General features: G+C 51.6%; 204 protein-coding genes and 7 tRNA genes (2 of these 211 cut by a window edge). 94 read left to right on the top strand and 117 right to left on the bottom strand.

What is annotated here, in order from left to right:
• Together H1D31_RS06990 and H1D31_RS06985 are read right to left on the bottom strand one after the other, a co-directional pair.
• A protein-coding gene (locus H1D31_RS06990; RefSeq protein ID WP_008949409.1) for an efflux RND transporter permease subunit crosses the window boundary here: on the bottom strand, positions 1-2,024 show its 5' portion. The gene continues 1,141 nt to the left of window position 1, outside the view; the window shows 2,024 of its 3,165 coding nt (coding positions 1-2,024); the start codon lies at positions 2,022-2,024; the stop codon falls past the left edge of the window.
• A gap of 2 nt (positions 2,025-2,026) precedes the next feature.
• Entirely contained in the window at positions 2,027-3,223 is a 1,197-nt protein-coding gene (locus H1D31_RS06985; RefSeq protein ID WP_261257262.1) for an efflux RND transporter periplasmic adaptor subunit, read from the bottom strand.
• Between the two features lie 378 nt (positions 3,224-3,601).
• Between H1D31_RS06985 and H1D31_RS06980 the strand changes: the two genes are divergently transcribed.
• Complete coding sequence (locus H1D31_RS06980) at positions 3,602-3,910, top strand: isoamylase early set domain-containing protein (RefSeq protein WP_008949411.1); 309 nt, start codon at positions 3,602-3,604, stop codon at positions 3,908-3,910.
• A gap of 46 nt (positions 3,911-3,956) precedes the next feature.
• Here the strand turns inward: H1D31_RS06980 and H1D31_RS06975 are convergent, their stop codons facing one another.
• Positions 3,957-5,075, bottom strand: coding sequence for a beta-ketoacyl-ACP synthase III (locus H1D31_RS06975; RefSeq protein WP_008610227.1), 1,119 nt, complete (start codon positions 5,073-5,075; stop codon positions 3,957-3,959).
• A gap of 278 nt (positions 5,076-5,353) precedes the next feature.
• Between H1D31_RS06975 and H1D31_RS06970 the strand changes: the two genes are divergently transcribed.
• Both H1D31_RS06970 and H1D31_RS06965 read left to right on the top strand, forming a co-directional pair.
• Complete coding sequence (locus tag H1D31_RS06970) at positions 5,354-7,054, top strand: autotransporter assembly complex protein TamA (RefSeq protein WP_261257258.1); 1,701 nt, start codon at positions 5,354-5,356, stop codon at positions 7,052-7,054.
• Positions 7,051-10,836, top strand: a complete 3,786-nt coding sequence (locus H1D31_RS06965; protein WP_261257257.1) for a translocation/assembly module TamB domain-containing protein — start codon at positions 7,051-7,053, stop codon at positions 10,834-10,836. Before H1D31_RS06970 ends, H1D31_RS06965 begins: the two co-directional genes overlap by 4 nt.
• A 182-nt stretch (positions 10,837-11,018) precedes the next feature.
• Here the strand turns inward: H1D31_RS06965 and H1D31_RS06960 are convergent, their stop codons facing one another.
• From H1D31_RS06960 to H1D31_RS06950, 3 genes are read right to left on the bottom strand one after another with little or no spacing between them, the layout of a single operon-like run.
• A complete protein-coding gene (locus H1D31_RS06960; RefSeq protein ID WP_261257255.1) occupies positions 11,019-11,798 on the bottom strand; it encodes a methyltransferase domain-containing protein in 780 nt (259 codons plus the stop codon).
• Between the two features lie 35 nt (positions 11,799-11,833).
• The gene (locus H1D31_RS06955) at positions 11,834-12,592 is read right to left on the bottom strand and encodes a Nif3-like dinuclear metal center hexameric protein (RefSeq protein ID WP_261257252.1); all 759 of its coding nucleotides are present in this window, start codon (positions 12,590-12,592) and stop codon (positions 11,834-11,836) included.
• Positions 12,589-13,839: a glycosyltransferase gene (locus H1D31_RS06950; RefSeq protein ID WP_261257250.1), complete on the bottom strand. Its 1,251-nt coding sequence runs from the start codon at positions 13,837-13,839 to the stop codon at positions 12,589-12,591. Before H1D31_RS06950 ends, H1D31_RS06955 begins: the two co-directional genes overlap by 4 nt.
• Positions 13,840-14,146: 307 nt before the next feature.
• Between H1D31_RS06950 and H1D31_RS06945 the strand changes: the two genes are divergently transcribed.
• The 13 genes from H1D31_RS06945 (at position 14,147) to infA (ending at position 24,174) form a co-directional block, all read left to right on the top strand.
• Positions 14,147-16,543 carry a VolA/Pla-1 family phospholipase gene (locus H1D31_RS06945; RefSeq protein ID WP_261257248.1) on the top strand — a complete coding sequence of 799 codons (2,397 nt, stop codon included), beginning with the start codon at positions 14,147-14,149 and terminating at the stop codon, positions 16,541-16,543.
• 140 nt (positions 16,544-16,683) lie between these two features.
• Positions 16,684-17,319 carry a TetR/AcrR family transcriptional regulator gene (locus tag H1D31_RS06940; RefSeq protein WP_261257247.1) on the top strand — a complete coding sequence of 212 codons (636 nt, stop codon included), beginning with the start codon at positions 16,684-16,686 and terminating at the stop codon, positions 17,317-17,319.
• Complete coding sequence (locus H1D31_RS06935) at positions 17,319-17,780, top strand: hypothetical protein (RefSeq protein ID WP_261257244.1); 462 nt, start codon at positions 17,319-17,321, stop codon at positions 17,778-17,780. Before H1D31_RS06940 ends, H1D31_RS06935 begins: the two co-directional genes overlap by 1 nt.
• A 48-nt stretch (positions 17,781-17,828) precedes the next feature.
• Complete coding sequence (locus H1D31_RS06930; RefSeq protein WP_261257241.1) at positions 17,829-18,734, top strand: phosphate/phosphite/phosphonate ABC transporter substrate-binding protein; 906 nt, start codon at positions 17,829-17,831, stop codon at positions 18,732-18,734.
• Positions 18,735-18,757: 23 nt separating this feature from the next.
• Entirely contained in the window at positions 18,758-19,138 is a 381-nt protein-coding gene (locus H1D31_RS06925) for a VOC family protein (RefSeq protein WP_261257239.1), read from the top strand.
• 61 nt (positions 19,139-19,199) lie between these two features.
• On the top strand, positions 19,200-19,586 hold the full coding sequence (locus tag H1D31_RS06920) for a VOC family protein (RefSeq protein WP_261257237.1): 387 nt from the start codon (positions 19,200-19,202) through the stop codon (positions 19,584-19,586).
• A gap of 31 nt (positions 19,587-19,617) precedes the next feature.
• Positions 19,618-20,418, top strand: coding sequence for a glucose 1-dehydrogenase (locus H1D31_RS06915; protein WP_261257235.1), 801 nt, complete (start codon positions 19,618-19,620; stop codon positions 20,416-20,418).
• Between the two features lie 113 nt (positions 20,419-20,531).
• Positions 20,532-21,038 carry a hypothetical protein gene (locus tag H1D31_RS06910; RefSeq protein ID WP_261257233.1) on the top strand — a complete coding sequence of 169 codons (507 nt, stop codon included), beginning with the start codon at positions 20,532-20,534 and terminating at the stop codon, positions 21,036-21,038.
• A gap of 10 nt (positions 21,039-21,048) precedes the next feature.
• A complete protein-coding gene (locus H1D31_RS06905) occupies positions 21,049-21,291 on the top strand; it encodes a Rho-binding antiterminator (RefSeq protein WP_261257230.1) in 243 nt (80 codons plus the stop codon).
• A 124-nt stretch (positions 21,292-21,415) separates the two neighbouring features.
• Positions 21,416-22,372 carry a thioredoxin-disulfide reductase gene (gene trxB / locus H1D31_RS06900; protein WP_057785174.1) on the top strand — a complete coding sequence of 319 codons (957 nt, stop codon included), beginning with the start codon at positions 21,416-21,418 and terminating at the stop codon, positions 22,370-22,372.
• A 50-nt stretch (positions 22,373-22,422) separates the two neighbouring features.
• Positions 22,423-23,145 carry a leucyl/phenylalanyl-tRNA--protein transferase gene (aat, locus tag H1D31_RS06895; RefSeq protein WP_261257226.1) on the top strand — a complete coding sequence of 241 codons (723 nt, stop codon included), beginning with the start codon at positions 22,423-22,425 and terminating at the stop codon, positions 23,143-23,145.
• On the top strand, positions 23,138-23,860 hold the full coding sequence (locus H1D31_RS06890) for an arginyl-transferase family protein (RefSeq protein ID WP_261257224.1): 723 nt from the start codon (positions 23,138-23,140) through the stop codon (positions 23,858-23,860). The genes aat and H1D31_RS06890 overlap by 8 nt, the downstream gene beginning before the upstream one ends.
• A 95-nt stretch (positions 23,861-23,955) precedes the next feature.
• Positions 23,956-24,174, top strand: a complete 219-nt coding sequence (gene infA, locus H1D31_RS06885) for a translation initiation factor IF-1 (protein WP_008610216.1) — start codon at positions 23,956-23,958, stop codon at positions 24,172-24,174.
• A gap of 117 nt (positions 24,175-24,291) precedes the next feature.
• Here the strand turns inward: infA and clpA are convergent, their stop codons facing one another.
• On the bottom strand, positions 24,292-26,568 hold the full coding sequence (clpA, locus tag H1D31_RS06880) for an ATP-dependent Clp protease ATP-binding subunit ClpA (RefSeq protein ID WP_261257217.1): 2,277 nt from the start codon (positions 26,566-26,568) through the stop codon (positions 24,292-24,294).
• Between the two features lie 64 nt (positions 26,569-26,632).
• Entirely contained in the window at positions 26,633-26,953 is a 321-nt protein-coding gene (clpS, locus tag H1D31_RS06875; protein ID WP_008610212.1) for an ATP-dependent Clp protease adapter ClpS, read from the bottom strand.
• A 199-nt stretch (positions 26,954-27,152) separates the two neighbouring features.
• On the opposite strand from clpS, the gene cspD reads away from it, so the two are divergent.
• The gene (gene cspD, locus H1D31_RS06870) at positions 27,153-27,368 is read left to right on the top strand and encodes a cold shock domain-containing protein CspD (protein WP_008610211.1); all 216 of its coding nucleotides are present in this window, start codon (positions 27,153-27,155) and stop codon (positions 27,366-27,368) included.
• 136 nt (positions 27,369-27,504) lie between these two features.
• On the opposite strand, the gene H1D31_RS06865 is transcribed toward cspD, so the two are convergent.
• Positions 27,505-29,733, bottom strand: coding sequence for an NADP-dependent isocitrate dehydrogenase (locus tag H1D31_RS06865; RefSeq protein ID WP_261257211.1), 2,229 nt, complete (start codon positions 29,731-29,733; stop codon positions 27,505-27,507).
• Between the two features lie 221 nt (positions 29,734-29,954).
• Between H1D31_RS06865 and H1D31_RS06860 the strand changes: the two genes are divergently transcribed.
• From H1D31_RS06860 to H1D31_RS06835, 6 genes are all read left to right on the top strand, one after another.
• On the top strand, positions 29,955-30,575 hold the full coding sequence (locus tag H1D31_RS06860) for a pseudouridine synthase (protein ID WP_261260076.1): 621 nt from the start codon (positions 29,955-29,957) through the stop codon (positions 30,573-30,575).
• 18 nt (positions 30,576-30,593) lie between these two features.
• Positions 30,594-31,049, top strand: coding sequence for an NUDIX domain-containing protein (locus H1D31_RS06855; protein WP_261257208.1), 456 nt, complete (start codon positions 30,594-30,596; stop codon positions 31,047-31,049).
• A gap of 110 nt (positions 31,050-31,159) precedes the next feature.
• On the top strand, positions 31,160-32,263 hold the full coding sequence (gene mnmA, locus H1D31_RS06850) for a tRNA 2-thiouridine(34) synthase MnmA (RefSeq protein WP_261257205.1): 1,104 nt from the start codon (positions 31,160-31,162) through the stop codon (positions 32,261-32,263).
• Position 32,264: 1 nt separating this feature from the next.
• Positions 32,265-32,897: a high frequency lysogenization protein HflD gene (hflD, locus tag H1D31_RS06845; protein ID WP_261257202.1), complete on the top strand. Its 633-nt coding sequence runs from the start codon at positions 32,265-32,267 to the stop codon at positions 32,895-32,897.
• 14 nt (positions 32,898-32,911) lie between these two features.
• Positions 32,912-34,282, top strand: a complete 1,371-nt coding sequence (gene purB / locus H1D31_RS06840; RefSeq protein ID WP_261257200.1) for an adenylosuccinate lyase — start codon at positions 32,912-32,914, stop codon at positions 34,280-34,282.
• 240 nt (positions 34,283-34,522) lie between these two features.
• Positions 34,523-35,677, top strand: coding sequence for a cupin domain-containing protein (locus H1D31_RS06835; protein WP_261257199.1), 1,155 nt, complete (start codon positions 34,523-34,525; stop codon positions 35,675-35,677).
• Positions 35,678-35,752: 75 nt separating this feature from the next.
• On the opposite strand, the gene H1D31_RS06830 is transcribed toward H1D31_RS06835, so the two are convergent.
• Positions 35,753-36,181 carry a DUF4826 family protein gene (locus H1D31_RS06830; protein ID WP_261257197.1) on the bottom strand — a complete coding sequence of 143 codons (429 nt, stop codon included), beginning with the start codon at positions 36,179-36,181 and terminating at the stop codon, positions 35,753-35,755.
• A 230-nt stretch (positions 36,182-36,411) separates the two neighbouring features.
• Between H1D31_RS06830 and H1D31_RS06825 the strand changes: the two genes are divergently transcribed.
• Complete coding sequence (locus H1D31_RS06825; RefSeq protein WP_261257195.1) at positions 36,412-37,455, top strand: Leu/Phe/Val dehydrogenase; 1,044 nt, start codon at positions 36,412-36,414, stop codon at positions 37,453-37,455.
• 71 nt (positions 37,456-37,526) lie between these two features.
• On the opposite strand, the gene H1D31_RS06820 is transcribed toward H1D31_RS06825, so the two are convergent.
• The 4 genes from H1D31_RS06820 to H1D31_RS06805 form a co-directional block, all read right to left on the bottom strand.
• Positions 37,527-37,754: a hypothetical protein gene (locus H1D31_RS06820; RefSeq protein WP_261257193.1), complete on the bottom strand. Its 228-nt coding sequence runs from the start codon at positions 37,752-37,754 to the stop codon at positions 37,527-37,529.
• A gap of 45 nt (positions 37,755-37,799) precedes the next feature.
• Positions 37,800-38,291 (bottom strand): GNAT family N-acetyltransferase, encoded by a 492-nt coding sequence (locus H1D31_RS06815; RefSeq protein WP_261257192.1) that lies wholly within the window; start codon positions 38,289-38,291, stop codon positions 37,800-37,802.
• A 139-nt stretch (positions 38,292-38,430) separates the two neighbouring features.
• Positions 38,431-40,746: an acyl-CoA dehydrogenase gene (locus tag H1D31_RS06810; protein WP_261257190.1), complete on the bottom strand. Its 2,316-nt coding sequence runs from the start codon at positions 40,744-40,746 to the stop codon at positions 38,431-38,433.
• Between the two features lie 18 nt (positions 40,747-40,764).
• Complete coding sequence (locus tag H1D31_RS06805; protein ID WP_261257188.1) at positions 40,765-41,424, bottom strand: TetR/AcrR family transcriptional regulator; 660 nt, start codon at positions 41,422-41,424, stop codon at positions 40,765-40,767.
• A 281-nt stretch (positions 41,425-41,705) separates the two neighbouring features.
• Here H1D31_RS06805 and upp point away from each other — a divergent pair, with 281 nt between their 5' ends.
• The 3 genes from upp to H1D31_RS06790 are packed head-to-tail and all read left to right on the top strand — an operon-like array spanning position 41,706 to position 44,429.
• Complete coding sequence (upp, locus tag H1D31_RS06800; protein ID WP_008949434.1) at positions 41,706-42,332, top strand: uracil phosphoribosyltransferase; 627 nt, start codon at positions 41,706-41,708, stop codon at positions 42,330-42,332.
• A 25-nt stretch (positions 42,333-42,357) separates the two neighbouring features.
• Positions 42,358-43,245, top strand: a complete 888-nt coding sequence (locus tag H1D31_RS06795; protein ID WP_261257185.1) for an alpha/beta fold hydrolase — start codon at positions 42,358-42,360, stop codon at positions 43,243-43,245.
• Between the two features lie 59 nt (positions 43,246-43,304).
• Entirely contained in the window at positions 43,305-44,429 is a 1,125-nt protein-coding gene (locus H1D31_RS06790) for an META domain-containing protein (RefSeq protein WP_065955002.1), read from the top strand.
• Positions 44,430-44,525: 96 nt separating this feature from the next.
• Here the strand turns inward: H1D31_RS06790 and rplT are convergent, their stop codons facing one another.
• The 6 genes from rplT to H1D31_RS06760 form a co-directional block, all read right to left on the bottom strand.
• A complete protein-coding gene (gene rplT, locus H1D31_RS06785) occupies positions 44,526-44,882 on the bottom strand; it encodes a 50S ribosomal protein L20 (protein ID WP_008949437.1) in 357 nt (118 codons plus the stop codon).
• Positions 44,883-44,899: 17 nt separating this feature from the next.
• A complete protein-coding gene (rpmI, locus tag H1D31_RS06780) occupies positions 44,900-45,097 on the bottom strand; it encodes a 50S ribosomal protein L35 (protein WP_083216218.1) in 198 nt (65 codons plus the stop codon).
• A 91-nt stretch (positions 45,098-45,188) separates the two neighbouring features.
• Positions 45,189-45,731 carry a translation initiation factor IF-3 gene (gene infC, locus H1D31_RS06775; RefSeq protein ID WP_083216217.1) on the bottom strand — a complete coding sequence of 181 codons (543 nt, stop codon included), beginning with the start codon at positions 45,729-45,731 and terminating at the stop codon, positions 45,189-45,191.
• A 32-nt stretch (positions 45,732-45,763) separates the two neighbouring features.
• Positions 45,764-47,680, bottom strand: a complete 1,917-nt coding sequence (gene thrS / locus H1D31_RS06770) for a threonine--tRNA ligase (protein ID WP_261257177.1) — start codon at positions 47,678-47,680, stop codon at positions 45,764-45,766.
• A gap of 149 nt (positions 47,681-47,829) precedes the next feature.
• Positions 47,830-48,216 carry a DUF6436 domain-containing protein gene (locus H1D31_RS06765; protein WP_261257174.1) on the bottom strand — a complete coding sequence of 129 codons (387 nt, stop codon included), beginning with the start codon at positions 48,214-48,216 and terminating at the stop codon, positions 47,830-47,832.
• 155 nt (positions 48,217-48,371) lie between these two features.
• Positions 48,372-49,865 carry a methyl-accepting chemotaxis protein gene (locus H1D31_RS06760; RefSeq protein WP_008610182.1) on the bottom strand — a complete coding sequence of 498 codons (1,494 nt, stop codon included), beginning with the start codon at positions 49,863-49,865 and terminating at the stop codon, positions 48,372-48,374.
• Positions 49,866-50,004: 139 nt separating this feature from the next.
• Between H1D31_RS06760 and H1D31_RS06755 the strand changes: the two genes are divergently transcribed.
• Both H1D31_RS06755 and H1D31_RS06750 read left to right on the top strand, forming a co-directional pair.
• A complete protein-coding gene (locus H1D31_RS06755; RefSeq protein WP_065955000.1) occupies positions 50,005-50,865 on the top strand; it encodes a fructosamine kinase family protein in 861 nt (286 codons plus the stop codon).
• Between the two features lie 26 nt (positions 50,866-50,891).
• Positions 50,892-51,092 (top strand): CPXCG motif-containing cysteine-rich protein, encoded by a 201-nt coding sequence (locus H1D31_RS06750; protein WP_008949442.1) that lies wholly within the window; start codon positions 50,892-50,894, stop codon positions 51,090-51,092.
• A 3-nt stretch (positions 51,093-51,095) separates the two neighbouring features.
• Here the strand turns inward: H1D31_RS06750 and H1D31_RS06745 are convergent, their stop codons facing one another.
• The gene (locus H1D31_RS06745; protein WP_261257170.1) at positions 51,096-51,725 is read right to left on the bottom strand and encodes a riboflavin synthase subunit alpha; all 630 of its coding nucleotides are present in this window, start codon (positions 51,723-51,725) and stop codon (positions 51,096-51,098) included.
• Positions 51,726-51,787: 62 nt separating this feature from the next.
• Here H1D31_RS06745 and H1D31_RS06740 point away from each other — a divergent pair, with 62 nt between their 5' ends.
• The 3 genes from H1D31_RS06740 (at position 51,788) to H1D31_RS06730 (ending at position 54,314) form a co-directional block, all read left to right on the top strand.
• Positions 51,788-53,161, top strand: a complete 1,374-nt coding sequence (locus H1D31_RS06740; protein ID WP_261257168.1) for an MATE family efflux transporter — start codon at positions 51,788-51,790, stop codon at positions 53,159-53,161.
• Entirely contained in the window at positions 53,133-54,146 is a 1,014-nt protein-coding gene (locus H1D31_RS06735; protein WP_261257166.1) for a DUF3080 domain-containing protein, read from the top strand. The genes H1D31_RS06740 and H1D31_RS06735 overlap by 29 nt, the downstream gene beginning before the upstream one ends.
• A 91-nt stretch (positions 54,147-54,237) precedes the next feature.
• Positions 54,238-54,314: transfer RNA gene (locus H1D31_RS06730), tRNA-Val, on the top strand.
• Positions 54,315-54,535: 221 nt separating this feature from the next.
• On the opposite strand, the gene H1D31_RS06725 is transcribed toward H1D31_RS06730, so the two are convergent.
• Together H1D31_RS06725 and H1D31_RS06720 are read right to left on the bottom strand one after the other, a co-directional pair.
• Positions 54,536-55,360, bottom strand: coding sequence for a DODA-type extradiol aromatic ring-opening family dioxygenase (locus H1D31_RS06725; RefSeq protein WP_261257165.1), 825 nt, complete (start codon positions 55,358-55,360; stop codon positions 54,536-54,538).
• Positions 55,361-55,536: 176 nt separating this feature from the next.
• Complete coding sequence (locus H1D31_RS06720; RefSeq protein WP_008983216.1) at positions 55,537-55,746, bottom strand: cold-shock protein; 210 nt, start codon at positions 55,744-55,746, stop codon at positions 55,537-55,539.
• A gap of 272 nt (positions 55,747-56,018) precedes the next feature.
• Between H1D31_RS06720 and H1D31_RS06715 the strand changes: the two genes are divergently transcribed.
• Positions 56,019-56,519: a TspO/MBR family protein gene (locus H1D31_RS06715; protein ID WP_065954995.1), complete on the top strand. Its 501-nt coding sequence runs from the start codon at positions 56,019-56,021 to the stop codon at positions 56,517-56,519.
• A gap of 69 nt (positions 56,520-56,588) precedes the next feature.
• On the opposite strand, the gene H1D31_RS06710 is transcribed toward H1D31_RS06715, so the two are convergent.
• From H1D31_RS06710 to H1D31_RS06700, 3 genes are all read right to left on the bottom strand, one after another.
• On the bottom strand, positions 56,589-59,498 hold the full coding sequence (locus H1D31_RS06710) for an alpha/beta hydrolase family protein (RefSeq protein ID WP_261257158.1): 2,910 nt from the start codon (positions 59,496-59,498) through the stop codon (positions 56,589-56,591).
• 100 nt (positions 59,499-59,598) lie between these two features.
• Positions 59,599-59,958 carry a PAS domain-containing protein gene (locus H1D31_RS06705; protein ID WP_261257156.1) on the bottom strand — a complete coding sequence of 120 codons (360 nt, stop codon included), beginning with the start codon at positions 59,956-59,958 and terminating at the stop codon, positions 59,599-59,601.
• 43 nt (positions 59,959-60,001) lie between these two features.
• Positions 60,002-61,969 carry a methyl-accepting chemotaxis protein gene (locus tag H1D31_RS06700; RefSeq protein WP_261257154.1) on the bottom strand — a complete coding sequence of 656 codons (1,968 nt, stop codon included), beginning with the start codon at positions 61,967-61,969 and terminating at the stop codon, positions 60,002-60,004.
• 253 nt (positions 61,970-62,222) lie between these two features.
• Between H1D31_RS06700 and H1D31_RS06695 the strand changes: the two genes are divergently transcribed.
• Positions 62,223-63,449 carry an Nramp family divalent metal transporter gene (locus H1D31_RS06695; protein ID WP_261257152.1) on the top strand — a complete coding sequence of 409 codons (1,227 nt, stop codon included), beginning with the start codon at positions 62,223-62,225 and terminating at the stop codon, positions 63,447-63,449.
• Positions 63,450-63,561: 112 nt separating this feature from the next.
• Here the strand turns inward: H1D31_RS06695 and H1D31_RS06690 are convergent, their stop codons facing one another.
• The 14 genes from H1D31_RS06690 to H1D31_RS06625 all read right to left on the bottom strand — a co-directional run bounded on the left by H1D31_RS06690 (position 63,562) and on the right by H1D31_RS06625 (position 77,871).
• On the bottom strand, positions 63,562-64,884 hold the full coding sequence (locus tag H1D31_RS06690; protein ID WP_261257151.1) for an OprD family porin: 1,323 nt from the start codon (positions 64,882-64,884) through the stop codon (positions 63,562-63,564).
• A gap of 22 nt (positions 64,885-64,906) precedes the next feature.
• A complete protein-coding gene (locus tag H1D31_RS06685; RefSeq protein WP_261257149.1) occupies positions 64,907-66,088 on the bottom strand; it encodes a benzoate/H(+) symporter BenE family transporter in 1,182 nt (393 codons plus the stop codon).
• Between the two features lie 3 nt (positions 66,089-66,091).
• A complete protein-coding gene (locus H1D31_RS06680) occupies positions 66,092-67,477 on the bottom strand; it encodes an MFS transporter (RefSeq protein WP_261257147.1) in 1,386 nt (461 codons plus the stop codon).
• A gap of 758 nt (positions 67,478-68,235) precedes the next feature.
• Entirely contained in the window at positions 68,236-69,015 is a 780-nt protein-coding gene (gene pcaD, locus H1D31_RS06675; protein WP_261257145.1) for a 3-oxoadipate enol-lactonase, read from the bottom strand.
• Entirely contained in the window at positions 69,005-70,228 is a 1,224-nt protein-coding gene (gene pcaF, locus H1D31_RS06670; RefSeq protein WP_261257143.1) for a 3-oxoadipyl-CoA thiolase, read from the bottom strand. The genes pcaD and pcaF overlap by 11 nt, the downstream gene beginning before the upstream one ends.
• 16 nt (positions 70,229-70,244) lie before the next feature.
• Entirely contained in the window at positions 70,245-70,904 is a 660-nt protein-coding gene (locus tag H1D31_RS06665) for a 3-oxoacid CoA-transferase subunit B (protein ID WP_314732992.1), read from the bottom strand.
• 8 nt (positions 70,905-70,912) lie between these two features.
• Positions 70,913-71,572, bottom strand: coding sequence for a 3-oxoacid CoA-transferase subunit A (locus H1D31_RS06660; RefSeq protein ID WP_057785783.1), 660 nt, complete (start codon positions 71,570-71,572; stop codon positions 70,913-70,915).
• Between the two features lie 81 nt (positions 71,573-71,653).
• Positions 71,654-72,445 carry a benzoate diol dehydrogenase BenD gene (gene benD / locus H1D31_RS06655; protein WP_008983204.1) on the bottom strand — a complete coding sequence of 264 codons (792 nt, stop codon included), beginning with the start codon at positions 72,443-72,445 and terminating at the stop codon, positions 71,654-71,656.
• Position 72,446: 1 nt separating this feature from the next.
• On the bottom strand, positions 72,447-73,466 hold the full coding sequence (benC, locus tag H1D31_RS06650; protein ID WP_261257138.1) for a benzoate 1,2-dioxygenase electron transfer component BenC: 1,020 nt from the start codon (positions 73,464-73,466) through the stop codon (positions 72,447-72,449).
• A gap of 17 nt (positions 73,467-73,483) precedes the next feature.
• A complete protein-coding gene (benB, locus tag H1D31_RS06645; RefSeq protein WP_008949534.1) occupies positions 73,484-73,990 on the bottom strand; it encodes a benzoate 1,2-dioxygenase small subunit in 507 nt (168 codons plus the stop codon).
• Positions 73,987-75,357, bottom strand: coding sequence for a benzoate 1,2-dioxygenase large subunit (gene benA / locus H1D31_RS06640; protein ID WP_261257135.1), 1,371 nt, complete (start codon positions 75,355-75,357; stop codon positions 73,987-73,989). The genes benB and benA overlap by 4 nt, the downstream gene beginning before the upstream one ends.
• A 134-nt stretch (positions 75,358-75,491) precedes the next feature.
• On the bottom strand, positions 75,492-76,412 hold the full coding sequence (gene catA, locus H1D31_RS06635; RefSeq protein WP_008983200.1) for a catechol 1,2-dioxygenase: 921 nt from the start codon (positions 76,410-76,412) through the stop codon (positions 75,492-75,494).
• A gap of 44 nt (positions 76,413-76,456) precedes the next feature.
• Positions 76,457-76,747, bottom strand: a complete 291-nt coding sequence (gene catC / locus H1D31_RS06630; protein ID WP_008949537.1) for a muconolactone Delta-isomerase — start codon at positions 76,745-76,747, stop codon at positions 76,457-76,459.
• 11 nt (positions 76,748-76,758) lie between these two features.
• A complete protein-coding gene (locus H1D31_RS06625; RefSeq protein ID WP_261257128.1) occupies positions 76,759-77,871 on the bottom strand; it encodes a muconate/chloromuconate family cycloisomerase in 1,113 nt (370 codons plus the stop codon).
• A 103-nt stretch (positions 77,872-77,974) separates the two neighbouring features.
• Between H1D31_RS06625 and H1D31_RS06620 the strand changes: the two genes are divergently transcribed.
• The 3 genes from H1D31_RS06620 to H1D31_RS06610 all read left to right on the top strand — a co-directional run bounded on the left by H1D31_RS06620 (position 77,975) and on the right by H1D31_RS06610 (position 82,336).
• On the top strand, positions 77,975-78,889 hold the full coding sequence (locus H1D31_RS06620) for a LysR family transcriptional regulator (RefSeq protein ID WP_057785777.1): 915 nt from the start codon (positions 77,975-77,977) through the stop codon (positions 78,887-78,889).
• A 145-nt stretch (positions 78,890-79,034) separates the two neighbouring features.
• The gene (locus H1D31_RS06615; protein ID WP_261257125.1) at positions 79,035-81,716 is read left to right on the top strand and encodes a cation-translocating P-type ATPase; all 2,682 of its coding nucleotides are present in this window, start codon (positions 79,035-79,037) and stop codon (positions 81,714-81,716) included.
• Between the two features lie 155 nt (positions 81,717-81,871).
• Positions 81,872-82,336 (top strand): hypothetical protein, encoded by a 465-nt coding sequence (locus tag H1D31_RS06610; RefSeq protein WP_065956411.1) that lies wholly within the window; start codon positions 81,872-81,874, stop codon positions 82,334-82,336.
• Between the two features lie 9 nt (positions 82,337-82,345).
• Here H1D31_RS06610 and H1D31_RS06605 read toward each other — a convergent pair whose 3' ends face one another.
• Positions 82,346-83,350, bottom strand: coding sequence for a Kelch repeat-containing protein (locus H1D31_RS06605; protein WP_261257122.1), 1,005 nt, complete (start codon positions 83,348-83,350; stop codon positions 82,346-82,348).
• A 229-nt stretch (positions 83,351-83,579) separates the two neighbouring features.
• Here H1D31_RS06605 and H1D31_RS06600 point away from each other — a divergent pair, with 229 nt between their 5' ends.
• Entirely contained in the window at positions 83,580-85,028 is a 1,449-nt protein-coding gene (locus H1D31_RS06600) for a PAS domain-containing protein (protein ID WP_261257120.1), read from the top strand.
• Here the strand turns inward: H1D31_RS06600 and H1D31_RS06595 are convergent.
• Entirely contained in the window at positions 85,025-85,699 is a 675-nt protein-coding gene (locus H1D31_RS06595; RefSeq protein ID WP_008610148.1) for a pseudouridine synthase, read from the bottom strand. The two genes, H1D31_RS06600 and H1D31_RS06595, sit on opposite strands and share 4 nt — an antisense overlap.
• A 129-nt stretch (positions 85,700-85,828) precedes the next feature.
• Here H1D31_RS06595 and H1D31_RS06590 point away from each other — a divergent pair, with 129 nt between their 5' ends.
• Entirely contained in the window at positions 85,829-86,527 is a 699-nt protein-coding gene (locus H1D31_RS06590) for an RluA family pseudouridine synthase (protein ID WP_008610147.1), read from the top strand.
• Between the two features lie 43 nt (positions 86,528-86,570).
• Here the strand turns inward: H1D31_RS06590 and H1D31_RS06585 are convergent, their stop codons facing one another.
• Positions 86,571-89,039, bottom strand: coding sequence for a prolyl oligopeptidase family serine peptidase (locus H1D31_RS06585; protein ID WP_261257118.1), 2,469 nt, complete (start codon positions 89,037-89,039; stop codon positions 86,571-86,573).
• 181 nt (positions 89,040-89,220) lie between these two features.
• Positions 89,221-89,823, bottom strand: a complete 603-nt coding sequence (locus H1D31_RS06580; protein ID WP_261257115.1) for an FMN-dependent NADH-azoreductase — start codon at positions 89,821-89,823, stop codon at positions 89,221-89,223.
• Between the two features lie 253 nt (positions 89,824-90,076).
• Here H1D31_RS06580 and H1D31_RS06575 point away from each other — a divergent pair, with 253 nt between their 5' ends.
• Together H1D31_RS06575 and H1D31_RS06570 are read left to right on the top strand one after the other, a co-directional pair.
• Positions 90,077-90,676 carry a sigma-70 family RNA polymerase sigma factor gene (locus H1D31_RS06575; protein WP_261257113.1) on the top strand — a complete coding sequence of 200 codons (600 nt, stop codon included), beginning with the start codon at positions 90,077-90,079 and terminating at the stop codon, positions 90,674-90,676.
• Positions 90,660-91,337, top strand: a complete 678-nt coding sequence (locus H1D31_RS06570) for a ChrR family anti-sigma-E factor (protein ID WP_261257110.1) — start codon at positions 90,660-90,662, stop codon at positions 91,335-91,337. The genes H1D31_RS06575 and H1D31_RS06570 overlap by 17 nt, the downstream gene beginning before the upstream one ends.
• A gap of 73 nt (positions 91,338-91,410) precedes the next feature.
• Here the strand turns inward: H1D31_RS06570 and H1D31_RS06565 are convergent, their stop codons facing one another.
• Positions 91,411-93,651 carry an aminotransferase class V-fold PLP-dependent enzyme gene (locus tag H1D31_RS06565; protein WP_261257108.1) on the bottom strand — a complete coding sequence of 747 codons (2,241 nt, stop codon included), beginning with the start codon at positions 93,649-93,651 and terminating at the stop codon, positions 91,411-91,413.
• A 130-nt stretch (positions 93,652-93,781) separates the two neighbouring features.
• Positions 93,782-94,498, bottom strand: a complete 717-nt coding sequence (fadR, locus tag H1D31_RS06560; protein WP_261257106.1) for a fatty acid metabolism transcriptional regulator FadR — start codon at positions 94,496-94,498, stop codon at positions 93,782-93,784.
• A 185-nt stretch (positions 94,499-94,683) separates the two neighbouring features.
• Between fadR and dsbB the strand changes: the two genes are divergently transcribed.
• From dsbB to H1D31_RS06545, 3 genes are all read left to right on the top strand, one after another.
• Positions 94,684-95,217 carry a disulfide bond formation protein DsbB gene (dsbB, locus tag H1D31_RS06555; protein ID WP_261257103.1) on the top strand — a complete coding sequence of 178 codons (534 nt, stop codon included), beginning with the start codon at positions 94,684-94,686 and terminating at the stop codon, positions 95,215-95,217.
• Between the two features lie 248 nt (positions 95,218-95,465).
• The gene (locus tag H1D31_RS06550; RefSeq protein ID WP_008610135.1) at positions 95,466-95,987 is read left to right on the top strand and encodes a PEP-CTERM sorting domain-containing protein; all 522 of its coding nucleotides are present in this window, start codon (positions 95,466-95,468) and stop codon (positions 95,985-95,987) included.
• Positions 95,988-96,192: 205 nt separating this feature from the next.
• A complete protein-coding gene (locus H1D31_RS06545) occupies positions 96,193-99,282 on the top strand; it encodes a S8 family serine peptidase (protein ID WP_261257096.1) in 3,090 nt (1,029 codons plus the stop codon).
• Between the two features lie 187 nt (positions 99,283-99,469).
• Here the strand turns inward: H1D31_RS06545 and H1D31_RS06540 are convergent, their stop codons facing one another.
• From H1D31_RS06540 to H1D31_RS06525, 4 genes are all read right to left on the bottom strand, one after another.
• Entirely contained in the window at positions 99,470-101,164 is a 1,695-nt protein-coding gene (locus H1D31_RS06540; RefSeq protein WP_261257093.1) for a methyl-accepting chemotaxis protein, read from the bottom strand.
• Between the two features lie 182 nt (positions 101,165-101,346).
• Positions 101,347-101,961: an FKBP-type peptidyl-prolyl cis-trans isomerase gene (locus tag H1D31_RS06535; protein WP_065956014.1), complete on the bottom strand. Its 615-nt coding sequence runs from the start codon at positions 101,959-101,961 to the stop codon at positions 101,347-101,349.
• 89 nt (positions 101,962-102,050) lie between these two features.
• Positions 102,051-102,365: a YfcL family protein gene (locus H1D31_RS06530; RefSeq protein WP_261257090.1), complete on the bottom strand. Its 315-nt coding sequence runs from the start codon at positions 102,363-102,365 to the stop codon at positions 102,051-102,053.
• Positions 102,365-103,495 (bottom strand): ATP-NAD kinase family protein, encoded by a 1,131-nt coding sequence (locus tag H1D31_RS06525; protein ID WP_261257087.1) that lies wholly within the window; start codon positions 103,493-103,495, stop codon positions 102,365-102,367. The genes H1D31_RS06530 and H1D31_RS06525 overlap by 1 nt, the downstream gene beginning before the upstream one ends.
• A gap of 159 nt (positions 103,496-103,654) precedes the next feature.
• Between H1D31_RS06525 and H1D31_RS06520 the strand changes: the two genes are divergently transcribed.
• Entirely contained in the window at positions 103,655-105,052 is a 1,398-nt protein-coding gene (locus tag H1D31_RS06520) for a coniferyl aldehyde dehydrogenase (protein ID WP_261257084.1), read from the top strand.
• On the opposite strand, the gene H1D31_RS06515 is transcribed toward H1D31_RS06520, so the two are convergent.
• Genes H1D31_RS06515 through prmB form a run of 3 tightly spaced genes read right to left on the bottom strand, consistent with a single transcriptional unit; the run spans position 105,049 to position 108,346 of the window.
• Positions 105,049-106,236 (bottom strand): MFS transporter, encoded by a 1,188-nt coding sequence (locus H1D31_RS06515; protein WP_008610128.1) that lies wholly within the window; start codon positions 106,234-106,236, stop codon positions 105,049-105,051. The two genes, H1D31_RS06520 and H1D31_RS06515, sit on opposite strands and share 4 nt — an antisense overlap.
• Before the next feature lie 37 nt (positions 106,237-106,273).
• On the bottom strand, positions 106,274-107,389 hold the full coding sequence (gene aroC / locus H1D31_RS06510; RefSeq protein WP_065956009.1) for a chorismate synthase: 1,116 nt from the start codon (positions 107,387-107,389) through the stop codon (positions 106,274-106,276).
• Complete coding sequence (gene prmB, locus H1D31_RS06505; protein WP_065956008.1) at positions 107,390-108,346, bottom strand: 50S ribosomal protein L3 N(5)-glutamine methyltransferase; 957 nt, start codon at positions 108,344-108,346, stop codon at positions 107,390-107,392.
• 50 nt (positions 108,347-108,396) lie between these two features.
• Here prmB and smrB point away from each other — a divergent pair, with 50 nt between their 5' ends.
• On the top strand, positions 108,397-108,972 hold the full coding sequence (gene smrB, locus H1D31_RS06500) for an endonuclease SmrB (RefSeq protein ID WP_008610125.1): 576 nt from the start codon (positions 108,397-108,399) through the stop codon (positions 108,970-108,972).
• 33 nt (positions 108,973-109,005) lie between these two features.
• Here smrB and sixA read toward each other — a convergent pair whose 3' ends face one another.
• Positions 109,006-109,491 (bottom strand): phosphohistidine phosphatase SixA, encoded by a 486-nt coding sequence (gene sixA / locus H1D31_RS06495; protein WP_261257079.1) that lies wholly within the window; start codon positions 109,489-109,491, stop codon positions 109,006-109,008.
• A 196-nt stretch (positions 109,492-109,687) separates the two neighbouring features.
• On the opposite strand from sixA, the gene H1D31_RS06490 reads away from it, so the two are divergent.
• Positions 109,688-112,465 (top strand): insulinase family protein, encoded by a 2,778-nt coding sequence (locus H1D31_RS06490; protein WP_261257078.1) that lies wholly within the window; start codon positions 109,688-109,690, stop codon positions 112,463-112,465.
• A 239-nt stretch (positions 112,466-112,704) separates the two neighbouring features.
• Positions 112,705-114,774, top strand: a complete 2,070-nt coding sequence (locus H1D31_RS06485; protein ID WP_409976787.1) for a putative bifunctional diguanylate cyclase/phosphodiesterase — start codon at positions 112,705-112,707, stop codon at positions 114,772-114,774.
• A gap of 46 nt (positions 114,775-114,820) precedes the next feature.
• On the opposite strand, the gene maoP is transcribed toward H1D31_RS06485, so the two are convergent.
• Positions 114,821-115,168: a DUF413 domain-containing protein gene (maoP, locus tag H1D31_RS06480; protein WP_261257075.1), complete on the bottom strand. Its 348-nt coding sequence runs from the start codon at positions 115,166-115,168 to the stop codon at positions 114,821-114,823.
• Positions 115,169-115,296: 128 nt separating this feature from the next.
• On the opposite strand from maoP, the gene H1D31_RS06475 reads away from it, so the two are divergent.
• Positions 115,297-116,148 carry a LysR substrate-binding domain-containing protein gene (locus H1D31_RS06475; protein WP_261257074.1) on the top strand — a complete coding sequence of 284 codons (852 nt, stop codon included), beginning with the start codon at positions 115,297-115,299 and terminating at the stop codon, positions 116,146-116,148.
• Here the strand turns inward: H1D31_RS06475 and H1D31_RS06470 are convergent.
• The 3 genes from H1D31_RS06470 to fadI form a co-directional block, all read right to left on the bottom strand.
• The gene (locus tag H1D31_RS06470) at positions 116,134-116,331 is read right to left on the bottom strand and encodes a hypothetical protein (RefSeq protein WP_039925598.1); all 198 of its coding nucleotides are present in this window, start codon (positions 116,329-116,331) and stop codon (positions 116,134-116,136) included. The genes H1D31_RS06475 and H1D31_RS06470 overlap by 15 nt on opposite strands.
• Positions 116,332-116,468: 137 nt before the next feature.
• Positions 116,469-118,607: a fatty acid oxidation complex subunit alpha FadJ gene (fadJ, locus tag H1D31_RS06465; protein WP_261257072.1), complete on the bottom strand. Its 2,139-nt coding sequence runs from the start codon at positions 118,605-118,607 to the stop codon at positions 116,469-116,471.
• A complete protein-coding gene (gene fadI, locus H1D31_RS06460) occupies positions 118,607-119,917 on the bottom strand; it encodes an acetyl-CoA C-acyltransferase FadI (protein ID WP_008610116.1) in 1,311 nt (436 codons plus the stop codon). The genes fadJ and fadI overlap by 1 nt, the downstream gene beginning before the upstream one ends.
• Before the next feature lie 223 nt (positions 119,918-120,140).
• On the opposite strand from fadI, the gene H1D31_RS06455 reads away from it, so the two are divergent.
• From H1D31_RS06455 to H1D31_RS06420, 8 genes are all read left to right on the top strand, one after another.
• Positions 120,141-121,094, top strand: a complete 954-nt coding sequence (locus tag H1D31_RS06455) for an AAA family ATPase (RefSeq protein ID WP_008610115.1) — start codon at positions 120,141-120,143, stop codon at positions 121,092-121,094.
• 1 nt (position 121,095) lies between these two features.
• Positions 121,096-122,040, top strand: a complete 945-nt coding sequence (locus tag H1D31_RS06450) for a DUF58 domain-containing protein (RefSeq protein WP_261257068.1) — start codon at positions 121,096-121,098, stop codon at positions 122,038-122,040.
• A complete protein-coding gene (locus H1D31_RS06445) occupies positions 122,033-122,557 on the top strand; it encodes a DUF4381 domain-containing protein (protein WP_261257066.1) in 525 nt (174 codons plus the stop codon). The genes H1D31_RS06450 and H1D31_RS06445 overlap by 8 nt, the downstream gene beginning before the upstream one ends.
• Positions 122,544-123,530 carry a vWA domain-containing protein gene (locus H1D31_RS06440; RefSeq protein WP_261257064.1) on the top strand — a complete coding sequence of 329 codons (987 nt, stop codon included), beginning with the start codon at positions 122,544-122,546 and terminating at the stop codon, positions 123,528-123,530. Before H1D31_RS06445 ends, H1D31_RS06440 begins: the two co-directional genes overlap by 14 nt.
• A complete protein-coding gene (locus tag H1D31_RS06435) occupies positions 123,520-125,352 on the top strand; it encodes a VWA domain-containing protein (protein WP_261257062.1) in 1,833 nt (610 codons plus the stop codon). The genes H1D31_RS06440 and H1D31_RS06435 overlap by 11 nt, the downstream gene beginning before the upstream one ends.
• Complete coding sequence (locus H1D31_RS06430) at positions 125,346-127,004, top strand: BatD family protein (protein ID WP_261257060.1); 1,659 nt, start codon at positions 125,346-125,348, stop codon at positions 127,002-127,004. Before H1D31_RS06435 ends, H1D31_RS06430 begins: the two co-directional genes overlap by 7 nt.
• 309 nt (positions 127,005-127,313) lie before the next feature.
• A complete protein-coding gene (gene putP / locus H1D31_RS06425) occupies positions 127,314-128,807 on the top strand; it encodes a sodium/proline symporter PutP (protein ID WP_065955997.1) in 1,494 nt (497 codons plus the stop codon).
• Between the two features lie 97 nt (positions 128,808-128,904).
• Positions 128,905-130,131: an EAL and HDOD domain-containing protein gene (locus H1D31_RS06420; RefSeq protein ID WP_261257057.1), complete on the top strand. Its 1,227-nt coding sequence runs from the start codon at positions 128,905-128,907 to the stop codon at positions 130,129-130,131.
• A gap of 34 nt (positions 130,132-130,165) precedes the next feature.
• Here the strand turns inward: H1D31_RS06420 and H1D31_RS06415 are convergent, their stop codons facing one another.
• On the bottom strand, positions 130,166-130,471 hold the full coding sequence (locus H1D31_RS06415; protein ID WP_065956019.1) for a ComEA family DNA-binding protein: 306 nt from the start codon (positions 130,469-130,471) through the stop codon (positions 130,166-130,168).
• Positions 130,472-130,742: 271 nt separating this feature from the next.
• On the opposite strand from H1D31_RS06415, the gene H1D31_RS06410 reads away from it, so the two are divergent.
• From H1D31_RS06410 to H1D31_RS06385, 6 genes are all read left to right on the top strand, one after another.
• A complete protein-coding gene (locus H1D31_RS06410; protein ID WP_261257053.1) occupies positions 130,743-131,234 on the top strand; it encodes a glycine zipper 2TM domain-containing protein in 492 nt (163 codons plus the stop codon).
• Between the two features lie 45 nt (positions 131,235-131,279).
• Entirely contained in the window at positions 131,280-131,621 is a 342-nt protein-coding gene (locus H1D31_RS06405) for a PepSY domain-containing protein (protein WP_261257051.1), read from the top strand.
• Positions 131,622-131,623: 2 nt separating this feature from the next.
• Positions 131,624-132,301 carry a response regulator transcription factor gene (locus H1D31_RS06400; RefSeq protein WP_065955995.1) on the top strand — a complete coding sequence of 226 codons (678 nt, stop codon included), beginning with the start codon at positions 131,624-131,626 and terminating at the stop codon, positions 132,299-132,301.
• Position 132,302: 1 nt separating this feature from the next.
• Positions 132,303-133,622: an ATP-binding protein gene (locus tag H1D31_RS06395; RefSeq protein WP_261257047.1), complete on the top strand. Its 1,320-nt coding sequence runs from the start codon at positions 132,303-132,305 to the stop codon at positions 133,620-133,622.
• Positions 133,623-133,680: 58 nt separating this feature from the next.
• The gene (folX, locus tag H1D31_RS06390) at positions 133,681-134,046 is read left to right on the top strand and encodes a dihydroneopterin triphosphate 2'-epimerase (protein ID WP_261257045.1); all 366 of its coding nucleotides are present in this window, start codon (positions 133,681-133,683) and stop codon (positions 134,044-134,046) included.
• A gap of 92 nt (positions 134,047-134,138) precedes the next feature.
• A complete protein-coding gene (locus tag H1D31_RS06385; RefSeq protein WP_261257043.1) occupies positions 134,139-135,020 on the top strand; it encodes a TIGR01777 family oxidoreductase in 882 nt (293 codons plus the stop codon).
• Positions 135,021-135,082: 62 nt separating this feature from the next.
• Here the strand turns inward: H1D31_RS06385 and H1D31_RS06380 are convergent, their stop codons facing one another.
• Together H1D31_RS06380 and H1D31_RS06375 are read right to left on the bottom strand one after the other, a co-directional pair.
• On the bottom strand, positions 135,083-137,569 hold the full coding sequence (locus H1D31_RS06380) for an ABC transporter permease (RefSeq protein ID WP_261257041.1): 2,487 nt from the start codon (positions 137,567-137,569) through the stop codon (positions 135,083-135,085).
• A 1-nt stretch (position 137,570) separates the two neighbouring features.
• Complete coding sequence (locus tag H1D31_RS06375; protein WP_008949584.1) at positions 137,571-138,260, bottom strand: ABC transporter ATP-binding protein; 690 nt, start codon at positions 138,258-138,260, stop codon at positions 137,571-137,573.
• On the opposite strand from H1D31_RS06375, the gene H1D31_RS06370 reads away from it, so the two are divergent.
• Positions 138,259-138,843, top strand: a complete 585-nt coding sequence (locus H1D31_RS06370; RefSeq protein ID WP_261257038.1) for an arylesterase — start codon at positions 138,259-138,261, stop codon at positions 138,841-138,843. The two genes, H1D31_RS06375 and H1D31_RS06370, sit on opposite strands and share 2 nt — an antisense overlap.
• Before the next feature lie 386 nt (positions 138,844-139,229).
• Here H1D31_RS06370 and H1D31_RS06365 read toward each other — a convergent pair.
• The 6 genes from H1D31_RS06365 to H1D31_RS06340 all read right to left on the bottom strand — a co-directional run bounded on the left by H1D31_RS06365 (position 139,230) and on the right by H1D31_RS06340 (position 139,813).
• A tRNA-Glu gene (locus H1D31_RS06365) sits at positions 139,230-139,305 on the bottom strand.
• Between the two features lie 11 nt (positions 139,306-139,316).
• Positions 139,317-139,392 (bottom strand) — tRNA-Ala (locus H1D31_RS06360).
• A 46-nt stretch (positions 139,393-139,438) separates the two neighbouring features.
• A tRNA-Glu gene (locus tag H1D31_RS06355) sits at positions 139,439-139,514 on the bottom strand.
• Between the two features lie 26 nt (positions 139,515-139,540).
• Positions 139,541-139,616, bottom strand: a tRNA-Glu gene (locus tag H1D31_RS06350).
• A 33-nt stretch (positions 139,617-139,649) separates the two neighbouring features.
• A tRNA-Glu gene (locus H1D31_RS06345) sits at positions 139,650-139,725 on the bottom strand.
• A gap of 12 nt (positions 139,726-139,737) precedes the next feature.
• A tRNA-Ala gene (locus H1D31_RS06340) sits at positions 139,738-139,813 on the bottom strand.
• Positions 139,814-140,035: 222 nt separating this feature from the next.
• Between H1D31_RS06340 and H1D31_RS06335 the strand changes: the two genes are divergently transcribed.
• A complete protein-coding gene (locus H1D31_RS06335; protein WP_065955988.1) occupies positions 140,036-141,040 on the top strand; it encodes an ExeA family protein in 1,005 nt (334 codons plus the stop codon).
• A 61-nt stretch (positions 141,041-141,101) separates the two neighbouring features.
• Here H1D31_RS06335 and H1D31_RS06330 read toward each other — a convergent pair whose 3' ends face one another.
• The 4 genes from H1D31_RS06330 to H1D31_RS06315 are packed head-to-tail and all read right to left on the bottom strand — an operon-like array spanning position 141,102 to position 145,829.
• Positions 141,102-142,736 (bottom strand): TIGR03016 family PEP-CTERM system-associated outer membrane protein, encoded by a 1,635-nt coding sequence (locus H1D31_RS06330; protein WP_065955987.1) that lies wholly within the window; start codon positions 142,734-142,736, stop codon positions 141,102-141,104.
• Positions 142,711-143,571 (bottom strand): XrtA-associated tyrosine autokinase, encoded by an 861-nt coding sequence (locus H1D31_RS06325; protein ID WP_065955986.1) that lies wholly within the window; start codon positions 143,569-143,571, stop codon positions 142,711-142,713. Before H1D31_RS06325 ends, H1D31_RS06330 begins: the two co-directional genes overlap by 26 nt.
• Positions 143,568-145,145 (bottom strand): XrtA system polysaccharide chain length determinant, encoded by a 1,578-nt coding sequence (locus H1D31_RS06320; RefSeq protein ID WP_261257031.1) that lies wholly within the window; start codon positions 145,143-145,145, stop codon positions 143,568-143,570. The genes H1D31_RS06325 and H1D31_RS06320 overlap by 4 nt, the downstream gene beginning before the upstream one ends.
• A 45-nt stretch (positions 145,146-145,190) precedes the next feature.
• Positions 145,191-145,829 (bottom strand): XrtA/PEP-CTERM system exopolysaccharide export protein, encoded by a 639-nt coding sequence (locus H1D31_RS06315; protein ID WP_065955984.1) that lies wholly within the window; start codon positions 145,827-145,829, stop codon positions 145,191-145,193.
• A gap of 222 nt (positions 145,830-146,051) precedes the next feature.
• On the opposite strand from H1D31_RS06315, the gene H1D31_RS06310 reads away from it, so the two are divergent.
• Genes H1D31_RS06310 through H1D31_RS06295 form a run of 4 tightly spaced genes read left to right on the top strand, consistent with a single transcriptional unit; the run spans position 146,052 to position 151,268 of the window.
• A complete protein-coding gene (locus tag H1D31_RS06310) occupies positions 146,052-147,464 on the top strand; it encodes a TIGR03013 family XrtA/PEP-CTERM system glycosyltransferase (protein ID WP_261257030.1) in 1,413 nt (470 codons plus the stop codon).
• 26 nt (positions 147,465-147,490) lie between these two features.
• Positions 147,491-148,324 (top strand): XrtA system polysaccharide deacetylase, encoded by an 834-nt coding sequence (locus H1D31_RS06305; protein WP_065955982.1) that lies wholly within the window; start codon positions 147,491-147,493, stop codon positions 148,322-148,324.
• Between the two features lie 18 nt (positions 148,325-148,342).
• Positions 148,343-149,815 carry an exosortase A gene (xrtA, locus tag H1D31_RS06300; protein WP_261257027.1) on the top strand — a complete coding sequence of 491 codons (1,473 nt, stop codon included), beginning with the start codon at positions 148,343-148,345 and terminating at the stop codon, positions 149,813-149,815.
• A complete protein-coding gene (locus H1D31_RS06295) occupies positions 149,805-151,268 on the top strand; it encodes an oligosaccharide flippase family protein (RefSeq protein WP_261257025.1) in 1,464 nt (487 codons plus the stop codon). Before xrtA ends, H1D31_RS06295 begins: the two co-directional genes overlap by 11 nt.
• Here the strand turns inward: H1D31_RS06295 and H1D31_RS06290 are convergent.
• The 8 genes from H1D31_RS06290 to H1D31_RS06255 all read right to left on the bottom strand — a co-directional run bounded on the left by H1D31_RS06290 (position 151,245) and on the right by H1D31_RS06255 (position 160,743).
• A complete protein-coding gene (locus H1D31_RS06290; protein WP_261257023.1) occupies positions 151,245-152,372 on the bottom strand; it encodes a glycosyltransferase in 1,128 nt (375 codons plus the stop codon). The genes H1D31_RS06295 and H1D31_RS06290 overlap by 24 nt on opposite strands.
• 2 nt (positions 152,373-152,374) lie before the next feature.
• On the bottom strand, positions 152,375-153,313 hold the full coding sequence (locus H1D31_RS06285; protein WP_261257021.1) for a glycosyltransferase family A protein: 939 nt from the start codon (positions 153,311-153,313) through the stop codon (positions 152,375-152,377).
• Between the two features lie 91 nt (positions 153,314-153,404).
• Positions 153,405-153,995, bottom strand: a complete 591-nt coding sequence (locus H1D31_RS06280; RefSeq protein ID WP_261257019.1) for an acyltransferase — start codon at positions 153,993-153,995, stop codon at positions 153,405-153,407.
• A complete protein-coding gene (locus tag H1D31_RS06275; RefSeq protein ID WP_261257017.1) occupies positions 153,992-155,218 on the bottom strand; it encodes a TIGR03087 family PEP-CTERM/XrtA system glycosyltransferase in 1,227 nt (408 codons plus the stop codon). Before H1D31_RS06275 ends, H1D31_RS06280 begins: the two co-directional genes overlap by 4 nt.
• A gap of 25 nt (positions 155,219-155,243) precedes the next feature.
• Positions 155,244-157,718 (bottom strand): CehA/McbA family metallohydrolase, encoded by a 2,475-nt coding sequence (locus tag H1D31_RS06270; protein WP_261257015.1) that lies wholly within the window; start codon positions 157,716-157,718, stop codon positions 155,244-155,246.
• 10 nt (positions 157,719-157,728) lie between these two features.
• Complete coding sequence (locus H1D31_RS06265) at positions 157,729-159,003, bottom strand: glycosyltransferase (RefSeq protein ID WP_261257013.1); 1,275 nt, start codon at positions 159,001-159,003, stop codon at positions 157,729-157,731.
• Positions 158,990-159,961, bottom strand: a complete 972-nt coding sequence (locus tag H1D31_RS06260; protein ID WP_261257011.1) for a polysaccharide deacetylase family protein — start codon at positions 159,959-159,961, stop codon at positions 158,990-158,992. The genes H1D31_RS06265 and H1D31_RS06260 overlap by 14 nt, the downstream gene beginning before the upstream one ends.
• Positions 159,958-160,743: a hypothetical protein gene (locus H1D31_RS06255; protein ID WP_261257009.1), complete on the bottom strand. Its 786-nt coding sequence runs from the start codon at positions 160,741-160,743 to the stop codon at positions 159,958-159,960. Before H1D31_RS06255 ends, H1D31_RS06260 begins: the two co-directional genes overlap by 4 nt.
• 227 nt (positions 160,744-160,970) lie before the next feature.
• On the opposite strand from H1D31_RS06255, the gene H1D31_RS06250 reads away from it, so the two are divergent.
• Positions 160,971-162,044: a hypothetical protein gene (locus H1D31_RS06250; protein WP_261257007.1), complete on the top strand. Its 1,074-nt coding sequence runs from the start codon at positions 160,971-160,973 to the stop codon at positions 162,042-162,044.
• A 26-nt stretch (positions 162,045-162,070) separates the two neighbouring features.
• Entirely contained in the window at positions 162,071-162,997 is a 927-nt protein-coding gene (locus H1D31_RS06245; protein ID WP_261257005.1) for an AAC(3) family N-acetyltransferase, read from the top strand.
• 1 nt (position 162,998) lies between these two features.
• On the opposite strand, the gene H1D31_RS06240 is transcribed toward H1D31_RS06245, so the two are convergent.
• The 11 genes from H1D31_RS06240 to H1D31_RS06190 form a co-directional block, all read right to left on the bottom strand.
• Positions 162,999-164,567, bottom strand: a complete 1,569-nt coding sequence (locus H1D31_RS06240; RefSeq protein WP_261257003.1) for a hypothetical protein — start codon at positions 164,565-164,567, stop codon at positions 162,999-163,001.
• A gap of 181 nt (positions 164,568-164,748) precedes the next feature.
• Complete coding sequence (phbB, locus tag H1D31_RS06235) at positions 164,749-165,474, bottom strand: acetoacetyl-CoA reductase (protein WP_261257001.1); 726 nt, start codon at positions 165,472-165,474, stop codon at positions 164,749-164,751.
• Between the two features lie 38 nt (positions 165,475-165,512).
• On the bottom strand, positions 165,513-166,610 hold the full coding sequence (locus tag H1D31_RS06230; protein ID WP_261256999.1) for a CapA family protein: 1,098 nt from the start codon (positions 166,608-166,610) through the stop codon (positions 165,513-165,515).
• Complete coding sequence (locus H1D31_RS06225) at positions 166,607-168,079, bottom strand: lipopolysaccharide biosynthesis protein (RefSeq protein WP_261256996.1); 1,473 nt, start codon at positions 168,077-168,079, stop codon at positions 166,607-166,609. The genes H1D31_RS06230 and H1D31_RS06225 overlap by 4 nt, the downstream gene beginning before the upstream one ends.
• 34 nt (positions 168,080-168,113) lie before the next feature.
• Positions 168,114-169,610, bottom strand: coding sequence for a hypothetical protein (locus H1D31_RS06220; RefSeq protein ID WP_261256993.1), 1,497 nt, complete (start codon positions 169,608-169,610; stop codon positions 168,114-168,116).
• 26 nt (positions 169,611-169,636) lie between these two features.
• Positions 169,637-171,295: a hypothetical protein gene (locus H1D31_RS06215; RefSeq protein WP_261256991.1), complete on the bottom strand. Its 1,659-nt coding sequence runs from the start codon at positions 171,293-171,295 to the stop codon at positions 169,637-169,639.
• A complete protein-coding gene (locus tag H1D31_RS06210; RefSeq protein ID WP_261256989.1) occupies positions 171,288-172,412 on the bottom strand; it encodes a glycosyltransferase family 4 protein in 1,125 nt (374 codons plus the stop codon). The genes H1D31_RS06215 and H1D31_RS06210 overlap by 8 nt, the downstream gene beginning before the upstream one ends.
• Positions 172,409-174,319, bottom strand: coding sequence for an asparagine synthase (glutamine-hydrolyzing) (asnB, locus tag H1D31_RS06205; protein ID WP_261256988.1), 1,911 nt, complete (start codon positions 174,317-174,319; stop codon positions 172,409-172,411). The genes H1D31_RS06210 and asnB overlap by 4 nt, the downstream gene beginning before the upstream one ends.
• A gap of 4 nt (positions 174,320-174,323) precedes the next feature.
• Entirely contained in the window at positions 174,324-175,733 is a 1,410-nt protein-coding gene (locus H1D31_RS06200; RefSeq protein WP_261256986.1) for an O-antigen ligase family protein, read from the bottom strand.
• Between the two features lie 39 nt (positions 175,734-175,772).
• Positions 175,773-176,825 (bottom strand): GNAT family N-acetyltransferase, encoded by a 1,053-nt coding sequence (locus tag H1D31_RS06195; protein ID WP_261256984.1) that lies wholly within the window; start codon positions 176,823-176,825, stop codon positions 175,773-175,775.
• 13 nt (positions 176,826-176,838) lie between these two features.
• Positions 176,839-178,053, bottom strand: a complete 1,215-nt coding sequence (locus H1D31_RS06190; protein ID WP_261256983.1) for a GNAT family N-acetyltransferase — start codon at positions 178,051-178,053, stop codon at positions 176,839-176,841.
• 157 nt (positions 178,054-178,210) lie between these two features.
• Between H1D31_RS06190 and prsT the strand changes: the two genes are divergently transcribed.
• The 4 genes from prsT (at position 178,211) to H1D31_RS06170 (ending at position 184,302) form a co-directional block, all read left to right on the top strand.
• Complete coding sequence (gene prsT, locus H1D31_RS06185; RefSeq protein ID WP_261256981.1) at positions 178,211-180,970, top strand: XrtA/PEP-CTERM system TPR-repeat protein PrsT; 2,760 nt, start codon at positions 178,211-178,213, stop codon at positions 180,968-180,970.
• 173 nt (positions 180,971-181,143) lie between these two features.
• The gene (locus H1D31_RS06180; RefSeq protein ID WP_261256979.1) at positions 181,144-181,929 is read left to right on the top strand and encodes a PEP-CTERM sorting domain-containing protein; all 786 of its coding nucleotides are present in this window, start codon (positions 181,144-181,146) and stop codon (positions 181,927-181,929) included.
• A 246-nt stretch (positions 181,930-182,175) separates the two neighbouring features.
• Entirely contained in the window at positions 182,176-183,147 is a 972-nt protein-coding gene (locus H1D31_RS06175) for a S1 family peptidase (protein WP_261256978.1), read from the top strand.
• Positions 183,148-183,390: 243 nt separating this feature from the next.
• The gene (locus tag H1D31_RS06170; protein ID WP_261256976.1) at positions 183,391-184,302 is read left to right on the top strand and encodes a PEP-CTERM sorting domain-containing protein; all 912 of its coding nucleotides are present in this window, start codon (positions 183,391-183,393) and stop codon (positions 184,300-184,302) included.
• 60 nt (positions 184,303-184,362) lie between these two features.
• On the opposite strand, the gene H1D31_RS06165 is transcribed toward H1D31_RS06170, so the two are convergent.
• Both H1D31_RS06165 and H1D31_RS06160 read right to left on the bottom strand, forming a co-directional pair.
• Positions 184,363-185,982 (bottom strand): FAD-binding oxidoreductase, encoded by a 1,620-nt coding sequence (locus H1D31_RS06165; RefSeq protein WP_261256974.1) that lies wholly within the window; start codon positions 185,980-185,982, stop codon positions 184,363-184,365.
• A gap of 1 nt (position 185,983) precedes the next feature.
• The gene (locus H1D31_RS06160; protein WP_261256972.1) at positions 185,984-186,859 is read right to left on the bottom strand and encodes a PEP-CTERM/exosortase system-associated acyltransferase; all 876 of its coding nucleotides are present in this window, start codon (positions 186,857-186,859) and stop codon (positions 185,984-185,986) included.
• A gap of 183 nt (positions 186,860-187,042) precedes the next feature.
• On the opposite strand from H1D31_RS06160, the gene H1D31_RS06155 reads away from it, so the two are divergent.
• Genes H1D31_RS06155 through prsR form a run of 3 tightly spaced genes read left to right on the top strand, consistent with a single transcriptional unit; the run spans position 187,043 to position 191,236 of the window.
• Complete coding sequence (locus H1D31_RS06155) at positions 187,043-187,795, top strand: serine protease (protein WP_008610059.1); 753 nt, start codon at positions 187,043-187,045, stop codon at positions 187,793-187,795.
• An 11-nt stretch (positions 187,796-187,806) separates the two neighbouring features.
• Complete coding sequence (prsK, locus tag H1D31_RS06150) at positions 187,807-189,864, top strand: XrtA/PEP-CTERM system histidine kinase PrsK (RefSeq protein WP_261256969.1); 2,058 nt, start codon at positions 187,807-187,809, stop codon at positions 189,862-189,864.
• A gap of 1 nt (position 189,865) precedes the next feature.
• Complete coding sequence (prsR, locus tag H1D31_RS06145; protein WP_008610057.1) at positions 189,866-191,236, top strand: PEP-CTERM-box response regulator transcription factor; 1,371 nt, start codon at positions 189,866-189,868, stop codon at positions 191,234-191,236.
• Positions 191,237-191,383: 147 nt separating this feature from the next.
• On the opposite strand, the gene H1D31_RS06140 is transcribed toward prsR, so the two are convergent.
• The 10 genes from H1D31_RS06140 to tkt all read right to left on the bottom strand — a co-directional run bounded on the left by H1D31_RS06140 (position 191,384) and on the right by tkt (position 202,014).
• The gene (locus H1D31_RS06140) at positions 191,384-192,649 is read right to left on the bottom strand and encodes a tetratricopeptide repeat protein (RefSeq protein WP_261256966.1); all 1,266 of its coding nucleotides are present in this window, start codon (positions 192,647-192,649) and stop codon (positions 191,384-191,386) included.
• Between the two features lie 3 nt (positions 192,650-192,652).
• Positions 192,653-193,270 (bottom strand): energy transducer TonB, encoded by a 618-nt coding sequence (locus H1D31_RS06135; protein WP_261256964.1) that lies wholly within the window; start codon positions 193,268-193,270, stop codon positions 192,653-192,655.
• A gap of 2 nt (positions 193,271-193,272) precedes the next feature.
• Positions 193,273-193,677, bottom strand: a complete 405-nt coding sequence (locus H1D31_RS06130) for an ExbD/TolR family protein (RefSeq protein ID WP_008610054.1) — start codon at positions 193,675-193,677, stop codon at positions 193,273-193,275.
• A gap of 12 nt (positions 193,678-193,689) precedes the next feature.
• The gene (locus H1D31_RS06125; RefSeq protein ID WP_039925623.1) at positions 193,690-194,214 is read right to left on the bottom strand and encodes a MotA/TolQ/ExbB proton channel family protein; all 525 of its coding nucleotides are present in this window, start codon (positions 194,212-194,214) and stop codon (positions 193,690-193,692) included.
• A 2-nt stretch (positions 194,215-194,216) separates the two neighbouring features.
• Entirely contained in the window at positions 194,217-195,584 is a 1,368-nt protein-coding gene (locus H1D31_RS06120) for a MotA/TolQ/ExbB proton channel family protein (RefSeq protein ID WP_261256960.1), read from the bottom strand.
• A gap of 6 nt (positions 195,585-195,590) precedes the next feature.
• A complete protein-coding gene (locus H1D31_RS06115; RefSeq protein ID WP_008949635.1) occupies positions 195,591-196,361 on the bottom strand; it encodes a DUF3450 domain-containing protein in 771 nt (256 codons plus the stop codon).
• A 245-nt stretch (positions 196,362-196,606) separates the two neighbouring features.
• Positions 196,607-197,671, bottom strand: coding sequence for a class II fructose-bisphosphate aldolase (gene fba, locus H1D31_RS06110; protein ID WP_008610050.1), 1,065 nt, complete (start codon positions 197,669-197,671; stop codon positions 196,607-196,609).
• 62 nt (positions 197,672-197,733) lie between these two features.
• A complete protein-coding gene (locus tag H1D31_RS06105) occupies positions 197,734-198,912 on the bottom strand; it encodes a phosphoglycerate kinase (protein WP_065954793.1) in 1,179 nt (392 codons plus the stop codon).
• 39 nt (positions 198,913-198,951) lie between these two features.
• Positions 198,952-199,965: an erythrose-4-phosphate dehydrogenase gene (epd, locus tag H1D31_RS06100; protein WP_261256954.1), complete on the bottom strand. Its 1,014-nt coding sequence runs from the start codon at positions 199,963-199,965 to the stop codon at positions 198,952-198,954.
• A gap of 51 nt (positions 199,966-200,016) precedes the next feature.
• The gene (tkt, locus tag H1D31_RS06095) at positions 200,017-202,014 is read right to left on the bottom strand and encodes a transketolase (RefSeq protein WP_261256952.1); all 1,998 of its coding nucleotides are present in this window, start codon (positions 202,012-202,014) and stop codon (positions 200,017-200,019) included.
• A 395-nt stretch (positions 202,015-202,409) separates the two neighbouring features.
• On the opposite strand from tkt, the gene metK reads away from it, so the two are divergent.
• From metK to H1D31_RS06060, 7 genes are all read left to right on the top strand, one after another.
• Positions 202,410-203,558: a methionine adenosyltransferase gene (gene metK, locus H1D31_RS06090; protein ID WP_008610045.1), complete on the top strand. Its 1,149-nt coding sequence runs from the start codon at positions 202,410-202,412 to the stop codon at positions 203,556-203,558.
• 183 nt (positions 203,559-203,741) lie between these two features.
• Positions 203,742-205,322 (top strand): AbgT family transporter, encoded by a 1,581-nt coding sequence (locus H1D31_RS06085; protein ID WP_261256950.1) that lies wholly within the window; start codon positions 203,742-203,744, stop codon positions 205,320-205,322.
• A 117-nt stretch (positions 205,323-205,439) separates the two neighbouring features.
• Positions 205,440-206,168: a 16S rRNA (uracil(1498)-N(3))-methyltransferase gene (gene rsmE / locus H1D31_RS06080; RefSeq protein WP_261256948.1), complete on the top strand. Its 729-nt coding sequence runs from the start codon at positions 205,440-205,442 to the stop codon at positions 206,166-206,168.
• A gap of 8 nt (positions 206,169-206,176) precedes the next feature.
• Entirely contained in the window at positions 206,177-207,136 is a 960-nt protein-coding gene (gene gshB, locus H1D31_RS06075) for a glutathione synthase (RefSeq protein ID WP_261256945.1), read from the top strand.
• 38 nt (positions 207,137-207,174) lie between these two features.
• A complete protein-coding gene (locus tag H1D31_RS06070) occupies positions 207,175-207,732 on the top strand; it encodes a YqgE/AlgH family protein (protein WP_008610041.1) in 558 nt (185 codons plus the stop codon).
• Positions 207,732-208,151, top strand: a complete 420-nt coding sequence (gene ruvX / locus H1D31_RS06065; RefSeq protein ID WP_008949645.1) for a Holliday junction resolvase RuvX — start codon at positions 207,732-207,734, stop codon at positions 208,149-208,151. Before H1D31_RS06070 ends, ruvX begins: the two co-directional genes overlap by 1 nt.
• Entirely contained in the window at positions 208,135-208,401 is a 267-nt protein-coding gene (locus tag H1D31_RS06060) for a DUF1653 domain-containing protein (protein ID WP_008610037.1), read from the top strand. The genes ruvX and H1D31_RS06060 overlap by 17 nt, the downstream gene beginning before the upstream one ends.
• Before the next feature lie 10 nt (positions 208,402-208,411).
• Here H1D31_RS06060 and H1D31_RS06055 read toward each other — a convergent pair whose 3' ends face one another.
• Positions 208,412-209,299: a tRNA/rRNA methyltransferase gene (locus tag H1D31_RS06055; protein ID WP_261256937.1), complete on the bottom strand. Its 888-nt coding sequence runs from the start codon at positions 209,297-209,299 to the stop codon at positions 208,412-208,414.
• Positions 209,300-209,406: 107 nt separating this feature from the next.
• Here H1D31_RS06055 and H1D31_RS06050 point away from each other — a divergent pair, with 107 nt between their 5' ends.
• Complete coding sequence (locus H1D31_RS06050) at positions 209,407-210,246, top strand: 23S rRNA (adenine(2030)-N(6))-methyltransferase RlmJ (RefSeq protein WP_261256935.1); 840 nt, start codon at positions 209,407-209,409, stop codon at positions 210,244-210,246.
• 2 nt (positions 210,247-210,248) lie between these two features.
• A complete protein-coding gene (locus H1D31_RS06045; protein WP_008949648.1) occupies positions 210,249-211,028 on the top strand; it encodes a S1/P1 nuclease in 780 nt (259 codons plus the stop codon).
• A gap of 81 nt (positions 211,029-211,109) precedes the next feature.
• Here the strand turns inward: H1D31_RS06045 and H1D31_RS06040 are convergent, their stop codons facing one another.
• Both H1D31_RS06040 and H1D31_RS06035 read right to left on the bottom strand, forming a co-directional pair.
• Complete coding sequence (locus tag H1D31_RS06040) at positions 211,110-211,655, bottom strand: hydrolase (RefSeq protein WP_065954803.1); 546 nt, start codon at positions 211,653-211,655, stop codon at positions 211,110-211,112.
• Positions 211,656-211,697: 42 nt separating this feature from the next.
• Positions 211,698-212,024 carry a DUF440 family protein gene (locus H1D31_RS06035; protein ID WP_008949650.1) on the bottom strand — a complete coding sequence of 109 codons (327 nt, stop codon included), beginning with the start codon at positions 212,022-212,024 and terminating at the stop codon, positions 211,698-211,700.
• A 179-nt stretch (positions 212,025-212,203) separates the two neighbouring features.
• Between H1D31_RS06035 and rlmA the strand changes: the two genes are divergently transcribed.
• Positions 212,204-213,001, top strand: a complete 798-nt coding sequence (gene rlmA / locus H1D31_RS06030) for a 23S rRNA (guanine(745)-N(1))-methyltransferase (RefSeq protein WP_261256931.1) — start codon at positions 212,204-212,206, stop codon at positions 212,999-213,001.
• A gap of 22 nt (positions 213,002-213,023) precedes the next feature.
• On the opposite strand, the gene H1D31_RS06025 is transcribed toward rlmA, so the two are convergent.
• The gene (locus H1D31_RS06025) at positions 213,024-214,235 is read right to left on the bottom strand and encodes a serine hydrolase domain-containing protein (RefSeq protein ID WP_261256929.1); all 1,212 of its coding nucleotides are present in this window, start codon (positions 214,233-214,235) and stop codon (positions 213,024-213,026) included.
• 259 nt (positions 214,236-214,494) lie between these two features.
• Here H1D31_RS06025 and H1D31_RS06020 point away from each other — a divergent pair, with 259 nt between their 5' ends.
• The 3 genes from H1D31_RS06020 to H1D31_RS06010 are packed head-to-tail and all read left to right on the top strand — an operon-like array spanning position 214,495 to position 217,907.
• Entirely contained in the window at positions 214,495-215,931 is a 1,437-nt protein-coding gene (locus tag H1D31_RS06020) for an efflux RND transporter periplasmic adaptor subunit (RefSeq protein ID WP_261256927.1), read from the top strand.
• Positions 215,932-216,684, top strand: a complete 753-nt coding sequence (locus tag H1D31_RS06015) for an ABC transporter ATP-binding protein (RefSeq protein WP_008949654.1) — start codon at positions 215,932-215,934, stop codon at positions 216,682-216,684.
• Positions 216,681-217,907, top strand: a complete 1,227-nt coding sequence (locus H1D31_RS06010) for an ABC transporter permease (RefSeq protein WP_008610022.1) — start codon at positions 216,681-216,683, stop codon at positions 217,905-217,907. The genes H1D31_RS06015 and H1D31_RS06010 overlap by 4 nt, the downstream gene beginning before the upstream one ends.
• A 76-nt stretch (positions 217,908-217,983) precedes the next feature.
• On the opposite strand, the gene H1D31_RS06005 is transcribed toward H1D31_RS06010, so the two are convergent.
• Positions 217,984-218,400, bottom strand: a complete 417-nt coding sequence (locus tag H1D31_RS06005) for an MAPEG family protein (RefSeq protein WP_065954807.1) — start codon at positions 218,398-218,400, stop codon at positions 217,984-217,986.
• A gap of 153 nt (positions 218,401-218,553) precedes the next feature.
• Between H1D31_RS06005 and H1D31_RS06000 the strand changes: the two genes are divergently transcribed.
• The 3 genes from H1D31_RS06000 to H1D31_RS05990 all read left to right on the top strand — a co-directional run bounded on the left by H1D31_RS06000 (position 218,554) and on the right by H1D31_RS05990 (position 222,410).
• Positions 218,554-220,611 (top strand): site-specific recombinase, encoded by a 2,058-nt coding sequence (locus H1D31_RS06000; protein WP_261256922.1) that lies wholly within the window; start codon positions 218,554-218,556, stop codon positions 220,609-220,611.
• A 165-nt stretch (positions 220,612-220,776) separates the two neighbouring features.
• Positions 220,777-221,367 carry a thymidine kinase gene (locus H1D31_RS05995; RefSeq protein ID WP_261256920.1) on the top strand — a complete coding sequence of 197 codons (591 nt, stop codon included), beginning with the start codon at positions 220,777-220,779 and terminating at the stop codon, positions 221,365-221,367.
• A gap of 11 nt (positions 221,368-221,378) precedes the next feature.
• A complete protein-coding gene (locus tag H1D31_RS05990) occupies positions 221,379-222,410 on the top strand; it encodes an MJ1255/VC2487 family glycosyltransferase (protein WP_008949657.1) in 1,032 nt (343 codons plus the stop codon).
• Here H1D31_RS05990 and H1D31_RS05985 read toward each other — a convergent pair.
• The 10 genes in view from H1D31_RS05985 to H1D31_RS05940 are tightly spaced (at most 25 nt apart) and all read right to left on the bottom strand, a layout consistent with a single transcriptional unit that may run on beyond the window.
• Positions 222,399-222,719 (bottom strand): EscU/YscU/HrcU family type III secretion system export apparatus switch protein, encoded by a 321-nt coding sequence (locus H1D31_RS05985; RefSeq protein WP_008610017.1) that lies wholly within the window; start codon positions 222,717-222,719, stop codon positions 222,399-222,401. The genes H1D31_RS05990 and H1D31_RS05985 overlap by 12 nt on opposite strands.
• Before the next feature lie 24 nt (positions 222,720-222,743).
• Complete coding sequence (locus H1D31_RS05980; RefSeq protein ID WP_008610016.1) at positions 222,744-223,178, bottom strand: DUF2802 domain-containing protein; 435 nt, start codon at positions 223,176-223,178, stop codon at positions 222,744-222,746.
• Complete coding sequence (locus tag H1D31_RS05975; RefSeq protein WP_008610013.1) at positions 223,178-223,672, bottom strand: chemotaxis protein CheW; 495 nt, start codon at positions 223,670-223,672, stop codon at positions 223,178-223,180. Before H1D31_RS05975 ends, H1D31_RS05980 begins: the two co-directional genes overlap by 1 nt.
• Before the next feature lie 25 nt (positions 223,673-223,697).
• A complete protein-coding gene (locus tag H1D31_RS05970; protein WP_008610012.1) occupies positions 223,698-224,561 on the bottom strand; it encodes a chemotaxis protein CheW in 864 nt (287 codons plus the stop codon).
• A gap of 1 nt (position 224,562) precedes the next feature.
• Positions 224,563-225,339, bottom strand: a complete 777-nt coding sequence (locus tag H1D31_RS05965; protein ID WP_008610011.1) for a ParA family protein — start codon at positions 225,337-225,339, stop codon at positions 224,563-224,565.
• Between the two features lies 1 nt (position 225,340).
• Positions 225,341-226,312, bottom strand: coding sequence for an OmpA family protein (locus H1D31_RS05960; protein WP_261256918.1), 972 nt, complete (start codon positions 226,310-226,312; stop codon positions 225,341-225,343).
• A gap of 3 nt (positions 226,313-226,315) precedes the next feature.
• On the bottom strand, positions 226,316-227,059 hold the full coding sequence (locus H1D31_RS05955; RefSeq protein WP_261256916.1) for a flagellar motor protein: 744 nt from the start codon (positions 227,057-227,059) through the stop codon (positions 226,316-226,318).
• Positions 227,052-228,209 carry a chemotaxis response regulator protein-glutamate methylesterase gene (locus H1D31_RS05950; RefSeq protein ID WP_008610005.1) on the bottom strand — a complete coding sequence of 386 codons (1,158 nt, stop codon included), beginning with the start codon at positions 228,207-228,209 and terminating at the stop codon, positions 227,052-227,054. Before H1D31_RS05950 ends, H1D31_RS05955 begins: the two co-directional genes overlap by 8 nt.
• 11 nt (positions 228,210-228,220) lie before the next feature.
• Entirely contained in the window at positions 228,221-230,383 is a 2,163-nt protein-coding gene (locus tag H1D31_RS05945) for a chemotaxis protein CheA (protein WP_008610004.1), read from the bottom strand.
• 15 nt (positions 230,384-230,398) lie between these two features.
• Positions 230,399-230,686: the final stretch of a protein phosphatase CheZ gene (locus tag H1D31_RS05940; RefSeq protein ID WP_008610003.1), read on the bottom strand. The gene runs 462 nt beyond the window's last position; 288 of the gene's 750 nt are visible here — the last part of the coding sequence; its start codon lies beyond the right edge, outside the window; the stop codon is at positions 230,399-230,401.

Genomic DNA, 230,686 nt, shown 5'->3' with positions numbered 1-230,686 from the left:
GAATTATTGATGCGGAAGGTTTTTAAACCCGGGATCTCTGGAATTTGCTCACGCCACAGCCGGGCGATCTCAAAGGCATCAATTTCGCGGCCTTCGCTTTTATCCAGTTCAATGACCAGCTGACCGGCAGTATCGCTGTTTAAAAATACTAGCCGGTGTTTGACGACCATGTCCTCACCCGAGGCCAGTAGCTGCTGATCGACGCGCATTAACGCGGCTTCGATTTCCTGGATTGCCAGTACCGTTGCCTCGTTGGAAGCGCCTTCTTCCATTTGCACGCTGGCTTGCATAAAGTCGCTTGGTACATTCGGGAAAAACACCCAACGCACAAAACCTGCTGACATCACACCGAACATCACAATCAACATGGCAAAAAATATCGCCATGGTGACGTAGCGAAATTCAATACATCTCTCGATAAAAGGCCGGTAGCGGTTTTCAATAAAGCTAAACAGTACCCGCGAAACGGCACCGCGTACCCGCTTTAACGAATTACTGCCAAAGCGCCCTAAAGCATAGACGCCGCCCCGGTTTGGATCCCAAGGTTTGGTGTTCATATTGGCAATATGCGCCGGCAGGATCAGTTTGGACTCAATAATAGAAAATGCCAGACAGAGTACCACTACCCAGGCAATGGAACCCCAGATCGCGGATTGTGCGCCACCGACCATTAACATCGGCACAAAGGCAGCAATGGTCGTCAATACACCAAAGGTTGCCGGCATCGCCACTTTTTTCGCGCCGGCAATGACCGCATCCGTTGATTTACCGCGCTTTTCAATTTCAGTGTAGGCGCTTTCGCCGATAATAATGGCATCATCGACCACTATCCCCAACACCAGGATAAAGCCGAACAAACTGATCATATTGATCGAGACATCAAAGAACGACAGTGGCAGCAATGCCAGGGCGCCGAGGAAGCAGATTGGAATACCCACCATGACCCAGAATGCGACCCGGAACTCCAAAAATAGCGTTAACGCCAGCAGCACCAGTATAACCCCATACAACAGGTTACTGGTCATCAAATCTAGACGACCTTGCAGGTAATAACTGGAATCTCCCCAGTAATCCAGCGTAATCGATGCGGGTAATTCCTGGCGTTTTTTCTCAATATAATTTTTTACCGTACCGGCAATACGCAAGGTATCGTCTTCCCCCACCGCATCAATTCGGATCGATACACTGTTCTGACCATTAAAGGTCGCCAGCCGGGCCCGCTCAATAAAGCCATCGGTGACAGTCGCAATATCGCCCAGCAGCAAACGGGTGCCATCAGCATTACGCACCAACGGGATACTGGCAAAATCATCTTCGTAATAAGCCTGGCCCTTGGTTCGTAGCAAAATATTGCCACTTTCCGAGCGGATAGCACCGCCGGGTAAGTCGACTGAACTACCACGCACCGCACTGACCACCTGTTCAAAGGTCAGGCCATACTCGCGTAGCCGGTGTTCCGGGATTTCGATAGCGATTTCATAATTGCGCGCGGCTACCACATCAACCTTACTGACGCCCGGCAGCTTTTTAATTTCATCGCGAATACTTTTCGCCAGTTCTTTTAATGTTGCTTCAGTGGCGTCCCCATAAAGAGATAGCCACATCACATTACTTTGAAAACGCACCCGATATACCACTGGCCGTTCTGTTTGCTCCGGCAAGGTAGAAATGGAGTTAACCTGGGTTTTAATCTCTTCCATGACTTCGCTGATATTGTAGCCGGACGTGATTTCAACATTCACTGTCGCCAGCCCTTCTACCGCAGTAGAGCGCACCCGTTTAATACCATTAACACTGCGAATACTTTCTTCAATTTTATCAATAACTCCGGATTCAACTTCCTGCGGTGCTGCTCCCAAATAGGGCACGCGAATGGTTACCACCTCGGTTTCAATTTCCGGAAAGGTTTGCTTTTTAATAGTTAAAACCGAGCCCAAACCCGCTAATAGCAGCACGACCATTAACAGGTTGGCCGCCACGCTATTGCGGGCGAACCAGGCGATAATGCCTTTATTGGTATCCATACTTATTGCGCCTCCTGCTGCATTGCAGAGGCATTTGCGACCGTCTCAGCTAAGGGTTGTTGCTCGGCCAACCTCACTTGAGTCCCGGCCAGCGGGTTGGTCACAGGTGAAATGACCAGCCGATCAGCCGCTTCAAAACCACTGCCGATATACGCAAAGTCGGCATCGGCGCGGCTAAGTTGCACCTGGCGAAATTGCAGTTGTTGCTCGGCATCAACCACCAGTAGCTGATTGCCTGGGCGTAACAGATGTCTCGGTACCTTGGTGACCTGAGTTGCTGCGATACCGCTGATTTGGGCCTGCACAAAACGGCCAAACTGCAGCGGTATGCCTGTACCTTCGCGCTGATACGGATCCTGAATTTCCGCCACGGCATAAATTACCCGGCTACGCTCGTCCAACACCCCTTCGGTACGAACAATATTTGCATACCATTGTAACGGTTGGCCCGCAATCGTCGCGCTTAAGATCACTGGTATCTGCTGTACCTGTGCCTGTTGCTGTGGCAAGAAACCAAAATCGGTATCAGTTAAAGCTAAGCGCACTTCCGCGACCTCAGTACCGAGGATGCTGCCAAGCTGACTACCACGGCTGATAAACTGACCCAGATTGGCCATCCGGCTGCGTACCATCCCATCGTAAGGTGCACGGATTTCGGTGCGCGCCAAATCACGCTGCGCCCGTTCCAGCTCAGCTTCTTTTGATTGTACATTAGCCAGCGCACTGGCCAGCTGTGGCTGGCGTAAACCCAAAGCAGGTGCTTTACCTTCGGTAAAGGAGCGCCATTCGGTTTCTGCAACCCGCGCCCGCGCCCGCTCTTCTTCAAGCTGGGCTTTCGCACCGGCCAATGCTGCTTCTGCTGCCTTCACCGCAGTCAGATAATCTGCCGGTTCAACCTGAACTAATAAATCGCCTTTTTTAAAGAAACCGCCGGCAACAAAATTCTCGGCTACCCGGATAATCCGGCCGTTGACTTCTGACATCAGCGTGGTTTCTAACTTGGGTGACACTGTGCCTTGCGAGGCAATACGGTAGGTAAGGTCCTGAGGTGCCAATTCAATGGTATTGACCAGTAACGGCAGTCGCTGCTCAACGACTTTCGCCGGGGGCTTTCGCATTGCACCTAAACCTATAGCTAATCCCACCGCACTGATCAGAATAATGATCGGTAATCCAACTTTGATAAATTTTGTTGCCATGAACTTGATGTCCCGCTAATTATAGTTTTACTGCTACCAATTTTACCTGCTACGAAAAATGCTGCAGTAGCATGAATGTTAATTTTTATTTCAATTCAATCATAAATATCCGGCCTTCAAGGCTTCTATTACGCTAATAACTTACTGGCAGATTGTACAAAGCCCGCCATTATTAGCCTGGCAAAGATTTATTGACTAATCAGAGACTAAAACAACGCAGCCGATAGAGTTAACAGAAATATATTTTGTTACAAAGTTACCTGCTGTACACTGCAAACGAATGCGTAAATTTTGACCATTGGCAAAAAGTCCACTTTAGGTTAGTTTTAACAGGTAGCCGGTGCGTTACCGGTTACGCCAAAGCAACAGGAGTGAGCAATGAGCATCAGTAAGCAGTATTTAAAGACCAAACCCGCTTGCAAAGTGACCTTTAAACTGACTGCCGACAGGCTACCAGCCGCGACACAGGTTGCTTTACTGGGGGAATTTAACGATTGGGATCCGGCAGCCTTGCCGATGAAGAAAAGCAAAAGTGGCGAATTCAGTGCCACTGTAACCTTGCCGGTCAATAGTGAGTATCAATTCCGCTATCTGGTTGATGGTGGCACCTGGCTTAACGACGAGGACGCCGATGCCTATCTGCCATCGCGGGTATCATACGACGAGAACTCGGTGATCCGGCTCTGAAAAAAGGGGCCAGGCCCCTTTCTCCATTCAGCTTAAGCGCAGCGCCTTAACACTTTTCCAGTACTAAGCAGCCCACCGAATAGCCGGCACCAAAGGAGCAAAGAATCGCTTTGTCACCACTTTGTAGCCCCTGCTGGTATTTATGAAACGCAATAATCGAGCCTGCCGACGCCGTATTAGCATAGGTATCCAGCACCAGCGGTGCCTCTTCCGGCAACGGATCGCGGCCGAGAATCTTTTTGGCCGCAAAGATATTCATATTGATATTGGCCTGATGCAGCCATAACCGTTTTAAATCGTCGGCAGTAACCTGTTGTGCCGCCATTTCGTCCAAAATCACCTCAGCTACTATCGGCAACAGCTCTTTAAACACTTTACGCCCCTGCTGTTTAAAAAACGGGGCCTTCGGGTCCTGCTCACTAAAGCAATGCTCGGTATAGCCAATATCGCAGCGGATATTATTGGAGAAGGTGGTTTTTAAACGCATACCCAGAATGCGAAATGCCTGGCTACTGGTACAGCTGGACTCGGCTTCAATAATGGTTGCGGTACAGACATCACCAAAAATAAAGTGACTGTCGCGGCTGCGGTAATCCACCTGCGGTGAGGCAAATTCCGGGTTGACCACCAGCACCACTTTGGCACTGCCGCCACGGATAGCATTAACCGCATTGCTGATCGCGAAGGTCGCCGAAGAGCACGCTACGTTCATATCAAAGGCATAACCGCCAGCGCCCAGCGCCTGTTGCAACTCGACGGACAGCGCCGGATAAGGCCGCTGCATATTCGAAGCAGCACAGATAATTAAATCAATATCGGCAGCGGTTTTGTTGGCTTGCGCTAAGGCTTGAGTCGCCGCCTGCACCGCCATTTCGACCATTTCTGGCAGTTCATCTTCGCCGCGCTTACGAAACACCGGATGCATTACCTTGGGGTCAAGAATGCCATCCTTATACAGTACGTGCCGGGCTTTAATACCGGAGGCTTTTTCGATAAATTCGCTGCTGGAATACTCCAGTGCCGCCAGTTCACCAGCAGCAATCTGTGCCGCATGCTCGGTATTAAACTGATCAACGTATTGATTAAAACTTACGACCAGCTCGTCATTGCTAATAATGTGTTGTGGGGTAAATAACCCTGAGCCGCTAATCACCACCTGCTGCATACTTTCACCTTGTCTGCGCCGTTATTTATCTACTATCAGTTTCACGCTGGCCGCTAGCGTCGCGTGGCGTGAACCTTTTGCACTTTTGGCACTCAGTATAACTGAAATGCTGGTCAGAGGTGATCCTTTCAAGACACCGCGTTTTAACTGGCGAAAATTCCCGCAGTTGGCCTCAGTTTTACTGTACTGCGTTCTGGCTTAAGGTACACTTTAGGTTGGTTTACCGATACCGCTGCCTGCAAAATGCGTGGTATTGGCTGCATCTTAACAGGATTTTAATGCGCTATTTGTTACTCACCTTGCTACTGCTAAGCCCTGCTGTGCTGGCGCAAACCACCTTGCGCCTGACAGGTCTGTCAGGCGAATTGGAGGATAACGTTAAGTTATTCCTCGACCGCTACGCAGCAGGTGAAATTTCGACCTCGCTGCGCTTTCAAGCCCGGCTGGAGCAAGATATTGCGCAAGCGATGCAGGCGCTGGGCTATTACCATAGCGAGATTACCATTACGCTGCAAAGCACGCGCAACAATGGCAGCCGCTTATTAATTCAGGTCACGCCCGGTGAACCTATTCGGATTACGGAAACCGATATTCAATTGCTTGGCGATGCGGCCACGGATCCCGAGTTTCAGAATTTGTTACGCCAGGCACCACAGGTCGGTCAGGTGGTGCACCATGGTCGTTATGACAGTTTCAAAAGTGCCCTGAATAGTCTGGCGCAGCGTCGCGGCTATTTTGATGCCCGTTTTAGCCTGCAGCGGCTGGAAGTTTCGCCGCCCCGGCGTCAGGCTTTTGTGCGCTTACATTTTGACAGCGGCCAGCGTTACCGCTTCGGCGAAGTGCGCTTTAGTGGCTCACAAATTGCCCCTGAGCGCCTGACCTCACTGGTGCCCTTTCAGCCTGACGCCCCCTATCTGGCAACCCAACTCGGTGAGCTGAACCAGGCCTTAGCCAATACCAACTGGTTCTCCTCTATTCTGGTCACGGCCAGTACCGAGGCCATCGACCAGCGGCTGCTGCCGATCGATGTTGAACTGGCGCCACGCAAACGCAATAGTATCGAAACCGGTATTGGTTTCTCTGACGATGTCGGCGCCCGCATTAAACTAAATTGGCTAAAACCCTGGTTAAATGATCGCGGCCACAGCCTGAACAGCAAACTGGCGCTGTCGCAGGCGGAGCAAAGTATTGAAGCCGCTTACCGGCTGCCGCTGGAAAGCGTTGCTACTGACTTCTGGCAGCTGCAATATGGCCTGCGTAACCGCGATTATCAGGACACCCGCTCTATTGAATCGAATCTGGCACTGGAGCGGCACTGGCTGCTGCGCAATGACTGGTATCGCACCGCCAGTATCCGCTGGCTCTATGAAGACTATACCCAGGCGGATCAGGAAGATAACAGCAGTTTAATTATGCCGGGGATCAGTTTTTCCCGCAGCCGGCAAACCGGCAGTGGCATGCCGACCCGGGCGGATCGTCTGCTGCTGGGGATTGAAGTGTCCGATCAGAGCTGGGGCTCTGCCGCCAGCTTTGTCCGCTTGCGCGGTCGTGCCGGTTATATCGACAGCTTTGGCGACCGGCATCGTCTGGTTAGTCGGTTAGATGGTGGCGCGGTGCTGATGGAAGCGGTTGATAATTTGCCGCCGTCACTGCGCTTCTTTGCCGGGGGCGATAATAATCTGCGCGGCTATGCCTATGAGTCCGTTTCCCCCCGCAACCAGGACGGCGAATTGATTGGTGGCCGCTATATGGCAACCGCCTCGCTGGAATATCAATATCGGGTGACCGGTAACTGGTGGCTGGCAACCTTTGCTGACTATGGCAGTGCCTGGACCAAGACACCGGATTGGAAAAAAGGCGTGGGCTTTGGCGTACGCTGGGGCTCACCGATAGGCGCCGTGCGGATTGATTTCGCCTGGGGTCTGGATGCGGACGACAAACCCTTCCAGCTGCATTTTTCTTTGGGGCCTGAGTTATGAAGCGCCTGCTCACCTGGCTTGACCGCGGCATTTTCTGGCCGCTCTGGGCATTGTTACTATTACTGTGCTGGTTGTTGTTTAGCCAGTCCGGCTTACGATTTAGCCTGTACCTGACAGAGAAGGCCGTGCCAGAACTTAAGGTTGCCCAGGCTTCAGGCAGCTGGCTTGGCGGCGTAACCCTCCATCAGCTAAGTTATCAAAGCCCTGAGCTGGATCTTAGCCTGGAGCAGCTACAACTGCGGCTACAAAAACGCTGCCTGATCCAGTTCCGGCTCTGTATTCCCGAGCTGGCGCTAAGCGACGTCACCCTTACCAGCAAGCTCTCTGAGCAGGTATCGGCACAGGCGGCAACTGCTGCAGCTGAAGCCGTACTTGACAGCCAAACCGAACCGACAACGCTTTCGGAGGCGAATGCGCCACGACGGCTGGCCGGCCTGGCGTTTCCGATCCCGTTAAAAATTGACCGACTGCTGATTGAACGGCTACAACTTAACTTGCCAGAGCAGCAACTGGCCTGGCAGCACTTTAGTATTGGCCTGAACGCCTGGGGTAATCGACTACAGTTACAGCAAGGCCGACTGGACGGTTTGGCTATCACACTTGCAGAAAGTAGCGGTGACGCCGAACCGCTGACCGCCTATCCGGTACCAGAGCTTAGCCCCTTTAGCTTACCGTTATCGGTTTTTATTGATGATTTTCAGCTTAGTCATAGCGAGCTGCAGCAAGGCGAGCAGCACTTTAGCTTGCCGCTACTGACCTTCAGTGCCCAACTAACGCCACGGCAAGTGCGCCTGCTTGATTTACAGCTGACGCATCCACAGCTACAAGCTCAGCTTAGTGCCAATCTTGATTTAGCAACAGGCTTCCCATTGTCGGCGCAGTTCGATGCCCTGCTGCAAGACACCGCCCTGGCCGGGCAGCGTTTGCAGGGACAACTGCGCGGCTCGCTGGCAGAACTGATTGCTGAGATTAATGCTAGCGGACCACTTAACCTGGCGGTACAAGGACGGCTGGCCTTGCTCAGCGCCGACTTACCGCTGCAACTGACATTGCAAGCCCGGGAATTACACTGGCCACTTGAGCAACCGGACTATCAGCTGTCCGCTCTGGCGCTAGAGCTCGACGGCAATCTGACCGAGCTGCAATTAAGCCTTGCCACAGAGCTACAAGCCACGGGGCTCCCCGATGCCGGACTGCGTCTGGACGCCAGCTGGTTTAACTGGCAACAACGCGCTGCTATCCGCGAGCTGCAGCTCACCATCCTTGATGGCCAGGTGCAGGCCAAAGGCGAGCTTAACTTAGAGCCGGCACTTAACTGGCAACTACAACTGGCGATGGACGGCATTAAACCCGGTGCCTTCTGGCCAGATTATCAGGGGCAATTAAGTGGCCAGTTGCAAATTGCGGGCAAACTGGACCCGAACAGCGGTTTAGCACTGCAACTGCCGCAGCTGGCGATGCAAGGCGAACTGCGACAACTGCCACTGCTGCTGGCAGGCTCTTTGAGCCTGAGTAGCAATGCAGATTTTAGCGACTGGCAGTTTAACAGCCCGGATCTGCTGTTAAGCCATGGCCAGAATCAGTTACGGCTCTATGGCCAATTGCAGCAAGACTGGCAGTTGCAGGCTGAATTGTCAGTGCCGGATGCGGCCTTATCTTACCCAGAGCTGCGCGGCGCACTGCAAGGCAGTATTGCCGTAACAGGCCCGATGCTGACGCCAAAAGTCACACTGGAGCTAAACGCCGAGCGACTGGCATATCAGGATGCCCGGCTGCGTCAGGCATCACTTATCGCCACTACTGATTTGGCAGATAAATTGCGCACCAGCCTGACGCTGCAGCTGTCGCAAGCGCGCTGGCAACAACAACGTTTACAGGAATTACAGCTGAGCTTAGAGGGTGATGAAGATGCGCATCAGCTAAAGGCACAGCTTAAAGCTGAAGGGCTGGCGGTTAAGCTGCAGGCGGCAGGCTCGCTAAGCCAACGCCAGCTTTGGCAGGGGCAGCTAACCGAATTTTTACTGGCCAGCCAGTTAGGTGACTGGCAACTCGCCGAGCCACTCGCTATTAAGGCTGACCTGCCGGCGCAACAACTGATGCTGGCGGCACATTGCTGGGCGCAGTTGGATGCCAGACTCTGCCTGAGCGAAGCGGCCACGCTATCAGCTACGCAGGTGCAGGCGAAACTGGCGCTCAGCGATTACCCGCTGGAAAATCTGAATAGCCTGTTACCGCTGCAAAGCAGCATTAATGGTGAGCTTGCCGCCCAGCTAGATATCAATTGGCGGCACGGACAGGCGCCGCAACTGACTTTTGGTTTACAAAGTAGCAGTGGCCAGGTGTTGCAACAACTCGATGTGCCGGTGACCCTGCCCTGGCGCGATCTGGAACTGAGCGCCGAAATGGCCGCACACCAGTTACGCAGTAAGCTGACGTTACAATTAGCTGATAGCGGCCAATTGACAGCGCAAGCCCTAGTTACGGAATTGGATCAAGCAGAAAAGCCCCTGCGCGCCGAACTTGCACTCACCAGTTTGACTCTGGATTTTTTAAAGCCGTTACTTGACGAATACAGTGAACTGGCCGGTACCCTGTCCAGCCAGTTAAGTCTGGATGGCAGCCTGGATAACCCGCAGCTGCGTGGTGAGCTGCGTCTGGATGGCCTAAAAGTAAGGGGCAAGCTGGCGCCAACTGATATCGAACAGGCGGACTTAGTGATCAGCTTTCGTGGTGAACGCGCTGAGTTAAACGGTCTGGTGCGGACGCCTGAGGGCAAAATTGACCTGGCAGGCTTTGCCGATTGGCGTGATCTCGACGCCTGGCAGGCAAACCTCGGGATCAGCGGCGATCCACTACGACTGCAGATCCCGCAAGCAGAGCTGTTCGTGCAGCCTAATCTGTTGATAAACGCTGAACCTGGTCGCAGTCGACTCACCGGTACCTTACAGATCCCGCGCGCCAATATCAGTGTCAATACCTTACCGCAAAATGCCATTGGCTTATCCAGCGATCATGTGCTGCTGGACCGGCGCCTGCAACCGATCACTGAAGAGCAAAGTAGTCAATTTACATTGGAAACCGATATCCGCGTGCGCTTAGGGCAACAAGTCAGGCTGGAGGCCTTTGGCTTAAAAAGCCGCTTAGCGGGTGAGTTACGGGTGCAGCAACAGCAGTTTAACCCCAGTGTGCGCGGGGAAGTCTCACTGGTTGATGGTACCTTCCGTGCTTACGGCCAGGATCTGCTAATCCGTCAGGGCAAACTGACCTTTAATGGCCCGGCCGATCAGCCGTTCCTGAACGTTGAGGCTATCCGCAATCCGGCCAATATGGAAGACGATGTTATCGCCGGAATCCGGGTAACGGGCCCGGCCGACGAACCCATAGTTACCATTTTCTCTGAACCTGCCAAACCTCAGGCCAATGCCCTGTCATACCTGATTATGGGCAGGGATCTGGACAGCGAATCGGGCTTTAATGCTAACAGTGTTACCACCAGTCTGATTGGTATGAGTATTTCCTCCAGCGGCAAGCTGGTTGGCGAAATCGGTGAAGCCTTTGGCGTCAGTGATTTAATGTTAGATACTGAAGGTGCCGGCGATAATTCGCAGGTTACGGTAAGTGGCTATTTAACCCGCGATCTGCAGCTAAAATACGGCATTGGTATCTTTCAGCCGATCGGTCAATTTACGCTGCGTTACCGGCTAATGCGTAATCTGTATCTGGAAGCGGTATCGGGCCTGGATAATGCGGTCGACTTGTTATACAAGTTTGAGTTTGACTAAGCCAACAATATGCCCCGGAGCGCCATCCCCAAAGCGCTATATGGTGCGACAATTTGTCACAGTGCCAAGTCCTTAGTACGCGGCTAAACTAAGGTCGTGTACTGAGAGGTCAATATGGCTCAGTCGCGCACTGTACATTTGCTTTACGGCTGCCACCTGGCAGCCGTCTTTTTTAACGCAGTTCAGGCCCGTAACAGCAAATGGATATAACGGCCAAGCGAGGCATAAGGCTCCTGCCTGTTATACTGCAGCTCCAGCGCTTCTAACTCAGTATAATGACTCTGCTGTTGACTGCGATCGCGCAAATAATCATGAAAGCAACGCACCCCGGTTTTACTCAGTAATGCAAAGCCCGCCTGCTGACACCACTGCAACACCTGCTGTGGTGGCAAGGGCTGCTGCGGATTCAGCCGTACCGGCTTTTTTGCTTTTAACCCGGCCTGCACATAGGCAAAGTTACCGTAAATGATATTACTTAAACGATGCGCATCCTGGTTATAAAACATCAGCGACACAATGCCGCCCGGCTGCACCAGTTGCCGTAACTGGCTAATCGCGGCTTCTGGTTCGGCTAGCCATTCCAGCACTGCATGACACAGCACCAGCGGGTAAGCTTGCCCGCCAAGCCGCTGCGGTAAGTCTTGCAGTGAACTCTGACTGATCTGTAACTGCGCGCTCAGCCCCTGATTCTTTGCCTCTTCTGCCGCCAGTTGCAGCATCTCAGCCGAAATATCAGTCAGATGCAGTTGATGCCCCAGCGTCGCTAGTTTTAGCGCCAGCTGGCCCTGGCCACCGCCGACATCGAGAATGGCGGTTGGCGTAGCGAGCTCAGGTAATTCCAGCAAATCTCGCAGCAATACGGCCTGGCGAATTTTACCCTTGGTAGTCTGGTAAATATTGCTGGCAAAGCGGCTGGCCAGGTTATCAAAATTACGATCTTTTAATGACTTAGATTGGCTCATAGTGGCGTTTGCTAAAGCATCTGGTTAGGCCGGCTTTAGGCCGGATTAGGAATATCGATAAAGTGGACGCTAAGGCCAAGTTCAGCCGCCAGGTATTCGCCCAGCGCTTTAATACCATAGCGCTCGGTGGCATGATGGCCGGCGGCAATAAAATGGATCCCCAGCTCGCGCGCGACATGAATGGTTTGCTCCGACACTTCGCCGGTGACAAATAACTGCGCCCCGGCTTCCGCCGCTTGTTCAATATAGCCCTGACCGCCACCGGTACACCAGGCGACAGTGCGGATCTCGCCGATACCGGCATCTTCGAGCAAGACCTCACGTTGCAGCTGCTGGCTTAGCGTTGCCGCAAGCTGAGTGAGCTTTGCTGGCGCAGGTAACTGCCCCATTTGCAGCACGCCTGCAGGTTCAGCGGTTAACACCGGCTGCGGCGCCGTGATCCCAAGTATTTTGCCAAGCTGAGCGTTATTACCCAGCTCTGGATGCACGTCCAATGGCAAATGATAGGCCAGTAAATTGATATCGTGTCTCAGTAAGGTGGCCAGACGCTGCTTCTTCATCCCCACCACCGGCATTGCTTCGTTTTTCCAGAAATAGCCATGGTGTACCAGCACTGCATCGGCGTTGAGCGCCACTGCCTGCTCGAGCAGCGCCTGACTGGCGGTCACGCCGGTCACTACCGTACGGATCGTGTCGCGCCCTTCTACCTGTAAGCCATTCGGGCAATAATCTTTAATGCGGGCACTGCCGAGTTTTTCATCAATAAAAGCGACGAATTGCTGCCGTGTAATCATGTTAGAACCTTGTTTTTTGCGGTGATCCACAGTCCCATATAATGGCTGCTGCGATAAGCGTGTGATTGTAACATCAGGCCGGTAAAATTGCGTTGCCGCCGCGCGCTGGTTTGCTCGGCACTGGCATTGAGCAAAGGCGCCAATTGTTGCCAAACCCGGCTTGCCTGCTCAGCGCCAAAGCGCTGCTGCAGGATCTGATAGCCCTGCTGCTGTGCTGCCAGCCAGGGTGTTTCATCCTGATATAAAGCCACGGCGGCCTGACAAAACGCCTCTGCAGTATCGGCAATAGCGCCGCCCCAGCCTGTGCCATCCTGCATACCCTCGGCGCCAATTGAGGTGGTAACACTGGGTGTGCCGCATTGCATCGCTTCCAGCAATTTACCTTTTAACCCGGCGCCAAACTGCAGCGGCGCCAGGCAAAGCCGCGCCTGTTGCATCACCGCTACCGCGTCCGCAGCCCAGCCTTTCACCAAAAATCCGTCGCGGGCATTATGCAATGCCGTGGCTTTAGGCGGCGGATAGGCGCCGTAAATATGTAACTCGGCCTGCGGTAAGGCCTTACGGATCTGGGGCCAGAGTTGTTGTTTCAGCCAGAGTACTGCCTGCCAGTTCGGGGCATGGCGAAAATTACCGATACTGATAAAGTGTGTGCGCTCAGCAAAAGCCGGCACTGCTGGCACCACGGCAGCATGCCAGAACGGGCAGTAACAGAGCAGTTCAGCCGGTACCCGGTAATGTTGCTGCAGCAGCTGCATCTCATAATAGGAAATCACCAGTGTCAGGTCACAGCGATAAATGGCAGCAATTTCCCGCAGCGCCAGCTCGTTATTTAGCCGCTCCACCGCTACCTCTTTCGCCACCAGCGCGTCCCCGGCTTTAACGGCGTCGTGCCTTGCCTGACGCAGCGCATGTAAATCTTCCATATCCAGTAGGCGCAGGGCATCCGGACAACTTGCAGCGACCCGCCAGCCAAACTGTTCTTCCAGCATAAAACGGTCAAATAACACCGCCTGCGGGTTCACGTCTTTCAGCCACTGGTCAAAGCTATCGCAATTTAGGGCAATGCGCTGCTCGCTGACACCAATGGCCGGTAAATCCACCCGATGCGGTCCGGGCTCAGCCGCGCTGGCAAAGCACACTCGCCAGCCTTGCAGCTGAAACAGCTGAATTAAACTCAGCATCCGGCTGCCCGCCGCGGAAGACGCCGGCTCAGGCCAGACATAGCCGATAACTACTAATAACGACATCTTCACCTCGAAACGCAAAATAGCATTTTAACCTGCTCGAATATGAAAAACCTAGGCAGGAATAAATAAAACCTTTAAAAACAAATTGTTAATACAAATTTGATTTTAGAAGTAGAAAATTTCAGCACAATTTACGCTATTGCTCTTTTCTTGCTCAAATATTAATGTCACAATTAATGACATTAAAGCGTAAGCCCCCTGCTTGCCGTTTTAATCACCGTATATAGACACAACCCGCCGGGTCCGGTGTCTGCGTTCTGACAAACGCAGGCTAATAACCTGGCACGACTTAAATTTGAGGCAACACGTGAAAAAACTAGTCTTGGCCCCTTTATTCGTCAGCCTGTTCGGCTTAACCGCTTGTGGCGGCAGCAGCAGTAACGACAGCGCCGTATCACCTCAACCTGTGCAGCAAGTAAATGCCAGAGTAGCATTTGATCCAGAAATCGGAAAAATATCACTTCCGAATGACTTGCTATTTATTGGCAGTAAAGACGGCACTCTGACGCCTGATGATACTGGCCAGGTTGATTACAGTCAGCCCCACTTTGCGATGGGTGCCTTGGATGGTTGGTCAACCATAAGTCCATTTAAACTGCAGTTTGACATCGCGTTGGATGTGCAGCTTGATAAAGCCTCTGCGCAACTTCCTGGTGCAGTGCGTCTATTTCAGGTAGAGCTGGCAAGCCTGAGCAATAGCGCTGAATGCCCACAACTAGCCATAGGTGCCGCCTGTAAGCTCGTTAGGGAGCTAACGGTTAATCAGGATTTCGTTATACTTGCCAGTGAGCGGGAGATTAGCATTGTACCATTACGTCCACTGCACCCTGGCAGCAGCTATTTGCTTAGTTTGAGTTCGGCATTAAAAGACAGCCGCGGTTTTGCCGTCGCCGCCTCTGCAGCCTATTTACAAGTGCGAAACCCACCCGGAGCGGTCGCATTATCTCCGCAACAGGCGCGGATCCAAGCACTGGTTACTAGCTATGAACGCTTGTTAGAGCTGAGCGCTGGACAACGTCGCGAGGATATTATCTATACTGCGGCCTTTAGTACGCAAGATCCAACAGCGGTGCTAAAAAGTGTTCAGCGCTTAGTTACTGCAGAGCTGGAAACTACCGAAAGACCTAAATTAGTCGTGACCACAGAACGAGGACTGGTTGCGAATCATTTGTACCCTAATGAACAGATCGAGGATAACATTGCTGACCCTCGCTATTATGCCAAGCAGGCCCGCTTGTATCGGGCTCAGGTTAAGCTGCCCTATTATTCATCGCTTCCCAGTGACGAGTCACCTCTGGCGCCACTGCAACAACCCTGGACGGCCCGCTGCGATAATAGTCTGGTTGTCGCAGCGCACCAGAACCTGCCTACACAACCTGTGTCTGATCAGGATTTCATTTGTAATGCATTAAGTTTTGGCAAACTACGCGATCTGGGACTTGACCAGGTCAGGCACGTCACCCGACACAATAACATTCCGAAAATCAATCAGATACAAAATGTTCAGGTACAACTTACCGTACCAAATGAAGATTACGGTATTACAAAGCCTGCGAGCGGTTGGCCGGTGGTCATTTTGCAACACGGTATCGGCTTAGAAAAAGAAGCGTGGTTGCAACTCGCAGCAAAGCTGGCAACGCAAGGCTATGCGACGGTCGCCATCGACTTACCGCTACACGGCAGCCGTGGTTTTGCTGAGTTAACGGCAACCATCAGTAAAGGGGGTGATCCGAACGTCTTCTTAAATCCACAGCACCTGCTTGTAAGCCGGGATAACCTGCAACAAAGTATCGCTGATGTACTGGGTTTGAGAATGGCGCTCAATTCCGCTCAGGGCGTTGAGCTTGACTATAACCAGGTTCATTATATTGGTCATTCCTCTGGCGCTATTGCTGGTAGTGCGTTGGTTGCTTTGACAAACAATCCTGAGCTATCGCCGCAAGAGCGCGAGCGGTTCTTACTAAGGACTGCGAGCTTGTTAATGCCAGGCTCAGGTTTGGGTGATTTATTGCTGGACTCTGATGTCTTTGGTCCTCGTAATACCGCGGCCCTGTTAATTGGGGCTCATCTGGAGTTGCGCCAGGACTTTATTAACTATGTCACTCAAAATGGCAGTTGCGAACCTTATACGCCAGCTAAGGCGGCGGAATATCTGAACTGTGCGCAAATTCACGCCGAGGACTATCTGGAACAGCTGGAATCCAGCAATATTAATCGGCTGCGGCAGGTCAATATACTGTTAGATAATTTCCGTTTCGCTGCACAGAATATTCTTAGCAATGTTGACCCAGTTAATTTTGCTGCGCCGTTATTAACCAGCAATACTCCTATCTATCTGGCGATGATTAGCGGTAGTAATAACAGTTCAAATCCAGCTGACGAATTCTTTCCAATCGGCAATGCTGATCGGGAACTGGTGTTACAGCGCTGCCGAACTAATCTGACAAGCTGTGCATCCCCTCTATCTGGTGCAGAACCTTTTAGTCAACTGCTGCAAAGTGCCGCTGTTAAGCAGACCCCTGCTACACAGTTATTCAACGGCCCAGCCAGTGCCCGCTTTGTAGAAGGCGACCATTTCTCAGTTGTTAGCTCAGAGGCAAGCGATAGAGTCACCATGGAGTTATATCAACATTTGAGCAGCTATATCAGAAACAACGGGACTAAACTCAATGTACTTCAATCAGCTGTGCTAAAGGATCAGTAGAACACACGCTGTCAGCTCGGTCACACTGAGTATCAGACTGTGACCGACAAATCCGACCAGCAAACAGACGAGTGAATTCGATTGACGCCACATTTAATGTCACAGATAATGACACCAAATAACACGGAGACACTGAGCCAATGACGATAAAACGCCATTATGACAACTCAAAACGGGAAGCTAAAGCCGAAGCGACCCGGCAGAAAATTATCGATGCGCTGATCCAACAGCTGATCGAAAACAATACGCCGGATTTTTCAGTGGAAGAAGCGGCGGCAACGGCTGGCGTAACGACCCGGACCCTATTCCGGCATTTTAGTAACAAAGAAGAAATGTTGGCCGGGGTATCTGAGGGCATTCTGAAACTGACTGGAAAGATTAAAGAGCCACAAACCCCTGCAGATTTTCTGCAGGTCTTTAAAAACACCTATGGCTTATTCCAGCAACATCCGGATTTAATTAAGGCCACCCTGCTCTCAGACCTGGGCCGGGGTGCGCGCTCTGCCCTGGCTGAGCGGCGACGCAAAGCAAATATGAGTGCCCTGACGCCGCTGGTTGCATCACTGCAAGATGAGGAGGCCAAAGCCGTGCAAGCTGTACTGTGTAACCTGATTACGGCCGAAACCTGGCTTAATGTCACGACAAACTTCAATCTGAACAGTAACAATGCCTACGTAGTCATTAACTGGCTGCTGCAATTAGCCTTTGCAGCCTTGCAAGCCGGGAATTACCCTGATTTTCAACCCTCATCACTCACTGACGGAGTAGCTAACTGATGATCAAACATATTTCTATTGGTGCGAAAAACCCAGCCCGAACCGCCCAGACACTGGCGCAGTTCTGGCAAGTGCCGGCCTTACCCTTTCCAATGTACGATGACAGCTATGTGGTATTTTTAGGCAGCAATACCTCTTGCTGCGTCGAAATTTATCCGCTGGGTCAGTTAACGCTAAACGGTGACAATACCTTACCGGAGCTGGATCGCAGCAAACCACTCAGTGCCGGCCCTTTCCATGCTGCTCTCGCCGTGGAAATTGACGAGGCGCAGATTGGCCGGATCTGCGATACGGCTGGTTGGCGTTATCGGACCGTAGACCGGGGCGGCGTATTTCAGGTGATTGAAGTATGGATTGAAAACCATACGCTATTTGAAATTCTGACACCAGAGATGGCCGCAGCATATGAGCAATTCGCTAATGTCGATAATTGGCAGCGGATCTTTGGCCAAGCCAGCTAACGGAATATCGCGCGCAATCTGGGACGCTACAGCCGATGGAGTAAAATGATGAGCTTTTGCAAACTATGTCGCATGCTTTGGCTGGTATTGGCGCTGATTTTGGCGCTGCTGGACGCCTTGTTCGGAAGAGCCACGGCGAAAACGCCGTTACCAGAAAACATCCCGCTGGTCGTCGCGACTTATGCGTATCCTGCGCTGGACCGGCAAACCGCGGTGACCCCGCTACAAAACTGGCTCCAACAGCAAACACAGCGAGCCGTGGTGATTCAGGTTGCAGACGACCCTGCGCAACTTGCGACCTGGGTAGCACGACAAGAGGTTGATTTGGCGGTGCCTAATCTGGCTACCTATCTGAAGATCCGGCAACAAAACCCGGACGCCCGGTTTATTGCTGTACCCAAAACTCACAGCCCACTGATTATAAAATCGCAATACCGTGGCAGTATTGCGGCCAGCGGGATAACATCCCTCAGTGAACTCCGTAACCAGTTGGTTGGCGGCAGAACGATTAAGGTGTTTGCCGTATTTCCCGACTCCACTACCGGAGCTCTGCTTGGCTTATCCCAGCTCAGAGCTAGTTTAACAGAAAGCCAGTTTAATCAGTTACAGCTGCATTATGCTGGCAGTCATGAGCTGGTGGTGCAACAGCTGAAGCAGCATCCCTTTGCGATAGGGATCCTATCGGCCAATACACTAAGCCGCTTAAATCACGACCGTACTCTGACAGAGCTGTGGCGTTCGGGTGAAATCCCGTTTGGCCCTATCACCTGTCTGCCGAAGCGATTGTCATGCGCAGAGCTAAAGCTCGCTTTAGCAAATAATATGGTCGCTAGTCGTAATATTCTTAACGGTTTAAAAAGTGGTTGGCCCGAGTTCGAACACACAGACTCATTATCATTCCATGAGCACAAAGTTTATTCGGATCTTCTGCGTGAACAATTGAAAAACAGATAACTTGAATACTCAGAGAAAATATCGTGATTGCTCATATTTCAATTTGGTCTAAGAATGTAGAAGCACTAAAAAATTTCTACACTACTTACTTTGAATGTCAGTTACAAGAACTGTACTTTCATAAAACAATGTTATTCAAATCTTATTTCTTAACATTCCCGTCTGGCGCAAAATTAGAATTGGTGCCCAGCGCTGAGAATGTTGAAAAGAACGCTATAAATACTGAACGCGGTTTTTCGCAAGTTTCTATTTCAGTCGGCTCAAAGACTAAACTTTATAAACTTTATTCCGCGTTATTAAGCTCAGAGACACCAATGATTCGCCGTCCGGTAAAAGCAGATAGTGGCTACTATGAGCTAGTGGTTCTCGACCCAGAGCAAAACCGCGTAGCCATAACCAATTAGCACTCCCAATACAATTACTGATGCTGGCATCTTAACAAGAATGCATAAATAGGATTACTCAATGATTGAACATCTGGCCATCTGGTCAAAGGATCTGGAGCAACTCACAGCCTTTTATGTCAGGTATTTTAACTGCCAGGCCTGCGGACGCTATTGCAACCCAAGAAACGGCTTTGCGTCTTATTTTCTGTCATTTGCCAGCGGGGCAAGGCTGGAGCTGATGCAAATGCCTGGTATTGCAAACCTGGCCAAGCAGCCAACAAAGCAGTATTTTGGTTTTGCCCATATGGCGATAGCGCTCGGCTCTGCGGCGGCAGTCGATGCCTTGTATCAGCGCTTGCTTGCCGATGGCGTTGAGGTACTGGACCAACCACACCACACTGGTGATGGCTATTACGAATTTACCCTGTTAGATCCGGAAGCTAACCGGATTGAGATCACCATCTAATCGGCGTTTGTCGCCCAAAAGGAGCACCTTTATGCCTCGTTTAGTAAATAAAATTGCGCTAATCACTGGTGCAGCGCGGGGCATCGGCGCCGCCATTGCCCGCGCCTATCTGGCCGAAGGTGCAGTGGTTTATCTGACCGATATTAATACAGATGCCGGTCAGGCTCTGGCAACTGAGCTGGGTGAACGGGCGTACTTTATGCCTCTGGATGTACGGGATGAACAGACCTGGCAACAGGTTACCGCCAGCATAGTAGCGCGCGAAGGCAAACTGGATATCCTGGTCAATAATGCCGGAATCACCGGCTTTGAAGCAGGCGTCGCCGCTCATGATCCGGAACATGCCAGCCTGCAGGACTGGCGCGCTGTTCATGCCACTAACCTGGATGGGGTTTTTCTCGGCTGTAAATACGCCATCCGGGCGATGCGGGCGCAAGGCTGTGGCGCCATTATCAATATGTCGTCGCGCTCTGGTATAGTCGGTATTCCGGGTGCGGCCGCTTATGCCGCCAGCAAGGCCGCCGTACGTAACCATACCAAGAGCGTCGCCCTGTATTGCGCTGAGCAAGGGCTGGCTATCCGCTGCAACTCTATCCATCCGGCGGCGATCTTAACCCCAATGTGGGAGCCGTTGCTGGGTGAAGGCCCTGAACGTGAAGCCAATATGGCGCTCTATGTCCAGGATACGCCGTTACGTCGCTTCGGTAAGCCGGAAGAGGTGGCCGCTATCGCCCTATTGCTGGCCTCAGATGAATGCCAGTACCTCACCGGAGCTGAAATCAATATCGATGGCGGCATTCTGGCAGGTTCAGCCGCGACGCCTGCTCAGTAATACCAGAATTCGCGCAAATAACAGGCCAGCAGCAGAACTAGCCGGCGAAAGTTTTGCATCTGCTGCCGGCTTTGGCTATACCTTTGGTATCTGACACAGGCTGGGAGCCACCCATGTATATCCCCAAGTGGTTAGTCGCTATCACAGCGCTAAGCTTTCTGCTGTTACTCAGCTGGACGACATCGCTCGTAATGCAGCGCAATCCTCTACCCTTTCCCGATCCGGGCTCCCGGATCTTTACCACGCCATCACCGGAGGCCAAGGCCGTCATTGTCGCCCTGTTGGCACAACATGGTGTTAAAGAGCGTTTTCAGGCAAATAGTGACGGCGTGCAGCGTTCTATCATGTGGGATGGCACCATTATTAATCAACCGTCAGCTGAGGTACTACAGAAAGTCGGCAATGCCGGCGCCAGTATTGGCTTAGTGGTGCGCGATCCGCAGCAAAGTGCAGAAGCGGCCGCGGCATTTTTACGCCAACATGGCTTTAATGCTGAGGTCGTGTCTGATGTCGAGCCCGCCTTACCAATCGTTTTTGTGGTCACCGATGCGCTGAACGGCACAGTGCTTAACTTTCGTAAGCATATTATTCATTTGCCAAAGCCTGGCAACATAAACTGAGGTCACCGCGATGCTGGACTGCGATAAACATGATTATGTTGAAATTGTCTGCCTGTATCGCTACCCGCTCAGGCTAATCCTTAACAATGGCAAAGCGCTTAGCGGCACAGCAGTGGATACCCGTTATAACGCCAGCCACCAGGAATGCCTGCTGCTTAGCCACAACGGCACGGAACAGCTGCTGCCACTTAGCGAAATCCGGTCACTCGAGGTGACAGTCGATAATCCCCATCTGCAACAACTTATTTTTTAATGCTGCGTGCGCCTTTATTTACAGTTATACCGTCGCCATTTCCCGACAACGGGGTTTCGCTTTGTGCTGGCTTTCCGTAGAATCCCGCTATCTTTTTTGCATTATTTTCCAATGGAGTGCTCTGATGTCAGAGGTTAAACACAGCAAACTGCTTATTCTGGGCTCTGGCCCTGCCGGTTACACTGCCGCCGTTTACGCGGCCCGCGCCAACTTACAACCGGTACTGGTCACCGGGATGCAGCAAGGCGGTCAGCTGACCACCACCACCGAAGTTGAAAACTGGCCCGGTGATGCGCACGGTTTAACTGGCCCGGCGCTGATGGAACGGATGCGTGAGCATGCTGAAACCTTTAATACCGAAATCGTGTTTGACCATATCCATACCGTTAACCTGCAACAGCGGCCCTTTATCCTGACTGGCGACAACGGCCAGTACAGCTGTGATGCGCTGATTATCGCCACCGGCGCTTCCGCCAAATATCTGGGCTTACCATCAGAACAGGCTTATAGCGGCCGTGGTGTGTCAGCTTGTGCCACCTGTGACGGTTTCTTCTACCGCAATCAGAAAGTCGCGGTAGTCGGTGGCGGTAATACTGCGGTGGAAGAAGCGCTGTATTTATCCAATATCGCGGCCGAAGTGCATCTGGTACACCGTCGTGACAGCTTTAAAGCCGAGAAAATTCTGATTGACCGCTTAATGGCTAAAGTTGCCAGCGGCAATATTATCCTGCATACCCACCGCGAGCTGGATGAAGTGCTGGGTGATGAAATGGGCGTGACCGGTGTGCGGTTAAAATCGACTCAAGGCGAAGCGGCAAAAGAGCTGGCACTGCAAGGCGTTTTTATCGCCATCGGCCACAAACCCAATACCGATATTTTTGCCGGTCAGTTGGAAATGAATGGTGGTTATTTGAAAGTGCAAAGCGGCACCGAAGGTAATGCGACACAAACCAGCATTGCCGGGGTGTTCGCTGCCGGTGATGTGGCAGACCATATCTACCGTCAGGCCATTACCTCAGCCGGCTCCGGTTGTATGGCAGCGCTGGATGCCGAGCGCTATCTGGACGCCCTGGGTAAATAACAGCGTATGAAGCTGCAACATGCGGCTTCAGCTTGCCCGCGCCCTGTCTGATGCCTATCTATCTGCCGGAGCTGTTAGCAGATGAACTCTGGTTCCCGCCCGTGCAACAGGCGCTGCGGGAGCCCGATGGTTTGCTGGCGATGGGCGGTGATCTCTCGGTCGCACGCCTGCAGTTGGCCTATCAAAGCGGCATCTTTCCATGGTTTTCGGAGGGCGACCCACTACTCTGGTGGAGCCCTGCTATCCGCGCCGTCTTTGCACCCGATACGCTTAGCTTAAACCGCACCTTGCGCAAGCAATTACGCCGCGAAGGGTTAACCGTCACGCTAAATCAGGCGTTTGCTGCGGTGATCAGCAAGTGTGCCGAACCCCGGCCCAGTCAGGCGCAAACCTGGATCCTGCCACCGATGCAGCAAGCCTATCTGGCACTGCATCAACAAGGCCTGGCGCATAGTGTCGAGGTATGGCAAGGCAAGCAGCTGGTCGGTGGCTTATATGGCGTGCAGCTGGGTCAGCTGTTTTGCGGTGAGTCGATGTTTAACCGCATTGATAATGGCGCTAAGTTTGCGTTGATAGCGCTGCAACAGCATTTGCAGCGCTATGCCCCCGGCTGGATTGACTGTCAGTTACCTAACCCGTTCTTACTGAAACTTGGCGCCACTACCCTGTCCCGGCGCGACTACCTGCCGCTGATTGCAACCTTAACCAAGACACCTGCACCGGCAGAGCATTGGCGAAGCCAGCCGCTGCCGCTGGAGCCTGGGCATGACTGAGCAGAGCTTGCAGTTTGGCCTGACCCCGCCTGCCGCCTGTAGCTACCTGAGTTCGCAACAGGAGCAACTGGCGGTATTGCTCAATCCACAGCCGATGGATGCCAGTTTATATCAGTTGCTGATCAAACATAATTTCCGCCGTAGCGGCGATCAACTATACCGGCCACATTGCCCCAGCTGTCACGCCTGCCAATCACTGAGGATCCCGCTGCTAGATTTTACGCCAAGCAGCAGCCAGCGGCGCCTGCTCAGCAAAGCCGCGCGCAGCGGCTGGCAGTATCAGCTAAGCAAGGTGCCCGATTCAGTGGCTGAGCGACAACAATTATTTGCGTTATTTGCCGACTATATTGCTTTTAAGCATCCGGATGGGGTGATGCATCCGGCAACGCAGGAACAACTGGACTCCCTGCTAAACAGTAAATGGCAGCCGATCAGCTTGCTGCAGTTGTATCAGGCCGGGGTGTTACAGGCCGTGATGGTGGTGGATGAACTCGCCGGTGCTTATTCAGCGGTGTACACCTTTTTTGCCCGGCAGGCAGAGTCTTTCTCTCCCGGTAAGTTGGCCATCCTGTATCTGCTGCAACTGGCGGCACAGCAGCAGCTGGACTATGTCTACCTCGGCTATCAGGTCGATGGCTGTCGCAAAATGGCCTATAAGCAGGAATTTCTGCCGCATCAGCGCTATTTCGATGGCGGCTGGCACTCATTTGCTTAAAAAAGCGCTTGCTGCTTTACTTATCGGTGGCTTTTCGGCACAATCTGCGCTGTTTTTCTAAAGGCACCACATTTTATTAGAGGCGAGTACGCTGAATGGCGAAAGAAGATGTAATTGAAATGCAAGGTACCATTCTGGATACCCTGCCAAACACCATGTTCAAAGTTGAGCTGGAAAACGGTCACGTGGTGATCGCGCATATTTCTGGCAAAATGCGTAAAAACTATATCCGCATTTTAACCGGTGATAAGGTTACCGTAGAACTGACGCCTTATGATCTGACCAAGGGCCGGATCGTGTTCCGCCAGCGTTAAGCAGCCTAAGTCTGCACGAAATGCCGACTTAGTGCTTTTCGTCGCCAGCTAAAGGCAAACCCGGCATAGCCGGGTTTTTGCGTTTTAGTCCACACCTGTTCGCCGGTGAGTGGCTTATTAACCCGGCTGCGCCTCGGTCGCTACGGTTTTACTGGTCTGATAATGGAATTCCAGTTTATCCGCCACCAGTTCCACCCGCACATCGCCACCCTCAGTTAGCACCCCAAACAGGATTTCATTAGCCAAAGGCTTTTTCAGTTGTTCCTGGATCACTCTTGCCATCGGCCGAGCGCCCATCGCCTGATCATATCCCTTGGCTGCCAGCCAGTGCCGGGCTTCACTACTGAGTTCCAATGACACCTGTTTCTTATCCAGTTGTACCTGCAGTTCGCAGATAAACTTATCAACGATTTGCAGAATAATCTCCTGATCCAGATGTTGAAACCAGATAATGCCATCCAGCCGGTTACGGAATTCCGGACTAAAGGTTTTATTGATTTCGCTGAGCGCATCATGGCTATGATCCTGCTGTTTAAAACCAATCGACTTGCGCACCGTTTCCTGCACCCCGGCATTGGTGGTCATCACCAGGATCACATTTCGGAAATCAATCTTGCGACCGTTATTATCGGTCAGGGTACCGTGATCCATCACCTGCAACAGGATATTGTAGATATCCGAGTGTGCCTTTTCGATTTCATCCAGCAGCACTACCGAATACGGATGCTTGGAGACCGCATCAGTCAGCAAGCCGCCCTGCTCAAAACCGACATAGCCCGGTGGCGCACCAATTAAACGGCTCACCGCATGCCGCTCCATATATTCCGACATATCAAAGCGCAGCAGCTCTACGCCCATCACCTTGGCCAGCTGTTTGGTCACTTCGGTTTTCCCAACCCCGGTAGGCCCGGCAAACAGGAAGCTGCCGATGGGTTTTTCCTCGTTACCCAAGCCTGAACGCGATAAGCGGATCGCCGCCGTTAGCGCTTCAATGGGTGCATTCTGGCCAAAGACCACAAGTTTCAGATTACGATCCAGATTGGCCAGCACTTCTTTATCCGAAGCGGAGACTGACTTCTCCGGAATACGGGCGATCTTAGCAATCACCTGCTCAATTTCCGCGACGTTAATTACTTTTTTGCGCTTCGATGCCGGTAACAGCCGCTGTGAAGCACCGGCCTCATCAATCACATCGATGGCTTTATCCGGTAAATGCCGCTCACTGATATATTTTGCCGACAGTTCAGCAGCAGCGCGCAGTGCTTTCTGCGTGTATTTCACATTATGGTGCTGCTCATAGCGTTCTTTTAAGCCCAGCAGAATGCGGGTGGTATCTTCGACACTGGGCTCTACCACATCGATTTTCTGGAAGCGCCGTACCAGTGCGGTATCTTTTTCGAAGATATTTTTAAATTCCTGATAGGTGGTCGACCCCATACAGCGCAAGCGGCCGCTCGACAACAACGGCTTAATCAGATTCGAGGCGTCCATCACACCGCCCGAGGCCGCACCGGCACCAATCACGGTATGGATCTCATCAATAAACAGGATGGCATTTTTCTCGCGCTCAATTTCTTTTAACAGCGACTTTAAGCGCTTTTCAAAATCGCCACGGTACTTGGTACCAGCCAGCAAGGCGCCCATATCCAGCGAGTAGATGGTGGCATCAGCAATCACTTCCGGCACTTGCTGCTGTACGATGCGCCAGGCCAGACCTTCAGCAATGGCCGTTTTGCCGACGCCGGCTTCGCCGACTAACAGCGGGTTATTTTTCTTCCGCCGGCATAGTACCTGCACCGCCCGCTCTACTTCAGTATCGCGGCCAATCAGCGGATCGATCAGGCCATTTTTCGCCTGCACATTCAGGTTAGCAGTAAAGTTTTCCAGGTAACGGTGCTCTTCTGCGCTCTGCTCGCCAATCTCTTCCTGCTGGCTATTATCGTGCTGTTCCAGCTTTTCAGTTTTGGTAATGCCGTGCGAGATGTAGTTCACCACATCCAGCCGGGTGATATCGATTTTTTTCAGCAGATAAACCGCTTGCGATTCCTGCTCAGAGAAGATCGCCACCAGCACATTAGCGCCATTGACTTCCGACTTACCTGAGGATTGCACATGAAAGACCGCGCGCTGTAGCACGCGCTGAAAGCCCAGTGTCGGTTGCGTATCGCGCTCAAGCTCTCCCTCCGGCAGCACCGGTGTGGTGGAGTCAATAAAGCTGGCCAATTCCTGACGCAGCTTATCCAGATTAGCGCCGCAGGACTTGAGCGCCGCGCCCGCGGAAGGGTTATCCAGTAAGGCCAATAACAGATGTTCAACCGTCATAAATTCATGCCGGCGTTCGCGCGCAAACCTGAATGCCATATTCAGCGTTAACTCAAGATCTTTATTTAACATACTTCACTCCTAATCCACCTGAGTTAGAGACATCCTTGGCCACAGCCCCGGGATGCCAACGGTTTTAAGCGCGTTCCATGGTACAAAGCAACGGATGCTGATGCTCCTTGGCATAGGTCATCACTTGCTGCACCTTGGTTTCGGCAATTTCGGCAGTAAAAACCCCACAAACCGCGCTGCCTTCATAATGTACTTTCAGCATAATTTCGGTGGCTCTTTCATACTGCATATTAAAGAACCGGCTCAGTACATCGATGACAAAGTCCATTGGGGTATAGTCATCATTATGCAAAATCACCTTATACATCGGTGGCGGTGCCAACCGCTGCCGGGTGAGTTCTGCGATATCATCAAAATGTACGTTGGGATTCTGCTTACCGCTCATAAGTTAACTATAGCCATCCGAGCGCCATCCAGCAAAGGCGCGTGTTATTAAAATTGCGTAAAGGTTTTAGCTTATTTTTGCAAATACCTTGACTGTTTGCTCAAATTATCTACATTAAATAACGGGGCCAGTTCCGGCTCCTGCTCAGTGATTCACTAGCATACAGAATATAGCTAACTTAGAGAAGGAAGTAAGTAGTATGGCTACCGGTAAAGTGAAATGGTTCAATAATGCCAAAGGATTTGGATTTATCCGGGAAGACGGACGTGACGAAGATATCTTCGCCCATTATTCAACCATTAACATGGATGGCTACCGCACGCTGAAAGCGGGCCAGGACGTGGTATTCGACTTGTCTGAGGGCCCCAAAGGCTTACACGCTGTCAATATCAAGCTGCCCGGCGTTGACGAATAGCACAGCGGACCTGAAAACAAAAAAGCAGGCGGCGCCTGCTTTTTTGTTGTCCTGAGCTTGCTGTGCTATTACACAGCACAAGACATCTTTGCAGCCCGCCCCCGGCTGTAGCCGGATAGCGGGCCGCTCACCGCTATTACAGTGCAGCCAGCGCCGCGTTTAAGGTTGCGCTTGGCCGCATCGCTGCAGCCACTTTGGCCTGATCCGGACGGTAGTAACCGCCGATATCCACTGCCTTACCCTGCACACCATTTAACTCCGCCAGGATTTGCTGTTCGCTGGCTTCCAGCTTATCCGCCAGTTTAGCAAAGCGTGCTGCCAGTGCACTGTCAGCCTGTTGTTTTGCCATGGCGCGAGCCCAGTACATCGCCAGATAGAAGTGGCTACCACGGTTATCCAGCTCGCCGGCTTTACGACGTGGTGATTTGTCGTTATCGAGGAATAAGGCTGTCGCCTGATCCAGGGTATCGGCCAGGATCTGCGCCACCTTGTTACCGGCAACCTGAGACAGATGCTCCAGTGACGCCGCCAAGGCCAGGAACTCACCCAGTGAATCCCAGCGCAGATGGTTTTCATCAACAAACTGCTCGACGTGCTTCGGTGCTGAACCACCGGCGCCAGTTTCGAACAAGCCGCCGCCGTTCATCAGTGGCACGATAGACAACATCTTGGCGCTGGTACCCAGCTCCAGGATTGGGAACAGGTCAGTCAGATAGTCGCGTAGCACGTTACCGGTCACAGAGATGGTATCCAGACCTTGCTTCATCCGCGCCAGCGTATGACGGGTGGCATCAACCGGCGACATAATCTGCAGATCCAGACCTGTTGTATCGTGCTCTTTTAGGTAGCTTTGTACTTTCTTAATCAGCTCAGCATCATGGGCACGGGCGCTGTCTAACCAGAACACGGCTGGCGTACTGCTTAAACGAGCGCGGTTAACGGCCAGTTTCACCCAATCACGGATAGGGGCGTCTTTTACCTGACACATGCGCCAGATATCGCCAGCTTCGACCTGATGGCTAAATACTACTTCGCCTTGGCTGTTGGTTACCACTACGGTACCGGCGGCCGGGATTTCGAAGGTTTTATCGTGTGAACCGTATTCTTCGGCTTTTTGCGCCATTAAGCCGACGTTCGGTACTGAGCCCATGGTACGCGGGTCAAAAGCACCGTTCTTCTTACAGAATTCGATCGTTTCCTGATAGACACCGGCATAGCAACGATCCGGGATCACGGCTTTGGTATCATGTAACTGACCATCCGGGCCCCACATCTGACCGGAGCTGCGGATCATCGCTGGCATAGACGCATCGATAATCACATCGCTTGGTACATGCAGGTTGGTAATGCCTTTATCGGAGTTCACCATCGCCATCGCTGGCTTGCTGGCATACAGCGCCTGGATATCGGCCACTATGGCTTCCTGCTCGGCGGCTGGCAACTGTGGTAGCTTGGCATACAGATCGCCAATACCGTTGTTCACGTCTACACCCAGCTTGTCAAAGGTGGCGGCATATTTAGCGAAGATCTCTTTGTAGAACACCTTTACCGCATGACCGAACATGATGGGGTCTGATACCTTCATCATGGTGGCTTTTAAGTGCAGCGAGAACAGTACGCCCTGCGCTTTCGCGCTTTCTACTTCAGCGGCATAGAAGTCACGCAGCGCGTTAACGCTCATAAAGGTGGCATCGACCACTTCACCTGCCAGCACCGCGACTTTTTCTTTGAGTACTTTAACGCTGCCATCGGCCTGCTGCAGGCTGATTTTCAGCACGTCATCAGCAGCCATGGTAGCGGATTGCTCAGAGCCATAAAAATCGCCAGCCGTCATATGGGCGACATGAGACTTGGAGCTGCTGCTCCAGGCACCCATGCTGTGCGGGTTTTTCCGGGCATATTGTTTGACTGAAGCCGGTGCGCGACGATCGGAGTTACCTTCCCGTAATACCGGGTTTACCGCCGAGCCTTTGATTTTGTCGTAGCGTGCTTTGACATCACGCTCCTGCTCGGTTTTTGGCTCTTCCGGATAATCCGGCAGCGCATAGCCCTGGGCCTGTAATTCTTTAATCGCCGCTTTCATTTGCGGAATAGAGGCACTGATATTGGGCAGCTTGATAATGTTGGCATCCGGCTGTTTCGCCAGTTCACCCAGCTCAGCCAGATCGTCGTTGATGCGCTGTTCAGCAGTTAAAAATTCCGGAAAGCTCGCAATAATACGGCCCGACAAGGAAATATCACGGGTTTCAACGGCTACACCGGCCGCGGCAGAAAAGGCCTCAATAATCGGCAATAACGACTGAGTCGCCAGCGCTGGCGCTTCATCAGTAATGGTGTAAATAATTTTTGCACTTTCTTTCGACATGTTAGTTCCTGTATTGTTAGCGCCGGATCGCCATGACAAGGCCATCGCCACCCGTGTGTGGAAATTGTTTAAAACGCAGCCAAACGAAGCCCGCTGAGTATATCAGCATCAGGGCGAATAAAACAGGCAGCGCACATCCAGCGGCACACCACCCGGTTAAACGGCAGCTTGGCGCCGCGGCGTTTAAATATTACGGTCAACATCAGATGCAGAGATCAGGCGTGAATGCTCAGAAACGGCCGACCCGGCCAAAACATAAGGCTTTTTCAGCAAAAAACAATAGGACTAAGGTAGAAAATCCACTATTGGTACTGTTTAATAAGCCCTACGATGTATTAAGCCAGTTTACCGACAATAGCGCACCGCCACGCCAGACGCTGGCTGATTTTTTGGCCATCCCGGATATCTATGCCGCCGGCCGGCTGGATCGGGACAGTGAGGGCCTGCTGCTGTTAACCAACTGCGGCAAGACCCAGCAAAAAATTGCTGACCCGGCATTTAAAGCACCGAAAACCTACTGGGTGCAGGTCGAGGGGCAAATTAACGAGCAGGCGCTGGTACAGCTACGTCAGGGCGTACAACTTAACGACGGCATGACGCTGCCGGCCCAGGCTGAGCTTTTGGCCGAACCCGAACTCTGGCCGCGGCAGCCGCCGGTTCGCTATCGGGCCAATATTCCGACCAGTTGGCTGGCATTAACCATCCATGAAGGGCGAAACCGTCAGGTACGGCGGATGACCGCCGCGGTCGGCTTCCCGACACTGCGTCTGGTCAGGGTACAGATTGGTGACTGGCAACTGGGTGAGCTGGCACCGGGCCAGCACCGTATTATCGAACTTTAGGGACAGTGTAGGATAACTATGAGCAGGAACAGACTCCATCTGACCGTGGCGGCGGTGATTTACTATCAGGGCCGGTTTTTACTGGTACAGGAACGCGACAAACTCAGTGACCGGGAAGTGTTAAACCAGCCTGCCGGCCATATGGAAGAGGATGAAGATCTGCTCAGCGCCGTCTGCCGCGAAGTATACGAGGAAACCGGCCTTACCCTGCTGCCCTCAGCCTGGCTTGGCATTTCGCAGTTAAAGGCCAGCAACGGCCATACCTATGTGCGGGTGAATTTTTTGTTTGAGCCCGCCCAGCTGCCAGCAGCATTTGAGCCCCAGGATCCGGATATTCTGACGCTACACTGGCTTGATAAAAGTGAACTGCTGGCACAAAAACTGCCTCCACGCAGTCAGCTGGTGCTGGATGCTATCGATCTCTGTTTAGCCGGTACCCGACTGCCATTGTCATTGATCCAACCGCTTTGCTGACGGTAAACCGCAGCTTAGTCAGCTTTTTTCCGGTAGCGAGCATTTTTGCCGCCGCTATTTTGGTGTTATAATCCGCGCCTTTAATTCAGGCAGTCTTTAAGCGCGGTGTCATGTCAGAGCATAGCAGTAAAAAAGTAATCGTCGGGATGTCCGGCGGCGTCGATTCGTCCGTTTCCGCCTACCTGTTGTTGCAGCAGGGTTATCAGGTGGAAGGCCTGTTTATGAAAAACTGGGAAGAAGACGACAACGACGAATACTGTGCTGCCGCAGAAGATATGGCCGACGCCCAGGCCGTATGCGATAAACTGGGTATCAAATTACACAAGGTCAACTTTGCCGCCGAATACTGGGACAATGTGTTCGAGTATTTCTTAGCCGAATATAAAGCCGGGCGCACCCCTAACCCGGACATTATGTGCAATAAAGAAATCAAGTTTAAAGCCTTTCTGGAGTTTGCCGCTGAAGCGTTGGGCGCTGACTATATTGCTACCGGCCACTATGTCCGCCGCCGTTATCAGGATGGTCACTGGCAAATGCTGCGTGGTCTGGATCACAACAAAGACCAAAGCTACTTCCTCTATACGCTGGCAGAACAACATATCGCGCAAACGCTGTTTCCGGTTGGCGATTTGGAAAAGCCAGCCGTGCGCGCCATTGCTGAGCAGCAAGGCCTGGTCACCCATGATAAAAAAGACTCCACCGGCATCTGCTTTATCGGTGAGCGTAAATTTAAAGATTTTCTACAGCAATATTTACCGGCTCAGCCGGGCGATATTGTCAGTATTGATGATGGCAAAATTATCGGCCGCCACGAAGGCCTGATGTATCACACGCTTGGCCAGCGCAAAGGCTTAGGCATTGGCGGTTTACGCGATGGCGGCGACGATCCCTGGTATGTGGTCGGCAAAGATCTGACGCTCAACCGGTTACTGGTTGCTCAGGGCCATGATCACCCGGCGCTTTTATCCAGCGGCCTGATAGCCAGCCAACTGCACTGGGTGGATCGCAGCGGACCACAGCAAGTTTGCCGCTTAACGGTAAAAACCCGCTACCGGCAACATGATATTCCCTGCACCGTAACGCCGCTGCCTGATGGCCGGCTGCAGGTGACTTTTGATAGCCCACAAAAAGCGGTAACCCCTGGTCAGTCGGCAGTCTTCTATCTGGATGAAGTCTGCCTTGGCGGTGGTATTATTGATGAGGCACTAAGCTAAGATGCAAGTATCGTTAGAAACTCAAATTTATGCGCTGGCCGGCCTGTGTCAGGCGGCCAAGTTGGTGCAAAAAGTGGCCCGCAGTACCGATTCGCAACAAGCGCAACTGGAAATTATGCTGGGTAGCGTAATCAATCTGAACCCCGCGACGCCGCTGGATATTTATGGTGGCGAACTGACAAATTTACGCGAAGGGCTGCAACTGATAATTGAGCAGTTGGGCGATAAGCCACAAAAAGACGTTGAGCTAACCCGTTACCTGGTCGGCGTGCTGGCGCTGGAGCGGCGGCTAAATAAAAACCGCGACAATATGGCCGAGCTGGGCAAGCAACTGTCGCAACTGGAGCGGCAATTACAGCATTTTAGTGTCACCGACGACACTATCATTGGCAAACTGGCCGATATCTATACCGACTGCATTAGCAGCCTGGGTGCCCGCATTCAGATATACGGCCAACCAGAATTACTCAGTCAAAGCAGTGTGCAGCAAAAAGTGCGCGCCCTGCTGCTGGCGGCGATTCGCTCTGCCGTACTTTGGCGTCAGGCAGGCGGCAGCCGGCTAAACTTTATTTTTAAACGACGGAAAATACTGGCCGCCGCGAAAGCCGCACTCGCCAGCCTTCCCGCACTATAAGATCAGGAGTTTTCATGGAACTTAATGCCCTTACTGCCATTTCGCCGGTCGACGGCCGCTACGGTAGCAAAGCTGCCGCGCTGCGCCCGATTTTCAGCGAGTTTGGTTTAATCAAGTACCGGGTTTTGGTCGAAGTGCGTTGGTTGCAGCAGCTGGCCGCCGAGCCGGCAATCAGCGAAGTGCCGGCGTTATCCGCAGAGGCCAATGCGCTGTTAAACCACATCGTCGATAACTTTAGCCTGGCCGATGCACAGCGGGTAAAAGATATCGAGCGCACCACTAATCACGACGTGAAAGCGGTTGAGTATCTGTTAAAAGAGAAAGTAGCCGGTAATAGCGAGCTTGCGGCTATCAGTGAATTTATTCACTTTGCCTGTACCTCTGAAGATATCAATAACCTGTCGCATGCGCTGATGCTGCGCGAAGCGCGTGACAGCGTGTTACTGCCTGAATGTGATGCCTTGCTGACGGCGATTAAAAAGCTGGCGCTGGAGTTAAAAGCGGTGCCGATGATGGCACGTACCCACGGCCAACCGGCGTCCCCCACTACGATGGGCAAAGAGCTGGCGAACGTCTATGTGCGGTTAAAGCGCCAGCGTGAGCAAATTGCTGCAGTTAGCCTGCTGGGTAAAATCAACGGCGCTGTCGGTAACTACAACGCGCACTTATCGGCCTACCCGACACTGGACTGGCATGCTTTTGCCGAGCGTTTTGTCAGCTCGCTGGGTATCAGCTGGAACCCCTACACCACGCAAATTGAGCCGCATGATTATATTGCCGAGCTGTTTGATGCCATCGCCCGTTTTAATACCATCCTGCTCGATTTCGACCGCGACGTCTGGGGCTATATTGCCCTGGGTCACTTTAAGCAAAAAACCGTGGCCGGCGAAATCGGCTCTTCAACTATGCCGCACAAGGTTAACCCAATCGACTTTGAAAACTCAGAAGGTAACCTCGGCATCGCCAATGCGCTGTTTAATCACTTATCGGCCAAGTTACCGGTATCTCGCTGGCAGCGTGATCTGACCGACTCTACCGTGCTGCGTAATCTGGGTGTCGGCTTTGGCTATACGCTGATTGCCTATCAGGCGACCTTAAAAGGGATCAGCAAGCTGGAAGTGAACGAAGCCAACCTGCTGGCCGAGCTGGACGCCAACTGGGAATTACTGGCCGAGCCGGTACAGACGGTGATGCGTAAATATGGCATTGAAAAGCCGTACGAGAAGCTAAAAGAACTGACCCGTGGTAAGCGGATCAGCGCCGCCGATCTGGCCGTCTTTATCGATGGTCTGGCGCTGCCGGATGCGGTAAAAGCAGAGATGAAGCAGCTGTCGCCTGCCGGCTATATCGGTGATGCTATTCGCCTGGTGGAGTTACTGGATTAATCCAGTAACTCCAAATACCGTGTGAGCATCGAACCGGTTTGCTTACGCCAAGACGCCGTGAATACGTCCCTGTAGGCTTCATTGTGGACGTCGTCCATGACGTCCACCCTACGGGCAGCTTCGCGGCGCAAATGCGTTCCATACGCATTTGTCAGGCATCCATGCCTTCAAGACTTGGCTTAAAGCAAACCGGTTCTCGCTTTTCTAAGTCTTTGCTGTGTCAGAGTTAAGGATCTTTAAATGTATCAGTTAAATCTGGGTGAATTAAGCCTGGCCGATTTTATGCAGCAGTACTGGCAAAAGCAGCCGCTGTTGATTAAACAAGGCTTTAAGAACTTTCAGGATCCGCTGTCAGCGGATGAGCTGGCAGGTCTGGCGTTGGAAGATGAGGTCGAATCACGGCTGGTGGAATGTCGTGACGGTAACTGGCAGCTGGAAACCGGCCCCTTTGAAGACTTTAGCCGCTATGGCGACAAGGACTGGACTATCCTGGTGCAGGCGGTTGACCACTGGCATCCACCAGCGGCGGAGTTGATTGAGCCGTTTCGCTTTATTCCAAACTGGCGGATTGATGATCTGATGGTCAGCTTTTCCACGCCGGGTGGCGGTGTCGGCCCGCATCTGGATCAATATGATGTGTTTATTATCCAGGGCGAAGGTAAAAGACACTGGCGGGTTGGTATGCCAGATGCGTCACTTAAGCAATTCTGCCCGCATCCGCGCCTGTTGCAAGTCACGCCCTTTACCGCCTGTATTGATGTGATTATGGAGCCGGGTGATATTTTATATATTCCGCCTGGCTGCCCACACGAGGGGATCTCGCTGGAAAACAGTCTGAACTACTCAGTCGGTTTCCGCGCGCCGGCACAAAAAGACTTACTGACCGGTTTAGCCGATTACCTGCTGGACAACGATATCAGCGGTAAACGCTTTAGCGATCCTGATCGCAACCTGACCGGCAATATCGGTGCGATGAGTGAGCAGGATCTGGATCAGGTGCAGCAGTTGTTGGTGCAGCTGGTCAGTGACCGCGACAAACTGCCGCTATGGTTTGGCCAGTATATTACCCAGGCCAAACATGAGCTGGATCAGCAAGAGCCAGATCCACATTATCAGGCCGAGGAAATTGCGGAATACCTGGAAGAAGGCTCGGTACTGGCACGCCTTGGCGGCCTGCGTTGCTGCTACTATCAGGCAAGCGAAAGCAGTGATATTCAGCTGTTTATCAACGGCACTACCATAGTGTTGCCAGCCGAAGAGCGGGTGACGGCGCAATTACTCTGTGACAGTAAACGCATCGACCAACAGCAGTGTCTGCATTTTACCGCGCGGGAAGAACGCCTGTTATTATTGACGGACTTGATTAACCAGGGCTTGTGGTATTTTGAAGAATAAACCGCAGCGCTGCGCATAAAAAAAGCCGCTATTGCGGCTTTTTTTGTCAACTAAATTTGACAGCTTGGCGCTGACTTATTGCCCTTGCCACAGCGGCTCATTATCAAACAGATCGTATAAACCCTCTGCCCGGCTTACTAACAGATTAGCAAACTCAACCTGAGTTTTATCGGTAAAACCGGCCTGGGCAATTTGTTCGGCCTTTAACTGCCAGTGCAACGCGAACGCGCGGATCGCTTCGCGGGCATTGGGTGCTGCACTAACGGGCATATGATCGGTTGGCAGATCGCCACTGATCACCCAGAATGACTTAGCATCACGGGTATTTAACTTCCATACTGCGACCAAAGGCGGTAAATAACGGCTTTCACTCACGGCCACGTTATCCGGGATAATCCCCTTGGTTGCCAGATATTCATTAGCTTTCTGAAATTGTGCCCGGACCCATTCTGCGCGCTGCGCTTCGGTGATTTCAGTGGGTTGTTGAGTTGACTGCTCACTCATAAGATGACTTCCTGTGTTGTAGATGCCGCTACTTTATGTGAGCTATCCGCGACAATCAAGCTTTACTGAGCTTCTCACCACCAACACTGGACTGACCAGCCACCAGTTAACGTCAGGACTGGTATTCAGTGGTGCAAAATGGTACATTCCGCGCCATTACGACAAAAGTCGCAGTTAACGTAAACGTAAACCATCCAGCTGTAATAGCTATTCTTGCAAGGGAGTCCGTTGTGGCCGTATTTAATCACCCAGAATTTGATCAGCATGAGCAAGTAGTTTTCTGCAGTGATCAGGAAACCGGTTTAAAAGCCATTATCGCTGTGCACAGCACCCGTTTGGGGCCTGCGGTTGGTGGTTGTCGGTTATGGGACTATGCATCTGACGAAGATGCGCTGGTAGATGTGCTGCGTTTATCACGCGGTATGACCTATAAGAACGCCATGGCCGGTTTACCCCTGGGTGGCGGCAAGTCGGTGATTATCGGTAATGCCAAAACCATTAAATCTGAGGCGTTATTTCAAGCCTTTGGCCGCATGGTACACCGCTTAAGCGGCAGCTATTACAGCGCTGAAGATGTGAACATTACTACTCATGACATTATGCAGGTGCATCAGGTTACACCTTATGTTGCCGGCTTAGAGGGTAAAAGCGGTAACCCAGGTCCTTTTACGGCGCTGGGTACCTATCAGGGCATTAAAGCCGCCGCTAAGCATCAGTTTGGCTCTGCCGATCTGGCAGGCAAAACGGTTGCCGTACAAGGCTTAGGTAGCGTCGGTTTCTATCTGTGTGAACACCTGCATAAAGAAGGCGCTAAGCTTATTGTCACCGACATTAACCAGGATGCGGTGAACCGTGCGGTCGCTCAATTTGGCGCCACAGCCGTCGGTCTGAATGATATCTGCGGCGTAGCGGCTGATATCTATGCGCCTTGTGCGCTGGGTGCCACCTTAAATGATGACACCATCCCGCAATTAAAAGCCAAAATTGTGGCCGGCTGTGCCAACAACCAGTTAAAGCGCCCCGAGCATGGCCAGAAGCTACGTGAGCTGGGTATTCTGTATGCGCCGGACTATGTTATCAATGCCGGAGGCATTATTAACGTCGCCTTTGAAATGCGTCCGCAAGGTTACAATGCGGCAGAGTCTACCGCGAAGGTCATGCAAATTTTTGACACCCTGTTGCAGATTTTTGAGCGCGCCGACGCTGAAAATAAACCCACCAGCACCGTCGCTGATCAGATGGCACAAGAGATTATTGCGCGCGGTCAGGCATAAGCCGCGGCTATAGCCACCAGAAAACGCAAAGGGAGGCACAGGCCTCCCTTTGTTTTGCTAAACAGCACGCACTAACGCGACAGCTTTAGCAAAATTTCAAAACTTAATATCAGCAAACACACACCAATAAACAGCGCCACGCTCAGGTTAATCCAGAAATCGCCGCTTTGCCGCCGTTTTAATACCTTCTTTGGTTGAGCTTTTGCTGCTGGAACCTTGTCGGTCTCAGCTGCCGGGCTTTTTGCCGGCTTTGTGCTTTGCGCGGCCGCCGCTGCGGCCTTAACTTGTTCCTTTGACATTGACTACTACACCTGTACAACTTTTAGGAAATCAATACCACGACATCAGGCCGAATATTGCGCTGCTAATGCCTGCAATTTGTCACCGGTCACCCGGTTGATCCGCCAGTCGTGCAACAATGTTGCCCCCTGCGCCTGATAGAAATCAATCGCCGGTTGATTCCAGTCCAGCACTGACCATTCAAAACGACCACAACCTCTGTCTACGGCCAGTTTCGCCAGATAGGTCAGTAATAACTTGCCCAGCCCCTGGCCACGAAACTGTGGTAACACAAACAGATCTTCGAGATAAAGACCGGGCTTGGCTAAAAAAGTCGAGTAATTATGAAAGAACAAGGCAAAGCCCGCTGGCTGACCGTCATACTCGGCAATCACAACTTCTGCTGCCGGGCGTGCTGAAAACAAGGTCGCGGTTAGCTGTTGTTCAGTGGCCACCACTTCATTAGCGAGTTTTTCATATTCAGCCAGGCCCTGAATAAATTTTAAAATCAGCGGCACATCAGCCTGGGTGGCTAAACGGATAGTACGCTGCGCCATCTTATTCCCTCTTTTTTTGGTCTTATTATTGTTCGGGGCCTATTCTAACGTTTTTCCGGCGTTAACCAATGCCAAAGCCATAAAAAAACCGGAGTTGTTAGCTCCGGTTTTTCGCTAAACGATATTCGCCGCAGCTCAGTTAAGCCGCATCACGCTTACCCACGCTCATGCCTTCCAGCACGCCGGGTTTAAAGCTATCCACACTGATGGCTTTAAAGCGCAGCTGGTTCATCTTACGTAAGCTGGCCGCCTCCGACTCGCTTAAGATATTGGCGGCTAACGCCTGATTAATGCTATCCAGCAGCGGCTGTTTACGCGGTAACTGACCGGCTTTTTGCGCCTGGGCAATTTTCTTCAGCAGTGGCTGGGCGTTGTACATCGCAACAAAGGCGTTTTCCATTAACCCTGTGGCATCATCTTCATCTTTACCGACATAACACAGGTGAGTTAAGCGATCGCGCAATGTGTTCGGCTTAGATAAGGCTTCACAAATTTGTTGTGCCACCTCATCAGACGGCATTTTGTAACCGATCCCAAACGGGAATACCAGGGTACGGATGGTACGCGCCACAATGCGATTCGGGAAGTTGGCAAAGAAACCATCAAAGGCTTTACCAATCTCAAACAGCGAGCGCTGCACACTGTAGTGCACGAACGGCAGATCAGCCTGCTGACGACCATTATCTTCGTAAAACTTCAGCACGGTAGAGGCAATATACAGCTGGCTCAACACATCACCTAAGCGGGCCGACAGCATTTCTTTACGTTTTAAATCACCGCCTAACATCAGCATTGAAATATCAGCACTTAACGCCAGAGCACGGCTCATCCGGCTTAATTGCTTGTAATAGCGGGCCGTTTCGCCTGATACCGGCGCACTGTTAAAGGCACCGGCCGTTAAACCCTGCCACAGTGCAGCAAAGGTATTGCCAACCGCAAAGCCGATATGTGCCATCAATAGCTTATCAAACTGTGCCAAGCCCTCTTCGGCATTCGGATTGGCTGCGGCTTCCAGCTCTGCCAGTACATAAGGATGGCAGCGAGTAGCGCCCTGACCGAAAATCATCAGGTTACGGGTCAGGATATTAGCACCTTCTACCGTAATCGAGATCGGTACACCCATATAGCCATGCGCCAGATAGTTCATCGGGCCACACTGAATGGCTTTACCGGCATGAATATCAAAGGCATCGTTTAATAAGGTGCGAGACATCTCAGTCATATGATATTTGGCAATCGCCGTCACTACCGATGGGCTCAGTTTTAAATCGATAGCACCGGCAGTCATCACCCGCATCGCTTCTAAGGTGTAAGTTAAACCACCAATGCGCGCTAAACCTTCCTGCACACCTTCAAACTTGCCAATCGACATGCCGAACTGCTGACGCACATAACCGTAAGCACCGGTCATCCGTGCTGCCAGGTGGCCGGTTGCTGTCGCCAGTGCCGGTAAAGAGATACCACGGCCTGCTGATAAACATTCTACCAGCATGCGCCAACCACGACCCGCATAGGCCGGACCACCGATAATCCAATCCAGTGGAATAAACACATCTTTACCGTAAGTAGTGCCGTTCATAAAGGCCATATTCATCGGGAAATGGCGATCACCAATCTGCACGCCAGGGTGGCTGGTTGGGATCAGCGCACAGGTAATACCCAGCTCTTCTTTATCACCTAATAGTTTATCCGGATCGTACAACTTAAAGGCCAAACCCAGTACCGTCGCAACCGGTGCCAGCGTGATGTAACGCTTATCCCAGTTCAGGCGGATGCCTAGTACTTCTTTGCCTTCGAACTGACCTTTGCAGACCACACCCGTATCCGGAATACCACCGGCATCCGAACCGGCTTCCGGGCCGGTTAACGCAAAGCACGGCACGTCAGTGCCATTCGCCAGCGTTGGTAACCAGCGATCTTTTTGCTCCTGGGTACCATAGTGCATCAACAGCTCGCCCGGGCCTAAAGAGTTGGGTACCATGATGGTTACCGCCGCGGTTAAGCTGCGGGTTGCGATGCGTGATACGATGGTCGAGTTGGCGATAGCCGAAAACTCGCGGCCACCATAGGCTTTTGGAATAATCATCGCAAAGAAACCTTCGCGCTTAATGTAATCCCACACCGCTTTTGGCAGATCACGGTCTTCCTGCACAATTTTATAATCGTCCAGCATGGTCAACAGGGTTTCGACCTGATTATCCATAAAGGCTTGTTCTTCGGCTGAGAGTTCAGCTTTCGGAATAGCATGCAACTTATGCCAGTCCGGCTTACCTTTAAACAGTTCACCGTCCCACCATACATCGCCGGCTTCCATGGCTTCACGCTCGGTATCTGACAACGGCGGCAAAATTTTCTTAAAGATGCCAAACACCGGCTTGCTAATCACACTACGGCGCACCGAAGTCACGCCAAACAGCACTACCAGCAGTGCCACTATTATCAATAAATACACCATATCAGCTTCCTTCCAGCATCAGGCAACGGTTTTGAGGTCTTGGCTATATACCGGCGCGGCAATTGCAGCCCCGAGATAAGGGATTAAACGGCGGATCACCCCTTCAATATCCACCGCTTCATTAAAATCAGCCTGGGCAATTTCAGCCAGCGCATCACTGGACGCCATCGTAAAGACGATAGAGCCGAGCGAAAAATGCAGCCGCCAGAACACTTCGCTTTGTGGCAGATGCGGGCAACTTTGCTGCACCAGCAACACAAACTTATCCAGGGTACGGCCATAATGTTGATTAATAAACCAGCGCAAGTGTCCCTGTACATCGGTATAACCGCGCCCAAGTAACTGTAAAAAGGTTCGGGTACCGCGGCGCTGCAGCTGGTTCAGATCGAGCAAAGGCTTAACAAATACCGATAAGATCTGGGTTAAATCATTCGGCTTTTGACTGGCTAACAAGCGATCAAACTCCTGATCCAGCCGCGGCATCAGCACCTGCAAATAGCGCTGCAGCACGGCCTGGATCAGCTCTTTCTTCGAGCCGAAGTGATAATTCACTGATGCCAGATTCACCTCTGCCTTAGTAGTAATCTGCCGTAACGAGGTATCGTTAAAGCCACTTTCGGCAAACAGGCTTTGCGCAGCATCCAGGATGCGTTGTTGGGTATGCACTTTACTGCTCATTCTTCACTACGCCGTTAAACAAACTTTTAAACACCTGTTTGAAATGTACGTTTGAATAACTGGTCTGTCAAGTAACAAAAGCAATTCTGGTCGGACAAGTCGCATAATTGGCCGTCAAAGTGACAGCCGCTGCCGAAAGCTTGCTCAGTACGCAGCACTGCCGTATTATCGCGACACCGTTTCGCTACAGTAACGCCTTCGAAAGCGCAGTCTTAAAGGTCAAAACAAACCTGAAAACTGCCACTACAGATCCGGGCTTTCGAAGGGACATGGAGAACCCTATGCGCGTCGTCGAAGTCTCTCACCCCCTGGTACAGCATAAAATTGGCCTGTTGCGGGCCGCGGATATCAATACCCGCCAATTCCGGCAACTGGCGGTCGAGCTCGGCAGCTTGCTGACCTATGAAGCCACCAAAGACTTGCCGACCGAAACCGTAACCATCGAGGCCTGGAGCGGTCCGTGCCAGATCAAGCAAATCCAGGGCAAAAAAGTGACAGTGGTGCCAATCCTGCGCGCTGGCCTGGGTATGCTCGATGGCGTACTGGATCTGATCCCCAGCGCCCGTATCAGTGTGGTGGGTATTTATCGTGACGAAAGCACCTTGCAGCCGGTGCCCTACTTTCAAAAGCTTGCACCGGAAATCGATCAGCGGCTGGCGATTATTATTGACCCTATGCTGGCCACCGGCGGCTCGATGATTGCCACCATTGATTTGTTAAAACGACAAGGCTGTACCCACATCAAAGCTCTGGTATTGGTCGCGGCGCCCGAGGGGATTAACGCGCTGCGCCAGGCGCATCCGGATATTGAGCTCTACACCGCTGCGATTGACCAGGGCCTGAACGAGCATGGCTATATCTTGCCAGGCCTGGGGGATGCCGGCGATAAACTCTTTGGCACCAAATAAAGGCTGATTAAAATAAAGGTTGATCATGCAGTTAATTCCCTGGTCTTTTCATACCCGTTACGGTTTTACACTACGCGGCTGGCAGACGCCGGTTAGCGGTAAGCCGCTGCTGCATTTTTTGCACGGTAATGGCTTTTGTGCCCGCAGCTATCAACCGCTGTTAGCTGAGCTGGCTGCCGACTACGATTTATTCCTCTCTGACGCTCAGGGCCACGGCGACAGTGACCATGGCGGCCCTTTTTTAGGTTGGAATATCGCCGCCGAGCTGGCGGCTCAGGCCTTTAATGCCCATCGCGCCCAATATGCTGAGGTGCCGGTTTATGGCGTTGGACACAGCTTTGGTGGCGTGCTGACTGCCTTAATGCATGCTGAGCATCCGGGGCTGTTTCAGGGGTTGGTATTACTCGATCCGGTGCTATTTCCGCCGTCGATGATTCTACTGGCCCGCACTCTGGAAGGCGTGCGGCTGTTTAAAAAGAACCCTTTGGCCAAGGCTGCACTGCGCCGGCGCCGGCAATGGCCGGATCGTCCCAGCGCTTTGCAGTACCTGCAAAGTCGCAGTTTATTTCAAAGCTGGCACCCGGAGGCTCTGGCAGCCTATGTCGATAACGCGCTTAGCGCCAGCAATGGTGAACTGCAATTAAAGTGTTTGCCCGAGCGCGAGGCAGAGATCTTCAGCTCCTACCCAAAAGGATTATGGCCGGCGCTGCGTAAAGCGGCGAAACCTATCACTGTAATTTACGGTGAACAGACCTTTCCTTTTGTGGTCAAAGCGCTGGCGAAGTGGCGCCAGCTGAATGCTGCGGTGCAGACGATCCAGGTACCTGGCGGCCATTGTTTTATGCAGGAGCAACCGGCGCCAACCGCGCTGCAGGTCAGGGCTGTGCTACAGCAGTTTGCTGCGGTAAAATAGCCAGACAACCCGCTTTGGGGTGCGTTATAATACGCCGAATTTTTTAGCGAAGAGTCATTATGAAAAAACTCGTTATTGCCAGTGCTGTGCTGCTAGCCGGCTGTAGTCAGCTTCCCCATTTTGGCGCTGATCAGCCCACCACGCTGTCGGCCCCCACTAAGCCGGCGACGCCAGCGATTCCGCTGCCGGCAGAGGTAGAAGATGTGAATGAAGTGGCAAACAGCGCGACCACAGAAGCCCTGGCCACCGACTTCGAACATATCTTTATCGACAGTGATATGACCTTTGAAGGTGTGCTGCCCTGTGCCGACTGCCCGGGGATCAGCTATCATATTAACCTGTACCGCGATGGCCGCTTTGAAGCGCGGCAGGAATATCTGGAACGGGGTCAGGTGGAACTGGTCAGTGGTGCCTGGTTATTAGAGCGCCGCACCCTGCATCTGGTTAATCAACAGGTTAATCTGCCATCCTTTCACTTTCGCTCCAACCGGCAATTAGTGATGACCGATCTGGCGGGCCGCCCTATTACCCGCTCTGATGCCTATCAGTTAAACCGGCTGGATGCGCTGAAAAAGCTGGATACCCGCCAACCAATGCTTGGCTTATACCTGCTGCAGAATAATCAGGCCACCTTTACCAAATGTCAGACCGGCGAAAGCTTACCGGTAGCCAATACGCAAAACCATTTGCCAATGATGCGCCTGTATCAGCAGGACAGTCGCTTTAATAATAAAGCGGTGATTGCCAGTCTGGTTGGCCGTAAGGGGCCGGATCAGCACGGCACCGATACACTCTTTATCGATAAGTTTGAGCAGTTCTGGCCAAATGCGACCTGCCCGAATCAATTCGCGATGAAAAATCTGCAGGGTATTGTCTGGCGGGCGGAAAAAATTGCCGATCGTTATGTGCCACATTCATTGAATGTACGGCTGATTTTTGAAAAAGATAAGTTGTATGGCTTTAGTGGTTGCAACAACTTTAATGCCAGCTACCAGCAACGCGCCAATACCTTCGCCGTACAGCAGTTAGCCAGTACCCGTAAATTCTGTGCCGATGCCAGCACTATCGAGCAACAGTTTACCGAAAAGCTGCAACAAGCCGATCGCGCTGAAGTGAATGCCGATAAGCTGCAGTTGTTCCGCAATAACCAGGTGATTATGGAGCTGATCCCGGCGGTTAACTGAACCTTGGGTATCTGACCCCGAACCTTTTCGGGGTCAGATACCAACAGACGAGCATAAAAAAACCACCTTGCGGTGGTTTTTTTATGCTTCACACTATTAAACTAAAGCTTGTTTGGCTTTAGCTACGATAGCAGTGAAAGCCGCTTTGTCATATACAGCGATATCGGCCAGGATCTTACGGTCGATTTCAATTGAAGCCTTTTTCAGACCTGCAATTAAACGGCTGTAAGATAAACCGTTCATCCGTGACGCTGCGTTGATACGCGCGATCCACAGTTGACGGAACTGACGCTTACGCTGACGACGGTCACGGTAAGCATATTGGCCGGCTTTGATAACGGCCTGGAAAGCAACCCGGTAAACACGGCTACGGGCACCGTAGTAACCTTTAGCCTGCTTTAATACCTTCTTATGGCGCGCGTGCGCCGTGACACCACGTTTAACTCTTGGCATTTCTGTCTCCTAATGACTTATGCGTACGGCATGCAACGGACTAAGCCGGCAACATCGACTTTAGCGACTAAGGTTTTTGGACCTAACTGACGCTTACGCTTAGAAGACTTCTTCGTCAGAATGTGGCGAAGGTGTGATTGCTTACGTTTAAAGCTACCAGAAGCGGTCTTTTTAAAACGCTTCGCAGCACCTTTATTGGTTTTCATCTTAGGCATAGTATTTAAACTCGCATTGTTAAATTACAACGAATAATAAGGCGTTAAAAAACTGCGGCAAGCCGCAGCTTCTTACACTTGCAGGCACTTATTACTTCTTATTTGGGGCCAGCATCATAATCATCTGACGACCTTCCACCCGTGAAGGGAAAGATTCGCAGATGGCGATATCAGACAGATCCTCTTTAATTCGAGTCAACATCTCAATACCGATTTCCTGATGCGCCATTTCACGACCACGATAGCGCAGCGTTACTTTAGCTTTGTCACCCTCTTCAATGAAGCGACGCAGGTTGCGTAGTTTTACCTGGTAATCGCCTTCATCAGTTCCAGGCCGGAATTTAATTTCCTTAATCTGGATCTGTTTTTGCTTCTTCTTTTGCTCTTTCAGAGCTTTACCTTTTTCGAACAGGAACTTACCGTAGTCCATCAACTTACATACTGGCGGTTCAGCTGTCGGGCTGATTTCTACTAAATCGGCGCCGCTTTCTTCTGCCAGACGATTGGCTTCAGCAATACTGACTACACCCAGCTGTTCACCTTCTACACCAATTAAGCGTACCTCTGGTACGTTAATTTCTTCATTGATCCGGTTAGGACGGTTTGAAGGTAATGTTTTCTTTCCTACTTTAATAGTATGTTCCTCCGAAAAAGTTTCCTGTTTGCTTAGCTCGCGGTCCGGTTTTTAATTTCAGCGGTCAGTTTTTCAACAAAAGCAGCCACCGACATCTTACCCAGATCCTCTGCTTTGCGGGTTCTGACTGCGATATCGCCAGCTTCAACTTCTTTGTCACCAACTACCACCAGGTACGGGACGCGCTTAAGCGTGTGCTCGCGAATTTTAAAGCCTATCTTCTCATTTCTCAAGTCACTTATTGCTCTTATGCCCTGAGATTTGAAAGTTTTTACCAATTGTTGCACATATTCGGCCTGATTATCGGTAATATTCATCACCACCACCTGGGTTGGCGCTAACCAGGTTGGGAAGAAACCGGCATATTCTTCAATCAGAATACCGATAAAACGTTCCAGCGAACCCAAAATCGCGCGGTGGATCATGACCGGCACCTGCCGCTCACCACTTTCCGCCACATAGCTGGCACCTAAACGGCCTGGTAAGGCGAAATCCAGCTGGATAGTGCCGCACTGCCAGGCACGGTTTAAACAGTCGTGCAACGTAAATTCGATTTTCGGGCCATAGAAAGCGCCTTCGCCTGGCTGCAGGTCGTAGGCAATCTCATTGGCTTTTAAGGCATCTATCAGGCCCTGCTCAGCGCGATCCCAGATTTCATCTGAACCAATACGCTGGGCTGGCCGGGTCGACAGCTTGACCTTAATGTTTTTAAAGCCAAAGGTGCTGTAAGTATCAAATACCATCTTGATACACTTGGTCACTTCAGTCTGCACCTGCTCTTCGGTACAGAAGATATGGGCATCGTCCTGCGTAAAACCGCGCACCCGCATCAGGCCATGTAAGCCACCTGATGGCTCATTACGGTGACAGCAACCAAACTCCGCCATCCGAAGCGGTAAATCACGGTAAGATTTTAAGCCCTGGTTAAAGATCTGCACATGGCCCGGGCAGTTCATCGGCTTAATGGCGTACTCACGGTGCTCAGACTGGGTAGTAAACATATTTTCGGCATACTTTTCCCAGTGCCCGGATTTCTCCCACAGCACCCGGTCCATCATAAAGGGGCCTTTTACTTCATCGTACTCGTACTGACCCAGCTTTTCGCGCACGAAGGTTTCCAGCTCACGGAAGATGGTCCAGCCGTCGTTGTGCCAGAACACCATTCCCGGCGCTTCTTCCTGCCAGTGGAATAAACCGAGCGCCTTACCGATTTTACGGTGATCGCGCTTTTCCGCTTCTTCCAACTGAGTTAAATAGGCCGCCAGCTGCTTCTTATCGGCCCAGGCAGTGCCGTAAATGCGCTGCAGCATTTTGTTTTTCGAGTCGCCACGCCAGTAGGCGCCGGCCACTTTCATAATTTTAAAGTGTTGGCAAAAGCGCATATTGGGTACATGCGGGCCACGACACATATCGGTATATTCTTCGTGGTGATACAGTGCCGGCTGGCTATCACGCGGGATATTCTGCTCCAGAATTTCCATTTTGTAGCTTTCGCCGCGGGCATTAAAGGTATCCCAGGCGTCCTGCCAGCTGACTTTACGCTTTACCACATCGTATTCAGTTTTCGCCAGTTCCAGCATCCGCGCTTCCAGTGCCGCTAAATCATCGCTGCTGATCGGCTGCTCCAGATCGACATCATAATAAAAGCCGTTTTCAATCACCGGGCCGATCGCCATCTTCACATTGGGCCACAGCTGCTTAATGGCATGGCCTAATAAGTGGGCACAGGAGTGGCGCATAATTTCCAGGCCTTCCTGATCTTTGATGGTGACGATACTTAGGTTGGCGTCCTGGGTGATCAGCTCGCAAGCATCAACCAGCTCACCATTGACCTTACCCGCGATGGTCGCTTTGGCTAAACCCGGGCCGATATTTTTGGCGACATCTAATACGGAAACAGCTTGCTCAAAGGCACGCTGGCTGCCATCTGGCAGAGTAATAACTGGCATGATAAGTCCTTAACAGTGGTGGCCCATACCAAGGGTCACTTGTGGGGTTGAGAAAATTCAGCGCCTTGCCGGGCAGTTAATGGCTTAAACGAAAAGCCATCTGCACGACGTCGCGCGCTGAAGCAATAAAACGCAGCGGCATAGTATCATTAAGTGCCGGAACTGACCAGACAACGGCAAGCCTTAGTTTCGCCATTCAGCCAGGTACCGGGCAAACGGCTTTGCCCGGAAAAGAGTGCTGGTAAGAAACTATTGACAGGACTACACAGTGGTCCGCTGGCATAAGGGCCGGCATAAAGCAGCTTGCCGTGCTGAAACACCAGCAGCGCCGGCACAGCGGGTAAATGAAAACCGGCGGCGGCAAGCTCAGCTGCACTGCGAAAATGCTGTTCGACAGCATTTTGTTCCAGCTCAGCAGACAGTGCTTGCAGGTGCTGACGTGCCAGCCGTGAACAGCCACACTGGTTGTCCAGCACATGCACCAGCTGGCGGTCGCTGGCTGCGACGATATTTAACGCAGCTAAACTCAGCGGCACTGTCCGCCCCGCCCATCGCAGCTCAGGGTCAAAGACACCATAGTGACTGTTACCAAAGCGATATAACGCAATACTGCTTAATAACAGCCAACTGATAAACAGCGACCAGGCCAGCCAGAGGCGCTGTCGCCCTGATAATGGCGACAGTAACGTAGTTAGACGATAAATTTACCGGTCTCCTGCTGCAGCAGTGTTGCCACCTTGGCCAGTTGACTGGCCGATACGGCAACGGCTTCGCTTTGGGTGGATTGTTGCTGCGCCATCACTTTTAACTGCTGTGCGCTGCCGGCGACCTCATTACTGGCACTGTTTTGTTGCTGCAGCGCTGACGACATCGTCACTGCCGATTGTGCAACCTGACGGGCTTCAGTCAGGATTGCTGTTAATAAGGTGTCACTTTGTTCTGCGTGCTGCCGGGTATCGTTTAACTGACCAACACTTTGCTGCACAACGTCAACCGACTGCTGACTGTAACTGACTAAGCGCTCAATAATCTGCTTAATCTCAACCGTCGATGCCTGAGTTCTGGATGCCAATGTCCGCACTTCGTCAGCGACTACCGCAAAGCCCCGCCCCTGCTCACCAGCCCGGGCGGCTTCAATAGCGGCATTAAGCGCCAGTAGATTAGTTTGCTCTGCAATCGCCTGGATCACATCCAATACTTTGCGAATATCCGTGCTGGCCTGCGCCATATCATTGACCTTGTCACCGGTTTGCGCCAGTTGCACCGCCAGTTGCCGTACCGAGCCAATAGTCGCACTGACTACCTGCTGACCTGACAGTGCGGCCTGCTCGGCAGAGCCTGCCGCCGTTGCGACCTGCTGCGCAATATTGTGCAAGTCCGCAATACTGTATGACATTTGCTCCGTAGCAGCGGCAATACGCTCAACTTCCCGCAACTTTTGCTGCATCCCGGCTGCCAGTTGTTTACCGTCCAGCTCCAACTTATCGGACTGCGTGTCCAGTTGCTGTACCGAACGATTAAAGGTTTGCAATGTTTGCTGTAACACCGTCAGCACCTTATTAAAACCCGCAACGACCTTTGAATCCAGCTCCATGGCACGTTGATTTAACACTACCTGCCCCTGGGTATTTAACAGCGCATCGGTGGCGTCAAATAAAGCTTGTCCAACCTTGGCCTCGCGTAACGCCTGCCGGCACATCACAACTAAGACCGCCGCCTCAACAATCACATAGGCGGCATGGATCAATACGATACCTAAGGTATTGGACTGTTCCGGCAATAAATACACGCCGGCGTTTTGTTGTTGTAGCCACATAAACAGCAAGTGATGCACGGCAATCACCGCCGCAGCAACGATAATTACCCACTGATCCCGAAACGCAAACAAAATCGCCAGTAGGACAAAGATGCCAAAGTGAATTTCGGTTAAGCCAAAGGACTGATGAATATGTAGCGCCGCAAACAACATAAAGCTGACGCCATAGCCGACACGCGCCAATAGGTGATCACCGAGTAGTTTATACAAGAAATATGGCACAACTAACGCCGGCAAACCGATAAGCAAGGCACTTAGCCAGCTACCGAACAACATTGCAAACACCAGTGCCAATAAAAACAGCAATAGATTCACGGCGGCAACAATTTTAAAAGCCTGTTGCCGGAAACGCAGGTTAAGGGTGGTCATAACTGACTCCAGTGCACAGCGAACGCTGTTGGATACAACGTATATTAGTTTACTTTTACGACTGCTGCGTTGTGCGGGATCAAGGAAATTTGCGCTAAATCAGCCATACTCAAAATAGGCAGACAATAGGAAGGCGACTATGTGGCAGAGTATTGCAGCGCAAATCAGCAGCGAGCTGGATATCGATTTTCAGATCACCGACAAGGCTTCAGTTAATGGCGGCTCGGTGAATCTGGCCTGGCATATTCAGGGCCAGGGGCGGCAGTTTTTTGTCAAACTGAACCAGCGCGAGCGACTGGAGCAATTTGAAAATGAACAATGGTCGCTGCAAAAACTGGCGCAGCAAGGCGCCATCCGGGTTCCACAGGTGATTTGTGTGGGTCAGACGCTGGATAAAGCCTTTTTAGTGTTGGAATACCTACCGCTGCAAATTGAAACTGAACTCGGCTGGCAGCAACTGGGCGAACAGCTGGCCGCGCTGCACGCCCGCCACGATCAGGCAATGTTTGGCTTTGACTGGGATAACTTTATTGGTCTGACCGTGCAGCCCAATCAATGGCAAAGTAACTGGAGCAGTTTTTTCTCCGAGCAGCGCTTAGGCTGGCAGCTACAACTGTTAGCCGAACAAGGCTTTGGTCTGGGGAATATAGATAAAATGGTTGAGCACAGCCGGCAAATTCTCGCCCATCATAAGCCGCAGCCCAGCCTGCTGCATGGCGATCTATGGCGCGGGAATGTTGGCTTTTTAAGCGAGGGGCCGGTGGTATTTGATCCGGCCTGCTATTTTGGTGATCGGGAAGCCGATCTTGCCTTTACCGCCTTATTCGCCCGTTTCCCGGCACCATTTTATCAAAGCTATCAGGCGGTTTACCCGCTTAGCGACGGCCACCAGGAGCGGAAAAATCTCTATAATTTGTATCATGTTCTAAACCACGCCAATCAATTTCGCGGCAGTTATTTATTGCAGGCGCAGGAGCTGGTTAAACAGCTGTTTCAGTAAGCGGATAGCTTAAGTGGGAGGCCAATATGCAGCCGATATTTCACAGTATCCAATGCCCGTTCTGCGGACACTCAACCGATATTAGTGTCGAAGCCACCGATGAAGACCAGGATTACACCGAGGATTGCAGCAACTGCTGCAATCCGATGCATATCCGGGTGCATATCGATGAACTACGACATCGGGTGCAGATTTTTGTCGATGCTGATGATGAGCAATATTACTAAAACTTAGTCTATTGCCTTGGCAAAGCGCTCAGCCAACAGCCGCTCTACGGTGCGGATAATGGTTACTGTTTGCTGATCTAACTCGATATTCAGTTTATCGCCAACTTGCTTAGTACCTAAATTGGTGATCTGCAGCGTCTCTGGGATCAGATAAAGGCTAAAGCCCTGCGCCGTCACTTCACCGACCGTTAAACTGCACCCTTCCACCGCAATAAAGCCTTTCGGCTGGATATAAGGCAGCAGCTCGGCTGGTACACTCAGCTCAAAGCCGACATTGTCCGCGTCGCGGTGAATGGCGCTAAGCGTCGCAGTCGCCTGAATATGACCCGAGACAATATGGCCGCCCAGCTCATCGCCAAAGCGCAAAGAGCGCTCCAGATTAACCCAGCTGCCCACCACCAGATCGCCAAGATTGGTTTTTTGCAGGCTTTCCGCAATCACATCAAAACAGACCCAACCGGCCGCGGCATCAAACTCAGTAGCGGTTAAGCAGACGCCATTAATGGCAATGCTGGCACCGCGGGTTAATTGCTGTAAATGCGCCGCGCCCGCCTGTACCGTTAAACGGCGAATGCCGTTTAAATCGCGAATTTGGCTGATCTCGGCCTTGGTTTGTACTATTCCGGTAAACATTCACACCTCTATTTGTGGTACATTAGTCGCCCATTTTTACGCTTAAAACGACATTGGCGCCCATGTTACCTTTTTCCCGCTTTGAAGCCAGAACCATTTTAAAACTGTCTGGCCCGATAGTATTAGCTCAGCTTACCCAAACCCTGATGTATTTTGTTGATACCGTTATGGCCGGCCGCGTCAGTGCGACCGATATGGCCGCTATTGCCGTAGCCTCGGGCTTATGGCTACCAGTGGTGCTGACCATGCAGGGCTTGCTGCTGGCTCTGACACCTATTATCGCGCAATATTATGGCAGCCAACAGACTAAACCGATCAGCCATTTTACGCTGCAAGGGCTTTATCTGGCGATGTTGCTGGCGGCAGTGTTGTTTGTGGTGATGCTATTTGCCGATCTGCCGCTCGCCCGGCTTAATATGGACCCACTGCTGCGGGAAAAAACCCTCGATTATTTGTTCTACGTGAGTTTTGGCTTGTTCCCCGCTGCCGGCTATATGGTGATGCGCAATCTGTTTGAAGGCCTGGGTAATACCAAAGCCAGCATGTGGATTGCCTTTGTCGGGATTTTGGTTAACGTGCCGGCAAACTATATTTTTATCTACGGTAAACTGGGGATGCCGGCCTTGGGTGGCGCTGGCTGTGGTGTGGCAACCAGCCTGGTTTTCCTGGCAATGTTTGTTGCTATGTTGGTTTATGGCTGTACCAGTCGCAGCACCCGCCCCTACCGCCACTGGCCGGAAAAGCTGTGGCTAAGCGTAAAAGATCAATGGCAAATTATCCGCATCGGCACGCCGATTGCGTTTTCCATCTTCTTTGAAGTGACGCTGTTTGCCTGTATTCCACTGGTGATAGTGCACCTGGGGCCCATCGTGGTCGCCGGCCATCAGGTGGCACATAACTACAGTGCTATTGTCTTTATGCTGCCGCTGAGTTTGGGGCTGGCAACTACCATCCGGGTAGGCCATTTGGTCGGACAACAAAATGTGATGGCACTGAAAAAAGCGATTAGTACGGCGATAGTGTTATCGGTAGCGATGTCGTTGCTGACGGTAATCTTTACACTGCTATTCAGAGGTTATGTTGCGGCGTTGTACTCGCCGGATCCGGCAGTTATTGCGCTGGCCAGTTCGCTGTTAATTCTGGCGGCGATTTATCAGTTCTCCGATGCGGTGCAGGTGGTTGCGGCCTGCGCGCTACGCGGTATGAAAATTACCAAGCCGGTGTTTTTTATTACCTTAATCTCGTACTGGCCAATCGGTTTTGGTTTGGGTGCCGTATTAGGTTTAACCAACTGGCTGGTGAAACCGATGGGTGTGTTTGGCTTCTGGACCGGCATTATTATTGGCCTTACCTGTGCCGCTATCGCCCTTGCGATAGTGCTGCGCAAACAGATCAACAGGATAGAGCATGCTTTTAAAACAGGTACTGCTGCTTAATCTTTTAGTTTTAGCGCTGCTGTTAAGCGGTTGCAGCGACAGTGCCGGCGTGGCAACGCTGCGCGACTATCAGCAGCGGTTAAACCGGGTGCTGGAGCTGGATAGCACTAAACCTCAGTTGCCGGCTGCGGCTGCATTACCGGCCAAGTCGGCACTGCAACAACCCTTGCCGGATCTGCGGATTGATCTGCTTGATGCCTTTGCCACCCGCCGCTGCGGCCTGGATCAGCTAATCGCCGAGCGTAACAGCAGCCTGGGTAAAGTTTTTACTGCCAGCAAACGCCTGCATTATGAACTGCGCTTTCTGGCCACGCTTGAGCTTTGCCTGACTGAAGCGTGGGAGGAGCCGCTAAAAAGCCAACTGTCGCAGGTTTACCAGCAAAAACAACAAACTATCGGTATTGCCCTGAGTAATATGCTGCAAACCGATGATACTTTGCGTAAAACCTGGCTCGGTAGCAACAAGGCACTGATACCGGGTAGCGACAACGGTTTTACCGCCAGCCTGGGCGCACTGCAGCAATTACTGGAGCTAAAACAAGCTATCGCCCGCGAAGATTGGTATAGCGCCAGCCGCATCGATCCCGAAGCCGCGCTGGCCAGCTTGTACCGCTCCGACTTCTTCCCGCAGCTGCAATTTAGTCTGCGCTACGCCAATAGCTGGTTTAATGCGGTTAACCCGCCGCTACTTAGCCTGGCACCCGCCAGCCTGTGCCCACGCGGCCAAAGCGAACAACTCACCATTTTAACCACGGTATTTCGTAAATACTTTATCGGCGAGGTACAGGCGTACCTCGCTGAGCTTAACCGCTATCAGCAGCAAAGCTGGCCATTAATCGCCGAGCTTTACCAGGACAGCCCCCTGTTACCGGTGTTGCAGCAACGCTATCAGCAACCGGCCACAGAACTGCAACAACAGCTACTACAGCACGTTGGCTGGTACCAACAACTGAACCAACTGTGTCCGGTAGGACTGACCGGCTAATTTTCAGGCAAACACAACGCTGGTACTGAAAAACACTTGCCAAAGTGCAAGGCGCGCAATAACATAGCGCCCGTTGTCAGCGACAACATTTGCGTCCTTAGCTCAGCTGGTTAGAGCACCACCTTGACATGGTGGGGGTCGGTGGTTCGAGTCCACTAGGACGCACCAAATTCCTAACAAAAACAGCACCTTATGGTGCTGTTTTTGTTTTTACTGCTGGTACACTTTAACTACGAAGCCCTGTCTGAGGTCCCCTCGTCTTCCCGAAGCAGCTACTGAAACAAACTCTAACCTGCAAACTACAACAAGTCATGGCAAAAGTACTAAATGATGCAACGTTTCAACACTGTCGTTGCCTGCTTGTGATCTAGCCAACTTTGCTCGTCATTCTAACCAAACCGAAATGCTGACAACTGGGTGCGCAGCACATTTTCTGAATACACTTTACGGCCGTTTGCCGCGCAGGCGGCTCCGGCAACAACCATTAGCGGCAGCAAATGCTCTTCGGCCCCGCGTGGATGGCAATCTATGGCATGGGGTGCCGTTTGCCACTGCTGCAACAAGGCATAGCGTGTTGCCGGCTCGGCCTGCACGGCATCGGTTAACCAGCTATCAAAGATCTCTGAGGGCGCGGTATAGCGGGGATCGCCATAGCCACGCATATTATGAAAGCTCATGCCACTGCCAACGATTAGTACGCCCTGCTCTCGCAGCGCCGCTAATGCCGCGCCCAGCTGAAGATGCGCTGAGGCATCCAGGCCGCGTTGCAGTGACAGCTGCACTACCGGGACCTCTGCCTGAGCAAACATCAGTTTTAACGGGATAAAAACGCCATGGTCAAAACCGCGGCTCTGCTCCAGCCGGCTGGGTAAACCCGCTGCGCTAATCCGTTCGGCAATCGCCGCCGCCAGCTCAGGTGCGCCGGGTGCCGGATAAGTCAGCTGATAAGTCGACTCCGGAAAACCAAAATAGTCGTAAATTAAATCGGGTTTGGCCGCAGCGGTCAGTGCAAAGACATCATCCTGCCAGTGTGCCGAAATCAGCAGAATGGCTTTTGGCGGTGCCGGTAAATCAGACTCGATACCGCGTAAAAACGCCGCCATCTGCTGCCAGGTATTGGCTGGGTTCCAGTTCATAAAGAAACAGGGGCCGGCACCATGTGGGATAAAATAAGTCGGCTGCGTTAGCGGCGAATCAGGCATTGCTTCAGACATCAGTAACAGCTCCTGTGGTAAAGTTGCACCAGTGTAGCTTATTCCTGCCGGAATAACGTCCGCTCCGCAATTAATAATGACTTTAGATTGAAAGCAAAAAACCACTGCGATGCAGTGGTTTTGTCGTGTAGTTCCTTGCCAAAAAAACTTACTGGCTCAGAGCAGGCGGTTAAGCCTTACATCACAGAAATTTTTGATGCTTGTGGGCCTTTTTGGCCGGCCGTTACGGTAAATTGCACCCGTTGGCCTTCTTGCAGTGATTTAAAACCGCTGCTTAAAATTTCGCTGAAATGAGCAAAAACGTCAGGGCCTGACGCTTGTTCAATAAAACCAAAGCCTTTAGCTTCGTTAAACCATTTTACGGTGCCGGTAGTTGGAGTAGACATAAGAGTTACCTGTATCAATTAATTAAAGTTGCCTGCGATGAGGCGATAGTGCTGCAAGAGATGTTTAAACTTATGAATACAGGAAAGGGTACTAAACGGCAGTAACATTCAAGGTTTGCATAAATAATGAACAAACTAATTAAGCAATGCCAGTGTATAGGTTTAAATCGGGATGTCAAAGCTTATTGTATAAATATTGAAAATAAAGATTAAATGATCTGCTATTAACCACCGCCGTATCTAACGCCAATAAACGATTTAAGGAAAGCAGCATGCCTGTTTCGGTTTACACCAAGCGCCAACAGGGATTGGCGCTGCTGTTGATTATAGTTGTAACCTTTTGCGCTGCGGCGGTTGGCAGTATTGGCTCGTTAAATGCGCCGCAGTTCTACCGGGAACTTAGCTTGCCAGCCTGGGCACCGCCGGGCTGGCTGTTTGGCCCGGTTTGGACCTCGCTATACGGCATGATGGCGGTTGCTGCCTGGCTGGTATGGCGCAGCGCTGCATTGCACAGCACCAGCCGCTCGCTACAGCTTTATATGTTGCAGCTTGGCCTGAATGCACTCTGGAGCTGGTTGTTTTTTGCCTGGTATCTGGGTGCGGTAGCGTTTTTAGAAATTATTCTGTTATGGCTGGCGATTATCGCCACAATGCGAAGCTTTTATAAACATAGTCGTTTGGCCTGCTGGCTGCTGCTTCCTTATTTACTCTGGGTAAGTTTTGCGACCTTGCTCACTTTTAGTATCTGGCAGCGCAATCCGCAGTTACTGTAGTAAACGCAATCCGATCACGTTACAGACTGTCTGCGGCGATACTGCAGACAGTCTGTAGCGAGTTAACGCTTAGTCATTGCGCTTATACGGCTGCCCTTGCTGCCACCACAGTGGTGCCGGTTCGCCTTTTAGGTAGTGATTAAAAAACTCCAGCATTTTCATGCTGTAATCCACCTTGTTGGCAAAGTCCGCCAGATGGTGATCTTCGCCCTCGTATTGCAGCATCACCACCTCTTTTTGCAGCCGGCGCAGCGCTAAATACAGCTCGATCCCCTGCTCCCACGGCACAGCACCGTCTTTATCACCAAATTGGATCAACAGCGGCGTGTTGATCTTATCGGCAAAAAACACCGGGGAATTATCAATATAAGGTTTGAGATTGTCGAACATCGACTCGCCAATTCGGCTTTGGCCGGTTTCATACTGAAACTGCCGCGCCAGGCCGGTTTGCCAGCGAATACCGCTATAGGCACTGGTCATATTCGCTACCGGCGCGCCAGCGACAGCAGCGGCAAAACGATCGGTTTCGGTGATCACAAAAGCCGTTTGATAACCAGACCAGCTATGGCCATGCAAACCAATGGCCTTAGGATCGGCAATCCCCAGTTCAATTAAACGGTCAAGCGCCGGCAGTAAGGACTCTGTGGCGCTTGGCCCGGGCGCGCCTTCGCGGAAACGGATATCCGGTAAAAACACCACATAATCCTGACCTAAATAAAACGGGAAGTTCGGCCGGTGATTAACCCGCATCTGGTTATAGCTAAACAAACGGTCAGAGAATTGCTCGTAGTAATACACCAGCACCGGATAGCGCTTAGCTGGGTCATACCCATCCGGTGTTAATACCACGCCTTGCAGCCGCTCGCCATCGGCGGTAAACCAGTCAATCAGATGGCTGTCGCCCCAGACGAAATGGCGCTGCTGCGGATTAACATTAGTTAGCTGCGTTGGCTCGCTAAAATCAGGCTTCGCCAGTTTAAGATCCGGAAACTGGCGAAAGCTCTGCTCGGTAAACAGGTAGGCATTCTGCTGTTCCAGCGCTTCAACAAAATCGTAGCGCTTATTGCCGCTGATCAGGGTTTGTCGTTCACCCGTTGCCAAATTCAGCTGATAAAAGCCGCTCTGTTTGCTCTGCTCGTTAAAACCGCGTAATAGCAGCTTGCTATTCACGGCAATCGCCTGCGCTTTGGCATCGGTTTGTTCAAAGCGGTAACGCCAGTGCGTGTCGCGGCCATTTACCGTCAGATTACGGTTGTCGCCATTCAGGCCCAGTTGCCAGATATCAAAGCGATCATAAACCAGTACCGCCGACTCATCGGCTAGCCAGCCGGCTACGCCGTAAGCTGCGGCAGGCTCGGGCCGATCGTGCATTTCATCAACCCAGGATACCTTGATATCCGCTGCCAACTGACGTTTGCTGCCATCGCTGCTATCGAATAACCAGAGTTTGCCCTGCTGCTGATACAGCGCATAACGGCCAGAGGGTGAGAGGTGCGCACGCTCGTAAGATGGGTTGCCGGCAAAGACCTGCTGCCGCTGTCCGGTATGCAAATTAACATGCCAGATATCATGTAACCGGCCCTGCCAGGTCAGTTGCTGCAGATAAGGACGGCCATTGCTGAGCAGCGCCGCCTGCGGGTTTTGCGACGGGTACAGCCGATCTTCGATATCGGCACTTAGCGCTACCAGTCGTGGTGTGGCGCTGCTTGCCAGGCTACTGTTATCCACACTGCTATTATCCAACCAGAGCAAAGCCGGAGCGGTGCGGCGCTGTGCTTGCTGATACTCCGCTTTTTGCTGCGGGATAATCCGCGGATCCTGACCATGCCACACCTGCAGTTTTCGCCCAGCGGCCAGGCGGGCTAAATCAAACAGTTGCTCGTCCGTTTCCAGTGCCGCCGCAGCTTCTGCCGGCGCGACGAGCGGCCGAAAACCTAACAGTACCGCCCGGCTATCCTCACGCCACTCCGGTGCCTGCTTATCACTTAACAGCCAGCCATCTTGTGCTACAGCTAATGGCCGGGCCGGGTTTTGATTGCTGCTTGTTAAAGTTTTAGCCGACCAATGCCAAAGTTGCTGCGCACTCTCCTGGCCTTTTTCGGCTTTAGCGGCGCTAAAAAATACCAGTTGCTGGCCATCCGGGCTAAAACGCAATTGCTGTTTGATGTCGGCGTTAGCTTCAGTAAGTGTCAGGCTGCGCTGCTCGGCAGGGAAATAAACTAACACCTGCTGGCTTGGTTTGGTGTTTTTTGCCGCTTTGTCTGTTGTGGTTTGCTTAGTGGCGGCTTGCTCAACGCCTGCTTGCTCAACGACCAGGGCGATTAAGTCCGAGTCTTTGGCGGTAGCAAACTCTGTCACCTGCCCTAAATCGCTCACCGTATCGCTTTGTAAATCCAGCAGTTGGAGCAATTGGCTACTGTCTTTGCTATCGGCTTTGCGCGCCAGTAACAGGGCATAGTTCCCGGCACCGGTAAAGCTAAAGCGTTCGATATTGGTAAATACCCGCTGCTCGCCAGTCGTGGTATTAACTAATACCGCGTTCTGCGCTAGGGCATCACGTTTAGCCTTATCGTTTTTAGCTTGTTCACGCGCTAACAGCGGCGCCTGCTGGCGAAACAGCGCAAAACTGCCGCTTTGATTGAGCTGGCCACGATCTGCGCGCTCAATACTAAACTCGCGCTCGCTGAGTAAATGCCGCACATAGCCGGTACTGTCGCCAAAATCCGGCTCAGCCGTATAAAGCAGCCACTGCTGATCACCGCTAACCGCACGCTCTTTGATCTCGCGAAACTGCATAATGTCGCTCAGGCTTAACGGTTTAAGATGAGTCACATCGGCGCTACTGGCCGCAATAGTCACGGCGCTTGGCTGCAGCTGCGCCGTGTTAGTTGTCGTTCCAAGCTGACTACAGGAAACAAGGGAAAACGAGACTGCCAGTGCCAGGGCGACACGGCTAATAGAGTATTGAAGTCTTTTCATAGCAAGCACTTATTCTGGTTATTTTGCAGTGCTTACCCTAGCACAGGGAGAATTGCGCCAGCAGCAAAATCCTGCCAACTGGCGATTTGGCGGGATAAAATTAAGCGTGAGGGTTCACCACATAGGTAAAACCACACCAGCGCACCCCTGAGTTTAAATATTGCGGTGCGGCTTTAATACTTAACCAAACCCAATGTCCGGCCGCGTGCAAAAACCGGCACTTGACATACAACTGCTGTAATTCTCTGCCCGATAACTGAATTTGTTGCTGTAACTGCAAAATATCATCCGGGTGTACATTAACAAAAAACAGGTGTGGCTTACGTTTTAACGTCTTAGCGCTGTAACCCGTGATCCGGTAGATACTCTCACTGGCCGAGGGCAGCCGGTAATCTCCTACTTTATCCCGTTCCAGAATAAAGAAAGCGCCAGGAGTTAACTGTGAATATTTTTCTAGCATGGCACCCTCCAGGTGCAGCCGGCAGCTCCTGCTGCCAGCTCTCTCAGGCAGCAGATAACCGGAACTGATTGGCCAGTTGCTGTTGTTCCAGTCCAAGCTGACTGAGCGCACTGCTGGTTTTGGCGGTTTCTTCAATCGCGACCGAAGACTGCTCTGTTACTACCTGAATATTGGTCAAACTGCGGTTAATCTCTTCTGCTACCGTACTTTGCTGCAGGGCTGCAGCAGCAATTTGTTGATTCATCGCTTGAATATTCTTGATATTACTAATAATCAGTTCGATAGCCTCAGTGGCATCATCCGTCGATTTAAATACCTCATTCGCCATGCCGGCATTGGCCTGCATCGCCTGTACTGCCTGTTCGGTTTTTTGCTGTAAACGCTTAATCACTTCACTGATTTTGGTAGTAGACTGCTGTGCCCGGTTGGCCAGTTGCCGCACTTCATCGGCCACAACAGAAAACCCGCGCCCGGCTTCACCTGCCCGCGCCGCCTCTATGGCCGCATTCAGTGCCAATAAGTTGGTTTGCTCGGTAATACCCGAAATTACGCTAACAATTTCGCCGATACTGGCGGCTTCTTGCTGCAATTCGGCAATGGATACCGCCGTGTCACTGACTTCCTGCGCCAGATTTTTAATGCCGCTCATAGTGCGATCCAAAATACGGTTACTAAACTCTGCCTGTTCGGCTGAGTGAGTAGCTGCAGTTGAGGCTTCCTCGGCACTGCGGGCCACATCCTGCACCGTAGCGGTCATTTCATTCATCGCGGTGGCGACCTGCATGGTTTCCAATTTTTGTTGTGCCACACCACTACTGGTTTGCTGCGAAATCACCGCCATTTCTTCAGTTGAACTGGCCAATTGCGTTATTCCTGCCGAGAGGCGCAAAATCAGCTGCCGTAAACTTAACGTCATGCGCTGCATAGACTGCATCAACTGTCCCAGTTCATCGCTACGATCGGGGACCAAATCGGCAGTTAAATCGCCGTCAGCAATTTTATCTGCCACGGCCACCACTTGCTGTAGCGGTTTTACAATCAGACGGGTGATGATCAGGGCGGCAGCGATGCCGAAGAGCAGCGCCAGCGCACTGGACACCAGTAATACCGTTTTTAACTGTTGCTCTTCCATAGCTAAACGCTCCAGTTGCCGCTGCAGGGATAAATCCGCATCAGATACCACAGCTCTGGCTTGCTGAGTAAGTTGTTGCTCAGACGTGTTAAGCTGAACTGCTAACTGTTGGAAGCTACTGAATTCAGCGCGATACGCAGCAAGTTGCTGATTAACCTCAGCTAAAAGCTGTTGAATCATCGCCTCATTACTACTTTGCTGCAGCTGAGGGATAATTTGCTCTAGCTTAGTAAGCTGTGCCATTAACGCCTGATAAACTGTATTATCTTTACTAATAATAAAGTTACGCTCTAAGCGCCGCGCTTCCATCAAGGCTTGATTGGCATCGGCAGCTAATTGGGAATATCGAAGTGCCTCAATGGTTTCAGAACTGCCCTGGCGTTCGATTGCTGCAGTAGCTTTAGCCCGAAAATCCTGTTCCAACTGGCCAAAACTTCTGATGGCTGCATACGCTTGGGCTTCCATCTGTTGCTGACGAGCCCGGTTTTCCAGCTCAAGTCGTTGATAATTTCTCAGTTCCTGCTGATAACTGCGGGCCTGTTGCTGCAGGGTTTGCATCAGAGTAATGCTTTCTGGCGTACTAAAGCCGGCAATAGCGGCGTCAGACAAACGCAGGCTTTGCTCAACATTGGCAATGGCCGTGTCGATATACTGTACTTCACCGCGCAGAATAAAGTTCTTTTCCTGCTGCCGAGCATCGGAGATCAGCAAACTAATGCTTTTCACGTTGTTCAGTAGCGTAAAGCGTTCACTTAAAGCGCCCAAAGCCTGAAAACTCAGGGCACTGATGGTTAATAAGATGGCCAGTACCACGGCAAAGCCACTGAGCAGTTTTTTCTTTACACTTAGGTTTAACACCAGCTGATTGATATTAGTCATGACAACACTCTCTGTTTTGTCTGCGTTTCTTTACGCTTCCGTTGTTACGTGACGATTTATAAATTCGGCCAAAAAAAATTTAGAAAAATCGAATATTTTTTTATTATCGATATTAATCATAACGTTAAGGTGAAAAATAATTTTAATAACCAACAGAAAACCTGCTATCAGGCAACGAAAAGCGAATTAACTGGATCTGCTGCCAGTGCTTCAGTAAAGTCTTGAGTTAACTACTATCTGCTTAGCAACAACTATGTCATCCGTCTTTCGCTTTGGCCCTGCCACCCTGGTTACCGCTGCTTTTATTGGGCCTGGTACCGTAGTTACTGCATCACTGGCCGGTGCTAACTTTGGTTATGCTTTGCTGTGGGCCTTGCTGTTTTCGGTGTTGGCAACGCTGATTTTGCAGGAGATGGCGGCACGATTAGGCATCGTAACCGGTCGGGGGCTGGGTGAGAATTTGCGCCAGCAACTGCAGCATCCGCTGCTGCGGGCCTTACTTTATCTGCTGGTTATTGCCGCTATTGTCCTGGGTAACAGTGCCTATCAGGGCGGTAATCTGACTGGTGCCAGCCTGGGTGCTGAAGCCATTTGGGGGGATACCGCCTGGCGACTTGCTCTGGCAGAGCAGAGCAAGCTGAATCCCTGGGCTTTGCTATTAGGCGCCATCGCTGCGGCGATCCTATGGCAAGGCCGCTATCAGTTAATTGAGCGCTGGTTAATTAGCCTGGTGCTATTAATGAGTCTGGCCTTTATCAGCAGCATGCTGCTAACCCAACCGGCATGGTCGGCCATGCTGCGCGGACTTTTAGTACCGCAACTGCCGGAAGGCGCAACGTTAACGGTGATTGCGCTGGTTGGTACTACCGTTGTGCCCTACTCACTGTTTTTACATGCCGCCAGTGCGGCCCGTAAATGGCAAACTACCGACAAAGCCCAGGCGCTGGCGGAGTCTGCCGCCGATCTGCGTACTGCTATTCCGCTGGGTGGCCTAATTACTTTGGCAATAGTCTCGACGGCGGCTAGCGCATTTTTTGGTAAAGGACTGACGCTTAGTAACGCCGGTGAGCTGGCACTGTCGCTGGAACCACTGTTTGGTGCCAGTGCGCGCTATCTGATGGCGCTGGGCTTACTGGCGGCCGGTTTATCTTCGGCGCTAACGGCACCACTGGCGGCGGCCTATGCGTTGCAAGGTTTATTGGCACTGAATCCGCAGCAGTTTCGCCTGACCTGGCTGCTGGTGATGCTAATAGGTATTACGGTATCCAGCATGGAGCTGAAACCTCTAAGCGTGATCTGGTTTGCCCAGGTTGCCAATGGCATTTTATTACCGGTTATTACGCTCTGTCTGTTAGTCGCGGTCAATGCCAAAGCGCTGGGGCGCTATCGCAATAACCGCCGGCAAAATCTGCTAGGTTTTAGCGTGCTGGCTATCACCCTGCTGTTAAGCGGCCGCACGCTCTACCTCGCCCTTAGCTAACTTATCCACACGTCTCCGGTACCGGTAAGAGCTCAGACCTCCGGCCGGTACCGGAGTGCTGTGGATAACTTTGTTAGTTGGCGGGCGCACGCTTTGCGGGTATCACTATGCCCTAGTTAAACGTCAGGTTGTACTGCACAATAATGCGGTTTTCGTCGATATCGGTGCGGTAATTGGCGCGGGCCGTGACATTGCGTAGCCGCAAGCTTAAGCCTTTTAATGCGCCTTGCTGCACGCTGTAAGCCAGATCGAGATCGCGTTCAAAGGCCTCGCCATCAGTTACCGTTCCCACCCGGGCGCCATGACTTTTAATATAGCGCAGGGTGCTGCTTAAACCCGGTATGCCAAAGTGGCTAAAGTCGGTGTCGTAACGCAGTTGCCAGGATTTTTCGCCGGCCGATGCAAATTCAAAAGTTGGTACTTCGTTACCCAGAATACTGACATTGGCAAATACCCGAGGGAAGGCGCTGTCGCCGCGCATTTGCTGATAACCCATATAGCCGGTATGTGCGCCCTGCTTTAGCGAAAACAGCGCGTAAAAGGCCTGGTTATCCAGCTGGTTTAATAGTGCACGGCCATGCTCCTGCGCCGAAAACACCCCAAGATTGGCTTTAAACTGCAACTGCTGATTCAGTGCAATTTGCTGCTGCCAGTTAAGATAGGCTTGCTGATAGAGATCTTCCAGCTGCGCATACCAAAGCCGCCACTGGCTGTTCGCCGTTAACTGATAATCAGCGCCAAGATAGCGAAAGCTGTCGCTGCTGACCTGGCGCTGCGGCACATGCCCCAGCATAGCCTGTAATTTATCGCGCCCAGCGCGGTTTCGCAGACTAGTACTTTCCAGATAGCCAGCCTGTAATGTTAGCTTGCTGCTCAGCACAGAATGCAAACTGGCGCCCTGATAGGTTGGCGGTAATAACCGGATATCGCTATAGGTTAATACCGGCAAATTCGGCAGCAACTCCCCTACTCTTAACTCAGTGCCGCCGGCCTTTAGTTTTAGCGTACCGGCCAGCCGGCCGTAGCTGTCGGCGGCAGTGCCATCGTCGTCCAATACCAGTAAACCGCTGTTAATTTTGCTGCGACTGCTGTCGAGCTTAACGCCGGCGAAGGCATGCACGTCAAAACCGACCTGCAGCGGCGTCGCACTATAGCCGGATTTAAAGCTTGCCACCGCCCCTTGTGCCCATTCGGTTGCGCGCCGTGGCCCCGGACTTTTAAGATCGCTAAACTCACGCGAGAAATAGTAGTTTCTTAGCTGTAAATCAAGCTTGCTCTCCTGCCACATTGGGGTGATTTCCCCATCAGCCTGTGCGGTATTGGCAATAACAGCTGCAAGACTAAAAACGATATAAGATAAAGACTTAGCTGCTTTAGAGCGGTTTGTTTTGCTAAATTCAGGCCGCACGAAGCCGCCACACATATCATTGCGCATAAAAAATCCTGTCGAAAAAGTATTAGGGTGTTAGTTCGTTCTGTTTATAAGTAAGTACAACATGGGTCAGTAAGCCGGCGGTTAGGCCCCAAAAGGCGGCAGCCAGACCGAATAAGCTGACGCCCGAGCTGGTAAGTAGCAAGGTAATCAGGGCGGCTTCGCGGGTTTTGGGCTCTGCCATGGCAGAGTGCAAGGCGCCGGCAATAGCACCAAACAGCGCCAGCCCCGCCAAGGCCGCAATAAAAGCCCTGGGAAAAGCACTAAACAGTGCCACCAGGGTGCCGCCAAAGATCCCCAGCAGCAGATACGCCACACCACCACTGATACCGGCGATATAGCGCCTGGCCGGATCCGGATGCGCATCTTTGCCAGTGCAGATCGCCGCAGTAATGGCGGCCAGGTTTAAACCATGACAACCAAAGGGCGCCAGCGCTGCACTGCCCAGCGCACTATGGGTTAACAGCGGGCTGGCGGCCAGTGGGTAACCGGCTTGTCGTAGCACTGCCATACCCGGCATAAACTGGCCGCTTAGTGCCACCAGCAATAGCGGCACCGACACATTAAGCAAAGCCTGCAGGCTAAATACCGGCGTAGTCCACACCACTGTGGCTAACTGCCAGCTGATCAGCTTGGTATCGACCTGCCCCTGCCACAATGCTATGGTTAGCCCGGTCAGTAATACCAGGACGATGGCGTAACGCGTTAAAAAGCGCCGCCCCAGCAGATAAGCCAGTAACATTAACAAGACCAGTAGCGGGTTTTGCGGCAATACCCCAAATACCGCCATGCCAAACTGCAGTAAGATGCCACACAACATGGCTGCCGTAATGGCCGGCGGTAACAGCTTTAGCAGCCGGTCAAAGGCACCGGTTAGCCCCAGCAGCAGTAGCAACAACGCGGTCATCAGATAAGCGCCAACGGCTTCGGCATAACTTAATCCCGGTAACAGTGTTAATAGCAGCGCTGAGCCGGGCGCCGACCAGGCGATAATCACCGGCACCTTGTAGTAATAACTGAGGGCAATGCCCAGTACACCACTGCCAATCGAGATGGCCCAGATCCAGGAGCTCAGCAGGGCTGCGGGTAACTCCGCCACAGCGGCAACCTGAAAAATAATCAACAAAGGGCCGGCATAGGAAATCAAGGTCGCGATTAAACCGGCCACCAACGCTGATACTGAGCTATCCCGCAGTAGAGTTCGCATTGCTTATACCCGTTGTTTTTGTAAGACAAAAGCCGGTGCTGCCTTGCCCCTGCGCTGGCTTAATACAAACACCGACATCGCCACAGATGCAATCACGCCGGGTACGGCAAAGGCCATAAAGTTCAGTTGTAATGGCAGGCTAATCGCCAGCAAAGACCCGCCCAGCAAGGGACCCACTATGGCGCCGTTACGGCCAATTCCCGACGCCCAGCCAAGACCGGTGGAACGGATATTCAGGTTATAGAACTGTGCGGCACAGGCATACAGCAGGATCTGACTGCCAATGGTGGTGGCGCCGGCAATGGCAATCAGTGAATACAGCACAACCATCGGTGGTTTAAAGCCAAGTAAGGTAATAGACACCGCGGCAATAGCAAAAAACACCGCCAATACCTTGGGTAGATTTAGTTTATCACCCAGTACACCGCCACCGACCGCACCAAAGATGGCACCAAAATTCAGTACCAGCAGGAAGGCTAAACTGGAGCCCAGACTATAGCCGGCATTGGCCATTAACTTCGGTAACCAGGAACCCAGCGCATACACCATCAGCAAGCAGCAGAAAAACGCCAGCCACAGCATCAGGGTGCCCAGCGCACGACCGTCGGTAAATAGCTCTTTAACCGGTTTACCAGCAGGTTTATTGTCGGCCAAAAGCAATTCGGATTGCGTGGTTAATGACAACGCCGGCTCTACCTTTTGCAGCATTTGCCGCGCTTCGCTATGACGGCCGCGTTTAATTAAAAAGCCAACCGACTCAGGCAGTAACAGCATAATCAACGGCAGTAATAACAGCGGAATGCCGGCAAGATAGAACATAACTTCCCAGCCAAAGTTGGGCAAAAGCCAAATGCCGAGGCCAGCCGACAACATACCACCAACCGAATAGCCGCTAAACATAATAGCAACCAGGGTGCTGCGGATTTTCTTCGGCGCATATTCGTTCATCAGCGCCACCACATTGGGCATCACGCCGCCAATACCTAAACCAGCAATAAAGCGGCAAATGGCGAATTCAGTCACATCACGGGCAAAGCCGTTTAAAAAGGTAAAGCCGCTAAATAGCACCACACAGATGGCGATGGCTTTTTTGCGGCCAATTTTGTCGGCCAGCGGACCAAAAAACAGTGCGCCGAACATCATGCCAAACAATGCGTAGCTGCCAAGGGCACCGGCTTGCATTGGGGTAAGCTGCCATTCCTGCATCAGTACCGGCAGCACGACACCGTATATCACCAGATCGTAGCCGTCGAAGATAATAATCAGTGCACAAAGTAGCAGTACCCGCCAGTGAAAGCGGTTAAAGCGGGCGTTGTCGATGGTTTGGTTGACATCGAGCTTGTTGTCGGGCCGGTTACTGCCGGCAGGGTGTATTGTTGTGTTTGGCATTGCGGTGTTCTCTCTATCTTCCTGTTGATGGATAGGCTGGCGAGGCAACCCTATCGGTATGGTGTATTTTTCACCATTAACCAGAAGATACGCTGCTTATAGCGTGATAATCCAACACCGAATCAGTATGTCACTATACCGAGAAAGTATGGAAAACTATTGCTATTCGGGTTTGGATATGCTTGAAAAACAGGCGGGTTTATCGTTGATTGTGGAATGGTGTTACCTCACGACCGGGTGGTAATGCAGATCTGCGGCTTAGATAAGTTCGTTTTAGTCGAACCACCAGGCTGCTTGCAGCCGATATTGCACACAAAGACGCCGTAAATACATCCCTGTAGGCTCCTGTCCGGCATCCATGCCGTACACGCTTTGCTTAGCAATATCGGCTCGCTGCCTGACTGCAGTAGTTTTACTTAATGTATCTCGAAAAGCTTTTTAGAAGCTTAGAACCCCTGTCTGGATGAAACAAAGTAGTCAAACGAGGTGGTAAGCATTCCGTGCACTTTGTAAGGGACTGTATTTTTCAGGGATGAAAAATGGCACAAATTTGCCGGGAGCAAATTTGAACAGCTGTAGCTGGCCCGCAGGGCAAACTTCATGGATGAAGTTTGTAACCGTAAGGGAGGTATTCACAGCGTGTCCCGTCAAAGTTGTACGGTGTGCTTGCCGCTGGATGCGAATATCTAGAAGCTGAATCAAAAACTAAAAGAACATCTGCAGCACACAACCCTGTCCGCTGCAGCTGTAAAGAAAGGTTAAGCCCGCAAAAACTGACTTAGCGCCCGGTTAAAGGCTGCGGGTTGTTCCAGATTGGAGATATGCGAGGCTTTTAACGATACCAGGCTGGCACTGGGGCAAGCCTGTACAATCGCCTCGGCGTCTGCCACCGTGGTTACCGGATCGGCGCTGCCGGCGATAACCAACAACGGCAACTGGATCCGTGACAGATCCGCGCGTAAATCTGCCTCGGCCAGGGCATCGCAGCAGGCGGCATAACCTTCTTTATCTTGCTCAGCTAAAGTATCCGTTAACTGCTCAACTAAAGCGGCATGCTTGCGAATAAAGCCCGGGGTAAACCAGCGCTGCGGCGCTGATTTTGCAAGCTCTGCCAGGCCTTGTTCACGCACCGCTGCTGCCCTGCTCTGCCAGCCTTCTTTTGTGCCGATTTTCGCCGCGGTATTAGCTACGACGATCTTTAAAAACCGCTCCGGCGCATAGACTGCCAACCATAGCCCGGTTAAGCCGCCCATCGAAATACCGCAAAAATGCGCCTTTTTAATGCCAAGCGCGCCCAAAACGCATAGTGCGTCCTGCCCCAGCCGCGTCAGGCTGTAAGGACCGGCGGGTTTATCCGACTCGCCGTGCCCGCGGCTGTCGTAGCTAATCAGATAAAAGTGTTTGGTCAGAGCCGCCAGTTGCGGCTGCCACATTTGCCAGCGGGTACCCAGCGAGTTGGATAGCAGCAGCGCCGGATTGGCCGGATCACCGGCAGTTTGATAGTAAAGTTGCACCCTATCGTCGGTTTTAACGAACATCTGCTGCCTCCAGCCGTTCGATAATCATGGCGATGCCCTGACCGACGCCGATACACATGGTGCATAAACCATAACGACCACCGCTACGTTCCAGCTGCTGTAAAGCGCTGATGACCAGCCGCGCGCCGGATGCGCCCAGTGGATGACCGAGCGCAATAGCGCCGCCATTAGGGTTGACTCTGGCGTCATCATCGGCCAGACCCAGATCGCGGGTGAGTGCCAGTGCCTGCGCCGCGAAGGCTTCGTTGAGTTCAATCACATCCATTTGCTGAAGAGCAAGCCCGGTTAACGCCAGCACTTTTTTTACTGCCGGTGCCGGGCCAAAGCCCATAATCCGTGGCGCGACGCCGGCGACGGCAGTACCTAAAATACGGGCGCGCGGCCTCAGTTGCTGCGCTTTGACAGCCGCTGCCGAGGCCAGTAACAGTGCACAGGCACCATCGTTGACGCCGGAAGCATTACCAGCCGTGACCGTGCCGCTGGCTTTGACTACCGGCTTTAACTTTTGTAACGCCGCCAGGGTGGTATCCGGGCGCAGGTGTTCGTCTTCGCTGATGACTAACGGCTCGCCTTTACGCTGTGGGATCAATACCGGCGTAATTTCTGCCGCCAGAATACCGGCATGTTGTGCTGCGGCGGCGCGCTGTTGGCTGCGCAGTGCAAAAGCGTCCTGATCGGCGCGGTTGATATTAAAATCTTCGGCGACATTTTCGGCGGTGGCGGGCATCGCATCCACGCCATGCAATTCTGCCATTAGCGGATTGATAAAGCGCCAGCCGATGGTGGTGTCTTCAATTTTTTGATTGCGCGAAAAAGCGCTGTCAGCCTTACCCATCACAAAGGGCGCCCGCGACATACTTTCCACGCCACCGGCAATCAGTAATTGCTGCTCGCCACTTTTTATAGCGCGGGCCGCAATAGCAAGGGCATCCAGGCTGGAGCCACAGAGCCGGTTAACGGTAGTACCCGGCACTTCGACCGGCAAGCCGGCCAGTAAGGCTGCCATTCGCGCTACGTTGCGGTTATCTTCGCCGGCCTGATTGGCGCAGCCATAGACCACATCATCCACCGCCTGCCAGTTAACCTGCGGCTGGCGGGCCATTAAGGCTTTAATCGGTACCGCGGCCAGATCATCGGCGCGTACGGCAGCTAAGGCACCACCAAAACGGCCAAAGGGCGTACGGATGGCATCACAAATATAGACTTCACTCATCGTTAGCTCCTAGGGCTTACTGACAGTTAGCGGAAAATTGCAGCGGTGCAGCGGTCATCGCCTGCAACTGCTCACGGGTAATACCCGGTACCTTTTCCTGTACCAGCAGGCCCTGTGGTGTCACATCAATCACCGCCAGATCGGTGTAAATGCGATCGACACAGCCGACGCCGGTCAGCGGATAGCTGCAGCGCTCAACAATTTTCGGCTCGCCTTTTTTGGTGACATGATCGGTAGTAACAAAGACTTTGCGCGCGCCCACGGCTAAATCCATGGCACCGCCGACAGCCGGAATGGCATCAGCAGCACCGGTATGCCAGTTGGCCAGATCGCCATTGGCGGCGATTTGAAAGGCACCGAGTACGCAAATATCGATATGGCCGCCGCGCATCATGGTAAAGGAATCGCCATGATGGAAATAACAACCACCGGTTAGCAAGGTAACAAACTCCTTGCCGGCGTTAATCAGCTCCGGATCTTCTTCGCCCGGCGCTGGTGCCGGACCCATGCCCAGCAGGCCGTTTTCGCTGTGTAAAAAGATTTCTTTTTCCGGATCGAGAAAGTTGGCAATCCGCGTTGGTAAGCCGATACCAAGGTTGACATAGCTACCTTCCGGAATATCGCGGGCAACCCGCGCCGCCAGTTGATCACGGCTTAATGGCTGATAGGTCATCATGCGGCTCCTTATACTGCAACCAGTTGTTGAACAAAGATGCCGGGCGTTACCACCTGCTCCGGATCCAGCGCGCCCAGCGGCACAATTTCGCTAACCTGAGCAATGGTGACCTTAGCCGCGGCGGCCATAATGGGGCCGAAATTACGCGCGGTTTTACGGTACACCAGGTTGCCCCAGCGATCGCCCTGCTGTGCTTTAATTAGCGCAAAGTCGGCACTGATCGGGTATTCCAGCACATAGTGTTTACCATTGATTTCGCGGGTTTCTTTGCCTTCGGCCAGCAAGGTGCCGTAGCCGGTAGGGGTAAACACTGCGCCAAGGCCTGAACCTGCGGCCTGAATCCGGCAAGCCAGGTTGCCCTGTGGCACTAATTCCAGCTCTATCTCGCCGGCACGGTACAGCGCATCGAACTCATAGGAGTCGGACTGACGCGGGAAAGAGCAGATAATCTTTTTCACCCGGCGGGCTTTTAACAGTGCCGCCAGCCCGGTGTCGCCGTTACCGGCGTTGTTATTAACAATGGTAAGCTCGCGCGCGCCCTGAGCGATTAAGGCATCAATCAGCTCAGCCGGCTGGCCGGCGCTACCAAAGCCGCCAATCATCACCGTTGCGCCATCGTAAATTTGCGCCACCGCGTCAGCGGCGGTTGCCACAGTTTTATCTATCATCTGTTCACCTGCTTCACTGTGCCAGCAACTGGCAAAGCTTAAGTTAAAGAGTTATCGGCGCTGGTTCGCCCTGTTTGCCGCTTAGCCCTGATCGCCGCCACCGACCGGCAAGACGGTGCCGGTAATGTAAGAGGCCTGTTCCGAGGCCAGGAATAAAATCGCCTGCACCTGCTCGTTAATGCTGCCGTAGCGCTTCATCAGGCTCGATTCGATGGTCTGATCGACAATTTGCTGATACCAGATCTGCTCGTCGGCACTCAGTGGTTTGGGGTTGCGCGGCACTTTGCGTGGTGGCGCTTCGGTACCGCCGGTGGCGACCGCATTGACCCGGATGCCATCCGCCGCATGCTCAAATGCCAGACTGGCGGTTAACGCATTAACCCCGCCTTTGGCAGCCGAATAGGGAATGCGGTTAATACCGCGGGTGGCAATTGATGACACGTTAACGATGGCCCCGCCCTGCTGCGCCAGCATCGTTGGCAATACCGCGCGACAACTCCATAAGGTCGGCATTAAGGAGCGGCGGATTTCAGCTTCAATTTCATCCGGCTGATAGTGCTGATATGGCTTAGCCCAGATGGTGCCGCCAACGTTATTGATCAGTACATCAATGCGGCCAAACTGTGTCAGCGCCGCCTGCACCATTTGCTCGGCACCGCTCCAGCTTTCCAGATCAGCTTCCACGGTCAGAACATCGCTGTCAGCCAGGCCGGTTGCGGCTTTAATTTCCGCGGCCACCTCCGGCAAAAAGCTGGCGCGGTCAACCAATACCAGCTTGGCGGCTTCCTGTGCCAGCGCTTCGGCGACACCGCGGCCGATGCCCTGGGCTGCGCCGGTAACCAGGACGACTTTATTTAAAAAGCGTGCGTTCATCTTAAGCTCCGACACTGGCTGAGAATTTCTCATAGTGGAAACTTACCGGGGTGATTTGTGCCGTATTCAGCCAGTTGCGTACCGCATCCACCATCGCCACCGGGCCACACAGATAGATATCGACATCGCCCTGATTGAGCCAGGTGTCGTCGATATGGGCAGTAACATAACCCTTGCGCGGATGCTGACTGGCGTCGCTGGCCACCACAGTGCGATAGTCAAACCAGCTATGCGCGGCTTTAAAGGCGGCCAGTTTGTCCAGCTCAACTAGATCTTGATCATGGGTTACACCAAACACCAGGTTGACCGGATAAGCACTGTCGGTTTGCGCCAGCACATCCAGCATCGCCATAAAGGGCGCAATACCGGTACCACCGGCCAGCATTAATACCGGCCGTTGTACCGGACGCAGGTAAAAACTGCCATAAGGGCCGCTAAAACTCATCGCCTGGCCCACTTTGGCGCCTTGGGTTAAAAAGCTGCTCATCAGGCCACCTGGCACGTTGCGCACAATAAAGCTGACACTATCCTGCCCCGGCCCGGAGCTAAACGAATAGGCACGGCTATCCGCAGTACCCGGTACGGCGACCTTAACGTATTGCCCGGCGAGAAAACTTAGCGCAGCCGGTTGCTCTGGCGCTATGGAAAAGCAAATGGTGGAATCGCTGGGCTGGCTCAGCGCCGTCAGAGTGCCGGCAAATTCGGCCATACCGGTTTTACAGCTGGTCGACGAGGCCGGAATTTGCACCACGCAATCAGACTTAGGCCGCATCTGACAGCCCAGAATATAGCCTTGTGCGGCTTCTTCCGGGGTTAGCGCATCTTCGATATACAGCTCAGGCGGCATCTCGTACTTGCCCGACTCACAAAAGCCGCGGCAGGTACCGCAGGCGCCGTCACGGCAGTCCAGCGGAATATTAATTTTCTGGCGGTAAGCAGCATCGGATAGCAGCTCGCCGTTTTTGCAGTCGATAAAGCGGGTGACACCGTCTTCAAACTGTAAGGCAATACGAAAGGTCATAGCAGGCTCCCCGGCAATTAAATATGATAAATATCAATAACCTGATGGATATAATCGTTTTTCAGCACCACATACTTGTCGCGGATTTTCGGGCTGCCGCCACTAAAATCAATCACATAACGCGACATGCCAAAGTGGCTGAACGTGGTTTTGTAGCGATGACTCAGGGTGTGCCAGTTAAAACGCACCGTGACGAAATCGCCCTGCTGCGCTACCACTTCGATATTGCTCAGGTTATGGCTGGTGCGGGTATCCGGCATGGTAGCGCTGGAACGTTCGGTTTTGATCCGGAACACCCGATCTTCCAAACCGGCGCGGTTTGGATAATAGATCAGCGAAATTTCGGTCTGCGGATCGGTAACCAGTTTGTCGTCGTCATCCCAGGAAGGCATCCAGAACTGCGCCTCATCGTGATAACACTGCAGCCAGTCATCCCATTGTTCGTCATCAAGCAGACGCGCCTCGCGGTATAAAAAGGCACAAAGTTGCTGATAATCAACCGCGCTATTACTCAGCTTATTCATACTTTGCCTCCTTGTTTGGCCAGAGCGTCTTGCATTACTTTTAACCAATAGCTGTGCTGCACGGTGTATAAGCCTTCATCTTCGGTTTTCAGGCCACTCATCACCGGCTTTAAACCAATTTCCTGTGCGGCCTGATCCGCGCCCTGGATCCAGTGCGTGGCACCGCGACACATATCGTTCCACTCCATCACCTTGCCGGCATACCCCTGCTGACAGGCGCGGAATTCTTCCAAATCGTCCGGAGTGGCCATGCCACTGACGTTAAAGAAATCTTCGTACTGGCGGATGCGGCGGGCGCGGGCCTCTGGCGCTTCGCCTTTAGGTGCAATGCAATAGATGGTAACTTCGGTTTTATCCACGCTTAGTGGCCGTAACAGACGGATTTGGCTGCCGAACTGATCCATCAGGTAGACGTTCGGATACAGACACAGGTTGCGCGAGCGCTGGATCATCCAATCGGCTGTGTGCTGACCAAATTTGTCGGCAAATTCCTGATAACGCGGAAAATTCGGCCGATCCTCCGGGTTAGCCCAGTTGGTCCACAGCAACATGTGGCCCTGTTCAAAGGCATAGAAACCACCGCCCTGCTGGCCCCAACGGCCGGCGTCCATCGCTTTGATATTGTCTTCACGCTTGGCGGCTTCTTCTTTGCGGCGGTTGGTGGTCGCCGCATAGTTCCAGTGCACGGCAGAAACGTGGTAACCGTCGGCGCCATTTTCAGCCTGCAGTTTCCAGTTACCATCAAAGGTATAGGTAGAGGAGCCGCGCAGCACTTCCAGGCCATCGGCTGATTGATCAACAATCATATCGATGATTTTAGCTGCTTCGCCCAAAAACTCCGCCAGTGGGGCGACGTCCGGGTTCAGACTGCCGAATAAAAAGCCCCGGTAGCTTTCAAAGCGCGCCACTTTTTTCAGATCGTGCGAGCCTTCTTTGTTAAAGCACTCTGAGTAACCGGCATCAAGCGGATCTTTAACCTTTAACAGCTTACCGCTGTTATTAAAGGTCCAGCCGTGAAACGGACAGGTAAAGGTGGCTTTGTTGCCTTTTTTATGCCGGCACAGCTGGGCACCACGGTGGCTGCAGGCGTTAATAAAGGCGTTCAGCTCGCCGGCGCGGTTGCGGGCAATAAAGATTGGCTGCCGGCCAATATAGGTACTGTAGTAGTCATTGGTATCTGGGATCTGGCTTTCATGGGCCAGGTAAATCCAGTTACCTTCGAAGATATATTTCATTTCCAGCTCAAATAAACGCTGGTCGGTAAAGGCGCTGCGATGCAGCCGGTAGTCGCCTTTGGCGTGATCTTCAATTAAAAAGTCGTTCAGGGTGCGCTCGTTTAGCGGCCGGTCCGGATCGATCATATACATGGTGTGTTACCTCAAAATCAGTTTCATACAGCCTGAAAAAAGGCACAGCAGTCTCTACTATGGCTTACCCAACTGCTGCGCCAAGGGAACCCGGTTAGAACCAGGAGTTAACTCCTGGCGAACTAAGCCTAAGCTCAGGCCTGGGCGCGACGCCGCTCAACTTCTGTCGTTGGCGCGGCCGCCACTTCTGCATTTAAGTGGAAGTCAAAATCAATTGAGGCGAACGGTTTGCTGACACCATGCTTGGCCAGTTCAGCCGGATCGCTGACTTCAACCACCGGCGGCACCAGGCCTTCACGACTGGCAAAGGCAAAGTCATCCCACAGGTATTCGTCGCCGTCGATATTGATTTGGGTGGTCAGTTTGCGATGACCGGCGGCGCTGACAAAAAAGTGGATATGGGCCGGGCGCTGACCGTGACGACCTAATAACCCCAGTAATTTGGCGGTGCTGCCATTTGGCGGACAGCCGTAGCCTTTAGGTACGATGCTCTGGAACTGATAACGGCCGTTGTCGTCAGTAATGATGGTGCGGCGCAGGTTAAAATCAGACTGCGATTTATCAAAGAATGAGTAGTTACCGAGCAGGTTGGCATGCCAAACTTCAACCTGGCTGTTCGGCAGCGGCTTGCCATCGGCGCCATAGACGGTGCCCTGCATAAACAACACCTTGCCTTGCTCAGACTCAGTACCGTCATCCAGTCGCGCAAAGCCCTTGGCAACAGGCGCACCGGCCACATACAGCGGACCTTCGATAGTACGTGGCGTGCCACCGGTGATACCAAGCTTGGCTTCGGCTTCGTCAAAACGGATATCGAGGAAGCGATCTAAGCCGATGCCCGGGGCAATTAAGCCCAGCTCCATGCGGCCGCCGGCTTCCTGCAGAAACTCTAAGCCCTTCCATACTTCGCTGGCGCTAAGATCCAGATCTTCAATCGCTTTGAATAAGTCACTTACCAAGCGCAGTACAATTTGCTGTACCCGCGGGTTCGCTGCAGATTGGGCGGCGTCGATAATAAAGCCTTTTACTAACTGGTCAATTTCGTTATGTGTCATGGTGTTGTCCCCTGTCGGTATCAAATTATTAGTGAGAGCGTGGTTTAACGGTCGTCGTCATGGATCGAGGACGGATGCCGGCATAGCGGTGTGACCTCAATCTGCATAAAGGGATACAGCGGCAACGACAGCAGCAGGTTGTGCAGCTCTTCGTTACTGGCTACATCAAAAATACTGGTGTTGGCATACTGGCCGGCAATGCGCCATAGATGGCGCCATTTGCCACTTTGCTGCAGTTGCTGCGCCAGCGCTTTTTCGCGGTTTTTAAGGTCGTTGACCTCGGTTTCGCTTAAATGGGCGGGGATGCTTACATCCATCCGTACTTGAAATAACATGCTAAAGCTCCTTAAGCCGGGCGACGCCAGGCAGCAATTTTGTCAAGATCCAGCGCCAGCCCCAGACCCGGTGTGGTCGGCAGTTGCAGCGCAAAATCACGGTATTGCAGTGGCTCGGCCAGAATGTCCTGCTTTAGCAGCAGCGGGCCGAACAATTCGGTACCAAATTCCAGTTCATCAAAGGTGGCGAACAGTTGGGCCGAGGCCATAGTGCCAACAGCGCCTTCCAGCATGGTGCCGCCGTACAGGCTAATGCCGGCTAAACGGGCGATGGTGCCAAGCTCTTTGGCCTGGGTCAGGCCGCCGGACTGAGCAATTTTTACCGCAAACACATCAGCGGCATTCAGGCGGGCCACTTCCCACGCATCCTGCGGGCCGTTTAGGGTTTCGTCGGCCATAATGGCCACGCTAAAGCGCTGTGCCAGCCGTGCCATGCCGGCGCGGTTTTCCGCTTTTAATGGCTGTTCAATTAAATCGATACCACCATCCTGTAACTGCTGGATCGCGGTGGTGGCCTGCAGTTCCGACCAAGCCTGGTTGATGTCAACGCGGATACTGACGTCAGCACCGAGCGCTTTTTTAATCGCCAGTACATGGTTAACGTCGTGCTGAATGCTGTTTAAACCGATTTTCAGTTTGAAGCTGTTATGGCGGCGCAAGTCGAGCATCATCTGCGCTTCATCGATATCCTTGACGGTATCGCCGCTGGCCAGAGTCCAGAGCACCGGTACGCTGTCACGCAGGCGGCCACCCAAAAGTTCGCTCATTGGCACACTCAAACGCTGTGCCTGAATATCCAGCAGCGCAGTTTCCAGCGCACATTTGGCAAAACGGTTGCCGCGGATATTTTTGCGCAGGCGGTACATCAGGGCGCCGACCTGACGCTCATCTTGCTGCAGTAATAAGGGCGCGATATGCTGGCGAATATTCACCGCTACGCTTTCCGGGCTTTCGTCGCCATATTTCAGGCCGCCGATGGTGGTCGCTTCGCCCCAGCCGCTGAAACCGTCGTCAGTTTGGATTTGCACCAGTACCAGAGTTTGGGTGCTCATCGTCGCTACCGACAACTTGTGGGGCCGGATGGTCGGGATATCTATCAGAATTGTTTCAATCGCCTTGATCATATCGTTTCGGTATAGTTAAATCGGATAACCGGACAATACTTCGGCGTTAATCGCAGTTCCAACACTATGTTGGTATCAACTCCATACCAAAAAGGTATAAACGATGGAAATTCGGCATTTACGGTATTTTGTCGCAGTGGCAGAAGAGCAGAATTTTACCCGCGCGGCGGAGCGGCTTTTTATTGCCCAGCCGCCACTTAGCCGGCAAATTCAGCAATTAGAAGATGAACTTGGTGTCAGCTTATTCGAACGTAGCAGCCGGCCGTTGCAGCTGACCGAAGCCGGCAAATTTTTATATACCCATGCCAAACGGCTGCTGGCCAAAAGTGCTGAAATCAAAACCATGACGCAGCGGGTTGGCAAAATAGAGCGCAGTTTATCGATTGGTTTTGTTGCCACTACGCTGTATGGCTTGCTGCCGCGGATTATCCGCCAGTTTCGCGAGCAACATGCCAACGTAGAGCTGACCCTGCACGAAATGACCACCTCAGAGCAGATTGAAGCATTAAAAGCCGGCAAAATTGATGTTGGCTTTGGTCGCTTAAGGGTCGAGGATCCCAGTATCCGGCGTATTTTGCTGCGCGAAGAGCCGTTAATGGTAGCGCTACCTTCCTCGCATGCACTGGCCAAAAAAGGCCAGAAGCTGACGCTGCGTGATCTGATTGATCAGCCTTTATTGGTGTTCCCAAAGCAGCCGCGACCGAGCTTTGCCGATCAGATCCTGGCGCTGTTTTATGATCGCGGCTTAACGCCGAATAAGGTGATTGAAGTGCGGGAGCTGCAAATTGCTATCGGTTTAGTCGCCGCCGGTGAAGGCCTGACGATAGTACCCAGCAGTATGCATGCTTTTATCCGCCAGGATGTCAGCTATCTGGATCTGGACGAGCAGCGCGCAGTGTCGCCAGTAATTATGAGTATCCGCATGGGCGAACAATCGGATGATTTAAAAGCATTATTGCAAAACATCTACCAGGTATACGAAGACGAGCGCATCCGCTATATCCGTGAAGAGCTGTAACTTATCCACACGTCTCCGGTACCAGCCGGAGGTCCGAGTTCTTACCGGTACCGGAGTGCTGTGGATAACTGTTTGATGTAGCGCAGGTCGGTGGCGGCCTTTTTCTGGCATACTGTGTGTAATTGGTGAAAAAAGGAACAACGTTATGGCCGCTGGCAAGCCAAAAACGACAGCACCTGTTAATGCTCACAGCCTTAGCGCTACTCAAGTGCTGGCAGCGTTTAATAGTACTCAGCAAGGTTTAACTGTGACTGAGACAAAGCGTCGCGCAGAACAGTATGGCGCTAATCTATTACCACAGGCCGCAGGCCCCTCGCTGTGGTATCGCTTTTTTAAGCACTTTCACGACACCCTGATCTACGTACTGTTATTCTCAGCAGCGGTTACCGCCCTGCTCGGCCACTGGCTGGACACCACAGTGATTCTGGCGGTGGTGATTATTAATGCAGTTATCGGTTTTATTCAGGAAGGTAAAGCCGAACAGGCTTTGGCCGGGATCCGCCAGATGCTGTCAGTACATGCCAATGTTTGTCGCGATGGCCAGTGGCAACAAGTGCCGGCCGAGCAGCTGGTGCCGGGCGATGTGGTAAAGATCCGCTCTGGGGATCGGGTTCCGGCCGACTTACGCTTGTTGGATAGCACTGAGCTGCGGATTGAAGAGTCGGCGCTCACCGGAGAATCGCAGCCGGTAGCCAAACAAACCGAGCCAGTTGCGCTGGATGCGGCACTTGGCGATCGCAGTTGTCTGGCCTTTTCCGGCACCCTGGTGACGTCAGGGCGCGGTATCGCCGTGGTGACCGCCATCGGTGCGGCAACGGAAATTGGTCAAATCAACCAGCTGTTATCCGAGGTTCAGGGCATTACCACACCGCTCACCCGGCAAATGAACCAGTTTGGCCGCTATCTGGCGCTGGTGATTGCATTACTGGCGCTGTTAATGCTGGCTGTCGGCATGTTACTGCACGACTATAGCCATGCCGAAGTGTTTCTGGCTGCCATTGGTTTTGCGGTAGCGGCTATCCCGGAGGGATTGCCGGCTATTCTGACCATTACGCTGGCGCTGGGGGTAAAACAAATGGCGGATCGCAAAGCCATTACCCGGCGCTTAAATGCAGTGGAAACCCTGGGCGCGGTAACGGTGATTTGCTCGGATAAAACCGGCACCCTAACCCGTAACGAAATGACAGCCAAAGAAGTCGTGACCGCGCAAGGCCAATATCAGATTAGCGGCGTCGGTTATCAGCCGCAGGGTGAACTGCGCTTTGCAGAAGAACCAGTTAACCTGGCAGCACATCCGGCATTGGCGGCGTTAATTGAAGTGATCGCCGTAGCCAACGATAGTCAGCTGGTGGAAAAAGACGGCCAGTGGCTGGTACATGGCGAACCTACCGAGGGCGCCCTGCTTTGTCTGGCGGAAAAAGCCGGCTTTGAACGGGAACAACATCAGCGCTTAGCGGTGATCCCGTTTGAGTCAGAAAATAAATTTATGGCCAGTCTGGAGCAACACCGCAACGGCAACCGGCAGTTGCTGTTAAAAGGCGCGCCAGATCGCTTATTGCCACGCTGTTCGGTACAGCTGAATGCCCAGGGGCAAACCGAGCCATTAAATGAGGTATTCTGGCAGCAGCAACTTAATCTATTGAGCTCGCAAGGGCTAAGGGTGCTGGCCGCTGCCGGCCGTGATACCGAACAAACCGAACTGGGGCTTAGCGATCTAACCGGGCTTTGCTTTTATGGCCTGATTGGTATTATCGACCCGCCGCGCCCGGAAGCCATTAGCGCTATTGCCGCCTGTCGGGCCGCCGGGATCCGGGTAAAAATGATCACCGGCGATCATGCCGGTACGGCAGAAGCCATTGGTCGGGAGATGGGTTTAGCGGCCGATGCCACGTTACAGGTCTATACCGGGCAACAACTGGAGCAAGCCAGCAGCGAACAGCTACAACAAATGGCATTGGCGGGCGATATTTTTGCCCGTACCAGCCCGGAGCATAAATTGCGGCTGGTACAGGCGCTGCAGCAACAGGGCGAAGTGGTGGCAATGACCGGCGATGGTGTCAATGATGCGCCGGCATTAAAACAGGCTGATGTCGGCGTGGCGATGGGTATTAAGGGCTCGGAGGCCAGTAAAGAAGCCGCGGATATTGTGCTGGCTGACGATAACTTTAGCACGATAGCGGCAGCTGTCGCAGAGGGACGCACTATTTACGATAACCTGCGTAAAGCCATTTTATTTATTCTGCCGACCAACGGCGCTCAGGGCTTGGTAATGCTTTGTGCGGTGTTATTTGGCCTGACGCTGCCGCTGACACCGGTACAAATTTTATGGGTAAATATGGTGGTGGCCATTACCCTGGCACTGGCACTGGCGTTTGAACCGGCCGAGCCGGGTGTGATGCAGCGCCCGCCGCGACAAAGCAGCGCAGCGTTGTTAAGTGCTGCCTTTTTGCGCCGCATAGCCCTGGTATCCTTATTAATTGGCGGCAGTGCCATGGCATTATTTCAGCTGGCATTAGCACAGGGCCTGGATCTGGCGACTGCCCGCACGGTAACAGTAACGGCACTGGTGGTGGCGCAGGCCGGTTACTTGCTAAACAGCCGGCATCTGAATAACTTTAGCCTTAAACCCACACTGCTATTTACCAACCGCATTGCCTGGCTGGCGATCGGCATACTGGTGTTGTTACAGCTGGCCTTTGTCTACAGTCCGCTGCTGCAATTGTGGTTTGGCACCCAGCCCCTTAGCCTGCAACACTGGTTATGGTCGCTTGGCGCGGCTTTACTGGTGATGCTGTTGGTTGAGGTAGAAAAAAAACTACTCTGGTAAAACCAGATAAACCGGCAGGTCACCGCGACAAGCAGTGTCGCCGACGAGTGTCACAAGCGCCGAGCTGTTGGTTTTTTGAGCAAATCTAAGCTACAATTTCCAGGCTAGGATTGATAATTTCTACGGCTAGTTGGAGTTTAACGAGGAATCACCGTATGACGTCCGCCATTGCAGGTGCAGGTTTTCCGGTTACTGCATTATTACGCCAACAAACCGAGCGGCAAGCTCAGCAAGCCGAACAACAAGCGCAAGCACTGGAGCAACAGGCTGCCGCCAAACGGCGTGAAGCCAGAGCTGCGCAGCAACAGGCGCGCGAACTGGATTCTGAAGCGACTGAGTCAGCTAACCGCGCGAACCTGTTGCAACAAAATCTGGCTGCCGCGGATCGCTTGACGGAGAGTCAGCAACAACGAACTGAACGCTTAAACTCAGCCTTGGATCGCACCGCAGCGTCGGAGAGCGCACCGCAGGACGACGCTGAGCAGCAAACTGACTCAGAAACTCCATCTAATCCAACCAGTACGGTCTCGGTATCAGGCAACAATGCAGCGACCCCTTTTAGTTTGATCGCACGCCCTCTGGCGCCAAGTAGCGGTTTAAATATTAATGTGCAGGTTTAGTTTTTAGGTTTAGTGCGCCGTTTTTGTCGTTACCGTTAAGCGTTGCAATTTTCCCAGCGTAGCCTTTAAACCTGCCTCTGCTGCACCGCCAATCACATAGACATGCTCACCCACGACCACAGCGCCATGGCCATGACGCGCTATCGGTAAGGTGGTCAGTACCTGCCAGCGATCTTCAGCCGGCAGGTACTGCCAAACCTTGTCAAAGACGCCGCCACCGGCATTAAAATGCTCACCGCCAAACACCAGTAAGCTATTCCCCACTACCGCTGCCGCCAGACCAGCCTGTGCCTGTGGCAGCGGTGCCAGTTGTTGCCAGCTGTTAGCTACGGGATCAAACACTTCATGTACCGCCAGATTGCCGTCTGCGACAGTGCGCCCTCCCACCAGATGCCAACGGCCATTCAGTAAGGCAGCAGCAGCACTATTACGTGCTGTTGGCACTGGCGCAGCCTCACGGATCTGATAACTGTGCGGGTCCAACACCCAGTGCCAGCTAACATCGGTATTGTCGCGCCATTGGCCATTGTTAGCATCAGTCGCGGTGCGGCCGCTGGCAATATGCACCTGCTCAGCGATAACGGTCGCCACAGCTTCGCTAAGCGGCGCCGGTAATTCGGCGACCTTTTGCCATTGGCCTGCTGTTTCATCCAGCAACAGAATATCCCGACTGTTAGTCCACCAACCTTGCTCGGTAACAACAAAACCGCCGAGTGAAAACAACTTACCTGCCACCGACACCAGATGGCTGTGATGCCGTGGCTCAGGTAAGGCGATGCCATCCTGCCAACGCTGTGAACTCATTGAATATTGTTGTACCCGTGCAGTGACAGGTGCAGCGCTGTCACTAAGTTCGCTGCTCAGGCCACCGGCTACGACGATAGTGTTTTGATGTAATACCGGATAAATTTCCTGTACCGGTAACGGCATGCTTGCGTGGTCCTGCCAGCTCACCGTAGCGGTGTTGGCGGTCAGAGCTATGGCGACAACGGGGAAGAGTAATAAATTTAACATTAGGTTCTGCTCCTGTTTGCGATTACTCCCAAAGCGGGACGTACAATAAAATCATTAAAAAATAACACTAACGCAACGAAACCTTGGGGCTTTACCGGACTTTGTGTTATACCTTGAGCAGGAGATTAACATGCTTTAAGCAAAAAAATTTTCAGCCGGCAGTCAACTATCGACAATTTCTGTGCGTAAACCGCATTAGTACTGCTTTGCTGGATACTCAAGGATGCTGATGCCGAAACTGCTCAATTTTATGCAGCATAGTGCCGCCGCAAGCTGGTTTCTCAGTATTACACTACTGCTGGTGTTACTTAGTGACAGCATGACTCAACTCGGCTTTGCCCATGGTATTTTGTACACCCCCTTGGTTGCTCTGGCGGGTCTGAGTGCCAATCGACTGCTGTTACATAGCACGGCTGGCTTCGCCTTGCTTGCCGTTTGGCTGGGCTTTTTTATTGCTCCTAATGCGCCAGCAGAATTTTCTACGTTTTATGTTATTGCGAACCGCACTGTATCCTGTTTGTCGATCATCCTACTCTGGTGGTTAAGTATGCAGGCGATGGCGTTTCGCGAGTCACAACTGCGGCAACAACATCAGGTTAATCAAACCCAGCAGGATTTAGAGCTGGCAAACAAGGTCACCGGACTAAGCCATTGGTGGCTGGATAATCATCGGAAAATGGTACGGCTTGACTTGCCAAGCCAACAGTTGCTGGGCGTAAACCTGGCGGAAATTACTCTGGCCCAATTTGTGTATTGCTTTGACAGTGCCAATCGAAACAAATTATCTCTGCAACTGGAACAGGCCGGCAGTAGCAGCGAACCGGAGATGCTGGAGTGCAAATTACAGCAGGAGTGTCAGCAGCCACTTTGGGTTAGGATCATCAGTTACCAGGATCCGGCCGATCCGGATCTGGTACGCGGCATTTTGCAGAATATTCAACATCATCATGATGAAGCCAGTCGGTTCGCGCAGCAGCAACGTCGCTTTCAGCAATTAGCCGATAGCCTGCCAGTAAAAGTTTGGACTGCCACCGCGGCGGGTCAGGTCGATTTTGCCTCGGAAACCTTCGCCCAGTTTTGTGGCCGTGACACCCAAACGATTATTGCCGATTGGCTGGCTATTCTGCACCCGGACGATCAACAACCGGTGCTCAGTTACTGGCAACAATGTGTCGCCAATAAAGCTCCCTACAAAATCGAATTTCGCATTTTACGCGCAGATGGCCAATATATCTGGCATCTGACCTCGGCCATACCCATCTTTAACGAACAAGGCGAAGTGCTATATTGGTTTGGTTCTGCGATGGATATCAGTGAGCAGAAAAAGCTCTGGCAGCACTCGGATCAACTACGACTGGCGCTATTCCAGACCCTGGATGAGATTTCCGATGCGTTTTTAAGCCTGGATCAACAACTGAATCTCACCTTTATCAACCAGCAAGCATTAGAGTTGTTGCGCGCATCCAAGAATCCATTACTCGGCAAATCCTTAAACGAAGTCTTTTATCGGCCGGGCAAAGATTTTAGTGTTTTGACCGCAGCAATCCAGCGCAGCTTTATCCAGCAACAAGCCGAGTATCTGACGTGCCAGTTGCCTGATAGTTCTCTGGACTGGACAATCCGTCTTTACCCCAACGCCAGTGGTATCAATGTGTTATTGCGCGCCAGACGCGACTAGAAAGATACCGGCGTCTGCAGTTGTAGTAATTTGCCCGTCAGTGGATGGACAAACTCGATAACTGTGGCATGCAGTAACAAACGGCAGGAGGCACCAGCGATGTCGATTGGCGCATATAAGCTGTCACCCAGAATTGGATGGCCAATAGCGGCCAAATGCAAGCGCAGCTGATGCGAGCGACCTGTTACCGGCTCCAGCTCCACTAAAGTACTGTTGTCCCCTGCCCGGTAGTCCAGCACACGATAACGTGTTAATGAAGGCTTACCCGTTAGCTGACAAATCTTATACAGTGGCCGGCGCTCAGCGTCTGGCGCAATTGGCAAATTAATTTCTCCGGCAGCAGCAGATAATTGGCCGGCAACGCGGGCCGTATAGAGTTTGCTGATAGTTCTGGCCTGAAATTGCTTACTTAGCGCTGACAGCGCCTTTTTAGTCAGCGGCAGCAGCACTATGCCAGAGGTGTCGTAATCAAGCCGGTGCACCACCTGTGCGCCTGGGAACTCACACTGTACCCGGCTAATCAAGCAGTCGCGGTTCGCCGGATGCCGGCCCGGCACAGTTAACAGCTTAGTCGGCTTATCAACCACCAATAAGGCTTCATCCTGATACAGGATGTGGTAGGCCTGGTTGGTTGCCGGCAAAATTGCCAATTCATCTAACGCCGCTGTCATGATCCGGTTCCTTTGCTGCAAAGCAGCGCATTATAACCAAGTTAGCCTGGCTGTTGGCAAAAAAGCCTTGCAGGCGGCGCCAAAGCCGTTAAGCTGCCGCCAAGATGATGGATAGTTTCGGATTTCCAGATGAATATGTATCAGTTCTACCAGCCTCCGCCAGGCCCGCTGCCAATTTTGTATCAGGATAAAGATCTGCTGGTGGTGAATAAACCCAGCGGCTTGCTGACAAATCCCGGCCGGGCGTTAGAGCTTAGCGATTCAGTGCTTAGCCGGGTACAACGCGAATTTCCAACCGCGTTATTGGTGCACCGGCTGGATCTCGGTACCTCAGGCGTGGTGGTGTTTGCGTTAAGACGCAAGGCGGAGCGCGAGTTAAAACGGCAATTTGCCGAGCGGCTGGTTAAAAAGCGCTATCTGGCGGTAGTCGCCGGCGTGATGTCAGCCGAGCCGGGAGAAATTAATCTGCCCCTGAGTGCCGATCCGGATCAGGCGCCAAAACAGCGGGTGGATACTGCTGGTAAACCCGCACAAACCTTTTATCAACGTATTGCGGTACGGCAAGACTGCAGTTTAGTAGAACTAAGACCGGTAACCGGGCGCTCACATCAGCTAAGAGTGCATTTGGCCGCGTTGGGCCATCCGATCCTGGGGGATAATTTTTATGCCTCGCCCGAACAGGCAGCGGCAGCACCCCGCTTATTGCTGCATGCCGCAGAACTGCGTTTACAGCAGCCATATAGCCAGCAACCCCTGCTCTTTACCGCAGACACCGACTTTGTCAGTGCCAGCGGCAACTGGTTCGACGCGACTCCGGAACAGGTCTGAGCTCAGACCGGTACCGGAGTGCTGTGGATAAGTTTGGTGGAGATTAGAGGTTTTGCTCGAACAGTTTGTAAATACGGCGGTATTCGTCCAGCCAGCTGCTGGGTTGCCGGAAACCATGATTCTCCACCGGATAGATCGCGGTTTCAAAGTGAATGATTTCCTGCTCAATCAGCCGTTGTACCAAACGCACCACATCCTGGAAGAACACATTATCATCGACCATAGGGGCATTGATTAGCAGTGGCTTCTTCAGACCCTGAGTAAAATAGATCGGTGAACTGCGTTCATAAGCAATAGGATCGATATCCGGCGTGTTCAGGATATTCGAGGTATAAGGGTGGTTGTAATAAGCCCAGTCGCTAACCGGCCGCAGTGCCGCGCCGGCCTGGAACAACTCAGGCTCTTTAAACAGCGCCATAAAGGTCATAAAGCCACCGTAAGAGCCACCGTATGTACCGATGCGCTTACGATCAACATTGGCATGTTTTACCAGCCATTCGACGCCATCGACCAGGTCCTGAATTTCCGGAGTCCCCATCTGACGGTAAATCGCAGTACGCCAGTCACGACCATAGCCTTTTGATGCCCGGAAATCCATATCCATCACCACATACCCCTGTTGTACCAACAGGTTGTGGAAGAAGAACTCGCGGAAGTAACCTGACCAACCCAGATCGCTGTTTTGCAGATAACCGGCACCGTGGTTAAAGATCACCGCGCGGCGCGCCTCACCCTGCTGATAATCTGCTGGCAGATAGACCTTGCTAAATACCGGATGCTTACCATGGCTGGACGGCACGGCCACTACCTGTGGCGCCACCAGTGGTAACTCGCGGAACTGGGCCGAAATGGTATTGGTTAACTGTTTTAACTCAGCACCTGGCCGGGCATCCGCCACATACAACTCAGGTGGTAACAGGTTAGTAGAATGGCGCAGTAATAACTTTTGCTCATCAGGCGATAAGGTAAACTCAGTACTGCCCAGCAGGTTGGTCAGCTGTTCAATTTGCCCGTTAGCCAGCGCCAGCCGGTACACATTGTAAATACCAGGATGGCTGACGTTGGCAGTGTAATACAGATACTGGTCATTGTGCGTCAGTACCGGATTGCTCACCTCAAAGGTGCCGGCCGTCAGTTTCTTCGGGTTACGATCTTGCAGGCCCTTGGTATACAGATGGGAGTAGCCGCTCTCTTCCGACAGGAAATACAGGGTTTCGCTGTTGTTTAACCAGCCAAAGTCGTTAAAGGCGTAGTTAACCCAGGCTTTATCATGTAAGCGGTGCTGTGGTTGTAACTTTTTGCCTGCCAGATCAACAGTCGCGATCCAGCGGTCCTTGTTATCAAAGGCCTTTAACATCACTGCCAGCTGCTGACCATTCGGGTGCCAACGCAGCGCGCTCTGGCTCCAGTACCAGTCGGTCATTAAACCGATATCGCGGATCACCTTGGCACTCTTATAGGTTTCGCCCCGCGCCTTGGCATTTTCCGCTTTCACGTCAGCCAGCACATCTTCGTTATAGCCCGGTAAACTGGTATAGCTCAGTTCATGCTGACTGCCATCGCGTAAATCAACCAGGATCAGCTTCTGTGGCTCAGGCTTAAAGTCGTTTACTCTGGCCCGTACCGGCTGCGCCAGAATATCGCCGGTTGCCGAAATATAGTTCGGCATAATGTCTTTCTCGTTGCGGCTGCTTTGCTTGCGACTGGCCAGGATCAGATGGGTACCGGCCGGTGATAAGCTGGCATCGACAATTTGCTGGCCTTTGCCCACATAGATAGCAGCTGGCGCTAGACTGGCGTTTTGTTGCCGTAATTGTTGCTGTGCGTCAAAGCGCTCAGCCTGATTGCGTTGTTGCAGCGCGACAAACTCCAGCAACTTGTGTTGCTCCTGTGCCAGATAGCCTTTGGGCACGGCCGGTGCTTTTGGCGCATCTTCGGTCTTCAGGCTGGCGAGCTCAGTATGACTGCCGTTGTTAAAGTCGTAGGCGATAAAATCCCAGCCTTGCTGATACACCAAGCGACCATCCAGCAAAAACTGCGGCCGGCTGTGGCTGCTGTTGCTGCGGGTTAACTGCAGCAACTCACCGCTTTGCAGCACAAACACATTGCCTTCAAACACATAGGCCGCTTTGCTGCGATCGCTGTTATACACCAGCTGCGAAGCGCCCATCTGATGCCAGTGTGCCAGCTTAACCAGCTCGCCGTTGCCTTCGGCTAACAAGGGCCGGCTAAACCAATCCCGTAGCTCACTACCTTCGCGTTTACGCTGGTAATAAATGGTGCTGCTATCCGGCGACCAGAACGCCGTTTCCGGCTGACGTCCCAACCAATCCGGATCAGCCATAATTTGTTCCATGGTAAAACGAATATCTGGGTTGGCTGCAAATACCTGCTGCACGCTGATGGTGTCAGTAGTCCAGGTTTGCGGTTCGGCTTTGGCCAGGGCAGCGCTGCTATGCCAGCACAGCGCGGTTAAGCTCAGTGAGAGTAAGGCTTTACGGAATGTTTTCATTGTTTTGGTTCTTACTTATGACAAGACCGCACAGTTATACAAAGGCTGCCCACAGAACGCAACCTTATGCGGCTGAATGCAAAGCGAATACGCTAAAAAGCACCAAGCCGGCAACTGCCGGCTTGGTGGACGTGGTTGAACGAAGCTAAAGATAACGGCTTTAGCTAAAACGCTAACCGCTTTAAATAAAGAGTTGCTTCGCCAGTTCACTCAGTTGTTGCTGTGCAGCGCCCAGGCCTTTTTCTGCCGCTTCCGGGCCCATATTCAGGCCTTCCGCATAAACAAAGTGCAGCTGGGTCAGGCCGATAAAGTTAAAGAAGGTTTTCAGGAACGGTACCTGAGAGTCAGCAGGCGTATTGGCATAAATACCACCGCGGGCCAGAGCGAAGATCACCGGCTTATCTTTTAACAGGCCAACCGGGCCGGTTTCGGTGTATTTAAAGGTGACACCGGCACGAGCCAGGCGATCTAATAAGGCTTTTAACTGGCTTGGCAGTGCGAAGTTATACATCGGCACACCAAAGACGATGGCATCTGCCGCTTCAATTTTGGCGATCAGCTCATCTGAACGAGCGGCCAAGGCTTGTTGCTCGCTGCTGCGCTCGGCGGCAGGCGTCATCCAGGCGCCGATTTCGCTCATTTCCAGATGCGGCAACGGCTGTGCATTTAAATCAATTTCCGTTACCTGAGCGCCAGACAGCTGTGCCAGTAAAAACTGTACCAGCTTGTTAGAGTTACCATTGCTGCCGCTGATCGAGCTATTAATTACCAGAATGTTTTTCATCGTTGCCTCCTTTGGCTAATCCAATACAGTTAGTTTACTTAGATTTTTTAGGAAAAAAATCCGATAATTTTGCTGTTTATGTTCGATTTAATGATTGATAAAAAATCAATCTACTTAGCGTCAGGCTGCGTAAAACACCATGAACCCATTAGAACAGCTACTGGCCATACCAGGAAAACGAATTATGTTGGATTCTACCGTGCTGACAGGGCATCATGAGCACTCGGGGACGACCACGAGGATGCCAGACCGAATGACTATCAGTGCCGAGAGCGCCGAGCCACATATACGCACCGGTCAATGGGAAGATGCCTTGACCTTTGTTGCCTTGCATGCCGATAAATCGGCTTATGCGGACCTGTTTAATTATTTTGCGCCACGGTTAAAAGCCTTTGGTATGAAAATGTTCGGTAACGAGCAACAGGCGCTGGAGATGGTGCAAGACACCATGTTAAACGTTTGGAAAAAGGCCCGCTTATTTGACCCAAGCCGTGGCTGTGCTTCAACCTGGATTTTTACTATTGCCCGTAACGTACGCTTTGACATGCTGCGTAAAAAGCAGAGTCGCAAAGATGATATAAGTGCCGATGATCTGTGGGCCGACGGTGATTATCCGGAGCTGGAAGAGTCCGCCACCGATCAGTGGGAAACCATGTTACTCAGCGAAAAGCTGGCACCGTTTTTTGATGCCTTACCGGTCGCACAGCGGCTGGTAATGCAAAAAGTTTATTTGGAAGAAAAATCACATCAGGAAGTAGCAGAAGAGCTCGAGATCCCGCTGGGTACTGTTAAATCACGGATCCGGTTGGCGTTAGACCGTTTAAGAGAGGCATTAGATGACACACGCAGTTAAATACCATCCCGGCATGATGTTAATGGAGCAATATGTTGCCGGCACTCTGTCGGCCGATGTGGCCCTTGCCGTAGCCACTCATATTGATTTGTGCCCGCATTGTCAGCGTGTTTGTCAGGACATTCATAACGACCAGGCTGATATGCTAGCAAGTATGCCGCTTGAGCAGAACGACACTGACGATTTTACCGCGCTGCTGGCAGAGATCACCGGGCAACCGCAACTCGATAAGCCACGGCAGAAAGCGGCACGTGAACTGGTGAAAGTTCAGATCAACGGTCGCGAATTTGCTATTCCACGCGCCTTAAGCCGCTTGGCTGAGCAGCAAGGCAAATGGCTGCAGCTCGGTGGTATCGCCACCGCCAAGTTACCGGCGGGCGATAAGATGCATGTGTCGTTATTGTATATTGATAAAGGCACTGAAATTCCAAACCATACCCACCTGGGTTTGGAAATGACGCTGGTACTAAGCGGAACGATTTGTGATGAAAATGGTGAGTATGGTGCCGGGGACTTGCTAATTAATACCCCAGCCGATACCCATACACCGCATACCCGGGCTGATGAAGATTGTTTATGCCTGTCGGTGTTAAGCGCGCCACTGAAGTTTAACAAGGGTTTGGTACGGTTACTCAACCCATTACAGCAGTTTTTCTATTAACGGTTTACCTGATGCAGCATGTTTGCGCCGGCTCTGCCGGCGTTTTTTTTATCTGTACTACGAGACGGTAGTACTAACTGAGTAATGCCACCCCACCCTGCAGATTCCAGAGTTTGCTAAAACCGAGGCGCCGCAACACCCGTGCCGCCAGCAAGCTGCGATTGCCTGTGCGACAAACCAGTAATAAGCTCTGCTCGGGTTGTAACTGTTGTTGCAAGACCGCATCACAAAGCCGGGATAACGGCACTTCGAGCACCTCAGCCTTAACCGGCAAATAGCGGCTTAGGGCCCCTGCGCTCTGCTCATAGGGCTCACGCACATCCAACACGACCAGTCCGGGCTCTGCCAATAAGTCTGGCAGCTGAGCCGACTGCAGTAAGGCTATGGCATCGTCGTTCGCCACTTCAACATAACCACACAGGTGACTGCTGGCTTGCTGCAACTGCCAACACTGCTGATTTAACACCTGTTGCCATTGTTGCTGCGGTGCGCCGGCCAATAAGCTTTCCAGCAGCGGGCTTTCCTGGAGCGCCAGACTTAAACGGGTGACAAAGCGCTGTGCATAGTCATGGCTGGAAAACAGCAAGGTGTCGGGGTAGAGCTGAGCCGCCAGCTGTTGCAGGCTGTGTTGTAACATCAGCGCATCTCCACCTGCCAAATCGGTACGGCCAATACCACCAGGTAATAACAGATCGCCGACAAAGGCGGCTTTTAGCTCACCAGCTTGTTTTAGCAACAGGCTATACGCCAGTGGACTATGGCCAGGTGTGGCAATGCGGCTTAACTGGTAGGGGCCGATGTGCAGCTGTTGTTGATCCTGCGGCCAACCGGTTTGATCAAACTGTTGGCCGCTAAAAAGCTGCCGTAACAGCAGCGCAGCTTGTCCGGCTTGCTGGTGAATATGGGTTTCCAGCACGGCAACCAGCTTCAGGCCGCGGCTTTGTACGATATTCGATAAGCGCTCGGTCAGCGCCAGCACCGGATCAATAATCAGGGCTTGCCGGCTTTGCTGACACAGTAGCAAATAACTGCAGCAGGCATCATGTTTAAACTGATACAGGCCGCTGCTGGTCGGAATATTCAGCGGATCGCCATCTGTTAATACCAGGCCATGCTGTTTAACCACCGGCACCAGGCTTAGGATGCGCTGACAGGCTTGCTCACACTCGGCCTGACTAAACGCCGGCCCAAAGGATAAGCGGATAGCCCCTTCACTGCGCCAGCGCTCCAGCCCCATCGCATCCAGCACAAAGCTACCTGTAACTTTTGAACTACAGGCCGATCCTGAGCTAACCCGAATACCAGCGGCATCGAATAGATCCAGAATATCTTTGGCAAAAAAACCGGGAACCGAAAAGTTTAACGTGGTTGGCAGTGCCTGCGGTAAGTCGCTGTTTAGCACCAGTGCCGGAAATAACTGGCGTAGCGCCGCTAAGAGTTGTTCGCGGAACTGATAAAGTTGCTTGCTGCCAGCAAAGATGCTGTGCTCGGGTTCCAGCAATTGCTGAAAGATATAGTTTAGCGCCGCAATACCCGGCAGATTTTCGGTACCGGAGCGTAAGCCGCCTTCCTGGCCCCCACCGGTGATCAGTGGCTGATAAGGAGCCCCTTTGCGCACATATAAAAAGCCGATGCCTTTGGGGGCGTACAGCTTATGGCCACTAAAGGGCGCATAATCAATCCGGCTTGCCGCCAGATTGAGCGGCATTTTGCCCAGCGCCTGCACGCAATCAACCAACCAGTAAGCATCCGCATTATGCTGGTTTAGCAACTGCTCAATCGCCAGCAGGTCCTGCTGCACACCGGTTTCATTATTGGCAGCCATAGTACAGACCAGAGCCGCCTTTGGCAGCAGCTCTGCCAGCGCCGCTAAGTCGAGCAGGCCATTGGCAAGTACCGGGATGGCACAGATACTGGCATTAAGTTGTAGTAGGCTATTCCAGTGTTTCAGACTCTCCGGCACCGCCTTGTGTTCGGTTGCGCCATAGAGTAACAGGGTGTCAGGCCCCGCCAAGCCGCGCTCACGGATCGCCAGCAATGCCGACAGCACTGAGGTTTGGATGCCTTCGGTAGCTCCTGAGGTAAAGATAATGTCGCCGTTATCAGCGCCCAATAACTGGCGCGCCAGCTTGCGGCTGTGCTCTAACAACGCCTTGGCTTTAATGCCGGTACTGTGTGTGCTGCTGGGATTACCAAAATCCTGTTGCATACATTGCAACACGGCTTCCGCCGCGCCAGGTAGCACCGCCGTGGTAGCGTTGTTATCCAGATAGATCTCACTGACTTTCCGGCAGGTCATGGCTGCTACTGACATCTTGGACTCCGCTAAAGACACACTTATAACAATTGGGAATATCTTATATCAAAAAGTGTAGTCAGCCCAGTGCAACAGCCATAAAAAAGCCGCAGAGCGGGCTGCGGCTTTTATCTTAGACTAAGTTGGCTTATTCCATCAGATCGCGCGGAATGGTCGGCCGCAGTTCAGACCAGATCTTACCGCTGTCGATACCATATTTACGCACTGTCATCACCACATCATCATGCTTGCCGGTTTGCGCCAGGGCTTTTAATTGCTGATAGTACTGGCGGGCCAGTTCCCGCGCCGCCGGGCTGGAAAAGTAAAAGCGGGCAATTTTGTTATACAAACCACGGAAACCATTTAAAATCAGCACATAGATCCGGTTTGACGAATGTAAAGCCAATTCATGGTTCAGGTTATAGTCAAAATCAGCAAAGGCTTCGGCGGTATCTTCCAACTGCTCAGAGCCAGTCAGGGCATCAATGACCTGTTGTTGATGGGTTTTAATGGCGCCGCGAATATAAATCGCACTGATATTAGTCCGGGCAGATAACAGCTCGTCGACCAGATCCGGCATCCGCTCTTCGTCCAGCCGGGCCAGGGTTTCCAAAATATTCAGGCCTGAGGTTTCCCAAAAGTTATTTACTTTAGTGGGTTTACCATGCTGAATAGTCAACCAGCCATCACGCGCCAGCCGCTGTAATACTTCACGCAGCGTGGTACGGGTAACACCAATTAATTCGGAGAGCTCGCGCTCTGCCGGTAAAATAGAACCCGGGGCAAATTTGCCATTCCAGATAGAATCAACGATATATTCTTCGGCAAAGCCCGCCGGGCTTTGTGCTTTAATCAGATTGGTCATGCACCGTTATCCGTGTCAATAATGGTTCTTATAAGTTGGCACTGATTGTACCAGAGCCGATGCCATTAACAAGTCAGCTTGTAAAAATAGCTTGCCAGCTTGCCACTGCCCTTCGGCTTGCATTGTGTATTTTGTTGAAATCCCTTAGATTAGCCAGCAAAACAACAATAACAGATCGTCATACCATGTTTAAAACACTGAAATCCTTATCGATGCAACGCTGGCCCTGGTTACTGTTAGCGTTAACCGCTCTGGCTATGGAGCTAACCGGGCTGTATTTCCAGTACGCGTTAAATTATCAGCCTTGCATTAAATGTATTTATATCCGGGTTGCTTTTGCCGGTATTTTACTGGCGGCGTTACTGGCGTTACTGGCACCTCGTAATACGGTAATGAGGTTTGCCGCACTGAGCTTGTGGCTAAGTAGTGCCTTATATGGCCTATATCAGGCGCAGGAGCTGGTAGGTATTGAACAAATTTTAGCCGAGGGTGGCTTTACGACCTGCGCCTTATTTGCGGATTTTCCAACCTGGCTGGCGTTAGATAAATGGCTGCCCGCGGTATTTGAGGTGACCGGCACCTGTGGTAGTGTGGATTGGCAATTTGCCGGTTTAAGCATGGCGGCCTGGAGCCGACTGATTATGTTTACCTATAGTTTAACAGCTACTATCATCATCCTTAGCCAGTTCACAAAGTTATCACGCAATCCTTACCGTTAGTATTCAGCATCTGCAACCTGTAGCTAATTCAGGTAGCAGATGCTGTAGCCCCACCAAAAGAATAGGTTCCGCACCATCCGTTCTAGGTTAAAAGAATAAAGAAAACCGCTTAATTGTTAACAGAGTTGACCTTGCTGTTAATGAGCTGGCATGAAGCGTGCATCCTGGATTTTGCAGTGCAGTTACTCTCAAACTGCATAAAAATGCATAATTTATAATAAACATTAATAATCCAGGAGTACGAATTAATGAAGAAGTTTTTTTCTGCGCTACTGCTTTTAGCCGGGTCCTTTGTATTGTTCCAACCTTCTGCTCACGCTTCTCTGATCCTTAGTCAGGATATCTATGAAGTTGAAGGTAGCAATAAAGCCTTAATAGGTTCTGTCAGCATCAATGTGCTAGAGGCGTTTGAATTTGATGTTGATAAATTTGAGGTCGAAGCCTGGTTTGAGTTGACGTTATTTGGAACAAGTTTTGTTCAGCAAATGAGCGATTTATTTTATGCTGAGTTTTCGATGAGCAATCTGAAACAAGGCCTGTCTTTTTTAACCTTCGAAGTCCTGGATGAGTTCAACAACATCAGCTACCAACTCTTTTTTGCTGATGATTTTGGTTTTATGGACATTTCAGCAGGCAGCTCATTAGGTGTTATTGAGATCTCTCTTGGTAATGCGCGGCTACCCGTACCGGCTCCCGCCACACTGGCTTTATTGTTGTTAGGGATGATTGGTTTAGCAAAGACTCGTCGTAGCTACACAGCAAAGCGTTAATACTGTCAGCTTTTATTACACCAATTTAAACACTTGCCGAAAAACATCATATAGCTGTCAGTTTTCTTTACAGTTAACTATAAAGGTGTTTTTTTAGCATAGTTATTCAAGTTGGTGCTAAAGCTAAGTACGATCTTAATAATGAGAAATAAAAATAATGCTAACAAAAAAACTTAATACTAAAATCAAGCTATTGAGCTTGTCTGTGATAGCAACCTGCTCAATCGGCAGCGTTGTTGCCAACCCTAACCTTGCTGCCAACCCGTTTGAGATCAGCGTTGATACCAGCGAACTTCAATTGTCTGAGCTTTCAGCAACCAAGGCTCCCTATATTATTCAGGTTAAAGGTCTGACTGGCGTTGAGCAAGCGGTAAATTTAGGCGAGCTGGCACCTAACAACCAACTGGCGGCGGGCAATATGTACAATGCCCAATCACCCGCTATGCAGGCCTATAATGAACGGGTAAGACAGTTCCATCAGCAGTTGGCTGAACAACAGGGCATCAGCAATATCCTGCACTCTTTCACGCACACCTTTAACGGTTTTTCTGCGGTGTTAACTGCTGACGAGGCTCAGCGCTTACAACAACATCCTGATGTTATTGGTATCTGGCTGGATGAACCAATGCAACTGGATACAGCAAACACACCTGAATTCCTTGGTTTAAACGGTGCAAATGGTCAGCATACCCTTGGAGTGAAAGGCGAAGACGTCGTTATTGGTATTATCGATTCCGGTATTTGGCCTGAGAATCCAAGCTTTGCTGATGACGGTACTTATTCATTGCTGGAAAAATTCACTGGTTTTTGTGATTCTGGCCAGGATGCAACCTTTCGTTGTAATAATAAACTGATCGGTGCGCGCTTTTTCAACCAAGCCTTTACCTCTGTTTATAATTTACAGCCAGGTGAATATCGCTCGCCCCGGGATGCGGATAACCACGGTACTCACGTTGCTGCCACAGCGGCGGGCAACGAGCGGGTGCAAGCTATTATTGACGGCCAGCCTGCTGGTTTTGTAACGGGTATCGCTCCGCGTGCACGTATTGCGGCATACAAAGCTTGCTGGAATAGCAGTTACACCAGTCCGAGTGGCGTTGCTGAGCGGGGTTGCTTTGGCGGTGATACCATGGCTGCGATTGATGCCGCGGTAGCGGATGGTGTCGATGTTATCAACTACTCAATCAGTGGCAGTACTACAAGCCTGACCACAATAGCGGCAGCCGCAAAACTTCGTGCAACTCAAGCCGGTGTTTTTGTCTCTGTTTCAGCTGGAAACAGTGGTCCGGGCGCTGGCACCGTGGGTACTCCTGCTCCATGGGTAATGAGTGTTGCCGCCTCAACTTATGACGGTACTTCTTTTGTCGCTGGCTCAACGAATTTTTCGGTATTAAGCGGAGCAGCAGCTGGCAATTACCAGGCAGTTGAAGCTTCAACCACAGTGCCACTGTCGACAATAAGCCCGGTTCAGGCTGATTTGGCCGTTGCTAATCCAATTTTAGCCTGTACTACACTGACTAATAGCGCAGCTCTGGCCGGTAAATTGGTTGTTATGCAGCGTGGTACCTGCGGCTTTGATATTAAACTAGCCGCAGCTCAAGCTGCCGGCGCAGTTGGTGCTATCGTGATCAATAGTGACGGTACCGCTCCTATTGTCATGGGCGGCACGGGTCGTTTTAATATTCCAGGCGTGATGATCTCTTTGGCGAATGGCCAGACGATTCTGAGTGCTATCAACAGCGGCGAAACCGTTAGCGCTCGCCTGGCTCCGGGAGCCCTGCAACAGCGTACTGAAGTTGGAAATATTATGGCCTCCTTCTCTTCGCGTGGTGCTAACCTGGCTTCAGCAGATATTATCAAACCCGATATTACTGCTCCTGGCGTTCGCATTCTGGCAGCCGCCTCTGAGGGCCCGTTGTTAACTCGCCCGAATGTTCCCTTTGTCTATCTGCAAGGTACTTCAATGTCCAGCCCGCATATTGCTGGTATGGCGGCTTTACTTCGTGGCGCAAATCCTGAATGGTCTCCGGCTATGATTAAATCAGCCTTGATGACCACTGCGCGACAGAACGTAACGAAGGAAAATGGGGCAACTGCAGCTGATCCTTTCGACTTTGGCGCCGGCCACGCGGTACCAGCCAGTGCAGCCAATCCAGGTCTGGTCTATGATGTTAGCGCAGCGCATTACTACGCTTTCCTGTGCGGCCTGAACGCCAGAGCCTTCGTGCAGAATGCCACTGGCTTTAGCTGTGATACCTACGCTAACGCCGGTTATAGCTTCGAAGCAAGCCAGTTGAACCTGCCCTCTATTGGCATTGGTCAGTTAGATCGCAATCGGGTAGTGTATAGAGAGGTAAAAGACGTATCGGGTGTTGCCTCTGTTTACAATATTAGTGTTAACGCGCCGGCAGGAATTACTGCCACACCTCTGGTATTAGCAAATGGTCAGTGGATTGAGAGTAACTCACTGAGCGTGCCTGCCAACGGTATCGCACGTTATGCAGTACGTTTCCGCACAACGGCTACCACAGTTTATAACAGCTGGCGTTTCGGTGCTCTGACCTTAAGTAACGGTACCTATGAAGTACGTAGCCCAATCGCTATCCGCGCCATTGAGCCACCATTATTGGAGGCACCTGCAGTGATTTCAGCTCAGGTTGCGGCCAGTTCTGGTCGGGTAACCTTCCCTGTGCTGTTTAACTACACCGGTAATACCTCAACCACCAAGGTTGGTCTTGCAGCTCCGTTTGGTGGTACGCGCACCATCCCACAAGATCCGGATCGCACCTTCCAGTTTAACGATCCAAGCCTTGGCACCCATACTGTGTTAATTCCAGCAGGTACTCGGGTGGCTCGCTTTATGTTAAACGAAGGCCTGGCAGATGTACCAGGTGCGATTCTGGACCTGTATGTATATCGCTGTATCAATAATAGCTGTGCATTTGTAGCATCATCTACCAGTGACAGTGGCTTTGAGGATATTGTATTGCGTGATCCAGCTCCGGCAGCAGATGTTGCAGCCCGTAACTTCTATATCGTTTGGGTTCACCCGCGGGATTTGAAGGGTGCAAGCCAGGTTACCTACACCATCCCAATGTGGATAGTTGACCAAAATGATAATGTAACGTCACAGATCCTGGCCCCGACCCGCGCGGTAAACGGTCGTTATAACAACATAACACTGAATACCCGTACCTTGCAGCGCTCAACGCTGCCTTACATGGGCGTGATGTCGTTCAGGGATGCCAATGGCACTGAGCGTGGGTCAACCTTGTTAGAGATCCGCGCTAACTAAGCACAAGTAAAAGCGTGGTTAAAACAATCTAAGTCCCCGCTGCCGCGGGGGCTTTTTTTTAGTATCAGACCAGGGCCTGGTGGCGCGTAACTTATAATAAAAATGCCAACCAGACTAACTGATTGGCATTTTCTCATACTATAAGGCGTAAACTAATCTAGTATTCAAATTATCGTGACCGAAGGGCTCAAACCTTATAATTACCTACTAATACATCCAATTCTGAAGCCAGGGCGTTTAAGCGCTCACTGGTGCTGGAAGCGCGCCGCGTCCCTTCAGCCGTTTCTTCGGTTACCGCCACAATTTGATGTACGTTCTCGTTAATGGCGCCGGAAACATGGGTTTGCTCCTCGGCGGCGGTAGCGATCTGCGCATTCATATTATTAATGGTATTGACCGCGCTACTGATTTGATTCAGCGCCAGCTCAACCTGCCGGATCTCGTCGACACTACTTTGGCTGCTTTGTTTTAACTTACTAATCAGATCGATCGCGCCTTTAATACCGGCTTGCAGCCGCTGGATCATCTGCTGGATTTCCTGGGTACTTTGTTGGGTACGACTGGCCAGTGTACGCACTTCATCTGCAACCACCGCAAAACCACGACCCGCCTCACCTGCACGCGCCGCCTCAATGGCGGCATTTAGCGCCAGCAGATTAGTCTGCTCGGCAATGCTGCGGATCACATCCAATACCCCACCGATACTGTCAGATTCTTTACTCAGCTCACCAATTACCGAAACGCCATGGGTAACCTGCTCCGCCAAACCATCAATTACCCGTACCGTTTGCAGCAACGTCTGCTTCGAGTTACTGACCAGATCTTCGGCATTGGCAGCAGCTTCAGAAGCGCGCATCGCACTGTCTGCCACTTCCTGCGCCGAGGCCGCCATTTCGTTCATTGCCGTGGCCACCTGATCACTCTCAGATTGCTGACGTGCCACGCCCTGCCCGGCCTGACGCATAATACCATTTAGTTCATTGGCACTGTGATTCAGGGTCTTGGTTGAGCCCGCTACCTGAGCCACCAGATCCCGGACCTGACTGGCAAAGCGGTTAAAAGCCTGTGCCAGTTGCGCCAATTCATCATTACCTTCAGCTTTTAAACGGTGGCGTAAATCACCACCACCCTGAGCGATATCTGTCATGGCGGTTACCGCCGATTTTAGTGGCGTAATAATACTGCGTACCACCACCAGGGCCAGCAAGGTAATCACAATTAACGCAATAGCCGCGGTAACAATCGAACTCCAGAGGCTGGTTGCCAGCGAGTCGTCTACCCGTTGCTGCATCACCGCAACCTGTTTGTCCAGGCTGTCGATCCAGAAGCCGGTGCCTAGCATTAAACCCCATTTGGTTAGCTCTTCGGCATAACCCAGTTTTGGATCCGTGGTATTGGTTTCCGGATTATTCCAGTGATAATACAAGTAACCTTTGCCACTGCGAGCGGCATTCCACAGGCCTCGAATCACTTCAACGCCATTAGGATCTTTAAGATCCATCAAATTACGGCCCTGCAAGGCGGGGTTAGCAGCATGCATCACATTGACGCCCTGCTGATCATAGATAAAGAAGTAGCCCATGCTGCCACTGTCATCAAAACGCAGTTGGCGTAAAATATTAATGGCTTCTTCCCGAATGGCCGGATTGGTCGCTGCATCGGGCGCATTATAAAGATGAGCAATGGCTGTTTTACCCAGCTCCATATAGTTTTTAATTACTGCCTGCTGGCTTTGGCTATAAACCTCAGCAAAGCCATCCACGCCCTGCTGGCCAAGGCTACGTGCCTGCATTAAGCTAAAAGTTACCAGCACTATTGCCAGTAAGGTGCTGGGTAATAACGCCAGCAGGAGGATACGGGTTTGAATGGTCAAATTTGCCATAAGCTACTCTCAGTTCGGGGGAGGACAACACAATTCAGCTGAAAGTATAACGCCTGTACAGAAAACTGCAGAAGAATTGGTAGCTTAGACGCTTAATTGCATAAATTTTAACCGGCGCTCACCTTCTTAAGCGATAAAGCCGGCAACGCCGGCTTTATTGTAATGAGCTCGAACAACAGCCTTTACAGGATCGCCAGCAATTCCACATCGAACACTAAAGTGCTGAACGGTGCAATAGCATTGCCGGCGCCGCGCTCACCATAGGCCAGATTATGCGGAATATATAACCGCAGTTTTGAACCCACCGCCATCAGTTGCAGCGCTTCAGTCCAGCCAGCGATAACGCCAGATACCGGGAATTCTGCCGGTTCACCGCGCTGATAAGAGCTATCAAATACAGTGCCATCAATCAGAGTACCGTGATAGTGGGTACGCACGGTCGAGGCTGCGGTGGGCTTATCGCCTTCGGCGGCTACCAGAACTTCATACTGTAAGCCAGAAGCAGTAACGGTTACTTCCGGACGCTTGGCATTTTCCGCCAGGAACATTTCACCGGCTTCTGCTAAGGCCTGGGCTTTTTCCTGCTCTTCGGCCTGCATGCGCTGGCTAATAACGGTAAAAGCCGCACGGATCTGCTCATCGCTGACTTCCGGCGCCTGCTCGTTGTAAGCAGCAGCTAAGCCGGCGGCGACAGCACTAATATCTAAACCATCAAACGGCCGGTCAGCCAGTTGCTGACCCATTTGTAAACCGATACCGTAGCTGGCGTGCTGCTCTAACGTAGTAAATTTTGACATGGATTTCACTTATATTGACGGGTGCAGCCGGGCTGCACCACTGTTAAAAGATGGCGATATCTTACGTCAATTACCGCCAAAAGTCTTGTTCAGGCTGCCTTAACTCGGGCAGCCTGTTGTAAACGTTGCCAGATATCCTGCACCAGCAATTCGTCTGTTGCGTTTAGCTCGCCCTGGGCAATCGCCTGCTGCAGGCTGTTATTAACCTGTTGCAGCAAGGTGGCCACGCTAAAAGGTTGTTCGTTCAGTTGCAGGGTTCCAACGGCTAAATCAACATGACCACGTAAATAGCCGGCGGCAAACAGCTCATCGTCGGTAGCAACCGGCACTAACTGGTCGAAAAATTCCGCCGCCCGGGCAATAAAGTGTTCGGTATTGCCGTGTTCGGTATTGTTCTCTTGCATTATGCTTCGTCCTCATAACCTAAGCGGTAAATCACATAATCGTTATAGCCGGTCAGCACCGGTATTAAGCCCTGTAACTCGCGATCTAAGGCCATATCACCGGTATCGGCCAGTAATGGCCGGCCATTCAGTTGCTGCAGCTTGCTCTTGGTCGCCAGCAATAGAATATTGTTGCGGCCAATGGCACGGATCACAGCCGGGGAGAGTTGTTGATTACCGCGGCCAAACACATGGCCCTGACCGCCAATCAAGGTAATAATCAATTTGCTGGGTTTATCCTGCACCAGTTTAAGCAACTGCGCTGCGGTCACATCTTTGGCCAGCAGCTGACCATTTTCGACCACATCCACACCAAGCAGGGTATTGTCCAGCCCCAGTTCCGCCATCACGGCGGCAACAGTCGAGCCGGAGCCCATTACATAACGCACATCCGGCTCCATTAAGCCGGCAACATAGGCCGCTAAATCATCCAACACCAACTCTTCCGATTCTTTGCCGGCCATCTTTACGCTTTGTACATAACGCAGCTCTGCCGGAATGCGCATCTCGCCATAGCGGCGGGCTTTGACGACACCTTCCCGGAAAGCACTTTCATCAATATCCATCACTGCAGCTTCCTGCTGACTGACCAGCTCACCGGCCACCAGTTTCGCCAGTAGCTTACCGGCGGCCAGTGGCGAAATCGCATACACGCCGGAATGAATTTTACAGCCGGCAGGGATACCTAAGACAGTGGTTCTATCACCGACAACGCTACAGACATTGCGCGCTGTACCATCACCACCGGCAAACAACAGTAAATCGACACCGGATCCGGCAATCACAGCCGCGGCCTGCTCGGTATCGGCTGCCGTAGTGGGTAAAGTCGCCGGGGTATAACACAGCTGATAATCAAAACCCAGCTCTTCACAAAGCTGTTGCCCCATCTCACCGGCGACGGTGACGATTTGCAGCTTGTCGCGCAGCGGCAGCAGTTGCTCCAGGCTCTGTCTGGCACGCTGCTGTGCCATCGGCACCGCGCCAAGTGCCAGCGCCTGTTCCGCCATGCCATCACTGCCTTTTAAACCGACACTGCCGCCTAAACCAGCCAACGGATTAACAATCAAACCCAAGCGAAACTGCGTTGTCATCGACCTCACCTGTGTGACAGCTTTCGAAATTGCTGCGCATTGTAGCGACTTGACTGCGGCTTGCCCAGCGCTGTGCTGCTCGACAACGCTTGCTCCACTGGTTGGACTACTTTAGAGTAACAGCATAACCCAGCGTGTTAAAAGAAGTAGTGACCTCTGATGAGCATAGAAAGCCTGTTTCAACAGCATCAACAGCAGTTTAACGCCGAACCCTATCCGTCACTTGCTACACGCAAGCAACGCTTGCAGCGTTTGGCCGAATTGCTGCAACAATACAACCCCGCGTTGCAACAAGCCGTGGCCAGCGATTTTGGCCAGCGCAGCAGGGTTGAAACGCAGCTGCTGGAAATTGCGCCCAGTTTGCAGGGTATCAAATATCAGTTATCACAGCTTAAAGGTTGGTTAAAACCGCAGCGCCGCGCTGTACACTATACCTTTGCCCCGGCAAAAAACTTTGTGCTGGCGCAGCCGTTGGGGGTCGTCGGCATTATCGTGCCGTGGAATTATCCCATTTTTCTGGCACTTAGCCCGTTAATGGCGGCACTTGCTGCCGGTAATCAGGTGATGCTTAAGCTGTCGGAATTTACTCCGGCAACCAATGCGGTGTTGACTAAGATGTTGGCAGAGGGCTTAACTGACTGCGTCAGTGTGGTTCAGGGTGATGCCAACATCGCCGCCGCTTTTGCCGCCCTACCCTTTGATCATCTGTTGTTTACCGGCTCTACCGCTGTTGGGCGCAAAGTGATGCAGGCTGCGGCGGCCAATCTAACGCCAGTGACGCTTGAGCTGGGCGGTAAAAGCCCGGCGCTGCTGACAGCAGATACCGACTTAGCACATTTTAGCCAGCGCTTATTGTTTGGCAAAACCGCTAATGCCGGTCAAACCTGTGTCGCGCCCGATTATGTGTTAGTGCCTAAGGCTCGGATCACGGCTTTGATTAACCAACTGCAAGCCGACTTTACCAAGCTCTATCCTGATTTTGCTACCAACCCCGATTACAGCGCGGTGATCAATACTCAGCATTATCAGCGCTTACAGCAGCTGCTAAGCGAAGCACTGGCTAAAGGCGCAACCGCTTATCCCTGTGCAGTGATGGTCAGCGAGCAGCAACAACAACAGCGCCGGCTACCGCTAACCTTGCTGGTTGATGTGCCCGAGGAGTGTCAGATTTTACAGCAGGAAATTTTCGGTCCCTTGTTGCCGATTATCGGCTATGACAGCTTTGAGCAGGCGCTTGACTATATTAAATCCAGACCCAGGCCGCTGGCGCTGTACTTATTTAGTGAAGATAAGCGGTTGCAACAGCGAGTGTTAACCCAAACTCATGCCGGTGGTGTTTGTATTAACGATACGCTGCTGCATGTGGCACAGGAGGACTTACCCTTTGGTGGCATCGGGCCATCAGGTTTGGGTAACTACCATGGCCCGGAAGGCTTTTGGCGTTTTTCCCACGCCAAGGCGGTGCACCAGAAAGGCCGCTTTAGTAGCAGCATTTTGATTTACCCGCCCTTTAACCGGCCGCTGTTTAAAGCGCTGCTTAAGTGGTTAATGCGCTAGGGCGTGTTGATGTTTGCGGCTTTATCATCCGCTCGCGGCATAGTGCGCGGTAAACTTAGCGCCAATAGCATCGCTATTGCTGCTGCCAGTGCCGCCAACGTAAAGGTGGCACTGGCGCCAGCCCCATCGCGCCAGCTGATACCGGCAATATAGGCGCCGATAGCCCCGCCACCGCCATAAATAATACCGGCATAAAACGCCTGACCTCGGCCGCGCTGCGCCTTCGGGAAAAACTGCTGAATAAACTGCATAGCGCCGCTGTGGGCAATAGCAAAGCTACCGGCATGTAACAGCATACTGGCTGCCAGCACCAGCGGCTGATCACCAAGATAAGCGACGATTAACCAGCGCAGTGCGGTTAAGCCATAACAAGCGGCCAGTAAATGCCCCAGCCTGAAACGGCCCAAAATGCGGCCGGCAAAATAAAAGGCGACGATCTCCGCCGCCACCGCCACGCCAATCAACAAGCCGGTAACAGTGCCGCTATAACCCAGATCGCGGCAATACAACGTAAAAAAGCCATAGTAAGGCGCAAAGCTCATTTGCAGCATTAAGGCCGCGCCCATAAAGAGCCACAGTACCTTACTTTTGAATAACTGACGCCAGGACAAGTGCACCTGCTGACTGGCCGACAGCTTAGGCAGCGGCGGCAGTTTAAATAAACTAAGTAGCAGTAAGCCTAAAAACAGCAGCGCTGTTGCCGGCATAAACTCACTGCCAAAACGCTGAAATAAATAACCGCCGAGCAGCACCAGAATGATATAACCGACACTGCCGGAAGTGCGGATGCGGCTGTAAGCACCGGCATCATCGTTCAGCGCATGGAAGGTACAGACTTCGAGCTGCGGTAAGATAGCAGTCCAGAAAAAACTAAACAGCGCGAAACCGGCCAGCAAGGGCCAAAAGCCGGCATCAACAAAGCTGCTGCACCAGGCCAGGATCGCGATAATGGCGCCAAAGCGCATAATGCTCAGCGGCCTGGCGGTTTTATCAGCCAGCGTGCCCCACAGCGCCGGGCCAACGATCCGCGTCGCCGTGACCAGCGCCAGCAATAAGCCAATTTGCGCCGAGCTTAAGCCGCGGCCATCCAAAAACAGCCCGAAATAAGGCACAAACAGGCCTAAGACGCCGAAATAAGCAAAATAAGCCAGCGCAAGGGCTGGCTTGGTGGCAAGTGTTAACACGACTGTTCCGTTAAACTAGTGCGATTAAAATGCTGTATTAATTGCTTTGCTGCTGCCGTGCCAGTGCCGCGATATCCGGTGTACTGACCTGGACCCCGGCATTTTGGGCGCGGTGGCGTAGCAGATGATCGAGCAGCACTATTGCCAGCATGGCTTCGGCAACGGGTACCGCGCGAATACCGACACAGGGATCGTGCCGGCCCTTGGTCACCACATCCACCACTTCACCGGCGGTATTAATGGTTTTGCCCGGAATACTGATACTGGACGTCGGTTTTAACGCCATGCTGACCAGAATATCCTGGCCACTGGAAATACCACCTAAGGTACCGCCGGCATGATTCGCCGTAAAGCCCTGCGGTGTCAGCTCATCACGGCCAGTAGAGCCGCGCTGCTCAACTACCGCAAAGCCATCGCCAATTTCCACTGCCTTAACGGCATTGATACTCATCATCGCATGGGCGATATCCGCATCCAGACGATCAAATACCGGCTCGCCCAGACCGACCGGCATCCCGGTTGCCACCACATTCACCCGCGCGCCAACCGAATCACCGTCTTTTTTCAGCTGCCGCATATAGTCATCCAGCGCTTCTAGCTTAGTCGCATCCGGGAAGAAGAAGGCATTTTGTTCCACCTGCGACCAATCCAACTGCTCGGCTTTAATCGGCCCCAGTTGCTGTAAATAGCCGCGGATCTCAATACCGCAGTGCTCAGCGAGATACTTTTTGGCAATGGCGCCGGCCGCGACCCGCACTGCCGTTTCGCGCGCCGACGAGCGGCCGCCACCACGGTAATCACGAATGCCGAATTTGTGCCAGTAGGTATAGTCGGCATGGCCAGGCCGGAACTGGCTGGCAATATTGGCGTAGTCTTGCGAGCGCTGATCGGTATTTTCAATCAATAAGCCAATACTGGCGCCGGTTGTCTGCCCCTCGAACACACCAGAGAGGATTTTGACACTGTCTTCTTCGCGGCGCTGTGTGGTATAGCGTGACGTGCCGGGCTTACGCCGATCGAGATCATACTGTAAATCTTCGGCAGTTAATGCCATACCAGGCGGGCAACCATCGACAATGCCGCCAATCGCCGGACCATGACTTTCACCAAAGGTGGTGACTTTAAATAACTGGCCGATGCTGTTACCTGCCATTTAACTTTCCTCGAATAAATGCTGGCAAGCCACAAGTTGTGCTTTGCTCAGTGCAAAGACGCCAAGGCCTCCGGCACTAAACTCCAGCCAGCGAAATGGGACGTCTGGATATCTATACTGCAATTCAACCATACTATTGCCCACTTCACAAACTAAAATGCCCTGCTCGGTTAAATGCGCTGCCGCATCGCGCAGGATCTGCCGGGTTAATTCCAGGCCGTCGATACCAGACGCCAGCCCCAGTTCAGGTTCGTGCCGGTATTCATCCGGCAGATCAGCCATATCTTCAGCATCGACATAAGGCGGGTTAGTGACAATCAAATCATATTGCTGGCCCGTCAGGGCACTAAAGCCATCTGACAGAATGGGGTAGACCCGCTCCTGCAGCTGATGCTCGGCAATATTCAGCTCACATACTGCCAGTGCATCCTCGCTGATATCGACGGCATCAACCTGCGCCTCCGGAAAGGCCACCGCACAGGCAATGGCAATACAGCCCGAGCCGGTACAAAGATCCAGAATATGGGCCGGGCTGCTGCCAGCCGGTAACAGGCCCTGAAACTGCTGCTTAATCAGCTCGCCAATCGGTGAGCGCGGGATCAACACCCGCTCATCGACATAGAACGGCAAATCACAAAAATAGGCTTGCTGGGTCAGATAGGCGGCCGGAATACGCTGGGTAATTCGCTGCTGTAACAGTGCGACAAAGTGTTGTTTCTCATCCAATGTCAGGCGCACGCTAAATAACTTTTCATCGCGCAGGGGCGGCAAGTACAACACATGCGACAGCATCACTGCGGCTTCATCCCAGGCATTATCGGTACCATGGCCAAAATAGACTCCACCCTGATGCATCCGGCTAACGGCCCAACGTAACCAGTCATGCAGAGTCTGCAGTTCGCTATAGGCGCGGTCCAGTAATTCAGGACTAAAAGGTGCGGGTAAGGTGTCAGACATGGTATCCTTGGCTCCGGTAGCAGCTAATAAGATAGTATAGATTAAGGCCGATGCAGCAAAAAAAGCCGAAGCCCGATGCACTCAGCGTCGAAGAGCGAGCCCTGTTTCGCGACAGTGTCGCCGGTGCCCGCCCGCTTGAGCAGGACAAGATACCGCCAGTTGTCAGACGCAGCAAGCAAAAACGCCTGCCGACAGCTGCCGCTGAGCTATCTGCGCAAAAACTGTTCTTTTTCTCCGATGAATATGAAGCCATTACCGACACCAGCGGCAGCTTGTCTTATGTGCAGCAGGGTGACGATCCGATGCTGGCCGGCCGCTTACGCCGCGGTGAATTAGAACCGCAGGTGGTACTGGATTTACACGGCATGACAGCCAATGAAGCGAAAACACAGCTGGCTGGCTTACTGGATTATTGCCAGCAGCAGCAATTTAATTGCGCCTGCGTCGTACATGGCAAGGGGCTGGGCATACTGGCACGTAAGGTACCAAACTGGCTGGTGCAACATCCAAATGTACGCGCCTTTCACACCGCCCCAAAAAGCTGGGGCAAGCATGGTGCCCTGTTGTTATTACTGAAAATTAATCAAAGTACCGAGCAGCAGTTTCGTGAACTGCAGCACCGATAACAGCACCAGCTGTCACAGCAAGATCAATCAGCGTTAGCTGCGTACCAACGACAAATCCAGCGGTGACATCTGCTCTAACAACTTCCCGCCGCGTGCTGTCCGGTAATCGATACAACATAAGGCTGCAGTGGTAAAAATGGGTGTGCGGCCGGCGTCGGTAAAGGCTTCGACCAGAAAACTGACCAGCGGCATATGGGATACCAGTAATACCCGCGCATCAGGTTGCTCAGCAAGCAGCAAATCCAGTTGATCTTTGATCTGTAACGCCTGACCATCCGGCACCAATTGCGGTATCACCTCCAGCCGACAGGCCGCCTGCGCTTCCAGCATGATGGCAGCGGTTTGCCGTGTGCGCAGGTATGGGCTGACCCACAGGTAGTCAAATGCCGGATAGGCAGCGGCCAACCAGGACGCCATCTGTTGCACTTCCAACCGCCCCTGGCCGGTCAGCGCGCGCTGCTGATCGTCAGCCTGCAGCGGCTGAGCCTCGCCGTGGCGCATGATTACAATATTTACCATGGTGTGATTGCCATACTACTTGATCTGTCCCATCTGGCCGGCCGTTTAACAAATAAGCATGCGTCAGGTGAAAATAGTGCGCTATGATAATGAAAGTCAGCCGCCAGCGTAACTGCTATTAAAGCATAAGACCTATGCTGGTTATTACTTATCGCTATGAGAGGCGCCCGCAGCAGGTGCCCTTAAAGGATGCATCTTGGCCAGTTCACCAATATTGCAAAGCCCGAACGATCCCAGACAGTACCGGCACCTTGTCTTAGCTAACGGTTTAACGGTGCTACTGGTTCAGCAAGCCGACAGCGAAAAAAGTGCGGCGGCGTTGACCGTCAACGTCGGGCACTTCGACGATCCGATAGAGCGCGAAGGTTTAGCTCACTTTTTAGAACATATGCTGTTTTTGGGCAGTGCCGCTTACCCACAGGCCGGCGAGCTGCAGCAATTTATCAGTGAGCACGGTGGCAGCCATAATGCCTGGACCGGCACTGAGCACAGCCAGTTCTATTTTGATCTTGAACAGCAACATTTTGCCGACGGTTTAAGCCGTTTTGCCGCGATGTTTACCGCGCCCTTATTTAGCAGTGACTATGTCGAAAAAGAGCGCCAGGCGATTGAAGCGGAATTTTCGCTAAAGCTGAAAGATGACAGCCGGCGTATCTATCAGGTGCATAAAGAAAGCATTAATCCGGCACATCCCTTTGCCAAATTTTCGGTTGGTAACGCCCAGACCCTGGCCGATCAGCCACAGGAAAGCCTGCAGCAAGCAGTTAAACGCTTTTTCGACAGCCAGTACAGCGCTCAGAGGATGTCATTGTGCCTGGTTGGCCCACAGAGCCTGACTGAGCTGCAGCAGTTGGCAACACGCTATTTCAGTGCGATTAAAGGTGATGTGGCGGCCAAGAGCCCGCTACAAGTGCCACTCTATCTGGCAGAGCATCAGGGATTACAGTTAACTATCCGGCCACATAAGAGTAGCCAGCGGTTAGTGGTAAGTTTTGCGCTTCCCGATATCCAGCCCTGGTATCGCTATAAAATTGTCAGTTTTCTTGCTCATTTGTTAGGCGATGAGGGACCTGGCTCGCTGTTAGCCCTCCTTAAAGCACAGGGGCTGGTAAATCAGCTGAGTGCCGGTGGCGGCATTGATGGCAGTAACTATAAAGATTTTACACTAGCGTTCGAATTAACCCAGCTTGGCCGCCAGCAATACCAGCAGGTCGTGCAAGCGGTATTCGCCAAATTGCGGTTACTAAAACAAAGCGACTTTCCCGAACAGCTGTTTAAAGAGCGGCAGAAACTGCTGCAATGGGCTTATCAATTTTATGAGCCTGCTACGGCATTGCAGACGGCGATGGATCTGTCGCTGAACCTGCAGCACTATCCGCTACAGGATGTGATCTTTGGCGACTACCGGATGGAGCCGCCACCGCTTGCGCTGTATCAGCAGCTACTGAGCTATTTTAACGCCGCTAACCTACGGCTGATGCTGATTGCCGATGATGTCGATACTGACCGTCAGGCCCGCTGGTATCACACGCCCTATCAACTGCAGGCAATTGATCAATCCTTACTCGCTGCACTTGCCCAAACCGAGCTGCTTGACGGTATCCAGCTGCCAGAGGCCAATCCCTATCTGCAGGCCGATTTAACCTTGCTAACCACTGCAGACCATTTAGATAAGCCAGAATTGTTCTACACTGACCCGGGTTTAAGCCTCTGGTACAAAGCGGATACGGACTTTAACAGCCCCAAAGGCCATATCTTTATCCAGTTGAGCCTGCCCAATAGCTGTCAGACGCTGCAACAGCAAGCCGCCAGTCGCTTATGGGTCGAATTACTGTTAGATCGCTTTAATCAGCAACTTTACGCCGCGACAACTGCCGGGCTGAATTATTTTCTGCATGTTCACCGCCAGGGGCTCAGTTTACAGACCAATGGCCTGAGCGCTAATCAGCTACGTCTGGTTGCTGATCTGTTAGCACAGCTGCCAGATCCAGAGTTTTGTCCACAGCGCTTTGCAGAGTTAAAACAGCAACTGTGCCGGCATTGGCTAAACAGCAGTAAGAATAAACCTGTTGCCACCCTATTCTCAAAGCTTTCGGCCGTGCTGCAACCACAGAATCCGGAGCCGGTGCAACTGGCGACGGCATTGGCCGCGTTAAGCCATGCCGATTTTCAACAGTTCCGGCAGCAGGTCTGGCAAGCCTTGCATCTGGAAGCGCTGTTATTGGGCAACTGGCGTCGGACTGATGCGCTAGCCTTACAGCAACAGTTACAGCACTGGCAACGGCAGCAAGGCGCGATCGGCCAGGCACTCAAACCGCCACAATGCCTGATCCGCGATCTAGGCCCGGTCTGGTTGGAGAACCCACCCGACTCGCCTTCCGACCATGCGTTGGTTATTTATCTGCCGGCGCGGGAAAAATCCCCTGTGATGATGGCGCTGTTTATGCTCGCCAATCACATCTTATCGCCGCGTTACTTTCACCAGCTGAGAACTGAGCAACAACTGGGCTATCTGGTCGGCACCGGCTATGTCCCGGTCAATACCCTGCCGGGCATGGCGTTCTATATCCAGTCGCCTAATCAGCCAGCCGGTGCGCTTTATCAGGCAACGGTAGCCTTTTTCCGGCAGTTTATCAGCGAGTTGAATCAACTGGATGACAGCGATTTTCAGTCATTAAAGCAAGGCCTAGCTGCTCAACTGGCGGAGCGGGATATTAGCTTAAGTGCCAGGGCTAAGCGGTATTGGCTGGCATTGAGTCAGGGCGATTATAGCTTTGATTTGACACAACAAATTCTTACTGCGTTACAAGATGTTGACCGACTGCGCTTTCAGGACTTTTTAAAGCAGTTGCTTGCTGCCGAGTATGATGTGTTGTTATTCGCCACCGATCCACCGCCAGCAGATAATTATGTAAAATGCCTGCATAAGTCGCAGTTGACAGAATTATTACAGCAGCAGCAAAAATGCTTTTGACAGTACCGATTTTCTCCGTTACCGTAGTTCAAAAGCAGTACTGAATAAATAAAAAAGTGCGCGATAAAACAATAACTTTTCTTACCCTCTCTTTTTTGGGGCTAACACTCGGTGTGTTATTTTTCTTGCCCCTCGCCGCTACGGCCCTTAGCTGGGATACCGTACAGCCTTATTTATTTCCTGCATTACTCACCCTGGCGCTTACCGGCCTGTTGCTTGGTCAGTTAAGTTTAAGGCGGATGCGGCGTTATCATCAGGCGCTGGCGAAAAGTGAAGAGCGGCTGCGACTATCGATTTGGGGCAGTGGCGATGAACTCTGGGACTGGAATATCGATAGTGGCGAGCTCTACCGCTCCAGTGCCTGGCTGGAGCCGCTGGCAATTGCCCCCAAGACCGAAGATTTCCCGCCCAACAAAGCGCTGATCCATCCGCAGGATTTAGACCGGGTTAGCCACGCTTTATCACAGCATCTGGCCGGCAAAAGCCCATTTTTTGAAGCCAGCTACCGGGTAAAAACGCTGGATGAAACCTATATCTGGGTACTGGACCGAGGTAAAGTTGTCGCCTATCACGAAGACGGCAGAGCCCAGCGCATGACGGGCACCCTGAAAAATATCAGCCAGCTAAAACAAGCTGAAGCAAGGATGCAGCTGTTCGCCCGCTGTCTGGAGAATATCTCCGATGCCGTGGTGATTTGTGATACTAAGTTCAACATTATCGAAGTTAACCCAGCCTTTAGCGTGATTACCGGCAAAAGCCGGGAGCAGGTGCTACAAAGTCGTTTCCAGCTGTCACTCTATCCGCCGCGTTTTATTCAGGATATTGAGAAAAAACTGGTTAGAGATGGCCGTTGGAGCGGCGAGATCCGTGAACTGAAAACCAATGGTGATTACTACCAGGCAGAATTAACCTTTGACGTGATTAAAGACGAACAGGGTTTTATCACCCAATACGTCGCGGTGTTTTCCGATATCTCCGACCGTAAGAGACGCGAAGCCGAGCTTAGCCGGCTGGCTAATAGCGACACCCTGACCGGTTTACCCAACCGTGCGGTTTTTATGAATAAGCTGGCCAGTCTGGTTAGCGAGAAAACCGAACATGCGTTACTGGTATTTGACCTGGATAACTTTAAGAAAATTAACGACTCACTGGGTCATGAGCTTGGTGACGCCCTGCTTTGTAAGCTGGCTGATCGCCTGCACAACAATAAATTATTCCGGCAAAAACTATACCGGCTGGGCGGCGATGAATTCGCAATTTTGCTCGACAATACCAATGATATTCATGCCATTACCAGCCTGGCGAAAAACTTACTGGAACAAATTAATAAGCCTTTCGCTGTGGATCAGCATGAGCTGGCGGTAACCAGTAGTGTCGGCATAGTGCTGTTTCCGGAAGATGGCAAGGACCCACAGGCGCTGCTGCGAAATGCTGATACGGCGATGTATCATGCCAAGAGTGCCGGTGCCAACCGCTATTTGTTCTTTAACGACACCATGAACAAACAAGCCGTTAAACGGTTGCAGATCGAAAACCTGATCCGCCACGGCTTAAAAGAAGATTATTTTACCGTGTTCTACCAGCCGAAAATGGACATGCTAAGTGGCAAGGTCGTCGGTATGGAAGCCCTGGTGCGCTTTATTACGCCTAAGGGCGGTTTGGTAAGCCCAGCCAGCTTTATTCCGGTGGCAGAAGAAACCGGACAAATTGTTGATATCGGTACCGTGGTACTACGTAAAGCCTGTATCGATGTTAAACGCTGGATAGCACAGGGCCTGTTTCATGGCAGGGTGGCGGTTAACTTATCGGCCAAGCAATTTATGCTGCCGTTTCTCTGTGATCAGATTGACGATATTTTGCAGCAAACCGATTTACCCTCCTACCACCTGGAGTTAGAGATCACTGAGGGTACGGTAATGCAATCGCCGAAGCTGGCGATTGATACCATGAAAAAACTGCGTGCCCGCGGTATTCATCTGGCGATGGATGATTTTGGTACCGGCTACTCCTCGCTGGCCTATCTGAAACAATTTCCACTTAATACGCTGAAAATTGATAAAGCCTTTATCGACGATATGAGCAGTGCCCGCGGCCGCAATATGGTCGATACCATTGTCACTATCGCACACAACCTGAGCCTGAGTGTGGTGGCAGAAGGGGTGGAAACGCACGAACAACTGGAGCAGCTACGCAAGCTGCGCTGTGAAATTATTCAGGGTTACTATTATAGCAAGCCGTTGTCTGCCGAAGATTTTGCAGCCTTCCTGCAAGAACAAAAGCAACAACGGCCGAAGATTGCGGCGTTATAAGGCGAAAGCCAAATTACAGACATTAAAAAAGCCCTAACGGGCTTTTTTAATCGGCATCTGATTCAACGTACGAGAAATCATCCGAGCCATCTGCAATGCGTTTCTTACCGAACACCGTATGAAATTTGCGTTTTTCTGCCAGACGTTGTTTGTACTTTAACCAGGTTTTTTCATACACAGTGCTGGCTTCGGCTTCACCACGGCACACTAACAAAAAGCGCTGCTCTTCGTCATTTGCCGGTTGGCGTACACCCTGCTCCAACTCTTGCATTGCTAAACCATGTTTTTCCAGCAGATTGCCCTCTGCCAGGGTAAAACGCCCAGACCGGGTAAAACCACGCGGGAAATTCCGGTCATCGAAAAAGCGACGATTAGCGACAAAACTTTGCTGCATCACTTTTTTCCTCTCATGTCGTTGAATATCAAGCCAGCCTGTTTAAACTGTGCGGAGTATGGTTAACAAAATTCCTGTCGTAAAACAAATATTTTTAATTGTTACGATAAAAAACATTTGAGGCTAGTTTGGATACTGACTTACTGAAAACCTTCCTGGAAGTACAGCGCACCCGCCATTTTGGTAAGGCTGCCGAAAATTTATACCTTACGCAGTCGGCGGTGAGTTTCCGCATCCGCCAGCTGGAACAACAATTGGGCGTAAATTTATTTATCCGACACCGAAATAACATTCAGTTAACAGCGGCGGGCGAACGACTGTTGCCGCACGCCCAAACCATGCTGGCCGCCTTACAGCGCGCCAGACAAGACGTCGCGGACAGCGCCAGCCAAAGCCCGGCTTTACAGCTGGCAATGCCAATGGTATTGGCTGAGCAGTTATTAGCGCCCACGTTGCAGCAGCTGGCGTTATTGCCAACACCGCTGACAATCCGGGCCGAATCTTTACCGAAGGAACAAATCAGTGACTTGCTGCTAAGCCAACAATTGGATCTGGCTATCTTACCGGAGCCGGTAAAGACCGAAGACCTGTATCGCGAAGCCATAGCACAGTTACCGCTGCTGGCGGTGTGCACGCCGGGCCATGCTGCCTGTAAGCAGCTCAGCGCTGCAGAGTACTGCTATGTGGAATGGGGGCAGGCCTTTGCGCTGCAGCATAGCCGCGATTGGCCACAGCTACAGGCGGCGCGTTTTAGCACTAACTCAGCGCAACTGGCGCTAACTCAGGTGTTAGCAGGTAACGTCGCCGCCTTTTTACCCGAGAGCTGGGTTAAACCCTATTTTAACGCCGGGCAACTGGTGGCGGCGGCGGCGCAGCGCTATACACTGACACTTTATGCCGTCTGCCATCAGGATCGGCAACAGGATAGCCTGCTAAAAGCCGCTATGGCGCTTTTAAAGCGACAATTAGGGCCGGAATAAACCGTAGCTACGGCCACGGGCGCGGCGCAGCGTCAGGCGTTTGTGGCTGTTAAACAGCGGTAATAGCAAAGGGCCGGTGAAAATTGCCGCCAGTGCCCAGCGCATCGCCTGCATACCACTACGCAGCGCGGCGATATATACGCCTACTGCTACCATTAACCAAAGCACCGGAACTAATAACACCCGTTTTCTCCTACATCACTTTACTGCTGCTGGCGATTATACCAGCTATCCGGACGTCTTGCTGTTATGCTTTAGTTGCATTTTTAGCCAAAATGCAAAAAGGGCCCGCAGGCCCTTTGCTAAGCGTAATATCGCCCTTATTGCGGATAGAACCGCTCGCCCTCTGTTGCCATTTTCAGCAAGGTATCGCACGGCGTAAAGCGGCTACCAAAGCGGCTTTCCAGCTGGCGTAAGGTCGCCACCAGATTATTGACACCCAGCTTATCGATATAGCGGAACGGACCACCTAGGAATGGCGGGAAACCGATACCAAAGATGGCACCAATATCCCCATCCCGGGCCGAGGCAATAATGCCCTCTTCCAGACAGCGCACGGCTTCATTCAGCATTTGCGCGGTACAGCGGCTGGCAATGTCTTCACCATTTAGCGCCGGCGCCGGTGTTACACCCAGCACCGCATACACCGACTCATCAACCAGCTTCTTACCTTTTTTCGCCGCCTTACCGTAAAGGTAAAACCCTTTTTCGGTTTTCTTGCCTTTACGGCCATCGGCCAGCAGTTTGTCAAAGGCGGCAGGCGCGGCAAAGCGCTCACCGAGCTCAGCCGTTAAAATCGGAGAAATTTTGGCGCCAACATCAATACCCACTTCATCCAGCAGCGTCACCGGGCCGACCGGGAAGCCGAATTTGACCAGCGCTCGGTCAATTTTCTCTACCGGCTCACCGGCAAGCAGAATATTGGCCGCTTCATTCATATACAGCGCCAGAATGCGGTTAACGTAGAAACCGGCACCGTCTTTGACCACGATCGGCGTTTTGCCTTGCTTACGGGCGAAAGCAACCGTAGTAGCGATGGTCTCCGCAGAGGTTTTGTCATGCGCAATGACTTCTACCAGCGGCATTTTATCTACCGGTGAGAAGTAATGCAGACCGATCACATTTTCCGGCCGCGCTGCCTTTTCGGCAATTTTGTGAATAGGTAACGAACTGGTATTGCTGGCAAAGATGGTATGCTCCGCACAGTGCTGTTCAATATCAGCCACCATTTGCTGCTTTAAGCTCAGGTCTTCAAATACCGCCTCAACCACGATATCGACATCATGGAAACCACTGTAATCGGTGGTGCCGGTGATTAACATCAGCTGCTTTTGCATCTCGGCCTTGCTGATAAAGCGCTTTTTGTACTTTTTATTCAGAATATCAAAGCTGTATTTCAGCGCATTATTGATGCCCTGCTCAGCGATATCTTTGATCCGTACCGCTACGCCGGCCTTAGTGGCGCTGACATTCGCAATACCGCCGCCCATCAGACCGCCGCCCAGTACTGCGGCTTTACGTACTTTACGCGGTTTAGCATCACCGGCACCGCTTTCTTTCTTCATCTGGGTGGTAGCAAAGAAAATACTGCGCAGTGCCGCCGACTCTGACGTCATACAAAGCTGCCCGAAGGCTTTGGCCTCTGCCGCCAAGCCTTTTTGATAGCCCTGTTCGACGCCGGTTTGAATCACTTCAATAATCCGCAGGGCAGCAGGATAATTGCCCTGGGTTTTCTTCAGCGTTTGTTTTAGTGCCTGGGAGAACACCAGTTTTCGGCCCGGTCCAGTATTTTCCAGCAGTTTATCCAGCAGGCTCTGCTTTTTTGCTTCGCGCCGGGGTTTACCGGCCAGTGCTTTTTTCACTGCCGCATCCAGCAGAATGCTCTCTGGCACCACTTCATCCACCAGGCCTAGCTTTTTCGCCTGGGCCGCACGCAATTGCTTCCCCGTCAGGATCATATCCAGCGCTTTTTGCACGCCAACTAACTTCGGTAAACGCTGGGTACCACCACTGCCGGGTAACAAGCCCAGCTGTACTTCCGGCAAACCCAACACGGTTTTCGGGCTGCTGCTGGCAACCCGGGCATGACAGGCCAGTGCCAGCTCCAGACCACCACCTAAGCAAGGCCCATGAATTGCGGCCACCAGCGGTAAGCGCAATTGCTCCAACCGGTCAAACATTTGTTGTCCCATCGCAGCAATGGTTTCAGCCTGCTCTGCCGTCTGACAGGCATCAAGCATGCTGATATCGGCACCGGCAATAAAGGAATCTTTTTTGCCACTGATAAAGACCACGCCTTTTAAGGTACTGTCGTTAGCCAGCTGTTTCAGCATGGCATCAATTTCATCGGCAAACGAGGCTTTCAGGACATTCATGCTTTCACCCGGAATATCCATGGTGATCACGGCCACCTTGTCATCGCGGATGCTTAAGCTAAAGCTGCTTACTGTGTCAGTCATTATTCGGTCTCCACAATCATCGCTGCGCCTAAACCGCCGGCGGCGCAGGCAGTGGTCAGGCCGATGCCACCACCACGACGTTTTAATTCATTCAGGGTTTGCACTATTAAGCGGGTGCCGGTCGCGGCAAAGGGGTGGCCATAAGCCAGTGAACCACCGTTGACGTTAAATTTGTCCATATCAATTTCGCCAATGGCTTCGCTGCGGCCCAGCTTTTCTTCAGCAAATTTACGGCTACCAAACATCTTCATATTGGCCAGCGCCTGCGCAGCGAAGGCTTCATGCATTTCAATCAGCGTCAGATCCGACAGTTTCATCCCGGCGCGATCCAGCGCGATCGGCGTGGCATAAGACGGGCCCATCAGCATATCTTCATGTACGCCAATGGCCGAAAAGGCGTAGCTGCGCAGATAACCCAAAGGGGTATAGCCCAGCGCCTTGGCGCGGCCTTCGGTCATCATCAGTACTGCAGAAGCACCATCGGTCAGCGGCGTACTGTTTGCCGCCGTTACAGAGCCATGCACCCGGTCAAATACCGGCTTTAATTTGGCGTAAGAGTCGAGCTTCGACTCCATCCGGATATTATTATCGATCTTTAAATAGCGGCTGTACGGCTCAACATAGGCGGTCATCACCTCATCGGCCAGCTTGCCGGCTTGCCAGGCGGCTGCAGCCAGGGTGTGCGAGCGGTGTGCCATTTCATCCTGCGCCGCCCGGCTGATACCATGGCTTTTCGCCATTTGTTCAGCCGTATCGCCCATTGACAGGCCGGTGCTGTATTCTGCTACCGCTGGTGGAACCGGCAGTAAGTCTTTCAGGCCCAGACGGCGGAAAATTGCCAGTTTCTGGCCCAGGGTTTTAGCTTTATTGACATCGACCAGGGCGCGCGCCAGTTTCTTGCTCACGCCAATAGGTAAGACTGAGCTGGAGTCAGCGCCACCGGCAATGGCGATCTGAGTGACACCGGCCAGCATGGATTCGGCAACACTGACTACCGACTGAAAACTGGTGGCACAGGCCCGGGTGACGCTAAAAGCATCGGTATGCACCTGCATGCCGGTACCCAGCACGATTTCACGGGCGATATTTGGCGCCTCTGGCATCTGCACCACCTGGCCATACACCACCTGCTCTACCAGCGCCGGATCAAGTTCGGCACGGATCAGTAATTCATTCACCACCAGTTTTCCCAGATCCAGAGCCGAGACACCATGAAACTCGGTCGCTTGTTTGGCAAAGGGGGTACGAAGCCCGGACACGATTGCAATACGCTCACCGTCACGGGTTCTCAGGTTGATAGGGGCTGCCATAGTTATCCTCTTGTTTTATGCTGGCCTGATTACAGGTCTGACCTCTGACTTTTGATTGTAACCACAGTCCGGCGAAATTAAAACAGTTGTTTTAAAACTCTTGTTTTAGCGCTTGTATTAGCCATGCGGGAACCTTATAAATAACGGCAGGTCCTAATTTGGCGTTTGCCCGCAGAAAGCGGTCAAAAATCAACCACTTCTTAATAATAAGACAGAAATCATCATGGTACAGGCTTTTGCGTCATTAAAATCTTATCTGGATAGCCAGGTGCTGGGTCAACCGGCACTGACCGAAGGCATCTTGCTGGCTTTACTGGCCAATGGCCATCTGCTGGTAGAGGGGCCGCCGGGTTTGGCGAAAACCCGCGCAGTGAATGCACTGGCACAGGGTGTAGAAGCAGAGTTTCACCGTATACAGTTTACCCCTGATTTATTGCCTGCTGATCTGACCGGTACCGATATCTACCGGCCGGAAACCGGCGCCTTTGCCTTTCAATCCGGCCCGTTGTTTCATAATTTAATTCTGGCGGATGAAATTAACCGGGCACCCGCCAAGGTACAGTCTGCGCTGCTGGAAGCGATGGCAGAGAAACAGGTCACAGTGGGTCGCAATACATACAAACTGCCGGAGCTGTTTCTGGTGATGGCGACACAAAACCCGCTGGAGCAGGAAGGTACCTACCCGCTGCCGGAAGCCCAGCTTGACCGCTTTTTATTGCATTTAAAGGTTGATTACCCGGATAGTGCGACCGAGCTGGAGATCCTGCGCTTAACCCGCGCCGAGGCCCGCCATGAAACACCGGTTAAAGCGGCCCCCATCAGTCAGGCGGATATTTTCGCTGCCCGCCAGCAGGTACTAAAGCTGCATCTGGCAGAGAGCCTGGAGCACTATATGGTGCAACTGGTGATGGCCACCCGCCAACCGGCGGCGTACAGCGACAAACTGGCCAGCTATATCAGCTATGGTGCCAGCCCGCGGGCGACCATAGCACTGGATCGTTGCGCCCGCGCCCGTGCCTGGCTGGCGGGTCGTGATTTTGTTACGCCGGAAGATATTCAGGCGGTATTTCATAATGTGCTGCGCCATCGCCTGATCCTGACCTATGCGGCAGAAGCCGAGGGGATCAGCACTGATCAGGTGCTGACCGAGGTCCTGCAGCGGGTGGCAGTGCCCTAAGATGAGCGAACTGGCTTTTGATGCACAGCGCTGGCTTAGCAGCTTGCACGCCAACGGTTATCAGCTGGGCTTGCCGGAGCTGCTGTGGTATCAGCACCATACCCGGTTACTGGATCTAAGCCCCGGCCAGCAGGTACATAGCAAGCTGGCCGGCAGTTATCTGGCGCGCAGCAAAGGCCGCGGCATGGAGTTTGATGAAGTGCGACACTATCAGGTGGGTGACGATGTGCGCGCTATTGACTGGCGGGTAACGGCCCGCACCGGACGGGTCCATACTAAATTATTCCGTGAAGAGCGCGAGCGCCCGGTGTTTTTGCTGACAGAGCTGACCGAGTCCATGCGCTTTGGCTCCAGCCTGCTGTTAAAATCCGTGCAGGCGGCGCATCTGGCGGCCCTGTTGGCCTGGCATTGCAAAGCCAATGGCGACAAACTGGGTGGCCTGGTGTTCAGTGAACAGCAGCATGTACTGTTAAAACCCCTGGGCAGAAGCCGTGGTGTGTTACGCTATTTGCAGGCGCTGCTGGATGTGCATCAGCAAAGCCACAGCAATCAGGGCATGGCCCTGAGCACAGCGCTGGCAGAGCTAAGACGGCTGCTGCGCCCGGGCAGCCTGCTCTATATTTTGTCCGATTTTGCCAGCCTGGATGCTGAGGCGTTACGCCATTTGCAGGTATTATCGCAGCATAATGAAATTCACTGTTGTCAGCTCAGTGATCCGCTGGAGTTACAGCTGCCATCAGAGTTGCAGGGCGAGGCGCTGGTCAGTGCCGCTCAGGCATTAAAAGTGGTGCAGTTTAATTCGCAGCTAAAACAGCGCTATCAACAGCAACAACAACAAGCGCTGGCGACAGCCAAGCACAGCGTGTTACAACTGGGCTGCAAATGGCTGACGCTAAGCAGTGCCAGCCCGCTGTTAAGCCAACTGGCTGGGGTCTATCATGACTGAGCCAACACAATTATTGGCGTTACTGGCCGATATTGACGAACCGGCGTTAAGCGAGAGCTTCGCGCTGGCGCCCGGTCACTGGCTGCTGTTACTCCTGCTAGTAGTCGCCTGCTTATTTGCGCTCACTATTGCGCTGCGTTACTGGCGGTTTCAGCGCCCGAAGCGGCTGGCCAGACGCCTTTGGCAGGAGCTAGATGTCTCTGATCCGACAATGCCGGCCCAGCTGAATCAACTGCTCAAACGCCTACTCAAGGCTTATGCACCGCGGCATCCGTTGTTAACCGCCGATACCGGGAGCTGGCAACAGCACTGGCAGAGTCAGCTACCCGCCCCGCTGCAGTTACCGCCGTTACAGCCACTGTTATATCAGGCGCCAACGCAGCACACCGCGCTGGAGCGCCAGCAGTTGTATCAGTGTGGTGGTGTCTTTATCCAGCGCTTTAACGGCCGCTTGTATCAGCAAGCCGCCAGCCCAGCTACCGGCCCGGATACAGGAGTTGACCATGCTGGAGCTTAGTTATCCCTGGCTGTTACTGGCACTGCCACTCCCCTGGCTGGTGCCCAAAGCCCGCCAGCTAAGCGGCAGTGCGCTAAAGCTGCCGGCCCTGGCGAAATTAGGGCAGGCGCATAGCACTGGCGCCACAGCGCCAATCAGTGTGCGTCTGTTGCTGCTATTAACCTGGGTCCTGCTGGTGCTAGGCGCCAGCCAGCCACGCTGGCTGGGTGAGCCGGTAACCCTGCCACAGCAAGGGCGCGAACTGATGCTGGCGTTAGATCTGTCCGGTTCGATGGATATTCAGGATATGGAGTTAAATGGCCAGCGCATGACCCGGCTGGATGCGATGAAAATGGTGCTGCGCGATTTTATTGCAAAGCGCCAGGGCGATCGGATTGGCCTGATCCTGTTTGCAGATGCCGCCTATCAACAAACACCGCTCACCTTTGATCTGGCGACGGTACAGCAGTTTCTCGACGATGCCGTGATGGGACTGGTTGGCCAGCGGACCGCCATTGGCGAGGCGATCGGCCTTACCGTAAAACGGCTGAATGCCTACCCGTCCAGCAACAAAGTGTTAATTCTACTCAGTGACGGCGCCAACAACTCCGGCGAGATCCAGCCCCGCGAAGCCTTACAACTGGCGCAAGCGGCCGGGATCCGCATCCATACTGTCGGCCTGGGTGCTGAACAGATGGTACAACAGAGTATTTTCGGACAGCGTATTATCAACCCTTCACATGATTTAGACGAAGCGTTATTACGTGAGGTAGCCGAGCAGACCGGGGGCCGCTATTTCCGCGCCCGCAGTCCGGCAGAGCTGCGGCAAATTTATCAGTTACTGGATCAGTTGGAACCGATAGAACGTGAGCAGCTCACCTACCGGCCCCAGCTTAGCTTGCTGCACTATCCGCTGGCGCTGGCTTTGCTCTGTAGCTTTTATCTGGCGCTGCGGCGAGTTGATTGGGCAGGAGTAAAAAACCGTGTGGTCTGAGTTACATCTACTACGTCCATTCTGGCTACTGGCCCTGCTACCAGCGCTGTTACTCTGGCTGCTGCTGTACCGGCACCGCCAGCAACCAGGGCTTTGGCATAATCTGATTGCCCGGCATTTACAACCCGTGGTATTGCTGGGGGAACAATTACAAAAACGCCAGCCGTTTGCCCTGCCCTTGCTGGCACTTTGCTGGCTGTTGGCCGTGCTGGCATTAAGTGGCCCAAGCTGGCAGAAACTGCCGCAACCGGCACTAACCGTCAAACAAGCGACAGTGCTGATTATGGATATGTCACTGTCGATGCGCGCCACCGATCTGGTGCCGGATCGCCTGACGCAGCAAAGATTTAAAGCGCTGGATTTTATTGATAAATTACGCGAAGGCGAACTGGCATTGATTAGCTATGCTGCCGATGCCTTTGTGATTTCGCCGCTGACACCGGATCACAACAACATCCGCCTGCAAGTGCCCAATTTGCGCCCGGAGCTGATGCCGGGTCAGGGTTCTAATGTGCTGGCTGCGTTGGAGCTGGCCGATCAACTGTTAACCCAGGCTGGCTTCGCCAGTGGCGAAGTGATTTTATTTACTGACGGTTTTGAGGCGCAAAGTTTTCATGCGCTGCAGCAACTGCTTAACCGTTATCCACACCGGTTGTCCGTGTTGGCATTTGGCTCTGCTGAGGGCGCAGTGGTAAGGCTGGAAAACGGTGAGCTGTTAAAAGATCGTCAGGGTGGCGTAGTAGTACCACGAGTACCGCTACAACAACTGGCGGTGCTGGCCCGTCAGGGTGGCGGTCAATTCCGGCAAGCCGTCGCTGATAACAGCGATCTGGAGGCGCTGGTGCAGGCACTACGCAACCCACAGGCCAGTAAAGGCGAGACGCCGATATTAAGCGGCGATGTCTGGCAGGATGGCGCAGTTTATCTGGTCTGGTTATTGTTACCGCTGGCGCTTTGGCTTGGCCGGCGCGCCGCGGTATTAATGCTGTGTTTGCTAATCTATATCCCGCCGGCCGATGCCAACAGTTGGCAGCAGCTGTGGCAAACCCAACAGCAACGCGCACAGCAGGCCTATCAACAGGGTGACTATGCCAGAGCCAGAGAGCAGTTTCAGGACCCACTGTGGCAAGGTAATGCGGCCTACCGCGCCGGTGATTATCAGCAGGCAGAGCAAGCCTACCGCCAGGCGATTGCGCAGGGTGAAAACGCCAGTCTGTGGCACAACCTTGGCAATACGCTGGCACTGCAGCAAGAGCTGGAGCAGGCACTGTCGGCTTTTCAGCGCGCCTCTGAGCTGGATCCGGAGCATAGCGCTGCACGGCAAAACGCCGAACTGATGCAGCAATTGTTACAGCAGCAAGCTGAGCAACAGGCTCAGCAGCAGCAAGAGCAGCAAGAGCAGCAAGAGCAGCAAGAGCAGCAAGAGCAACAATCATCGGATAGCAGCGAATCATCAACAGAAAATGCCTCGCAAAATGCTAAAGAGAATGCTGAAGAACAAACAGATAATGCACAGCAATCGGCTCAAAGTGCTGAGCAAGGCCCCCCGGACGAGTCCGAGCCACAGCAAACGGATGCTAACAGGGCGCAACAGGCTGAGGCTCAGTTAGAGCCAGCACAAGCTGATACGCAGGATACTGCGGCACAAGCTGTTATTAATGAGCCCTGGCCTAATGCGACACCGGAACAACAACAAGAGCTGGAAAATCTGCTGCGCAAAGTACAGGACGATCCCGGCGTCCTGCTTAGAAACCGCATGCTGCTCGAATATCAAAAACGTCGTCACAGCCTACCCCCGCAAGGAGCTCAACAAGAATGGTAAGCCGTTTTCTTAGTTTGCTGCTGTTATTACTGCCGCTGTCGGCCGCGCAGGCCTTTAGCAGCCTGAGCAGCAGTATCGACAAAAACCCGGCCATGCTGGGGGAAGCCATTACCCTGACAGTAAGCGCTGATGGGCGTTTTGCCGCCGATGCCATAGATTTTCGGGTACTGGAGCAAGACTTCAGGGTTATGCTGCCGTCGGTAAGTCAAAGTACTCAGGTGATCAACGGCGTAACACAGCATAACACCAGCTGGAGTGTCTCACTGTTTGCCAGTAATACCGGTAGTTACCGGATCCCGGCCTTTGAATTAAATGGCGTGCGTTCCGAGCCAATTGAACTGACCATTATCGAAAGCAGTCAGGCGAAAAACCGGCGCGACCTGTTTCTGGAAGCGAAATTAGTCGGTTACCCCTCCGCCTATGTGCAGCAAATGTTGTATTACGACGTGGTGATCTACTTTAGTGGCGACTTGCAACGCGGCAATCTGACGGAGCCGGCACTGGAAGGTGCCGAAATTCAGCGCCTGGGCCCGGATACCGAAGGCACCGCCCTGATTGACGGCGTGCGTTACCGCACCATTACCCGTCGCTATTTGTTGATCCCACAGCGCAGCGGTGACTTTGTCATAGCCCCGCCACTTTTTACCGGTGAAATGATAGAGCGTAATCCAGAGCGTTTTAACTACTTCTCGCGCAGTAAAACCGTAATGGCCGAAGCGGAGCCAGTGCAGCTGGAAGTGAAACCACAACCGGAAAACTTCCCGGGCCGCTGGCTGATTGCCGGCCTGGTGACGCTAACCGAAGAATGGCAACCGGATAGTCAACAGCTAAAAGCCGGTGAGCCAGTGACCCGGACTATTACCCTTTCGGCCGTCGATGTCGCCGCGAATCAGCTGCCGGATCTGGACCAGCAACTGCCCGCCTCATTGCGGGCCTATCAGGAACAGCCACAAAGCCGCGGTGCTGAGCGTAGCGGCCGGCAGGTGGCGCAAAAAGTCTTTACCAGTGCCCTGATTGCCAGTAATGAAGGCGAGTTAGTCTTACCTGAAGTGCGTCTGCCATGGTGGAATAGCCAGACCAACCGGCTGGAATATGCGGTGTTGCCAGCCCGTGCGCTGCAGGTAACCGGGAATGCCCAACCGACGATGTCGCTGCCAACGCTAAGCAGCCCAGAATTGCTGCCAGTAATAGCTGCCAACAGCCCCTGGCAATGGAATTATCTGAGCACGGTATTGTTAGCCGCCTGGCTGCTGAGCACTGTGGCATTATGCTGGCTGTGGCTTGGACGCCGTATGCTGCGCGCTAACAATCAAGCTGGCAATCAAACGGACAACCCCAATACCGTCGCGGTCGATGCCGGTAAGCATGCCTTTAAACAGGCCTGTAACAATAATTCCCCGAAAAAGGCAGAGCAGACATTACTGCGTCTGGCCGCCGGCGCCTATCCGCCGGCATGCCGCTCGCTGGGTGAGCTTGCCGCTAAAGTGAGTGATCCGGCATTAAAAGCAGAGATTCGAAAGCTGGAGCAGGTGTTGTACAGCCCGCAAACCGAGAGTTGGCAAGGTGAGGCGCTGTATCAGGCCTGGTTAAAGCGCAAAGCTAGCCATACTTCGCAGCGTGCGGTTCAGCTACAGCCGCTATACCCTGATTAAAAGGCCTGATTAAACATTCTATTTAAAAGGCCTGGTTAAAAGGCCGGAATAACAGCATAGATTCGGCAGATCCCACAATCAACAAGGCGGGCTGGTGGCAAAGCACTAGCCAGCCCGCCGTCATCTTGTTAGCATTTACCCTAAGCTGAACTAAGACTAAAGGCTGCAGTTACCGCTCTCAGTCTTAGTCTGGCTGAATTTATTATGATTTGACCTTTGCTGACGCGTTCTGGCCGAAGTCAGCCATAGTTATAGACGTCAGCAAAGGTCAGCTCGTTTTATAACAACGTACAATAACAGGAGCTTCGTTTGGAAACTGCCACTCTCTTTTCGCTCGCCCTCTATTTTCTGGCGATGATCGCAATCGGGCTTTATGCCTACCGTACCACCGATAATGATGTCTCAGGCTATATGCTGGGTGGACGTAAGTTAAGCCCCAGTGTCACCGCCCTTTCGGCCGGCGCCTCTGATATGAGCGGCTGGATGCTGATGGGCCTGCCTGGTGCTATGTACCTGTCCGGTTTAAGCAGTACCTGGATCGCCGTCGGGTTATTGATTGGCGCCTATCTTAACTATTTAATAGTGGCACCGCGGCTGCGGGTTTACACCGAGCTGGCGCAGGATGCCATTACCATTCCGGATTATTTTGAAAAACGCTTTGAAGATCGCACCCGTTTGCTGCGTTTAGTCTCATCGCTGGTGATTATTGTGTTCTTTACACTCTACACCTCATCCGGCGTGGTGGGCGGCGGTAAGCTGTTTGAAAGCTCTTTTGGCTTTGATTATGAGCTGGGGCTGTTCGTTACTGCCGGCGTGGTCGTGATCTACACCCTGATTGGCGGCTTTCTGGCGGTAAGTTTGACCGATTTTGTGCAAGGCTGTCTGATGTTTATCGCGCTGGTGTTAGTACCGGTGGTCGCGATTGATCATCTGGGTGGCCTTGGCGAAGTCAATCAGATTGTCAGTACCATCAATCCGGATCTGTTAAGTTGGGTTGGCGCCAGCTCAGCACTGGCGATTATCTCGGCGCTGTCCTGGGGCCTGGGTTATTTCGGCCAGCCGCATATTATTGTCCGTTTTATGGCCATTCGCTCAGTAAAAGATATTAAAGTGGCGCGGCGCATCGGTATGAGCTGGATGCTGGTAACCATCGTTGGTGCCGTGATGACCGGTTTTGTCGGTATTGCCTATGTTGCAAAAACCGAGATGACACTGCAAGACCCGGAAACAATCTTTATTATCTTCTCCCAGTTTTTGTTTCACCCGCTGATCAGCGGCTTCTTACTGGCGGCGATCCTCGCAGCGATTATGAGTACCATCTCCTCCCAGTTGCTGGTTACCTCCAGCTCACTGACCGAAGATTTCTATAAAACCTTTGTCAAACGTGATGCGTCACAGGCAGAGCTGGTGGTTATTGGCCGCTTATCAGTGCTGGCCGTCGCCATCGTCGCCATCGTGCTGGCATTTGATCGTAACAGCTCAGTGCTGCAACTGGTCAGCAATGCCTGGGCAGGGTTTGGTGCTGCCTTTGGCCCGCTGATTATCCTGAGCCTGTACTGGCAACGGATGACATTTGCCGGCGCCCTCAGTGGTATTGTGGTTGGCGCCCTAACGGTCTTGTTCTGGATCTATGCACCACTCACCATCAATGGTTTGCCACTGAGTCAATGGCTGTATGAGATTGTGCCTGGCGTGATCTTCAGTACGCTGGCGATTGTGCTGGTTAGTTTGCTGACAAAGACCCCGGCACCGTCAATTCTGCAACTCTTTGCCAAAATGCAGCAGGAAGTCAAAAAGCGCTAACAGGGTATATTAACAGCTGCTAGAATACCGGTTATCAATCTGACGGGCCTGATAAAATTTCAGGCCCTTGCTGATGTTTGCCGGAGAAGTGTTGCCTATGTATTTTTACGCCGCGCGCCAACCTATCTTAGATCGCAATAAAGTACTGTTTGGATACGAACTGTTATTCCGGGATGGTGTAGAAAATGCTTTCCCGAATATTGACGGCGACGAAGCCACCTCCAAGATGGTAGAAGGTAGCCAACTCAGTTTTGGTCTGGATGACTTTCTTGGCGACAAACCCGGTTTTATCAATTTCACGCTGGAAACCTTGCTAAAAAAATACCCCAGCATGCTACCCAAAGAACAGGTGGTGGTCGAAGTGCTGGAAACCATTCAGCCCGGCAAACGCTTACTGGCCGAATGTCAGCACTTAAAAGAACAAGGCTATACCCTGGCGCTGGATGATTACGAACATAAAAATGTCTGGCGGCACTTTTACCCTTATATTGATATTATTAAAATCGATATCCGCAGTACCAATGCCGAGCAAATCGAACAGATTAAACAGGCAATTGCAGATTTTCCGCACATTAAGTTACTGGCAGAAAAAGTCGAAACCAACGCCGAATTTCAGCAGGCGCTGGCTCAGGGCTTTAGCTACTTTCAGGGCTACTTTTTTTCCAAGCCAGAAATGCTGCAAACCCGGGCGCTTTCCCCCTCGCAATTGGCGCTGGCGGAACTGTTATATGAAACCTCTCAAGCTGATATGGACCTTGCCAGGATCACCGAAATCTTTAAACGGGATGTAACCCTGTCCTATAAATTACTGCGATACAGTAACTCGGCGATTTTCCGGCGCCGGGCAGAAGTCGAAACCATCAAACAAGCGCTGATTGTATTGGGTCAGGCCGAGTTAAAGAAGTTCCTGTCGCTGTTGTTTACCGCGCAAATCAGTAGTGATAAGCCCGCCGAGTTAATGCGCCTATCTATGACGCGGGCAAATTTTGCTGAAGGTTTGGCCGGTCTGTCTGGTCGGGTGTCACAGGACAAAGCCTATTTAACCGGCATGATGTCACTGATGGATGCGATCCTGGATGAGCCGATCAGCAATGTGATGGAAAAGCTGCCACTGGCTAATGAGATCAAAGCTGCACTGATCGAAAAAACCGGTGAACTGGCCGGCTTTATCCGCCTGATTGAATGTTATGAGAATGCCAGCTGGCCACAGGCAACAATCCTCATTGAAAAGCTCAGGCTGCCTGCGGATAAGATCCCGGATGTCTACCATCAAGCGGTGCAATGGGCGAACGAACAAATGAAAGCTTTAGGCGAAATCGCCTAAAGTTAGGGCGTGTGTTAAACACGCCCTGAGCTGCTTACTCAAAACTGACGTATTCAGCCACCTTCGCAGCCAGTTTGTCGCCGATCCCCTTAACTTTGGTTAGCTCGGCCTGGCTTTTAATCTCGCCATGCTCACTGATATGGTCCAGGATGGCCTGAGCCTTAACCTTACCCAAACCGGGGATAGCAGTGAGTTGTTCAACACTGGCCTGATTCAGCTTTAACTTAGTTGAAGCTTCAGCCGTCGCTCTGGTCAACGTCTGTCCACTTGTATTGGCCAGCGTATAATTGGCACCCAGTACTAATGCTGCCAGCATGGCAGAGAGCACAAGCTTTTTCATCTGATGTTTCCTCCCGAAACAGTCAGGCACGCGGCTGACTTGCTCGCTACAGCCGTTGAGTAAACCTGCGGGGTTGGCGGACACCGCACAGCTACCCGGGCGACACACCTGCTTACCTGACACAAAGATACCAACCAAAAATAAAACTAGCACGCAAAATAAAATTTGCAAATTTTTAATAAAAAATACACAAAATAAGTTTTGAAACATTCAGCAACAATTAAGACACCCCCCTCTAAGCTATGGGTAAAGCTGAAATCGGAGGTGGCCGATGAAAAAACTCTGTTATTTTGCGCTGACCAGTACCCTATTGTGGTCAGCAGCTACGCAAGCCCACGGTCGGCACGAGTATGGACGGGTCACCGAGGTGGTGCCGGTATATAGTCAGGTCCCGGTTCGACAAGCCAGTACGCATTGCACCCCGGTCTATCGCGAACAACGCGATTCGGCAACGCCGGCAATTGTTGGTGCTATTGTCGGCGGTGCGCTCGGTCATGCTGTTGGCAGTAACAAAACCAATAAGAGAATTGGTCTGGTTGCCGGTGCAGCGCTTGGCGGCAGTGTCGGTCATGATATATCAAAACGTGATCACTATTACGAAGATTGCCGTACGCGTCATAATTCAGTACATTACAGACAGGTACTGGAAGGCTATCAGGTCACCTATAAATATCGGGGGCGGTATTATCAAACCTTTACCGAGCAACACCCCGGCAGAAGCATTCCTCTGGTAGTCAGTGCCAGGCCGGCCTATCGCTATTAATGTTGTTGCTATGCGCCAGGTATCGGCTTGTTGTTGGAGAGTGAAATGAAATTTTATATAACCCTATTCCTGCTTGGTCTGTTCAGTTTGTCCTGCTACGGCCAGACAGAACCGAGAAAGGAACAGAACAGGCAGACTGAGCTGCGAAAAGAGCAGTTCCGGCAAACTGAACTCAGGAAAGAGCAGAACCGGCAGGCGGCGCAACCGGCAAGCCGTGAAGTGTCAAAAGAGCAGGCTACGCGACTGGCGCAACAGCGCTATCCGGGTCGGGTATTAAAAGTACAGGCGGACAACCGTCATTACCGGGTCAGGGTAATGCAATCGGATGGTCGGGTCGTTAATGTGGTGGTAGACGGTCAGAATGGCCGGGTGCAAAGGGAAGAATAAGCATGCGGGTATTAGTAGTAGAAGACGAGAGCCTACTGGCCGATCAAATTAAAAGTCAGCTTTTACAACAACAGTTTAGCGTTGATCTCGCTGGAGATGGCGCCGATGGTTGGTTCAAGTTATCAGAGTATCCTTATGATCTCGCTATCATTGACCTCGGTTTGCCAAAACTGGATGGCCTATCCTTAATCCGTAAGGCACGTAAGCAGGAAATTAAGACCCCCATTATCATTTTAACCGCCCGCGGCAGCTGGCAAGAAAAGGTAGAAGGCCTGGATGCCGGTGCCGATGATTATCTGACCAAACCTTTTCATAATGAAGAATTACTGGCGCGTTGTAATGCCTTGATCCGCCGCGCAGCCGGGCAGCCCGACCCACTCTTGCGCTCTGGCCCTATTTCTCTGAATAGCCGTACCCAGCAAGTTTGGCTGGCTGATGATGAAGTCAGTCTGACCGCATACGAATACAAAGTGCTGGAATATTTTATGCTGAACCCAGCCAAAGTCATTTCCAAAACAGAACTGACGGAACATATCTATGATCAGGACTTCGATCTGGACAGTAACGTGATTGAGGTTTTTGTCCTCAGACTGCGGAAAAAACTCGACCCTGAGGGCGAGCTGAAACCCATAGAGACGCTGCGCGGACGTGGTTATCGCTTTAATCTAGCTGTTGAATAGCATGCTGGTATTACCGCTAAAGTTACGCCAGGGCCTGGTCAGCGCTGTACTCTTGCTGTTGTTACTACCCAGTTCGTTTCTGGCCATTGAGCAAGCTTTCTACCGGCAACTGTTGACCAATGCTGAGCAAAAAATGGAAGTGCATATGTACTCCATTTTGTCAGAACTTAATTTGATCAACGGCAAAATTGAGCTCAATAACAATACCCTGGCGCCGGATTTTTACCGGCCAGATTCGGGCTTAACTGCTTATGTCAGCGAAGATCAGCTGCTGTTATGGCAGTCAGATTCCTCGCTGAATCAGGATTTCGAGTTACCGGTCATCGAACTGGTTCCGGGCCAGCATATTTTTTATACCTCAGAGCAACAGCAACAGAAATATCAGATCCTGAGTATTGCCTTTTTGTTTGACACCGGAGACAGTGCCAAGCCGCTGGCCATACATATCGTGCAGGATGAGCAGCTGTTGCTGGCACCCCACATCAGTTTTCGTAACACCTTGCTAAAATGGTTTATCGGCATTGGTGCCGGTTTATCCCTGCTCAGTATCCTGGCCTATTATTGGACGACACGGCCGCTAACCCGGTTGGATTTTGAGATCCGGCAATTGGAAAAAGGTCGCCAGGATCATCTGACCGGAAATTACCCGTCTGAGCTGCGCGGTATCAAAGAAGATCTTAACCTGTTGCTGGCCAACCAGAACCGCCAGAAACAGCGTTACCGTAATCACTTAAGTGATCTGGCGCATGCGCTAAAAACGCCGGTTGCTGTATTACGTACTTCGCCATTAGCGCAACAGCCGGAATTAAAAGAGCAGATCGATCGGATCACCGCCATGATCGAACACCAATTGAAAAAAGCCAGCAGTTCGGGCCAGGATATCTGGAAAAAACAAACACCGGTGTTACCGCTGGCAGATAAAGTCAGTAATGCGCTGCGAAAAATCTATCGTGATAAGGACTGCCAGATTGATATCCAGTGTGAGCCAACCACTTTTTTCCGGGGTGATGAAACAGATTTAATGGAAATGTTGGGCAACCTGCTCGATAACGCCTGTAAAGCCTGTCGGCGCCAGGTTAAGCTGACGGTGCAACCACACCCCTTTAGCCTGACTATTGAAGACGATGGCCCAGGTATAGCGCCGGAGCGTCGAAAAGAGTTGTTTCAGCGCGGGATCCGGCTGGATACTTATCAGGAAGGACATGGTGTAGGGCTGTCGATTGTCGCTGAGCTGGTGAATTCCTATTCCGGCATGATTAATGTCAGTGAAAGTTCGCTTGGTGGCGCTTCCTTTACCCTGAGCTTTCCGGCGGACAGCTAGCTGATCGAAAAGCGCGAGCCGTACGTAAAGCTTTGCAAATTAACTGAAGGAATTTGTTATGGCGCTTAACCCTGCCACCATTCGTATTAAAAATCTGCGGCTACGCACCTATATTGGCATTAACGATGACGAGATTAAGAATAAGCAGGATGTCGTGGTCAATGTGCGGATCCAATATCATGCTGATGCCGCCGCCAGTAGCGATCAGATGGATAATGCTCTGAATTATCGTACTATTACCAAACAAATTATCAGTCTGGTTGAATCCAACCGCTTTTATCTGCTGGAAAAACTCACTGCCGAAGTGCTGGCGCTGGCCAGTGCCCATAGCAGCGTGATCTTTGCCGAAGTCGAAGTCGATAAACCTCATGCGCTACGTTTTGCAGACTCGGTATCGCTGATGCTTTCCATCAACAAGGCATAAACTGGGGCGTACAGCCGGCAGCTGTCATATCCAGCCCGCAGGGGCTACACTATTCAGATACTGCACCACTTGACCCGACAGGAGGCTTGACGATGCGGATCCTAATTACCGGCGGCACCGGTCTGATCGGCAGTGCCTTAGTTAAGCACTGGCAAGCTCAGCATCAACTGACAATACTAAGCCGTACCGCGCGCACTGACACAGAGCAGGTACGCTATCGCCAACAGCTCTCCGATATTGATCTGAACCAGATTGATGCCATTGTTAATCTGGCCGGTGAACCTATCGCCGACAAAAGATGGTCTGCCGCGCAGAAAGCCCGGATCTGTGATAGCCGCTGGCAACTGACTGAACAACTGGTGCAGGCGCTCAACTCGGTAAGCCATCCTCCCAAAATACTGATCAGCGGCTCCGCCATTGGCTTTTATGGTCGCCAGGGGGAGCAGGAAATCGACGAAGACTATCAGGCGTTTTTCCCGGAGTTCAGCCATGACATCTGTGCCCGTTGGGAAAATCTGGCGATGCAGGCCAGTAGTCCGCAAACCCGGGTATGCCTGCTCAGAACAGGCGTAGTATTAGCGGCAAAAGGTGGCGCGCTGAAGAAAATGTTGCCGCCCTTTAAGCTGGGGTTGGGTGGCAAAATTGGCTCCGGCGAGCAATATATGTCGTGGATCCATCTGGATGATATGGTGGCGTTAATTGATTTTATTCTGCATAACGACAATCTGAGCGGCCCGGTTAACGCCGTTGCCCCCAAGCCAGTGACCAATGCGGTATTTAGTGCCGAGCTGGCAAAACGTCTGCACCGCCCTGCACTGCTGCCGATGCCGGCACCTGTGCTAAAGCTGTTGTTTGGGGAAATGTCGGATATCTTGCTGTACGGCCAACGGGTCGTGCCAAAACGCTTGCTCGAGGCCGGCTTTCAGTTTCGCTATCCACAATTGTCTCAGGCTCTTAACGCCCTGGCGCTTTGAGTTAACACCGCTCTAGTCGCAGGCGATACGCAGCGCCCGGCTCTGTGCCGGGCGCGCTGTTATCAACTTTGAATAACCCGTCGGATCAAGACGGCACCGGGAATATTTAACAATTTACGCAATTGCCACCAGCCCAGTAATGACACCAGAATAGCGCCACTCAAAGGCCCTAACCACCACAGTGCATAGTGCGGACTAAATGGCAAATCAAACAGACGCTGTTGTAAGGTCAATAATAAGACTTCTGCCAGCACCGTTGCCAGGATACCCGCCAAAGCACCGAGAAAGGTGAACTCCAGCAACAAAGCATTACGCAAAAAGGGATAACGGGCCCCCAGAGTGCGTAAGATAGCCAACTCCTGCTCCCGCTGTTCCAGAGTAGCCTGCACCTGAGCGACCAATACCAATATTGCCGATAAACCAATAATAATCAGGATAAAGCTTAAGGCCAGGGTTACCTGGGCAATAATATCCTGCACCTGACGGATAATGGCTTCAACACTGATCACTGTGACCGTTGGCATCAGACGTGATAACTGATTGATTACGGTATACCGCTCCGACTCCAGATAGAACGCCGTGATATAGCTGGCAGGAAAACCGGCCAGCAGATCAGGACTAAGAATCATATAAAAGTTCGGTTGTAAGCTATTCCAGTCGACCTGACGGATACTGGTCACTTCAGCCCGCACCGGCTGGCCACCAATGGAAAAATGCAGGGTATCACCCAGTTTCAATCCCAAACGCTCCGACAGCTCCGACTCGACCGACACCTCTGCCTTTGTCTGCTGGCTAAACCACTGGCCAGCTATCACTTTATTGGCCGGGGGTAACTGTTCCAGCCAGGTCAGATTCAACTCGCGGCCGATACCGGTGCGCTGCTGGCTGCGATCATCTTTGGTGGCTTCTTCGCGAAACACCTGTTCATTGAGCTGAACCAGCCGGCCCCGCACCACAGGGTAAAACGTATCCGTTTGCAACTGATGCTCGGCCGCGAACTCAGACAGCTCAGTACGCTGCGCCTCACTCAGATTAACCAGAAAGTGGTTTGGCGCGCCGGGCGGGATCTGCTGTTGCCACTGACCAATTAACTCAGCCCGCACAAAATACAGTAACAAGGCTAAGAACAATGCCAGCGTAAAGGTAATCAGTTGGAAGCTATTGGCCCACAGTCGGCGCCGCAAATTGGCCAGTGCCAGCTTACCTGCGCTACTTTGGCCAGCGGCAACAGGTTTGGCTGCTTTAACCATTAACACGGCAATACCAAGCAGTACCGCCACAAAGACCGCGCAGATCAGGAACAAGCCCAGACTGATAAACCAGTCAGCGGCAAACAGCCACATCAGGCCATAAACCGCGACAGCACCGGTAACCAGCTGTAACTTATCGATAGTCAGTGGCGCCAGAGGTTGTTTTAGCACCTGAATAGCTGGTGTCACCGTTAAGCGCCACAGCGGCCGGGCCGCGAACAGCAACGCACAAGCGATACAGGTCAGAGCCCCCAGCCATAGCGGCCGAAAACTGAATTCTGGTCTGAAATCACCAATATAAAAGCGGATCCCCTGCTCCACAGCAACTAATATCAGTTGGCCGGCGACTAAGCCTAACAGCAGGCTAAAGAGTACGACCAGGATTAGATGGCTAAAGTAAATCAATCTTACCTGCGCTGTTGTCGCGCCCAGCGCCTTAATAATGGCCACCGCCTGAGCATGGCGCTGGCTATAACGCCCGGCGGCAACCGCCGCCGCGCAGGCTGCCAGCACTATGCCCAGTAAACCGGCAAGTAATAAAAAACGCTCGGCCCGATCCAGGGCACTGCCCAGCGCCGATTGCTCATCACGATCGCGCCAGCGTTGATGCACTGTCAGCAAAGGGCTAACCTCTTGCTGAAACCGCTCGAGCTGACTATTCGTACCTGCAAACAGGTAGCGGTAGCCGATGCGGCTGCCAGGCTGCACTATGTCAGTGGCGGCCACGTCCTCTAAATGCATCAACACCCGCGGATTACCACCGAACACACTTAACGGCGCATCCGGCTCATTGACGATGACACCAGCCACCGTTAAGCGGCTATTCCCCAGCTCCAGCTGCTCGCCCAGCGCTACCTGCAACAAATCAAATAAACGGGCTTCCAGATAGAGCTCGCCAGGGTTTAGCTCAGCCACGGGGCCAGTAGTGACACTTTGCGAACGATGCAGGATCAGCTCTCCGCGCAATGGATAGTCGCCACTTACCGCCTTGATGGTCGCAAGCTGCATCTGACTGCTACTAAACAGCATGGAATCAAATTGCATTTGTTGCGCCACGCCTAAGCCCATATCTTTTGCCAGCGCGAGGATGCGGGGGTCGAAGGGTTGGCTGGAGCCTAACACCCGATCAGCGGCGATAAAATGGGCACTGCGTTGCTCCAACGCTGATTTAACACTTTGCGTTATGCCACTTAAACTCACCACTGAGAATACTGCCAAAAAGAGCGCAAAGGCGATAACCCAGAGTTCGCCGCGTTTCAGTTCGCGCCAGAACAGACGCCAGGCAATAGCGGTCGCCATCTTATTGCTCCTCTTGGACAAAGCGGCCGGCCTGCATTTTCAGTTGTCGCTGACAGCGTTTCGCCAGCGCTTCGCTATGTGTGACCAACACCAGGGTGGTCCCCTGTTGCTCATTTAACTCAAACAATAAGTCTTCGATCCTTTGGCCGGTCACCGCATCCAGATTGGCGGACGGTTCATCAGCAAATAAAATTGCCGGGCGGGTAATAAAAGCCCGGGCAATAGCCACCCGCTGTTGTTCGCCACCAGAGAGCTGTGACGGATAAAAGTCAGCCCGCTCACTTAGCCCGACCAACTGTAATAACTCCAGACCGCGGGAGCGGGCGCGGCGATCGCCGGCTAATTCCGCAGGTAAGGTGACGTTCTCCAATGCCGTTAGTGCCGGTAATAGTAAAAACGACTGAAATACAAAACCGACCTGACTGGCGCGCACCCCGGCGCGCTGATCTTCTGATAGCTGATGCAGTGGATGACCAGCCAGTTGAACTTCACCGCTAGTGGGTAGATCTAAGCCGGCGAGTAAGCTTAATAACGTCGATTTACCGGAGCCGGACGCCCCTACTATGGCCACCGACTCCCCACGATTGATTGTCAGGCTGATATCATGCAGGATAGTCAGTGATCCTTCATTCAGGTTGACCCGTTTAGCCAGATGATTGGCTTTAATATGAATTTCAGGTGTTGTCGTCATGCGCATTATCTTCGTTATATTGTTCTGTTTAATAAGTTGGTCTGCTACCGCCGACAAACTACTGATTATGGGCGATAGCCTAAGTGCGGCTTATGGTTTGCAAGAGCATGAAGGCTGGCCTGCCCTGCTGGCCGCCAAAAGTCCGGTCAAACTGGTTAACGCCAGCATCAGTGGCGAAACCACCGGTGGTGGCCTGGCCCGCTTACCGGCATTATTGCAACAACATCAGCCACGCTGGGTATTAATTGAGCTTGGCGGCAATGATGGCCTGCGTGGTTTTGACCCACAATTAATCGCAAATAATCTGCAACAAATGATTGAACTGGTGAAACAGCATAATGCCCAGCCATTGTTAATGCAAATACGGATCCCACCGAACTATGGACCACGCTATGTGGCGCGCTTTACCGATATTTATCCACAACTTGCCGCAGCACATCAGATACCGCTTTGGCCATTTTTTATGGATGAAATCGCGATCCGCCCGGAATTGATGATGCCGGATGGCATCCACCCGAACGCTCAGGCACAGCCTTTAATCCGGGACCTGATGTTACCTTTAGTGCAGCAGTTGGCAGAGTAAGTTGAATAGCGCGCCGATACCCAGGCGCGCTTTCATAACGCTGGCGCGGTGTCACACCGCCCTCACGGCGATACGATGAGCTAGATAAATAAAGTAGAAGATATGATAGATGGCGTCCCCTGGGGATTCGAACATCTGTTAATGCCGTGGAAATTGGACAGCGCGGTGTCCTAATGCGAGAAACTAAAATGGCGTCCCCTAGGGGATTCGAACCCCTGTTACCGCAGTGCAAAATGATAGCGCGGTGTCACACCGCCCTCACGGCGATACGATGAGCTAGATAAATAAAGTAGAAGATATGATAGATGGCGTCCCCTAGAGGATTCGAACATCTGTTAATGCCGTGGAAATTGGACAGCGCGGTGTCCTAATGCGAGAAACTAAAATGGCGTCCCCTAGGGGATTCGAACCCCTGTTACCGCCGTGAAAGGGCGGTGTCCTAGGCCTCTAGACGAAGGGGACGCACTGGAAATTGGTGGAGCTAAGCGGGATCGAACCGCTGACCTCTTGCATGCCATGCAAGCGCTCTCCCAGCTGAGCTATAGCCCCGAATCGGGTTGGAACTGTTAGTCCAGGAAAATACCACCTTAAGAAGTGGCGTCCCCTAGGGGATTCGAACCCCTGTTACCGCCGTGAAAGGGCGGTGTCCTAGGCCTCTAGACGAAGGGGACATAACAGTGTGCTGGTGTGACTGAATTGGCGTCCCCTAGGGGATTCGAACCCCTGTTACCGCCGTGAAAGGGCGGTGTCCTAGGCCTCTAGACGAAGGGGACGCTGTAACAGTCTTGAAAAGTGTGTAGATTTAGTGGCGTCCCCTAGGGGATTCGAACCCCTGTTACCGCCGTGAAAGGGCGGTGTCCTAGGCCTCTAGACGAAGGGGACGCAATAAAATCTTGGTGGAGCTAAGCGGGATCGAACCGCTGACCTCTTGCATGCCATGCAAGCGCTCTCCCAGCTGAGCTATAGCCCCACACTTTTCTGCACTCATCGACACGCAAGCGTTATCGCTGAACACGGGGCGCATTCTAGGTTGACCGCTGATCCCTGTCAACAATTTTTTATAAGGGCTGGATTGTTCGGGTAAAATTTAGACTCTGCTGCAAAAAAGTGGTTAAATAGCGCGGCTTGGCGTAGCATTAGGTATTAAATTGATCCCGAAACAGGACGCTTTGGTGTTGACTAAAGGAGTGATATGTACGAGTCGTATTATGGGTTCTCTGAACGCCCTTTCCAGCTAACCCCCAGTGCCAGTTGCTTTTATGCCGGCAAGTTACATAAGAAAGCCCTCGCCTATTTGCAATATGGTTTATCACAGGGCGAAGGTTTTATTGTGATTACCGGCGATGTCGGTACCGGTAAGACCACCATCGCTAATCAATTGTTAGCTCAGTTAAGTCCTGATGAGATTGTCGCCCGCCAGATCGTTACCTCTAAACTGGCACCGGATGATCTGATCCGAATGATCGCCAGCACCTTTAATCTGGTGGTGACTGAACATAGTAAGGCCAGTTACCTGGATGCGATTTACCTGTATTTGAAGCGTTTACACACCCAACAAAGACGCGCGCTGCTATTGGTAGACGAAGCGCAAAACTTGCCGCTGGAGTCCATTGAAGAGCTGAGAATGCTGTCTAATTTCCAGGTAAACGGTGCTCCGCTATTACAAAGTTTTTTACTGGGTCAAAATGAACTGAATGCGATTATTCAGGCTCCGAACATGGAACAGTTCAGACAGCGGATCATTGCCTCCTCTAATTTGACGCCATTACAGGAAGAGGAAACCCGAGAGTATGTCGAATTCCGGCTGCAGGCTGCGGGTATGAAACGACCTTTGGTGCTACCTGATGTCTATCCACTGGTACAGCGCTTTAGCCGGGGTATTCCGCGCAAGATTAACTTACTGATGGACCGCATGCTGCTACTGGGCTTTCTGGAGCAGCTTAGCGAGCTGACCGCAGAGCACGCAGCGAAAGTCATTGAAGAAATCAGTGGCGAGGTCGCACATCAGGTAGCGGCGGCCCCCATACCCGTAGTGCCGGTCGCAGAGCCCCCACCACCAACGGTCTCAGAGCAAACCGTGGCCCAGTCCCAACCGGTACAACAACTTTTAACCGAAACGCTGGAGCAAAAAATCCGGCTATTAAAAGAACTGGACGAACTCATCCTACAACGCCAGCAAAGTACTAAATCTGAATAGAAAAACGCCGGAGGTTTAAATGCCTCCGGCGTTTTCTGATTAAGAACCGTCTAGCCTTGCACTAGAAACGGTATTTATATTCTAACCAAACCCGGTTTTCGCTGTTATCAAACTGTTCCAACGTAGAATTCCGGTTCAGACGCCGCGCTGTTAAGCGTAAGTCAGAGCGCTCACCGAGCGTACGGATATAACCAACCGATAATGAGAGGTTTTTATCTTGCCGGACTTCGTTACGATAATCGATATCATAATAATTTATGGCGGCGGTCAGCCGGTTAAGTTGATCTAAACGCCAACTGCTGTCCAAACTGACATTATTACTGCGGTTAAATTCGTTTGTTTCCAGATAGTCAGTTTTACGGGAACTGAGTGTCAAATTAAGATTCAGGCGATTCTTGCTGTAGCCTAGGCTAAAACCAATATTACGGGTTTGTACCAGCTCTTCGCGCAACTCCGCATTAATGATTGACAACTCTTGTAATGACTCACCAAATACCGGCACATACTGATTGCTGGGTGGCCGGTAACAGTCGTTAAAATCTGCCGCCGTATCAGGACAAACAAAAATCCCCAACTCTTCCTGTTCGCGGTCAAACTGGTTCTGAGTACGGATATTATCACTCATCCGTAAACGCATAGATAAGAACCTTAAATCATAACGCCCTTGCAAACTTGTAGTACGGCCGAAATATCGCCGGTCAAAATTGCCTTCTAAACTGGTGCGGCGGGTTGGCGCTATGACAAACTCCGATGCAATATAGGTGTCGGTATCTTTTTCCACACCAAAAACGCTGGAGTCACTGCGATTCATCGTGACGTTGACACGTGAGCGCGCACCAAAGCGATATTCAACGCCCGCCCCGAAGTAATCAAATTTATTGTCAACGGCACTGCCATTATCCACCCGCTCGGCTCCGGCGCGACCAATCACCGAAAAATTGGGTGCAAAAGGAACACCAACAACCAGCCCATGATTACGTATCGACACATCAGGCCCGCTGCTGCGTTCGATTTCCTGCAATTGACCATTGTACTGCCAGAAGAAATTCAACGCGCGCTGACTGGTACCTAATAACCAGCTACCGCTGTAAGCATCCGTTTTATACTCAAACAGACCATCATCAAGTAATGGGCTCTGGCTATCGGTAGTACCATAATTTAACGCCGCTTCAACCCGATAAGGTGAACTGGGTAAACTACGATAACTTAAACCACTACCATAGCGCTGTACCCGGCTTAAATTTTCGCCGCCGGTAATTTTGTCAGAGAAAATGCCGAGCCGGCTATTGCGCAGCTGATAACTTTGACTGGCATTAAGATCCCAACTAATACGGTCACGCAGGAAAGTCATGCGATTGGCTAGCGAGAGATCATTAAAGTGACGATCTTCACGTTGCTCGTCTTTATAGAGTACGGTGTTGTGTTGCCAACGGAGACGGGTTTGCATCCCCGCTGACTGCCGTGTCCAGCTAATAGAGGGTTCTAACTCCCAGGCGGCACCTTTATCTTTGTCCGGTTGTTCTGGCAAGTTAAGCTGATAGCCATAAAAAGCAGTCCGGATTTCAGGGCTTAATCTTGTTTGAGCGGCGGTCGCTGGTAGGGTTGCAGCAGTACAAGCCAGGGTTACCAAACTGGCGCAGTAAGCCAGCTTGGTGCGCAATTTGCGGCCGTTATTCGGCGCCATAGTAATATCCATAGCCGTATCCTTTTCCCTGATTACGATGCGCTTTATTGATCAGAAAACCTACTGCCATCTCACTGGGTAACAACGCGACTGATTGCTCGATCTCATTTAGTCGGGTCTTATTTTCTTCCACCACTAACACCCCCTGTCCGCACATACTGGCCATAACAGAAGTTTCATTAACCCCCAGCAAAGGCGGCGCATCAAAAATCACAATGCGATCGGCGTAGCGGTTGGCAAACTCAGCGGCCAGCTTCAGCATACGATCACTTGCCAGTAACTCGGTAGAAAGGTGATGCGGTGTACCAGCCGTCACTAACTTTAAGCGCGGAACATTGGTATTTAGCAAAATATCCGATACGCTGATCTCGCTCGAAAGCAGATAGTCCGTTAAGCCAACTTCATGCTGTACATTGAGGGTTTTAGCGATCTTAGGTCGCAGTACATCTGCATCGACCAGCAATACCGTCTTATCCTGTTCTAAGGCAATGCTTAGCGCCAGGTTAATCGACGAAAAAGTCTTGCCCTCACCCGGCCGGGAGCTGGATACCAGGATCAGGTTCGGGTGGTGCAAAGTCTCTGCCAGCGGGCCAAAGGCATTATTAATCAGCTTACGCTTAATAACCCGGTACTCTTCATTGATTAGGCGACGCTGAGTACTAAGTGACACAAAACCTTGTTGTTCAAGATGTTTCAAATCTAGCTCAACCTGATGCCGGCCACTAACCGCTGTTGTCACTGCATCATCTGTATGATCGGTACCATCTACAACAGGCTCAGTTCTTGAATGGGGCTGGTTGCCTTGCTGATCGGCACGGCGTGCCAAAGCTTTCTCAATAATACTCACCGCACCATCCTCATCAACAACTCGGCTGAGCGGCCGAAAATTAAATCGTTACTCACAAGTATCAGGTAAAACATCAGCAAAGACGCGGTGAGAGCGGTAAAATATACGAAGTGCAACCTAACCTGGCGTAAAATTTTCGCTTTATTGGTATGAGAAATCACGCCAAACACCGGGTAATCGCTGATCATCGCCAGCTGTGACGCCCGGCTTAGTACCGGTGAAATTAAACTGCGTAGGAAGGCAATAGCAACACCTGCACCAAGCCCCAACAATAACACCAATGAATACAGTAGACGACGATTTGGCCCGGACGGCTCAAAAGGTACCCGTGGTGGCTCGATAATTCTGAATTGTACATCCTGTTCCGATGCATCAGCCCGTCGCGCCAGCTCAGAAGCTTCACGCCTTGCCAGCAAGGCTTCATACTTAGAACGGGTTACATTGTAATCACGGTTTAAACCACTAAACTCCGCTTCAATTTCTGGAATCAAATTCATCCGCGCTTCCAGCTCACTCACTCGATTCGCAAAGGCCTGTACACGGACCTTATTTGAGGCAACTTCGGTTTCCAGCCTTGCTACATTGAGTTGCAACTCATGATAAAGTGAGTTTTGAGTAGCGACAAATCCTGACGCTGTACTACCAGATGCTGCGTTTGCCAATGCTGCTAATTCATCTTCTCGTTGCTTAACTAAGCTATCCAGCAGGCGACGAATTTCCAACACGTCAGGGTGGTTATCAGTAAAGCGGATCAGGGCAGTATCTAATTGTGACTGGAGCTGTCTGATTCGTTCATCAAACTGGGTACTAATATTGGTAGAACCTCCGTCAGCAGGATTAATACCCGATAACTGACCTCTGGCCGCAGCCAGACGGGTTTCCAACTCAGCTAACTCAAGCCGGGCACCTTCCAAACGTTGTTGTTCTGCAGCCAGCTGGCTGTAGTAGTTGGATTCTGAGCCTGGCAGAATATTCATCCGCTGCTTCTTAAACTCCGAAAGCTTATGCTCAGCTTCGGCTAAACGTCGCTCATAATCAGCAATTTCGCGATCCAAAAACTCCTGCGCCGCTTGCGAATCTGCGCGGCTGGAACCAATGCGGTTTTCCATAAAGGTATTCAGCGTTTCCTGAACCACTTTCAATGCGATTTGCGGCTGCGGATTACTGTAAGATATGGAATAGATATTCTCACGACTGGTACCCGACACCTTAATCTCTTTCTGTAGCTTATCAATGATAAGCTCAAATTCCTTGTCGGTTCGGGTCTGTAAATCCAGATCCGCCTGACGGGCAATTTTTTGCAAGTTAGTGCGGCTAAGTAAGGTTCGTGCCATCAGATTGATTTCGTCGCGCTGACTGGTATTAATCGTCAAACCACGCAGTATCGGCTCGAGAAAAGTACTGCTTTCCACATAGAGACGAGCGCTCGCTTCATAGGTGGGAGGCATTTTGTAAACATAAAGCCAGCCTGCCGGGCATACCAACCAGGCTGTGATAATAAAATAACGGCGCCGTAGCCAAATACCCTGCAAGTAGGTACTGACCAACTCCAGCGCCTGTTGAATCTCTCTCATTACTCCTCCCTGAAAGATCCGAAAATTGCGTAATACAAGATCGCGTTAGAACCAGGCTTCAGGAATAATGATGATATCGCCAGGTAAGATATCGACATTAGCGGAAATATTACCGTCGCGGATTAACTCATCCAGTCTGATATCGTACGTACGCTGCGAGCCATTTGTAGTGCGAACCAGCTTGGCTTTATTACCCGCAGCAAACTCTGTTAAGCCACCAACTGCAATCATCAAATCCAGCAGGGTCATATATTGCCGGTAATTCACAGCCTGGGGATTAGTTGCCTGGCCAATTACCCGCACTTGCTCGCTATAAGGGCCAACAAAGTTGTTAACAGAAACCGTTACCACCGGATCCCGGATATATTTCGCCAGAATTTGCTCCATATCCCGCGCCAGCTGGGTCGGTGTTTTACCACTAACCGGCACATCTTCAACCAACGAAGTTGAAATCATGCCATCTGGACGCACGATAAAGGTGCCGGACAGTTCCGGGTTACGCCAAACGAAGATACTTAATGTATCCGCCGGGCCAATCAGATACTGGTAATTGTCAACAGTAGTAGTAAGCGAACTCTGAACCGTCGCCCGAGGCAGCGTGTTGTTGTTAGCACATCCGGAAAGGGTAAGCACTGCGCCTACCGCCAGGCATAAAGTGGTTTTTAGCGGAGTGAAATTGGTCATAAACGAATCCTTTTGTCTGATGCGCAGACAATATAACCAAAAGATAGTCGTTTGGCTGCACTTTTTATATATTTTATTTAAATTCCCGACTAGAAATTAAGCTGTAATTCAGCTAAATTAAGCATCAGGCAGCTGAGGCTAACTGTCAAGTATGTTTAGATCAGAAAAAGCTGGCCGAATTTATCAAACAGGCTGTAGGTTGTTAAGGTCCAAGGAAGTTTTATGCTCAACGCAAGGAGTCACCGTTCAAAAGTCTCAGATAAGATTTTGATTTTCGGTGAGCTTAGTCTTATTATTCTCGCCTGCCACCTTGGTTATAAACTTGCCGATTTATCAGGACTCGCCAACCCGCTTGCGCTCGAATGGCAATTGCTGGTAACTGCTATTTTTATCTGCGGAACCATGCTGTGCTCGCTGTCATTAGGTTTGTACGACCAGAAACTTCGCGAGTCGCATTCTGGTGTACTGAAACGGGTATTGTTAACCCAATGTTTTAATTTCTTGCTACTTGAAGTCATCATTTTTAATCTTTTCAGCGCTCTGAGCCCAGGCGTTTTCGCCTTGCTGTTCAGCTGTCTGTTGTCAGTGGTTTTAGTCTCAGCGTTCAGAGCATTTTTTCAATACCATGACTTATCACAACTCAGTCGTCGCAACGTGCTGATCTTGGGTGCAGGTGAGCGAGCTGCCATTATTGAACGCCGCATGCGCCGTACCGTAGACCGCAGGTATTTTAATCTGGTTGGTTTTGTCAAAATCGAGGGGGATAAGCCCGGTTTCATTCCAGAAGATAAATTACTGGAAGTGGATTACTTGCACAGTTTGTTTGATTACGCAGAGCGCAATAACATACACCAACTGGTAATCGCCTGTGATGAACGGCGTAATATGTTGCCGGTTGATCTGTTGTTTAAATGTAAAACCCGCGGCATAGACGTTACCGACATCCTGGATTTTATCGAAAGTGAGACCGGGCAGATCGCAGTCAATCTGATTTATCCCAGCTGGGTCATTTACTCAAACGGTCTGGCCCGAAGCCAACGTTTTAAGACCAATCTGGATTACCGACTAAATGCGCTATTGGCGTTAATCACGCTGTTATTAACCTGGCCTATTATGTTGATCACCGCCCTGCTAATTTATCTTGAAGATGGCCGGCGCACAGGCGCACCTATCTTATACCGGCAAACCCGGGTTGGCTTTGATGGCCAGCCGTTTCAAATTATTAAATTCCGTAGTATGCGGGTTGATGCAGAGAAAAACGGCGCTCAATGGGCTACTACCAATGACGACCGGGTAACCCGGGTAGGTCGGGTGATCCGCAAATACCGTATTGACGAGTTACCACAGCTGTTTAATGTGCTCAAAGGCGAAATGGGATTTGTTGGCCCAAGGCCAGAACGTCCTGAATTTGTCAGCCAACTGGCAAAAGATATCCCTTACTACGCACAGCGCCATAATGTACGTCCGGGTTTAACCGGTTGGGCGCAGTTAAAGTATCCCTATGGCTCCACTGCCGAGGATGCGCTGGAAAAGCTAAAGTTTGATCTGTATTACATCAAACACCGCAGTTTGTTGCTGGATCTGACTATTTTAATTCGAACTGTTGAAATCGTAATCTTTGGAAAAGGGCGCTAACAGTGACTAACCGCGTGGCGCACCAGATGAGCGCTCTTACCGTAGACGTAGAAGATTATTTTCACGTTGCAGCCTTTGAGAATAATATTAAAAGTAGTGACTGGCCTAAGATGCCGGTGCGGGTTGAACAAAATACCTACCGCTTGTTGGAAATGTTTGCCGAGCAGCAGGCGCAGGCGACATTCTTTTTGCTGGGTTGGGTTGCCGAGCGCTATCCACAGTTAGTCAGAGCTATCCACGAGGCGGGCCATGAAGTGGCCAGTCACGGTTACAACCATACTAAAGCAACGCAGCAAAGCCGCAGTGAGTTCGCTGCTGATGTTACCGACACCAAAAAGTTACTCGAAGATATTACCGGCGCCGCTGTCTACGGTTATCGGGCGCCAAGTTTCTCTATTGATAAGACCAACGAGTGGGCTTTCGCAGAGCTCAAAGCTGCCGGTTACCTCTACAGCTCCAGTACTTACCCGGTAAAACATGATTTGTACGGTACGCCGGATTGGCCGCAACAACCCTATATGCGGCCTGAAGGGATTTGGGAATGCCCGATGCCAATCCTGAATCTGGCAGGCAAACAGTTACCGGTCGCCGGTGGTGGGTATTTCAGGTTGCTGCCCTATTGGCTTAGTAAACGTCTGATTAATCGCTATCTTAAGAGCAGTAGCTCGCCTTACATGTTTTATTTCCACCCCTGGGAAATTGATCCGGGACAACCCCGGATCCGGGATGCCAGCGCAAAGTCCAAATTCCGCCACTATGTCAATCTGGGGAAAATGGAAGCCAAGCTAACCGCCCTGTTACAAGATTATCAATGGAATACTGTAAAGCAGGTTTTTGACCGCTATCACCAACAACTCTAATAACGTTCGGACTGCGCGATGACCCAGCATGGAATGCCGCTTAGCACGCCCCTGACCCAGCAAAGGCCAATCCTGCCTTTTACGTTGCTGTTAACAAGCCTTACCGCGCTATATTTACTGGTGTTCTGGCCTACCCTGCAAAGTATGGAGTTGATCTGGCGTCATTCCGAAACCTATATGCATGGCTATCTGATAGCGCCGATCAGTTTATGGTTGTTGTATCGCCAGCGTCAGCAGTTAAGCAGGCTACAACCTGAACCGACGGTGTTACCTGCGATCCTGGCACTACCTTTGTTGCTTATCTGGTTACTCGCCTACAGTATCAACATTAATTTTGTCAGCCAGTTTGCCGCGGTGTTCTACCTGCAACTGCTGATCTGGAGCCTGCTCGGACATCGCTTTATGTGCTATTGCTGGTTTCCGATCGGTTTTTTAATCTTTCTGGTGCCGTTCGGCGAAGCTGCCAATCCTGTTCTGCAACAAATCACTGCTGACCTGGTGGTCGCCATGTTGCAACTGATCAATATGCCAGTCTATCGCGACGGTCTGTATTTACACACAGCTTCTGCCGTATTTGAGGTCGCCGTGGCCTGCTCTGGCCTGAACTTTCTACTCAGCAGTTTAGTGCTGTCCTGTTTATTCGCCTATCTGCATTATCAGCGGCTGTATAAGGCAGTGCTTTTTATTGTGCTGGTACTGCTACTTTCAATTCTGGCGAACGGTATCCGTGCTTTCTTATTGGTAGTGATTGGCGAAAAATCTCAAATGGCCTATGGCTTTGGCGCTGATCATTACTACTATGGCTGGCTGGTATTCTTTATTGTTATGTTCTGCTCGTTCTGGTTAGGCGCTAAATTCAGTGACGATAATCCAGCGCAGGCTGCTGAGGTACCGCCAGCAACCAGCCGCTCTTTTAAGCTTGCTGCTATCGCTCTGGTACTGCCACTTAGCCTGGCAGGACTACTAAGTAAAACCCTGCCTGCGGAAGCCACGCCGGAGACAGCAGCACGCTTGTTTAGCAGCATGACCCCGCCAGATACCAGAGCGCCCTGGGGCATCCAATTCTACGATGGCTTAAGCCGGGATCATTGGCAGAGCTCTGAGGGCGTAGAGTTTTTCTACGCCACCTACGCCAATCGTCAGCAGCAAGGCGACCTGATCACCTGGCACAATACCCTATTCAATCTGGAGCATTGGTCCATCCGGCATGCCCGCCGGGAAGGAGCCTTACTGCAAAGTTACGGTGTACTGGAGTTGGTTAATCCGCAAGGACAGGTCCGGGAAGTCCAGTTCTGGTATCAGTTGGGTAGCTATCAAACTAATAGCAGAGTGATGTTCAAACTGTTACAACTGAAATTCTTATGGTTGCAACGGCCTGAGGCAGCTGAAGTCTTTGCGGTTTCCAGCATGCAACCGGAACCGCTAAGCCGGCAGCAGCAACTCGAACAGGCGCGCCATACTTTGCAGCAGACCATCGCCAATGAGCGTTAGCCGTGGTGTCTTACAAAGTTCCGCCATCCTGGCGTTGATCCAGCTGTTTCAAAAAAGCTTAGGCTTTGTTTCCACCTTGATCCTGGCGCGGCTGTTACTGCCAGAGCACTTTGGCGTGGTTGCCATGGTGATGATTTGCCTGATGTTGTTTGAAAATATTGCCGACGCCGGTAACGAGCATTACACCCTGCAAAAACGTGAGCTTACCGCAGAGGATTTGCATACCGCCTGGAGCTTCGATTTGCTGCTAAAGAGCGGCGCTTGTCTGCTATTGATATTATTATCACCACTACTGGCTGACTATTTTCGCATGCCAGAACTGCAGCAAACGTTGCAGGTCGCCAGCCTGGTACTCCCGATAAAAGCCCTGCAAAACCCACAACTGCTGCAATTCGCGCGGGAACTAAACTACCGGCCGGTATTGCTGCTTAGTCTGATCCAAAAGCTACTGGCGTTTTTGGTTACCGTTACCCTGGCGTGGTTATATCCCAGCGCCTGGCCGGTGATCATCGGGGCGCTGGTTTCGGCCTTGGTTTATTCCGGCGGCAGTTATCTGGTATGTCACTTTAAGCCGCGCTGGCAGCTACAGCAGCTGACCGCACAATGGCATTTTTCAAAATGGATCATGTTACGGGGTTTTATCGGTTTTTGTCGCTTCCAGGCCGACAATATCCTGGTTTCCCGCCGTTTCGATACCGCAGCCCTGGGCGGTTACAATCTGTTGCGTGAACTGAGTATCCTGCCAGCAATTGCTCTGATCATTCCCTGTAGCCAACCGTTACAGGCCGCAATAGCACGCGATAAAACCGCGGAAGGCTACCGTTTGCGACTCAGTTTGCTACTGCTGTTGTTATTACTGCTGCCGATCACCCTCTTCGCCATGGCCTATCCGGACTTAATAGTCAGCACTTTGCTGGGATCGCAGTGGCTAAGCTATAGCGGGTTACTGGTGCCCTTTGCTTGCTTTTTTCTGACATTTTGTCTGTTCGATTTACTCAGTAATGCAACGCTAGCTACCGGGCGCAGCAAATTACTGTTCTGGTTTGATCTCTGGTCGACGCTACTGGTGGTAGCAGTGTTAGTGCTGATCCCAACTGCGGCACTGCTTGAAATGGCCTGGCTCAGAGCCCTAATCGCCATCCTGACAACGCTGGCACTGCTGCTGCTGTTACAGCGCCACTGTCAGTTTGACTTGATACGTTTATCAGGGCTAACCCTACCCTATCTTTTGCTGGCGCTAGGGAGTTGGCAGCTTACTGAGCTATTGATAGCAGAGCGACCGGCACAGCCATTAATGGAACTGACGCTGCGCATCAGCTGCTATTTTAGTGCTTATGCGATTACTCTGATCTTGCTTACGCTGGCGCTACGGCATCGCATTCTGGAATGTCAGCAGTTAGCCCAGCCGTTGCAGCACGGGTTGCGTTGGTTAAGACAGAGGCTCGAACACTAACTCCTTATAAAGCTTGCTGTAAGCCTGCTCCATTGCCTGCGCTGAGAAGTGTTGATAAACGTAGTGTTGGCCAGCTTCCGCCAGCTGCTCCTTGCGCTCAGGCGCGGCCAGCAGATCCAACCAATGCTGACACAAGGCTGCCGTATCGCCATACTCAGCCAGCAATCCGGTTTCTCCGTGCGTAATTAACTGATCAACGCCAGGAATATTAAAGGCCGTCACGCACACCTTGGCCGCCATCGCTTCCATTAAACAACGCGGGATCCCTTCCAGGCTGGATGTCATTACAAAACAATCAAAGTGCGGCAAAAACGCCAACCGATCATCGCGAAACCCCAGGAACTCAGTGGCCTTGGCTATACCAAGTTCAGTAGCAAGTTGTTCTAACGCCTGACGTTCTGCACCGTCCCCGAGCAACTGTAAGCGGCAACGCGGATACTGCTGATACAGCTTAGCAAAGGCCTGCAACGTCGCCGGCAGATTTTTCCGGCTAATAAGCTGTCCGATATAACCTATTGTGAAGACCTGATCAGACGCAGAGGGTTTGGCACTGATCTGCGCCAGACACTGCTCCACTTCCTGCAGGTCCACCCCGTTATTAATCAGACGTACCCTGGCCGGCTTAACCTTGTAGTGCTCGATTACCGTGCGTTCAATATCCGGCGATAACGGGCAAACATAATCAAAACCATGAAAGGCTTTACCGCCAGCCCACATATAGGCGCGCAACTTCTTATCAGTCGCGTTTTCAAAACCATGGGGGGTGCAGATAGATTTGATACCGGCCCATTTCGCTGCCAGCAAGCCGAGAATATCTGACTTGTAGCCATGGGTATGAATAATATTGATCTCTAACTGCCGGATTAATCTAACCAGCTGCCAGATCGCCCGTAAATCAAATTTTGACGACATCGGTACTTTAAACTGGCGCTCCGACGCTAGCGGGCTGCGTTTTAATACCTCGTCACAGGCACCGGGTTCATCGGTAATCGCCAGATATTGTTCGATGCCTTCAGCTGCTGGCACTGACAGCAACGCATTCACCCAGCGCTCAGCACCATAGTAACCACTGGGACAAATTAACTGTAATACCCTGATTGTCATTATTAACCTCTACCGGGTAGTAAAAAACGGATCCCGGCCAGCGTGCCTAACGACCGTGCGGAAAAATACACCATATAAAATACAAAGATAAAACCAAAATTTAAGCCATGTCCGGGCAACATAAATAAGCGGGTGCTATACGCCAAAACAGGTAACATGGCCAATACGGCGGCAGGTAACAACAATGCTGGTTGCCAGATACTGAGCCCTAACATCAGCATAGCCAGCAATACCCAGAACGGCAGTAAGATACTTGGCCATTCCCGTAATGGGACGGTTCTGCCTTGCAGCGATTTAAGGTTATATTCGGAGCGCCAGATTTCTTTCTGAAAGGTTTGCCGCAAACTTTGATCCTCGCCCAAATGCACATAGCAAGTTGCCGAGGTATAAAATAAGCCACCTAAATGACTCAATTGCTCAGTGTAGTAATAATCTTCGCAGGTTTGCAGCTGTTCAGGGAAACCGCCAACCTGCCGATGGCTGCTACGACGGAGCAATAAATTACGACCGGGCAAAAAACTCACTGTGCAATCAAGAGCGGCATTACTCAGTGCCGTGCGCAACTTTTCAACCTTACCCGGATTGGCAGGTAACGCCTGACAGGCACTGACCACCGCCAGCTCAGGCCGGGTATTGAGCAACAGCAAACAGGTCGCGAGCCAGTCCGGCGCCAGACCAATATCGGCATCAAGAAATGCCAGGTACTCACTGTCGCCGATGTCAGCACCGATATTGCGCTGCTCAGAAATCGTTTTTGCCTCCGGGTGGTACAGGATCTGTAGTTTGGGATGTTCAGGCAATAGCAGTGGCGTACTATTCTTGGTAACCACAATAATCTGCGCAATCTGTTCAGCCGCAGTTTGCGCTAAAATGGAGGCAATGGTTGCATCCAGCATTTCAATGCGCCCAAGGTGGGGGATCACAAAATTCACTGTTGCCATCTGGCGCTTCCCTGACTAAATCACAGTGCGGTAACAAAGTGACAGGATTATAACCAGCTGTAGCACTGGCAACAAGTAAAGTGTCGTACTATCAAGCGTCCGGATAGACTGCTCTTAATACTTTGGCCGGATTACCCGCGGCAATCACACCGGGCGGCAGAGGCTGAGTGACCACGGCGCCGGCGCCGACAATGCAGCCCTCACCAATCGATGCCATCACAATGGCGCCGTTACCTATCCAGCAGTTAGCGCCAATGCTGACTTTTTCAAACACCCCGCCCTGCTCTTTAAAAGGCAGAGTAGGATCAGCGAACTGGTGCTGGTTTTTGCCACTTAGTATATGTACGCCGCTGCCTAACAGGGTATCAGCGCCGATTTGACACAAGCCGATATTACACTGTGGCCCCAGATAAACCCCATCACCAAGCTCGGTGCCCTGCTGCGAAAACAGCACTCCAAACCCGATATAGCAGTCTTGACCACAATGCTGCATTAGCAGGCGATATGCCGCTACCCTCAGATAACTGCCCGTCAGCCCGGGCACCAACGACAATAGCTGTGAAAAGCCGGCAAACAATGCATCACGGTGACAAAAAGGTTTTAATAACCAATAGACCAGCAAAAAAGGCAGTAGCAGCAGGGTCATCAGCCATAACAGCAGCTGTTTTAACAGGCTTTTCATTGCGCCTCTCCCGGTTCTTTTAACAACGTGCTTAACGGCTGCAACACGCCATCCCAGCTATAGTGATCGCTGATCAAAGCAACTGCCTGCTGCCGCAATGTCAGCCGTAGCACCTGATCTTCCAACAGGCGGAAAATAGCTGCAACAAACTCCGATTCAGTCGCCGCCAATAACAGGTGTTGCTCAGCCCGGCAGGCGATGCCTTCAGCGCCCAATGGCGTTGTAACAATGGGCAGACCACACGCCATGGCCTGCAGGATCTTGTTCTGTACCCCGCGCGCCAGCCGAAAAGGCCCGACAAAAATATCAGCTTGTTGATAGTACGGCAGGATAGCATCGACATAGCCGGTAACAATGACCCCCGGCTGCTTTTCCAGTTGCTGAATGCGTTTACTCGGCTGCATACCGGCAATATAAAACTTTGCCTGCGGATAACGCTGCCGTATCAAAGGCCACATGGCCTCTACAAACCAGAGCACGGCATCTTCATTCGGCAGATAGTCCATCACGCCGGTAAACAGAAACACCGGCGCTGCTGCGACCTGATCAGCGGCTTTTGGCTCTGCCGGATAAAATGCCTGCGTATCCAGGCCATTTGCCAGCACACTGACCTTAGTAGTATCGCTCAGTTGCTGGCCAAAGAGTTCAACCTCATTGGCTGAGATAAAGAAGCTGTGATCAAAATTGCGGTAAATCTGTTGCTCCAGCTGTGCCACCAATTTAGCTTCGCGCCGGTATACCCAACGCATCGGCCAACTGGCCGTCACACTGTATTGTCGCCATTTGTCAGAATCCAGGTCCATAAAATCCATCAACAACAGTGGACGCTTGGCTGACCCCAACTGGCTGACTGCTTTGCTAATATAAGGTGCCATTGCCGAGCTGGTAGCCAGGATCGCCCGTGGTGCCGACGCCTGCACAGCGATACTGAGTTGCTGTTGCAACGCCTGACTATAAAAATGCATTTCTGACATCGCTCTGTTGCAACACAGCGCCTTCAGTTTGCGCCACCAGGCAGCGGGTAACGGAGCGGTGATAACCTTAATTGACAGCTCTTTCGCCAGTTGGCTGGCGTATTCCAACTCTTGCGGCCGCTCGACAGGGGCAAAAACAGTTAGCTGAAAGCCCTGCTCCACCAGATACTTAAGCTGATGGAAGGTGCGGATTTTTTCCCCCTTATCTGCCGGATAAGGCACCCGGTGTGCAACGATCATAATATCCATGTTCTGAAATTCCAAAGTCATCCGGCTAACGGCTACGCAGCAGCCTGATCGGATTAGTATAAAAATAATGCCACTGACCTTCGGCAGTTTGCATGGCACCGCGGGCGCGCACAACAACGAAGTCACCGTCCAACTGCCCCTGCCAGCTTACCTGATACTGCTGACCACTGCGCTCTGGATAGAGCGGTACGGTTCTGATCGCATCCGGCGTGATCAGGATCAGCTCTAACTTATCCAGCCAGGCCGGATGACCTGAAAAGTCGCGCTCATGCAAACTCAGGTCAATTTTAACCTGATAAGCTTGCCGCGCTGCGACGCTGGCGTCATCGCCGCTATATAGCGTCTGCGCATCAGGTAGTTGCAGTCTGAAATCCAGTTCACGGATAAAGTTGCCCTGAGAGCCATAAAAGCGGCCTTGGCGCAGTGCCTGAAAAATACTCTGCTCTGAATTATCGCTAACAAGTAAGTGGGTACGAGAGAACTGACATGGCCGGTAGTCGAGTTTTTCTGTATGGTAATCTGAATTCGAACTGGCGCCCCAAAAACGTTCGCCCTGTTGCAGCAGACGATCCCATTGTCCTCCGACAACTGCAACTGCGGGATCCCAGCCGTGTACCGTACGATACAACCAATTATAGGAGGCGCCGGCTCTTTGGTGCCCTGGCCCGCCTTCAAAACCGACCAACAGCTGTTGCTGTTGCCGCCAGAGTTTGACATCCCAAAGATTTTCTTTGGCCGAGAAGTCCTTGCGGCTCGGATGATTATAGAACAACAACACACCGGGGAAATTCTGCTCTAACCAAGCCATAGCCTGCAATGCATCTTCACCACTGAGATTACGCTCATTATCGTATCGCTGGCGGAAGATCTTCAGCAATTCAGCGTTTTCCGTCAGCTGTGGCAACAATACCGATACGTGTTCCCGCCCCCCCAACGGCGGAATATTCCATTCCAGGCCGCTTAGTACCCTAAGCGGGGCGTATTTTTGCCGCGCACTGCGAATGGCATCCAGATATGCCTGCTCATTAAATCGCTTGTTACTTAAATCGGTATGATCGGTAAGGGCGATCACATCACAACCAAACTGCCGACCTTGCTGTGCCAGCCAATCTATATCGCGGGAACCGTCTGAGAAACGGCTGTGTAAATGCAAATCTGCGATCAGTGTCAGCTTTGGCGGCGGTAACCTTTCAATGTCGCTGTTTGTGAACCGTGCAACCGGCTTAGCATCAGCACGATACAAAGATAACGCGGCTAACCGTTCTTCAATGCGGGTTAATAAGGCCTGGGCCCCGGGGCCGTCAGGCCCGCCAAGCGCTTGATTTAACTGCCGCTCGGATAGCCCCTCTGGCAAGTCATGCCAGATCGGCATAAACGCGGCCTCAAAGTCATCCGTATCCAGTGTAAAAACCTGTTTCCGGTCAATATTACCAAGCTGCTGCACCATCCAAATGCCAGCTTTGTTGGCGGCCATATCCACAAAGCTAAAACCGCTGCCCCCCGAGCCGGCATCCGATAACTCTTTTAGGGCGCCAATTTGTATGGCCAATTGCTGATTACCAACCATTTTAATCACAGCGGAGTAGAGAAAGTGCAATGCCAGATCGCGACGCCCACTCAGCAGCAATGGCGGTAATTCCGGGATCTGCTCCGCACTAACCGTACCGTTAGTAAAACGCAGAAAACGTCGATCTGCGGCACTAATGGCAAGGGCCCACAGCGCGGTTGATGCTTCGCGCTCAAAACTATCTCCGCCTCTGTGCATGGCTTCACGCAGCATCTGTTGCAGATAAAACGCCAATTGACGTTGCTCGGGATGCGCTTTTGCCAGCTCAGTTAATACTTCAAAATAGGGCTCCAGCGGCAAAGGTGCGCCCCTACCCTGTAACGTACCCACTCCCAGATTAATCCCGCCCGACACCACAGCGGCGAGTTCGGGACGGATACGCATCGCCTGTTGTTTATGGAAACTGAGCGTCTGCTGCTGTACCCGGCCGCTTTGAAACAGTTCATAGATCAGTTTGTCCTCCGGTGCCTGGATAAAGGCCCACAAGGAGAACCGCATTAGCTGCATCATTAAGCGCCCCGATAACGGCAATTTACCCAGTTTGCAGGACTCAATCGCAAAACCGGCGGGCTGCTCCGCCAGCACGCAGGAAAAATAGAAGATCCGTTCGGAGAAAGGTGCCGGCAAACTACGGGCGCCATGGATCACTAAGCCAAAGTCAGTCAAACTACCGTGAAAGGTAATAGGACGCAGGCTTTGCGTGGCAACGTTAAGCAGTGCATCCAGATGTTTTTCGTCTAACGCCAACACCTGGGTTTGATCATCTGCCACCAGGCGTTGCCAGCTACTTTTCAATAACTGGTGAGATTCCCGCACATCCTGACTACTGATCTTCCGGGGTTGTACACTGCCCTTAATGGTTAGGCTGTAAAACAGTAACGCCACCAGCAACAGCGGTAACAGCAACCAGTACCCAAGACGTTTCAACACCATTGTCTCCTTGCTAGGCCACACCCTGTCCGCTTTCAGACAGGGTGACAGAGGTACTTGCAGCGCAGACCTCAGCAAGTAAGGCAGCTAACTCTGCCGTGCGGGAATAGCGCGAATACTCCGCAGCCTGAGCCGGAGTGACCAGCGCAGCCGGAGTTCTTTCATCCAGCAAGCTCGCCAGCGCAGCAGCAAGCTCATCCGCTATCATGGCACAGTATTGCTGCGGATAAGCAGCCAGCGCCCGGGCCGTGGCGCTTTGTGCGGGCGTCATCGCCAGGATCGGGCGGCCAGCACGGATATAGTCGTATAACTTACTCGGGATCTGATTGTTAAACAAAGGCCCCTGTAACAACAATAGCGCATCCGCACTGAGCATTTCTGTTAACGAATCGAGATAACTCACGCCTGGTAAAAACTCAACCAGCTCGGTAATCGCCAGCTCTGACAGCAGAGCCATAATCCCCGGCTGTGCCTGACAACCACGGAAACTCAGCACAAAGTTTTGAGCATTTATCTTACCTTGCTGTTTTAACAGCGATAATGCTCTGAAAATCGGTGTTGGATCCCGGCCATCGCCATACAAGGCACCACTATGTAATAACCGGAACCGCTCAGCGCTAACCGGTTCACCCGCTGCTAACTGCCGGAAATTCTCCTCATCAAAACCGTTTTCAATCACCCGGAACTTGCGCAGTAGCTGTTGTGGATATAAGCGTTGATATAACTTGGCAGCATTGTCTGTGGTAAATACCGCCAGGCTACAGTGTTTAATCGTTTGTTTTTCAATCCATTTCGCCAGGCCGCTGTAGCGCCGGGCACTGGGGTCATAACGACACTGCAGCGGATCCCGATAATCAGCTATCCAGGGTAAACCACTGCTTTGCTGTAACCGGTAGGCAATAAAATGTGCGGTCGATACCGGGTAGGTGCTCCAAATAACATCGGGTTTAAAACGGGCAATCAGTTTTTTACCGGCTGGGATCGCAGTTAATGCCCAGCTCCACCAGCGATCGGGCACACAACTAAAACCGAGGTACTTGCCGCGCCAGGCCAGATCACGGGCGGCATCAATAGCGGCGCAGCGTTCAACATGCAATACCTCAGGCGTGCCGGCAGAATGATCACAGCGTTCGTAAACCTGCTCTTTAACCGTTAATACCACCACATCCCAACCATAGCTCTGCAGGTACTGGGCAAACTTATAGGTGCGCTGCACGCCGGCGCTCTGACAAGGAGGATAATCCAGCGCCACCATCAGCAAGGTTTTGCGTGTTTCAGCTGGCATCATAATGTTTTCCACTGCCATTTAATAAACTATAGAGAAACCGGCCTTCTGACGTTGGCCATGGCGAGATCCGGCACAAACGATGCGCCTGCTGTTTAAGGTCACTGTTGCTGCCGGCATTTGTTGATACCGCATAGTGAAAGCCCGCTGCCACCACCATTGCCTGATGACGGTCTGAAAAATCACGGCCATACTGGCCATTAGGGTAAGCGAAGCTAACCACCTGCTGCTGCAGGATAGCCTCCAGTTGCTGCTTACTCTGCACGATTTCAGCCAAGGCAACATCGTCCTGCTCCAACGCCAGGATCGGATGATTTACTGTATGCGCACCAAACTCCATACCCTGTAAAGCCATTTCCCGGATCTGCGCCTGGGTCAGAAACTGCTGGGCCGCTGAGGGGGCACCGGCTAACTGCCATAACTGCTTAAGCTCGGTTTGTCGCTCAGCAAGTGGCAAATATTTCAGAGTTTCAATAACCTGCTGACTACAGTACAAGCGCTGCTGATAGGTTTGCAGCGGATACCTCTGGTTGCGAAACACCAACTCACTGCGGGCTAATGGAGCATCAATCACCGCCTGAGCAATACTTTCTTCCCACAGCTGCCCTTCCGCTAAACCAGCAGTAGTAATAAAAAAACTCGCTGTCAGGTTATGTTTTAGCAGTAACGGATAGATATGCTCGTAGCAATCACTGTAACCGTCATCAATAGTAATCACCGCAGCATTGGCCGGCAAAGTCCCCTGCGCTGCCAGTTGCCCCGCCTGAGCCAGCGTGAGCACCGTATAATAACGCTTGATCCAGATTAGCTGCTGCTCAAACTGCTCTGTGGTCAGAGCGGGCTGAAACGTAACCTGCCCTTCAGGTGCCACACGATGGTAGGTCAGAATGGTCAGGCGGTTCCCGGAAAGCCGCTGGTGTAGCTGGCGGAAGAATTGTAAAAAAGGATAGGCGAGTATCATTGCCAGGCTCCAGAGCGCAACTTTGCAAGCAATTTGACGACTAGCCAATCAGCAATTTTCACTTTAAACCATTTTCTTATACTACCGCAGTGTACGAGTCTGGTTTCCCAGATCTGCCGCGCCATTTCAATCACCAGCGTCGCTTGGGCAATGGTCAGTTGATTAGCGAAAGCAGGCTTTATCTGCTGCAGCGCAAATAATCCACTCAAGGCCCTGAAATTGCCGCTGGTAGCGGCTGTCGTCATATCTAAAATAGCCACAAACTCGCTCAATCCAAGCGGCTCCAGGCAAAGGTCTTCGACATCAGCCAGGACCAAATGTTGTTCCTGCAACAGCAGGTTCTGCCAGGCATCGCCTTTAAAACCCAAAGCCATCGGCTGCGTGTCAGGAATGCGACTTAAGATCTGCGCTGGTATAACCTGTGATGAACGGATATTTTTAACCCACTCCGGAATTGACGGTAACTGATACAGCTCGCTAAAAAACCGGTGATAAAACTGATAATCCGCCGGGAAAACAGGACGACCGGTAGCAAGGCCCGGTAGAAACTCCATTCTGACGGACACATCATCTTCACCCAGTTCGGCCCAGGTCGGAACTGTTGCCGAGCTAAGAGTCCCGGATAATAACGTAAGAGCATGCAGCGTGTAGCTCGCATTGTTATAACAATGGATTTTCGCCCAGCCTTTAAAGCGCTTTAAAATAAAAGGCTTACCGTTCTCTCCGGGGATCTGATACACATCCTTATATTGACTGAGTTTTAATACTTTCGCCTGCTTCAATACCAAGTCCTTTTGCTCTATGATCAAGATACCCTGCACCTCTGACAACGAGTCAACAGTGTTGAGTAAAGGAACAGCCTTACCGTCATTATAAAGAGTAATGGATGTACGCTTAGTTAACCGTGGTTTACAATTTTTACGTGTTGATTATGCATTACCGACGACCTTCGTTCAATCTTTAAGGTAGATACGCGGCGATATCAACACTGTTACGGAGCCTTGAAAAAATGGAATTGCTTTACAAAAATTTAATTGTGCACTGTGTCACGCCCCAGGGTTATCTGTGTAGCCGTGATCATAGTGTTTTTCTGCTGCAGAACCAGAGTAAGCGGCTCCAGCAATGTTTCACCTTACCAGCCAAAAATAATGGCTTACTGGCAAACTTAAAATATCGTCTGGCACGAAGCCGTTTGAGACAATGGTTAAAACCACAGTTAGGTATTGAACATCTGCTTGCGACGGGTAGACAAGATATAGTTATAGTTTATGACCAGATTTATATTCATTCCGCACAGTCAGGAGATACCAGTGTCTGCCAACTGCAAGGTCTGACTAGCTTTGCCGGCCCCTTACGCGGTGGTATGGCGCTGCATCCTGGCTCAGATATGGTGTACTTTGGTGAATATCTGAACAACTATCAGTCCGATATCCGGGTGCTTCGAATTGATAGCCAGCAAAATGTCGCTACGGTGTGCTGGGCTTTCCCACGCTCAGACATCAAACATATCCATGCCATCAGCTATGATCCTTACCGCAACCGGCTTTGGATCACGACTGGTGATGCGGACCATGAATCTGCCCTTTACTACACCGACGACGAATTTCAAAGCGTGCATAAATTTGCCGGCGGTGATCAGAGCTGGCGCGCTATCAGCCTGCTGTTCTTTCCCGATGCGATTGAATGGGGGATGGATGCCGGTAAAGATGCCCCGGCCAGTGCGATCAATCATATCTATCGCTACGAGTTTGCCAGCCAGCAAAGAGTACAGGTAGCAACTATCGGTAACCCGGCCTATGCGGCAGTTCAGTGTGCAGATGGCGGCGCTTTTATGGCAACCACCTATGAACCCGGCAGGTTACAGGACACTCCAGAGCAGGCTGCACTTTGGTATCGCAGCCCTGATGGCCGCTGGCAACAACTACTGGCTCTGGATTACCGGGACAGTCAGATGCAAACAGTCAGCCGCTATGGCATGCTGTACTTGCCCGCAGGTACTGTGCCGGCCAGGCAGTTACTCTTTACCACACTAAACTGTAGCCAGCGCCATCTGGCATGCTATAACCTGAACTGTGACAGCTAAACCTATTACCGATACAAGGAAGCACGATGCTAAACTCGCTAAAACAGCAACTAAAACGTATTCTGCAACGACTGCAACGCAAAAGGGCTGCTGATAAGCTTAAGCAGCAGGCCAACCATATCAGTGCTGAACAACTACAACATGACTTGCAGCAACTGGGCGTGCAACAGGGCGATACCCTGTTTTTACACTCCTCACTAAAAAGTCTGGGTTATGTGGTTGGCGGCCCGGCTACTGTGATTAAGGTACTGCAGCAGCTGGTTGGTGAACAGGGCAATATCCTGCTACCGGCCTACTACCTGCCCGGGGGCACCATTGAAGCCACTTGTCAACTGACAGATTATCAGTTCGATCCGAGGATCCATGGCACTCATATGGGACGGTTGCCGGAGACCTTTCTGCAACTGCCGGGCGTAAAACGCAGTCTGCATCCAACTCATTCGGTGGCGGTTTGGGGGGCTCAGGCAGACTATCTGACCAATGGCCATCATCAGGCCCCTTCGGTCTTCGGGGAGGGTTCTCCCTGGCAACGTTTTACCGCCTTGCCACAAGCCAAGGTATTAGGCCTTGGCATCAGTATGGGGCCTGTTACCTTTTACCACCTGCTTGAAGATCAGCTTGGCGAAGCTTTTCCGCTCAACGTCTGGCATCAGGAGTACCGTTTACCCTGTATCGATCAGGATAACAATATCTGGCAGGTGCCGGTTAAATCCTACAAGCCTGATCTGACACAGCAGCGGATCGATCATCCTTCCAGAGCAGATTTGCGGGAATTTTTCAGGCAGAGTCTGCAGCAAGCCGGTCTATTGCAGCAGGCTCAGGTTGGAGACAGCCAAAGCTGGTTGCTCCCAGCGACAGGCTTTCTGACACATCTGCAGTGGCTGGCTGAGCGTGGTATTACCGTTTATACCCCTGAAGCGGAGTTAGCGCAAAAAGCGGCCAACTCGCCTTGAACTAAGCCTCAGCACTCAGCGGTGGCTTTGCAACTGCGCCCGACGTTGAATGGCGGCGTAACCGTTGCGGCTTGGGGTGACTAGTCATTTGTTGCAGCTGATTCAGGTAGATCATTGGCCGGAAAAAATAGAAAAAATCGATAGCCCGATCTTTGCTAAGATGCGAACGTAAACAAGATAGCAGCGCCCGCGGACGCATCGCCACTGTAATAAAATCCGCCTGCAGGATCTCGCCCAGCAAGCGCTGATAATTATTGAATTTAGTCGGCAGATTCAGAATATCCCCACTCTCTTCACCAGTCGCAAAAGGCACTGCTGTAAACTCTGGAAAAGCCTGGGCGATACATTGGCTGTGGAATTGCCCGGAATAGTACAAGTCATTTGGTAAGGTCATCAGAAACTCAAACACTTGCGATTGCATAAAGGGTAAAAAAGGCAGACTGTGGCCGTTCAGGAAGCGGAAACTGCTAATTGCGATAGCTCGGCGGCTGCGGTTCCAGAAATAAAAGCTTTTCACCGGATTGACATCAGCGGCGTATTTTTCCATTTCATGCTGTAGCCGCTGCAGTAGCTGGCGTTCGTTCGGCAACCACTCGGGTTTGGCTGCAAAATATGCCTGATAGTAAGCATTAGCGGGCGCGATTTGTTGCAATAATGCTGACCAGTTACATGCCTGATACAATTGATACATCTGTGCCGTCACAATTTTAGACTGCCCCAGTACATCACCACCAAAGCCGTCTAACACCAGGCCTGGCGCCTGACTGGCCAGATACTGCCCGGCCGGATTGATCCAGAAATGATCATAGGTTTCAAAATTTGTCCGGGTATTTTTGTCCCGCTCGGCCTGCACCAACTGCTGCTCTGAATCCAGTGTCTGATGTGGTATCCCCAGCTGCTGACAGAGCGCACGGGCAATACTGACATCCTGATTGCTATGCGGCGACAGAACTCTGACGGTATAACAGCTGGCCAGCTCCAGCTCTAACTGCCGGGTAGTCAACAGAATATGCCGCGAGTCTTTGCCTCCTGTCACCGGGACATAAAGTGGCAGTGATACCGATTTAAGCTGTGCCAACGCCTGGCTAAAGAGTTCATGGTACCGCGCCGGTGTATGCTGATGAAGAGAGGGTTCAAAGCTCGGCTTGGTTACCGTAAGCCGCTGCTCTGCCGCATTAACCAGTAATTTGAGTTGCCCCTGCGGCCTTAACACGCCCTTAAAGGCCGTGTCGCTACCCAGATAAAAACCCAGCCGTAAGAAGATAGCGATCGCCTGCTGATCCAGGCTTAATTTGCAATGTTGCTGTATCAATGTCACCGAATTACTAATCAGCAGTTCAGCGCCATCTTGCAGATAATATAACGGGAAGAGACCAAGGCGGTCGGTACTTAGCGTGAAACTACCGTCTTTTAGTGCCCACTCGACAAAAGCACCGTCATCGCCGCTACCAAGCCGGTAGCCAATAAAGCCCGCGCTATCTCCTTCCAACAGCACCGGACCGTCATGACAACGTAAACGAATTAAAAAGTCTCGCAGGGCACCCAGCTGCATAGCTGCAGATATCGACATTGTTTCACTCCGCGTTAATGTCTGGATCTGGGCTAAAGCGTGCTGTTCCCCACGGCAGCATATTGCAGCGACCAAACCCAGTTTGAGCTGAGCTTACTGTCGTTAGGTTACGGTTTGATTACAGAAATGAAATACTAAAAAAGCGGCCTGAGCCGCTCTGTATGCGTCTGGTTATACCTACTTAAACCATATATTGGCCACCATTGACTGACAAGGTCGCTCCAGTGATGTACCCGGCTTGCTCAGAGGCAAGAAAAAGTGCGCAGCGTGCGATCTCTTCGGGCTGCCCCAGGCGGCCACTTAGGATTTGCGGTAAGATCCGCTCATTCACGATTTCCGCCGGCATCGCCTTAACCATATCCGTTTCAATATAACCCGGACATATCGCATTAACGGTGATCCCCTTGCGGGCATTCTCCATTGCCAGCGCCTTGGTAAACCCCAGCTCTCCCGCTTTAGCTGCACTGTAATTTGTTTGCCCGGCTTGTCCTTTCTGACCATTCACCGATGAGATATTAATGATCCGGCCAAAACCGCGCTCACGCATCCCCTCGATAACGGGGCGGCACATATTAAACAGCGAACTTAAATTGGTATTGATCACCGCTTGCCACTGCTCCAGCGTCATTTTATGTAGCATCACATCGCGGGTGATCCCGGCGTTATTAACCAGCACGTCAACAGGACCAAGCTCAGCTTCCACCCTGGCAATACCTTGCTGGCAGGCAGCAAAATCGCTGACATCCCACTGATAAACAGGGATACCGGTTTGCTGCTGAAAGGCTTCGGCGGCAGCCTGGTTACTGGCATACACCGCTGCAACCTTATAGCCTTCAGCATGCAGGGCTTCCGCTATAGCCCGCCCTATGCCACGGGTTCCGCCAGTGACTATCGCAACCTTCATCATGGTTTTGTCCTTTATAAATATCAGAATTAATCTATCGCTTATTTATAGCCCAAAGTTATTAAACTTCTGAACCAGTTTAAATGTTGGTCAGTTTTGAAATGCAAACTGATATACCGCAGAGACGCTTTAAAGCCATCCCGACAGTAAGTGTAGTAAATACCTTTAAGAAAACGTTTGAACTCGGCATAACAGAGACGCCAGTGGTGGGTCCTTAAGAATGCTTTGTCATTTAAAGCGAGTGAGTACTTTTCGATATCCGCCAGTGTCTTTTGGCATTCCTCATCCGACACGGCCCGCAGAAATCCGAACTGGCCAATTCTGGTCGGTTGTAAACTGTCTATACTAGCCGTCACTGTTGTTCCCTGTTTCACAAAGGAAGCTACCATTAGCATGCCTTCGTCAATATTACCCGGCTTATTCTGCATATATTGAGACTCTTTAACCGGGAAAATAAAATTCCCCAAAGAGTAGGCTATGACGCATCCTTCAACCACCTCATATCCTTGCAACGTATGGGAATGATGATGCACTATCATGGCACAGTATTTTGCCAATTTTCGTGACAAATTGACCCGCCATAACGATGGATAGTTGCTAAACTCCAAATCGGAATGGATAACCAAAATTACCGCATCCACCTGTTCGGCCAGCTGCATTACCGCCTGCTGCAACTGTTTTTCATCCAGGGCGGCGACGCCTGCTTCGTTGTCTGTGGCCGCATAGTGGCTGGCATCCGTTACATTTAAGATGCCGAAGGTAATATCCCTAACCCGCAACACCAAAGGCGTATACGCTTGCTTTTTATCTTTACCGGCGCCGACATAGTGAGCTCCGGCGTCGCTGATAAATTGCTGCATCTCGATAATGGGCTCAGCACCGCAATCTTTTATATGATTATTTGCCATGCAATAAATATCTAAACCGAGAGAACTCAGCGGTGGACACTGGCTGATCGGGATATTCATTTTCACCCCGGGGAAGGCAGTTTTTGACAAAATACACTCTAAATTCCCTATCGCCAGCTCATAAGGTTCGAACATCGCTGCAATAGCTGCAAAATGCTGCTGAGCCTGCTCATAAGAAAGAGATTTAACACCAGATAAACAGAGGTCACCAACGAAAGCAATTTTGGTCATAGCTTCTTCTTACCTTTTAGTAAGGTTAGCAGGTAAGTTTCCGGGCCATCAGGCCAATTTGAAAGTTTACACAATAGCAAAAGACTCAAGCCATAAACCAGTATACCCAGTGCGGTCAAAGGTAATGCCATCCAACCGCCTAAACCGGTATCGCTCACCAGAGGTGAAAACATCGCGGCGCCTAACACGGCGGCCATAAGCAAGGCCGCCAGCACCACCCGCCAGCTCGCCAAAAATAAACTTTTTACTGACATAATACCCAGTGACGATTGAATGTATTGCATCAAAACCATCCCCGTCAGGCTTGCCGCTAAAACGCCCCAAGCCAGCCCTACCGCTTCCCCTATCAGGATCCCTGCCGCCATAAAGGCCGCCCGAACAAAGAACATCGCAAAGGAATAACGTCCCAGCAGGTCTGCACGGCCGATTGCGGTAACAGCTGAAATGGCACAGGCAACACTCACTCTGCTGATCCCGACAAAGGCCAATATTTGCAAAAACACCACCGCTCCAAGCCAGTTTGGCCCCAGTAACAACAGCACGACATAGTCTGCAATCAGGCAGATCCCGATCACCGCCGGTAGTGCCAACGCCAGCACAGAACTCAGGATCTGAACATTAAGCTTTTGAAACCCAGGTTTATCGTCGACTAACTCTGCCAGTGCTGGTAAGGCGGCTCTGGCAACCGGCATAGCAATTTCTGTTGACGGCATACCTGAGATTTCTTTCGAAATCGTATATAAACCCAGTGTTTCAGTGGAAGAAAACTTACTCAGCAAAATGACATCTATTTTCGCGGATAACGCCGACATCGCTTCGTACACAAAGAACCATTTCGAAAAGCTAAAAATCTTATCCAGTGACGCGAGACTGAAACGGGGGCGGTAGTTTGAAACAATATAACTGGTCACCAGCTTCACCAGCATACCAACCAGACTACCTAACGGAAACGCCCAGTAAGTTTTATAAACCAAGGCCACAAAAAGGGTGGTAAAAAACTCAGCTAATCTGGACAGGATATTAAGCTTGAACTCCATGTTGAAGTTCATTTTCTTATGGAAATCAACGACACCAACGTTTAGGAAACCATAAAGCAGCGCTATTACTCCATAAACCAGAATGATGGGATAAATTCGCTCGTCGTTGAAAAAGTCTGCCATCAAACCTGCGGTTAGCATAATGACAGTAAAGAGAAATACGCCTCTGATGATGCAAAGCGTCCAGACCGTATTATAGTCTTGTGGCGTAGCCTTTTTGTTTCTAACCAGTGCGGTGAAAAAGCCAAACTCTGTCACCATCTCGAGGAAACTGGATAAAATCAGTGCCTTGGCGATTAACCCATAATCTTCAGGCAATAACACCCTAGCCAGAATGATGACCGACACCACTCCCAGCAAGCGCGACATCCAGCGAAATAGCAAGATCCAAAGACTGCCAGATAATATTTTCTTCCCAAAACTACTTTCCATCCACCCCTCGAAACGGCAGCTTTAATGCCGGGCGTTATTTAACGTATCTAACCAGCTGGTTTAAAAAACCTAACTTTCTATAAAAATGCACAAAACTGACCAGCTTTTTTCTATCTGTTATCGAGGCCAAGGCCTGCAACACGCCTTTTACGCGTAGCCGGGGCCGAATCACGCTATTGTTTAGCAGCTCCCAACTTACCGCCAGTAGCAATCGACTCCACTGCCACCAACTCAGGGTGTCACCTGGCTGCTCACTAGCCGCAAAAGGAACGGTTGCCAGGTCGCCGGCAAGCTGCTGTAACACCCGGGAATGAAAACTGCCGGAGAAATAAAGTGCCGGCGGTAAGCTGAATAAAAAGTCTACCAGCTGTTGTTGCATAAAAGGAAAGTAAGCCAGGCTATGCCCGGTCATAAAACGAATGGAACTAATGGCAATGGTTCTTCTGCTTCTGTTCCAAAAATAGAATTGGGCAACTGGATTAACCGTGCCGGTGAAGCTTTTAAGCTCAGCAACCAGCTGCTCAGCAAGTTCTCTCTCATCAATAATAAAGTCCTGATACGCCTCCGTAAGCCAGCTGTTATTATACTGGTTTGGCCGGGCGATAAGCTTGACCAGACGCTCCCAGTCTTCAGCGTGATAGGCGCTGTGCATCTCAGGCGTGACAATAGAAGATTGGCTTAACACATCACCACCAAAGCCATCGAGAACAATACCGGCTGGCCGGGTATCCAGATACCTGGCGACGGGGGTGGCCCAGCTATGATCACGGGTTTCAAAATTGGTCAGCAGATTCTTCCGCTGCTCACTGCTGATGAGCTTGGTTTCTGCGGCCAGCGCCTGATGCATCAAAGCAGTACGTTGACACAATTGCTGGGCAACCTGCTGGTCGTCATTATAATGTGGCGCCAAGACGCTGACCGTATAGCAGCAGTCGGGCTTAAGCCCGGCTTGATGCAAACTGAGAAAAATATGTCTGGAGTCTTTGCCGCCGGTCAGTGGCATATATAGCGCCGCGGTCTGCCCGGCCAGCGGTTGTAATGCGTGATGCATCAAATCACAGTACTGTTGCTCAAAGTCGCTATTGACCACTTTAGACTGCGCCGGTCTGCTAATGCTAAGCTCGACGCCCCCGGCAGAGACGCTGACCTGCAGTTGACCATTGGGTCGGCATAGCCCCTTAAAGGCCGTACGCTGACCAAGATAAAAGCCTAAGCGAAAAAATATTGCAACAGCCTCGGTATCCCGAGTCAGCGGTTGATGTTGCCGAATCAGCTCAACCGAGTTCGATAACACCAGCTGGTTTTCGTGCTGCAGATAATAAATTGGATACAGTCCCAGCCGGTCCGTGCTTAACTGCAGTCTGTTGTTCTGAAAGGCCCAGCGGACAAAAACACCGTCCGCATCAGCGTCGTCACCCAGACTGTAGCCATAGAAGCCTTCCGACAGACCTATAAATTCAACATGGCCGTTAAGGACACTTGCCTTGATGATAAAATCACCCTGTGTACCACGCGTCAAGGTTGCGGTCATTTACAGCCACTCCTGCGTTGCCAGGTTCACAGCGATTTGCCTGCTATCCGGATCCCGTTGGGATCGCGTAGTGCCTGCCAGATATGCCAATAAAAACGCAAACGCAACACTTTTTCATCAGTATCCGCAGAAGCAGTCAGCTCCGGCAATGAACCTGTTGCAGATAAAAGCTCGGCGGCGTTTAAAAACGCCGAGGGCAGAAAGCCGCTGCGCTTTGTTGATTGCAGCAACAGTTTTGCCAGCCGGGGTCTCTGCTGGCATTGGTTATGGATAAACACCCGCAGCCGGAATAGATAATCGGCAGGCCGGCTCGAATTCGCCAGGTCAATTTGCGTACCGTGCACCAGCGGCACAGTTAGTGCGGCCGGGAAATACTGCTTAAAAATCGCCTTGTACAGCTGCTCGTGGCATTTGGCTGCAGTAGGCACCGACATCACGGTCTGAACAAAATCCCTCGTCATCCCCGGTGTCAGGATCCGGGCCTGATGCTGAAACACCTTAAAGGGGTTTACCGCAATACGATTTCGGGCCCGGTTTGCCAGGCGGAACAGATCTGCGCCTTCTCCCGAGTCCGGATAACGGGCACTTTCGGTATCAAGTCGTTGCGAAAAGGCCTGCCACATCTCGGCGGCGAGCTCTTTACCAAAAGCAGACTCTGCCGCACGCCACAGCGGGTGTGAAAAAGGTTTAATCGTTATCGATTGCAATTCAGACTGGCTGGCAAACTCTGATTTCAGTGTAAAGCCAGGCAGGATCCCCTCCCAATATACGCCCGGTTGGATAAATTGCAGTAACTGACTAATAAAAAGGTACAGGCTTTGCACTTCAGAATCTGATACCTGCAAATACTGCAAATAATCGGTACTGGAAAAAAAGGCCTTATCCGGCTCGTGCAACTGAAACGGAAATCCCAATTGTCTGGCGATCGCCATTGCAGAGCGGGCATCTGCATCCAGGTTTTCATCATGGTGTGAAATAATTGATGCCGCTAACGGAATTTGCCGGGCGTGTAACATATAAGCCAGTAAACGGGAGTCATAGCCGCCACTCAACAGGATCCCTTGCGCTTGACCACTATAGCTATCCAGCGCTAAATCAATAGCGGCGCCATAGCTCTCAACCACCCCGGCTACCGTTGGGGTACGACTCAGGGGCTGAAATTGCCAGTAACAACGATCTGTAATCTCAAGAGTGCCGGCATCGATAACCAGCAGACTCGCAGGCGGGATCCGGGCTACATCCCTGGTCAGCGTGTCATTTGCCAGCGTATGTCCCATCGCAATAAAGGCGCCCCAACCAGCCAGATCGGCTTCCCCCTGAAAGACACTGGTTTTGTTCGAGAAACAGATAGCACCGGCCTCTTTAACCCAATACAAAGGTTGAAAACCGAGGAAGTCGTTACAAACAACCAGCTTACCGGCAGCGTTATCCCAGTAAATCAGCAGGAAATCACCTTCATAAGAAGTAAACTGTGCTATCGCTTGCTGCCAGTTTTCCGGCACTGTCGTCACCGCCGGTAAGGGAGAACCCAGGACGTACAACAGATTGTCGCCTGAACGCAACACCGGGACACGGGTATCAATACTGAACAAACTGCCAGGCGAGACTGGCTGCAGTGCTGCAGCCGCTTTTGCTGTTAATTTTTCGCTCTTTGCCCTGCCGAGCTTAATCACCATGTTACTCATAGTGTCGCCTGTCCCTTTGATCTGCCGAATAAAAATTGAAAAAGCTTTCTGTCATCTGCCCAACCGAAAAACGATTGGCAAAAGCAACTTTGCTGTTCTCGCCATATTGCATAAGCCGTTGTGCCGACTGCCAGACCTCAGATAAGGTTTCAGCCAGACAGGCTGCGCTATTTTCCGCCAATACCATACCGGTTTGCCCGTGAGCGACGACCTCAGCATTTCCACCAACATCAGACACCGTACAGGGAATGCCCAAACTCATCGCTTCTAACAAAGTCATAGAGGTCCCTTCACTTAACGAAGGTAATAAAAACAGCTCCATTAACGCCATGTAATCGGTAGCTGGGCTTTTAAAACCAGCGAAAATAACACGTTGCGTAAGTTGAAGATCCTTTGTAAGTTGCTCAAGATGCTGCCGCTTTGGCCCATCACCGACGATCAACAGCTGCAGTTCTGGAAAGGTTGGTGCTACTAAAGCAAAAGCCTCTAACAGCATGGCCTGATTTTTTATTGGATCTAAACGGGCGACAGTACCAATCACCCGCTGCCCGGGCTGGAGGTCCAGCTCTTGCCGGGCTTTGGCCCTGCCCTCTTCCGTGCTAACTAATGGCTCAATACCATTGTAGATAACATCAATTTTATGTTCCGGAATAAATTCATACTGTACTAAAGCGGCCTTTGTTGCCTTGGAAATGGCAGTAATCTTATAAGTGGTCGCGGCCATCAGTTTGTTAATCAGCCAGGCCTTATACCGGTGGCGGTCCGGATAAAAACGACCATGTTCAGTGAAGATCACTTTGGCTTGTGTACCTATAGCGGCAAACCAGCCATATACCCAAGGCGTATACTGATGACAATGCACAATATCTATCTGGTGCTGCTTAATTAATGCACGAATCGCTTTAATTAGCCGCCAGTCAAAGCCGGGTTGCCGTTGCAATACATCAATACCAATCCCCTGTTGCTGTAAGGCCTGACCTATTGCACCTACTGAACCTTCTATCACACAAATACGATGGCATACTTGCGCAGCGTCCATACCACGCACCAACTGGTTAATGACCTGCTCGGTGCCGCCAATGCCCATATCGTAGGTAAGATGTAAAACGCGCTTCATAAGCACACGGCCTGCCCGCTCGCTTCAGGCTGCATATAGTGTTGCCACCAGGCGGCAAATACCAGTAAGCTCCAGAGCTCCTGGGTATAACGAAAATCGCCGGCTTGATGCTGCTGCCACAATTGCGATACCAATGACAACTTAAAGAAGTTAGCTAACCCTGAGTCTTTGGCGGCAAACAAGCCATCGGCAATAGATTTTAATTCTTTGTTCAACCAGTTGGCCAAGGGTACAGAGAATCCCATTTTTTTGCGGTACAGAATATCATTGCTTAGCCGTTGTTGCTGACTGAGTTTTAGCAAATGCTTTTTCTCTTTGCCATGGAGCTTTAATGCCGCTGGCACCCGGGCCGCGAACTCCACCATCCGATAATCCAGTAAAGGCGCCCTCGCTTCCAGCGAGTTCGCCATGGTCATCCGATCCACCTTAACCAGAATATCGCCGGGTAGGTAGGTTTTAATATCGGTATAAAGCACCTTGGACAGATGGTTATCACTATCAGCCGCCTGATAAGCCGCGGTCGTCACAGCGGCAGAGTCGTACCCTGCTAACGCCTGCTGAAACTCTGGCAAACACAATTGCTGCCACAATCTGGGGCAGAAAAAACTATTGGTCAGAAAAAAGCCTTGCTCCGGCGTCAGTGCCAGGCTGCGTAACAAGGTATTGGCTTTGCGGGCGACCGTACCCGGTAACGCAGCTGCCAACTTGGCCAATACTGCGGCCAGAGGTTTAACAGCAGCGGGCAAGCGTTCGCGCAGCGCCTGCTCGGTTTGGTCAATGACATATTTGCTGTAACCTGCAAAGTTTTCATCACCCCCATCTCCGGCCAGTGCTACTGTGACCTTTTTTCGCGCCAGCTCAGCAACAAAATAGGTCGGAACGAAAGAGGGATCGGCAAAGGGTTCGTCGAAATAACGGCTGATGCGCAGGAAGTTAGCCGTCACACTGGCTTTTACCGTAAACTCATGATGATCGGTAGCGAATTGAGCTGCGATCTGACGGGCATAGTGCACCTCGTCATAGTCCTTATCAGCAAATCCGATAGCACAGGTGGTAACCGGCGTCGCACTTTGCCTTGCCATACTGGCAACCACCGCACTGGAGTCCACACCACCGCTTAAAAAGGCACCCAGTGGCACATCGCTAATCATCCGGATCTTCACCGCATCGTCCAGCAGCGTGCGTAACTGTGCAGCCAGCTCATCGGCCGGAGCTGTGCTGCTGTGGTTAAAACTCAGCTGCCAGTAACAGCGCTCAGAGACCTTGCCATGTTGATACTCGAGATAATGTGCCGGCTTAAGTTTACGTGCTTGTTTAAAGATACTCTTAGGATCAGGCACATATTGATAAAAGAAGAAATCCTGTACTGCCTCCAGGCAGAGCTCACGTTTAAAAAATGGCAACGGCAATAAAGCTTTTAGCTCTGACGCAAAAGCAAAGTAGTCGCCATCCTGGTAAATATAGAGCGGTTTTTTGCCCAGCCGATCACGAGCTAAAAACAACTTTTGCTCGGTTTTATCCCAAATAGCCAGAGCAAACATACCATTTAATGCATTCAGTGCGGCAGGGCCTTGCAGCAGGTATAAACGTAGTAATACCTCACTGTCGGTATGGGTACTAAATTGCTCGCCGCCGGCGATAAGTTCAGCTTTCAGATCAAGAAAATTATAAATCTCGCCATTAAATACCATGACGTAGCGGCCACAGGGTGAATGCATCGGCTGCGTACCCGCTTCCGATAAATCCAGAATACTCAGCCGACGGTGCACCAGCATAATTTTCTCATCATGCCAGCTGCTGCCTGCATCAGGGCCACGATGCCATATGGCCTCGCCCATTTGCTGAGCAAGTTGCTGTGCAGCGCTGTCGCTCTCAGCAAAACGCAGATAACCAGCTAATCCACACATTGTGCTACTCCTTGATGGTTTTTGCGCTTTGTTGTCGTTCAGGCACCAAAGCCCCACGCCGCGGCGGTCTGATCCGCCCTGTGTCCGACGCTTTTTCTGCTTGGATTAGCTTTTCGCGTGCCAGATGTTGCAGGTAATAAACGTTGGCACTACTGGCCAGAAATAAAATCATCCAAAACAGAATTTCTGCCCGGGCCCTGTCGATAAAGGTCGCTGCCGCCAAAAAGCCAACCAGGCCGCATTCCAGCGCGACAATCTTGTGATAAATTTCCGGCCGCCCCTGTTTTATCACAAATTGCTTGGCTTTATGGCTTATCCGGAATACCGATACCAACATCCCAACAAAAACAAATAATCCAAGCCAGCCAAAATCTCCCAGCACCTGAAACCAGGTGGAGTGAGGTACACGACGCTCGATCGAGTAGTTGGTTTTACTGCGATCCAGATAGGCGCCACTGACCACAGAATAGCCGCCGATCCCCATACCCATCGGATAATCCTTAACCATATCGAAGGTGCCGAACCAGAAATGTAGCCGGCCGCGGCCATCTGCGCCACGCTGCCCTTGTTCATCTGCCTGTAAAGTTTGCATCCGCTGCCAGAAAGTATCATCGGTCAGCGATACGGCCCCCGCCAGACCGGCGACAACTATCGCTGCAGCTGTTAACCGCTGCCGGGCTTTTTGCACCCTTGAGAACAGCATAAAACAAACAAATAAAGAGGCGCCGGCTAGTACGCCCAAAAAGGCGCCGCGGCTATTGGCCAGCACCAGCACGTTTACGACAAAGGCACTGCAAACAAAAACCAGAGCCCGGGTTTTCCAGTTACCCTGCCAGGCATAATAAATCAGGATCACCACCGCAGGAACCAATGCAGCAGCCGCCAGATTTGAGTCTCCACTTGTATCGACCATACCTATACCCGATAAGCGGCCACGGTTATCCCGCCCCATAGAGTGACCATAGTAGCCGACATAGGTCGCGCCAAGCAGGTACATCCAGATCGCAATATTTAATAACTTCTCGGTATTCAGTAGTTTATAGGCTACAAACATTACCACCACCAGACGCCAGAAATAGCCGGTAAAGCGATCATGGGCAATGGGGTCAAGTGCATAAAAATAGGCAATAAAATGCAGTAACAAAAACACCAGCATCCAGCGGAAAACCGGTTGCTGTCGCCAGGGGCTAAGCTTACTGTACTCCTGATATTTGAAGGCAAGCGCCAGCAACATCATTATCGAGGTAATAAAAGAATAACGTAGCGCCGGAATTTCAGATCCCCACCAGCGGTCTTCCGGGTTCATCATATAAACGATTTGGTACAGAAAAAAGGCGGCGGCACCGTTATAGGCCAGCACAGCCAACAGACCACCGGCGTAGAGCAGAATAAAAAATATGGCAAACTTAGACATGGTGCCGTTCCGTAAGCTGCAGCTTAGCTAGTTGCAAACTCATAATGAAATATACCCGCGCAACTGCCCGCCCAGCTGATTCGCTAAGCTCTGCGGCAGACACCGCCAGAGCTGTTCCAGAACTTTTCGGGTGCCACTGGTAGCCTTATCGCTTTGCAATAAGGCACTCCCCTCTGCAGCGCCGGGCTGATGTAACTGCCAGTCCAAGGCATAGGGTTGCGCACCCCACTGCTGCTTAAAGCGATAAGTGCCTTCCCCCGGTGTGGAGCGCCCCATATCAAAGGTGGTAACCCCCCGATCTGCCAAATAGCTTTGTATCGTCCAGTATAACAGCATGTTTGGTGCTAAATGATTATACTCAGCCAGAGTGGAAGCCCATGGAATTACTGCCTGATTACCGTTAATCAGTACGATGGCGGCACCCGTCACTTGCTCTGCCAAGCGCACCAATACCACCTGCAAACTGCCTGACGGATAATATTCAAGCAGGTACTGAAACCAGTCGGGATGGTGCGCTGGTGAACCGAGCCGGCGCATATTCCTGGCATAAATCTGATAAAACGCCTGTATTGCGCTACTATCGGTACTCAGCTCGGCAGTCAGACCATTTTTAGTCGCCTTCTTTATCTGGCTACGTAGTTTAGGCTTATAACTGGCCAGTAAGGCATCCTGCCCGGCAAGCAGTTGGGTTATCATCCTGACTTTCGCCAATTGTTCCGGCTGCGGGCTGATTTCCTGCGCTGAATGCCGCAATTCAACAGCGTTCTGCCCCAACTGCGCCCGGAAACTAGCCTCAAGCAAATGGTTTAGTTCGCTATTTATCGCCAGTACACCGCTGTAATCGGCAAACGGCTGTGAAATCACGCGCGGCCTTTGTAACGGACGTTTAAATACCGAGTAGGGTAACAAAGCGATACTTTGCTTTGACGCACGTTCTCTGGCCAGCAGACAGCCCGCCTGATGACCATAAACTTTTTGCACCGCGCGGCGCCAGCCACTTAAAAAATAAGGGCTGGCATTAGCCGTCACTGTTACTAAATCGTCAGCTTCACTGTCTGACGCTTGTACTATTTCAAGCTGTAACTGTGTCATGACATTTTCCTGACTATCCTTGCTCCGCGCCCCGGCTGCGATAAGGCTGGGAGCGCTTTAACGCGCCTTTTATTCGCCGCGCCAGCTGTTCCAGCCTAAGATTGATACGATCCCGTTGTAAAATCAATTGGCATAGCTTGCCAGTGTTACGTCCCAACTGCGCTTTATAGCGGGCATCTCCGGCCATAAAGTCATAACACTCAAAACCACGGGCCGCATAATGCGCAATTAACAAACTGTGGCCAACCAGCCCTGGCTTTTGCTGTTTATCTGCAACAGGTGCTAACCCGGCCAGATAAAAATAAACACGCTGCCGATGGATAAAATTATAAAAGTAACCAAGAACTTGCTCGCCAGCTTTTAAACAGTGCAATTCCAACGAGCCCTGTGGCCAGTTATCAGTAATCAATGTCTGATGAAAGGCCAGAAAATCCGGATTAGCAAAACCACTGCCATCGAGATTGGCGCCGAACCGCTGCAGATGCCACGGCTTGATCGCCTGCCACCAACCCAGAGCCTGCTCAAGGGAATTGGGCTGTTCCAATTGCAGTTTACCTTGCTGCTCACTGACCCTGATCGCACGGCGGATCTGATACCGGGTGTTGCCCGATAGGGTATCCAGATAGTCTTTGCCGCTGGCTCTGAGCGCCACCAAATCTACAGCATAACAAGGCGCCTCCCAGCCAAACCGGGCAGACAGGCCACTGGCCTTGAGCCAGGCCGGGCAATGTTGCAGTGGCAAGCCATTGATCTGCCATTCATCCCAATCGGTTAGCTCAGCGCTAATACAAGCAATCATCGCCGACCGGGTTGCTTCAGGAGCCAGCTCACTGAGCAGAAAATCGTTGTATTCAATCCAGATTTGGTCCTGTGCCGGCTGCCCGGTTTGTTGCAGCAATAATTGCTCTTTCCGAAATAGCAGGCGTCTGCTTGTTTGCTGACAAAGAATACCCAGCCCTAGCAGCTCATCATGCAGCCTGGCTTCGACAACCATAGCGGTGGGTTTAAACACCCTGAGCCAGCAACCGATCCAGTGCCAGCTTAGGAAAAACGAGGCCTGACTTTTTTGCTCTAAGGCCTGCCAATGTTGCTGCAACAGCGGCAGATTGTTCAGGGGGTAAGTGCGGACTGAAATGTCGGTTTTACTGCCATCCATGACACTCTTTAACTCCTGAGATAACCTTGGGCCAAGCTTGCAATCTAACATCTCGGCTAACCCGGTTAGCATTCTGCTGACGCTTTATTTAATATGATGCTTGATTTTCATGCGTCGGGCAATATGATGTTGTGTAATTCGTCATACCTGTCACCGCTTGTTCTAAACTTAAACTCTGCGGCCCGGCTTTATGTTGGCCAGGCTATCCTGAGCAATGGAGAATGTTCACATGAAAAAGACCTGCCTGTCAGCCGCTATTGCCCTAAGCCTGTTGCTTAGCGGTTGCGGCGGCAAATCTGCCGAAGAGCATTTTAATGCCGGCACCAGCTTTGCCGCACAACAAAAACTGGGTGAAGCCATTATCGAGCTGAAGTCTGCCGTTGCTGCAGCACCAGATAATGCGGACTACCGCTTATTGCTGGGGCGCCTCTATATGCAAAGCGGTGATTATTTTTCGGCCGAGAAAGAGCTGGCCCGAGCCCTGGAAAACGGTGCTGATTTAAATGAAGTCGCACTGGATTTACTGCAAGCCAGTTTCCGCGCCGAAAACTACCAGCAGGTATTGGGCTTGTTTAAAGATGATGCCCGCTTAAATGAAAGCCGGCAGCAGTACGCAGCCCTATACCGGGCCCTGACCGAAATCGAAATGGGCACAGCTGACAATGCGATGCCCTTATTCGATAGTCTGGTTGAGTCAACGCAGCCAGATATTCAGGCTTTTGCCCGGGCGATGCTACAGATAAAAAACAATGCGCCAGCCGAAGCCCTCGCGACCCTGCAGCAAACTGCTGCGGATAGCCCTGCTATCCTCGAAATTAACTACTACAAAGCGCAACTGGCGCTGGCACTGGGCGATGACGAAGCAGCACTCGCTGGTTTTTATCAATACCTGCAACAAGTACCGACTGCCCTACGCACCCGTTTGACTGTGGCACAGCTGGAATTAAAAGCACAGCGTTTAGATAAAGCTCAGGCAGAGCTTGATCAGATCCTGCGCTTCGCTCCGGAGCATGGTTTAACCAACTATTTGCGGGCACTGGTAGCCTTTGAAAATAAAGACTTCAACAAAGCCAAGGAGCATATCGATAAAGCTATCGGTAGTCGTTTTAACACCACAGCCAGTCGGATTATGGCAGGGCTGATCCACCATCAACTGGGATTAAATACCCAGGCGCTGGCGCATCTGGCCAGTGTGCAATCCCAGCTGGGTGTTTATCCGCCGGCTCAGCGCTTGCTTACTGCGCTGCAGTTACAGGCGGGTGAGCTAACCCAGGCTGCTGGCTCTATCGGCAATGTTGAACTGACTGAGCAGGATGTTAACCTCGCTGCCGTTACCGCCTTTGAGCTGTTAAAAGCCGGTGAGACGACCCTAGCAAATGATATTTTAAAACGGATTGAAGAAGCGGGCCTGAATCAGAGCAGTGCCAATCTGTCGACACTGGGGCAGTTACGCCTGGGGATCCCGGAGCAGATGACTGCCGGTATCCGCGATTTAGAGCAAGCTTTGTTACTGGACCCGTCGCGGCACGATGCGCGCCTGACACTGGCAGCCAGCTATATCCGGCAGCAACAGTTTGACAAAGCGTCAGCCTTAGCTGATGAATGGCTAACACAACCGGATACCGCCAACGCCGGTTATAACCTCAAAGCTCTGGCAGCACTATTAACCGGTAAGCAGGATGAAGCCAGTACCTTATTAGCCAGTGCAGAACAGGCTGATGCGAAGAGTCCTTTTACACATTATCTGCAGGCCGCTATTGCCCAGCAGCAACAAGACTCTGCTAAAGCCATCAACCTGCTAACCAAAGCAGTGACCAATCAACCTGAGTATGTACCGGCACTATTAGGTTTATATGGTTTGCAGCGGGCGCAGCAGCAAGATACGGCAAAAGTGGTTGAGCTAATTCGCAGCACACAGCAAAACTTCCCTAATAATCCGGCTGTTTTAGGTTTGCTGGTAAATGTGTATCAGTTTGAGAATAACCACGATGCGGTAGTAAAACTGCTGGAACCGATGCTGAGCAAACCTGAGCAGTTGACGCCTTTTGTGATGAGCGCCCTGGCAACCGCCTATGCTGTGCAGCGTAAACTGCCGGAAACTCTGGCGATCACCGAGCGCTGGTACAAGCAGGATGAGCGGAATCAGCAGGCGGCTCTGGCCTACGCCAATGCCCTGGCTTTAAGTAACAAACATAAAGACGCGTTGCAGATTATCGATAACTTATTGCGCCGTACGCCAAATAATAACGACCTGCGTTTTATTCGTTTTGTGCTGCTGGCTGAATCAGGTGATTATGCTAATGCGCTAACCGCTTTCGAGCAGTTACCCAAAGAACTGACGGCCAGTCCACAAATGCAATTTCAGCGTGGTCGTTTACAGCTGTTAAATGGTCAGATCACACCGGGCTTGGCAACATTGCAGGAATCTTACAATGCAGTCCCTGATCCTGTTACTGCGATTGCCATTGCTGAAGCTCTGGCAAAAGATGTGTCCTTCCGGCGGGCGATCCGCTTTTTGGAGGAGCATTTTGCTAAACACGGGCAGGATCCAAGAGTCTATAGTTTCTACGGTAGCTTGGTACTGCAGGATGATATTGAAAAAGCGAAAGAAATTTACTTTGATATTTTCCAAAGCGACCCGGAAAACCCGCTGATTTTAAATAATTATGCCTGGATCCTGGCTGCCGGTGGCGAAGCCAAGAAAGCCCAGCCCTATGCCGAAAAGGCCTTAAGCAAGCTGCCGCAGCATCCGGATATCCTGGATACGTACGGCAAGATCCTGAAACTACAGGGCCAACATAAGGAAGCTATCGCCCAGTTTGAAAAGTCGCTGGCTGTGCGTCCCAACCACCCCGAAGTACAGCTGAATTATGCCGAGTCACTAATCGAAACCGGCAATAAAGCCAAAGCACGCGAAGTATTGCGCAGTGTCAACGCAGAATCTGCCGAACATAAAGCTCGCCAACAACAGTTATCCGCCTCTTTATAATACTTAATGCTGACAGCTACGGCTGTCAGCATTCTTTACACCGATTAATCCTCCTCCTGCCATAAATATAAAAAAACAAATAAAAACAACGATATAAAAACAAAAAAAAGATGGCATGATTCCAGCATAAGATACGGAAACTTCGTATTTGAAGATTTATCAAGGAGCAGAAGATGAAATATGTAACGAGCTTTATCGGTGCTGCGGCACTGGCTGTAGCCAGCTACGGCGTAGACGCTGCCCCTGTTACTGCCGGTGGCGTAACTTGGGACCCAATTAGTAACGGCGGTATTGGTGGTAGTTTTAACTTCCAACAATGGTATGCTGATCCATCAAGCTACACGGTTGATCCTAACGGTGTAGCAAAACTGGCAAACGGCAATGCTGTAACCCCTGGTTTAGGCTTGCTTTCAGGTGTCGGTTTATTTGACCAGATTTTCGACAGCCGTACTTTGTTCGGTAACATCGGCTTTCCAGGTGAATACAATTACTGCACCAGCTGTGTATTGACTTTCGCTTTCGGTGGTCTGGCGGTGTCAAACGTCAACGGTAATACTGTGACTTTTGATACATCGAATTCTTGGTTAAATATCTATTACCAGAGCCCAATCAGCATACTGTCCGTGACGTCTAACTCTTACCTTAATGTTAACGGATTCCAAAGTGGTAACCTGTGGGCCAGTCTGAAATTTGACAGCTTCTGGTTAGACGGTTCTATCCTGGGCGGTTTTGTCCAGTCTACGTTAAGCGTAACCGGCGGCTTACCAGATGTGGTTGCCGCGTTGGATCGTAACTCTGGTGTGTCTGACCTGTTCTTACAAGCTTCTGCTGAGTTCAGTGGCTTACGTACAGGTTCAGCGAACGGTCAGTTTGCATCTATCCCAGAGCCAGCATCAATCGCGTTACTTGGCTTGGGCCTGTTAGGCTTGGCCGGTGGTCGTCGCTTTAAGAAAGCGTAATCGATCGTCGATATTAAAAAGGCGGAATATTCCGCCTTTTTTGTTTTTTAGCAACCCTGCATTGCAAAGTAACTGACCATAAAGCACCTAGATATAGCAATGTAAATTAATGTCAGAAAAATTTACATTGCAACAACGCAATAACCTCAAACCACTGTTTAAATTGATAAAAATTATTGGCCCATACTTTGCTTAATTAAAATAACTCGCGACAGAGTTATATTAAAATAATATCCGGGACCTAACATGAAAAAATCCATTCTAATTACGGCTGCTTGCTTATTCGCCAGCCACTTTGCCACTGCCGGTGTAATCCGTCATGACGTTAACGATAATTTATATCGCACTATCGGTGTTTTACCTCAATTTGATAGTGTTGGCGCTATCCTGTTCGATACACCAGCTGGTGGCTTTATTTGTAGCGGCACCGTAGTTGCCAGAAACTGGGTACTGACCGCCGCACACTGTGTTGATGAAGCAACCACTATGACTTTCTACAGCCCGGTCTTTAACGAGGACCGCAGTGGATACTATCATCAGGCCTACACAGCGACTTCATGGGTGTGGCACGAGAATTGGACTGGCAACCTGTTAGCTGGGTGGGATATTGGCCTAATGTACTTTGAAAATGGTATCGATGCGCCTATCGCTAATCTTTACACTGGTTCTAACGAAGCGGGTGCGATAACAACACATGTTGGTTATGGCGCAACAGGTACAGGTTTAACTGGTGCTAATCAGGCCGCCGGCACCCGTCGTGGTGGTCAGAATGTGGTAGACGGAGCTTACTCAACTGAAGGTACTGGTGGCCAGTTATTGTGGTCTGACTTTGATCATCCAGATCCAACTGCTGTTGACTCTTGGGGCGATGTGCATAACGATTGGGTTAATTTCTGGTATAACTACTTTGGTTACGGCTTTACCTCTGAAAATGCAGCTTTACCTTTTGAATATGCTATCGCAGGTGGTGACTCAGGTGGTGGTGCCTTCATTTTCGAAAACGGAGAATGGCTGTTAGCTGGTGTACACTCACTGGGTTCAAACATCAACGGTAACAATATTCGCTCAGACTACGGCGACCTGTTTGCCTCTACCCGGGTAAGTGCATTACAAGACTGGATCTACAGCTATATCCGTCCAGCAAGCGTTCCTGCACCTGCTGGCTTACTGTTAATTCTGGGTGGCTTACTATTACTGGCGCGTCGTAAAAAAGCCTAATTGACACCAGAGTCCCAAATTAAGCCCAGCTTGCTGGGCTTTTTTGTTGCTTTGGTTTTAACGCCAATCAAAATCACCGACCATTATAAACTCTTCACGATCGTCAGCTTTCTTTACACCCCCTGTAAAGCACAACACTACCAAAATATAAATCATTGAATATAAATAATAAAAAACAACCGACTTTATTGGCCTACTTTATGCTTAATACTTTTAGGTTAGTTGAAACAGGTGTGAAAAATCATGAAAGCAGTCATCAAATTTCTTCCCCAGCTGGCATTGTCAGCATTATTCTGTAGCTCAGCCCAGGCTGCCGTGATTACCTTCGGCGGTGTAACAGCATCTGACAACTCTGGCTTGGTTAGCAGCCTGGTGCCTAATATCGGCAACCTGGTAAATTCCAATGTCCTGGACCCAAATAATCCTAATTTCGGTCTTTTTATCGAAACCTTTGATAGCGCTACGGCAATGACTGTATTTGGCGGTGCGGGTAGTACAGCCTTTAATACTGCAGCCGGTAACGCCAATGGCTGTGCATTGAATAGTACAGCTGGGGGTATCAGCGTAACGTCAAGCGGTAACAATGCCTTCGCCATTACCAAAGGTTCAGTTTCAGGTGTTGCAGCAGCGCCGGCTAACGATAATACCTGCTTTGGCTTCACTCCCGCTCCGGGCGGCGCTTTACCAGCCTGGGTTGCAATCGACTACAGCAATTTGCTGGCAGGTTTTAGTGCAACCTACGGTGGCACGTGGCGCATTGACTATCTGGGCTTCTACTGGGGCTCAGTAGATAACTACAATGATTTTATGTTCTACGATACCAGCATTAATGGTATCCAGAATTTTAGCCCTTTCGCTGCTCAGGGCGATAGTAACCCTTTTACCTCAATGTTAACCGGCAACAATTTATTAGCGCAGCTGGGTGGTTCATCAGGTAATCAACAATCGCCGCAATCAAATGCTTATGTGAATATCAATTTTGCGCCAAATGAGTCCTTCACTTCGCTGGCGATCCGTACCAGCGGTGTTGCCGGTGAATTTGACAATATCGTGATCAGAGTCAGCCAGGTCGGCAGCGTGCCAACACCAGCTAGTCTTGGTCTGCTGGGCTTAGGCTTAGTGGGTATTGGCGGTTTGCGCAGACGCAGAAACTAGTCTTTACCATCTTCAATAAAAAACCTCAGCCGCAGCTGAGGTTTTTTATTGGTATCTTAACTAGAGTTTAGGACAATAGCGTCCCGGGGAAATTAGTACTTCAGGATCCAGCGCCTGCTTTAAGCGCTGCACCACTTGCCAGAATGGGGTATCAGCCTGTAACAACTCTGCCTGCTGCTGCAGATTTAACCGATACGGTACCCAACCATACTTCAATCCAACCGCGACCAACTCAGCCAAACAAGCTTTAGCCTGCGCCACGGCATTCGGATCCAAGCGGTTAAATACGATTGGAATAGTGCTGTCTACCGTATCATGCCGCAGACTGGTGAACGTAATCATTGGCTCAATGCCGTATTTGGGGCAAAGCGTGCGGATATGCTGGATAAAAGCCCGCATTGCCTCGGCACGCATCGGTACCAGAGGAGCGTACCAGAGCAAACCACATTGATCTCTAGCAGGATTTAATCTGACACTGGCAGCAGGCGCTACCCTGGGATTACGCCAGTAGGCTAAAGGCAGAGCAACCTGGTTAGGCACCCCTCGCATAATTTGAATACCGGCATCCAGCGATGCCAGCATTTTTGCCGGTTTGGCTAATAAAGCCGGTAGTAGTTTAACCGCCAGACGTCCTATTTTTATCAGGGCGCTGCTGGAAAACAGCACCTTATTCGCCCTACCACCAATAATGCTCTTTACTTCAGCCTTGGCTGCAGCCACCACCTTTGGTCGGCCATAAAGGGTGCCGGCAATAGTCCAGGCCGGTATATCATAGGCTTTTGCAATATCAGATACCTGCTGTTCTGTCATCACCTGATGCGCAGCGGCACCATTTGGATTTACTGCCATCATGGCGGCAACCCGCCTGCGATCCATGATATTAACTGAGCCAACTACCCCTTCCAAATCGCGCAGGATCTGAAACACAATCTGTTGCGCCAGTTCAAACTGCTGGTCATCCTGAAATTGGATATAGAATGCATCAAAGGCAGCAGGATTAACTTTTAGCCGCACAGTGATCTCGGTAACGATAGCCAGATTACTCTGGGTCCATAAGCCATCCAGATAGGGCCCTACACCATACTTATAGGTGTGATCGATAAGCCCTTCCTGGCTTTGATCTAACTCGGCCACCGCTGACTGCACGATACTGCCATCGGCCAGCATGGCACGCATAGCCGTTACTGCCCCAAAATGGTCGGTATAGGGGGTAATGCCATAGCCACGTTCCAGTGCATTACCCAAAATACTGCAATCCGGACCCGCACCAGTTACCGGCACCATAAAAGCTAATTGCTGTTGGTCAAGAAAGTCACGTAATAGCTGCTGCGTTACACCGGGTTGCACTGCAAATAATCCCAGGGTCGCATCAATCACCCTGATTTGTCGTAAACCACTTAAATCGAGTAATACCGCGGGACTATTGGGTGTTGCTGAATTATAGCCCCAGTTTTTGCCAGTACTGATTGGGAAAATGGCGAAGGCATCATCGGTATGTCTTAACTGGCTGGCCAGCTGTAACAGTTGCCTGATGTCTTGCTCTGTCGCCACCTTGACGACTAAAGACGTGGCCGTTGCCTGAGCTTCACAATTTTGTTCATAGGCAAGCAGTGCATCACTGCCCGTTATCACCTCACAGGCCGAAGAAAGGCACTGTGTGATACGTTCTGCTAACTGCACCCTAGCCTCCGCTAAACAGCGGGCCATTCGGCAGCAGGATCCCACTGCTTTGACTCTCGCGCGCAGCAGCTTGCTGATGACTAAATAATTCTTTCTCAATCGATTTCATCAGTTTGATATAGCCTGATGAAATGTTTTTACGGAACATATCAGAGTTAATGTAGTACGCTGCCCGCTTACCATGATATTCCACCGGTTCACCAAGCTGCTTAAAGTTAATGCCAACAAAGCTTAAACTGCGGGCCAATCGCGGCTCCATCATCACAAAGGCATGCAGCCGGTTGGTATGAAAAGCCATAGCCGCCGCCGCCATATACAAGCAAATCGCAATGTAGGGAAAGCAACGTAACTCATTAGCTGAAAAGGTACTTTCATCGATTGCACCGGTCGCGGCGCCGGCAAATTTATCTATTGCCCGCTTCCGGAACATCGCCGGCACGGCAAGGCGTGAAAACTCGCAAATATTTTCCCTGGCAAAATTGGCCGGGCTTAAACTTAAATCCTCAATGGCATGAGAGCAAAACTTTTCAATTGGAAGTAATTGTTGTGGATGATCTGAAGTTATCAATCGCACCGTGCCAGCCATCTGGCTAGTACCAAGATGCCTGATAAAACAGTGAATCGAGTGGCTATCAAACTCATCAAATTCCTCGTGATTGGGTTTTAAATCTTCGAAATGTAATTCTTCACAGTACACATTGTGTCGCAGTTTAAAAACTTCATGTTTTAGATCTGCCGTTGAGGCAACCTGAGGTTTAAGGTATTGCGAGAAGTGTTCAGAGATATGTTTCGCATCATTGCTGGCGAGAGTGGAAATGGCCTTTTTTACCATACCGCCGATAATAGGTTTATCCGCTAAAGCTCTAAGCTGTTTCATAAATCCCTCTGCCCATATTGTCGTAAGTACCCTAAAGTGCTGGCATCACACTTTTTACTATTGCCTGCTAAATTACAATACTTTCCAGTAGAAATATTTAATCTTAACCAGCAGGTACCTTTTCGAGTACTATAAGTTAAGATTAATACAAGATGATGGATTACGCTAAGGCAGGCAATTGATATGCGCATATTTTTTATCATTTTATTTTTGTTACAAGCCGGCGCTTTAAAGGCTCAACAGCCATTAAGTACCACAATCCAACAGGTTAAGCCGGCAATCGTCGCTATTGGCATTCATAACCCAACCGGCTCTCCCAGAACACGGCTGGTTGGTACCGGTTTTGTGGTGCCACCGGGTAATCAGATTGTCACTAACTACCATGTTATCGCCAGTCCGCTGGATACTAATCGCCAGGAAGAATACGTTGTATTGTCGGGCCAGGGCAATCAGATTGTACAGCATAAAGTACTGCAGCAACGCTCTGCATTGGCTTATGATTTAGCCGTACTAACCATCCAGCAACGCTTACCCGCCCTCACGTTACTCAGTACACCAGAATTAGTGGCTGAGGGTACGGACATTGCCTTTACCGGCTTTCCGATCACTCAGGTACTGGGCCTGCATCCGGCAACTCATAGGGGTATTATTGCCGCGCAAACGCCTGTCGCGATCCCGGCCGATAACTCAGCTAATTTACATGCTGCTGCGATCCGCCGCTTAGGCGCCCCCTATCTGGTGTATCAGTTAGATGCGACAGCCTATCCCGGTAATAGCGGCAGTCCGCTCTATTTACCTCATTCCGGGCAGGTTATTGGCGTGATTAATCAGGTGCATGTAAAAAGCACCCGTGAGGCAGTGTTAAGTGATCCCAGCGGCATTACCTATGCGATCCCGGTGCAACATTTATTAGCCCTGCTAAGCCGCACTGAATAATGGTTGCTGCTATGTTGGCCTTTACTCCTGAACAAATTGGCTTTGCGCTGGCGGCTTTGGCTTATGGCATATTGTCACTGCTGATTTTAACTACCAGAACGAATAACGTTCCTAAGCAACTGCTGCTAGCCTTTACCGTCAGTAGCCTGCTCTGGGCCTTCTGGTACGCCACGACCCTGGCTATCCCCTATGCCGAGCCGATGTCCAAGGTATTGGAATGGTTACGCCAGTTGCTACTGATTTTGTTCCTATTGGCCGCTTTGCAGCCTCAGTCGGGCATCACACAGTTTCTGTTAAAACCGCACACCTTATTGACACTGCTGTTAGGCGTGATCTGGCTGAGCTTCGCGCTGCTCCTGCACGCATCCAATAGCTTGCTGTATACCGGCTCTCTGGCATTTTGTGTCGTACAACTGGCATTACTTGAGGCTTTATATCGTAAAGCCTCTGATGCCGAGAAATGGCAATATAAACCTCTGATTATCGCCCTGGGTGCTGCCGCTGTATTTGATTTTGTACTGCTGGCAGAATCGGCACTGTTTGCCCGGGTTGATTTACAGCTATGGCAAGCCAGGGGCTTTGTTTTTGCCTTGCTGGTACCTGTGCTGACGCTCTCCATTCGCCGTATTACCGTTTGGGAAATCAAGGTCTATATCTCCCGCGATGTCGTGCTGCAGAGCACTTTGGTAATGGCTGCCGGCCTGTATTTATGTTTGCTGGCACTGACCGGATTTTACCTGCGGTATGTCGGCGGTAGCTGGTCCGAACTGTTACAAACCAGCTTTATCGTACTGGGCTTTGTGTTGATGTTGTTGTTACTGCTATCAGCCACCGTCAGACGCAAAGTAAAGGTATTTATTGAAAAGCATTTTTTTGCCAACCGCTTTGACTATCGTGAACAATGGTTAAAACTGACTCAAGGGCTTAGGCAGGTCGATCTGAATCAACCCAGCCGCTTTCAACAGATCCTGGGGGTATGGCTGGATTCTATTCATTACCAGCAAGGTGCCTTACTGCAATTTCAAACGCCAACCCAGATCAAGGTCCTGGCCTTGCAGCAACGCCCGGCGCTAACAGAAACCGAACTCACACTGCTGGAGCGTTACTATCAGCAACATCAGAATGATGCCTGGCAACTTGACCTAAGCGAAAGTGATGAGCTGACCACCGGCTTGGATCAGGCAGAGTTAAAGTTCCAGCTGCTGTTACCAATCAGGACTAAAGATCAGCTCTGGGGCGTTTGTTTGATGCAGGCAAATGCCGGGCAGCCATTGAAACTCAACTGGGAATTGCGGGATTACTTGTCGGTGGTTTCAGAGCAAATTGCCGCCCTGCTCCAGCTGATTCAACATAGCGACAAGCTCAGTGAGAATGCCCAGTTCGCGGCCTTTAGCAGGATGTCTGCCTTTGTGGTGCACGATTTGAAAAACGTAAAGGCGCAATTGGATTTGCTGCTACGCAATGCCGTTAAGCATAAGCATAATCCCGAGTTTATCGAAGATAGCTTTACTACTCTGGCGGCAATGCAACAACGTCTGGATCATATGCTGTCACAGTTGACCAGCAAACAAAGCCCGACTCATCCACTGCGCAGCTTTACTGTCGCCTCGTTATTAGAGCAGGTGATCAGCCAACGTTGTGCGAATAAGCTCCCGACACCTGAACTTATCGTAAAACAGGATGCCAGTTTAACCCTGGATAAAGAGCGCTTTGCTAATATTATCTTCCACTTGCTGGATAACGCCCAGCACGCCACTGCAGATGATGGCCAGATCCGCTTAACCCTTGATGCCAGCGGGGAACAGTTAAAGATTGAAATCAGCGATACCGGTAGCGGTATGACAGCCGACTTTATTGAGCACCGGCTGTTCAAACCTTTTGATACCACTAAAGGTAATGCCGGTATGGGCATAGGCGTTTATGACGCCAAAACCTTTATTGAACAGGCCGGCGGTAGCATCAAAGTACAAAGCCAACCGGGGCTTGGCACTACCTTTCAACTGGAACTTCCGTTACACTTAGCTAACAATATTCAGCCAGCAGCAATCGCTTTGCTACAAGGATCGTAAGATGCATACCGTTTTGGTAATTGAAGATGATTTGGGTATCCAGAAACAATTAAAATGGAGCCTCAGTGATTACGAATTGGTCTTTGCTGCCGACCGGCAACAAGCCATGACGCAATTGCGCCGCTTTGAACCAGCCGTTGTTACGCTGGATCTGGGCTTACCACCTGATGCCGCCAATGCCTCAGAGGGCTTGGCTTGCCTCACCGAAATCTTAACTGCTAAACCGGAAACCAAGGTCATAGTACTTACAGGCAGTACCGATAATAATCATGCGTTGCAGGCCATAGCGCTCGGCGCCTACGATTATTATCAGAAACCCATCGATGCCGATGTATTGAACATTATTCTGCAACGTGCCTTTAAGCTAAGTCAGTTAGAGCAGGAAAACAAAGCTTTAAAAGCCAGTAGCTATCAGCAGGCGGATATTATTGGCAATAGTGAAGCTATCCAGAAAGCCTGTCGCACTGTTGAGAAAATTGCACCTACAGAAATCACCACCTTGTTGTTAGGCGAAAGCGGTACCGGTAAAGAAGTTTTTGCCCGGGCTATTCACCGGCAAAGCCCGCGTACCGGCAAACCTTTTGTCGCGATTAACTGTGCATCTATTCCGGAAAATTTGCTGGAAAGCGAACTGTTTGGTTATGAAAAAGGTGCCTTTACCGGCGCGGTAAAAACCACCCTTGGTAAAATAGAGTGCGCCAATGGTGGCACCTTGCTGCTGGACGAAATTGGCGATATGCCCCTTTCGCTGCAAGCTAAAATGCTGCGTTTTTTACAAGAACGGGTTATTGAGCGGGTTGGTGGCCGCAGCGAAATAGAAGTCGATGTCAGAGTGATCTGCGCGACCCATCGTGATTTACAGGATATGGTGGCCGCGCAAAGCTTCCGCGAAGACCTCTACTACCGGATCAGCGAGATTGTGTTGCGGATCCCACCACTGCGCAATCGCGGTCACGACATTATTCTGATTGCTAAAGCTTTACTGCATCGTTTTAATCAGGAATACAAAACCCAAATCCAGGGCTTCACTCCCTGTGCAACTGAAGCGCTGCTGAGCCACAACTGGCCTGGAAATATCCGCGAATTACAAAACAAGCTGAAGTCAGCGGTGATTTTATCGGAAAGTAAGCTGATTAATGCTGAGGATCTTGGGTTTCGTCCCACTGCAAATAAGAGCAGCTTTCAAACCTTACGCCAGATCCGCGAGCAGGCCGAATCGGAAGGTATTCGTCAGGCTTATGTGCTGGCAAACAGCAATTTATCGAAAACGGCTGACTTGCTGGGCGTAAGCCGCCCTACCCTATATGCTCTGATTGATAAATACAAGTTATACGATTTGAAGGGTACTGAAAGCGAAACAACCGAGTCCTAAATCAGCTCAGAGCTGACAACTAAAGGGAGGAGAAAAGCGCCCTTCTCAGGATCTCTGTGCCTTTTAGCGCTTATTAAGCTTCACTTTGTAATACAACAAATATAAAAAAGCCCGCTATTAAGCGGGCTTTTTGTTCAAGCGCTACTATTAGAGATTAATACCCTTAACCCGGGCTTTCTCTCTGATATAGTTTTCATAGCTATTCGCCTGACGGGCAGTCGCCGAGTCACGTTTTGCCTGCTGCAGTGAGGCATAAGCTTCACGCAGTTTACCCTGATTCAGGTAGGCCTCAACCATGCTCATATGTACACGACCGGCATTGCTCGAGTCGCGTGCCAGCGTAGCTTCAAAGGCTTTCAGTGCATCGTTATAACGCTGAATTGCCATAAAGGCCATCGCTTGACGACGGTAAGCATCCGCTTCGTTGGTCAGAGCAGCAAGCTCGCCGTAATACTGCGCTGCTTTGGCAAATTCACGGGCAGCCTGAAAGTTAGATGCAATAGCAGTTAACATAGTGCGGTCTTTTTTAATTTTACCGCTTTTCAGGTATTTTTCGTAAATTGCTGCTGCTTTGTATGGAATATTGTTATTCGCATACATCTGGCCCAGCATTTTCAACTCAGCTTCGCTCTCCAGATAGCCGTTATTGTACGCAATTTGGAACGCACTTAACGACTTCTGGTAGTCCTCTACCAGCGTATAGAAGTTACCCAGATAAACCCAGAACTGCCGCTCCTCCGGGAACAGTTGTACCATGGTTTCCACCACTTCGACTGTCTTTGGGTAATTACGCGACTCATACAGGGCACCCATCTTCAACATATAATGGTTTTTGTTGGGTGTTCTGGAATAACGGATGGCATTATCAATTGGTACCAGAACGTTTTTATAGTCCTGCAATTGGTAATACGAGTTGGCTATCCGCAGATAGACATCCGGGTCGTTTTCACCAGTAAAACGGATCCAGGCCTCGTAATTACGAATGGCATCCTTATGCATACCTTCCATTTGCTGTAAATCAGCGACCAACTTCAATGACGATGCCTGGTCAGTAAAGCTCAGTACATCTGGCTTAGTTGCCTGTTCCAGATAACGGATAGCCTGTTTAGCATCACGCTGAGCGTATAAGTTACCGATAAAACGCGCCAAGAACGCGTTATCGAAATCATTGCCGCCACGGATCTCAAGCAATACTTTTAATGCTTCATCGACCTTTTCTTCGTTATACAGCTCGAAAGCACGGGTCACACCACGCCCCACACGTTCGCCAGGAAGTGTGGTGCGGCGGTTTTTCCGCTCTTCAATCCGGGCACGATCAGCATCAGTCAGGGTAACCTGAGCAAAACTGGGTACCGAAAAACTGACGCTGGCAGCGACCAATAACGCAGAAGAAATTAAAGACAGTTTTTTCATCTGTTAGCCTCCCTGAGCCATGTCAAGGGTAAAGTCCAGCTGCACTTGCTGGCCAGGCTGACGCACCGGCTTACCATCTACCACTTTCGGGCTGTACTTCCAGCGCCGCAGCGCACGGATAGCTTCACGGTCGAACACACGGCGAGGTTCGGCTTCAATGACTTCAACTTCATCGACACTGCCATCTTCCATAATGGTAAACCGCAAACGAACCCAGCCTTGCAGACCATCACGGGCAGCCTGAACCGGATAGCGTGGTTCAATCCGCACGATTGGTGTAGCGTCACCGTCACGTAACAGCGAGCCCGGATCACCCAGACCAGTATTAGCACCTAAGTCCAAACCTGGCAGATTGAACGACACTGCACCAGCAGTATTGGTCATCTCTGGTTCCGGCTGTGGCTGCTGTGGCGGCTGAGCCGGTGGTGGCGGTGGTGGCGGTGGCGGTGGATTCCGCGTCTGTGTATCTGAGTCCGGCGGCGTCGTATTAATCTCAATGACAATACGCTCCTGCTCAGGAGGCCGGCGGTCGCCGCTGCCCTCAATGAGCAGCGCCATAATCAGAAACAACAGGAACGTTACCACGGCACCGATAATTAACGATGTTAGGAAACGTACCATAGTTAGTTATTCTCCCCGGCAACAGTAATAACCAGCGATGGGTCAGCAGCTTTAATCTGATCCATTACTTCCATTACTACACCGTGTTTCGCTTCTTTGTCAGCCTGGATAATGATGGTATCCGTCGGTGACTCCGCTCTTAAACGCTCAATGTTGGCAGAAACCCGCTCAACATCAACTGGCCGTTTGTCCATCCAAACTTCACCATTAGCACGGATCGCAATAAAGATCGTAGCACTTGGCTTTTTCACAGCTTGAGTGGCTTCAGGTTTGTTGACATCAATACCGGCTTCCTTCACGAAAGAGGTCGTCACGATAAAGAAGATCAACATAATGAAAACGATGTCCATCATCGGCGTAATGTCGATTGCGGCCTCTTCGTCTTCGCGTATACGTTTACGTGCCATAAAAATTCTCTCTTAATGATGCGGTAAGCTGTCAACGAGATCTGCTTTTTCCCGTTTGACTTTCACTTCCAGCCGCGAACTGAAAAATACACCCGACAAGGCAGCAACCATACCGGCCATTGTTGGAATAGTTGCCATGGAAATACCCGCCGCCATAGTGCGAGGGTTACCGGTACCTTGGGTGGCCATAATATCGAACACCGCAATCATACCTGTTACCGTTCCAAGCAGGCCCACTAATGGGCACATTGCAACCAGTGTCTTTATCAGTAACATTCTTTGATCGAGTTTATCCGTCGCTTCAGAAATCCAGCAGTCACGGATCTTATGCGCATACCAGGAAGTGGTATCTTCCCGGGCATCCCACTTCGCAACAATTTCCCGTTTCATTTTCGGAAAAATCGAAGTGACATACCAGTAGCGCTCAATCATCAATACCCACATAATGAAGAGCACCGCGGCGACAACGTACAAGACGTTGCCACCCGTATGGATAAAATCCTGTACCGATTCCCACAGCCCTATTAGCTGGAGCATCATTAGGCTTTCTCCTTCTCCGCGTGAGCCGCTACGATACCAGCGCTTTGCTCATCCAGAACTTGCAGAATTGATTTAGCACGAGATTGTACAATGCTGTGTACGAACAACAGTGGCAGTGCAGCAATCAGACCCAGAGCGGTAGTTACCAGCGCCAGAGAGATTGAACCGGCCATCAGTTTCGGGTCACCAGTACCGTACAGGGTAATTTGCTGGAACGTCAGGATCATACCGATAACGGTACCTAACAGACCCATCAACGGCGCTACCGCAGCAAACAGCTTGATTAAGCCGATACCACGGTCAACTTTTGGTGTTTCGCGCAGGATAGCTTCGTCCAGTTTCAGTTCCAGGTTTTCTACGTCAGCATCTTTGTTGTCGTGGTAAACTTTCAGGATCCGGCCCAGCGGGTTGTTAGTAGATGGGTTGTTCAGGTTTTTCAGCTGAGCACGCATCTTGGCACCAACAGCAGACAGTACCAGTACCCGCTCTAACGCGATCAGTAAGCCGATGAACAGTAATACCGTGATCAGGTAACCTACAGTGCCGCCCTGGTGGTAGTATTCCATCAGTGTTGCACGTTGCTGGTTCAGACGTAACAGTGAGTTACCCTTAGTCGGGTCAACGTACAGGCTGGTTAATTCACCAGCGCGGGCGTTGTGGAACGCTGCTACTGAACTGTGGATTTTTGACTGTGGAGCACGGCCCAGTGGTTGGATCTGGTCAGTGTCTACGTTACGAATTAAATAATCAGTACCAGTGGTCAGGTGGAAAGCACCGAAGCGGGTTACGCGCTGGGTAGAAGTACCGCCAGCCAGTTCAACCACTTCGGCATCAAACTTAGCGATCTTACCTGATTCAGTCATTTCAGTTAACATCGCTACCCACAGCTCTTCCATTTGCTCAATGGTTGGCAGTTCAGTAGCAGCAGCGATATCACGCAGTACTACGTCACGACCTGGATACTGAGCGCTGACGATAGAGCTTGAAATAGTACCAACGGTTTTGTTCGCTGTTTGACGAACCACACCGAATACCTCACCCATAGTGCCCAGGGCGCTTTGCAGCTCCTGTTGTTTCTGAGCAATGGCGATATCGTTTTGGGCATATTGTTGCTGTAAACGCTTACCACGGGCTTCTTCTTCAGCCAGTTGGCGCTTAGCGGTATTTAACAACGCTTGCTTGTCTGCACGCTCAGCCAGGAAAGCACGCTCGCGCTCTTGGTTGATCCGGCCTTCCACAGTGCGCTGTTGTTGGATTTGCTGTAATAACTGATCCAGCTTCTGAGTATTTGCAGTCGCGTTAAAGGCTACTGATGCAGAAAGTGTTACTGCCGCAGCGACGACTAAACTTTTAATTGCCAATTTCATCTATTCTTACTCCGCTGCGAAAAGTGGTACACGATCCATTTCAAGCGTGGCTTCACGACGTGCCATCTTGATAAAATTACCGATTGACGGTAAGTATGAATCCGCTAACTTATCCCAGCTACCAGTGCTCTTGTTATACACCCAGCCTGAGCTGCCATCTAATGCCAGCGCCATCAGCGCTAAGCGGCCCAGATGTACGAAATCAACAGTAATGTCGCTACCGCCAGTGCTCAGTGTGCCCTGGAAGGCAGCCAGCTCTGTGCCGTAACCCATTTCAATTTCATAGGCTTCTAAAATTTGACGGAATTGCTCAGAACGCTGCACGTCTGAACGAGCCATCAGATCACGCAAACGTTGTACGCGCTCTAAACGACGGTCGGTACGCAGTGGGATGTCAGCCTGGATAAATTGCTCTAATGAGTCAATCATGCGGAACATCAGTGGCACTGTGCCTTGGTTGGTCTTTTCTAAGCCGTCAATTTGACGCTGGATGCGATCAATTTGACGCTGCTGGTCAGCAACCAGAGTAGCCAGGAAGTCGTTATAGACTTTCAGGTTGTCGGTTTGGTCAACGACAACACGATATTCACCCAGCAGTTCCTGAGTCTGCTCGTAAATAGTATTGATTTTTTCCTGAGACTGTACTGCTGCACGCTGGATTTGTGCATTTGCCTGATGCAGATCTTTTAAATCTGTCGCTGCAGCTGAACCAGCCAGGGCAAAACTGCCCGCCAGTGCAGAAGCAACAAGGCTCATATGGATTTTTTTATTAAACATAGTTCCCAACCAATTATTGCTGATTAACGTAACCTGATGTTGTAAGGGGTCGCCGTATAGCACGGCAGCAGCCCTCGTTTTAGAGGGTAAACCGCCCGCATCATTACAGGTAAAACGCCGGATGTCAACAGACAGCCAGCGCTGACAAGGCTTTCGCCACCTGTCCTGCACGGAAGGTTTAGCACCAATTTTAAGCTGCGTTAAACAGAGCGCTTACCTTGTTTAACACGCATTAAAAATTCTGGTTATTTAATGTTCGGCGTTAATTTGCCTGCCACATATAAATCAACCATCTTATCCAATGACAACGGCTTGATTTTACTGCCTTGCCCGGCGCAGCCAAAGGCCTGATAACGGGCAACGCAGATATCCGCCATTGCTTTTACGGATTCCTGTAAATATTTACGCGGATCAAATTCGGCCGGGTGCTTCGCCAGATAGCGACGGATCGCACCGGTCGACGCCAGACGCAGGTCGGTATCAATATTGACCTTACGCACCCCGTATTTGATCCCTTGCTGGATTTGCTCTACCGGCACACCATAGGTTTCCGGGATGGCGCCGCCATATTCGTTGATAATTTCCAGCCAGTCTTGCGGCACTGAAGAGGAGCCGTGCATCACCAGATGGGTATCCGGGATCCGTTCGTGGATGGCTTTAATCCGGTCAATCGCCAGAATATCATCTGTTGGTGGCCGGCTAAACTTGTAAGCACCATGAGAAGTGCCACAAGCAATCGCTAACGCATCAACCTGGGTTTCACGCACAAACTGCGCGGCTTCTTCCGGATCGGTCAGCATCTGATCATGGCTAAGCTTACAATCCGCACCAATACCATCTTCTTCACCGGCTTCACCGGTTTCCAGTGACCCTAAACAACCTAACTCACCTTCTACTGAGACACCACAGGCATGCGCTATTTCTACGACCCGACGGGTTACTTCAACGTTATACGCATAGTCCATCGGCGTTTTACCATCTTCGCCCAAAGAGCCATCCATCATCACTGATGAGAAGCCCAATTGAATGGAGCGCTGACACACGGCTAATGAGGTACCGTGATCCTGGTGCATCACCACCGGAATATGCGGAAACTCTTCCACTGCCGCCAGGATTAAATGACGCAGGAAAGGCGCACCGGCGTATTTGCGGGCACCGGCTGATGCCTGCACTATTACTGGGCTATCCGTTTTATCGGCAGCCAGCATAATGGCACGCATCTGTTCAAGGTTATTTACGTTAAACGCCGGCACGCCGTAGCCGAATTCGGCGGCGTGATCGAGCATTTGCCGTAAGGATATCAGAGCCATGAGGTCCTCTCTTTTATACTAAGGTACAGTTTTAGGTAAAAAGTTTTCTTTTTTGTTATTTATTAATTCTGAGCGCGTTCTTCTAAAATTGCCACTGCTGGTAGGGTTTTTCCTTCCAGAAATTCCAGAAATGCACCACCACCGGTCGAAATGTAGGAAATTTGGGCAGCAACATCGTATTTATCAATCGCCGCCAGGGTGTCACCGCCACCGGCAATTGAAAACGCCTCGCTTTGTGCGATAGCTTCAGCCAGCGCCTTGGTACCGGCACCAAACTGGTCAAATTCAAACACACCGACCGGACCATTCCAGACAATGGTACCGGCGTTTTTCAAAATAGCCGTTAATTCAGCGATGGTGGCTGGGCCAACATCAAAAATCATATCATCAGCGGCTACTGCAGCGACGTTTTTCAACTCAGCCTTTGTCTCGGCACTAAAGGCTTTACCTGTTACCACATCGGTGGGTACCGGGATATTACCCCCACGGGCTTTCGCCTGCGCCATTAAGCGCTGTGCTTCCGGGATCAGGTCGTTTTCACACAATGATTTACCGACATTGTGTCCCTGAGCAGCAATAAAGGTATTGGCAATACCGCCCCCCACAATCAGCTGATCAACAATACCAGACAGTGACTCCAGTACAGTCAGCTTGGTAGAAACCTTCGAACCACCGACGATAGCAACTAATGGCCGTTTTGGATTTTTCAAAGCGGCAGCCAAAGCGTCCAGTTCTGCGGTCAGTAATGGGCCGGCGCAAGCAATCTGAGCATACTTGGCGACACCATGAGTCGACGCCTGAGCGCGGTGCGCTGTACCAAAGGCATCCATCACAAACACATCGCAAAGCGCGGCCAGTTTTTGCGCCAGCTCATCGTTGTTTTTGCCTTCGCCTTTATTAAAGCGCACGTTTTCAAACACCACCACTTCGCCCTGCGCAACCTCAACACCCTTTAGGTAGTCTGCCACCAGCCGCACCGGTGCCGTTAAGGCTTTAGCCAGATAGTCTGCTACCGGCTGCATTGAAGATTCGGCGTCAAACACGCCCTCTTCCGGGCGGCCCAGATGCGACATCACCATCACTTTCGCGCCCTTAGCCAGCGCCAGTTCAATGGTAGGAATTGCGGCTTTTAAGCGCGCATCTGAGGTTACCACGCCGTCTTTAACCGGTACGTTTAAATCTTCGCGGATCAGTACACGTTTGCCGTGCAGATCTAAGTCGCTCATACGGATCACAGACATCTTTCTCTCCCTGGGATTAAACTCGAATTAAAGTTGCAATTAAAAATTTTGGCTCATCACTCTGGCGGTATCCAACATCCGGTTAGCAAAGCCCCATTCGTTGTCGCACCACACCAGGCATTTCACTAATCTTTTGTGGCTAACGCGGGTTTGGCTGCCATCGACAATGCAGGAGTGCGGATCATGGTTAAAGTCGACGGACACCAGCGGCGCCTCAGTGTAATCTAAAATGCCGCTCAGTGCGGTCTGACCGGCTGCACGCAATACCCGGTTAATCTCGGTGATGGTCACGTCCTGATGCAGGGTAACGCTAAGGTCCATCGCCGTAACATTAATAGTGGGCACCCGCACCGCTATGGCTTCAAAACGCCCGGCCAGATGCGGCATAATCCGCTCGATCCCCAGTGCCAGCTTGGTATCCACCGGAATAATCGAATGGCTGGCAGCACGGGTGCGGCGTAAATCCGGATGGTAGGCATCAATCACCTGCTGGTCATTCATTGACGCATGAATGGTCGTAATAGTACCGCTTTCAACACCAAAGTGCTGATCCAGTACCTGGATCACCGGTACAATACAGTTAGTGGTACAGGAACCGGCCGAAACCACCTGCATCTGCGCGTCTAACAAATGCTGATTAATGCCGTAAATTACTGTGGCATCGATATCGGCGTCCGCCGGGTGCGAAAATAACACTTTTTTGGCACCGGCCTGCAAATGCCAGTTGGCGTGCTCCCGGCTGTGAAAAACACCGGTACACTCCAGCACAATATCCACCCCAAGCTCGCGCCAGGGTAACTCCAGCGGATCAGGTTCATTAAAGAGTGCAATCTTGTCGCCGGCGACACTCAAGCCACCCGGGATCGCCGCAACCGGATAGCGAAAACGGCCATGGGCACTGTCGTAACGTAGCAGATGCGCCACACCTTCGGCTTGCGCCAGCTCATTAATCGCCACCACCTGCAACTGCTGTTGCCAGCCGTTTTCATAAATGGCGCGCAAAATGTTGCGACCGATACGGCCAAAGCCGTTTATTGCCAGTTTAATTGTCATAAGCTCAGCATGAAAAAACGGGCCCGGTAAGGGCCCGTTACAAAACCAGAATTACGCCAGCAAGGTTCTGGCAGTCACCAGCACGTTAGCGGCGGTAATACCAAAGTGTTCAAATAGCTGCTCAGCCGGTGCCGACTCACCAAACGTCTGCATACCAATCACGGCGCCATTTAAACCAACGTATTTATACCAGGTATCCATAATACCGGCTTCCACCGCAATCCGCTTGCTGACACTGGCTGGCAGCACGGCTTCACGGTAACTGGCGTCCTGTTGCTCAAACACATCCGTCGATGGCATAGACACAACTCGCACGGCCTTACCTTCGGCTTGCAACGTTTTAGCAGCCTGCATCGCCAGCTCGACTTCGGAGCCGGTAGCAATGATAATCAGCTCAGGCGTCGCGGCAGAGTCCAGCAGCACATAGCCGCCGCGCTTAATCGCGGCCAGTTGTGCTGCGGTACGCGGCTGCTGTACCAGGTTCTGGCGGGTAAAAATCAGCGAACTTGGGCCATCTTGGCGCTCAATCGCTTGCTGCCAGGCCACCGCTGATTCTACCTGATCGCAAGGGCGCCAGTTCATCAGATTCGGGGTAACACGTAAGCTGGCCAGCTGCTCGACCGGTTGATGCGTTGGACCGTCTTCACCCAAACCAATTGAATCGTGGGTATAAACAAAGATCACTCTTTGCTTCATCAACGCAGCCATACGCACTGCATTACGGGCATATTCCATAAACATCAGGAAGGTCGCGCCGTAAGGGACAAAGCCACCATGCAGCGAGATACCATTCATCATGGCAGACATACCAAATTCGCGCACTCCGTAGTAAACATAGTTACCGGCGGCATCGTCTCTGGTCAGCGGCTTAGAGCCAGACCAAATGGTCAGGTTGGAGCCGGCTAAGTCGGCAGAGCCCCCCATAAACTCCGGTAATAGCGGGCCAAAGGCATTCAGCGCATTTTGTGATGCCTTACGGGTGGCGATAGTTGCCGGGTTAGCTTGTAATTGCTCAATATACGCCTGACTTTGTGCTGCCCAATCGGCAGGTAAGGTACCGGCATGACGACGCTTAAACTCGGTGGCCAGTTCCGGATAAGCTTTTTCGTATTCAGCAAAGCGCTGTTGCCAGCTTTGTTCTGCTGCCGCACCGGCTGCCTTAGCATCCCAATCAGCATAGATATCCGCCGGGATTTCAAAAGGGGCGTAAGGCCATTGTAAAAATTCGCGGGCTGCGGCAATTTCCGCTTCTCCCAGCGGGGCACCATGACAGTCATGGCTGCCACCTTTATTCGGTGCGCCATAGCCGATCACAGTTTTGGTACAGATCAGTGTTGGTTTGTCGGTCACGGCGCGTGCCTGTTCAATCGCCGCTTTAATCGCCTCCGGGTTATGGCCATCAACATTGGCCACCACATGCCAGCCGTAGGCTTCAAAGCGCGCCGGGGTATTATCGGTAAACCAGCCTTCAACATGGCCATCAATCGAAATACCGTTATCATCCCAGAACGCAATCAGCTTACCCAGGCCAAGGGTACCGGCCAAGGAACAGGCTTCGTGCGAAATCCCTTCCATTAAACAGCCGTCGCCAAGGAACACATAAGTATAGTGGTCCACAATGTCAAAACCGGGGCGGTTAAACTGCGCCGCCAGCGCTTTTTCGGCCAGCGCCATCCCCACAGCATTGGTAATACCCTGCCCCAGCGGCCCTGTGGTGGTTTCTACGCCCGGCGCATAACCAAACTCCGGATGACCCGGGGTTTTAGAATGCAATTGGCGGAATTGTTTTAGATCATCCAGTGACAATTGATAGCCGCTCAGATGTAACAGCGAATAGATCAGCATCGAGCCGTGACCATTCGACAGCACAAAGCGGTCCCGGTCGGCCCAGCCTGGATTTTGCGGGTTATGTTTCAGATAGTCACGCCATAACACTTCGGCAATATCGGCCATCCCCATTGGGGCGCCGGGGTGGCCAGATTTAGCTTTTTGCACCGCGTCCATACTTAAGGCACGGATGGCATTGGCGAGTTGTTTACGAGATGGCATGCAGACTCCTGACAAATTGCGCTGATTATTCAGACTTGAGGTTTGCAGTGTAACCCGACACAGGCTGTTACCAAAATGATTACTGTGGGGGTTTAGATGGCCGTATTTTCACCCAGCCGCTGCCAGATGGCAAATGATTATCTGTGACCTTTTTTGCAGCGCAGTGATCCGGCAGCTAAGGTTTACGTAATTTCCGGCATGAAAGACGTCTGGGCGTAAATTTTTCTGGTAATCGCCGGGGGCTTTCACTAAAATAAGCGGCTATTTTTTTGGCGCCTGCCGGCTATACATTTTGAGTTATATTGTGAGTTGGCAATTGCTGCGCCTGCTTAATCACAGCGCTGTGACAGTGTCACGGCGCTTTATGTATTAACTAACGTGGTGGAAACTAACAGATGGCACAACATATTTTCACGTCTGAGTCTGTATCTGAAGGGCATCCGGATAAAATCGCTGATCAGATTTCCGATGCGGTACTGGATGCGATCCTGGAACAAGACAGCAAGGCGCGTGTTGCCTGTGAGACCTTCGTTAAAACAGGTATGGTGTTAGTCGGTGGCGAAATCACGACTTCTGCCTGGGTTGATATCGAAGAGCTGGTACGCAAAACCGTACGTGAAATTGGCTATACCCACTCCGATATGGGTTTTGATGCCGACTCTTGCGCTGTATTAAATGCTATTGGTAAACAATCACCCGATATCAATCAGGGTGTAGATAAAGCTGATCCGCGTGAGCAAGGCGCGGGTGACCAGGGTTTAATGTTTGGCTACGCCAGTAACGAAACCGACGTGCTGATGCCGGCTCCTATTACTTATTCACACCGCTTGGTACAGCGTCAGGCGCAGGTGCGTAAAGACGGTACCCTGCCGTGGTTACGCCCGGATGCCAAGTCGCAGTTAAGCTTTATTTATGAAGACGGTAAGCCAGTTGGTATTGATGCTGTAGTACTCTCTACCCAGCACTGTGACACCATCAGCACCGCAGATCTGCGTGAAGCGGTAATGGAAGAAATCATCAAGCCTGTATTGCCGGCGGAGTGGTTAAGCAGCAAAACCAAGTTCTTTATCAACCCAACCGGTCGTTTCGTGATCGGCGGCCCTATGGGTGACTGTGGTTTAACCGGCCGCAAGATTATCGTAGATAGCTACGGTGGTATGGCGCGCCATGGTGGTGGAGCTTTCTCTGGTAAGGATCCATCCAAGGTTGACCGCTCAGCGGCTTATGCTGCCCGCTATGTTGCGAAAAACCTGGTTGCGGCTGGTCTGGCAGAGCGTCTGGAACTGCAAGTATCTTATGCTATTGGTGTTGCCGAACCTACTTCAATCAGCCTGGAAACCTTCGGTACCAGTAAACTGAGTGAAGACGAGCTGATCAAACTGGTACGCGAGCATTTCGACCTGCGTCCTTATGGCCTGATCCAAATGTTGGATCTGGAGCGACCAATTTATCAGCCTACCGCGGCTTACGGTCACTTCGGCCGTAACGAGTTCCCGTGGGAGCAAACCGATAAAGCTGAGCTGTTACGTCAGTACGCCAAATAACGGATAGCGGGTTAAATGCCGTAAAAAGGAGAGGTGACTCTCCTTTTTTGTTTTAATTTGCTGCCACAACCGATTTGCCGCTTACCCGAAGCGCGCTTTTGTGTATTATTAGGGCGTTTTAGCCTCCAGGGTCTGATTGCGCTTAGCAATCACACAATAAAAAAGAAAGAGAAAGGAACTGCTATGTCAGAACAAACCGCCGCCGTGAATAACGGCTGGATGAACCGTGCACTCAATACCATTGAGGTGATCGGGAATAAATTACCCGATCCGGCCGTGCTCTTTGCACTGTTAATGGTTATCGTCTGGGGCCTGTCCTGGTTATTTTCCGGAATGACCTTTACCGAAATCGACCCTCGCAGCGGACAGCAGGTGCAAATTGTTAACCTGCTATCCGGGGCTGCTCTTACTCAGTTTGCCTCCAATATTGTGACAACCTTTGTTAACTTCCCGCCATTAGGTGTAGTATTGGTCGCGATGTTAGGTTTAGGTGTCGCGGAATATACCGGCTTTATTAATGCCGGTTTACGCTCTATTCTGGCCGTGACACCCAAGATGTTATTAACCCCAGTGTTAATTGCCGTGGGTGTACTAAGCCATGTGGCGGTAGATGCCGGCTATGTGCTGGTGATTCCGCTGGGTGCGGTAATTTTCTATGCTGCGGGCCGTCATCCATTGGCCGGTATCGCAGCAGCCTTTGCCGGTGTTTCCGGGGGGTTCTCTGCCACCTTCTTCGTTCCTTCCAGCCTGGACCCGTTACTGGCCGGTATGACGCAGGTTTCAGCCCAGCTGCTGGATCCAACTGTTACCATTAATCCGCTAAATAATTATATCTTTACCACCGCATCCACTTTCCTGATTGTCGTAATCGGCTGGTTTTTAACGGATAAAGTGATTGAGCCGCGCTTACAGGCGACCAAGGTTGATGGCGATACGTCACAGATGGTGAAGATGGATGCACTAAGTGCTCAAGAGCGGAAAGGCTTACGCGCTGCCGTGATTTCGATGTTTGTCGTTGCCGCTTTGCTGGCACTGAGCATTGTTGTACCTGCCGCTACCCCTTGGGCAGCACCCGCTGAGCAAGTTGCCGAGGGGATGAACCCGCTGCTGGTTGCCGCTTCGCCACTGATGAAGTCGATTGTAACGCTGATTTTTGTGTTCTTCCTGGTACCGGGTATTGTCTATGGTTATGTTGCCGGTACAGTGCAAACTCACCGTGATATCATCAAAGGCATGAGCAATGCAATGAGTGGTATGGGCTACTACATCGTGATGGCGTTCTTCTGTGCGCTGTTCCTGTATGCCTTTAACCAGTCGAATCTGGGAGTATTACTGGCGTTAAAAGGCGCCAATGCGTTAAAAGCTATGGGACTACCACTGGCAATGACGCTGGTGGGTATCGTGTTTTTATCCGGTTTAGTTAACCTGGTTGTCGGCTCAGCTTCTGCCAAATGGGCACTGATTGGCGCTATCATGGTACCGATGCTAATGGAACTGGGCATTTCCCCGGACCTGACACAGGCAGCCTACCGCGTTGGTGACTCTTCGACCAATATTATCACCCCACTGCTGCCGTACTTCCCACTGATCGTCGTGTTCTGTCAAAAGTATGTGAAGAACAGCGGCATTGGTACCTTGGTAGCGTTAATGCTGCCCTACTCTATTGCGATGCTGGTACTCTGGACTGCCTTCCTGCTTGGCTTCTGGGCACTGGATATTCCGCTGGGCTTAGGTGCGACTTACGACTATATCCCCAACCGCTAAGCAACACGCGTTTTGACTAAGGCCCTGCGGGGCCTTTTTTTATTGATTAGCGCTGGGTTAAGACAAAACACTGGTAATATTAGCCTCAGGCTTTTTTCAGTTAAACAGAACGACAAGATGCGAACAATACGAATCTACCAGCCATCAGCCCTGCCAGCCGGCGCTAAGCTTGCCCTGAGTGACGACGCGGCCAACCACGTCGGCCGGGTGCTGCGAATGCAAACAGGACAGCCGTTACAATTGTTTAATGGCGATGGCAAAAACTATGCCGCTACCATCAGCGAAGTCGGCAAGAAACAGCTGTGGGTTACTATCGACAGCAGCAGCGACAATCCGGTCGAATCCCCGCTGCGTATCCACTTAGGTCAGGGCATTTCCCGTGGTGACCGGATGGATTTCGCCATTCAAAAAGCAGTAGAGCTTGGCGTGACCGAAATCACCCCACTGTTTACCGAGCGCTGCGGCGTCAAACTGGATGCCGAGCGTTTGGCAAAACGTACCGAGCAGTGGCAAAAGATTGCGATCAGCGCCTGCGAGCAAAGCGGACGTAGTGTGGTGCCAACAGTGCATACCGCGGTTAGTCTGCAGCAATGGCTGGCCACCCCAACAAAAGCTTTACGGCTGACCTTGGATCCGCGCGCTGCCGCCACCATTAAGACCCTAACTCCGGCCAGCGATATTCAGTTGGTAATAGGTCCGGAAGGTGGCTTTACCGATACTGAAGTCAGCCAAACCGCGGCCGCCGGCTTTACCGGTATTACGCTGGGTCCGAGAATTTTGCGCACTGAAACGGCAGCGCTGACCGCGATCAGCGCCCTGCAACTGCAATTTGGCGATCTCGCCTGAGGATAAGCATGACAGCAATTAAACTTGGCATCGTGATGGACCCGATTGCGGACATCAATATCAAAAAAGACTCCAGCTTTGCCATGCTGCTGGAAGCGCAGCGCCGCGGCTATGAAATCCACTATATGGAAATGGCGGATCTGTATTTAATGCAAGGTCAGGCCCGCGCCCGTACGCGCTTACTGAGCGTCGAGCCCAACCCGGAGCGCTGGTATCACTTTGGTAGCGAACAGGATCTGGCGCTGAGCGAGCTCAACGTGATTCTGATGCGCAAAGATCCGCCCTTTGATACCGAATATATCTACGCCACCTATATGCTGGAGCGCGCCGAGGATGCCGGCACGCTGATTGTCAATAAGCCGCAAAGTCTGCGCGATGCCAACGAAAAGCTCTATACCAGCTGGTTTAGTCAGTTTACGCCAAAAACCCTGGTCAGCCGTGATCCTAAGCGCTTAAAAGCCTTCTATCAGCAAGAACAGGATGTGATTTTAAAACCACTGGATGGCATGGGCGGCGCCTCGATCTTCCGCTTAAAACCTGAAGATCCGAATGTCAGTGTAATTTTAGAAACGCTCACCGCCCATGGCAGTCAGTATGCGATGGCGCAGCGCTATATTCCGGAAATTGTCGACGGCGATAAACGAATCTTAGTGGTTGACGGCGAACCTGTGCCATACTGCTTAGCACGGATCCCCGCTTCGGGTGAAACCCGCGGTAATTTAGCCGCCGGCGGCCGTGGCGAAGCCCGTCCGCTGTCAGACAGCGACTGGGCCATTGCCAAAGCCCTAGGCCCAACCTTAAAGGCCAAAGGTTTAATCTTCGTCGGCCTGGACGTGATCGGTGACAAACTGACCGAAATTAATGTCACCAGCCCGACCTGTATCCGGGAAATCGAAGCCGCCTTCCCGATCAGTATTACCGGTATGTTATTTGATGCTATCGAGCGTCGCCTGGCAGCAGGTTCGTAGTTAGTTGGTCGCACCACAGGTTGATCAAGGAGAACAGTATGCAAGGTTTCCAGAATCATTTCTTAATCGCAATGCCATCACTGGACGATCCGATGTTTAAACGCAGTGTCACTTACCTGTGTGAACATAACGAAGAAGGCGCCATGGGCATAGTGATCAATCATCCGATGAATGTGTCACTGGCTGAGCTGTTAGAGCAGTTGGAAATCAGCTACGATGCCAAGAGTCCGGCGGCACAGGCCAAGGTGGTTGCCGGTGGGCCGGTACAGCATGACCGTGGCTTTGTATTGCATACCGCCAAACCCGGTTATCACAGCAGTTTACAGCTGGAAAATGGTTTAATGGTTACCACCTCGAAAGATATTTTGCAGGATCTGACTACCGAGCAGGCACCGGAGAAGTTCTTACTGGCGCTGGGCTATGCTGGCTGGACTGCCGGCCAGTTGGAGCAGGAAATCGCCGATAACAGCTGGTTAGTGATCCCCGCCGACAACCGGATTATTTTTGATCTCAGCCATGCCGAGAAATGGCAAAAAGCCACCGCCAGTATCGGTATTCAACCGTGGCAACTGACCGGTGAGGCAGGACACGCCTGATGACCGCCCGCACCATTTTATGTTTTGATTATGGTACAAAAAGCATCGGCGTGGCCGTAGGCTCAGAGCTTACTGGCAGCGCCACCTTGCTCGCGGCTTTAAAGGCCAAAGACGGGATCCCGGATTGGCAGCACATTGAACGCTTAATTCAGGAATGGCAACCACAGCTGTTGTTAGTGGGCTTGCCACTAAATATGGACGGCAGCGAGCAGGAGTTTACCGCCCGTACCCGCAAATTTGCCAACCGCTTACATGGCCGCTTTGGTTTACCTATCGCTTATCATGATGAGCGTTTATCCACCGCCGATGCGCGTAGCCGCTTATTTGCCGAGGGCGGTTATCGCAATTTAAGCAAGGATAAGGTGGATAGCCTGTCAGCGCAGATTATTTTTGAAGGCTGGTATGAACAACAAGGCTAAACCGGCGTTAGCGCCGGGTTATTATCAGCATTATAAAGGCGCTTATTATCAGTTGCTGGACCTGGCCAGGCACAGTGAAACTGAGGAGTGGCTGGCGATCTACCGGGCACTGTATGCTGACTTTGGCCTTTGGGCCCGCCCTGCCACCATGTTTGCCGAAAACGTTGAAATTGCCGGTGAGCTGATCCCACGTTTTCAATATATAGGCACTGAGCCGCCGGCAGGTTTAACCCTGCCAGTTGCCGATTAGGCCGCCAGCATTAGCCTTGCTGCTGCCGGTACCACTCGCCTAAAATCAGGCTGGCCGCAACACTGACATTTAGTGACTCTACCTTGCCTGAGCCCGGAATTTGCAGCGCAATATCGGCACTCTTAGCCACATTTTTCGATACGCCAAACATCTCTTCGCCAAATACAATCACCACTTTGGCTGGCAAGGCAGTGTTATAAAGCGAGCTGCCGCCATGGCTGGACGTGGTGATCAGCGTATAGCCCGCGTCTTTACAAAGCTTAAGCGCCAGCGGCAAATCATCACATGCCAGGCCATCGACAAACTCACCACCGCCTTCAGCGGTACGTAAAGCGGCACCGGATTGCAATAAATGCGGCTCGCGCATAATAATGCCGTTTACGCCAAAGTGGGCGCAGCTACGGGTAATGGCGCCCAGATTGTGCGGATTGCCGACACCATCCAGTGCCAGTAAACAATCCTGTTTACGCTTTTGCCGCAAATACAGTGCCAGGCTGGTGACCGGCTTGCGTTTCACCAACAGCACTATGCCACCGTGGTGCTGACTGCCGGCCACTTTTTCCAGCTCAGTATCATCCACTAAGTGATAGGCACGCTTTTGCTGCGCCAGATATTTCATTAAGTCTGCAAACCGGGGCGCTAACTCGCTGTTGATATAGAGCCGGATAATCGCTTCCGGGCGCTGGCGGAATAACTCGCGACAGGCGTTTTCGCCATAAACTTTGCTTTCCTCCTGCCGCGGCGCCTTTGCCGTTTCTTTGGCCGCCACTTTTGGCAAACCTACTCCAACCGTAGCGCTCTGGCTAACTGCGGCTTTCGCTTTTGTCTGGCGCTGCCAGGGCTTTTGCAGTGGGTCGCGGCTTTTGGCGGCGGATGATTTTTTGTTGCTGGCAGACATGCGGTGTCCTGACGGGTTAACTAAGCTTAAGACCGGCGGCTATGATACTTGTTTTTTTATGCTAACGCAGTATCCTTGCCAGCCTGAACCCGATCTAAGGTTAATGCATGCTCAGTTACCGCCACAGTTTTCACGCCGGCAATCATGCCGATGTGTTAAAACATCTGACCGAAGTTGCCATTCTGGATTACCTGCTGCAAAAAGATAAGCCCTTGTGCTATCACGACACCCATGCCGGTGCCGGCCTGTACAGCTTGCAAAGCAGCCAGGCGCAGAAAACCGCCGAATATACTGAGGGTATCGGCAAGCTGTGGCACTATCAGCCGCAAAGCCCGTTACTTGGCAAATATCTGGATGTCGTAAAGCAGTTAAACCCGGATGGCGAACTGAATTTCTATCCCGGTTCACCCAAGATTGCCGCCATGCTGCTGCGCGCCGGCGATCAGCTGCAGGCCACCGAGCTGCATCCAAGTGATTTTCCGCTGCTGCAAAGCCAGTTTTTACAGCGCCGTTTAACGCGGATTGAGAATATTGATGCCTTCGCCGGTATTAAGGCGATGTTGCCACCTTTAGTTAAACGCGGCCTGGTATTAATTGACCCACCGTATGAGCTGAAAACCGAATATCAGGATCTGATTAAAGGCCTGCATGAAGCCTATAAACGCTTTCCACAAGCAACCTATGCGATCTGGTATCCGGTGATTGAGCGCCATAGTATTGAACAGTTTATCGCGGCCATTGTCGCCACCGGCATTAAGAATCAGCTACGGATTGAATTTAACCTGCATGCCGACAGCCCGGGCCATGGTATGACCGGTAGCGGTATGCTGGTGGTTAACCCGCCCTATACCCTGGCACAAAGCCTGGCACCGGCGCTGTCTGAAGTACAGCAACAGCTGGGCAACCCAGCCAGTCATTATCAGATTATGCAACTTGTTGGAGAATAACCATGCGCCTGGCGCTTATCGTTTTATTGTTAACCCTGAGTAGCTATAGCTATGGCTTTGGCCGCACCGGTCATGCCATGGTGTGTGATATGGCGTTGCAGCTGTTGTCCGCTAAGGCACAGCAGCAAGTCGCCAGCCTGGTTGAAGCCTCGCCGCACCATGAGTTTGGTGCCGCCTGTGCCTGGCCGGATGAAGTGCGCAGCCAGGAGGAGTTTCGTTGGACGGCACCGCACCACTACGTCAATATGCCACGCGGCGAAAAACAGGTGAAGGCCGAATATTGCCCGGAGCATGGCTGCATTTTATCGGCGATTAGCATGATGCAACAGCGCCTGAGCGCCGATAGCAGCGACTGGCAAGCACTGCTTTTTTTAGCACATCACCTGGGTGATCTGCATCAGCCATTGCATGTCAGCTATGCTGATGACCTTGGCGGCAACCGCACTGCAGTCTATTTCTACAGCCACGAACTGCCAACCAATCTGCATGGCGTCTGGGATAGCAATATGCTGCATAAGCTTGGCTATGACGAAGATTTTCTGCTGCAGGAGCAGTTATTTGAACAAATTACCGCTGAGCAGCGCGCCAGCTGGCAACAGGGCGAGGTACTCGATTGGGCCAATGAGTCGGCGGCCATTACCTATGATATTTATCAACATTACCGCCCCGGCATGTTGATTGACGATGCCTATCTGGAACAATACCAAGGGGTGCTGCTAACCCGCTTGCAGCAGGCAGCAGTGCGCTTGGCGCTAGTGTTGGAACAGTTACTAGGTGAATAACTTGTGAACTTGAGGTATCTGACCCCGAACTAAGGTTCGGGGTCAGATACCTTTGGTTTTTGGTTGCTGCTACCGTTGCTATTAGCGGATCCAGCCTTTACTAATTTGCCGGAATAACTCTGTACCAGCCCGCTCCAGCCACTCAAAGGCAACCATCTCACGACTCACCAGCACCGCACCTGCCTGCTGCATCCGGTTTAACCCCAGTTGCTTGTTTTCAGCGGTACGGGAGCCTACCGCATCCGTCACCACAAATACCTGATAGCCAGCCGTCAGCAAATCCATAACAGTTTGCAGCACACAAACATGGGTCTCAGTGCCTATTACCACCACCTGACGGCGACCACTCTCTGCCAGCCGCTGCTGAATATGAGCTTCGCGCCAGGCACTAAAATGGATTTTCTCCAGCACCGCATCTGGTGTCAGCCATTCCAGTACCGAAGGTAAACTGTGCCCCAAGCCTTTGGGGTAATGCTCAGTAGCCAGTACCGGCACCTGACATAAACCGGCGACCTGTAACAACCAAATCGCTGCGCGCTCCACTTCATCAGTCAAGTCGATGGCAGGAGCCAGTTTGGTTTGTAAATCAATGACCAGTAGCTGGCTTTGTCCGACGTTAAGTAACATGAAGTACTCCTGAACTGATTCGGCTGACTTAAAACAGCTAACTTAAAACTGACCGCGCCATAAGGCATGACACAGGGTTTCGTCTTTATCACGGCTTAGCAGAATGCGCGCTAATATCTGATCTTCCGCGCCTGCTTCACCACTGAGACCAATTTGTGCCTCAAAATGCAGTTCCGGATCCAGCTCGCCGCCGGCTAATTCTTCCCAGCCGGCACCCGGCGGCAGCAAATCGACATAACTACGGTTTTCATAGTGTTGCTGATAGGTCTGATAATCACTGGCGCTTAAATTATCCGGCGCCAGTTCGTCAAAAATATCAAAGGCATGGTCGCACAATTCATCCAGCGACCAGAGTTCTACATGTTGCATCTTTGTCTCCTGCTTGGTGTACCTCAGTATAACACTGCTGCCCGGTGCGAACAGCTTTTGCCATCAAACAACGCATTATCAGACAGGTAATAAGTGTATAATTGCAGCCAACTTTGGGTAACTTTGGGGATCTGACCCTCAACGAGGTTGAGGGTCAGATCCCAGAATCAGGCTTGGTTATGTATATCTGTCCACTTTGTCAGGCGCCACTGCTACAACAGGCACAGCAGTTTCGTTGCCCACAGCGCCACAGCTTTGATCTGGCCCGCGAAGGCTATGTGAACTTACTGCCGGTACAGCAAAAAAAATCTAAAGATCCCGGCGATAATCAGTTAATGATGCAGGCCAGGCGTCAGTTCCTGCAAGCCGGCTGGTATCAGCCTGTCGTGACGGCCCTGCTTGAGCAGTTGTCGGCTTTAGCAGTAAGCGAACTGTTGGATTTGGGCTGTGGTGAGGGCTATTACAGCGGTCAACTGCAGCAGGCACTGCCGGCGTTGACAATCAATGGCGTAGATATTTCTAAAGCAGCAATTAAAGCCGCTGCCAAACAGTATCCGCAAGTTCGCTTTGCCGTTGCCAGCAGTTACCAGTTACCTTTCGCAGCCGCCAGTTTTGATGCCATTTTGCGCATCTACGCCCCCTCGCTGGATGCAGAGCTATGCCGGGTATTGCGTGACGGTGGCGCTTTGTTCAGTGTCAGTCCGGCGCCGGAGCATCTAAAGGAAATCAAGGCAGCGGTTTACCCGCAGGTACGGTTACACAGCACTGAGGTGGTCGCCGTCGACGGCTTACAGCATGTGCAGCGACAGCGACTAAGTTTTAGCTTACAGCTGCCGGCCGATGATCTGAAGGCGCTGATTACCATGGTGCCACTGGGCTGGAAATTCAGTCCGTCGGCGCTGGAGCACTTTATCGCCGGCGCACCGGCGATAAGCTTTGACTTTTATCTGGATCGCTATCAAAAACCGCTGCCCTGAACCGGCAGCAGCACTTTAACAGTTAACAGTCTGCCGCTTTGGCTTGAGACGATGCTGCTTTGGCTTGGGATTTTGGCGCCTTGCACCCGGCCAGCATCAACTGCCGGTCCTGCTGTTGCAAGGCCGTAAACATCGTGGACCAGAAATGGGTCGTTAATTCGGTGATCACTCTGGACTCAGCATTCATCAGGATCACCAGCCCCAATTCGCGCTCTTTGGAATAGGCCAGTTCGGCGCGAAAGCCCTGCACCCAGCCGCCGTGAAATACCAGCTGTTCCTGTCCAAACTTATACAGGCGCCAACCCAGACCATAGTGTGCATCCTTCAGGTGGGGCCGCCACAGCTGGCGATTTAAGTAGCGCGGAGTCCTGACCTTACGGCTGGTAATTTGCTCCAACAAGGGTTCAGGCAGCACATCAGGGTTATATCCCAGTTGGGCAATCAACCAGTAGCCTAAATCAACCGCACTGGCATTAACACCGGCTGCCGGCGCAAAACGATAGTAGCTCTCATTCACTGCGCGGGCATGCCACTGGCCCCGTGCTTTAACATGGGGTGTGGCGCGGTTTGGGCTATCCAGATAGCCCTGCAACCCCACCGACGCGGTCGGCATTTTTAGCGGTTCAAAAATATTTCGTTTCAGCAAGGTGGCATAGTCCTGCCTGGTCGTTTGCTGCATCACCGGCTCAATCAGGCTAAACAACACATTCTGATAGCCATAACACTGGCCCGGATTACACAGCGGATCGAGCTTATTAAAATGCGGAATAATCCGCTCTGGCGGGTAATTAGCTTCAATCAGGTTATCGTAGGCATTGGCTATCACCCCGGTACTTTGCGATAAAAGGTGTTCAACCTTCAGCTTATTGTTAAACGAGCGGGTTTTAAAGCTCAGTTCCGGTACATAACGCACCACCGGATCGTCCCAGCGAAAATGGCCTTGCGCTGCCAGTATTGCCGCCAGACCGCCAGCAAAGGTTTTGGATACGGAAGCAATCCGGAACACGGTATAGGCATCTACCGGCAAATTCGAACCCACTTCACGCACACCATAACCATTGGCAGCGATAATGCGGTTCTTATACACGATGGCATAGGCAGCGCCGGGAATGTTTTGCTCCGCCATTTGTTGTTGAAAAAACTGCTCAAACTCCCGTACCACAGGGTCGGGAACGGCGGCATTGGCAAGACTACTGGTGAGCAGTAACACCAGACTACAGACTCTTTTCAGCACTGGGACCTCGGCAACGTCAGGTTGCTTATTCAGTTTTTTTATGTTGTTAACGCCGCTTACATCAGCACAGCGTCTTATCTTATCTCACTATCATAGCAGTAACTTTGCCGCCAGCTCCAGCCGGAGTACCTGAAAAGCTGCCACTCATCGTACTTTTTCTCCTACTCAGCCGGCTTTACACAACCTTTACCCTACCCCCTCTTTGTCAGTCAGGCGCAACTGGTTATAGTAAAACCAGAAATTTTATGGAGTTATTTCTATGCGCCTTTGGCAGATCCTGATTGTTGTCGCCTTGCTGGCCGGGCTGGGCTGGTACCTGATGCCCGATAATAAAGAACAAATTCAATATCAAACCCAAAGCGTTAGCCGCGGTGATATTGAGAGCGTGGTCAATACTGCCGGCACCACCCGTGCCGTAGTCACGGTGGAGGTCGGTACTGAAGTCTCGGGTCTGATCACCGAATTACTGGCTGATTTTAATGACGATGTGACTCAGGGTCAGCTGATCGCGCGCCTCGATGACCGTACTTATCTGGCCAGATTACGCCAATCAGAGGCCGACGTGGTGATGGCCAAAGCCAATCTGGAGCAACAGCAGGCCAACTTATTAAAAGCCGAAGCAGAATTAAGCCGGGCCGAGCGCGCCCACCAACGCCAGCAACAACTGATGCGCCAGGGGCTGACCAACCAGAGTGAACTGGACACCGCCTTGGCAAACTTTGAAACGGCACGTGCGCAAATCAGTGTCGCCCGCGCTCAGATCAGCAGCGCTCAGGCACAATTGCTGCAACGGGAAGCGCAGTTAGAGCAGGCCAAACTGGATCTGGATCGGACCCAAATCCGCTCTCCGGTCAATGGCACCATTATTGACCGGCAGGTTGATATTGGGCAGACCGTTGCCGCCAGCCTGTCAGCACCAACCCTCTTTACCATAGCGCAGGATCTGCGACAGATGCAGATAGAAGCCGACGTTGACGAAGCCGATATCGGTAAATTAGCTGAAGGCCAGCAAGTCAGATTTCAGGTCGATGCCTATCCGAACCGCCAGTTTAACGGCCAGGTGTCGCAGGTACGCAAAGCCGCAACCAACGTTTCCAATGTTGTGACCTACAAAGTGATTATCGATGCGCCGAACCAACAGCAATTGCTGTTACCCGGCATGACAGCCAATATCAATGTCATTCGTGGCCAGCAAACTGACGTGCTGCGGGTACCCAATGCCGCGCTGCGTTTTCGGCCCGCCGGCGCCGCCAACCCGGCAGCTTCGCAACCGGATCCGGCTGCTGAGCTGATCCGGGAGCTGGGATTAAGCAGTGATAAAGCCAGTGCGGTGCGCCGCGTCTTTGCTGACTTTGCCAGCGGCTTACAGCAAGCGCGCAGCGCCAGTGCCAATAACCCGATGACTGATATGCGGGCGCAGATGCAGCAACTGCGACAAAAGCTAAACAATGAGTTACAGCTGGTGCTGTCGGAGCAGGAGTATCAGCGCTATAGCGAAATAAACGCCCAGCGCCGTCAGCAACGGGGCCAGGGTGACAGTGGTACGGCAGCCACTGTCTGGGTACTGGATAGTAAGCAACAACCCAAGGCCATCAACCTGCGGGTTGGCCTTAGCAATGACGAGTACAGCGAGGTGTTGTCCGGTGAACTCAGCCAGGGCGACAAGGTGATAGTCCGTGCAGTCAGGGTGGAATAAATGCAAAACGCGGTGATGGCAACCCTGAAGGTTGAAAAACACTACCGGATGGGTGAACAGGTACTTAAAGCCTTAAAAGGGGTCAGTGTCGGTATCGGACAAGGCGACTTTGTTGCGGTGATGGGACCTTCCGGCTCGGGTAAGTCCACCTTTATGAATATGCTCGGCTGTCTTGACTCCCCGAGCAGCGGGCAAATATTACTGAAAGGCACCGATGTTACCCGGATGAGCGCTGCTGAACTGGCGACAGTGCGCAACCGGCATATCGGTTTTGTGTTTCAGCAGTTTAATTTACTGCCACGCACCACTGCACTGGACAACGTAATGCTGCCACTGCTCTATACCGCTATGCCAAGGGCACAAGCCCGGGAACGGGCCAGGCATTGTCTGGAGCTGGTTGGTCTGGGTAAACGCCTTGACCATCATCCATCACAACTTTCTGGTGGTCAGCAACAACGGGTGGCGATTGCCCGGGCACTGGTAAATGAACCGGATATTATTCTGGCGGATGAGCCCACAGGGGCCCTCGATACTGAAACCGGGCTTGAGATCATGGCCTTATTCCAGCAACTGCATCAGCAAGGTAAAACACTGGTGCTGGTTACCCACGAGCCGGATATCGCCGCCTTTGCCAGCCGGCAACTGGTATTTCGCGATGGCTTACTGCTGACCGATCGGCAAAGTTCGCCACTGGATGCGCAGCAAGCACTGGCAGACTTCAGGCAACACCGATTGGCGGAGGCACTGAAATGAATAGTCTGATGCTGTTAAACGTAGCCTGGGTGGCACTGCGGGTCAATTTACTGCGCAGTATTCTGACCATGCTGGGGATTATTATTGGTGTCGCCGCGGTTATTATTATGCTGGCACTGGGCTCCGGTGCCCGTTACGAAGTAGACCAACAGATCAAGAACCTTGGTGGTAATGTCTTTATTGTGTTTAGCCGGATGCGTTTTATGGGCGGCGCCCAGCAAGGTGGCACCGGTCAGAGCCTGACCGAGATGGATGCCCTGGCTATTGAAAATCAGATCCCGCAGGTAACAGTGGCCGCGCCCATGGTGCAATCGTCGGGTCAGGTGATCTACGGCAACCTGAACTGGGCTCCCAGTATCCTCGGTGTCGATAATAAGATTTATCAGGCCCAAAGCTGGTCACTCGCCGAAGGCCGCACCTTTACTGAAACCGAGCTAAGCAGCGCGGGTCGGGTAGCGGTAATTGGCCAGACCGTAAAACGTGAGCTATTTGGTGCCAGTGATCCGCTGGGGCAAACCGTGCGCATTAACAAGGTACCGGTCACCATTATCGGCGTATTAAACGGCAAAGGGCAGAATACTCAGGGCAACGATCAGGATGATATCGTCTTTATGCCGATTGATACCGTGCGTAAAAGGATCTCCGGTATCACGCTGTCGAGCCCGAAAGCCGTGCGCTCCATCGTAGTGCAGGTGGCCTCCGATCGGGATATGCCCCTGGTGGAACAGGAGCTGGATGCCCTGCTCAGACAGCGGCTGCGCACCACAGCCAACGACCCGCCGTTTCGGATCCGTAATTTATCCGAGATGGTCGAAACCCGTGCCCAAACCATGCAGATTTTTAATGGCTTACTGGCGGCTGTAGCCTCAGTTTCGCTGTTAGTGGGAGGCATTGGCATTATGAATATTATGCTGGTATCGGTAACAGAGCGGACCCGGGAAATTGGCCTGAGGATGGCGGTTGGCGCCAGGCCGGCCGATATTTTGCGCCAGTTTTTGATTGAAGCCGTGCTGCTCTGTGCCCTCGGTGGCGCCCTGGGTTTAACGCTGGCACTGGGCACCACCTGGGCGGTGGAGCACTTTTTGGGCTATACCGCTATTATTGAGCCACAAGTGGTGCTGATGAGTATTGGCTTTTCGGCCTTAATCGGCGTCTTTTTCGGTTATTATCCGGCGCGCAAAGCCTCACGCTTACAACCGATAGAAGCACTTCGCTACGAGTAACGAAGCCTTAGCAAGGCAGCCAGATAAGAGAGGGCGTAGTTTCAAGTTAGATGCTACGCCCTGCTAGCGCTGCCGGTCAGATAAAGGCCAGCAGCAATAAGCGTAGCCAGATAATCCAGAGCACCAGACAACCAAGTAAAAATACCCGGAAACGACTACGCAGCACATTGCTGCCAATGTGGATCAGGCTATGCCAGTAGCGAAGTACCACAAAGGTTGCACCCAGTAGCACAAAGCCAAGATCGGCAAGACCGAACTGCAGAATAAACAATACCGCGGCAATGTATAACAGCGGCATCTGGAACTGATTATCAAAATTACGGCTGGTCGCTATCACCTGCTCGTTGGCGCCGCTCAGGTCCATAGTGCGAAACGCCGCCATCTTAATTTCTTTATTTTTGGCCGCCTGAAACCGCCGCCGCCCCATCAGGATCATCACGCCACTGGTCAGTAATACCTGGGCAAATACCGTCAGTAACAACCATTTTTCCATTTTTATTCCTTAGGTTCTGTGGTTTACTGCCGGCAGTATGCCGCGCTCAGCCAGAAGCATGCAACTTTTTGCTGTGATCCGGCTCTTAGCTAGGGCGTGTTAACAACACCCCCTACCAGTGAACCGCGACTGAATCATCGGAACAAGGAATCAATGGAACAAGCTAATGCTCTGATGCTGCTAAAAAGTCTGGCCGCCGAACAAGATGGTCTGGCCTTGTTAAAAACCCTGGTTAAGTGGCTACAGGGGCCACGTTTTAGCTTTGAGCGCCGCAAAAGAGCGCAAAAATTGCTGGAAACTCTGGCCTTGTATCCGGCCGAGCAACGTCAGATCGCCGATACGCTGCTAAGTTGGCTCTGTCAGGTGCATCTGTATCCGGCTCTGGTCAGTCTGGGCGTATTTTCCCGGCGCGGCTTTTTACGTGAGCTGTCCAGCCGACTGTACGAAAAAGTCAACCCTGCGCCACGCGATCTGAACGAGCTAAAAGATGTGCTGGCGGAGCTGTATAAAGAGGTGGCTCACGACGAGGAGGCTGACGATAGCAATGAGGGACTGCTGCTAAAGCTCAGTCAACTCTTGCTGCCAGCGGCCAGCCCGACGGTATTAGCGCAATTCGATGCTCATCTGCGCGAAGAGACATTATGCGCCCTGGAGATGCTAAGTGTCTGGATCGCTGCCGAAGAGATGGAGCCGGATCTGATGCGCCTGGATAAGCGCCTGAATAATATCGACTCGGCCTTTATCGCCCTGCACCGTGAGCTGACAGCACTGGTGCAGCACTGCCGCCAGCAGCAGGAACAGCCTTATGATGTCGCTCATTATCATGTGATGATGGCGCAGTGTAATGAACAAGTTGACCGGCTACGCCGGCGCACAGCAACAGCGGGTAGCTCTGTTGCAGTAGCTCATCTTCTGGAGCGACTGGAGCAAACGCTGCAACGGATCACCCAACTGGTCACACTGGTTACCTGCGGGCAAGCGCCCCAGTTACGCCAGCTGAGTATTGAACTGGCCAGCCAGTTGCTGGATACCAGTCGCGATAATAGCAGTGTCCGGGCACTGTGGCGCAGTAGCACCCAGTTATTATCGAAAAGTATCAGTGTCAATAAAAGTAGTCATGGTGAGCACTATATTGCGCGCGATAAAAAGCAGTATCTGCGCTTATTTGGCTCAGCTGCCGGTGCCGGTGTGATTATTGCTTCTATGGCTTTGCTGAAGATTTATATCGAAAGCCTGCAATTATCGGCTTTTAGCAATGCGCTGTTGGTTAGCCTTAACTATGGTCTGGGCTTTGTGCTGATCCATTTATTAGGGCTGACGGTAGCAACCAAGCAGCCAGCGATGACCGCTGCCAGCTTTGCCGCAGAAGTTGAAAAAGGTGAAAACGGCCGCGCTGCCCATAAAAAACTCGCCAATCTGCTGCTCGATGTAAACCGCTCGCAGTGGGCCGCCGTCTGGGGTAACGTCAGTGTCGCAGTACTGACCGCCAGCAGTATCGCGCTGGCATACGCTGCCTGGCAGGGTAAGCCGCTCCTGGACAGCGCCGCCGTCAGCTATCAGTTACAAGCGGTCGCGCCCTGGCATGGCTCGTTATTTTTCGCGGCTATTGCCGGTATCTGGCTGTTTTGTTCCGGTATCATTGCTGGCTTCTTTGATAACAGAGCCAATTATCTGGATCTGCGGCAACGGCTTTATCACCACCCGTTGCTGAAGAAACTGCTGCCGGAACGCCCCCGCCAAGCCTTTGCCAACTACTGGCATGACAACTATGGCCCCTTGGCCGGTAATTTTATCTTCGGCCTGTTACTGGGCATGACCGGCTACGTCGGCTATTTGCTGCAACTGCCGCTGGATATCCGCCATGTCGCCTTCGCCTCTGCTAATCTGGGTTACAGCACCATCAGCGGCGGCCTGGGCCCCTTTAGCTTTTTGTTTTATTTATCTCTGGTGCTGCTGATTGGCTTTGTTAACCTGTGGGTCAGCTTTACGCTGGCCTTAACGGTCGCACTGCGCGCCCGCGGCAGCCGGATCAGTAAATTCTCGCTGCTGCTAAAAGCGGTAGTGGAACAAATTAAACAAAATCCGCTAAATCTGTTTGTGCCGGTTACGGTGCTGGCAAAAACCACTGCCACGGTTAAAAAAGCCGAAGATAGCCCTGCGGCTGTTAAAAAAGCAGAAGACAGCCCTGCTGAGCCAAAACACCAGTCCTAGCTGCCGGCCCAGATGCCTGACGTGATGCCTAATTACACCGCCGCTCAACGTATTGCGCGGCGGTGTTTCGTTTAAACCGCACTGTCTTACTGCTGTCATATTGCTACTTTATATTTTCTGCCAGAGTCTTGTTATACTGCGCCTTCAACTGCAAAAGGTAAGCTTATGGCGCAACTCTATTTTTATTATTCGGCAATGAATGCCGGCAAGTCGACCTCGCTGCTGCAAAGTGCCTACAACTATCAGGAGCGCGGTATGACCGTCGCGATCTATACCGCAGCGCTGGATCATCGCTTTGGTTTAGGTAAGGTCAGCTCGCGGATTGGGCTGTCGATGGACGCCCATATTTTTGACGCGGACTTTGACTTTGTGCGGCACATTGACCAGCTAAAACAACAAGGCCGGCTCGATTGCGTGCTGATTGATGAGGCGCAGTTTTTAAGTAAGGCCCAGGTCAGGCAACTGACCGATGTGGTTGATACTCTTAGGATCCCGGTGCTGGCATTTGGCTTACGCACCGATTTTCTCGGGGAGACCTTTGCCGGCAGTGAGGCGCTGTTAGCCTGGGCCGACAAATTGATTGAACTGAAAACCATCTGTCACTGCGGCCGTAAAGCCAACTTCGTAGTGCGGCTGGATGAACAGGGACAACCGGCCAGAGCTGGCTCCCAGGTACAGATTGGCGGTAATGAAAGCTATGTTTCAATGTGCCGCCAGCACTTTAAAGCGCTTGTCTGGCAAGCCGACGACGATTAATGGAGTAAAGTATGCGGATCCTCTATGGTGTACAGGCAACAGGAAATGGTCATATCAGCCGCGCCCGAGCCATGGAGCCGTATTTACGCCAGCAGGGTGCCGAGGTCGACTTTCTGTTTTCCGGCCGCCCGGCGGAGCAATTTTTTGATATGCAGGCCTTTGGCCATTACCAGCTAAGACAGGGTCTGACCTTTGTGACGGCAGCTGGCCGGGTAAATTACTGGCAAAGCTTCCGCCAGGCCTCAGTACGGCAACTGTGGCAGGATGTCCGCCAATTGGATCTGAGCCGTTACGATATTATTCTGAACGATTTTGAACCGGTAACGGCCTGGGCAGCACGGCAGCAAAAGAAGCCCTGTATCGGCATTGGCCATCAGTATGCGTTTTTGCATCCGATCCCGATGGAAAACGCTAACCTGCTCAGTCAGGGCATCTTTCGTTACTTTGCCCCTGCCAACTATAGCCTGGGATTACACTGGCATCATTTTAACGCCCCTATCCTGCCGCCAATTATTCATACCACCTTTGAAGCGGTGGCCAGCGAACCGACACTGGTGCTGGTCTATCTGCCGTTTGAAGATCAGCAACAGGTGTTACAGTTATTGTCGCCACTGACCGAATATCAGTTTAGTGTGTTTGGCCCGGGCCTGCCGGCACAGCAGCTGGGGCACATTCAAACCCAGCCACCCAGTTTGGATGCCTTCAAACAAACGCTGGCGCGCTGCAGCGCGGTGCTGAGCAATGCCGGCTTTGAGTTAATTAGTGAAGCGCTGCAATTGCAAAAACGCATTCTGGTTAAACCGCTACAAGGGCAGATGGAACAGCAGTCAAACGCTCTGGCACTAACGAAGTTAGGTTTGGCAGAGCGCAGTGATAGCCTTAACAGCGCCGTGATTGCCAACTGGCTGCATAACGATAGTCAACTAAGACAGGTACAGTATCCGGATGTCGCCAGGGCCATTTGCCAGTGGCTGGCAGCTGATACGCCGGATCAGGCGGCGAGCCTGAGCAAAGCGTTATGGCAGCAGGTATCAGGTTTTTAGGTCTATACGTTGGTGAATATTGTGCCAGTTATCCGGGAACTTGCCCTGCAGCACATAAGAAAACGCAATCAGCTCGGCAATAATCAGATAAAGCTCGCGCGGGATCTGTTCGCCCAGTTCTAGCTTACTCAGCAGTTTACTTAGCTCAGCATCTTCATGGATCAAGACACCATGCTCGCGGGCCAGCGCAATAATATCGGCAGCTAACTGACCATGGCCTTTGGCAATAATCAGCGGCGCCTGACTGCCGTCATACTTTAGCGCACTGGCACTAAGTTCGGGATGGGGATTATCGGTTTTGTCCGGCATAGTGTCACCTGCGCCAGCGCAAGCTTACTGACCGCGCTGCTGGCGGTGTAAATTAAATAACAGTTCAGCTTCAGCCCGTGGCAATTCACACTCACGGATAATTTCTTCCAAATCGGCGCCAAGCTCTACCATTTTCACTGCCCGGCTGTAGATCTTGCTTTCAGGATCGCTTAAAGCAATAACTTGCTGTTGCTGTTGTAACTCATCCAGGCACTGACGCAAGCCCTGTTGCTGCTCCTGCATCTTCAGCACCCGCTGCCCCACGCCAATCAAGCCAGAGCGTAGCTCCTCGAGTTCGGCGTGTAGCTGCTGGTTCTGGCTTTGCGCCGCGTCAAACTGTTGCTGCAAGATGCCCAGCTGCTCAGCTTGCTGGCGCAGCCGCTGATACCCGAAGGCGGCAGTGAGCAGCAGTAGGATCGCCAGCGCGGCCAGTGCAACAGTAATCAGTATGATATTCATCAGATGCTACTGATTTCGTCCCATTCTTCGTCATTCAGTAATTTATTCAGATCAACCAGAATTAACAGCTGACCATCGCGGTTAGCAACGCCTTGAATAAAACGGGCACTCTCGTCAGTACCGACATTAGGCGCGTTATCAATTTCAGATTGTTTCAGATAGACCACTTCCGCCACGCTATCGACCAGAATACCGATCACCTGCTTCTCAGCTTCAATAATCACTACCCGGGTATTATCGCTGACTTCTGCCGGCGGTAAACCAAAACGGGCGCGGGTATCAATCACTGTTACCACATTACCACGCAGGTTGATGATCCCCAGCACATAATCCGGTGAACCCGGTACCGGTGCAATTTCGGAGTAACGCAACACTTCCTGCACCTGCATCACGTTAATACCGTAGGTTTCTTCCTGCAAACGGAAGGTTACCCACTGCAATACCTGATCCGCGGCCTGGTTCTTATCAGCTTGCTCTGAAAACTTACTATTCATCTACAGCTCCTTTGGGTCTGCTGGTTCAGGCGTTAATATCAAGGCCCTGGTTTAATAAATTGACCAGCTCATCAACATCAACGAGTACACATTTTTGCTCTTTAATCAGGCCCGCCATCCAGGGACGTTTCCCCTCGTGCTCACGCCATTTTATTTGTTCTGGTTCTAGCGTAATGGTGTCAATTAATTGCTCACAACTCAAGCCCCAATCGCTGGTTCCCAGCATAATAACATATTGATAGTTTAGCTCTGTTGCCAGCTCCGGGGTATATTTTTCCGGCATCACCCAACGGGCAGTATCCACCAGCTGAATTTTTTGTTGCCGATGCAGCATAATGCCTTTAAACCAGTCTGGTTTGCCAAATAACGCATTCACGGCACCGACTTCATGAATACCGCCAAGTTCGGTCAGCGGCACCGCAATTTTTAAACCGGCGACACTGAAAAATAATGCCTGAAAACGCTGCTGGCGATAGGTTTTTTCGGTTTTCAAAACGGTCGCGGCTACCGTAGGTTGCGCCAGACGCTCGGCGATCGGAATAGCGCGTTGCAACATCTCCGGCGTATTCAGCACTGCGGGTGCGCTCTGAACCTCTGGTGTGGTCTGCGTTTTCGCCGTGGTTTGCACTTTTGCGGTAGCAGGCACCACCGGCTCTGCGGCCTTGGCAACGGGCACGGCCTGAGCCAGCAACCGATTTAATTCTGCTTTACGACTCTGTGCCAGCTCGGCTTCAGCAAGTGTCGGCGCCGCTGTAACAGGGACTGCTGCTTTCGCTGCGGCTGGCTTGGCCACAGCTGCTGGCGCCGGCGGCTGCTCAGCATCATCCTCGGTTAACAACGCCTGCAGATAATGCTGGATGACCTTCTGACTCGCAATAAGACTGCTCATTTCAGGCCTCCGGACTTAACTGTAACAGATAGGTCAGTAAGGTATTATAGGCAAAGACGCCGCGAGAATTACCGGCAAAGACATTGGGCGGGGTTTGTGCCAGAGAGGCATCACGAAACTTGGTATCTACCGGCACTACGGCAGACCAGACCCGGTCCTGATATTTAGCTTTCAGCTCTTTATAGGCCTCCAGTGAGGCTTTGGTCCTTTTATCGTACATGGTTGGGATGATGGTAAAGGTCAGCTCCTGCTTCGAGCTACGCATCAACGCCATAGTAGCAATCATCCGGTCCAGGCCCTTCAGCGCCAGAAATTCGGTTTGTACCGGGATCAATACCCGATCACAGGCCGCCAGCGCATTAACCATCAACACCCCCATTACCGGTGGGCAGTCAATCAGGACATAATCATAATCCTGCTCTATCAGCTTCAGACCTTTCTTTAGGATCAGGCCCATACCACTCTGGTTTCCTAACGAGCGATCCAGCGTCGCCAGTGACATTGAAGCCGGCAGGATATCGAGCCGTTCTGCCGTACTGGGGCAAAGTGATTGCAGAATTTCCTCACGGCTAATGGCTTTACCCCGGGTGAAAATATCGTAGACACTGACTTCAAGTTCTTCGGCGTCAATACCAAAGTAATAGGTTAAAGACGCGTGCGGATCCATATCGACCAACAACACACGATAGCCGCGCTCAGCTAACAAACCACCCAGTGTGACAGTAGTGGTGGTTTTACCGACGCCACCTTTTTGATTCGCAATAGTCCAAATTACCACGTTATGGATCCTGTTGTTCGGGTACCGCGTCGGGGTTATCACGACGGGTAGTGATCCGGATGCCGCCACCCGGCAGGCTAATCACCTGAATGGTTCCATCCTCGCTTTGTATATCGCCAGGCTGTGGCTCGGCGATGACTGCCGACAGCTCGGCAGGGCGCACATTATTATCAGGCCGGTAACCGTAGCGGGAAATCGCAATTTCTACCTTACGGTTGGCAGCCCGCCCCGCAGCCGTGCTGTTATCCGCGGTCGGATAATACTGGCCATACCCCTCTATCGCCATACGCTGCGGCGGCGTGCCCTGACTTTCCAGCAATCTGAGTACTGAGGTCGCCCGCGCCACCGACAGTTCCCAATTCGACGAGAATAGCTCATTCGCGATCGGTACATTATCAGTGTAGCCGCGTATGCGTAAAAAATTATTGATCGGGTTTATAATTTTACCAATTTCCTGCAGTACTACCCGTGCCGAATTGGTTGCAGCCGCACTGCCGGATGGGAACAGCAAGCCACTACTCAGTTCAATCACTAACCAGTCTTGCTCCAGTCGAACCTTGGCTAAACCCTGGTCCAACAGTTGCGTCAGCGACTGGGTGAGTTCCTGCTCCAGCGATTGTAGCGGACTTCCCAGATAATGCTGGCGAAGATCGGTCAACTCTTTGGCATCAGCTAATAGCTCCGGGCCTTTTGCCTGCTCTAATGAGCTGCCATAGCGTTCAAAGTCACTTTGCGGTGCAGTCTGAGTTAACACGCCAGCGCCGCTGAGGCCGGTTTCACTTTGCCGCGGTTTATCAAAAATCCGGGTCAAAGACTCTGTTAAAACACTGTATTCTTCCTGCTTTAACAGCGACAGGGCGTAGAGCACTACGAACAAGGCAAACATCAGGGTCATATAGTCAGCATAGGAAACCAACCAACGGTCAAGATCTTCGCGCTCTGTAGTTTGCTGGTGTCTGCGCTGCCGGTACATAGCTTAGCCCGGTAAATAGGATTGCAGTTTAGGCTCAATGGCTTTGGGATTCTGGCCCTGAGCGATAGAAACCAGCCCTTCAATAATTAGCTCGTGGTACAGGCTTTGCTGTTGGATCAGGTTTTTTAGCTTATTGCCTATCGGGATAAACACCAGGTTGGCAAAACCTACACCGTATATGGTTGCAACAAAGGCAGTGGCAATGCCTGCGCCGAGCAACTTGGGATCACTGATATTGGCCATCGCCTGGATCAATCCCAACACAGCACCAATAATGCCGATAGTCGGGCTGTAGCCCCCCATGGCTTCAAAGATTCTGGCACCGCGCAGTAAACGCTCGCGCTCCAGGCTAAGCTCGGCATCAAGCGTCGCTTGCAATTGCGCGGCATCGGCACCGTCAACCAGTAAGTTCAGCCCGCGATGTAAAAAGGGATCACTTTCCTGCAGCGCAGCATCTTCCAGAGATAAAAAACCATTCGCCCTGGCGGCAGAACCCCAATCGACAATCCGGCCGATGGTGCGTTTCACGGGTAAGCGCGAGGACTGAAACACCCAGGGTAACAGGCGAAAACCAAGTTGAAACTGGTTAAAAGGCGTCTGCAGCATCACGGCGCCGAGGGTACCACCGAACACGATGATAAAGGCCGGTAAATGCAGCAAGGTATCAACAGCACCGCCCTCCAGCATAAAGCCACCGGTCACGGCAAGCAGCGCCAGCAGCAGACCGCCAAGCGCCAGCTTATCCATGCTTTAATTCCTGCAGTATGCGGGTAGCGACATCTTCCAGACTTACTTCCTGATCCATTAAACCTGCTGCAGCAATGGCTTGCGGCATACCGTAAACCACGCAGCTGGCTTCATCCTGGGCCCAGATGGTAGCGCCCTGCTGTTTCAGTAGTCGGGCGCCTTCCCGGCCATCGGCGCCCATTCCGGTCAGTACTATTGCCAACACCTTGTCCTGGTATACGCGGGCAGCAGTGGCAAAGGTAATATCGACGCTGGGTTTAAAAGTGATCCGTGGCGAATCATCTTCTTTGATCCTTAAGCGTGCCTGACCTTCTGAACCTTCCACCAACATCTGCTTACCACCAGGTGCCAGATAGGCGACGCCGGGCCTTAACAGATCATTGTCTTCGGCTTCTTTTATTTCAATTTTGGCCAAACTATTCAGTCGCTGTGCAAAAGCTCCGGTAAAGGCGGCCGGCATATGCTGGATCAGAATAATCGGCAACGGGAAGGTCGCTGGCAACGCGGTCAGGATCCGTTGTAACGCGACAGGCCCGCCGGTCGAGGTACCGATAGCGACAATTTTATAATCCTTGCCACTAGCGCTGAAATGACTGCGTGGCGTTAAAGCCGGCCGTTCGAAACGACCGCGCTCTGCTGCCCCAGACTCCGTTGTCCGCTCTGCCGGTCTGCTACCAAGTGGCTGGCGCAGCGTACTGCTCTGGCTATTACGGGCTAAGGCTGAACTACTAAAGGTTGAACGCCCCAATGGCCTGCGTCTGGCTACCGCCCTGACCCGCTCGCGCAGTAATTCACCGGCTTCCTGTTTATCGCGGGCAATATCCTCAAATTTCTTTGGCAGAAAATCAACGGCACCGGCCTCCAGCGCATCGAGCGTGGCTTTAGCTCCCTCGTGGGTCAAAGAAGAGAACATCAGAATTGGAATACGCTGGACCTTTAAAATCTCACGCACTGCTGAAATGCCGTCTAAAACCGGCATTTCAATGTCCATGGTGATAACATCGGGTTTTAGTGCCAGCGCTTTTTCGACCGCTTCGCGGCCGTTCACTGCACTGTCGATAACTTCCAGCTCTGCATCAGCCGACAGGATCTCCTGTAACCGGCGGCGGAAAAAGCTGGAGTCATCAACGATTAATACCCTAATTGCCATAGATCACCTGCTTATCCATGCAGCTGCTTAAACTGTTCAAACTTAATTTTGGATTTTTTAGCATAATGCTTAAGCAAGTTAGGCACATCCAGAATTAGCGCAATACCACCATCAGAAGTAATGGTCGCGCCAGCCATACCCGGTGTTCCCTGCAACAGGGCGTCCAGCGCTTTAATCACAACCTCTTCCTGACCAATCAACTGATCAACCACAAAACCGACCTGCTGTTGACCAATTTGCACTATGACCACATGACCTTGGGCCCGACGCAGTTTTTTATCCGAGTTTTTCACCAGCCAGTGCTCGAGGTAGAACAATGGAATGGCTTTGTTGCGAACAACAATTGTTAGCTGACCGTCAACAATATTGGTTTTTGCCAGATCGAGGTGGAAAATTTCACTCACACCTGCCAGAGGTAAGGCAAAGGTTTGCTTACCGACAATTACCATTAGCGTTGGCAGGATCGCCAGCGTCAGAGGTACCTTGATTTCCAGCAAGGTACCCTCACCCAGTTTGGAGTGAATATGCACAGTACCGTTGAGTTGGGTGATCTTGGTTTTCACCACATCCATACCGACACCGCGGCCGGATATATCTGAGATCTGTTCTTTGGTTGAAAAACCCGGTGCGAAAATCAGGTTAAAGGCATCGGTATCTGACATCCGCGCTGCAGTATCGGCATCAATAACGCCGCGCTTGATCGCCAGGTTTTTCAGCTTCTCCGGATCCATACCGGCGCCATCGTCCTGAATTGTCAGCAGGATATGGTCACCGGCTTGTTGCGCGGCTAACTTGACCACACCTGTACGCGACTTACCGGCAGCCTGACGCACATCTGGTAATTCAATACCATGGTCAACCGAGTTTCGCACTAAATGCACCAATGGGTCGGCCAATGCTTCGACCAGGTTCTTATCCAGATCGGTCTCTTCACCTTCCAGCACCAGATCGATATCTTTTTTTAGTGAACGGGCGAGATCGCGCACCACGCGCGGGAAACGGCCAAATACTTTCTTAATTGGCTGCATTCGCGTTTTCATTACCGCGCCCTGAATATCGGCAGTCACCACATCCAGGTTAGCAATGGCTTTACTCATTTCCTCGTTTTGCGCAGAGCCCGATAAACTGACCAGCCGGTTTCTGACTAATACCAGTTCGCCGACCATATTCATAATCTGGTCCAGGCGTTTAGTATCAACCCGCACCGTAGTCTCTGCTGCGACGGCACCTTTATCTGCCGCAGCGGCATTACCGGCAGCTGGTGCAACCGGTGCCTCTGTGGCTTTGACCGGCGCGGCAGCAGGAGCGGCAACCGGTGCTGGCGGCGGAACTTCTGCTTTAGCCGCTGCCGGGGTTACTGGCGCCTTGCCTTTGCCGTGCAGCTGATCCAACAGGGCTTCAAACTCGTCATCAGTAATTTCATCAGCCTTGGCCGCGGGCGCGGCCGGCTCAGTAGCTGTCACAGCTGGTGCAGCAGGCACTTCCGGCTTAAAGCTCCCCTTGCCATGCAGCTGGTCAAGTAAGGCTTCAAACTCATCATCAGTAATATCATCGCCTGCGCTCACTGGCGCCGCTGGCGCACTGGCAGCCACTTCGGTGCGACCAGGAGCGGCCGAACCGTGTAACTCATCGAGCATACGCTCAAATTCATCCTCGGTGATGCTATCGACATCATCGCTATCGGGTGAAGCGGTTGGTTGCTGTACCTTTGTAACCTGTGGCGCAACCGGAGCTGTAACCGCAGGTGCAGCCTTGGCTGCCTGAGGTGCTGCCTCGCCGGGTGTTTCCGGCTCGGAATAGAAATGCAGTGCCGCTAATAGCTGAGGATCGGCCGGGGTCAACGGCTGACGTGCTTTCACCTCAGTAAACATTTCATTGACCACATCCAGAGCCTGTAAGATCACATCCATCAGCTCGGGGGTGATACTGCGCTTACCGGTGCGAAGTATATCAAACACGTTTTCAGCGCCGTGACAGGCATCAACTAATTCGGTCAGTGACAGGAAACCAGCCCCACCTTTTACTGTATGGAAACCACGGAAAATGGCATTTAACAGAGCAGTGTCATGAGGGTTATTCTCAAGCTCGACCAGCTGTTCCTGCAACAACTCTAGTATTTCACCGGCTTCGACCAGAAAATCCTGGAGGATGTCTTCATCCATATCAAAACTCATCAGTAAACACCTCTGTTAAAAACCTAAGCTCGACAGTAAGTCATCCACATCGTCCTGACCACTGACGACATCATTGCGGCCTTCTTTATCAATAATAGGCCCCTCAGCTTCATTAGCTTCAATCTTTCGTTTGGCAGCTTTGGGTTCCATTACCTGCACGTTACTGTTACCAAAAGCAGTAAGCAGGCCGATCAGGCTCTCTTCGACTTCACGGACTAATTCGATGACCCGGCGTAAAATCTGACCGGTTAAATCCTGATAATCCTGCGCCATTAATACGTCAGTCAATAATTGATTCAGTCG

It is taken from the genome of Alishewanella sp. BS5-314 (assembly GCF_025377695.1).
Lineage (GTDB): Bacteria > Pseudomonadota > Gammaproteobacteria > Enterobacterales > Alteromonadaceae > Alishewanella > Alishewanella aestuarii.
This window is presented reverse-complemented; position numbering and strand designations above follow the sequence as displayed.

Coding starts and splice junctions, on each gene's coding strand:
- H1D31_RS06865 (WP_261257211.1), bottom strand. CDS start 29,733: ATGTCGAAAGAAAGTGCAAAAATTATTTACACCATTACTGATGAAGCG.
- H1D31_RS06610 (WP_065956411.1), top strand. CDS start 81,872: ATGACGTCCGCCATTGCAGGTGCAGGTTTTCCGGTTACTGCATTATTA.
- H1D31_RS06050 (WP_261256935.1), top strand. CDS start 209,407: ATGCTCAGTTACCGCCACAGTTTTCACGCCGGCAATCATGCCGATGTG.
- fba (WP_008610050.1), bottom strand. CDS start 197,671: ATGGCTCTGATATCCTTACGGCAAATGCTCGATCACGCCGCCGAATTC.
- smrB (WP_008610125.1), top strand. CDS start 108,397: ATGCAGCAAAAAAAGCCGAAGCCCGATGCACTCAGCGTCGAAGAGCGA.
- epd (WP_261256954.1), bottom strand. CDS start 199,965: ATGACAATTAAACTGGCAATAAACGGCTTTGGCCGTATCGGTCGCAAC.
- H1D31_RS06370 (WP_261257038.1), top strand. CDS start 138,259: ATGCGCATTATCTTCGTTATATTGTTCTGTTTAATAAGTTGGTCTGCT.
- H1D31_RS06530 (WP_261257090.1), bottom strand. CDS start 102,365: ATGCAAGAGAACAATACCGAACACGGCAATACCGAACACTTTATTGCC.
- rlmA (WP_261256931.1), top strand. CDS start 212,204: ATGTATATCTGTCCACTTTGTCAGGCGCCACTGCTACAACAGGCACAG.
- H1D31_RS06520 (WP_261257084.1), top strand. CDS start 103,655: ATGAGCATAGAAAGCCTGTTTCAACAGCATCAACAGCAGTTTAACGCC.
- H1D31_RS06200 (WP_261256986.1), bottom strand. CDS start 175,733: ATGTCTAAGTTTGCCATATTTTTTATTCTGCTCTACGCCGGTGGTCTG.
- H1D31_RS06315 (WP_065955984.1), bottom strand. CDS start 145,829: ATGACCAATTTCACTCCGCTAAAAACCACTTTATGCCTGGCGGTAGGC.
- H1D31_RS06225 (WP_261256996.1), bottom strand. CDS start 168,079: ATGGAAAGTAGTTTTGGGAAGAAAATATTATCTGGCAGTCTTTGGATC.
- rsmE (WP_261256948.1), top strand. CDS start 205,440: ATGCGAACAATACGAATCTACCAGCCATCAGCCCTGCCAGCCGGCGCT.
- H1D31_RS06685 (WP_261257149.1), bottom strand. CDS start 66,088: ATGCGAACTCTACTGCGGGATAGCTCAGTATCAGCGTTGGTGGCCGGT.
- H1D31_RS06180 (WP_261256979.1), top strand. CDS start 181,144: ATGAAATATGTAACGAGCTTTATCGGTGCTGCGGCACTGGCTGTAGCC.
- H1D31_RS06210 (WP_261256989.1), bottom strand. CDS start 172,412: ATGAAGCGCGTTTTACATCTTACCTACGATATGGGCATTGGCGGCACC.
- clpS (WP_008610212.1), bottom strand. CDS start 26,953: ATGAGCGGTAAGCAGAATCCCAACGTACATTTTGATGATATCGCAGAA.
- H1D31_RS06240 (WP_261257003.1), bottom strand. CDS start 164,567: ATGTCGATATCTGCAGCTATGCAGCTGGGTGCCCTGCGAGACTTTTTA.
- H1D31_RS06105 (WP_065954793.1), bottom strand. CDS start 198,912: ATGTCTGTGATCCGTATGAGCGACTTAGATCTGCACGGCAAACGTGTA.
- H1D31_RS06975 (WP_008610227.1), bottom strand. CDS start 5,075: ATGCAGCAGGTGGTGATTAGCGGCTCAGGGTTATTTACCCCACAACAC.
- upp (WP_008949434.1), top strand. CDS start 41,706: ATGCGCGTCGTCGAAGTCTCTCACCCCCTGGTACAGCATAAAATTGGC.
- H1D31_RS06170 (WP_261256976.1), top strand. CDS start 183,391: ATGAAAGCAGTCATCAAATTTCTTCCCCAGCTGGCATTGTCAGCATTA.
- H1D31_RS06035 (WP_008949650.1), bottom strand. CDS start 212,024: ATGCAACATGTAGAACTCTGGTCGCTGGATGAATTGTGCGACCATGCC.
- H1D31_RS06195 (WP_261256984.1), bottom strand. CDS start 176,825: ATGACACAGTTACAGCTTGAAATAGTACAAGCGTCAGACAGTGAAGCT.
- prsR (WP_008610057.1), top strand. CDS start 189,866: ATGCATACCGTTTTGGTAATTGAAGATGATTTGGGTATCCAGAAACAA.
- benB (WP_008949534.1), bottom strand. CDS start 73,990: ATGAATAAGCTGAGTAATAGCGCGGTTGATTATCAGCAACTTTGTGCC.
- H1D31_RS06905 (WP_261257230.1), top strand. CDS start 21,049: ATGCTGGACTGCGATAAACATGATTATGTTGAAATTGTCTGCCTGTAT.
- H1D31_RS06015 (WP_008949654.1), top strand. CDS start 215,932: ATGCAAAACGCGGTGATGGCAACCCTGAAGGTTGAAAAACACTACCGG.
- H1D31_RS06415 (WP_065956019.1), bottom strand. CDS start 130,471: ATGAAAAAGCTTGTGCTCTCTGCCATGCTGGCAGCATTAGTACTGGGT.
- xrtA (WP_261257027.1), top strand. CDS start 148,343: ATGACCCAGCATGGAATGCCGCTTAGCACGCCCCTGACCCAGCAAAGG.
- H1D31_RS06740 (WP_261257168.1), top strand. CDS start 51,788: ATGTTACCTTTTTCCCGCTTTGAAGCCAGAACCATTTTAAAACTGTCT.
- H1D31_RS06550 (WP_008610135.1), top strand. CDS start 95,466: ATGAAGAAGTTTTTTTCTGCGCTACTGCTTTTAGCCGGGTCCTTTGTA.
- H1D31_RS06580 (WP_261257115.1), bottom strand. CDS start 89,823: ATGAAAAACATTCTGGTAATTAATAGCTCGATCAGCGGCAGCAATGGT.
- H1D31_RS06455 (WP_008610115.1), top strand. CDS start 120,141: ATGGTACAGGCTTTTGCGTCATTAAAATCTTATCTGGATAGCCAGGTG.
- H1D31_RS05975 (WP_008610013.1), bottom strand. CDS start 223,672: ATGAATAGTAAGTTTTCAGAGCAAGCTGATAAGAACCAGGCCGCGGAT.
- H1D31_RS06705 (WP_261257156.1), bottom strand. CDS start 59,958: ATGCTAGAAAAATATTCACAGTTAACTCCTGGCGCTTTCTTTATTCTG.
- H1D31_RS06285 (WP_261257021.1), bottom strand. CDS start 153,313: ATGGCAACAGTGAATTTTGTGATCCCCCACCTTGGGCGCATTGAAATG.
- H1D31_RS06980 (WP_008949411.1), top strand. CDS start 3,602: ATGAGCATCAGTAAGCAGTATTTAAAGACCAAACCCGCTTGCAAAGTG.
- H1D31_RS06330 (WP_065955987.1), bottom strand. CDS start 142,736: ATGGATATTACTATGGCGCCGAATAACGGCCGCAAATTGCGCACCAAG.
- fadR (WP_261257106.1), bottom strand. CDS start 94,498: ATGACCAATCTGATTAAAGCACAAAGCCCGGCGGGCTTTGCCGAAGAA.
- H1D31_RS06810 (WP_261257190.1), bottom strand. CDS start 40,746: ATGGTGTATTTATTGATAATAGTGGCACTGCTGGTAGTGCTGTTTGGC.
- benC (WP_261257138.1), bottom strand. CDS start 73,466: ATGACCTTTCGTATTGCCTTACAGTTTGAAGACGGTGTCACCCGCTTT.
- H1D31_RS06245 (WP_261257005.1), top strand. CDS start 162,071: ATGCTAAACTCGCTAAAACAGCAACTAAAACGTATTCTGCAACGACTG.
- H1D31_RS06750 (WP_008949442.1), top strand. CDS start 50,892: ATGCAGCCGATATTTCACAGTATCCAATGCCCGTTCTGCGGACACTCA.
- H1D31_RS06010 (WP_008610022.1), top strand. CDS start 216,681: ATGAATAGTCTGATGCTGTTAAACGTAGCCTGGGTGGCACTGCGGGTC.
- H1D31_RS06695 (WP_261257152.1), top strand. CDS start 62,223: ATGTCATCCGTCTTTCGCTTTGGCCCTGCCACCCTGGTTACCGCTGCT.
- fadJ (WP_261257072.1), bottom strand. CDS start 118,607: ATGACTGACACAGTAAGCAGCTTTAGCTTAAGCATCCGCGATGACAAG.
- tkt (WP_261256952.1), bottom strand. CDS start 202,014: ATGCCATCTCGTAAACAACTCGCCAATGCCATCCGTGCCTTAAGTATG.
- H1D31_RS06085 (WP_261256950.1), top strand. CDS start 203,742: ATGTCAGAACAAACCGCCGCCGTGAATAACGGCTGGATGAACCGTGCA.
- cspD (WP_008610211.1), top strand. CDS start 27,153: ATGGCTACCGGTAAAGTGAAATGGTTCAATAATGCCAAAGGATTTGGA.
- H1D31_RS06540 (WP_261257093.1), bottom strand. CDS start 101,164: ATGGCAAATTTGACCATTCAAACCCGTATCCTCCTGCTGGCGTTATTA.
- H1D31_RS06290 (WP_261257023.1), bottom strand. CDS start 152,372: ATGACAATCAGGGTATTACAGTTAATTTGTCCCAGTGGTTACTATGGT.
- H1D31_RS06140 (WP_261256966.1), bottom strand. CDS start 192,649: ATGAAAAAACTGTCTTTAATTTCTTCTGCGTTATTGGTCGCTGCCAGC.
- dsbB (WP_261257103.1), top strand. CDS start 94,684: ATGTTTAAAACACTGAAATCCTTATCGATGCAACGCTGGCCCTGGTTA.
- H1D31_RS06940 (WP_261257247.1), top strand. CDS start 16,684: ATGACGATAAAACGCCATTATGACAACTCAAAACGGGAAGCTAAAGCC.
- phbB (WP_261257001.1), bottom strand. CDS start 165,474: ATGATGAAGGTTGCGATAGTCACTGGCGGAACCCGTGGCATAGGGCGG.
- benD (WP_008983204.1), bottom strand. CDS start 72,445: ATGAACGCACGCTTTTTAAATAAAGTCGTCCTGGTTACCGGCGCAGCC.
- H1D31_RS06720 (WP_008983216.1), bottom strand. CDS start 55,746: ATGTCTACTCCAACTACCGGCACCGTAAAATGGTTTAACGAAGCTAAA.
- H1D31_RS06790 (WP_065955002.1), top strand. CDS start 43,305: ATGAAAAAACTCGTTATTGCCAGTGCTGTGCTGCTAGCCGGCTGTAGT.
- H1D31_RS06575 (WP_261257113.1), top strand. CDS start 90,077: ATGACTATCAGTGCCGAGAGCGCCGAGCCACATATACGCACCGGTCAA.
- H1D31_RS06230 (WP_261256999.1), bottom strand. CDS start 166,610: ATGACCAAAATTGCTTTCGTTGGTGACCTCTGTTTATCTGGTGTTAAA.
- H1D31_RS06000 (WP_261256922.1), top strand. CDS start 218,554: ATGGAACAAGCTAATGCTCTGATGCTGCTAAAAAGTCTGGCCGCCGAA.
- prsT (WP_261256981.1), top strand. CDS start 178,211: ATGAAAAAGACCTGCCTGTCAGCCGCTATTGCCCTAAGCCTGTTGCTT.
- H1D31_RS05985 (WP_008610017.1), bottom strand. CDS start 222,719: ATGCCGGACAAAACCGATAATCCCCATCCCGAACTTAGTGCCAGTGCG.
- H1D31_RS06430 (WP_261257060.1), top strand. CDS start 125,346: ATGGTAAGCCGTTTTCTTAGTTTGCTGCTGTTATTACTGCCGCTGTCG.
- H1D31_RS06700 (WP_261257154.1), bottom strand. CDS start 61,969: ATGACTAATATCAATCAGCTGGTGTTAAACCTAAGTGTAAAGAAAAAA.
- H1D31_RS06935 (WP_261257244.1), top strand. CDS start 17,319: ATGATCAAACATATTTCTATTGGTGCGAAAAACCCAGCCCGAACCGCC.
- rpmI (WP_083216218.1), bottom strand. CDS start 45,097: ATGCCTAAGATGAAAACCAATAAAGGTGCTGCGAAGCGTTTTAAAAAG.
- H1D31_RS06570 (WP_261257110.1), top strand. CDS start 90,660: ATGACACACGCAGTTAAATACCATCCCGGCATGATGTTAATGGAGCAA.
- prmB (WP_065956008.1), bottom strand. CDS start 108,346: ATGTCTGACACCTTACCCGCACCTTTTAGTCCTGAATTACTGGACCGC.
- H1D31_RS06155 (WP_008610059.1), top strand. CDS start 187,043: ATGCGCATATTTTTTATCATTTTATTTTTGTTACAAGCCGGCGCTTTA.
- H1D31_RS06910 (WP_261257233.1), top strand. CDS start 20,532: ATGTATATCCCCAAGTGGTTAGTCGCTATCACAGCGCTAAGCTTTCTG.
- H1D31_RS06595 (WP_008610148.1), bottom strand. CDS start 85,699: ATGACAGCGGCGTTAGATGAATTGGCAATTTTGCCGGCAACCAACCAG.
- H1D31_RS06815 (WP_261257192.1), bottom strand. CDS start 38,291: ATGGCGCAGCGTACTATCCGTTTAGCCACCCAGGCTGATGTGCCGCTG.
- H1D31_RS06725 (WP_261257165.1), bottom strand. CDS start 55,360: ATGTCTGAAGCAATGCCTGATTCGCCGCTAACGCAGCCGACTTATTTT.
- H1D31_RS06745 (WP_261257170.1), bottom strand. CDS start 51,725: ATGTTTACCGGAATAGTACAAACCAAGGCCGAGATCAGCCAAATTCGC.
- H1D31_RS05980 (WP_008610016.1), bottom strand. CDS start 223,178: ATGAATATCATACTGATTACTGTTGCACTGGCCGCGCTGGCGATCCTA.
- rplT (WP_008949437.1), bottom strand. CDS start 44,882: ATGCCAAGAGTTAAACGTGGTGTCACGGCGCACGCGCGCCATAAGAAG.
- H1D31_RS06270 (WP_261257015.1), bottom strand. CDS start 157,718: ATGGTGTTGAAACGTCTTGGGTACTGGTTGCTGTTACCGCTGTTGCTG.
- thrS (WP_261257177.1), bottom strand. CDS start 47,680: ATGCCAGTTATTACTCTGCCAGATGGCAGCCAGCGTGCCTTTGAGCAA.
- H1D31_RS06125 (WP_039925623.1), bottom strand. CDS start 194,214: ATGCTCCAGCTAATAGGGCTGTGGGAATCGGTACAGGATTTTATCCAT.
- H1D31_RS06070 (WP_008610041.1), top strand. CDS start 207,175: ATGCAAGGTTTCCAGAATCATTTCTTAATCGCAATGCCATCACTGGAC.
- H1D31_RS06735 (WP_261257166.1), top strand. CDS start 53,133: ATGCTTTTAAAACAGGTACTGCTGCTTAATCTTTTAGTTTTAGCGCTG.
- H1D31_RS06445 (WP_261257066.1), top strand. CDS start 122,033: ATGACTGAGCCAACACAATTATTGGCGTTACTGGCCGATATTGACGAA.
- H1D31_RS06565 (WP_261257108.1), bottom strand. CDS start 93,651: ATGTCAGTAGCAGCCATGACCTGCCGGAAAGTCAGTGAGATCTATCTG.
- H1D31_RS06005 (WP_065954807.1), bottom strand. CDS start 218,400: ATGGAAAAATGGTTGTTACTGACGGTATTTGCCCAGGTATTACTGACC.
- infA (WP_008610216.1), top strand. CDS start 23,956: ATGGCGAAAGAAGATGTAATTGAAATGCAAGGTACCATTCTGGATACC.
- H1D31_RS06665 (WP_314732992.1), bottom strand. CDS start 70,904: ATGATGACCTATCAGCCATTAAGCCGTGATCAACTGGCGGCGCGGGTT.
- H1D31_RS06405 (WP_261257051.1), top strand. CDS start 131,280: ATGAAATTTTATATAACCCTATTCCTGCTTGGTCTGTTCAGTTTGTCC.
- pcaD (WP_261257145.1), bottom strand. CDS start 69,015: ATGTTCGTTAAAACCGACGATAGGGTGCAACTTTACTATCAAACTGCC.
- purB (WP_261257200.1), top strand. CDS start 32,912: ATGGAACTTAATGCCCTTACTGCCATTTCGCCGGTCGACGGCCGCTAC.
- H1D31_RS06420 (WP_261257057.1), top strand. CDS start 128,905: ATGTATTTTTACGCCGCGCGCCAACCTATCTTAGATCGCAATAAAGTA.
- H1D31_RS06135 (WP_261256964.1), bottom strand. CDS start 193,270: ATGGTACGTTTCCTAACATCGTTAATTATCGGTGCCGTGGTAACGTTC.
- H1D31_RS06710 (WP_261257158.1), bottom strand. CDS start 59,498: ATGAAAAGACTTCAATACTCTATTAGCCGTGTCGCCCTGGCACTGGCA.
- H1D31_RS06820 (WP_261257193.1), bottom strand. CDS start 37,754: ATGTCAAAGGAACAAGTTAAGGCCGCAGCGGCGGCCGCGCAAAGCACA.
- H1D31_RS06690 (WP_261257151.1), bottom strand. CDS start 64,884: ATGCGCAATGATATGTGTGGCGGCTTCGTGCGGCCTGAATTTAGCAAA.
- H1D31_RS06855 (WP_261257208.1), top strand. CDS start 30,594: ATGAGCAGGAACAGACTCCATCTGACCGTGGCGGCGGTGATTTACTAT.
- H1D31_RS06385 (WP_261257043.1), top strand. CDS start 134,139: ATGCGGATCCTAATTACCGGCGGCACCGGTCTGATCGGCAGTGCCTTA.
- prsK (WP_261256969.1), top strand. CDS start 187,807: ATGTTGGCCTTTACTCCTGAACAAATTGGCTTTGCGCTGGCGGCTTTG.
- gshB (WP_261256945.1), top strand. CDS start 206,177: ATGACAGCAATTAAACTTGGCATCGTGATGGACCCGATTGCGGACATC.
- H1D31_RS06130 (WP_008610054.1), bottom strand. CDS start 193,677: ATGGCACGTAAACGTATACGCGAAGACGAAGAGGCCGCAATCGACATT.
- fadI (WP_008610116.1), bottom strand. CDS start 119,917: ATGGCAGCCCCTATCAACCTGAGAACCCGTGACGGTGAGCGTATTGCA.
- H1D31_RS06835 (WP_261257199.1), top strand. CDS start 34,523: ATGTATCAGTTAAATCTGGGTGAATTAAGCCTGGCCGATTTTATGCAG.
- H1D31_RS06985 (WP_261257262.1), bottom strand. CDS start 3,223: ATGGCAACAAAATTTATCAAAGTTGGATTACCGATCATTATTCTGATC.
- mnmA (WP_261257205.1), top strand. CDS start 31,160: ATGTCAGAGCATAGCAGTAAAAAAGTAATCGTCGGGATGTCCGGCGGC.
- H1D31_RS06335 (WP_065955988.1), top strand. CDS start 140,036: ATGTACGAGTCGTATTATGGGTTCTCTGAACGCCCTTTCCAGCTAACC.
- H1D31_RS06275 (WP_261257017.1), bottom strand. CDS start 155,218: ATGGATATTATGATCGTTGCACACCGGGTGCCTTATCCGGCAGATAAG.
- H1D31_RS06190 (WP_261256983.1), bottom strand. CDS start 178,053: ATGCTAACCGGGTTAGCCGAGATGTTAGATTGCAAGCTTGGCCCAAGG.
- H1D31_RS06760 (WP_008610182.1), bottom strand. CDS start 49,865: ATGACCACCCTTAACCTGCGTTTCCGGCAACAGGCTTTTAAAATTGTT.
- aat (WP_261257226.1), top strand. CDS start 22,423: ATGCCTATCTATCTGCCGGAGCTGTTAGCAGATGAACTCTGGTTCCCG.
- H1D31_RS05960 (WP_261256918.1), bottom strand. CDS start 226,312: ATGTACCGGCAGCGCAGACACCAGCAAACTACAGAGCGCGAAGATCTT.
- H1D31_RS06020 (WP_261256927.1), top strand. CDS start 214,495: ATGCGCCTTTGGCAGATCCTGATTGTTGTCGCCTTGCTGGCCGGGCTG.
- H1D31_RS06830 (WP_261257197.1), bottom strand. CDS start 36,181: ATGAGTGAGCAGTCAACTCAACAACCCACTGAAATCACCGAAGCGCAG.
- benA (WP_261257135.1), bottom strand. CDS start 75,357: ATGTATATGATCGATCCGGACCGGCCGCTAAACGAGCGCACCCTGAAC.
- metK (WP_008610045.1), top strand. CDS start 202,410: ATGGCACAACATATTTTCACGTCTGAGTCTGTATCTGAAGGGCATCCG.
- H1D31_RS06605 (WP_261257122.1), bottom strand. CDS start 83,350: ATGTTAAATTTATTACTCTTCCCCGTTGTCGCCATAGCTCTGACCGCC.
- H1D31_RS06965 (WP_261257257.1), top strand. CDS start 7,051: ATGAAGCGCCTGCTCACCTGGCTTGACCGCGGCATTTTCTGGCCGCTC.
- H1D31_RS06250 (WP_261257007.1), top strand. CDS start 160,971: ATGGAATTGCTTTACAAAAATTTAATTGTGCACTGTGTCACGCCCCAG.
- H1D31_RS06960 (WP_261257255.1), bottom strand. CDS start 11,798: ATGAGCCAATCTAAGTCATTAAAAGATCGTAATTTTGATAACCTGGCC.
- H1D31_RS05955 (WP_261256916.1), bottom strand. CDS start 227,059: ATGGATAAGCTGGCGCTTGGCGGTCTGCTGCTGGCGCTGCTTGCCGTG.
- H1D31_RS06890 (WP_261257224.1), top strand. CDS start 23,138: ATGACTGAGCAGAGCTTGCAGTTTGGCCTGACCCCGCCTGCCGCCTGT.
- H1D31_RS05995 (WP_261256920.1), top strand. CDS start 220,777: ATGGCGCAACTCTATTTTTATTATTCGGCAATGAATGCCGGCAAGTCG.
- trxB (WP_057785174.1), top strand. CDS start 21,416: ATGTCAGAGGTTAAACACAGCAAACTGCTTATTCTGGGCTCTGGCCCT.
- H1D31_RS06280 (WP_261257019.1), bottom strand. CDS start 153,995: ATGAAAAGCCTGTTAAAACAGCTGCTGTTATGGCTGATGACCCTGCTG.
- H1D31_RS06660 (WP_057785783.1), bottom strand. CDS start 71,572: ATGATAGATAAAACTGTGGCAACCGCCGCTGACGCGGTGGCGCAAATT.
- H1D31_RS05945 (WP_008610004.1), bottom strand. CDS start 230,383: ATGAGTTTTGATATGGATGAAGACATCCTCCAGGATTTTCTGGTCGAA.
- H1D31_RS06260 (WP_261257011.1), bottom strand. CDS start 159,961: ATGATACTCGCCTATCCTTTTTTACAATTCTTCCGCCAGCTACACCAG.
- H1D31_RS06680 (WP_261257147.1), bottom strand. CDS start 67,477: ATGCCAAACACAACAATACACCCTGCCGGCAGTAACCGGCCCGACAAC.
- H1D31_RS06380 (WP_261257041.1), bottom strand. CDS start 137,569: ATGGCGACCGCTATTGCCTGGCGTCTGTTCTGGCGCGAACTGAAACGC.
- H1D31_RS06120 (WP_261256960.1), bottom strand. CDS start 195,584: ATGAAATTGGCAATTAAAAGTTTAGTCGTCGCTGCGGCAGTAACACTT.
- H1D31_RS06795 (WP_261257185.1), top strand. CDS start 42,358: ATGCAGTTAATTCCCTGGTCTTTTCATACCCGTTACGGTTTTACACTA.
- pcaF (WP_261257143.1), bottom strand. CDS start 70,228: ATGAGTGAAGTCTATATTTGTGATGCCATCCGTACGCCCTTTGGCCGT.
- H1D31_RS06955 (WP_261257252.1), bottom strand. CDS start 12,592: ATGATTACACGGCAGCAATTCGTCGCTTTTATTGATGAAAAACTCGGC.
- H1D31_RS06305 (WP_065955982.1), top strand. CDS start 147,491: ATGAGCGCTCTTACCGTAGACGTAGAAGATTATTTTCACGTTGCAGCC.
- H1D31_RS06220 (WP_261256993.1), bottom strand. CDS start 169,610: ATGACCGCAACCTTGACGCGTGGTACACAGGGTGATTTTATCATCAAG.
- H1D31_RS06375 (WP_008949584.1), bottom strand. CDS start 138,260: ATGACGACAACACCTGAAATTCATATTAAAGCCAATCATCTGGCTAAA.
- H1D31_RS06295 (WP_261257025.1), top strand. CDS start 149,805: ATGAGCGTTAGCCGTGGTGTCTTACAAAGTTCCGCCATCCTGGCGTTG.
- H1D31_RS06060 (WP_008610037.1), top strand. CDS start 208,135: ATGAACAACAAGGCTAAACCGGCGTTAGCGCCGGGTTATTATCAGCAT.
- H1D31_RS06755 (WP_065955000.1), top strand. CDS start 50,005: ATGTGGCAGAGTATTGCAGCGCAAATCAGCAGCGAGCTGGATATCGAT.
- H1D31_RS05990 (WP_008949657.1), top strand. CDS start 221,379: ATGCGGATCCTCTATGGTGTACAGGCAACAGGAAATGGTCATATCAGC.
- H1D31_RS06040 (WP_065954803.1), bottom strand. CDS start 211,655: ATGTTACTTAACGTCGGACAAAGCCAGCTACTGGTCATTGATTTACAA.
- catC (WP_008949537.1), bottom strand. CDS start 76,747: ATGTTATTTCAAGTACGGATGGATGTAAGCATCCCCGCCCATTTAAGC.
- H1D31_RS05950 (WP_008610005.1), bottom strand. CDS start 228,209: ATGGCAATTAGGGTATTAATCGTTGATGACTCCAGCTTTTTCCGCCGC.
- catA (WP_008983200.1), bottom strand. CDS start 76,412: ATGACACATAACGAAATTGACCAGTTAGTAAAAGGCTTTATTATCGAC.
- H1D31_RS06265 (WP_261257013.1), bottom strand. CDS start 159,003: ATGATGCCAGCTGAAACACGCAAAACCTTGCTGATGGTGGCGCTGGAT.
- H1D31_RS06620 (WP_057785777.1), top strand. CDS start 77,975: ATGGAAATTCGGCATTTACGGTATTTTGTCGCAGTGGCAGAAGAGCAG.
- H1D31_RS06805 (WP_261257188.1), bottom strand. CDS start 41,424: ATGAGCAGTAAAGTGCATACCCAACAACGCATCCTGGATGCTGCGCAA.
- H1D31_RS06535 (WP_065956014.1), bottom strand. CDS start 101,961: ATGTCAAAATTTACTACGTTAGAGCAGCACGCCAGCTACGGTATCGGT.
- H1D31_RS06215 (WP_261256991.1), bottom strand. CDS start 171,295: ATGAGTAACATGGTGATTAAGCTCGGCAGGGCAAAGAGCGAAAAATTA.
- asnB (WP_261256988.1), bottom strand. CDS start 174,319: ATGTGTGGATTAGCTGGTTATCTGCGTTTTGCTGAGAGCGACAGCGCT.
- aroC (WP_065956009.1), bottom strand. CDS start 107,389: ATGGCAGGTAACAGCATCGGCCAGTTATTTAAAGTCACCACCTTTGGT.
- H1D31_RS06970 (WP_261257258.1), top strand. CDS start 5,354: ATGCGCTATTTGTTACTCACCTTGCTACTGCTAAGCCCTGCTGTGCTG.
- H1D31_RS06615 (WP_261257125.1), top strand. CDS start 79,035: ATGGCCGCTGGCAAGCCAAAAACGACAGCACCTGTTAATGCTCACAGC.
- H1D31_RS06920 (WP_261257237.1), top strand. CDS start 19,200: ATGATTGAACATCTGGCCATCTGGTCAAAGGATCTGGAGCAACTCACA.
- folX (WP_261257045.1), top strand. CDS start 133,681: ATGGCGCTTAACCCTGCCACCATTCGTATTAAAAATCTGCGGCTACGC.
- H1D31_RS06930 (WP_261257241.1), top strand. CDS start 17,829: ATGAGCTTTTGCAAACTATGTCGCATGCTTTGGCTGGTATTGGCGCTG.
- H1D31_RS06440 (WP_261257064.1), top strand. CDS start 122,544: ATGCTGGAGCTTAGTTATCCCTGGCTGTTACTGGCACTGCCACTCCCC.
- H1D31_RS06600 (WP_261257120.1), top strand. CDS start 83,580: ATGCCGAAACTGCTCAATTTTATGCAGCATAGTGCCGCCGCAAGCTGG.
- H1D31_RS06715 (WP_065954995.1), top strand. CDS start 56,019: ATGCCTGTTTCGGTTTACACCAAGCGCCAACAGGGATTGGCGCTGCTG.
- hflD (WP_261257202.1), top strand. CDS start 32,265: ATGCAAGTATCGTTAGAAACTCAAATTTATGCGCTGGCCGGCCTGTGT.
- H1D31_RS06175 (WP_261256978.1), top strand. CDS start 182,176: ATGAAAAAATCCATTCTAATTACGGCTGCTTGCTTATTCGCCAGCCAC.
- H1D31_RS06400 (WP_065955995.1), top strand. CDS start 131,624: ATGCGGGTATTAGTAGTAGAAGACGAGAGCCTACTGGCCGATCAAATT.
- H1D31_RS06915 (WP_261257235.1), top strand. CDS start 19,618: ATGCCTCGTTTAGTAAATAAAATTGCGCTAATCACTGGTGCAGCGCGG.
- H1D31_RS05970 (WP_008610012.1), bottom strand. CDS start 224,561: ATGAGCAGTCTTATTGCGAGTCAGAAGGTCATCCAGCATTATCTGCAG.
- H1D31_RS06055 (WP_261256937.1), bottom strand. CDS start 209,299: ATGTCTGCCAGCAACAAAAAATCATCCGCCGCCAAAAGCCGCGACCCA.
- H1D31_RS06525 (WP_261257087.1), bottom strand. CDS start 103,495: ATGACAACGCAGTTTCGCTTGGGTTTGATTGTTAATCCGTTGGCTGGT.
- H1D31_RS06115 (WP_008949635.1), bottom strand. CDS start 196,361: ATGTTTAATAAAAAAATCCATATGAGCCTTGTTGCTTCTGCACTGGCG.
- H1D31_RS06320 (WP_261257031.1), bottom strand. CDS start 145,145: ATGAGAGAGATTCAACAGGCGCTGGAGTTGGTCAGTACCTACTTGCAG.
- H1D31_RS06590 (WP_008610147.1), top strand. CDS start 85,829: ATGAATATGTATCAGTTCTACCAGCCTCCGCCAGGCCCGCTGCCAATT.
- H1D31_RS06625 (WP_261257128.1), bottom strand. CDS start 77,871: ATGATCAAGGCGATTGAAACAATTCTGATAGATATCCCGACCATCCGG.
- H1D31_RS06045 (WP_008949648.1), top strand. CDS start 210,249: ATGCGCCTGGCGCTTATCGTTTTATTGTTAACCCTGAGTAGCTATAGC.
- sixA (WP_261257079.1), bottom strand. CDS start 109,491: ATGGTAAATATTGTAATCATGCGCCACGGCGAGGCTCAGCCGCTGCAG.
- H1D31_RS06585 (WP_261257118.1), bottom strand. CDS start 89,039: ATGAAAACATTCCGTAAAGCCTTACTCTCACTGAGCTTAACCGCGCTG.
- H1D31_RS06950 (WP_261257250.1), bottom strand. CDS start 13,839: ATGTCGTTATTAGTAGTTATCGGCTATGTCTGGCCTGAGCCGGCGTCT.
- H1D31_RS06395 (WP_261257047.1), top strand. CDS start 132,303: ATGCTGGTATTACCGCTAAAGTTACGCCAGGGCCTGGTCAGCGCTGTA.
- H1D31_RS06410 (WP_261257053.1), top strand. CDS start 130,743: ATGAAAAAACTCTGTTATTTTGCGCTGACCAGTACCCTATTGTGGTCA.
- maoP (WP_261257075.1), bottom strand. CDS start 115,168: ATGCAGCAAAGTTTTGTCGCTAATCGTCGCTTTTTCGATGACCGGAAT.
- clpA (WP_261257217.1), bottom strand. CDS start 26,568: ATGTTAAATAAAGATCTTGAGTTAACGCTGAATATGGCATTCAGGTTT.
- ruvX (WP_008949645.1), top strand. CDS start 207,732: ATGACCGCCCGCACCATTTTATGTTTTGATTATGGTACAAAAAGCATC.
- H1D31_RS06160 (WP_261256972.1), bottom strand. CDS start 186,859: ATGAAACAGCTTAGAGCTTTAGCGGATAAACCTATTATCGGCGGTATG.
- H1D31_RS06310 (WP_261257030.1), top strand. CDS start 146,052: ATGCTCAACGCAAGGAGTCACCGTTCAAAAGTCTCAGATAAGATTTTG.
- H1D31_RS06450 (WP_261257068.1), top strand. CDS start 121,096: ATGAGCGAACTGGCTTTTGATGCACAGCGCTGGCTTAGCAGCTTGCAC.
- H1D31_RS06485 (WP_409976787.1), top strand. CDS start 112,705: ATGCGGCGTTATCATCAGGCGCTGGCGAAAAGTGAAGAGCGGCTGCGA.